Raw genomic sequence first — 230686 nt, 5'->3', positions numbered from 1 at the left:
CTCCAGTTCGTCGTGGCCCTGACGGTGTTCAACGAAACCATGACCACGGCCCGCTGGATCGGCTTCTGTGTGGTGTGGCTGGCCCTGATCCTGCTCACCATCGACATGCTCCGCACCACCCGAAAGAACTCGGTGCTGAAGAAAAAGGCCCGACTGGCTGCCGCGTAAGCGCGAGGACAGTCCGCCAAATCGCGGGAATCCTGCCAACTCGCCGGAAGTTTCCCGGCGAACTGGCACGGTTCCCGCGAACTCGCTTTTTGGCCACATCACGGGCTGTGCAGTTCTGTTCATTTCTGTTGAGAGAGCCGGGACTCGGACATAAGGTAGCGGAAACTTTCCCCACCACGTCCACCTCTCGCCTTCAACGCCTGGTCGCCCTCTTAGCTGCTTGTCGTGGCCCTTCCCATCGCTGGGGAGACCGCCGTCGCATATCTGTTGGGTGGGGTGGCGTTCCGGGCCGCAGCCTTGAACGGAGCAGTTTTGAACTTCAACGGACCCACTATGAGCCGCCGGACCCTTTTCCAAACCGCAGGGGCGGCCGCCCTCGCGGGTGCACTTCTTTCCCACGCCGGACCGTCTTTTGCGGCCTCCGATCCAGGGTTGCTGGAGCTCATCAACCGCAGGCGCCTGGTGCTGACAGGTGGCCGAAGCGCAGCAGACATCCCCGAACTCGCTGCCCAGCTTGAAGGAATGGGCAAGACCGCCGAAAAGTGGTGGACGTCCATGGACAAGACCGCTGCACGAACGTCGCTGTGGAGCGACATCCCTTTGACCGGGATCGGACAGTCCGCCGCAGCTACCGGCAACATGGGCCTGCACTTCAACCGGCTCTACGACATGGCACTTGGATACGCGGTCCAGGGCAACCCCTACGCAGGGAACCCTGAGCTGGCCGCAGACATTGTTGCCGGGCTTCAACTTCTCAGCAGCACTGCGTACAAGCCGTCCATCAAAGCAGCAGGGAACTGGTGGTTCTGGGAGATTGGCGTCCCCCGCAAGACCGTGGACATCCTGACGCTGCTTCATGCGGAAGTCCCGGAAGCCTTGCGGACATCCCTGCTGGCAGCCGTCCGCTGGTTCGCCCCCAACCCCAACTGGCGCGGCCGTGCTACATCCCTGGCAGAAACCGGCGCCAACCGGGTGGACAAGTCACTGGCCTGCTCCATGCGGGGCATACTGGACAACAGGGCGGACGAGATCACGCTGGGCCGGGACGCCCTGAGCGATACCGTGCGCGGCGGGACCAACAGCGTCTTTACCTACGTGACCAGTGGTGACGGCTTCTACGCTGATGGTTCCTACGTTCAGCACTCCTACCTCCCCTACGCAGGAACATACGGAGTGGTGGCCTTGGCAGGGATCGCCGAGATCATCGCAATGTTGGGAGGCAGCACCTGGGCAATCAACGACCCCAAACGTTCCGTACTCTTGGACGCCGTGGAGGACACCTACGCCCCGTTCGTGTGGGACGGCCGCATCATGGACACCATCCGGGGGCGTGCGGTCTCCCGTCAGCGCGAACCCGACTACGTCAGCGGGTTCGGACTCATCTCTGCGGTCCTGTTGCTGGCACCGGGTTGCGACGAGCCCTACCGTTCACGATTCCTGGCTCTGGCCAAGGGCTGGTTGGAACGCTGCGCGGACCAGAAACTCGTGGGGCATCCGACGCAGAGCCTGGCAAAGTCCTTGCTGTCCCTGGGCGTCCTCTCCGATTCCGCCGTAGTCGCTGTCCCGGCGCCCGTCTACAGCCGCATGTTCGCCGACCAGGACCGACTGGTCCATCACCGCCCCCAGTGGGGCTGCACGGTGAACCTCTCTTCCAAGAGGATCGGCCGCTACGAATGGGGCAACAGCGAGAACAACCTCGGCTGGTACCAGGGTGATGGCATGACCTTCCTGTACACGCGAACCGATCCGTCCCAGTTCAGCGCTGACTTCTGGCCCACCGTGGACCCCTATGCCCTGCCCGGGACCACCGTCAATGACCAGGTCCGGGCGAGCGGTGCAGGGGGAGCAGGGACCGGGATCCCCCGCGCCTTCCAAGCCTTCGCCGGCGGCCTCACAGTAGACGGCCGTTGGGGTGTGATCGGCATGGACCACCTCAACCACAACAAGACGCTTTCCGGCCGGAAGTCGTGGTTCTTCCTGGATGACGCGGTGGTCTGCCTCGGCGCGGGCATCACCGGCACGGGAGGTACGGCAGTCATGACCACTGTGGAGAACAGGTCGTTCGCCGCAGGTTCAGTGCCGGCTGTGAGGACCGATTCCCGAAATCGTCGGATGGGCGCCGGTGATACACCCGTTGTCGTGGAGCGTTCCGTGCACCTCGAAGGCCACGGAGGTTACGTGTTCCTCGACGCACCCGGCGTTTCGGGAACACCCGAGGTTGCCGTCGTCAGCCGGACGGGAAGCTGGTTCGACGTCAATTCAGGGGCAGACACCGGCGGCACCACCGATCCCGTCTCGCGGGATTATGTGACCATCACTCACCGCCATGGCAAAGACCCGGTGGCGTCCGGCTACGCGTATATGGTCCTGCCGGCAGCAGGCCACTCCACCACGTTCTCCCAGTCCGCAAACCCCGACGTGAAGGTCCTGGCCAACTCTGCCGGGGTCCAGATGGTGGAAGTGGCCAAGGACAAGCTGGTGATGGCCAACTTCTTCGCGACAGGTTCCGCCGGCGGATACACAGCGTCCGCGCCGTGCACGGTGGCCGCGATGCAGTCCGGGGACAAGCTCACTTTGTCCGTGGCAGACCCGTCCCGGACGCAATCTTCAGTACGGATCACTCTCGATGACTCGGCGAGGTCCACGCTGGTGGATTCCGATGCCGGGGTGTCCCTGGTGAGCGCCAATCCGCTGGTCATCGAGGTCCAACTCGACGGACACGGCCACCAGAAAAACCTGACGCTGGGCAGCTAGGCGCGATCCGCCGTCGAGCGTTCAGTGTTCCCAGCGCCGAGATCGCGGGAACGGCGCCAACACGCCCGGAAAGCTCCGGCGAACACGACGCGCTCCCGCGATCTCGGCGCAGAGACACAAAAGGAGGGCCGGGAAATCCCGGCCCTCCTCCTGTCTACAGCGTGAAGACTTAAGCGTGTGCCTTGATGGCGGCTGCGAGAACCTCGAGGCCATCGATCAGCAGTTCGTCGCTGATGACCAGCGGCGGGAGCAGACGGATCACGTTGCCGTAGGTGCCACAGGTCAGGATGATGACGCCTTCCTTGAGGCAAGCGGCAGCTACAGCCTTGGTGAGCTCTGCGTTCGGTTCCTTGGAGCCGGACTGAACGAGCTCGATGGCCAGCATGGCGCCGCGGCCACGGATGTCACCCACCACGGAAACTTCAGCAGCCAGTTCGCGGAGCTTGCCCAAGGCGAGCTCTTCGATGTGGCGGGCGCGGCCGTTGAGGTCGTGCTGTTCCATGGTGTCGATGGCTGCCAGTGCTGCTGCGCAAGCAACCGGGTTGCCGCCGTAGGTGCCGCCGAGGCCGCCCGGGTGGACGGCGTCGAGCAGGTCGGCGCGGCCGGTGATCGCGGACAGCGGGAGGCCGCCGGCGATGCCCTTGGCCATGGTGATGATGTCCGGGACAACACCTTCGTGGTCAACGGCGAACCATTCGCCCGTGCGGCAGAAGCCGGACTGGACCTCGTCGGCGATGAAGACGATGCCCTTTTCCTTGGCCCATGTGGACAGTGCCGGGAGGAAGCCTTCGGCCGGAACGATGAAGCCGCCCTCGCCCTGGATGGGTTCGATGATGATCGCGGCAACCTGGTCGCCACCGATCTGCTTCTCGATCATGGTGATGGCGCGCTTGGCGGCCTCGGCACCCGTGATCTCCGGGTTCTCTTCACGGAACGGGTAGCTCATGGGCATGCGGTAGACCTCGGGCGCGAACGGGCCGAAGTTGGTCTTGTACGGCATGGCCTTGGCGGTGAGTGCCATGGTCAGGTTGGTGCGGCCGTGGTACGCGTGGTCGAAAGCTACGACGGCGTCGCGGCCGGTGGCCAGGCGTGCAACCTTAACGGCGTTCTCCACGGCTTCAGCGCCGGAGTTGAACAGCACGGTGCGCTTGGCGTGGTCGCCCGGGGTGAGGCGGTTGAGCTGCTCGGCAACTGCAACGTAGCCCTCGTACGGGGTCACCATGAAGCAGGTGTGCGTGAAGTGCGCGGCAGCTTCCTGGACAGCGGCAACGACGGCGGGGTCGGACGCGCCGACGCTGGTCACGGCGATGCCGGAGCCCAGGTCGATGAAGGAGTTGCCGTCGACGTCGCGGATGATGCCGCCGTCGGCGTCTTCAACGTAGACGGGGACGCCCGAGGCGACGCCGGCAGCTACGACGGCGGAGCGACGCTCTGCCAGTGCCTGCGACTTGGGGCCGGGGAAGGCGCCGTTGATGTTGCGCTTCTGCTCGATGCGGTACGAGAGTTCGTTCGCGGTGGTGGTCATGTGGTGGTTGCCTTTCTGGGAAATTCGTACGGGTGGGGCGAACGCGCTACGCGTCGAGTGCACTCATCACGTGCTTGATGCGGGTGTAGTCCTCAACGCCGTACATGGAGAGGTCCTTGCCGTAGCCGGACTGCTTGAAGCCACCGTGCGGCATCTCTGCCGTCAGGAGGATGTGGGTGTTGATCCAGACTGCACCGAAGTCCAGGTCGCGGCTCATGCGCATGGCCGTACCGTGGTCGGTGGTCCAGACGCTGGACGCCAGGGCGTATTCGACGTCGTTGGCCAGCTCGAGTGCTTCGGCTTCAGTGCTGAACTTCTGCACGGTGATGACCGGACCGAAGGTTTCCTTCTGCACGATGTCGTCGGTCTGCTTGGCCCCGGAGATGATGGTGGGCTCGAAGAAGAAGCCCTTCTCGCCTGCCCGGTGGCCACCGGTTTCGATCTTGCAGTTGGCCGGGAGGTGCTCCACTACGGAGGTGACGGCGTTGAAGTGGTTCACATTGTTGAGCGGGCCGAAGTAGTTGTCTTCGTCGTTCTGCGAACCGGTGTGCAGCGTCTTGGTGTGTTCCACCATGGCTGCCACGACGTCGTCGTGAACGGAGTCTTCCACCAGCACGCGGGTGATGGCGGTGCAATCCTGGCCGGCGTTGAAGAACGCGAACTCGGCAATGGCCGCGGCGCTCTTCTTGATGTCGGCGTCCTTGAAGACGATGGCCGGAGCCTTGCCGCCAAGTTCCAGGTGTGCCCGCTTGAGGCCCTTGGCTGCGCCGCTTGCCACGGCGATGCCTGCACGGACGGAACCGGTGATGGAGACCAGGCCGGGGACCTTGTGGTCCACCATCATGGCGCCGGTTTCACCGGTGCCGAGGACGACGTTGAGGACGCCGGCCGGGAAGATCTCACCGGCGAGGCGTGCCAGTACCAGGGTGGATTCCGGAGTGGTGTCGGAGGGCTTGAGGACAACGGTGTTGCCGGCAGCCAGGGCGGGGCCGATCTTCCAGATGGCCATGAGGAACGGGTAGTTCCACGGAGCAACCTGGGCTACGACGCCGATCGGTTCGCGGCGTACGTAGGAGGTGTGGCCCTCGAAGTACTCGCCTGCCGACTTGCCTTCCATGATGCGTGCAGCGCCGGCGAAGAAGCGGAGCTGGTCTGCACCTGCGGCGACCTCTTCGGAGGCGATCAAGGAGCGCACCTGTCCGGTGTTGCGGTGCTGGGCCTCAACGAGTTCGTCGCTGTTGGCCTCCACTGCGTCGGCAAGCTTGAGCAGCATAAGCTGGCGCTGGCCGGGGGTAACGTGCTTCCAGGTCTTGAACGCGTCGGCCGCTGCGGTCATGGCGGCATCGACGTCGGCCTGCACCGAAATCGGCGACTTGGCAACGATTTCCCCATTGGTGGGGTTCACGATGTCCAGAAGACCCGTACCTGCCGGCGTAACGAATTCGCCGTTGATGAAGTTCTGCAAGGTTTGAACCACGGTGTGCAACCTCTTTCGGTGTCTGGGCATGGGTTTTAGCTGATCAGAGCCTATGCCAGGGAGGGGGTGCAAGGAATAGTCAGCTGCACACACAACAACCCCCGGCTTAGTGCGCTTGACCAGCCCCGGGTTACGCTTTTAAGCATGGCAATGTCCCTCGCTTCCCTCGTCGCTGTCCCCTCCCTGAAACTCCGCCAAGCCGGCCTCGCCGAGACAACGTGGAACCAGGACATCAGCTGGGTTGCCGTGACGGAATTGGAGGACCCACAGCGCTTCCTCAGCGGCGGGGAACTGGTCCTCACCACGGGGTTGCGCCTCAAGAGCGCTGCCGACCAGCGGCGCTTTGTCCGTCAGGTCCAGCGCGCAGGTGCCGTGGGCATCGGTTTCGGCATCGGCCTCACGCACGAGGCGGTTCCGGAAGCCCTCATTGCCGAAGCCAACCGCTGGGGCCTCCCGCTCGTGCAGGTGCCCTACGAAATCCCCTTCATCGCCATCGGAAAGCTCGTGGCGGAGTCGCACTCGGCGGACCACTATTCCAATTTGGAACGACTCCTGGCCGGACACCAGATCCTGGCCCGCTCGCTCCTCACCGGCGGCGGCTTGAACGAACTCCTCAAACAGCTGGGAAGTATGCTCCGCACTGAGGTTGTGCTCACCCAGTTCAGCGCGCAGCTCTACAACAGCGTGGCCGGGAAGCCGGCCCCGACGGCGGATGGCTGGGCGTCGTATCCGATTCCCACCGGCCGCAGGGACGCCTGCACACTTTGGCTCAGGCAGCCCTTTGTGGACTCCGGAATCGTCAGCTACGCGCAGAACCTCATCAGCGTTGAGCTCAATAACATGGTCAAGCAGCGCCAGTCCCAACGGGCCATGGCCGGGCAGGTTCTGGACGATGTTATCCACGGCACCCTGGAAACCATCGAGGCCGCCCGCCGCTTGGCCGGCGTTGGCATCAACAGCACCAGGAAGAACGTCGTGCTTGTTGCCGAATCCACCGCACACCACAAGCAACTGGTCAGCATTTCGCTGCCCCAAGCGCTTGAAGCGGGCGTCAGCGCCGTCGTCGGAAAGGACCTGGTCACGGTGGTCAGCGATGACGGCAGTTCCGCCACGGCTTTGGCCAAGAGCCTCAGCGATCATCTTCAGGAGGCCGGAATCCATGCCGTGATCGGCATCGGCGGCGCCTACACCAAGCCGAACGGTTTGCGATGGAGCTACTTTGAGGCGCGCGACGCCGTGGCGCACGGCTTGCCGGTCAACGAGCCGGAACGCCTCAGCCTGACATCCCTGTTGCTGGCCAGCGAGGACGTTCCTCTCGCGGACATGGCCAGCGAGTCCCTCACACCACTGCGGAAGTTCGACGCCGCCCACGGGGCCGAACTGGTGGCCACATTGGAAAGCTATCTGAACCACAACGGGTCAGTGGCTGCAGTGGCGGAAGCCCTGACGTTGCACCGGAATACAGTGCGGTACCGCCTTGCACAGATCACCGAATTGACGGGCTACGACCCCTCCCAAACGCCGGACCGTGTGCAGCTGTGGCTGGCCTTGGCGGTGCAGCGTTTGGGCTCGCGCAACCCGCGCTGAAACGCCTCCCGCGACCATATGCGGAGAGCTTCGCCACATAACTCTAGACATTAGACGTCAAACGTCTAACCTTTAGGTATGGCCGCGACGACTCCTCTTACCCCCAGCACTGGAAACATCCCTACTGTTAGCCCTGCCCAGGTGACGCCCGGGCTTTCGGCAAGCCCGGCAGTCCCCAAGACGCGCGTCGTCGCCGTCGTCGGCATTATTGCCGTGGTGCTCATCGGCCTGAACCTGCGGGCCGGCATCACCAGCGCCGCAGCCCTGTTCCACGAACTGCAGCAGGTCCTGGGGTATGGGGCCTTGGTGGCTTCCATCCTGCCTTCCATTCCGCTTTTGTGCTTCGCCGTCGCGGGCATGGGAACGTCCTGGCTGACTCGGCGGGTCGGCGTGGAGAAAGCCATCGCCATTGCTTTAGCGCTGCTGGCCGGCGGATTGCTGGTGCGTGGCGTTCCGGTGACGGGCGCCCTCCTCGGTGGCACCGTCCTGGCCATGTCCGGACTGGCAGTATGCAACGTGGCCATGCCGTCATTCATCCGCGAGCACTACTCCGAGCGCACCTCCATGATGACCGGCCTTTATACCTTCACCATGTCCGGTGGCGCCACCTTCGCCGCAGTCGTCAGCGTTCCCTTGGCGCAGGAACTCGGGTCACCCTCCATGGGTCTGGCTGCCTGGGGCCTGCTGGGTGTCGCAGCCCTCCTCGGCTTCCTGCCGATAGTCCTGCACACCCACCGGAACACCACCAAGACTGATCGGCCGCGGGTCTCCATGTGGCCGCTGCTCCGCACCCGGCTGGGCATCCTGATTACCGCGATCTTCACCTTCCAGGCTTTCCTGGCATACGCAGTGATGAGCTGGTTCGCCTACATCCTGACCTCCCAAGGCCTCAGCGCCTCTGAGAGCGGCCTGCAGTTCGGCGTGATGCAGTTGGTCTCCGTGGCCGCCGGCATGATCCTGCTCGCCTTCGGCTCCCGGCCCGGCATGCTCCGCCCCGCCCTCTACCTGGCCAGCAGCTCCACTTTGCTGGCGATTGCCGCCATGATTTGGCTGCCGACGTCACTGGCGGTTGTTCCGGCGGTGCTGTTCGGTTTTGGTTTGGGCATCTTCCCGCTGGTCCTGGTCATCATCAGCCGCAGCGGACGGTCGACTGCGGAAACCACCGCACTGTCCACCATCGCCCAATCGCTGGGATACTTGATTGCGGCAATCGGCCCGTTTGGCATGGGCCTGCTCCACAGCGCCACCGGCGGCTGGGTGCTGCCCCTGGGCCTGCTGTCCATCGTGGCCGTGGCGCTCATGGTTACCTGCCACATGCTCACCAGCAAGCGCACTGCCACCAAGACCGGACCGAGGACTGCATGACCCTGACCCCTTCGCATCGCCCGGCCCTGGCCGAGGAGATCACCGTCAAGCTGCGGGACATGATCAAGTCCGGTGAATGGCCGCTCCAGGAACGCATCCCTGCTGAGCCTGAGCTGATGTCCACCTTGGGTGTTTCGCGGGGAACCCTGCGCGAAGCCATCAAGGCACTGGCCCACTCGGGCATGTTGGAGGTCCGCCGGGGAGACGGCACGTATGTTCGGGCAAACAGTGAAATGTCAGGCGCAGCCCAGCGCATGTACCTGGAGCACACACAGGAACACATAGTGGAAGTCCGGCTCGGCCTGGATACGCAGGCAGCACGCCTGGCCACCAAGCACGCCACGGCCGAGGACCTGGCCGAGATGCGCCGACTCCTCGCGCTCCGCCATGACGCCTGGCAGGCCGAGGACTACCCCACGTGGGCCAGCGCCGACTGGGAATTTCATGAACGGGTTGCCTTGGCATCAGGTAATCCTTTGCTGCACCAGCTGTATGTTTCGTTTGGCGGGGTGTTCCACAATGACCTCCTCCGGCAGCAGCGCAAGGGCGGTTTCAACGGCATCCCCCGCGAAGGCCATGACGAGCTGGTAGACGCCTTGGAAGCCCACGATCCCGATGCCGCCGTGCAGAGCGTGTACCGAAACCTGGACTACTGCTCGGATCAGGCGCCGCGTTAGCTCAGCAACGGTTTACGGAGTCGTTTCGACCCCTGCCCCTGCGGCGTCCTTGAACCTGGCGTTGATCAGCACCACCTTCCGACCGGCCCGGTCCAGCAGGCTGGCGGCAACACTCGCCCTGTAACCCGTGGCGCAGTGTACCCAGATCCGGGCATCCGGTAACTCCGTGATCCTGCCGAGCAGATCGTAGACAGGAATATTGCGCGCTCCCCTGACATGCGAGACCTTGAATTCTTCCGGCCGGCGGACGTCCAAAACCATGTCTTCCGGCTCCCGGCTTTTCAGCAACGCAGTCCAGTCCCCGTGCGGGTAGCCCACCTGTGGAGACCCGGGCGCCAACGCACCCAGATCCAAGGGCTTGGCGTGAAGCCCGACGGCGGCATCCGGACTGTCGATGCCGATCCTCGCCAGGTCCCGGATCGCCTTTTCAACCTCTTCCACCGGGCCCAGCAACGTGAGCGGCTGGTTCCACGGGATCACCCAGCCAAGGTAGCTGGTGAAGTTGTCGCCCGTCCCATACTCGAAGCTCACGCTGCCGTGAAGATGACTGTCCGCGAAGGCCACGCGATGACGCAGATCCACCACCCACTCCCCTGCCCGCAAGCGACGGCTCAGTTCCTCAGGATCAACTGAGTCCGGAACGTCAAGGGTTGCCGGGCCAACACCGGCGGCATTGAGCGGGCTCATGTGGGCGTAGTACGCAGGGTAGGCCGTGATGTTCTCCAACAATTCCGAGACGAAATGGTCTTCATTGGGATCCGTCAAGGCGTGGTTGGACTTGGCCTGCTCGCCGATCGTTGATGATTCCTGGTGGCTCGCGGGGCCGATGGAACAGAACGATCCGAAGCCGTGGGTCGGGTAGAGCGCCGCATCAGGATCCGCAGAGTCCACCAATCGGCGGACCGACGAGTACTGGTCGTGGGCCAGCTTCGCGGTGTCGTCCGGCGAGACCAGGTCCGTCCGCCCCACCGAACCGTAGAGCAAGCTGCCGCCGGAAAACACGGCCTCCCGGCCGGCGTCGTGCGTGTCATCCCGGACCACGTACGAGAGGTGCGTGTGGGTGTGACCCGGCGTGGCCACCACTGTTACCAAGAGCCGGCCAACATGGAGAACCTGGCCGTCGGTAACGGGGACACGGGCGAATGAAACCTCATCGGCAGCGTTCACCAGATAGTCAGCGCTGTGCTTCCCGGCAAGAACCAGGCCGCCTGTGACGTAGTCGTTGTGGAGGTGGGTTTCCGCTACGTGCGTGATCCGGACGCGGGCTGCCAAGGCTGCGGCTTCAACCCGGTCAATGTCCCGTTGAGGGTCAATGACCAACGCCACAGTGCCGTCATGCACGAGGTAGCTGCGGTCCCCCAGTTGGGGAGTTTCGATGACGACGACGTCCATGGTTCAGGGTACCGCTGAAGGTTGACCCCTTTAAAAGCAGCGGCGGGGCCACACACGTGAAGTGCGTGACCCCGCCTGCCATTACAGAAGCTAGACCTGTGCGGCTACGCCATCACGGGAGATGTTGACCATGTCCTCACGCGGCACAACCTTGATGCGCTCACGCTTGACCTCCACACCGTGGGAGGTGCCGGCCTCGGTTGCTGCTGCACCGAGCGCGAGCTCGTGGGCGTCCAGAGCCAGCCAGCCTTCCCAGCTGGTGAACTTCACGCCGCGGGAGTCAAGGAGTTCCACCACTGCGTCAGCGGCGGGGACCTCGGCAACCGGCAGGTTCTCGCGGTCTTCCAGGAGGTAGGTGACGGTTTCGAGGGCATCGCCCTTGGTGTGGCCGATGAGGCCGACCGGCCCGCGCTTGATCCAGCCCGTCGCGTAGAGGCCCGGAACGTGCTGGCCGTCGGCGTCCAGGACGCGACCGCCGTCGTTGGTGACAACACCCTTCTTGTGGTCGAATTCGACGTCCGGCAGGGCCGAACCGAAGTAGCCGATGGCCCGGTACACGGCCTGGACCGGGTAGTCGATGAACTCGCCGGTGCCGCGGGCGTTGCCCGTGCCATCCAGTTCAGTGCGTTCGAACTTGATTCCCGCAACCTTGCCCGGGGTTTCGGCGGAGTCCACGATCTCCACCGGGCTGTGCAGGAAGTGCAGGTGCAGGCGACGGGAAGCCTTGAGCTCGGAGAGGTCCTCGGGCTGCTCGGCGATCCAGTTGGTCAGCGTGCCAACCATGGTCTTGATCTGGTTGTTCGTCTGGACCTGGCGGTCGGACTCTTCGTCGAATTCGAAGTCCTCGGCGTAGAGGATGATGTCCACGTCCTTGGAGTGCGAGAGTTCGCGCAGTTCCAGCGGGGTGAACTTCACCTGGGCGGGACCGCGGCGGCCGAAGACGTGCACGTCCGTGACGGGCGAGCTCTTCAGGCCGGCGTAAACGTTGTCCGGGATTTCCGTGACCAGCAGGTCATCGGCGTGCTTGGACAGGACGCGGGCCACGTCCAGGGCCACGTTGCCGTTGCCCAGAACGGCGATTTCCTTGGCCTCGAGCGGCCATTCACGGGGAACGTCCGGGTGTCCATCGAACCAGGAGACGAAGTCGGCGCCGCCGAAGGAGCCCTCGAGTTCGATGCCCGGGATGTTCAGGTCCGCGTCCTTGATGGCGCCAGTGGCGAAGATGATGGCGTCGTAGTGCTTACGAAGGTCCTCGATGGAGATGTCCGTGCCGTAGTCGACGTTGCCGAAGAAGCGGATGTCGCCGCGGTCCAGGACCTTGTGCAGGGCGTTGACAATGCCCTTGATGCGGGGGTGGTCCGGGGCAACGCCGTAGCGGATCAGGCCGTACGGTGCCGGGTAGCGGTCGAAGAGGTCGATGCTGACGGTGAGTTCGCCGCTCTTGACGGCTTCGCTTTTGGTCAGGATGTCAGCTGCGTACACGCCGGCCGGGCCGGAGCCGATGACGGCGACGCGAAGCGGACGGTCCGCAGAACCTACGGGGGTGCTAATTGACACGGCTGTGTTCCTTCTTCTTCTCAGTTACTGCGGACGCGGGGACGGTTGGGAGTAATAGTGCTGTAGTCAGCGGTCTTGAAGTGCTGCGGTGCAAAGGGGCTGACACGGACAACATCGCCGATCACGATGACCGCTGGATTGGCCACGCCCACGGCTTCTGCCTGGTCCGCGATGGTCCCCAAGGTGCCAATGGTGACGCGCTGTTCCGGCAAATACCCGTTCTCTACGATACCTACTGGTGTGTCCAAAGGCAGACCCGAGCCTGCCAGCGCAGCCGCGGAATCACGCAATTGCGCTACTCCCATGAGCAACACCACAGTGTGATCGGGGCGTGCGGGGACTTCGGACAGCTCTTCGTGGCCGGTCACCACGCTGAAGCCCTTGGCCAAGCCACGGTGCGTCACGGGAATACCGGCAGCGGCCGGAACCGAGATTGCCGACGTCACGCCGGACACCACTTCAACCTCGACGCCGTTCTGCCGGCAGAATTCTGCTTCCTCGCCACCACGCCCCAAGACATAGGGGTCGCCGCCTTTGAGGCGGACCACGCGGTTACCCTGCAGGGCTTCGTCCACAAGGATTCGGTTGATCTCCAGTTGCGGAACCGGGTGGTGGCCGGGCGTCTTGCCTACCTCGATGACGCGGACGTCCGGGGCAAGTTCCTTCAGCAGCTCCCGCGGGCCAAGTCGGTCTGCAACCACGACGTCGGCCTGGCCAAGCAGGCGCCGACCGCGGACGGTGATGAGTCCCGAGTCGCCCGGACCGCCGCCCACCAAGGCGACAGAACCAGCCGGAGTCTTGCCAGCGGCGTCCGGCTTACGGTGGCGTCGCAGCGGCAGGTCACCTGTTTCCAGGGCAGTGGCAACAGCATTGCGCAGAGCCATGGCACGGCGTGGGTCTCCCCCGGCGTTGATGGCGATCTTGACGTCGTCCACCACGGCGACGGCGGGTGTCCACGCGGCTGACGCTTCGTGGTCCGAGGCATTGACGCACCAGAGGCGCTGCGCCTCGGCGTCGGCCGATACCTGGGTGTCCACAGCGGCGGTGCCAGTGGCTGTCTGAACGAACCAGACGCCGTCGAGGTCTGACGTGCGGTACTCGCGCTGTTCCAGGTTGAGCAGCCCGGAAGCGGCGAGTCCGTGGAGGTTTTCGGTGGCAACGGGCGCGACGACGGTAACTTTCGCACCGGCGTCGAGCAGCCCTTTGGCGCGACGCTCCGCGACGGGGCCGCCGCCCACCACCAGCACCGGGCGGCCAAGCAGCCGCAGCGCGGTGGGGTAAATGTCCTGTATTGCCATGAAAAAACTGTAGGGCGGCCCCGTAACATGCTTCAAAGGCTCGGAAACACCCGGTAACGCTGGGTAATCCAACGTCACATAATTCCCGGCCTAGTTCGGGGAAACCCTGTCTTTAAGCGTCAGGTAGTGGGCCCGCTGCTCCTTGCCCAGATGCTCGATCGCGTAACGTAACGCCGTCCGAGGCATGGTGGCGGCGTGCTCGTCCAGGAACGCCAGCAGGCGTTCGCGGCTGCTGCGCCCTGCGTCGCGGACCCAGCCGCCTACTGCTTTGTGGATGAGGTCTTCTTTGTCATGCAGCAGGATCTCTGCGATGACGAAGGTGTCGTCCAGTTGGCCTTCACGAATGAATGCCGACGTCGCGACGATGGACGTCCGGCGCTCCCACATATCCTCCGAGCGCGCCAGTTCATACAACGGATCCCGTGGCTTATCCATGAGCCAGCCACCCACCACGTTTCCCGCGCCCAGGTCCACGAGGTCCCAATTGTTGATGCGATCGTGGCGGCGCAAGTACATCTCGTAGAGGGTGCGGCGCCGCTGTTCCGTGGTCTTCTTTTTCTGCGTTTGGAGTGCCATGATCTTCACGGCTCCAGCCCTGGCCTCGTGGATGTCCTGCTCCAGGAGCTTCTCGATCTCCTCCGGTGGCATGGCTGCAAATTCCTTGGCCAGTGTGAAAACCTCGCCCATGCGGACGCCCAGGAAGAAGTCGCCCTCGGCATAGTTACCCTTGCCGGTCTTGAAATAGCGCTGGTATTTGGCCTGCTCGACGTCGGACTGCCGGGCTTGGAGCCGCGCGAGGAACTCGACGGCGGTGGGCTCGGTTCCCGGCGCCAACGCCGCTTTGGGTGCCTTCCCTGCCTTGGGGGTCATCCCTCCATCATGCGCCTAAAACACCGACCAGCCAGTACGTGTGGTGAATTCGTCCAGCGCTGCGACACCCGCCACCGAATTCCCGGACCTTCCCAGACCGGGGCTCCACACGCTGATGGAGCACTTGTTCGGAACCACGGCCACGATGCCGCCGCCCACGCCGCTCTTGCCCGGAAGGCCCACGCGGTACGCGAATTCGCCCGCGGCGTCGTACGTTCCACACGTGAGCATGACGGCGTTGATCCTCTTGGTCTGCGCCGGTGACAACAGCAGTGTCCCGTCTGCGCCCAGGCCGTTGGAGGCGAGGAACCGGGTTGCGAGCGCAAGGTCTTCGCACGTCATGGCCACTGCGCATTGCTTCGCATAAGAGTCCAGGACATCCTCCACAGGGTTCTCCAGGTTGCCGCAGCTTGCCAGGAAGTGGGCCAAGGAAGCATTGCGGTGGCTGTTGGCCAGTTCCGAGCCAGCCACGTGGTGATCGGTATCGATGCTGTCCTTGCTGGTCTCCTGGCGCATCAAATCCCGCACGGCGTGGGCGGCGTTTCCTGTCAGGCTCAGGAGCCGGTCCGTCACAACTATTGCACCGGCGTTGATGAACGGATTTCGGGGAATGCCGTCTTCGCTTTCCAACTGGACCAATGAATTGAAGGGGTTGCCCGACGGCTCCCGGAACACCCGTTTCCAAATGCTGTCCCCGTCGAAGGCCAGCACCAAGGCGAGCGCAAAGACCTTGGAGATGCTTTGGATGGAAAACTCCACGTGGGCGTCTCCGGCTGAATACACTTCGCCGTCACGGGTGGCCACCGAAATGCCGAATTGTTGGGCATCCACGGCCCCAAGCTGGGGGATGTAGTCAGCCACGTTTCCTTGGCCGACATGCGGCTGCACGGCCCCGACGATGTCGTCGAGGAGATTCTGGATATCCATGGTTTCTAGACCTTGGTCCCTGCGTAGGTCCAGAGCCTGATCTGGAGGTGTGCCAGCAGGCGTTCATCTGCGGAGTGCAGGTCCAGGCCAGCCACCTCGCAGGCACGGCGGAGCCTGTAATGAACGGTGTTGCGGTGGACAGCCAATTCCTCGGCGCACCGGTTCACGTCGCCAAAGAACTCCAGATAAGTCAGGAGGGTCAGCGCGAATTCCGGATAACGGCTGCACAGCCGGGTAATTCCTGCATGACGCAGGGTGGTCCGCGATTCCAGCAGCTCCAACAATTCCCTGGTCAGGACTGTTGTTTCCACGTCGCTGTACGAGGCCACGCGCACGTCCGGTGTTGCTTCCATGACTTTGAGGACGCTGCGCACGTGATCAAGGGTGGCGTGCAGGGCGTCAAGGCGCGGAACGATGGGACCAACTGCTGCCTGCACCTGGAAATGAAGGTGGGTGGTGGCATCACGAACTATGGTGTTGACCAGCCGGTTGATGGCGGGGAGGGATTTCAGTGGATCCACGTCGGGCAGGATGATGGCCGTTTCCATTCCGAGGGCCCCTACCACCGCGCCTGGCCGGTAGGCTGCTGCATGGATTGATGCCACCTTGGAGAGCTCTCCCCTGCGGAGCTGAAGCCCCGCCGCGCTCTGGCTCAGCCCGCCCGCCGAGATCAGCACTAAAGCCGCTGGTTTCGACGGATCGATGCCTGCCGATTGGGCCTGCGAATGGACTTGGGCGGTGCCACTGAGCAGGCTGGACACCCGGTCCTCGCGCATCGACTGGGACTGCTCATTGCGGTGGCGTACCAACTCGATGGCGGCGTGCCGGGCCGCACCCACCATGATGCGGTCTGTGTTGGCCGCCAAGGGTTCAGCACCTTCCTGCAACCAGATGTATCCCATGACACGGCTGCCCGCGTGGATGCCGATTGCCACACGTTCACGAAGACCCGCATCAAGGTTGGCTTCCACATGGACAGGCGCTTCAGTGGCCTGCAGGTGCTTATAGACCCCTGATTCCTTCAGGAGTTTTTGGTACTTTTCAGGGCCACGCCTCGCCAGGATGGACAGCCGGCGGAGCTCGTCAACGTCATTGGATGCCGGGGAGTACGCAAGCACCCTGTTGCCCGGATCTTCGATCACCACGTGGCCATTGGTCAGCGTGGCCGTGGTTTGGGCGATCGCGAACAAGTCGCGGTGAACTGACGTGGGGGTTTCGCCTGGCACATCGTTCTCACGGACCCGGTCCAACGCGATGCTCTCGAACTTATCCCAGCGGAGCCCCGGGGCAACAGCCACCAGTCCAATGCCGGTCGGTTGGAGCAACTCTGCTGCGGCTTCCAACTCGCGTTCACTGCCCTTGACAGCAACTGCTGTGGGGCGGCCCACCATGATGCGGCGGAGTGCAGGGAGCGCCGCACGCCCGCGAACACCGATCAACATGACCAGGGCGCCTGGGCGGATCTCGTCGTCGTCTTCAGCATCAACAATGACAGTTTCGCGAACGGTTCTGTTGTCCTCTGCCGGGGCCAGCAGCAACCGGGCGTTGCCGACACCCAGGTCTTCCATGACGTCGCTCAATACGGTGACGACTCCGTCGTCGTCAATTTCCAGGGCTTTCAACGAAGCTATCGCTTCCTCTCCACATCAGTTTCTTCAGCAGTACGCTTCCTCGCCATTGAGGGGCTCCGCCGGTACATGTGCGCAGGCACGCACAGCGAGAAACATTACCGGCCCTTCAGAACACCAGTGTTGTCCCCCCGGCACAAGAGCCGGGCCCTGAATTTGGTTCGCCAGCCAATTTGTTGGTGACGGCAGCGACCTAGAGTTGGTGACTGTCCCACACACCACAAAGACTGACTGCAGCGCGGCCAATTTCAGGCACAACTGCGAGGCAGCCAGCCCCACGTTGTGGAGTATTGAGCCACCCTGTGGTGGCAACGGAGTCAAAGGAGACCCCCGAAGTGATACCCACCCCTGCGTCCACACAAACCCTTCCCTCCCCGATAGACCTGGCTGCCAGTCCGTCGTCGAACGCTTTCGCCCAAGAGGAAACCGGGTACCGGAAAACCCTTAAGCCCCGGCAGATCCAGATGATCGCCATCGGAGGTGCGATCGGTACCGGGCTCTTCATGGGCGCCGGAGGCCGCCTGAACGGGTCCGGACCTGCGTTGGTCCTCGTTTATGCCGTCTGCGGATTCTTCGCGTTCCTGATCCTGCGGGCACTGGGCGAGTTGGTGCTGTACCGCCCCACCTCCGGCTCGTTCGTTTCCTATGCCCGCGAGTTCTACGGCGAGAAAATGGCCTACACCGCGGGCTGGCTCTACTTCCTGAACTGGGCCATGACCTCCATAGTGGACGTCACCGCGGTTGCCCTGTACGTGAAGTTCTGGGGCCAATATTGGGCACCCATCAACGACATCCCGCAGTGGTTGATCGCGTTGATCGCTTTGGTAGTGGTGCTCTCCCTGAACCTGGTGTCCGTGAAGATCTTTGGCGAGATGGAGTTCTGGTTCGCCATGATCAAGGTGGGCGCCTTGGTGACGTTCCTCGTGGTGGGAATCTTCTTCATTGTTTTCGGCGGACGGACGGACGTTGGCGTTCCGGGCTTCAACGTCATCGCTGAGAACGGCGGCATGTTCCCCATGGGCTCCGTGGCGCCGCTCCTGGCCATCAGCGGCGTGGTGTTCGCCTATGCCGCCGTGGAACTCGTGGGCACTGCAGCCGGCGAAACCGCCAACCCCCACAAGGTGATGCCCAAGGCCGTGAACACCGTAGTAATCCGCATCGGGGTGTTCTACGTGGGCTCCGTCCTGCTGCTCTCGCTCCTGCTTCCCTTCACGTCCTACAAGGCCGGCGAGTCCCCCTTTGTCACCTTCTTCTCGCACCTCGGCGATCCGCAGGCCGGAGCCATCTCCGCGTCCGTGATGAACTTCGTGGTCCTCACCGCCGCGCTCTCCAGCCTCAACGCCGGTCTCTATTCCACCGGCCGCATCCTCCGCTCCATGGCTGTGAACGGCTCCGCTCCGCAATTCACCGGACGGATCAGCGCGTCCGGAGTGCCCTACGGTGGCATCCTCCTGACAGCGGTCATCACCCTGGTGGGCGTTGGATTGAACGCCGTTGTCCCATCACAGGTTTTCGAAATCGTGCTCGAAGTCTCGGCCGTGGGCATCATCGGCGGCTGGGCCACCATCATGCTCTGCCACATCAAGCTCCAGCGATGGGTACGCAGCGGCAAGGTGGTACGCCCGGCCTTCCGGCTGTTCGGAGCGCCTTTTACCTCCTACCTCACGCTCGGGTTCCTGGCCTTTGTCTTGGTCACGATGGGGTTCTCGGAAACAGGTCGCTGGGTGCTGACCTCGTTGCTGGTGTTGGCTCCGCTGCTGATCGCCGGCTGGTACGCGTATCGCGGCCGCATCCGCACAGCCCTGATGTCCTAGACCCCTTTTCAGTTTGAAAGTGAAACACATGAGCAACCCTTCCCCGTCCCCCAGAATCGGCACCCCCAGCAGGGCCTGGCGGTCCCGTGCCGATGCGTGGGAGTTTTTGGGATACGCCCTCAGGCAGCTCGCTTCGGCCCGACACCAGGAGTCTGGTTTGCTGTCCCAGATCGACCGGACTTTTGCCCTCCTGGCGGCGGTGGAACCCTATTGGGCCGAGCCTGGAGTCAACGCCGTGGCCCAGTTGCGCCAATTAATCGACGACGGCGAACCCCAGGCCGCGCTCCAGCTTCTGGGCGGTTTGTCCCACCTCCCGCTCGCCTCTGCCGGGGAAACAGCTGCGGTGCCGCGCGCTGAGCTCCCGGACGAGGAAGCTGTTGACCAGCCCGAGCCGGCGGAGCGGCCACGCTTTGAGGTCCTGGTGGTGGACACCATGGAGCCCGAAGAAGCCGAGGCGCTCAAGAACACCATGGCTGCGCAGCGCCGTCCTTCGGATGCGTTCACGTACACGGTCAACGTGGTTCCCAGCTATGAGGATGCCTTGGTGGCCATCATGCTAAACCCCGATATCCAGTCCGTTGTTCTTCGCCCGGGCTTTTCCCTCCGCAGCTCCCATCTGTTGGGCAGCGACCTCCAGCGGTTCCTGGCCCGGCATACCTCGGCTGACTTGCAGGACTCGCGACCCATCAGACGGATCCTTGCGCTGGCCGATGCAATTTCCGGGCTGCGGCCGGAACTGGACGTCTACTTGGTGGCAGGGGTTTCCATCGAGTCCCTGGCGGGATCCCTCACCAGGAAGTTCCGGCGGATTTTCCGGCGACAGGATCATCTGGACCTGCATCTGTCACTGCTGTCCGGCGTGGCCGAACGCTACGAAACACCGTTCTTCACGGCGCTGCAGGACTACAGCCGCCGCCCGGCCAGCGTCTTCCACGCCCTGCCGATTTCCCGGGGTGCGTCTGTAGGAACGTCACCGTGGATCCGGGACATGGCCGATTTTTACGGGACAAACCTGCTGTTGGCCGAAACGTCCGCCACCTCGGGCGGTCTGGACTCTTTGCTGGATCCGCACGGGTCCATCAAACGCGCACAGGAACTCGCCGCCCGGGCCTTTGGGGCGCAACGAACCTACTTTGTCACCAACGGCACATCCACGGCCAACAAGATCGTGCACCAGTCCCTGCTTGCCCCGGGCGATGTTGTGCTGGTGGACCGCAACTGCCACAAATCGCACCACTACGCCTTTGTGCTTGCCGGTGCCAGTGTGTCCTACTTGGATGCCTATCCCCTGGACAAGTACGCCTTTTATGGTGCTGTCCCGCTGGCCAGCCTGAAGCGCAGGCTGCTTGAGTATCGCCGGGCGGGCCGGCTCCACGAGGTGAAAATGGTGACCCTCACCAACTGCACCTTTGACGGCGTTGTGTACGACGTCGAAAGGGTCATGGAGGAATGCCTGGCCATCAAACCGGATCTCGTCTTCCTATGGGATGAGGCGTGGTTTGCCTTCGCCCGCTCCCATCCGGTGTACCGCCGTCGAACCGGCATGGCGGCAGCAGCCGCCCTGGAAGCTTCCTTCAGCGATCCTGCCTACGCCACCCGGTACGCGGAACAGGCCGCCGCCCTTCATGACCCGGTCACCGGCGAACCCGTTGATGACGAAGCCTGGCTCAACACCAGGCTGATTCCGGATCCTGCCAAGGCACGCCTCCGGGTCTACGCAACGCAGTCAACCCACAAAACGTTGACCTCGTTGCGGCAGGGTTCCATGATCCACGTGTATGACCAAGACTTCGCCGACTCCAACCGGGAGTCCTTCCGCGAGGCGTACATGACCCACACGTCCACCTCCCCCAACTACCAAATTCTGGCTTCCCTGGACATTGGCAGACGACAGGTGGAACTGGAAGGTTTCGGCCTGGTGCAACGGCAATCCGACCTTGCCGTATCCGTGGCCCAAGCCGTGGCCCGGCATCCCCTGCTGAAGAAGTACTTCCGTGTGCTGACCTCGCGGGACCTCATCGGTCCGCGCTATAGGGAAACCGGCTCCAGCATGCCGCTGCGGGATGGGCTGTCGGAGCTGGAGGACGCCTGGCAGCGGGACGAGTTCGTCATCGATCCCAGCCGCCTCACGCTGGACATCAGCAAAACAGGGATCGACGGCGACACTTTCCGCCACAGCTACCTCATGGACGATCACGGCATCCAGGTGAACAAGACGTCACGGAACACTGTGCTGTTCATGACCAACATCGGCACGTCCCGAAGCTCCGTGGCGTACCTGATCGAGGTCCTGGTGAAACTCGCTGAAGGCTTTGAGAACCCGCATCCTTCGGCGCGGGCTCGGACGCTACCTGCCTCGTCCGACGCTCCCCGCCCGACTCCCCCGCTCCCGGACTTCAGCACCTTCGCCGCGCGCTTCCGTAGGGATGATTCCTGCGAGGACGGTGATATCCGGGCCGCCTACTTTGAGAGTTACAAACCCGATTCCACGGTGTACCTGTCCGCGGCTGAGGTGGCTGCGGCGGTGGCCAAGGGACAGGAAGTGGTCTCGGCAGGGTTCGTTACGCCCTATCCGCCCGGGTTCCCCATCCTGGTCCCTGGACAGGTGGTCACCCGGCAGACCCTCGAATTCATGGCTGCTTTGGATACGCGTGAAATCCATGGGTTCGACCACGAACGGGGGTACCGGGTGTTCGCGGAGCCTGCTTCGTCTTCTGTTCTCGAGCTGGTGGCGGTGGCGTCCTAGACTTTGGCGCTCCAACCGAAAGCAGGGGCGACGTGCTTGGCGACGTTGCCCAGCAGCTTGGCGTTGTAGTCGACGCCAAGCTGGTTGGGCACTGTGAGCAGGACCGTGTCGGCTGCTTGCACTGCTGCGTCCTTCGCCAGTTCGTCCGCCAGTTGATCCGGCTCGCCGATGTAGCTTTTCCCGAAGCGGGACAAGGCGCCGTCGAGAATTCCCACCTGGTCCTGGCTGTCCGCTTGGGCACGCAGACCGAAGTAGTGGTTGTCGACGTCGTCCACGATGGGGATGACGCTGCGGCTGACGGAAATCCTTGGTTCAAAGTCGTGCCCTGCGGCGGCCCAAGCTTCGCGGAACATTCGGATCTGCTCGGCTTGCAGTTCATCGAAAGGCACTCCCGTGTCCTCAGTGAGGAGGGTTGAGCTCATGAGGTTCATGCCTTGCTCTGCTGCCCACACGGCCGTCTTGCGGGTTCCGGCGCCCCACCAGATCCGCTGCGGGAGGCCGGGTGACTGGGGTTGGATGGGCAGCAGACCTGTGGCCCCGCCGGCGTAATGGGGGTCCGCTTCGGCCACCCCGTGCCCGGCGATGGCTTTGCGGAACAATGCAGTGTGGCGGCGGGCCATGTCGCCACCGTCCTCACCGTCCTCGGGGACGTAGCCGAAGTTCGCTGCTCCGTTCCGTGCGGGTTCGGGTGAACCACGGCTCACTCCGAGCTGCAACCGCCCATCACTGATGAGGTCTGTGGCTGCTGCTTCCTCGGCCATGTAGAGGCTGTTTTCGTATCTCATGTCGATCACGCCGGTGCCCATTTCGATCCGGCTGGTCCGTGCCGCAATAGCGCTCAGCAGTGGAAAGGGCGATGCTTGCTGCCGGGCGAAGTGGTGCACTCGGAAGAAGGCCCCGTCGATGCCCAGTTCCTCAGCGGCCACAGCGAGTTCGATGCCCTGTTTCAGGGCCTCCCCAGCCGTTGGCACGAGGGAACCCGGGACGCGGGCCCAGTGACCGAAGGAGAGGAAACCGATCCGTTTGTTGTGCATGTTCGGGACAACTCCGCGGGGGCCCGGAGAATTCCACGGAGCCGCTCGCCCACCGCTCAGCGCCTTCTGAAAGTGATTCAGGAATCGTCGAGCGCATTAGGTATAGTGGAGCCGTCGGGGGTTTATCTATTCGATGGAGTAAAATGAATTTCGACACGGGGGTTGCCGATCGTCTGATCGGTGCAGGTCGAGACGCAGCGCGTACGCTGCAGGATCAACGCGGCGGACGGGAATCGATCTCGACTGCTGCTCTTACGGAATTCCGGGGCGTGTTCGCTGACTGTTTCCGGGAGAACGTTGCCGCTGAACGGGCGGCCCGTTCGGAGCTGGTCCATATGTTGGAAGATGTTGCCCGTCAGGTCCAGGATGCGAAGAGCGCCGCGGAGGTTGAGCAGCGTCGCTTGGATGACGTGACGGAGTGGGTGCTTGCCTCCGGCTGGGTGCGTGCTGGCGGCGGTGTTGGAGTGAATGTGGAGCCGCGCCCGTCAATGGAGGAGACTGACCGTCCGGTGGTGAGCGTGAACACTGTGCGGCAGGGGTTGCGTGTCTGGGCGAGTGGAAGCACTGCTGGGGCGAGTTCCGCTGATCCGGACACCTTGGAATCCGCAGTGTCAACCTTCAGGATCCAGGACGGCTCAGACCGGGGTGCGGCTGACAGAGTCAGTGCAGCTGGGTCCGAGTTCGAGGACAAGTGCTCCTGGGTGCACTCTGATCTCGACGCTGTCCGTGGCGGGCTGCGACGGTTCTTGGAAGACAACCATCAGGACGCGACCCGGCTTTCCGACATCGCTTCGACGTTCCGCGCTGCCGGTGGCAGCGGAGACGTCGGACAGGTAACGGTATCGAACGGCCTTCTGGTGCTTGCCACGGTGCCGATGTCCTTATCGGGTGTGGCTCTGCTGAGCTACTTGTCCACTGCGACGGAGGCTGACGTCAAAGCGTTGGCCACAATGCCCGGATGGCAGCAGACCCTGCAAGGCTTGGACCCATCGAAGATCGGGACTTGGTGGGCGGGCATGAACGCGGGAGCCCACCCTGCAGCGAACGAGTCCGGGCTCACGCAGGTGCAGGAGCTCCTGCTGGCTGCGGCTCCGGCCATGTTCGGCGCTTTGGACGGGATGCCCGCACTGGCCAGGGTCCGGGCCAACCGGTTGAACTCGCCAAGCCTGCTCCGTGCGGCGGAGAAAGACCTGGAAACAGCCCGGAAGCTGTCGGGGATCGGGCAAGCACACCACGACCCGAACCGAACAAAGATGCTGGAAAATGAGGTGGCCTACCTGAAGCAGGTGGAAGCCGGGGACGTACGGCTTTACCTCTATGACCGGGACCAGTCCCGGATTGTGCAAATGATCGGCACCCCAGACCCCAACACACGGCATGTGATCACCTACGTCCCGGGAACGTTCACCGGACTGAACATCTTCTACGAAGGCGGCGTACAGCAGGTCTCGAAATACCTCAATAGCAACGTGCCGGGGACGGTGGCTTTCGTCTACAAGGATGGGCGGTTCCCCGGAGAGGCGGACACCGCCGGCGGCCCCAACCTGGCGAGAATTGGTGAGGCGAACGATGAGAAACTCGCACGCACCTCGGGGCAGCAACTGGCAGGTTTCGAGACCGGGATGCGCACTGACCCCTACCTGAACGGTGCCGAACAAACCGGCATCGGACACAGCTGGGGCCTGGCGAACCTCACCAGCTCCGAAGTCGCCGGAGCCCGATATGACAAAGTAATATCCCTCGCCGGGGCCGGAATGCTCCCGGACTGGAAACCACAGCCAACCACGGAATACTCGAACCTGTACTACTATGATCTGCTCGTCCATGGTCAGGGAGTTCCCAACCTCATCACGAAGAGAGGGGTGGTGTGGGATGGAAATAACCCCATTCATCGGGATGAGTTCGAACAGCACTATTACCGCGGCCCCCACGACGACCAACTTAGGGCGATTAACACCGTCGAAGAAGGGAACATCCTCATGGAAAACCACAACCTCATCGCCTCAAACAGCAAGGACAACCGGAGGGTTTTGGATGAAGTGTCTGAGGTGTTGAAACGATGAAAATTTCCAACTTTGCAGCCTACATCGCCGCGATCGTGACCATTGGTGGCGTCTCAAGCTGCGCAACTTCGGACATTCCAAGAGAGGAACATAACGTGGTTACGCAAGTGAGGTGGCAGGAAGCTAAAGCAAGCACGGAAAAGGAAGCGCTGGAGATCGCGGCCTTGATCCCAAAGGACAAGATTACTTCCATAGTCCAGAAAGAGACGGGCGTTCTCCTATCCTGCAGCAATACCGAACACAACTGGAACGGTTCGACTTCGATCACGCTGACTCAGGGAAGCGAAGCTGAATCTGTCGTGAAAGAACTTGAGACGGCTGCTCGGGCACACTACACGGATCATCGTTTTGAGGTCTCAAGCGACCGGACCATACAAGGCACCTTTCGTGTTGAGATAAGCGATCCGGCCACCTCGGAAATGTATCTCATCAGGGAGGACGATCCCGGCGTCATTCGCATTGCATCAGGTTCGCCTTGCTTCACTTTGCCCGAGGGCATCTACCCGGGTGGGGATTTCTAGATCCTCATGAGCAACCAGAACCTCATCGCCTCCACAAGCGAAGACAAGCAAGCAAGTACTCAAAGACAGGCTTGGCATTGTGGCTCGATGAGGGCGCGTCGCGGTGCCATGGCGTTGTTGCTCGCGGCAGGTTCGATCGGGCTCGCCGTGCTTCACATTGCCCGAGGGCATATATCCCGGTGGAGATTTCTAAAACCGGAGTTCATGGGGATGGTTGGTGTTGTCATGTTGCCTGCACATTCCTCATTCAGCCCGGCGATAATGCATCGCCACCGCTCCGTTACTGAGCGGCTCTGCTGAGATCAGCTCAAGATGCCGGGTGCTGGGCAGTCCGCCTTGGTAAAGGGTGGGTCCGTGGCCTGTGATCATGGGGTGGATGAGGAATTTGTACTCGTCGATCAGGCCCAATCGGTCCAACTCTGTTGCTAGTTTCCCGCTGCCAACAAGCACCCCTTTGGGAGTCCTGTCCTTAAGCTCCTGAACGGCCGTACCCAGTTGGCCAACCAGCCGATGACTGTTGGTCCAGGGGAAGTCGCTCCGCGTTGTGGAAACGACGTACTTGGGTTTTCCCTCCAAGGTGATCGCCCACTCGCGTAGGGCTGGCGGCGCTTCTACTTCGCCGCGGGCAACCAAGGGCCAGTAAACCTCCATCATTTCGTAGGTAGTCCGGCCCCAGAGCATTGCGCCGCTCTGATCCAGGAGACGCGTGAAGTGGGCGTGCGTCTCGTCGTCGGCGATGCCCTCCTGATGGTCCACGCAACCATCGAGCGTGACGTTGATGCTGAACGTTAGAAGGCCCATTCGACGATTCTAGGCCGCGAATCGCAATGGCGCAGCGGACAACGGAGGAATGCCAAGGGCAGGCAGCGCCAGCAGAAAATGAATCGCTCATTTATACCCTACCGGGGTATACTGTCAGCATCGGAAGTAGACGAAGGTGGTGAAGCATCGTGAGCAAACTGCTGTCCCTTCAAGCTCTTGCCGCCTCCCTCGTGCGGGCGTTGCTTCTACTTCTGGTAACGGCCGTCATTGCAGGCATATTCGGAATGCACATCATCAGCGGTCCGCATGGGGCAGGGGGAACGCATGCGTCTCATGCGGCATCACCTGTAGTGAGCACCTCCTCATCCCACCACGCGCACGGCCCTTCTCATGAGGTGAGCGGTGCCTCGGCTGACGACGATCACGGCACGGAATTTGGAAGCTGCTCCTGCACTCAGGCTGCCGGTTGCATCCCATCCCTCACATCAGCTTCTCTGAGCGCTCCCCCACCCGGCACGACAGGCGAAGTCACCCCTGCATCGTGGGAACTGCCCACCATCTTTCCGTCCTGGTCCTACCAACCCCACGGTCCGACACCCGGGCAACTCTGCATCAGCCGCACGTGAGCACTGGGTGGTCCGGTAACAGCCGGGACCGCACATCCATTCACCACCTGCTCACCACCGGGCGACTGACTATCAACGCCGCCCGAAATGCAAAGGACTTTTACTCATGAACAGAACTCACTTCACTGTGACCGGAGCGGCTCTCGCAGCTCTGCTTGCCCTGGCTGGTTGCGCTTCCAACCCCGGCTCCGGTTCCATGCCGGGCATGGACCATGGAAGTTCCGGCACCTCCATCAGCCCCTCTGCGAACAGCAGCGACGCCGGGCACAACGCCGCAGACACCATGTTCGCCCAGATGATGATCCCCCATCACTCCCAAGCGGTGGAGATGTCCGACGTCATGCTGGCAAAGGCTGACATCCCCGCCTCGATTACCGACTTGGCCGTGAAGATCAAAGACGCGCAGGCACCCGAAATAGAGAAGATGACGGGCTGGCTGAACAGCTGGAACGTGCCTGTCATGGGATCCTCGGGGCATGGCGGCCACGGCATGGACGGCATGCTGAGCGAGGCGGACCTGCAGAAGCTTAGGGATGCCCAGGGTGTTGAAGCGGCCAAGCTCTTCCTCACGCAGATGATCGCGCATCACGAAGGTGCTGTGACCATGGCCAAAACCGAGATAGCCCAGGGCAAGAACCCGGAGGCTGTCCAGCTAGGCAAGGACATCGTCACGGCGCAGGAAGCAGAGATTCGGGAAATGCGGGATCTACTGACCGGACTCTAACCTCACCGTCTGGTGACGCAAGGGCTCGACGGCGGGAGGTCGCCGTCGAGCCTTTGCGCGCCGTCCGGAAGTCGACTGTTATGCAGCGGCCGACGCGAAGTGCCGAGCGCCTAAAGCGTGTCTGGATCAACAATTGTCGTCGGGTAAGGCTTGCCCGGCCTGAGAGGGGAGATACTGGACGATCTTCCAGCCTTCCCCGGATTTTGCCAGTTCAACTTTTTGGTCGTAGACGTAGCCTTCGCCGGGGCCTTGCACGCCGTTCACCGGACCGTGTTCCAGCTGTGTCTGCTCCGAAATCTCTATGTTGGCGCCGGCATCGGTGATGGTGAATTTCTTGATGGTGATCTCCGAGCCGCTGTCCGTCAAAAGGACGCCATGGGGAGCAATCGCGTCCCTGCGTTGGTGGAGCTGTCCGTACTCCAGCTCAATACGCTCGACTGCGTCCGGCACAAAATCCTGACTGATCTCCTCCTTGGTGGAGGAGAACCCTGTGACAACTTGATGGTTCCTGCGGTCGATCGCCCGCTCAATGAGGGCCTGGACAGCGGCCTTCGCTTCCGCATCCGGCTGCGGGGCTGGCGCTGCACACGACGTCACGGCAAGCAATGCAACTACCGCAACCATCGTGATTCTTTGCTGCCTGGTCATGACCTGCCACCCTTCACACGACTCCCGGGAATCGCCTCCCCCACATGCAAAGGCTGGTGGCAACGTAGCATTTCGTCCGGGTCGAAACCAGAACCGGTTAGCGGCTGCTGCCCGCCAGCAAGCCCCGGCGCTGCAGCAGTCGCTTCTCGATCGGCCCGAACACCAGGAGCTCGATCAGGATGCCTACGAACAGGATCAGCAGGATCGCGGACATCACAATTGTCATGTCGGAGAGCAGTCGGCCCTGATCCAGCAGTGAGCCCAGCCCGAAGCCGATGGTGCCGCCCACTGCGATGATTTCCGCGGCCATGAGTGAGCGCCACGAGAAAGCCCAGCCCTGCTTCAAACCGCCGATGTAGCCCGGAAGCGCGGCGGGAAGAACAATCTGCAAGGCCATCTGGAGCCGGTTTGCGCCAAGGACGGTGCCCACACTGCGGTACTGCGGCGGGATCTGGTCCACTCCGGAGATCAGCCCGTTGATGATGGACGGAATAGCGCCCATGAACACCACGAAGTAGACGGTGGCGTCGGTCAGGCCGAACCATATGATCGCGGCAGGAACCCACGCCACGGAAGGGAGCACCTGCAGCCCGGAAATCAGCGGCCCGAACGCACGGCGCAAGGGAGCTACCTGAGCCAGAATCAGACCCACGGGAGTAGCGATGACCACGGAGATCAGGAACCCAATCACACCACGCTGCAGCGAGGTCCACACAGCTTCCTGGACTTTGCCCTCGCCCCACATCGTCACGAACTGGGTGAGGACGTCAAGGGGCCCGGGAACGAGGTCGCGCCGTTTGAATCCAAGGGAGACATAGAACTGCCACGCGAGGATAAGCACCACAAGTGCAGCGACGGGCAGCAGCACGCGCTTCCATTCGATGCCGGCCTTGCGCCCACTGTCGGACTGGAGGTTGTCCAGACCGGCTTCGAGGTCCCTGAGTTCCGAGGCGTTGCCCTTCAGCGACGGCGAAGTGATGTGCTCTTTGGAATCTGTCACGGGAAGGGTCCGCTCTTCGGTGGTGATGGGGTTACTTGGCATGGCGGCGGATCTCCTCGCGAAGACGGCGGGTAATGACACCGGTCAGCTCCCCGGCACGGCCGGCATCGGTACGGTGTTCCTCGGTGACATCCCATTCGGCCACCACACGGCCGGGACGTGAGGACAGCAGCAGCACGCGCTGACCCAGACGAACAGCTTCGCGCACGTTATGGGTGACGAACACGATGGTCCGGCCCGTTTCCTTCCAGATCCGCTCAAGCTCGTCGTGCAGAAGATCGCGGGTGATCGCATCAAGGGCTGCAAACGGCTCGTCCATCAGCAGCAACTGCCGGTCCTGGGCCAGTGAACGGGCCAACGCAACGCGCTGCCTCATGCCGCCGGACAATTCGTGCGGGCGCTTGTCGCCGGCGCCACCAAGGTGGACCAGTTCCAACAGTTCGGTAGCGCGTTCGCGCCGGCTCGCCTTGGTGCTGGACTTGTCAGCCAGCTGCAACGCCAACTCAATGTTGCCGCGTGCCGTCAGCCACGGGAACAGGGCCGCGTCCTGGAACATGAAGGCAGCGCCGTCGCTGGGTACTTCAAGAGCGCCCGACGTCGGCGGTTCCAGTCCCGCCATGATGTTCAGCAAGGTGGACTTACCGCAGCCGGACGCACCGAGGAGGGCGACGAACTCGCCTTGAGCGATGGTGGCGTTGACGTCGTCCAGCACCGGGGCGCCGTCGCCGAAGCGCTTGCCCAGGTTCTCGAGTACGACTGGCATGGTCCCGTCCTTCGTGTTGATTGGTAAAGCTGATGCGGCCAAAAGCCGGCCCGCTTCCCCGCCCGATGAGAGGGGAAGCGGACCAGCCCGTTACTGCTTAGTCCTGGCCAAGACCTGCAGCTGAGGTCTTCTTGCCTTCAACCTCGTTCAAGGTGCGGAGATCGAAGATGCCGTTGATGTCAGCCTGCTGGGTGGTTCCGGCTTTCACACCGTCTTCCAGCAGCTTGTTGTACGTTCCGGCCAGCGGGTCGGTGGTGAACTTGATGTTCTGCAGAGCGCGTTCAATCACGTTGGCCGGAAGCGGCTTGCCTGCCGTGTCCTTGAGAACCGCGTTGATGGTGGTTGCCTTCTCCTCAGCAGAAGCCGAGTTGAGCCAGTTCACGGATTCAACGTGACCCTTCAGGAGAGCCTTTACGGTCTCGGGGTGTTCGGCGGCGAACTTCTTGTTCACGATCAGGATGGTGGTGGTGAAGTCACCGTTTTCCCACAGGTCCTTCTCATCAACCAGCACCTTCGCCCCGGCTTCGAGCACCAGGCGGGAGGCCCACGGCTCAGGCAACCACGCGCCGTCGAGCTTTCCGTCCTGGAAGAGCTTCAGCGACTGGGCGTTTTCGGTCGGGTTGATGTTGACGTCGCCGCTGCCATCAGTGTTGGTCTTGAAACCTTGATCGCCCAGCCAGGCGCGGAGGGCCACGTCCTGGGTTCCACCGAGCTGTGGGGAGCTGAGGATCTTGCCCTTGAGGTCGGCCGCGGAGTTGATCTCCGGCTTGACCACCAGCTGGGCGCCGCCCGATGCTGCACCGGCGATGATGCTGATGGACTCGCCCTTGCTCTTGACGAAGGAGTTGATGGCCGGGTTCGGGCCGATGTACGTGGCGTCGATGGCGCCGGCGTTCAAGGCTTCGATCGCTGCGGGGCCGGCATTGAAGACCTGCGTGCTCAGCTTGGTATCGCCGAGCTCCTTGGCGATCAGGCCCTTGCTGGTGCCTACCAGCGCCGGGCCGTGCGTGACGTTGCTGAAGTAGCCGAGCTTCAGCTCAGCAGCCGGGGACGTGGTGGGTGCCGGCGCGGCCTGGTTGTTCTGCGAAACAGCGGAAGCAACCGCGGCGCCTGCACCGATCAGCAGCACCAGGCCCACGGCCAGCGCGATCTCCACAGTGCGACGACGTTTGGGTTTGGGCGCGGTCTCACCGGCGACGATGCGGGTGGTGCCGGAATCGGGTTTCTGTGACTCGGGGGTGTTCGACATGAGGGTGGGTCCTTATGAATGTGGGATGCGAAGTGGGGGCGAAGATCAGGCCCCGTGACATCGCCCGTCGAGGGCAAGCAAGGACCATTCCGGAGAGGTCATGCCTTCACAGTAGGGACTGTCATATTTCGGCTTCAATCCCGTAGAAATCAAGGTTCACGCAGGTTCACGTGGCGTCATATTCGCCGCGAGGGCTTCAATGTCGCGCGGAGTTGTGCGGCAGCAGCCACCTATGAGATGGGCACCACGGTCCTGCCAAACAGCTGCCTTGCCGGCCAGGGTTCCGGTGCCCTGAACGCCCTCCGACGGACCCCACGTTTTGGTCACGGCATCGTACGTTTCACCGGAATTCGGGTACGCCACCAACGGCTTGTCGGAGGTCTCTTGCAGAGTGCCCAGCGCGTCCGTCACCAGTTCCAGCGGCACACAATTAACTCCGACGGCGGCCACCCGCGGTTCCGCGCGCAGCAGCGCCGCGACGTCCGCAAGGGGCGTTCCGTCACTGATGTGGCCGCTGTCCCGCAGCGTAAACGTAAACCAGGATTCGACGTCGAACTCTGCCACGAGCGCCAACAGCGCCTCCGCTTCGGCGAACGACGGCAGCGTCTCGCACGCCAGGAAATCAGCCCCGGCTTCCACCAGCGCCGCAATACGCGGGCGGTGGAAATCCCGGAATTCCGCGGCAGAAAGCGTGTAATCACCGCGGTACTCGGAGCCATCGGCAAGGTAGGCGCCGTAGGGGCCCACGGATCCAGCAACCAGAAGCGGCCCTCTCGCGGAACCTTCCGCCAAAGTTTCCCGACGTGCTTCATCGGCCAGCCGGACGCTCAACGCCACCAACTCCAATGACTCCTCCACGGACAACCCGCGCCGCGCAAAACCCTGCGGAGTGGCCTGATAGCTGGCCGTGATGGCCACGGAGGCACCGGCGTCGAAGTAGTCGCGGTGGACTTGCTTGATCAGATGCGGCTTCTCCAGCAGGACCTTGGCAGACCACAACGCGTCTTCCAGGTCGCAGCCGTGGGCCTCCAATTCCGTGGCTAACGCACCGTCCAGGACCAAGTCCTTGCCGGCGTTGAGGAGAGTGCTGAGCGTGGTGTTCTGTGGCATGGGTCCTTCCCCAAAAAGAAAACCGCAGCTTGTCCGAAATTCCCGCCGTACAACGTGAGGAGTCGCGAACAAGCTGCGGTTTTGTGACTACGTGTGACCCTAGATGACGTAACGTTCGTCTTCGTGGTCGCCCGGGTGGTCCTTCACCAAACCGGCGGCAAGGGTGTTGCCGTCGATGGGGTCGATCACCAGGAAAGCGCCAGTGCGGCGGTGGTGCAGGTAGTTCTCCAACGGCAACGGAGCAGAGAGCCGGAGCTGTGCGTGTCCGATGTCGTTAAGTTCCAGGTTGGTCGCCGGCTCAACGTTGAACGTGGCGAGGTCCAGCTTGCCGGTGACGTTCCGGACCAGTGCCTGGACCGTGCGCGTACCGTGCTTCACCAGGACCTTCTGGCCCTCACGGAGCGGCTTCGGCGAGAGCCAAGCCAACGACGCATACAGGTCTGCAGTGCTTTCGCGGACCGTACCGGCAGCGGCGATGGTGTCGCCACGGGCGATGTCGATCTCGTCAGCCAGGCGAACAGCCACCGACTGCGGTGCTGCGGCCTCGTCCAACGACTGGCCGGCGAAGTCGATGCCGATCACCGTGGTGGTGCGCGGTTCGTGGCCCGGGCTGATGACACTCACTTCGTCGCCAACCTTGACCGACCCCTCGGTGATCTGGCCGGCGTAGGCACGGTAATCGCGGTACGCCTCCACATCGAGCCCGGCAGCAACAGCATCCGGAGCCAAGGCACCCTGCGGACGGATCACCAGCTGAACAGGAAAGCGGAAGCTCTCCAGTTCGGCCTCGAGCTCGTCAGCGGCCGGGAGGGTTTCAAGGACCTCCAACAGCGCAGGACCGGTGTACCAAGGGGTGCGCTCGGAGCGGTCCACCACGTTATCGCCATCAAGGGCGGACACAGGAACCACCAGCAAGTCAGCAACACCATCGGAACCCAGTCCGAGCTCGCGGGCAACCTTCTGCACATCGGTCTCGATGTCGCGGAACACCTGCTCGCTGAACTCCACCAGGTCAATCTTGTTCACGGCCACAATCACGTGGGCAACGCGCAGCAGCTGCAGAACGGACAGGTGACGACGGGTCTGCTCCAGCACACCCTTGCGGGCGTCAATCAGTACGACGACGGCATCCGCAGTGGACGCGCCGGTCACCGTGTTCTTGGTGTACTGAACGTGGCCGGGGCAGTCCGCCAGGATGAAGCTGCGGCGATCGGTGGCGAAGTAGCGGTAAGCGACATCGATGGTGATGCCCTGCTCGCGCTCAGCACGCAGGCCGTCGGTCAGGAGGGCGAGGTCGATCCCGCCCTTTTCGCCTCCGAAGCCACGGTCCGCAGAGGTGCGGGCAACGGCGTCGAGCGTGTCAGCAAGAATCGCCTTGGAATCGTGAAGGAGGCGACCCACCAGAGTGGACTTGCCGTCGTCCACCGAGCCGGCAGTGGCGAAACGGAAGAGTGTTGTGGGCAAGGCTGTTTCCAACCCGGCTGCCAGTGTTTCGGTGCTCATTTAGAAGTAGCCGTCCTTCTTGCGGTCTTCCATGGCTGCCTCGGAGATGCGGTCATCTGCTCGGGTGGCGCCACGTTCGGTCAGGGTGGAGGCAGCGACTTCAACAACGACGTCGGCCACGGTGCGCGCATCGGATTCCACAGCACCTGTGCAGGACATGTCTCCCACCGTGCGGTAGCGCACCAGTTTGGTGATGACTTCCTCGTTGGGCAGCGGCTGGGAGACTTCGCCCACCGCGCGCCACATGCCGTCGCGGGCGAAGACTTCGCGCTCGTGGGCGTAGTAGAGGCTGGGGAGCTCGATGTTCTCGCGCTCGATGTAGCGCCAGATGTCCAGCTCGGTCCAGTTGCTGATGGGGAACGCACGGACGTGCTGGCCCACCGTGTGGCGGCCGTTGTACAGGTTCCACAGTTCAGGACGCTGGTTGCGCGGATCCCACTGGCCAAATTCGTCGCGGAGGCTCAGGATGCGCTCCTTGGCGCGGGCCTTGTCCTCGTCGCGGCGGCCGCCGCCGAACACGGCGTCGAACTTGTTGCGCTGGATCGCGTCCAACAGCGGAACGGTCTGCAGCGGGTTGCGGGTGCCATCGGCACGCTCAGCCAGTTCGCCGCGGTCTATGAACTCCTGGACCGAGCCCACCACAAGCTTCAGGCCAAGACGCTCAACAGTGCGGTCCCGGAAGTCGATGACCTCCGGGAAGTTGTGGCCTGTGTCCACGTGCAGGACCGGGAAGGGAACCTTGCCCGGCCAGAACGCCTTCGTGGCCAGGTGCAGCATGACCACGGAGTCCTTGCCGCCGGAGAACAGCAGCGCAGGCTTCTCGAACTCGGCGACGACCTCACGGATGATGTGAATGGCTTCGGACTCGAGGGTGTCCAGGCTGCTCAAACGCTCGGCTGAGGGTCCGCCGTGCCCGCTTCGCGATGCCCGCCACGCCGCGGCGGACCCCTCAGCCTCGCTCTGCAACTGGTTCAACTCGAGGTCCTCGCTGGTTGTTTGGGTGCTCATGTGTGTAGTCCGCATTCTGTCTTGTCGGAACCTGCCCAGCGGCCGGCGCGGGGGTCTTCACCCGGGGCAACCTGGCGGGTGCAGGGCTGGCAGCCGATGGACGGGTAGCCCTGGCTCAGGAGGGGGTTGACGGGAAGGATGTTGTCCTCGGAGTACTCGATCAGCTGGTCGAAGGTCCAGTCGACCATCGGGTTCACCTTGACCAAGCCGAAGCCCTCATCCCAGGTGACAACCGGTGTGTTGGTACGTGTGGGGCCCTCGTCGCGACGGACACCGGTGAACCACACCTCGTAGCCGGCCAGTGAGCGGCGCAGCGGCTGGACCTTGCGGAGGGCGCAGCACTGCGCAGGGTCGCGGGCGAACAGGTCCTTGCCGAGCAGTCGGTCCTGCTGTTCCACGGTGGTTTCCGGGAGGACGTCCACCACGTTGACGCGCAGATTCGCGGCAACTTCGTTACGGGTGTCGTACGTTTCCTTGAAGTGGTAGCCGGTCTCCAGGAACAAGACGTCGACGCCGGGAAGCTGGTCCGCGACCAAAGCCGGAAGGACGGCGTCGGCCATGGAGCAGGCCACCGTGACGGTGGGCAGCTCAAAGTTGCGGGCCACCCAGGCGATGGCTTCGGTGGCGGAGGCGTTCCAGCCGAGCTCGGCGGCCCCGGCCTCAGCAAGTGCCTTGAGCTCTTCATGGGAACGCAGTGCCGGCCGGGCTGCCGCAGCGGCGAGGTTGGTGATGGTGACGGGATCTGTCATTGGAGATCTCCTTCATCGGCGGAGTGTGCCCACTCAGCGAAGGTCTGGCCCTCGGCGCCAACGGCGACGAACTTACGGACCACACGCTCCACGTAGTCGGGCAAGTCTTCCACGGTGACCTTGAGGCCGCGGACCGTACGTCCCAGACCGGCTTCCTCGCGCTCATTGTTGGCCAACCCGCCACCGAGGTGGACCTGGAAACCAGGGGTGGGGTCGCCGTCGGGCGTTGGCAGCATCATGCCCTTCAGGCCGATATCGGCCGTCTGGATGCGTGCGCAGGAGTTGGGGCAGCCATTGATGTGGAGGGACAGTGCCGACGGCAGCTGCTTGGTCTCCACGAGGTCGGCCAGGCGGCGTTCCAACTCGGCGATGGCCGTAGCGGCCGTGACCTTGGTTTCCACGATGGCCAGCTTGCAGAATTCAATGCCTGTGCAGGCAATGGTGCCGCGGCGGAACACGGACGGCCGGGCGGAGAGGCCCAGGGTGTCGAGTTCGGCGATCAGGGGTTCCACCTGGTCCTTGGCGACGTCCAGGATGACAAGCTTCTGGTGCGGCGTAGTGCGCAGGCGGTAGCTGCCGTGCTTCTCCAGAGTGTCAGCCAACTGAACCAAGGCCTCGCCGGAGGTGCGGCCCACAGTCGGGGTGACGCCGATGAAGAACTTGCCGTCCTTCTGCTCGTGGACGCCGATGTGGTCACCCGGAGCGGTGGGCTTGGGAGCGGCGGGGCCGTCCGGAAGCTTGAAGCCGAGGTATTCGTCTTCCAGGATCTGGCGGAACTTGGCCGGACCCCAGTCGTTCATGAGGAACTTCAGTCGGGCCTTGGTACGCATGCGGCGGTAACCGTAGTCGCGGAAGATGCTGGTGACGCCCAGCCACACTTCAGCGGCGACGTCGGCCGAGACGAACACACCGAGGCGTTCGGCCAGGCGGGGGTTGGTGGAGAGGCCGCCGCCAACCCAGAGGTCGTAGCCGGCGCCGAGTTCGGGGTGGACAACTCCCACCAAAGCGAAGTCGTTGATCTCGTGCACCACGTCCTGGGACGGGTGGCCCGTGATGGCGGTCTTGTATTTGCGCGGCAGGTTGGCCAGCTCGGGGTCGCCGATGAAGCGTTCGGCGAGCTCGTGGATCAGCGGCGTGGGGTCGATGATCTCGTCTTTGGCGATGCCCGCAACCGGGGAACCAAGAATAACGCGGGGAACGTCGCCGCAAGCCTCGGTGGTGGACAGCCCGATGCCCTCGAGGCGGCGCCAGATCTCCGGCACGTCTTCAACGCGGATCCAGTGCAGCTGGATGTTCTGGCGGTCCGTCAGGTCGGCAGAGCCGCGGGCGAAGTCCACGGAAATCTGTCCGATGACGCGCAGCTGTTCGGTGGTCAGCGCACCGCCGTCGATTCGCACGCGGAGCATGAAGTACTTGTCTTCGAGCTCGTGCGGCTCAAGCGTTGCCGTCTTGCCGCCGTCGATCCCGGGCTTGCGCTGGGTGTAGAGGCCCCACCAACGGAAGCGGCCGTGAAGGTCCGTTCCGTCGATCGAATCGAAGCCCTTTTTGGAGTAGACAGACTCGATGCGCTCACGGACGTTCAGTCCGTTGTCTTCCTGCTTCCAGGTTTCATTGGCGTTCAGTGGCGCGGTGCCGTCAACCTTCCACTGGCCGTGGGGCTTGGCGGCAGGGCGGGTGCGCGCCGGACGCGAGGGAACTGCGGTGTCCGAGGACGCACCGGCTACAGCTGTATCTGTCATACATCGACTGTAGGTCTGGCCAGATTTCGCCAGCAAAGGTCCGGAAATGCTAAGTCACCTAGGGAAACATTTCGTCACGAACACGCCAGCGGCCTTGTCCGGAGGGCCTGTTTTGTGCAGGTCGATTTGCCCCTTTTCCGCGTGAATAAAGGTTAGGAGAGCCTTTCCAACACTGCGTCGTACCGTTCCAGCGCAATCTCCGCGAGCACCTTTGACGGCAGCAACGGAGCCGCGACAACGTCCGCGCCGGCCTTCGCCAACTGATCGTGGAAATAGCCTGTCGCCAGCAGGTACGAGGCAATGAAAACCCTGCCTGCTGGTCCGCTCGGTCCGCTCGGTTCGGCGGCGAGTTCGGCGCGCAAGGAGGCGACGCCGTCGGGCACTGTTGGCTGTGCGCTGGCACCATAGGCCACCCGCACCTTGTTCGGCAGCAGCTCGGCGAGCAGTCGCGCCTGCTCTTCCGAATCAATCGAGCCGTCCGGAAGGGACGATCCCGCGGCAGCCAGCAGGACGCCGTCGTGCTCCTGCAGCCCCGCCGCGCGCAAGTGTGTGGCCAACAACTCAGCGAGCCGCGGGTCCGGACCCAACGGCCGTGCGGCCACTACCTCCGGGCGGGTCTTGATGGCCTTGGGCACGTCCACCTTGATGTGGAAGCCGGTGGACAGCAAAAGCGGGACGACGACGGCGGCAGTCCCCTCGGGCAGGCCCTCCACCACGCCGCCCAGCTCGGGTTCCTGGACGTCGACGTACGCCTCAATCACGCGCAGCCCGGGACGGAGGGCTTCAATTTCCGCCATTACGCGACGGATGGCCGCCTGCCCTTCGGCGTTCCGGGTTCCGTGGGCGCAAGCGATCAAAACGGGGCTGTTCATGGGAGCTAGCGTAACGTTGAGCCAGCATCTATTGAGAGTCGCAGCCAGAAAGAACCCGTCCACTTGATTTCCATCGACATCGTCCTCCTTTGGCTCGACCTGGTTGGCGTGTTCTTCTTCGCGGTCTCGGGATCCCTGCTGGCCGCCCGCAAACAGTTCGACATCGTTGGCTCCGTGCTCCTCGGCTCCATTGTTGCCCTTGGCGGCGGCGTGATCCGCGACATCGTCATTAACGTCGGTCCCCCGATTGCCTTCACAAATCCCGCCTACCTGGCTCCCCCGCTGCTCGCTGCGATGCTGGTCTACTTCCTGTTCTCCTCGGTCCAGCGTTTCACGTCCCTGTTAACACTGTTCGACGCCGGTGGGCTGGCTCTGTTCTGCATCACCGGAACGCTGAAGGCCCTGACTGCCGGAATGAACCCCGTGGCCGCGATCCTGCTCGGTGTCACCACCGCGGTGGGCGGAGGCCTGCTGCGCGACATTACGGCGAACGAAATTCCTACGCTGTTTAACGCCCGCGATCTCTATGCGCTTCCGGCGTTTGTGGGGGCAGGCCTCACCACCCTCCTCTGGCATCTGGGTACGTTCACTGGGCTCCATGCGTGCGTTGTGGCAGCGGTTGTTTTCGCCTTCCGCGTGACGGCCTGGCGACGCAGCTGGCACGTACCCCTGGCCGTTCGTGGCTGGCACCGCCCCGGCGCCGGCCCGGGCGCAATTTCGGGTGCCCGGGATTAGCTAGGATAAGTACATGACTGACATGTTCCTCGAGAAGTTCCGCGCGCTGGTCCCAAAGTATCTCGAGGATGAATGGCAGGAAGAAGACGGCCTCACGCCCGACGAACTGGACGACGCCCTCTCCGATCACACGTTCACCATCCCGCTGGTCCTGCGCGAGTTCTACCTCGCAATCGGTGGCTGCGAGGACCTCATGGAGGCGTACCACTACTTCTGGGACCCCGAGGAACTCGAAGTCGATGACGAAGGTTTCCTCATGTTCCTTGAGGATGAAGACGAGCAGTTCACTTGGGGCTTCCGTACCGCCGACCTCAGCATCCCCGATCCCATTGTCTGGCGCCGCAACAACGCCCGCGGTCAGTGGAAGAGCGAGGAAGGCACGTTCTCCGAGTTCGTGTTCGACATGTTCGAGTGGGCCTTCAACGACGACGAAGACTGATTCCCCTGGGGCCTCCGTGGCTTCCTGACCCTGTTAGAACGACTTTCAGCCCCTATGTACCCTCTATTGGTTGCATAGGGGCTGTTCTGTGTTCAAAGAAGGTCAGGACGCCACGGAGTTTGAGGTCAAAAAGGAATGGCCCCGGTTCGTTGCAACGTTACGAGTCATACGCTGCACCGAACCGGGACCACAATCTCCGTTCGCATCAGACCCACCGGAGGCATTTAGTGGATCCGTGAATAGCTTATGACAACCCTGTCACATATGCAACTTTCCAGGTCAATGTATTTTTTCGCATCCCGTGATCGATTTACAGCAACGTTGAGTTATCCACATAACGACGAAATGCCTATCCCGGACCCCGGCAAGCACGGCAACCATGGCCAGATGGACCTCGTCGAATTCCTCCGTCTCCGACACGGAGTCGCCCGCACACTCGACCTGCAACGAGCTGGATTCACTGAGCGAAAGCTGGCTGCCGCGATCGAGTCCGGGCTGGCCACCAGGTTGAAACGCGGCGTCTACGCTGCCAAGGGGGCAGACCCGGACGTCGTTGCAGCCTTTCGACTGAATGCCAGACTGACGTGCATCTCGGCAGCGAAGTTTTACGGACTGTGGCTGCTTCATAAGCCGCAAGACCTCCATCTCAGCTGCGGCAACGGTGTTCCCGCTCCGGCAATCATTGATCACACCTCCTGCGCCCATCCCCGGCACCCTTATCTTCCGGTTGCTGGTGTGGCCGATGTGCTGCTGCATGCTTTGAGGTGCCGGCCTGAGCTCGAGTCACTGGTCTTGGTTCAGAGTGCCGTAAGTCAGGCCCTGCTGGGCCCTGACTTTCTCAGGTCAAGACTTCCCGGGAACCGGAATGGACGGGCCCGGCAGATACTCGATCTGGTCTTGCCTCGGGCAGACTCCTTACTGGAAGTCTTGGCGCACACCCACTTTCGGCGGGCCGGACTCCTGGTCCGCATGCATGTTCAGTTGCCCGGCGTCGGCGAAGTCGACTGCCTTATCAACGGTTCCCTGGTCATCGAACTCGACGGCGGCACTCACTTGGAAGGCAGGCAGGTGAAGAAGGACCAGTACCGGAACAATGCGAGCATGCGAGGCGGCTTCCTTGTCCTTCGCTATTACTACTCCGACGTCGTTCACCATCCGGAAAAGATGGTGGCTGAGGTGCTTGAAGTCCTGAATAACAGGGAAGACGGGCGTTTCGGACCGTCACGCTGGACGCCAAAGTGGGTACCGGCGTCGTGATGTGAGCGGAAAGTGTGGCGTCCTGACCCTCTTTGGGACCACAACAGCCGCTATGCAACCCAATGAGGGTGCATAGCGGCCGTCGTGTGCTCAAACAAGGTCAGGAACCAACGCAAAACCTAGCTGCTGCGGTCCACCACGGCATGCGCGAAGTTGGTCAGCGAGGCCTTCACCACTCCCTCGGGCAGCGGGGCCAGGGCGGCGACGGCTTCCGCGGACCACTGGCGGGCGATCTTCCAGGACTCGTTGGTCACCGGGTGCTCGCGCAGTCCGGCCACGGCCTCAGCCAGGGCGGCGTCGGAAGACAGGTCACCGTCGATCAATTCCAGGAGAGCAGTGGCCGAGGCATCTCCTGCAGCGGCGTCACGGCGCAGCAGCAGCACAGGCAACGTGGGCACACCTTCGCGGAGGTCGGTGCCCGGGGACTTGCCGGACTTGACCTTCACACCGGTGACATCGATGACGTCGTCGGCGAGCTGGAAGGCAACGCCCACCTTCTCACCGTATTCAACCAGCAGGTTCTCGTAGGCTTCATCGGCGCCGGCAAAGATCGCACCGAGCTGCCCGGATGCGGCCACCAAGGACCCGGTCTTGTCCGCGATGACGGACAGGTAGTGGTCCACGGGATCTTCGTCTTCGCGCGGGCCCACGGTTTCGTGGAGCTGGCCGAGGCACAGGCGTTCGAAGGTTCGTGCCTGGATGCCCAAAGCGCGGGAGCCGAGCTCGGACACCAAAATGGAAGCACGGGCGAAAATCAGGTCACCGGTGAGGATGGCCACCGAGTTGCCCCAGACTTCATGGGCCGTGGGAGCGCCGCGGCGGAAGGGAGCGGAGTCCATTACGTCGTCGTGGTAGAGCGTGGCGAGGTGCGTAAGCTCCACAACTACCGCAGCTTGGACAACCTCGGGACGTGAAGCATCGCCGAGGTGGGCACACAGCAGGGTGAGCAGGGGGCGGATCCGCTTGCCACCGGCTTCAACCAGGTGACGCGACGTTGCATCAGCCAGGGGGTCGGAGTTGGAGATGGCTTCGCGGAGCTTCTTCTCCACCCGGGCGAGGTTGGTGGTGATGGCAGGACCCAGCTCCGGATCTCCGGCAATAGCGGCAAAACCGGCTGGCAGTTGGAGTCCCGTTGCGATCGCGGTGGTGTTGGGAGCAGGCTCAACAGCCTGCGGCAAGCCGTGCCCGGCATGAGTCCAGCTGTGTTCGGCAGAGTTCGTCACGGGTTAACCCTAACTAGTTGGTGCGGAAACCGCGGTGTCGGAGCCTGCCGGCGTCAGGGCACGGGCAGAGGAAGTGTTGGACGTGGCCGGAACCAGCATCTCGAGGACCCGGATGACACGGTCTTCGAAGCCCTTCGCGGCGGGGTCGGTGAGGTTGGCGAGCATCCGGACCACAAAGCGCATCAGCACAGGAATCGGCATCCCGGTTCGCAGGGCGAGCTTCATCACGGCAGGCTTGCCGATCAGGAATGCGAAGGCCCGACCCAGCGTGAAGTGCGATCCCCACTGGTCCCGCACGTAGTCCGCGTACCGCGAGAGGTGCGCGTCGGCGTCGTGCGTTGACCAACCGGCTGAAGCCGAACGCGCGGCACCGTCGATCAGGAACTCTGCCGCGAACCGCGCGGACTCTATGGCGTAGGAGATGCCTTCGCCGTTGAACGGGGACACCATGCCTCCGGCGTCGCCCAGCAGGAGCAGCCCGGGTGAGTAATGCGGGGTGCGGTTGAAGCCCATGGGCAGCGCGGCGCCGCGGATCTCCCCCACCTGGTTTTCAGGGGTGAAGCCCCATTCCGTGGGCATACCGGCGGTCCATTCGCGCAGAACCTGCTTGTAGTCGAGCTTGCCGAACTCCTTGGAGGAGTTCAGGATGCCCAGGCCCACGTTGGAGGTGCCGTCGCCAACACCAAAGACCCAGCCGTAGCCGGGCAGCGGCTTGCCGGATTTGCCGGGAAGTTCCAGCCAGCCTTCCATCCAGTCGTCGTCATGGCGGGGGGACGTGAAGTAGGTACGTACTGCGACGCCCAGCGGACGGTCGTCGCGCTTATGCATCCCCAGCGACACGGCGGTTCGCGTCGAGTTGCCATCTGCGGCGAGGACGACGTCGGCATGGAAGTCGCGCGTTTCACCCGTCTTGCGTCCGGACTCGTCAAGGATGGACGCCCGTGCGCCGATGACGCGACCGTCGTCGGCGGTCAAAGCGGAGGTAACGCTGTGGCGTTCAAGAACGACGGCGCCAGCGGCCTCGGCGTGCCGGGCCAACGATTCATCGAAGCCAAGACGCGTGCGGATCAGGCCATACGTGGGGAAGTCGGAAACCTCGGGCCAAGGCAGTTCAATGGTGCGCCCGCCGGCGATGAGGCGGAGGCCCTTGTTCCGGCGCCACCCGTCCTCCACAGCGTGGGACAGCCCAAGCTTCTGGATCTCGCGGACGGCGCGCGGGGTGAGGCCATCGCCGCACACTTTCTCACGCGGGAAAGAGGTCTTTTCCAGCACCGTGACGTCGATGCCCGCCTGGGCGAGGTAATACGCGGCGGTGGACCCGGCCGGGCCCGCGCCAACAATCAGTACTTTCACGTCGTCCTAAATCAGCAGGCGGTACGGGGTCAGCCGGCCTGTTGGCGCGGCTTGATCTGGCGGCGAAGCTTGGCCACGGGAACACTTTCGCGGTGCTCGGCGGGCTTCTGTGCACGGTGCACGGCGACGATGCCGCCGCTGAGGTTGCGGTAAGTAATGTCGGTCCAGCCGGCGTCGCTGAGCCACTGCGCCAAGTGGTCCTGGTCCGGCCAGGCACGGATGGACTCGGCGAGGTACACGTAGGCGTCCGGGTTGGAGGAAACCTTGGTGGCGATGGCCGGGAGGGCGCGCATCAGGTACTCGGTGTAGAGGTTGCGCCACAGCGGCACTACGGGGTGCGAGAACTCGGCAATGACCAGGCGGCCGCCGGGCTTGGTGACGCGCAGCATTTCCTCGAGGGCCTTGCGCGGTTCAACGACGTTGCGCAGGCCGAAGGAGATGGTGGAAGCATCGAAGCTGTTGTCCGCGAACGGCAGGTTGGTGGCGTCACCGGCGATGAAGTCGATATCCGGGCGACGGCGCTTGCCGACCTTGAGCATGCCCAGGGAGAAGTCGCAGGCCACAACGTCCACGCCTGCGTCTGCGTACGGTTCGCTGGAGGTGCCGGTGCCGGCAGCAAGGTCCAGGACCTTCTGGCCAACCTTTACATCCACGGCATCAACCACGATCCGGCGCCAACGCCGTGTCTGCCCCATGGACAGGACATCATTCACGACGTCGTATTTTGGGGCGACATCATCAAACATCGTCGCAACTTCGTCCGGACGCTTTTCCAAGGATGCTCGGTTCACCCTGTAATTGTCTCAGACATTCAGCCGACTTTGCTGCGCTGTAGAAGTCGGCTCAGATTCTGGTTGTCCTCGGGAGTACTGTTGTTCCATCATGACGAGCACGCTCCGCACCTTGACAGTCCCCCTCGATGTTGAATCATCCTCCGGGGGGCTGCCGTCGTTTCTGGTGCGGGACGACGTTCTTTGCTGGTCGCGCCGCGAGGCTGGACTGGTGGGCTACGGCGAGCTGACCCGCTTCAATGCCACCGGGCCCGAGCGTTTCCTTGAGGCCGATATCTGGTGGCGGCACCTCATTCTTGAGGCCGAAATCACTGATCACGTGGAGCTTCCCGGTACCGGCCCGGTGGCTTTCGGCTCGTTCGCCTTCTCCAAGACCTCCCCGCACGTGTCCCGTTTGATCCTCCCGGAGCTGGTGGTGGGAATCCGCGATGGCCGCGCCTGGGCAACCCAATTAACGTTCGACGACGCCGCCCTCACCGAAGCGGGCGTCCTCGCCTCCGTGCACCGCTGGCTGACTGAACCGGAACCGAACGGTGAGGATCCAGCGGCAGGAGGGTCCGGCGTCGTGCCCTCAACTGAGGTGATTGCCGCAGACGGTTCCGCCGGCCACCTCAGCCATGGTTCCCTCAGCGAGGCCGCGTGGATGCAGGCAGTGTCCAACGGCGTGGAGGAGATCCGCGCCGGGAAACTGGAGAAGCTGGTGTTGGCGCGCGACGTCGTCGCGAACCTTCCGGAGGGCGTCAACGCTGCGGAGGTACTTCGCCAGCTCGCCGCAAGGTACCGCGAGTGCTGGACGTACGGCGTGGACGGTCTGGTGGGCGCAACGCCAGAGATGCTGATTCAGGTGGAGGGCCGCACCGCACAGGCCCGTGTGCTGGCCGGAACCCTGGATCGACGTGACGCTGACGGCATGGACGGCTCCCCCATGGAATATGCGGAGCGTGTCCTGGCTGGATCCGAGAAGCAGCGGCATGAGCACGAAATTGCGATCGATTCGCTGACGCGACAGTTGGCTCCCTTCTCGGAAGCGATGAACTCGCACAGCGAACCTTTCATTCTTGAGTTGCCCAACGTTTGGCACCTGGCCTCCGACGTGAAGGCAGAGTTGGCGGACATCGAGGGGCACGTGCCCACGTGTTTGGCCCTGATCAATGCCCTGCATCCCACAGCGGCAGTGTGCGGAACCCCGACGCTGGTGGCTGGCGCGTTGATCCGCAAACTCGAACACCTGGACCGGGGCCCGTACGCCGGGCCGGTCGGTTGGCTCGACGCCGCCGGCAACGGCGAATGGGGTATAGCGCTTCGCGGCGCGGTGATCGAGGACGCCAACACGGTGCGCCTGTACGCAGGGTGCGGCATCGTCGAGGGCTCCCAGCCGGAAGCTGAACTGGCGGAAACATGGGCGAAATTCCGGCCGATGCTTGAGGCGCTGGGTATCCGCCGCTGAATCTGGGATTCCAGACAGATCCCTCTCGGACATGGTTGATAAGTGCGTAGACTTGTTATCCAATAGTGAAACTTCGTTTCCTGTGATGCACATCTCACGTTCGGCGCTACACTAAAACCGACTCAGTTCAGCATCCACCGCAACAAAAGGTAAACAACATGCAGATCTCCCGTTCGGTTCTGTCCGGCACCAAGATTGCCGCTGTGCTCGCAGCCGGCGCACTGGCCCTCACCGCCTGCGGTGGCTCGTCCACCCCGGCTGCCACGGACGCCTCCGGCCTCAAGCTCATCAACGCCGGCAAGCTCACTGTGTGCTCGGACGTTCCTTACGAGCCCTTCGAATTCCAGAAGGACGGCAAGATCGTCGGCTTCGACATGGACATCGCAGCCGAGCTCGCCAAGGACGTCAAGGCCGAACTCAACGTGGTGGACAGCTCCTTCGAAGCAATCGAGACCGGCACCGCCCTGACCGGTTGCGACGTGTCCATCTCCTCGATCTCCATCACCGACGTCCGCAAAAACGTCATGGATTTCTCCACCCCTTACCTGGATGACGACCTGACCCTCGTGGCCACCTCGTCCTCCGGCATCAGCAACATCGACGGCGCCAAGGGCAAGAAGGTAGGCGTCCAGCAGGCCACCACCGGTGCCCAGTACGCCAAGGACAAGGGAATCGACGCACAGCAGTTCGAGGATTCCGGCCTCCTGGTCCAGGCCCTCAAGGCCGGCACCATCGACGCCGCAATCGGCAACCAGTCCGTCCTGGGCTACGCCATCAAGGACGACTCCAACCTCAAGCGCGTTGAAGACTACGCAACGGGCGAGAAGCTGGGCATCTCCATCAAGAAGGGCAACACCGCCATGACGGACGCCGTGAACGCCACGCTGAAGCGCATCACCGACGACGGCTCCCTCAAGAAGTTCGAGACCACCTGGTTCGGCGAAGCCACCAAGTAGTCCGAGCCCAGGCTCCCCCAGATCCACGCAGGCGGGCCCCGAAACGACACGTTGTTTCGGGGCCCCACCTGCGCAACATGAATGTGAGAACCCCATGGCAATGACTGCACGTCAACGAGCCAAAGTCAGTTTGTACGTCCAGGCCGGAATCTTCGTCGTGGCCGTGGCCGCAGTGATCCTCGCTGTGGACTGGAAGACGATTGGCACCAGCGTCTTCAACTTCTCCAAAATCGGGCCGATGTTCCCGGACATCTTCCTGGTGGGCCTCAAAAACACCCTGATTTACACGTTCCTCGGATTCGTGGTGGGCTTGTCCGGCGGCCTTCTGCTGGCCCTGATGAAGCTCTCGTCCTTCCCGCTGTACCGCTGGCTCGCAACGGGATATATCGAGTTCTTCCGGGGTGTTCCCGCACTGCTGGTCTTCATCGCCTTCGGCTACGGCGTTCCACTGGCCTTCGGAATCCAATGGGACGTGAACATCATCGTGATGGTCTCGCTGGGTATGGTGGCAGCGGCGTACATCGCTGAAACCCTCCGTGCAGGCCTCCAGGCCGTACCCAAGGGTCAAATGGAAGCAGCCCGTTCCCTGGGCATGCCGCAGTGGCGGGCCATGGTTTCGATCGTCATCCCGCAGGCTTTCAAGATCGTCCTGCCGCCGCTCACCAATGAGATTATCCTTCTCACCAAGGACTCCTCGCTGATCTACGTCCTGGGTCTCACTGCGTCCCAGTACGAGCTCACCAAGTTCGGGCGCGACGGCATCTCCAGCCTCGGCGCCGGCCTGACGCCGCTGCTCGTGGCCGGCGCCTTCTACTTGGTCATCACCATCCCCTTGAGCCTCCTGGCACGGAAGTTCGAAAGCCGCTCCGCGCGGACGAAGCGATAGGCAGGACAGTCATGAATAACTCCACTGGGAGCACGTCCGGCGTTCGCGCTGCGGGCGTCGACATCAAAGACCTTCGCAAGTCCTACGGCAGCAACGAGGTCCTCAAAGGGATCTCCCTGACCGTTGAACCTGGTCAGGTAGTTTGCTTGATCGGGCCCTCGGGCTCCGGCAAGTCCACCCTCCTTCGCTGCGTTAACCTGCTCGAGCAGCCCAACGCCGGCACCATCAACGTGGGCAAGTTCGAGGCCACCGACCCCGACGTAGACCTCAACAAGATGCGCCAAAGCGTTGGAATGGTGTTCCAGCACTTCAACCTGTTCCCGCATCTCAGCGTCCTGGACAACTGCACCATCTCGCAAACCAAGGTCCTCAAGCGTTCCAAGTCCGAGGCCTCGGACGTAGCGCGCCACAACCTGGAGCGCGTGGGCCTGGGACACCTCGCCGACCGCTTCCCGGACCAGCTCTCCGGTGGCCAGCAGCAGCGCGTAGCTATTGCCCGCGCGCTGTCCATGGACCCGCAGCTCATGCTTTTCGATGAGCCCACCTCTGCCCTCGACCCCGAAACCGTGGGCGATGTCCTGGCCGTCATGCGCAAGCTGGCACAGGAAGGCATGACCATGCTGGTGGTGACCCACGAGATGGGCTTTGCGCGGGAAGTGGCCGACCGCGTGGTCTTCATGGATGCCGGTGTTGTGGTCGAAGAAGGGCCGGCGGAAAACGTCATCAGCGCCCCCACCCAGCCCCGCACCAAGGAATTCCTGCGCCGCGTCCTGGATCCTACGCACATTGGTGTGGAGGAAGCCTAGCTCCTTCGCTTTGCTCCGCCGACGGGCGGGCGGCACTCCTTTTGTGGGTGTTGCCCGCCCGTTTTGCGTTGGGTAAGGCGCGGACGGGTTTAGCCATCCCGGGCCGGGCTTAGCCCGCCGTGAGGACCTGGCCCACAGCAGCCGAAATGGCCTCCTTGATCCGGGCATGGAGCGCCCGCAGGCCCGTCCGGTCCACGCTCACCTCCACAATGGTGCGTCCCTTGAGCGGCGCCTTGAGCGCCGAGGCAAGTTCCGCCGTCGTAGTTACCGCTTGATGTCCGATACCGTACGCCGCCGCGAGTGCCGCGATGTCCACTGAGTGCGGGGTGCCAAACAAGCGTTCGACGGCGGTGCCGTAGGCGCCTGAGTCCTCCACGGCGCCGTGCTCAAGGAGGCTGAAGATCGCCCCGCCGGAGTCGTTGAGCACCACGATGCGCAGGTCCGGCACAGGTTCACCGTGGCCGAGGAGCAAACCCCCGGCGTCGTGGAGGAAGGTGACATCGCCCAGGAGGACCGTGGTTTCGCGTCCGCTGCCCAAGGCAATGCCTGTGGCTGTGGCGATGGTGCCGTCGATGCCGGCGAGGCCGCGGTTGGCGTAAACACTGGCAACCGGTTCGGCGTGGGGTTGTCCGGCGAGGTCGACGTCGCGGATGCCGTTGGAGGACCCGAGCACCAGCTGCCCGCGGGAATGCTCCCAAACCGTGGCGCCGACGGATGGGCCGCTGGCAAGGGTCTCCCCCGCGAGCACTCCATCCAAGCCGTGTTGGGCGGCAGCGCCGGCGAGGAGCCAGGAATCCAACCATTCGGTTGACCCGCGGCCGGCGAATTCTGCTAGCTCGGGAAGGGTTTCGATGGGCACTTCGCGGCGACGGCCGGCTTCGTACCAAGCAACAGGAACGGGCTGGTAGATGGCTGTCTCTACTGATTCGCGTGCCAGCAAGGCGGCCACGGGACGGGACAGAGTGGCGCGGCCAAACAAGACCACACGTTCGATCGGAGATGCTGATTGGGGCCCGAAGTGCTCCAGCAACACCCGGTACGGTCCCACTGCATTCGGGCCAAAGCGTGCATTGGACGACGGCTCGGCGAGCAGTGGCAAGCCATGGGCGCGGGCGAAGGCCTCGGCCACAGGGCCAGCGTCGTGACCTGCGAGGACCACGGTGCGTCGCTCAGCGAGTTCTCTGGATGCTTCCGGGAGAACCAGTGCCTGGGGTCCGGCGTCGTAATGAAACACGCCATGTCCCCCAGCCGTCGGAAGCGCGTCACCGTCGGCTGGCACCAAGGGGTCGCGGAAAGCAAGGTTCACTTGGACAGGGCCGGGCGGGGTGTCCTCGAGGGCACCGGTTGCTGCGTATAGAGCCGTGGCAACAGCTTTGTGGGGATGGTCGCCGGCGGGAACGTCGACGGCGAATCTCACGTGATCGCCGAAGAGGTCCAGTTGGGTGGTGGTCTGGTTCGCCCCGGTTCCGTGGAGTTCTTCCGGGCGGTCCGCGGAAATAACCACCACGGGCACGGCCGAATGATTGGCTTCCATGACGGCCGGCAGGAGGTTGCCGACAGCAGTGCCGGATGTGGTTACCACCGCCACGGGAGCTTGGGTGGAGAGGGCCAGTCCCAAGGCAGTGAATCCAGCATCCCGCTCGTCGATGCGGACGTGGAGCCGGACGCGGCCCGAAGCTTCTGCTTCAGCGAGGGCGTAGGCCATGGGTGCGGAGCGCGAACCCGGCGCCACCACCACGTGACGCACACCGCCGTCGAGCAGTGCCGTAACGGCGATCCGGGCGGCACCAATGGATGTCAGAGAGTCCTGGGAAGTCACCGTTCCAGTCTATTGGCGCAGGCGAGCCCTCAATGTTCTCTCACATCCCGGCCCACATCGGACATCCCTCACTCACATCCCGGCCCACATCGGACATCCCTCACTCACATCCCGGCCCACATCGGACATCCCTCTCTCACTAGGGTGTCGCCGTTGTTCCGCACCTCGGGCGCTACCAGTCGTGGCGCAAGCCGCCAGAACGCGGGAGGTGACACAGCGTCCGGCTCAAACACGCGGGAGGTGATAGAGCGTCCGGCCCAAGCACGCGGGAGGTGACAGAGCGTCCGGCTCAAACACGCGGGAGGTGATAGAGCGTCCGGCCCAAACACGCGGGAGGTGACAGAGCGTCCGGCCCAAGCACGCGGGAGGTGATAGAGCGTCCGGCCCAAACACGCGGGAGGTGATAGACCGTCGGGGAATACAAAGTGCTCCCCCACCCGGCAACCCGGGCGGGAGAGCACTCGTCATGCGCAAGGTACAAGAACCTACTTACGGAAGACCTGCACCACCGAGGGGCGGGGAGCCCGCGCTGCACCCGCAGCGGGCGTAGCTCCGGCTGGGACGTAGTCCGGGAAGAAGGAGTTCTGCGCCGCGAACGAGCCATCTTCACCTGGGTGCTGGACGGCAACGAACACTGTGCGCTCTTCGTCGTGGATGATCGGACCACAGGTTTCAGCGTCGCGGGGAACGGCAAGGAACTGCTCAACCTTGCCGCGCTCCGGTCCCTCAAGGGTGACCTTGAACAGGCCGTCGGCGTAGCCAATGGTGCCGGGGGCGCCGTCAGTGGAGATCCAGAGGTTGCCCACGGAGTCGAAGGCTACGTTGTCCGGGCAGGAGATCGGCGAGACCTTGTCCGCCGGGAAGCCTGAGAAGTACGTGGAGGTGTTCTTGGCGGGGTCACCGGCCACCAGCAGGAGGTTCCAGTTGAACTTGGTTCCTGTCTGCTCGCGGCCCTCAGTAATTTCCACGACGTGCCCGTCACGGTTGAGGGTGCGCGGGTTGACCTCGGTAGCGCCTTCCTTGCCCGGCTTGCCGCGGTCCGTGTTGTTGGTGCAGGCCACGTAGACCTTGCCGGTACGCGGGTTGGGCTCAACATCTTCGCAACGGTCCATCTTGGTAGGCCCAACCTTGTCGGCGGCCAGGCGGGTGTAGACCAGGACCTCCGGAACGGTCATGCCCGGAACTGCGGAGGTGCCGTTGACTACCAGGGGCAGCCATTCGCCGGTGCCGTCGAAAGCGCCATCGGCGGGAAGCTTGCCGGTGCCGTCGATGTCGGCAGGCGAATCGCCCGTGAACTTGGCAACGTAGAGGTCACCTTCGGAGAGCAGGTTCATATTGTTCTTGCGGGCCTCGCGGGAGTCGCCGGGCTGGTACTTGCCCTTGGAGACGAACTTGTAGAGGTAGTCGAATCGCTCGTCGTCGCCCATGTACGCCACTACCTTGCCGGACGGGGCAACAATGACGTTGGCGCCTTCGTGCTTGAAACGGCCCATGGCGGAGTGCTTCTTGGGAGTGGAGGTGGGGTCGAACGGGTCAACTTCAACAATCCAGCCGAAGCGGTTGGTCTCATTGGCGTAGCCCGGGTTGCGGGTGTCGAAGCGCGGCTCGTCGAGTTCCCACTGGCGGGTGGTCGGCTTCGCCGAAATTCCATAGCGCTTGTCGCCATCGCTGGTCCCCGGGGCAGCGAAGTAACCATTGAAGTTTTCTTCGCCGGAGAGGATGGTTCCCCAGGGGGTGGTTCCACCGGCGCAGTTGCCCAGCGTGCCCTTGATCCAGCGGCCTGCCGGGTCATCGATCGTCTTGACCAGGTTGGTACCGGCCGCGGCGCCCGTCAGTTCGTAGACGGTGTCCGTGAGGAAGCGACGGTTCAGGGGTGCTCCCTGGACGTAGTTCCACGGCTTGTTCTTGTTCTTGCGCTCGAGCTCCACCACGGCAAGGCCATGCCCTGCCCGGCCGATGGCACGTGCCTCTTTGGGGTCGAAGCCCTCGGGCAGCATGATGTTCTCGTTGGTGTACTCGTGGTTGCTGAAGAGCACGGCACGGCGGTCCTTGGAACCCGGGATAGGCAGGATGTCCGTGTAGTCGTTGTTGTACCCGAACTGGCGGGCCTGGGCTGCGGCAGTCTGCGCGTTGAGGTCGAAGGCAGGCGAGTCGGCAAAGAGGGGGTCGCCCCAGCGGATGACAGGCTTCCAGTCGAAGCCCTCGGGCACGGTGAAGGCGTCCACCGCTGCGTCTACCGGCTTGATGGCAGTGAACTTGAGCTTGGACTTGTCGAAGCCCTTCTTCGCGGCATCGGAGAGTCCGTTTCCAGGGTCGGCTACGGCGGTCTCCCCACCGGTCACGGCACCACCGAGCACGATGGCGAGCGCTCCTGCTGCACCGAGGCCCAGGGCGGCACGGCGGGACATGGCTGTAGAAGCAATGTCGCGGAAGTAGCCGTTGGCGCTGGTGTTGCAGACATCGCCGGAGCAGGCGTTGTCGCACTTCAAAGCACAGGTAACCGCGCTTCGCTTGCCCTTGGTGTGGCCGAGCATGGGGAGCAGCGGAAACGTGCGTCCGGTGGTTTCAGACATGGGGAAGACCTTCCAGAGATGTACGAGGTTCCCGCTGAGCCTTTCAGCGGAAACCGAATCTGAGAGGTCTCTCCGGTTAAGAAACGGTGAACAAAGGATGCTGGTTTCCCGCCAGGACTGCATGCACCCTGCGAAGCCGGTCAAGCCACCAGTCCCTGCGTTCCCCCGAGGCCGCGTACTCCTCCAGCAGCCCGGGGTCTGCGACAGCCTCGCGGACGTGGATGGCGCCGTCGTCGGCCACCAAGGGGTCCAGCGAAACGTCGGAGGCAAACAGCGAAACGGTGCCAAGTCCGCATGCGTAGGGAAGTGAGGGCAACGCGGCTGCGAGCGCGAGTCCGGCGCGGATGCCCACAGAGGTATCCAGCGCGGAACTGACGACGGCGGGCAGCCCGGCTTGCTCCACGATGTCCAGCGCCCGCCGGACTCCCCCGAGTGGAGCGACCTTGACCACAAGGAGGTCCGCGGCGCCTGCTCTGGCTACCCGAAGGGGATCGTCTTCCTTGCGTACGCTCTCGTCCGCAGCGATGAGGACCGGCGTCCCAGCGTCAGTGAGCCTGCGGCGGACCTCGGCCAGACCCTCAATGGTGGGTACTGGCTGCTCGGCGTACTCAAGGCCGACAGCCGAGAGCCTGCCCAGCGCTTTCACTGCCTGCTCTACGTCCCATCCCCCATTGGCATCCACGCGGAGGGCGGCCTCCGGCAAAGCTTCACGTACTGCGTTTACCCGCGCAACGTCGTCATTCAACGACTGCCCACGCTCGGCAACTTTGATCTTGACCGCGTCCACCCGCCCGAAGCGCCCCAGCACGTCCGGGACGCGTTCTGCAGAAACGGCGGGAACCGTCGCGTTGACCGGGATGGTGTCCCTGAGCTGAGGGGGAAACCCAAGCCAGCCGGCTTCCAGGGCGGCCGCCAGCCAGCGGGAGGATTCGTCGTCGTCGTATTCGGGGAACGGACAGAACTCGCCCCAGCCCATGGGCCCGCGCAAGACGAGCGTCTCGCGCTCCATGATGCCGCGGAACTTCACGCGCATGGGGAGAGAGACCACATGGGCCGAATCAAGAAGTTCTTCGAGTGGGGGAAGCGCAGGCATAGTGCCACTGTACCGGCGGCCTGCCGGCTCGATCGCCGGTCAATCCGGCTATGTGGACAAGCTACCCGGACCAGTAGTTCCGGACCCTGCCCAAGGCATCCCCCAGCTGGACGCCGGACAATTCGAGGGAGCTTTCCGGTAGTCCCAAGGCCTCCCACCTGGCTACCAGCGTTGTGTCCCCTTCCAGCGGCAACGGCCACAACCAGTAGCGGCCGGCGAACTGGACGTAGTCGCCGTTATTACTCCCTCCGCCTCCACCCAAGGTGGTCAGCACAGGCCCAGTGACGTCGTCGGTGTCTTCGAATGCCGCCGGTCCGTGGAGGGCAGCGACAGCCTTGCGTCCGTCTGCAAAGGAGACGCCTAATTGCAGCCCCGTCCTGGTGTCTAGGCTGGAGTGCGGATGGTTGTAGGACTCTTCCACGATCTCCCGCCATTCCTGATCGGATTCATCCATGCGTCGAACAGACCACACCAAGTCCAGCAGGCAACCCGTGGAGTAAACCTCCACCAGTTTCAGGGCCACCACCATCCGCGGACTGGTGTGGAGAAAACCACCGGGAACCACCCCTGGCAGTTCGTCCGACGGCGGGCCGGCCCACCCCGGCCTGAGCGGTTGTGGTTGACGCGCCTGTTCGGGAGGCTCCGGAAGGTCGTCGAAGAAGCTCATAAACCACTCTTACACCACCTCACAGGCGCTGGGGAGAGGTGTGTGGCAACCGAGAGACGGCAATCGCGATATTCTCGGAATACGACTCAATGTGGGGGAGATATGACTCAATCAACGCCCGGTTCCACGACGCCTCCCGGCTGGTACCCGGACCCTTCGGACCCCCGGTTGGTCCGCTGGTGGGACGGCCGCGCCTGGACAGCCCACCAGGCTCCCCGGCAGGCTCCGCAGCAGGTGCAGTACGCACCGGTTTTCAAGGCTCCGCGTACCCCGATCAGCGAGCAAACACCGGTCTACAACCCTTTCATTTGGGCCATCACGTTGCTGCCCTTGGTCTCGGTATTGTTCATGCTCACCTGGCAGCCGGAGTTCCGCGTCATCACCACGCGTCAAGGCGTCACCACCCTTGACCCCTTCTCGATCTATACGCCGGGGTACTTCCTGCTGATGGCATCGAGCCTGGTGATCTATGGCCTTTCGGTGTTCTTCGCGTACCTGGACTATCAGCGGTTGGCGAGGTCCGGCGTCGTACGTCCCTTCCATTGGGCCTGGACGTTCCTGAACTCGGCGGTCTATGTCATTGGCCGTTCCGTCATCGTCAATAAAGTGGCGCCCAAGCGCGGGCTGTTGCCGGTGTGGATCACCATCGCCGTCTTTGTGATCAGCATGGTGGTGGCCGGCATTTGGACGTCCAACATGATGCAGACCATGATGTCGTCCTTCGGTTCGTCCCTCACCACGTAGCGCCAAAGGGAAACCTCACACGCGTTAGGTAGACTGCTGTCAACAACCGGAAGGACTCTCCGCCATGAATCGCAAGGCCACTGCCCTGGATGTCGCCAAACGTGCGGGCGTGTCCAGAAGCGCGGTCTCGCTGGTTCTGAACGGCCGGGGCGATGGGAATGTGGCCAAGGAGAGCCAGGACCGGATCCGGGCGGCGGCGCTGGAGCTGAACTACTCCCCCAACGCGATCGCACTCAGCCTGCGAAATCAGCGTTCACGGGTAATTGGCATCCTGTCCGATGAAGTGGTGGTCAGCCCGTTCGACGGCAACATCATCGGTGGCGCGGATGACATCGCCCGCAGCCGCGGCTTTGTCACAGTTGTCATGGACACCGAGCGGGACAGCGCCCGGGACGCCGGCGCCATCGAGACCCTCTTGGACCGGCAAGTGGATGGGCTCATGTACGTCACTGTGGGCTTGAAACCGATCGACGTGCCGCAGGGCATGCTCCGCGTACCGTCCGTGCTGGCCAACTGCTACGACGCCCTCCCCCAGCCGCAGCTGCACCACGTTATCCCCGATGAGGTCACCGGCGGCCGCGAAGCTGCCGAGCACCTGCTGCAGCTGAGTCACCGGGACATCGCACTGCTGGCAGGATATGAGGACTCACCGGCCGCGCCACTCCGTGTTCAGGGGTACCGGGATGCGCACGCAGCGGCCAACGTTCCTCTACGGAGCGAACGGATTTTCATGGCCGGATGGGATATTGATGCCGGCTACCACGGCGCAATGAAACTGCTCGACGGCGTGTCCCCGGCTGAACGTCCGACGGCCATTATGTGCGCAAACGACCGGCTGGCTGTCGGGGTGATGCTTGCGGCTGCACGGCTTGGGCTCAGCGTCCCTGATGACCTGTCCGTGATGGGCTACGACGACGAAACCCGGATCGCGGACACCATGGTCCCGTCACTCACCACCATGGCGTTGCCGCTGCGGGAGATCGGCCGCGCCGCCATGACCACGCTGCTGGACGCCATCGAGGGAACCAACACCATAGGAAAGGGGACCACCGTGGAAACGATGGTCCCCTGCCGCCTCGTCATCCGGGAATCGACCGGCCCCGCACCCACCCGCTGATTCCTCACGTTGCGAGGCCCACTCCGCACCCCTCGACACACCCATAACGTGCAGAACAGGCCCCACAACCAGCGCACGACGCCGGCCTGCCGCCTTATGCGGGGAGGCTCAACTCCCACACGTCGGCAGTCGCACCGTTGGGCAAGGTGAGCTGCCATTCCTCCCCCGGGGCCGGGTAGGCCCGAAGGGTGGTGGCGACGGAACCGGCACGGTATACCTCCACGAGGGAAGCGTCGACGAAGATCCGGAGCTCCTCCCCCGCCGCAAGGGAACCCGCGTAGACCACTTGGGCATCGGCACCCGCACCAAGCACCAGCTCCACGGAACCGGAAGAACCACCCCGAACCAGTACCTCGGCAAACGCAGGCACAGCAACGGAGCCGGCAGCACTTTCAGCCACAGCAGCACCCCGGTACGCCTCAATCTCAGGCGCAGGAGTGACAGTCAGTGCCCCGTCAACCACGGACAAAACGCGGGGGTGCGTCAGGACACCCGCCCACCCGGCGTCGTCGATTTCTTCCTGGGTGCGGCCACGGCGGCCATCGCGTCCGGGACCCTCGTTGGCCCACCCCCACAACAGCGCCGCAGGAGCAGGAACAGCAGCAGCAGCAGCAGACCCGGCAGAATAGGCCAACTGCACAATCTGCGGTGCGTAGAAGTCGCGGCCAAGATCCGCCTTGCCACCCGAGGCAGGAGCAAACACGGGCAACCCCGTGACAGGATCCGCGGACAGGGAGCCGGTCAGGTATCCCACCCCGTTGGCGTGCTCGTGGTCGTCGCCGGAGAGCCATAGGGAGAACATCATGACCCACGTGGAGCCACCGGAAGAGAGAGGCACCTCCACCAGTTGCGGGCATTCCCAAATTTCAGCCGGCGTATGCACAGCGGCCACAGGATCAGCAGAGGTCAGCCAGATGCCTTGGTACTCCCAGACGTCAAGGGAGTCCACTGTGTACAGCAGCAAAGCGGCGCGCCCGTCGGAGAGCCCTGCACCCTGCATGGCGTAACGGGCACCGTTGAAGCGGAAGATGAAGGGGTCGCGGACGGCGGTCACCAACGGATCCTCAGGCATGGACGCAGCCACGTGTCCGTCTTGCTCCCACGTCACCAGATCAGCGGAACCGCGGGCGATCACCACTTGTGAGTGCCCGCCGTGGTCCTTGATCCCGGAGTAGGCGGCGGTGGGCACGCCATCGTCCGAGGTCACAACGCCCGTCCAGCAACCGGCGGAGTCGGGCCCGCCCGCCTGGGGAGAAAGCGCCACAGGGTGCTCTTCCCAACGCACCAAATCACCAGAGCTCACGTGCCCCCAGTTGATCTGCGAATGCCGCGCGGACGAGGGGTTGTACTGGAAGAACACGTGGTACCGGCCGTTGATGAAGCTGATGCCGTTGGGATCGTTGATCCAACCCTGCGCCGGACGAGGGTGGAAGCGCGGGAAGGCGGGATCCGGGTGTGTCGCCGCCAGGGAAAGAGAGGAAGAGAGTGCAAGGTCCGTCAACGGAACCCCTTTCAAAAGAGGGTGTGAATTATTTGCCCGTGCCCGCGGTGAGTCCGTCCTGCAGCGCGCGCTGGCCGAACATGAACACCACCAGCGCAGGAATCATGGAGAGGACAACGCCGGCCAGCACCACGGAGATGCTTCCGGTGCCGAGGTTGCCTTGAAGTGAGACCAATCCCAGCGGGAGGGTGAAGTTCTGCTCGGAGATGGTCATGATGAGGGGCCTGAAGAACTCGTTCCAGTGGAAGTTGAACGCCAGAATGCCCACGATCGCCAGGCCCGGCATGGCCAGCGGCGCATACACGGAGCGGAAGGTCCGCCACGGCGAGGCGCCGTCGATCGCGGCCGCTTCAGCGAGCTCACCCGGCAGCCCCATGAAGTACTGGCGCATCAGGAAGGTACCGAACGCCGTCGGAATGGCCGGAATGATCAGCGCGAGCAGCGTGTCCGAGAGGCCCACGCCACGGATCAGCATAAAAACGGGCACGATCGTCACCTGCGCCGGAACCATCATGGTGGCCAGCACGATCGAGAACAGGGCACCCCGCCCCCGGAACTTCAGGTGCGCAAACGCGTAGCCTGCCAGTGCGGCGGTGATCATCTGCCCCACCGCGATCAAACCGGTCACCAGAGCACTGTTCACTACCAGCGCCACGATGTTGAGCTGTTTGAACACTTGCTCGTAGGAGGTCAGGTCCGGATTCAGGGGCAGGAAGGTGGGCGGCAGTTGGAAGGATTCCGACGGCGGTCGCAGCGAGGTGGACAGCGTCCACAGCACCGGCCCCAGGACAAAGACGGACGCGATCAGCAAGACAACGACGCGGATGGCCACTGACCAGTCGCGCTTCTTCCGCTTCACTACAGGCGCCGTGGTGGTGACACGTTCTTGAATGGTAGTCATGGCGGGCCTTACTGGTAGAAGACGAATCGTTTGCTGAGCCGGAATTGCGCGGCGGTGATGGCCATGATGATGAGCGTCAGGATCACGCCGATCGCCGATGCCTCGCCGAACTCAAGGCGCTGGAATGCGGACTCGAAGATCACCATCACGGCTGTACGCGTCGAGTCGCCGGGCCCGCCGCGGGTGAGGACATAAGGCTGGTCGAACACCTGCAGCGCGTTGATGATCGCCATGACCGAAGCCACCAGGGTAGTGGGACTGAGCAGCGGCAGGGTGACGAACCAGTGCTTGCGCCAACCCGTCGCACCGTCAATCGACGCGGCCTCGTACGTCTCCACCGGAATGGAGGCCAGGCCACCGATGAACAGGAGGAATGAGAACCCGAAGTTTTGCCACACGTACACAAGAATTACGACGGCGGCAGACCCGGTCGGCGTCGTCAGCCACGGGACCGCTGGGATGCCCACGATGGACAGCAACCAGTTCACCACGCCGAATTGCTCGTTGAAGAGGTAGCGCATGAAGATCGATACCGAGGCCGCGGACAGGATCAGCGGGAAAAAGAAGGCGGAGCGGAAGAACACCCTGAGCCAGGCCGGGAGCTTCTCCTGCACCATGATCGCCAGGCCCAGCGCCAGTCCGAGTTGGAGGGCCACTGCCACCACAACGAACACGATGGTGTTCAGGAACGAGACCCGGACGGTGGGGTCCTGGACTACCTCGGCGAAGTTATCGAAACCCACGAACGTCGGCGCTGAGATGATGTCCCAGCGGAAGAAGGCGAGCGCAATGGAAGCGACGATCGGCAGGAGGGTAAAGATGCCCATGCCCACGATGGTTGGGGCCAGGAAGGCCCACGGCAGCCAGCGTTGTTGGACGCGGCCGCGCTTGGAGATTTGTCCGTTCTTATGGGCGGCCTGGCGACGACCCGGCTCGCTCCCCGTGCCTGTAGGAGTACTGGTGGCGGTGCTCATGGCTGCCTCCTCAGGGCAATTTCGAGGTCACGCTGCATGGAGCTCAGGGCGTCTTTGAGTTGGCGCTCGTCCCCACTGACAGCCAGGCTGACGTTTTTCATGAGGGCGGTTTCGACGGCGGCCTGCTGGGGTGGCGCTGGAATGGGCCCTGTGGTGGGGAACTTGTCCAGGGTGTCGTAGAAGACCTTCCAGTTCCGTGGACCTGTTCCTGCGTAAAGCTGTTCGTTGACCATGGAGCGCCTGGCGGGTGTGGTGTTCGGTGTGGGGAAGACGATCTGCATGGCTTCGCGGCTGGAGCTGAACTTCACCCATTCCCAGGCGGCATCCTTGTCCTTGGCGGTCTTCATGATCGCGTACCCGGCTGTGCCGAACTGGTGCCGTTGGGTGCGCCATTTGGGGAAGAACTGAACGTCGAAGTCGTTTTCGGTCATCCCCGCCTCGTGGAGGCCTTGGACCCAGTAGCCGCCCGCCGGCGTCGTACCTATCCTGTTGGAGGCGAAGAGGCCGATCAGAGCGCTGCCGCCGCCTTCCTCCGGCCGGACACCCAGCCCGTCCTTGACCAATCCGCGGAGGTAGTCGAAGGATTCGAAGACCCGGGGATCGTCGGCGTTGGGTTCCAGCCACTGGTAGCCGCCGGAGCGGAGGCTCCGCGAGGGATCGTTGGCGTAGAAGCCGTCCCACAGCCACTCGCCGCCCGGGGACTTGGTCTCCTTGAGGAAGCTGGTGTCGTTGGCGTAGAGCCATGGCACCACACCGCCGAAGAGGCGGTTGGTCCAGTAGTACGGCGTGAAGTCCTTGGGATTTGCCTTCTTCATGGCTGCGAGGGTGCTGCGGAAGTCGGTGTGCGTCCAGTTGTCGGAGGGCCGTTCCAGTCCCGCTTTAGTGAGCGCAGTGGTGTTGTAGTACATGTTGGCGGCATTCCAGTCGATGGGGAGCTGGAACAGGCTGCCTTTGTACATGAATGCTTCCACCAGGCTGGGGTGGACGTCCTCGAAGTACTCCTTCATGTGGTCCGCGTCCCGGCGAAGGTAGTCATCCAGCGGATGGGCCAGCTTTTCTGCAAAGAGCTGCGCGCCTTCCGTGGCCACGTACACCACGTCCGGCGGGGTGCCTGCTGCCACCATGGTGAGGATCTTGGTGAAGAAGTCCTTCCAGTCGACAGCTTGGATCGCCTGGACCTTGACCTTGATATCAGGGTGGACTTTCGCAAAGGCATCGATGACCTTTTGACGGGCTGCGGCGTCGGCCGCGGTGCCCATGATGGCGATGCTGAGGCTGTTGTCTCCCCGGCCGGGGATGTCCGTCCCGGTCAAGCGCGGCCACGACGCCGCGGTTACTCCAACAATCCCGGCGCCGAGGGCTGTGAGGGCACTTCTGCGTGTGAATTGACGCAAAGCCCCATTGGTTCCCGACATGTAGATTTCCTTCCCTAACACGTGTTAGGAAGCCTAAACCTGACACCTAACACGTGTCAACCGTCACAGGAATGTTGCAGGGATCTCACTTTTCCGCGCCACGCTAAGGCCGAACTCACACCGGCCTTCCAGAGAACTGTGGCACCCTAGACAGAATGAGTTCCCAGCAATTCCGCACCAGCGGGAGGTCGAGCAAACGGCCGCTTCAACAGCGCGACGCAGGCATCGGAACAGGATTCCTTTTCATCCTGGCCACCATCGCCAGCGTGGTGGGCCTGGCCGCAACGTACTACTTCTTTGTGCGCACCACCATGGGCCAGTTCATCGACGAATCAGCGCTTGTTGAAGCCACCGTGCTGGGCGGAACAGCCGGGAGGGCCTCTACGGAGTTCCTGGACATGCTTCCCATGCTGTCGCTCGCGATCGCCGCCATCATGGTGCTCTTCGTAACCATCGCCCGGCGCCGCTGGAAAGCCGCCGGCATCGCCGTGGCCGCCTGCATCGCCGCCAATGCAGCCACGCAGATCCTCAAGTTCCTCATCCCGGACCGGCCCGACCGCGGCGTCCAAACCCTGGAATTGAACTCACTTCCCTCCGGGCACACCACCCTTGCCGCCTCCGCTGCCGCCGCCGTGTTCCTCATGGTGTCGCCACGCTGGCGCCCGCTGGCCGGGTTCCTGGGCAGCACCTTCGCCGTGGCCACCGGCGTTTCCACGCTCATCAACCAGTGGCATCGCCCAGCCGACGTCGTAGCGGCCTTCCTGGTAGTCGGCGCCGTCATGCTCCCCGCGGGGTGGCTCATCCTCCGCACAGGGACCAGCTGGAACGTGTGGAAGGGTTACGGCGAGCACTGGGCCGCATCCCGGCTGTGGGTATGGCTCACTGTAACCGCGCTGGTGGTGGCCGGCGTTGTTGCGGCCTACTCGCTACTGCAGGTCATGCCCGGCCTGAGCACCGACAGCACCATCGACTACTTCTGGGCCGGCACGGCCTTCATTGTGATCGCCGGCTATCTGTCAGCACTGGGCGGCACTTGGCTCTTCGGACTGGCTGCGCGGAAGAACTAGACGCTCCAAACGCACGACGGCGGCGCACCCTTCCGCGCCGATCGCACCAGTGCTTACGGCGGCGATTCGCGCAAAACGGTGCGCCGCCGGGTGGCGACAGGGCTGCTAGTCCTCCGGACCCACTGAATCGAAGAACCTGGGGTCCTCCGCGGCCACATTCCCCCGAAGGTGCGCCTGTTCCCGGATGAAGAGTTGGTCATCCGCAGTGAGCAAAGTGCCGCCGTGGATGTCCACGGCCCCATCCTCGCCGGTTTCGTCATTGAAGATGGCAGTCATGGTTCGGGGCACAATCATGCTTCCCGGATTGTCGATGAGCCATTGTTGCGTGTCCGGAGAAAGCTGACTCCAAAATTCCCTGATGTGCATAGTGATCAGCGCTGCCGTTCATTGGTGGGGTGGATTTGTGGGACCTGAATGCGCTGCGCAATCTCTCTGGATACTGGGGCGGGATCCTCCTTCTTCAGGCTACGCCCCGTCGGGTCATTCCTGACCCAAATGCCAAGACCTTTCTGAACAAGACGTCGACGTAACCCCGTTCGGTGGGTTACAGTTAATCCACTCGTTGGATAAACAAGGCAACTTCCCAGGAGCACCCATGTCTTCCACCCTCAGTCCCCGCCCGGCCCCCGCCACGGCATCGACTCTCTCCCTCCCGGCATCCCGCGATCTCGTGGTCGATTTCATTCGCGTCGCCTGCATATTTGCCGTGGTGGCCGTCCACCTGCTCATGATGGGCATCAGCGTGGACTCCTCCGGGATCGGGGTGGGGAATCCCCTGACGTCCTTGAGCTGGTTCGCGCAGGGTACGTGGTTCGGCCAAGTCATGCCGCTCTTCTTCGTGGTGGGCGGCTTCGCATCACTCACCTCGTGGCGGAGCCTGCAACGCAAAGGTGGAGATGCCGGCGATTACCTCCGGAACAGGGTGCTCCGGCTGGTCCGCCCCACAGTGGCCCTTTACGCCTTCCTCGCCCTTGCGCTCTGGAGTGCGACGGCGGTCGGCGTCCCGGGCGACCTTCTTACTGTTATCGCTGCGGGCGCCGGCGTTCAGTTGTGGTTCCTGGCTGCATACCTGATCTGCCAGGCGATGGTTCCCACCATGGCCAAGCTCCACGGCCTGGCACCGTACCGGACCGTCGCAGCGCTGGCCGCGGGCGCCGTCGTCGTTGATGTTGTTCGCTTGGGCTTGGAGCACAATCCGTGGGGTTTCGACTCAAATCCGATCGGGCTGCTGAACATGGTGTTCGTGTGGGGGTTGCTGCAGCAGCTTGGCTTTTTCTACGCCGATGGCTTCTTTGACCGGTTTGCCCGCTGGAAGCTGGCCCTGGCCGCGGTTGCTTGTTATGGAGCGCTGGTCCCGCTGACGGGTGCCGGCCCCTACCCCGTGGACATGCTGACCAGCCAGAACCCGCCGATGTTCCCGCTGGTGTTGGTGGGCTTGGCGCACGTTCTGCTGGTGAAGGCCGTGTATCCGATGTTGCAGTGGTGCGTACGGGTGGGCTGGGTGCAGAAGGTGATGTTCGTGGTGGGCAGCCGTGCCATGACCATCTACCTGTGGCACCTGCCGTTGATCATTGCCTTGTTCGGGATCGCACTGGTCCTGCGGCTGCCGTTCCCCGAGCCTGCCAGCACCGAGTGGTGGGTGAGTCGTCCCCTGTTCTACATCGCAGCGTGGGCGCTGGTGTTGCTGGTCTCTACACCGTTGGTCCGCTTGGAACTTGCCAGCACTGCCCTGGCTCCCGGAGCTACGCGGCCATCCATGTGGCGTATCGCAGCTGGAACCGTCCTGGCGATCATCCCGCCCTTCGTGGTGATGAGGCAGGCCCTTGATGTCACCAATGCGACGTGGGGTTTGGTCCTGTTGGTGATCGCCGTGGCACTTGTTACGGGCAAGGTCCCGGACCGGGCGTGGAAGACGCCGCGGCTGATGGGGCGGACAGAAGCCTGACCTGCTCAATAAAGCAAGCCTTCACCAGCGGGCTCCCGCGGGGTAGATTCTGCGCTACCGCACCCGGCCACCCAATTACCGGGTCACCACAGGGAGATGCAGGACATGCATACAAAGCACAAACCACGCATTGAAAAACGAACCTCTGCCCTTGCAGCAGGAGTGGCGACCATCGCGATTCTTGCCGTAGCAATAACTCCACCCGCGCTGGCTGCCAAAGGGACGGACAGTCAGGCCCTTCGGGACGCCGTCACTGCGGACGCAATCGTCGGCCACCTCGAGGAACTCCAAGCGATCGCTGAGGCCAATGGCGGCACGCGATCTGCCGGTACTGCGGGCCATGTGGCCTCGGCGGAGTACATCGAGGATCAGCTTGAAGCCGCAGGATTCGTGACACAGCGCCAGTACTTCGAATACCTCAAGTTCAACCTGACGGGTGAATCTTTTGAGCGCCTTACGCCAACCCCAAGGACATACACCGAGGACGATTTTGCTGCGATGTCGTACTCCGGCTTCGGCGAGGTTACGGGGAATGTGACCCCGGTGGACATCAATCTCACAGGCGACCGTGCCTCAACCAGTGGTTGCGAGGCTATCGACTTCACCGGATTTGTAGCCGGAAGTATCGCACTCATTCAGCGTGGCACCTGTCCTTTCAACACCAAGGCCGTGAACGCCCAAGCTGCGGGGGCAGCAGGCGTGATCATCTTCAACCAGGGCGACGCCGATGATCGGCTGGGCAGGGTGGATGGAACCCTCGGCGCCCCCACAGCTGACAACCCGGAAGTGGCCGTCCCAACGGTAGGTGCAAGCTTTGCGGTCGGTGAGGAACTGGCCGGTCTCACGGGTGCTACGGTGCGCATCGTGGTTGAGGGCAATACCCAACCGATCGAAACCTTCAACGTCCTGGCAGATACGGCCGGGCGCGCAGACCGCACCGTGGTGGTGGGTGCGCACCTCGATTCCGTCGCTGAGGGTCCCGGCATCAATGACAACGGCTCCGGATCCGGTGCCATCCTTGAGACGGCCTTGCAGTTTGCGGCACTTGGAATTTCTCCGGAAAACCGCGTGCGGTTTGCCTGGTGGAGCGGCGAGGAAGATGGCCTGATTGGCTCCGACTACTACGTGGCCCAACTGAGTAAGAGTGACGTCAAGAACCATGCACTCAACCTCAACTTCGACATGGTGGCTTCACCCAACCCGGTCAGGTTCGTCTACGACGGTGATGGCAAACCACTCGGAACCGCGGGGCCCAACGGTTCAGCCTTGGTCGAGAAGGTGTTCCTGGACTACTTCGCCTTGCAAGGTCTGGCTACGGAGCCCACAGAGTTCGACGGCCGCTCGGACTACTTCGGGTTCATCGAAAACGGCATTCCGGCCGGTGGCCTTTTCACTGGTGCTGAGGAGATCAAGACCGCGGAGCAGGCGGCCATTTACGGCGGCACGGCAGGCGTTGCCTACGACCCCTGCTACCACCAGGCCTGCGACGACATCACCAACATTGACACTGCGGTCCTGGAACAGATGGCCGACGCCATTGCCCACTCCACGCTGGTTTTCGCGGAAACCCAGTCCGCGGTGAACGGCACCGCGAAGGGCACGGGCAACCTGAAGCTCGAATTCAAGGGCAACCAGGCAGTCCGCTAGTAGTTCTGTTTAAATGCGACAACGGCCGCCGGGCAATCCCTCACGGGGTTGTCCTGCGGCCGTCCGTGTCGTTGCGTTGGAGAGCAGGCCTAGGTGTCGGAAGCAGCCTTTGCTGGAGCTGTATCCAACACACGCCGTTTCACGTCCTGACGGGTCGTCTCTGCTTGGAATCCAGAGGCAGTGAGTCCTGCCCGCCAGTCACCGCGACACTTCGCCAGTTCTTCGAAGCACGCCCTGATCAGTTCCTTGGGCGGGGGGATGTGGCCATCACCAGTGTCGGGTCCCCACCGGTCCATCAGCATGAAGAGGTTGTCCGAGTCACCAACAACATCAACAAATGGCAGCTGGTGCTTCTGGATATGGAACCAGTCCTTGGCGTTCTGAATAAGAGCCACTGTGTGACTGAAGCCCGCCGAATACGCCGGAATAAGGTTATGAGCCACGCTGGCCGGTAATTCGGACATATCCTTGCCGTCCATCTCCCAGGCGTAAGTCATGTAGCGCTCCACCGCCCCAGGGTAGAAACGGGAAATGGATGTTTGCGGATTGACAGCAAGCGCCAGCGATGTTGGGAAGAACCTCGACAAAGCAAGGCTGGCGTATCCGCCGGCTGAACTGCCGAAGAACACCAGGTTGTAACCTCCGGTCTCCCTCACAATGCGTCTAACAACGTCCGCCAGGGTCTCCTGAAGGTCGGGCTGCTCTTTTGAGCCCGCATACCAAGCCAGGTTGAAGTCAGTTGATTTGCGGAGGCTGGGATCTGAGATAAAAATGCGGTTGACAGGTAGCCCGGCGGTGACTCCTTGCCCCAGGAACCACGGGAGTCGGACGTCTTTGTCGGCCGCTCCGTGGAAGCACACAAAGGTGGTATCGGAATCGGCGGGGACGTTCAGTATCTCAATCGGCAAGCCCTGGTGCTGGATCTCGATCAGCCCTGCAGGAACCTCTTCAGCGGACAGGAATGAGTGAAGGTCCGGGAAGCTGGATGGCGTCGGGGTATCGACAACTAGGTTTTCAGACACCACGGTAGTCTAGCCGCGGAGGTCGGAGACCCCAGAATCCCGGAACATGACCAGCACACCTCAGTAATTCCGCCGGTGCTTCAATCTGGGAATTGCGACGGCGAACACTACTGCCGCTGCGAAGCCCAGCACGCCTGTGGCCCAGATCCCTGCGGACAGTGAGATGGCGGCCGTGAGCCCGGAAAGCAGCACCGGTCCCCCGGTTCCGCCCGAGTCAGCAATGAAGCGCCAGATGCCCAGAAAGTGACTGCGGCCATTGTCCGGCGAGAAGTCGGCACCTAGCGTCATAATGAGTCCTGAACTAATGCCGTTGCCGAACCCGATCAGTAGTGCAACCAGTAGCAGCGGCACAAACCCTGCGGTGAACGGAATCAGGATCAAGGCCGATCCCATGATCACCGTGGACGGGATGGCCACCCATTGCCGGCCCTTCCTGTCCATAAGCTTTCCGGCAGGGTAGAACACCAGCATGTCGATTGCGCCGGACAGGCCGAACAACAGCGAGGCATGGGTGGCATCAAGCCCCAAGTGATCCGCCCACAACGGGATCACCACCTGACGCGAGGCACGCAAGGCACTCAACAAGAGAATTCCAAACCCAACGGTCAGGAACACGCCTGCATGGGAGGCAGCGACACTCCGCAGCGTGGACGCTGGAGGGCGAGGGGCTCCGTCGGACGTATCCGGAGCCACTAAATCCGGGATGGTGAGCGACAAAGCCGCGGCCGCCATCATGCCCGCAAAGCCCACCCAATACGCGCCGCTGATGCCCGCGAACTGCATGACGCCGGCCCCAACGAAGGGTCCGATGAAGAGACCGATCCTGGTCACGCCGCCCAATGTGGACAGTGCCCGTGCGCGATAGAGAACCGGGACCGCTTCGGTGAGGAACTTCTGCCGGGCAAGGTTGAAGACGCTGGCTGACATGCCCACTAGCGTCATCGAGACCGCCAGCAGCCATAGGCCGTGCTCCATTTGCGGTGCGAAAGCCGCCGCACCCAGCGCTATTGCGCCCAAGGCACCGGCCCCGACGATCGACCATCGTTCGCCGAACTTCTCCGTGATGATCGACGCCGGAATGTTGAAGATCCAGGAGCCCAGTCCAATCAGCGTCACTATCAGCGCGGAAACTGCCACGGACGCCCCGAGGTCACGCGCCGAGAGCGCGATGACCGGCAGGACCGCCCCTTCACCAATACAGAACAGCAACGCGGGCCCGAAGGCCGGCAAAGCAACACTGCGAAGGCTGAACGTTTGGTTTGTCTGGGTCTTGGTCATCCCTTTCATCCTAGGACTGCGATTACCGAGGTCAGGGGCAGCATTACGTTGTGCAATGCCCACCCGTGGACCAGTGCGCTCCGCAGTCCGTTGCGGCCCCTGGGTCCGGAGCCGCAACGAACTACCTGCCGAGCGGGATTGCGCGCCGAGGACTACCGGCGGTTGGCTGCTTCCTTCCGGCGGCTACCTACTGCCAAGAGGAGACCCATGAGGAGCATGGCGCCCGCCCAGAAAACGACGGTGCCGTTCAGGCCGGTATTGGCCAGTGCGTTTGAGCTCCCGACGGCGGTAGAGGTTGCCGCCGTGATCGAGCCCTGGGTTGAACCAGCCGGAACAATCGTGGCGGCTTGGGTGCCGACACCTGCCGTATCGATACCGGTGTTACCACCGGGGACGAGTCCGCCACCAGCAGGCGGGTTCACGGCAGGAGGATTCACCACCGGAGGCGTAACAACCGGAGGGTTCACCACCGGAGGCGTAACAACCGGAGGCGTAACAACCGGAGGCGTAACAACCGGAGGCGTAACAACCGGAGGCGTAACAGTGCCCACCGATCCGCCGCCGACCCCCACCGAGGTGGAGCCGACGCTTACAGGAGCCGTAATCGGAACGATCACCTGGGTGCCTGAGATGAGTCCATCATTGCCGGAAGTGGTGCTCCCACCCGTGGTACCAGCAGGAGCACTCCCACCGCTGGTTCCGGTGTTCGTAGCTGATGAGTCACCCAACACACCGGCCGAGGTAGAGCCCACGTTCACCGGAGCCGTAATCGGTGCAACAACCTGCGTACCCGAAGCAACACCACCAGAACCACTCGTGGTGCTACCACCCGTGGTACCAGCAGGACCACCCCCACCGCTGGTTCCGGTGTTCGTAGCTGATGAGTCACCCAACACACCGGCCGAGGTAGAGCCCACGTTCACCGGAGCCGTAATCGGCGCGACGACCTGAGTGCCAGAGCCGATGCCCTCCGAACCATTCGTCGAGGCACCCGACGAGGTCTCACTAGGAGCAGCTGGAGCAACAGGCGCGGACGAACCGGACGTAGCCGCAGAGTCCCCAGCTACACCCACAGCAGTGGCTCCGATGTTAACAGGGACCGATATCGGAGCCACTACCTGAGCGCCGGATGCGATTGACTCTCCCCCCGACGTTGTTGCCTGCGCCGGCGCAGGAGCCGGTGCAGGAGCTGGAACTGATGCTGCGGGCGTGGTGGTGGCTGATGAATCCCCCAAAACACCGGCCGACGTCGAACCCACGGTGATAGGCACCGTCACCGGCGCTACCACTTGGGTTCCCGAGGCGATGCCGCCGGAACCGCTGGTCCCGGCCGCCGGCGTCGAACCTGTTGCCGCTGCTGGTGCGGCAGGTGTGGCTGGGCTCGCCACAGTGGAGCCCCCCAGCAGACCCACTGACGACGAGCCCAGGTTCATGGGCACCGTGACCGGGGCGACTACTTGCGTCCCGGAGCCGATGCTGCTGGAACCATTGGTGGTGGCGGCAGGCGCATGGCCCGAACCTCCAGCAGCTCCCGGCGCGGACGCCGTAGCTGCTGAATCCCCCAACAGTCCCAGTGATGTGGCGCCCGTGGAAATCGGCGCTGTTACTGGCGCTATGACCTGCGTTCCGGAAAGGATTCCATCCTTGCCGGAAGTGGTGTCCGCGGCATTGGCCGCGGTTGCGCTGAGGACAATCATGCCCCCGGCAAAGCACGTGCCGATGAGGCACTTGCGTAAGGTCCTGTTCATGGTGATCTTCTCCTGAAAGTCTTGTTCCCGTAGGCGTCCGTTGGCGGATCGCCTGCATTGCCGTCGGCTGCGTCTTGTTGCGCAGCGGGGCTGGGGAACTAGTCAGGAGAGGAGCCGGGATCGAATGAAACCGGCTTTGGATGTTGTTCATCGCTGACCGGCTCCAGGTCAGTGAGGGAATCTGCGGGAATGATCAATGCACCGTGCAGGAATGCCGCTGCGGGGCTCGGGGGCCCGTTCTGGGAGTTACCCGAGCCGGTGCCCGCGAGTCCGGCCGGCACTGATCCGGAGCCGGCAGGGAGGTCTGCGGGTTCCGCAGGCTCCTGGGCTGACCCATCTCCGACGGCTTGTTCTGAGCTTGCAGAACCCAGCACACGGGATATGGACAGCACCGGCGACGCCGCGGTGGCGGTACCCGGAGCATTGGCACGGGTGGCTGGCACGGTTCCTGCCGCTGCAGGTACCTTGACTTCATTTTCGGTCGCAGCCGCCCCCGGCTGTGAACTTACGACGCCGGAACCCGGCAGAGTGCCAACGCCCGGTGCCGCGTCTCCTCCCGGCGCTGCTGGAGGTGAGGTTCCCACGCCTCCAGGCAGAAGTGGCAGAACCGGCGCGGTGACCGATCCGACAGGGGGCAGACCCTTGTCAACGACGTCATCAACCACGTCGACGATCGGCTGAACAATCGGGTTGGTCACGTCGGTGACTGGTTCCAGAGCAACAGGTTTCAGCGCTTCGTTGACGGGAGGGACCATTGTCGTGACCGCGCGGTCAACGGTTCCGGTTACCGGCGCGACCACCGTGTCCACAACAGTTTCGGCTGTGTCAGCCGGAACCACAAGGTTGACGACTGGGACGTTCTCCCCAAGTGCGTCGACAGATCCCGCAACTTGCTCCACGATGGGTGTCACCACCGGAACTGGAACGGAGATTGGTTTCGCGGGCAGGACCGTTTTGACCGGTGCGGGCAGCGGCACGTTGGGAAAAGGGAGGCTGACTGCAGGGGCCGTCGCCTGTGGAACCGCAGCCTTTGCAGCGGCCCCGACGGCATCAGCAGCCGCTGTGGTCGTCGCACCTATCATCCTGGTTGCTTGGTTGGAGGTGCTGCTTACCGACCCGGTCGCCGAGGGCACAGTTGAGGAGACGGTGGACGTTACTTCACCAAGAAGTGAGCGATTATCAGCGGCTCCGGTATCGGCACTGGCGCCTGTTGCGGAGAGAGCCATCCAAAGTGCCGTTCCGGCTCCAGCGATCATGACTGAGCGGAGAATGTTGGTAGCACGCGGGAAGACGCGTGTGCCCTTCATCTCGACACCCCCAGGTAGTCGCGAACCGAACGGTCGCCTTCATCCTAGGACTGGAGTTACCCAATAGTCCATGGTTGGAAGCCAACAAGGTGACAAATTCGTAAGGAACCTTGTTACGAAGGGTAGAACCCGGTCTTTTCAGGCCCGAAGTCCGGCGTGGCCAGCGACGCACGACCCTGGGCATTCGTTTCCTGAAGCCTCTTGATGAACCAACGGGACTGCTCAGGGCCGTAGGGAAGGACCGGAATTGCTTTGGTCGCGTCCGAGGGCATGTCACGAATGGACTGTGTGGCCTGCCGGACTGCCGTACCCATGGTGTCTGCCATGGTCTTCACGAACTCGTCACTGGCAGGTTTGCCGTGACCTGGAACCAGGAATTCATAGCGGTGGCGTAGAGCGGAGATGTGCCGCAAGGCATCGGCCCACTCTTCCGGATACGAGTCCTCGAATGACGGATGCGCGCCCTGCTCCACCAAATCGCCAACATACAGCGTGGTGCTGGTGCCCACCAGGAGGTCGCCATCAGTGTGGGCCCTTCCAAGATAGAAGAGCGTGGCAGTGATCCCACCGAGGTCCACCAACACGGGCTGGTCATGGACCAACGCGTTGGGAACAACGATGTCAACGGCGTCACCCTCCCCCGCTGCCATCTCAGGTTCGTTGGTAGCGACGAAGCGCCGCTGGTTGTCGGCGTCTTTCTCGATAGCCGCCGCACAGTTGGCATGCGCCCAAAACTCCGTGACGCCGTCGTCCGCGAAGACGGCGTTGCCGAAGTAGTGGTCGTAGTGGGCATGGGTGTTCACAACCACCAGTGGAAGCTGGGTCTTCTCGCGCACTGCTGCGAGGATCTCCCGGCCTTGGCGGGGGCCACAACCGGTGTCGATGACCATAGCGAGTTCGGAGCCCACTACGAGCCCGGTGTTCAGTAAGGACCCCTCGGTTTCCAGGACGTAGTTGTTGGGACCGAGTTCTAGCCAAGCTGACAATTGATTCTCCGTTTACAGTGCAATCCGGCGATGTTCAGGCCTCTACTCTACCCACGGAAAGCTGGGAGGGCGCGGAACCCGGACTATCGCGGCGCACTGATTTACGTGCAGTGCCTCAGAGGATGGCAGTCATGATGTTCCAGCCGGATCCTACCTGGGTGGCATAGATCCAGCCGCCCGAACCGTTGCCGCCGTAGAGAACCAGGTCGCCGTTGCTGGCGCGACCCAAGAGGTCCACGGTGCCGTCCCCGTTGAAGTCGCCCGGAGATTCGATGGCTGTCATGATGTTCCAGCCTTGACCGATCTGGCCAGCCGGGAGCCAGCCACCGGAACCATTGCCCGGGTAGAGCAGGAGTGCTCCGGAGCCGTTGCGGGCCACGACATCGGCTTTGCCGTCTCCGTTGAAGTCACCCACGCCCTCAATGGCGGTCATGACGTTCCAGCCCTGACCTATCTGACGGGCAGGAAGCCAACCACCGGAACCATTACCCGGGTACAGCCACAGGACACCGGCGGAGTCGCGGGCAATCACATCGGTCTTGTAGTCCCCATTAAAATCACCGGGAGCTTCAATGGCAGTCATCACGTTCCAGCCCGAGCCGATTTGGCGGGCAGCAAGCCAACCACCGGAACCATTACCCGGGTACAGCCACAACCGGCCGCTGGAATCGCGTGCCAGAACGTCGGCATTGCCGTCGCCGTCGAAGTCACCGGGAGCCTCGATGGCCGTCATGCCATTCCAGCCCGAACCGATTTGGCGGGCAGCAAGCCAACCGCGGTAGCCGTTGCCTGCGTACAGCCACAACCGCCCGCTGGAGTCGCGGGCCAGGACGTCGCTGCGGGAGTCGCCGTCGAAATCGGTGATCTTTCTCCTGTTGACCGGGGCCGTCCCGCCGTACGTGGCGAGTGCCTTGTTGGCGTCAATAAGGCCGGCACCACAACCAGCCGGGCACCCGGCCGGAAGAGGCCTCGAGGTTGCTTTCAATTGCTGCTCCACCTGGGCCGGTGTGACGCTGCTGCCCTCGGCCGAGATCAGCAACGCCGCCAGCCCAGCCACCTGAGGTGCCGCCATGGAGGTTCCCTGCATCCAGGCGTAGGCAGATCCGGCGCTGGTGGTTTTTCCGAAGTTGAACGTAGACAGGATCCCGTTCTTGGCAGCCTGGCTCATGTCGCCGCCAGGGGCTGTGACGTCCACTGCACTGCCGTAGTTTGAGTACTGCGCGCGGCCGCCGGAAGCGTTGCTGGCGGCCACGGTGATGACATTTTCGCAGTTGGCCGGGCTTGCATCGGCAGCGGGACGGTTGGAGTTTCCTGCCGAAACCACAACTACGGCACCGGCGTTGCGGGCGAAATTAATGGCGTTTTGGTAGGTAGCCGAGCAGGGCTTGATACCGCCGAGGCTGAGGTTGATCACGCGGGCCGGATTGGGGTTGACCGGCGCACCGGTAACGGTTCCGCCAGCGGCCCAGATGATGGATTCAGCGATGTCAGAGGTGTAGCCGCCGCAGTAGCTCATCGCCCGGACGGGCAGGATCTTGGCATTCGGAGCTACGCCGGTGACGCCTTGCCCATTGTTGGCAACCGCTGCGATGATCCCGGCCACATGGGTGCCGTGCCACGACGAGTTTTGAGCGGGGCTTCCAACCTCGCACACGCCAGCCGGCTCCCAGTCACCTTGATCGGTGGGATCCGGATCGCGGCCGTCGCCGTCCCGGGCATCCTCGGCGTAGGAGATCATGTCATAACCGGGTAGGACGTTCGCGTCCAAATCCTCGTGCCGGGTGATCCCGCTGTCCACCACGGCAACAACAACGTTCTCGCCCTTGACGTAGTCCCAGGCTCCCGCCGCATTGATGCCGGCAGGACCCTTCAGGTTCCACTGATCCGGGAAGCCGGGGTCAGTGGCATCCGCGGTGGCGTGCATGATGTCATCCGGCTCTGCGTAGGCAATGGCTGGATCGGTGCGCAGCGTTTTGACGAAGAGCGCGGACTCCGCAGCGGAAAGTGGCTTATCGAGCTTGATGACATGCCCGCCCGCGGCGTTCTGGCGGGAAGCCTCGGCCACAGCACCGAGCGAGCTGGCCGCTTTGCCGGCAACATCGCGCACTGCTTTGTCGGCGGACTGGGCCGTGGCGTCCTTCACCCCCACGATGAACTGATCTGTGGGCGATTCGGGGGCAGGCTTCAGCACCTGCGGCCCAGCGGGAACAATATCCAGGGTGTCTGCTGCGGCCGGCTGGACGGCCAGGCCACCGCCGATCAGAAGAGTAGTGAGCGCCAGACCTGCAGCTCTCAGGGACCGGATTCGGGAGTCTTTAACCATCAGGGGCATCCTTGGGACGTCGCGACCAACCCTGAGCGGCTGATTGCGGGCAACTGGAGACCACCAGTTGACCCCCAAGGAATTGTAAGCTGACTCCCGGCTTTAAATGGTACGAATCGCGGTTTGTGACAGCTCCCGCGAAAGCAACCAGCCAAGGCGCCCCGCCCCTCGGCGGAAGGGACGGGACGGATGAATATCCAACGCTTATAAGGACTCAGCCGACGCGCTCAAACACCATCGTCGCCTGGATGCGGTCGCCCCCGCCGATCACGCCCTTGCTCCCGCTGCTGGCAGTGGTGATGGTGTGGAGCCGGTACCCCTTTGCGGCTTGATCGTTGATGGCCTTTTCCAGAGAGGGAAGGTTCCCCGAACCGGCGCCCCACATTTTCTCTTTCAGGATCACTTGAAGAACGACGTACTGCTGCATTGCACCACTTCCTTCTGTTGCCGGACGGTTGCGTGCAAGGCTACTCGACGCCGGCGGGGAACCCATGGGATTCAGCTCAGTTCACGCAATCCAGCGGTCATGTCACCACCAGCGTCGCCAGTGTTGACGGTACCTTTTGGCTCGAACAGCAGTGCCTGAACCTCGTTTTCAGCCTTGGGGCAGTGCTCGGTTCCTCTGGGGACCACGTAGATGTCATTCGGCCCTAGCTCCACATCGCCGTCGCGGAGTTGAATGGTGAGATTGCCACTTATGACCATGAACAGTTCATCGGTATCAGGGTGGGTGTGCCACACAAACTCGCCCTGGATCTTCACCACTTTCACGTCATAGTCATTGATACTGATCAGCCGGTGCGGCTGCCAATGCTCCGAGATCGAATTAAGGGCGGCATTGATGTTGCGAACGGAATTGGTCATGTTAGTCAGCTCTTTCTTTTGATGTCATCATTCGGGCGTCGGGCGTTTCACGCATGCATTCGTGCGCCCTTGACGATCCGATCAACAACGTTTCGGGGTCCGCGGAGGGCTATTCCCACGAGATCGAGATCCGGGGCAGCAACGGCCGCCACGGCCGCGCGATTGGCCTCATCGTGGCCCGTGGCAAAGAGGTCACGGGTATACACGGCGATGGGAATTTCACGGGAAGTCGCCCGCTCCCGAGCCGCTGCCAGAAGTTTCCGACCGGCAGTAAGAACCAGGACGGGTTGGCGAAGCATCGGAAGGTAGCTGTTGCCGTCCCGGTCCTGGTAGTGCTCCCCCGTCAGACCGGGGGCACTGGTGGCAATGGCACTCATCAGGAAGGCTGTCACGTTGAGCTCTTGCCACGGCAAAAGATCGTCGCGAAGGACCACCACCACTTTTGTCTCGAAGCGGCCGGTTGCGGGGTAAGTGGAATCAATAACTGTTGAGGAGTTTTCCTGCATGTTTCCCAGCATGGCCGCCAACAGAAGTGGTCGTCTTGTACATTTCTTGCATGGGGAACTCGGTGCAGGCATGGCATCCCGCTGTGCCATACGTGCGCGAGGTGCTGCATGCAACGTTTGAGGATCACAGCTACCCATCCCACACGCATGAGGACTGGACTGTGCTTCTGATCGACAAAGGCGCAGTGACTTACGACCTCGGACGCACCGAGCATCAGGCAGTTCCCGCCTCAATCACCTTGCTGCCCCCGCACGTCCCGCACGACGGTCGCTCCGCCGTCGGAGGTGAATCGTTCCGTAAACGAGTCCTTTACCTGAGCGAAGACTGGCTGCCTGCCAAGGCAACGGAGGCGGCAGTGGCGCAACCATTACTACTGGATCCGCAGACGGTGGCAACCGTGACCGGCATCCATACGGCGCTTACCTTGCCGGCGGATGCGATGGAGGCCGAATGCGGCGTTCTGGCTCTCCGCGAATCCGTGCGTTCACACTTGGGAACGCCTTCATCGCCGGCACGGGACGCTCCCTTGGCCCGCCAGTTGCGCGAGATGCTGGACGACCGTCTTTTTGAGTCCTTCACCATCGCCGAAGCAGCCAAAATACTGGGGGCCCACCCGAGCCACCTGGTGCGGGCCTTCTCCAAGGCTTATGGCATCGCCCCCTACCGCTATGTCACGGGGCGCCGCGTGGACCGCGCCCGACGCCTGCTTCTCGACGGCCGCCCGGCGTCAGAAGCGGCGGTAGAGGCGGGCTTTCATGATCAGTCTCACCTGACCCGGCATTTCCGGCGTGTTCTGGGAACAACGCCAGGCGCATTCACCGTCTGATTGTCACCTACCAGGAGCGCGGAAGGGATCGGCGTCGGGCGATACTTGACTCTGACACTGTGGAAGGCGAGAGAACTGAGTCATGTTATCCATCGGAGCTTTCGCGCAGATCGGTCAGGTGACCCATCGGATGCTGCGGCATTGGGACACCGCGGGTTTGCTCGTACCAGCCCACGTTGACGAGTTCAGCGGTTACCGATCCTATGACCCCTCCCAGCTTGAGCGCCTGCATCGAATCGTTGCACTGCGCCAGCTCGGCTTCGGCCTTAACGACATCTCGTCGATTCTTGACCAGGGCGTCGGGGCCGATCGCATCGCAGCTCTGTTGCGGATTCGCCGCGCAGAGGTCGAGCAGGAACACCGGATCGCTGCTGGCCGCCTCGTCGACGTGCAACGGCGGCTCCATCTCATCGAGAAAGAGAACCACATGTCCCAGATCGAGATCATCGAGAAGTCTCTGCCCGCTGTCCGCCTCGCAGCCCGCCGCGCGGTCGTAGCAGACCAACCTGAGGTCGCAAGTGTCGTGGGTCCCTCCTTTGACGCCGTTGCCCAGGTCATCGGCGATGAGCGTGGAACTCTAGAGACGCCAGTCGCGCTGTACGAGACGATTGAAGACGGCCTGCAAATCATCGCCGGTTACGCCTACACGGGACCCGCCCGCGCCGGCATCGAGATCATTGAGCTACCCGGTGTTGAAAATGCCGTCTGCGGCGTCCATCTAGGCTCCATGGAACACATTGCAGAAAGCTGGCAGGCGCTCCACGCTGAGATCTTCGCTCGAGGGCTGGTTCATTCAGGGCCGTGCCGGGAACTTTACGTCCGAGCGGTTACAGAGGACCAGTCCGACTGGGTGACCGAGCTGCAGCAGCCTGTTCGTCGCCGCTGAAACGTTCCCGGGTTCGTATGACGGCGCCTGAAGAATTAGGTTTCCGGGGTGCTCCCAGGCCATTGCCCGCTGCCCCAGCGTTCAAGCGCGACGATCGCCTCGCGCAAGGCGAGCCCTTTATCGGTCAGCGCGTAGGCCCGGGTGTTGTGCCGGAGTGGCAGGCGGGAAAGTACGCCGGCGGCCTCAAGCTCGCGCAGGCGCGTCGCAAGCATATTGGTCGGCACTCCCAGCTCGCGCTGCAGATCGCCGTAACGCTGTGGTCCGTCGAGCAGCCGCTCCACAATAAGCAGTGCCCACCGTGCTCCGACGACATCGAGGGCCGCGGCGAGGTTGCTCACGCTGTCGGATCGGCGTCCGGCTTCATCCAAAACGGGGAATAGTGGTAGCCGTCGGGGTCATCGAACTGGCGCTGGTACATGAAGGGGTAGTCATCGGTGTCACCGATCCGTCCGCCGGCGGCTCCTGCGCGCTCAATGAGTTCGTCCACCGCTTCACGACTGCCGAGGTCGAATGAGACCGTAACTTTCGAGGGGGTGTCGGGTCCCCCGACCAGTTCCTCGGCCCCGCCGACGCTCGCGTACATCTCGCGACTGCCGAGCATGACGTACTGCTCCGGCGCGATCGCAAAGCATGACACGTTGTGATCGGACATCTCAGTGTTGAGGGTCCAGCCAAGGGCGCTATAGAAAGCTGTCGCTCGCTCGACGTTCTCAACCGGGCAGGTGATAAAAAGGCTCATGGGGCACATACTTGCAAAATGCAAGTGCGGCGTCAAGACCCGGGTTAAGCGAACCTGACACGGCAGGTGCACTCCCTACCGAACCCGCCGGTGAACCGCGAACCGGACAGCCATCAATGCAGCAGGGTTTGGATCTTCTTCAGATTTGCAAGCCATGCCACATAGTCCTCGTCGTCTTCACCGAGTTCCGCCCACACATCGTGCCCATCAGCCTCGGGGTCCTCGATGATGTCCTGGATGGCATTCGCAGCGCTCAGCTTCAGAGCCGGGGGCGGAGTAGGCCTGCCAGCAGCCCACTCGGCCACATGAGGATGAACCTCTATGTCGCTGTTGCCACTCAGGAGGGCCAATACAGCACCGGCGGCAACGATGCTCTCCGTGGAACCAACCGCAAGTGTTTCCTGAATGAAGGGAAAGACCTCCGGCGCTTCCTTCAGATCACCAAACCAATCGAGGGCATCGTCATTGCCGAAACTTCCCGTTGACCAAGCACCCATTCCGAACTCCTCTCGTTGTGTATTCATCATGTCTGAAACGACCGCCGAAGGAGGTTTTTGGTTGAGCTTCATTCCACGCCACTGCTTCTGCAAGAAGAATTGGGCTCGCCGGGCCCTAGGCATAGGTTCAGCGTCCACCCACCCAGCGGGCAACCCGGAATGGGAGGCCCGCCTCTGGTCGGATACCGAGGAGGTGAGAGAGCATCCCGCCCAAACCCGAGGGATCTGATAGAGCGACTCGCTCAAGCCCAAGGGATGTGAGAGAGGGTTACATGTCCGCGAGCGCTCCACCCGGGTTCTCGATGGCGTCAGCAACGTACCGGAGGAAGCCGGCCGCGGTTTCGCCGTCGCATACGCGGTGGTCGAAAGCCAAGGTCAGTTCGGTGACCTTCCGGACGGCCAATTCACCGTTGACTACCCAGGGCTTGTCGATGATGCGACCCACACCCAGCATGGCAACCTCGGGGTAGTTGATGATCGCAGCCGAGCCATCCACGCCGAACACGCCGTAGTTGTTCAGTGTGAAAGTGCCGGAGCCCAGTTCGGTGGGGGTCGCCTTTCCGTCGCGTGCGACGGCGGTGAGTCGACGGATCTCTGCGTCCAGTTCACGGGCACTCAACTCGTGCGCGTTCCGCACGGAAGGAACCACAAGGCCCCGGTCCGTCTGCGCGGCGAAGCCGAGGTTGATGCCTTCGAAGCCAACGATCTCCTGCGAGCCGTCCGAAGCAGTTTCAAAGCGCGTGTTCAGGGCCGGATACTTTTTTAACCCAGCCGTGACAAAACGGGCTATGAAAGCCAGTAGGCCCGGGGTGTCGTGCGGTGCGCGCTTTTTGAGCTCGGCCCGCATCTCCAGCAACGCGGTGGCGTCCACGTCCACCCACACGGTCGCTTCCGGAATCTCCGAGCGGCTGCGGGTCATGTTCGCGGCAACCGCCTTGCGGACACCACGAACCGGCGTCCGCGCCGAGACGGCCAAACCCGTGCGGCTGTCAACGGCTCCCGCATCAGCAGGAGCGGCAACGGGAGCAGCCACCGGAGCGGGAGCAGAAGGAGCATCAACAGAAGGCGCCGTAATAGCAGCCTCCACATCCCTGCGCATGATCAGCCCGCTGGCACCTGAACCTTCGATTGCGTCGAGGGAGACACCATGGTCGCGCGCCATTTTGCGGACGAGCGGAGAGATGACAGCACTGAGCTTGCCAGGGATGCGCGTCCCCGCCACAGCCGGCTCCATCACAGGCGCAGCAACAGGCTCAGCCACCGAAACAGAAGAAGTGATGCTGACACTCGCCTTCCGCGGGCGGGTCCGGCCACCGGTAGCTCCCCCGGGCGTACCGTACCCAATCAGCACGTTGCCCGAGCCGGCCTTCTCCTCGGTCCGGTACGTCTCGGCAGCAGCTTTCACAGCGGGCGAAACATCAAGGCCCGAGGACACCGGGGAAGGATCCACGGAACCGATCGGAACAGGCGCCGCGGCAGCGGGCGCAGCCCCCACGGAGCCAGCGCGGGCGATCGAGATCAGCGGCTTGCCGACGTCGAGCGTTTGACCGGCCTCACCGTGCAGCTCGGCAACCGTGCCGGCGTAAGGCGAGGGCACCTCAACCATGGACTTGGCGGTCTCAACCTCGGCGATGGGCTGGTCAACCACAATCTCGTCGCCCACGGCAACGAGCCAGTTCACCAGTTCGGCCTCGGTGAGGCCCTCCCCAAGGTCGGGCAGTTTGAAGACCTGCATATCTGAGCTCATGGTCAGTCCTCCCATTGAAGGTCGTCGACGGCGTCGAGGATGCGGTCGACGCTTGGCAGGTAGTAGTGCTCCAGCTTGGGAGACGGGAACGGGACGTCGAAGCCGGTCACGCGGAGGATCGGAGCGGCGAGGTAGTGGAACGCGCGTTCCTGGACGCGGGCCACGATCTCGGAGGAGACGGACGCGAATCCATGGGCTTCGGCGATCACGACGGCGCGTCCCGTCTTGCGTACAGACGCGCAGACGGTCTCGTCGTCGAAAGGGACGAGGGTACGGACGTCGATGACCTCAAGTGAGCGGCCTTCCTCTGCAGCGGCTGCGGCTGCGGCGAGCGCGGTGGGAACCGACGGGCCGTACGCGATGAGCGTTGCATCCGTACCGGGACGAGCGACAGCCGCGCGGCCCTCGGTGGAGGTGCCGGCGTCGTGCTCTGCCCGCAAGGCGCCCAAGTCCACCTGGTCCTTGGACCAGTAGAGCTTCTTGGGCTCCATGAACATTACGGGGTCATCGGAGTCGATGGCTTCGCGGAGCATGCGGTAGCCATCGGCCACTGTGGCGGGCGTGTAGACCTTCAGGCCTGCGGTGTGGGCGTAGTAGGACTCGGAGGAGTCGCAGTGGTGCTCCACTCCCCCGATGCCGCCGGCGTACGGAACGCGGATGACCATGGGCATTTTGAGCTTGCCCTTGGTGCGGTTGTGCATTTTGGCGACGTGGCTGACGATCTGCTCGAAGGCCGGGTAGGCGAAGGCGTCGAACTGCATTTCAATGACAGGCCGCATGCCGTTGATGGCCATGCCCACCGCCATACCCACGATGCCTGACTCAGCCAACGGGGTGTCAAAGCAGCGTTGTTCGCCGAATTCGGCCATGAGGCCGTCAGTGATGCGGAAGACGCCGCCCAGCATTCCGACGTCTTCGCCGAATACCAGGACGGAGGGGTCGGTGCGCATGGCGTCGGCCATCGCGGTGTTCAGTGCCTTGGCCATGGTGAGGCTCTGCGGGCCGGTTGCTTCTGCAGTGGCCGCTGCGGAAGCGGCGGCGCTGGCGGTGGCTGCGCTGACGTTAGCGGTGGTGGTGCCTGTGGCAGCAGTGGTGACGGTCATTTTGCGCTCTCCTCTCGTGCGAGTTCGCTGGCGAGCAGTTCGGACTGTTCTTTCAGCTGCGGCGTTTGCTTGTCGAAGACGTACTTGAAGAGGTCCAGCGGCTGGACCGGGACGTCCTCACCAAGGCCCTCGCGGAGCTGGGTTGCGACGGCTTCGGCATGCACGGCGATCCTGTTGCTCGCCTCGTCGTCGAGGAGGCCCTTGTCGGTGAGGTAGGACTTCATGCGTGCCAGCGGATCCTTGGCCTGCCATTCGGCGACCTCGCTGTCCGGGCGATAACGCGTGGCGTCGTCGGCGTTGGTGTGGGCCTGCATGCGGTACGTGTGGGCCTCAATCAACAGCGGGCCGGATCCGTCGCGGGCCAGCTTCACTGCGCGGTCCATGACTGCGAGCAGCGCGACGAGGTCGTTGCCGTCAACGCGCTCACCGGCCATGCCATAGCCCACAGCTTTGTGAGCCAGGGACGGCGCCACGGACTGGTGGCTGAGCGGTACGGAGATGGCGTACTTGTTGTTCTGCACGAAGAAGATGACGGGCAGGTGGAAGACGGCGGCGAAGTTCAGGGCCTCGTGGAAGTCCCCTTCGCTGGTAGCTCCGTCGCCGCACATGGCCATGACTACCGTGTCTTCACCGCGGAGCTTGGCAGCATGCGCGACGCCCACGGCGTGCAGCAGCTGGGTGGTCAACGGCGTGCATTGAATTCCCACGTTGTGCTCTTTGGGGTCGTACCCGCCGTGCCAATCGCCGCGGAAGATGGTCATCACCTCAACGGGGTCCACCCCGCGGGTCATGACAGCGACGGCGTCACGGTAAGTGGGGAACAGCCAGTCACCTTCGCTCAGGCACATGGCAGCTGCAACCTGGCAGGCTTCCTGACCGTGGCTTGAAGGGTAAACGGCCATGCGGCCCTGCCGGACCAGTGCCGAATTCTGGTCGTTGACGCGACGTCCGACGACGAGTTGCTCGTAAGCGGCCATCAGTTCAGCGTCACTGGGCGTGGGGTACTCGTGGCCGGGTTCGGTGCCCTGCTCGTCATGGGAGCGGAGGGTGCCGTCCGGGTTCACCATTTGGATTTGGTGCCGGGCGGGGAGCATGTAGTCCTCAACGCTGATGCCGAATTTTGTCCGAACGTCAGCGGCGTGGTCCTCTACAGCCGTTTCCGGCGCAGAGTGGTCTGCGTGGATCGTCATTGGTCCGTCCTTCTCTAGCCACTATGTGCTTCCAGTATGTTCCCCAGCCTTGTTTCGTATCCAGCTTTCGACTGAATCATGGAAGCCCTTTCCTGGAATGGGTATTCTGAAAGACAGATTGCAATTGTGAGCTGGGTAACGTGCCCGTGCTGTAGACGAATTGGAGAGCCAGTGAGCGAGGCCGAGGCGGAGCAGACCGCCGTACCGCTGGACAGTGTGGACCGGGACATCATCCGGGAGCTGACCACCGACGGGCGCATGTCCGTCACCCAAGTGGCCGAGAACGTGCACATCAGCCGCGCCCACGCCTATACAAGGATCGCCCGCCTCACGGGCGAAGGTGTGTTGACCAAGTTCACGGCCCTGGTGGATCCCATCAAAGCCGGCCTTCGGTCATCGGCCTACGTGACGTTGAAAGTTCAGCAGCACTCGTGGCGCGAACTCAAGGAACAGCTGCGCGCGATACCGGAAATCCACCACATTGCCCTGGTGGGCGGAGACTTCGACGTCATCCTTTTGGTCCGGGCAACGGACAACATCCACCTGCGGCGTGTGATCTTCGACCAGTTGCAGTCCATGGACGGCGTGCAGGATACGCAGACTTTCCTCGTTTTCGAGGATGTTGATACGCGGTAGTCGGTTTGGGTGGCCTTTTTCTGGGAGAACCACACATTTTCGAACCTTAGACTGTCCCCGTGCCCCTCAAAACTGCCTCCGCCACGCGTGTCATTGGCGTCTTCGTGGGGGCATGTCTGCTGGCAGCGGTTCTTTGGTTGATCGCCGCGTTTCAGTTCTTCTACGACCCTCCGCAGGCAACCCCTCACCGTACTGATGCGATCGTTGTTCTGGGCGGCATGAGCAAGGAACGGTTGCCTGTGGCTCAGAAATTGCAGAAGAAACTGGATATACCTGTCCTCGTGGTCTCGACGACTGGCCTGGCGGGCAACGTGGAGGGCGATGCGCTGTGCGACGAGGATCAAGACGATCCTGACCTGGTGTGCTTCCGCCCCTCACCGCTGAATACGAGGGGCGAGGCCGAAGCTCTTCGCGACTTGATTGCAGACCATGGTTGGAAGTCCGTGACGGTGGTGACATCGGAGTATCACGTGATGCGCGCCGGCACCCTCATTGAGCAATGTACTTCCGCAGAGGTGCAGATGGTTGGTTCCCAGCCTGACCTCTCAGCGGGAGCTTGGCTGGACCGGTTTGTGGTGGAAAGCGGCGGCTTGATGGATACGTGGATTCGACCGGAGTGCTCGAGTAGTTAGAGCCGGCTCCACGGACTTGGCCGGTATGACAAAACTAGTAACGCCATATCGATCGCCGTCGGCTTCGAAGTCAAAGCACTTCATAGGTTTTGAAAACTTTTTGGCTACATGAAGGTTCCGGTCAAGCTATTGAGTTTTCGGGATCCAGCGCGCCATCCTTTTGCCATAGGTCCAAGGTCTCACCCTACGAGCCCAAGGATCCTCCGTGGCCACTTTTAGAGCAGAGCCGACACCTTTTCCTCCCCGCAGATCCCGTCACCTTATAGCCGGCCTTATGGCAGCGGTCGTTCTGGTGCTCGGTATCCTTCACGGGTCCCCGGCACAAGCTGCAACTTCTCCTGTTTATCCCATCAGCGGTTACTTCATCTATGGCAGCACCAGTGACGCAAACAATTTGAAGAAACTGACAGACATTAAATCAGTGGGTGGTGACACCGTCATCACCTTCGGTTCGCTGCTCAAGCCTGCAACGCTGTCAACCATCCCGGCTGGGTGCACAATATCAGGCGTCAACTGTGCGAAGGCCGCTGCCTCCGGGGTCAGCGTGAATCGCTACTTCACCTATTCGGACAACAGCTCATGGGGATCGCCGGCCGTGCTGTGCGGGCGTGACAAAACAGTCACCAATGGCACCACGAAATACACCATCCTGTTGCTACCCGTTCAAGGAAGCGGTTGCACTTCATCCACCAATACCTATGACGTAGTTGTGATAACGGGTGGCCAGTCTTCAATTTCCATCTCGCTGGGGAAGACGGCCACCAGCTTGGGTATGAAGTACTACGCTGGACTGCCTTCGCCGGTCAAGAGAACCGACATAACGTACTTGCCCGATCTCTCCTACCAAGCCACGTTTTCACTTTTCACTGCGCGATTCCTGCTCTATCAAGAGAAAGTAAACGACGTTCCAGGCTTGGCAGGTTTCTACCACCACACGGAGATGCCGCTCAGCAATGGGGCCGTCTGGGATGCGGTCCTGACGGTTTACGAAATCCAGAACTCGAGGATCGCCCAGTACCAGCCAACTCGCTCAGCAATTGTCAGCCCCTATATCGACTCACGAAGCGCCTTCTCCGGCAGAGTCACAGTTGATCAGGCACGGCAAGCAGTTGAAAACATTGCCAACACCGCCAATGGCGTTGATCTGGCGATCGCGGTCCAAGATGGCATGGGCACCGGCAAAGGCGCTTCATTCTTCGGAAGCGAATCCGGAAACAGTGTGGATCAGTATGCCGCCGCGATAGTGGGCAGCGGAACATGGGGCGGTAAGTACTTGGCACCAACTCGTGATTACTTCGTAGCTCTGGCTGAAGGGGTTGAAGGCACCGGGGCGGAGCTTTGGGCGAACTTGGAAGGTATGGCGCCAGCTACATCGCAGAATCCTTGCAACAACAGCCTGCGCGGTCAGACAACAAAGTCCAGAATTAACAAACAACTCCAGCAGCTGGGCAACACCCCGGGAAAGGTGATTTCCTTCATGTGGGATCCGTACTTCACATGTAGTGGGACGTACGCCCCGATGCTGGACCGGCTCAAAACCAGCAGCACCACTCCGGTGATCACCGACTCCATTTTTTACGGAAACGGCGACGTCCTGGTCACCGGTCACAACTTGAGTGGTGGGACGGTACAGGTCAAATGGACCGATGCTTACGGGAGGGTGTTCGACAAGACCGTAACAGCAACCAACTACAACTCGTCATACGGGAAGCAACTCGGCATCAACCCACTTCTTGAGTCGGTAACGGCAAGGCTCGGCAGTACTTCCCTGGGTTCGGGTAAGAACTACTTCATCAATGTGACCAACGGAGCGGGAGCGAAGAACGACGCCCTCTATTCCGATCGCGGTTGAGCAACTCACGATGGCGGTCGCCCGCTCCGGCGAGGCGACCGCCATCGTCATATCGCGTTACTAGTCCTTCGCTTGGACGGTGCTCCCCAAGCGGTCGGATATGTCACTCGAGTCCCCAAATGCAAGAATTGACTGCAACCCCGTCTCGTTTCAACGCATCTGAGGAGTGATGAAGTGACGAAACCTGTTTCCCGAACAGCTGCCCTTTCGCCATCACCGCGCCACATGCGGCGACGCCGTTTCAGGGGTGACGTTCCATCGACGCTCCTGCCTGGCCATCAGCCCGCTAAGCCGACGGCAGCGCGCCCCCGGCCCGCGGCTGTCAACCGACCGACATCTTCGCCGAAGCCAGCGGTCGAGGCGTTTCGAGAAAAGACCACTGAGCATCCCTCGGCTTCTTCCGGGGACAACAGTCTTCGGCGCAAGCGCTTGATTGCCCTCGCGGTTGTGACGCTCGTCTCCTTGAGCATTCCGATTCTGGCCCTGACCTTGATGTTTGGCCGCTAAGCAATATATTGCGTCGTACGTAATTAAAGACCTCGAGGGACGGTGCGATAGCATCGGCTGGTCAGCCACTGCCTTTCTCGGGGGAATCCATGCCCATCGTCATGCCAATTTTCGGGACACGTCCGGAAGCCATCAAAATGGCTCCGATCGTCACCGCCTTTCAAGAGTCTGCAGACTTCGAGTGCGTAGTGACCGTCACCGGTCAGCACCGTGAGATGCTGGACCAAGTCAACGAGTTGTTTGAAATTGTCCCGGACCACGATCTGAACATCCTGCAGCAACGGCAGTCGTTGTCCGCCATCATGACCCGCACGATTGATGGCTTGGACAAGCTGTTCGCAGCCAATAAGCCCGACGCAGTCATTGTCCAGGGTGACACGACGACGTCCACGGCCGGCGCCATCGCTGCCTTCTACCACGGGATTCCTGTGGTGCACGTAGAGGCCGGACTCCGAAGTGGCGACCTTTTCTCGCCCTTCCCGGAAGAAGCAAACCGCAAAATTACAAGCCAGATCTCCAGTCTCCACTTGGCCCCGACGAGTGTCAGCCGCGCCAATCTACTGGCCGAAGGGATCTCCGAAGACGATATCGTCGTCACTGGCAATTCAGTCATTGATGCACTCTTAACCACTGTGGATAAGCACATCCCATTCTCCGATCCGCAACTGGAAGAGCTCGCTGCCAGCGGCCGTCGGATCCTTCTGGTAACCACGCACCGCCGTGAGAACCAGGGCGACGCCATGCGCGGTGTTGGACGCGCTTTGGCCCGCATTGCCGAGGCAGAGCCGGAACTCGTGATTGTGCTGCCCGCCCATAAGAACCCTGTCGTTCGCGAAGCGGTCCTGCCCGCTCTGGAAGGCAAAGAGAACGTCATCGTCACTGAGCCCCTGGCCTACGGCGAATTCACCCGTATGCTCTCGCTGGCTCACATTGTTCTTACAGATTCCGGTGGAGTGCAGGAAGAGGCACCCAGTCTCGGCAAACCGGTACTGGTCATGCGCGATAACACAGAGCGGCCGGAAGCGGTTGACGCAGGAACAGTGACGCTTATCGGCACAGACGAAGAGAAGATCGTCAAGGAAGTCGACCGACTCCTGAACCAGCAGGACGCATTCGATGCAATGGCAAACGCCGTGAACCCATACGGTGACGGCAAGGCTGCCGAGCGGACGGTTGCAGCTGTGGCCCAGCTCCTCGGGATCGGCTCACGCATTCCCGAATTCGTCAGCTGATTTTGTAGCTGCCCTGGCTGGACTGTCCAGCCAGGGCAGCTGCCTATCCGTTGAGGGTAGGAACTCTTGCCTCCTGCGGCCATTTCGCACTGTCCCGTTCTTCACGTGACAAGCGCTCATGGCGGCGCTCACCTAAGATAATGCTCGAATGTTGCCGTTCAGGGGCAGATGGCCCGAATACGGCGTTAGGAATCGCATGACCACCCACAAAGTAGATCTCGACGTCGTTCATCGCCAGACGTTCGGAGAGATGTTCAGGAAGAGGTCAACGGACCGCGCACTCGCTGACGAAATCATCGGCGGTAAACTCAGCGTGCGTCCGCACCCCGCGTGGAGTTTCCAAGGCATCATCGACTGGAAGGCAGATCCGTTTGGGCAACGGAACTGGCGGGCGCAACTTCACATGCTTCGCTGGCTGGAACCGGTCCGCCGGGTAGCCATTGACGGAGACCAGGAAGCACGGGAATTTTGGCTCCAAACATGCAAATCATGGATTGAAGCCAACCCTCAGTCCGACCCGAAGGAGAAGGACCAGCAGGGCAATTTCGTCAGCTATGCATGGGCCGACATGGTGGAAGCCCTGCGTGCCATGGTCCTCACTTTTGGTCTCCCGCTGGTTCAGGAAGAAGATCAATGGCTGGTCGAGTCCATTCATGCACACGGGTTGTGGCTTGCAGACTCCAAACATCTCGGTCATTCAAATCATGCCCTGCACCAGCATCAGGCTCTATTCGTCATCGGCTCAGCCTTGGGCAAAGAGGAGTGGACCGATCTGGCAATTCAACGCCTTACCAGCTTGTTCGAGGAAAACTATGACGAACAAGGGGTAAATATTGAAGGTGCGATTGGTTATCACAAAAATAACCTCGTGTGGTGGGAAGAGGCCTTCAAACGCTTGGACGTGGAAGGAGTGCCTCGCCCAGCCTCGGCGGAATGGCTGAATCTCGCCTACCTGGAACTTGCCCACGCCACAAAGCCCGACGGCACATTTGAGTTGATCGGGGACACTGAAGCCACCACTCCGGGTGCTTTGTCGTCCCCCGAATTGGATTACGTGAAGTCGGAAGGTGCCACGGGACAACCGCCAGCCGAGCTCACGAAGATTTATCAGAAGGGATACGTTTTCGGACGCAGCGGCTGGGGTGATCACGAACGCGATTTCAAGAAGGAAACCTTCTATTCCCTGTCCTTCGGGAAAGCCAACCGCGTTCATGGCCATCAGGATGGCGCTTCCCTGACTCTTCATTCAAACGGGCATCCTTGGCTGGTTGACGCCGGCAAATACGCGTACAAAAAAGATGCCATGCGCGACTACTGTTTGTCCCGGCTTGGACACAACGTTGTGGAGGTCGAGGGCCGGGTATACAACCCCAAGACCGAAGTGGCCCTGCTCCGGTCATTTACCAGCGATGAAGTTGACGACTTCACATTCACTGATCCCGGCTACAAGGGCGTCGAGTTGAAAAGGCGTGTCGTCTACTGCCGCGGCGGCGAATTCTTTCTCGTCATAGACAATGTGTTCAGCACCGATGAAATCTCTGCCAGGCAGCGTTGGCACCTTGACACCGACACTGCAGTAGCGGACATCCCGGGCGGCCTAAGGTTGGAGCGTGACGGCGCGTCTTCATTCCTTCTCTGGAAGGGCAATGCACCTGCCATCTCGACTGTGAAGGGATCAGAAGAGCCGTTTGACGGCTGGATGTCCAGAAAGTGGATGGAGCAACTACCAACCCAGGTTGTGTCCGCGACACAAAGTGGACGCCGCTTCCGATTCATCACCATCGTTGCTGCACCGCAATCGGGCAACTTTTCTGTTAAAAAAATGGATGCCACGGGCGGACGAATAGCGTTGAGTGCGCTCTCCGGACGTTATCAGTTCAACCTGACCGTGGAAGAGGATCGCGCTTCTGTGACCCTCGGCGAAGAAGGAACCATTTCCTCAGAGCTGGACGATGTAAGGTCAACCTGGCTAAAGACCATGGACCTCTGCCGGGACGCAGACGTGGAGTGGGCTGCACCTAAACCAAACGGCGGCCTGTTCAGCACGAGATATTGGGGCGAACTGAAAAAGTGGATTGCCCAAGAGGGCGGCTCTCGAAGTGCGCGCCTTGAAGCTTTGAGCATCCTGCTTAATCTCCTTCTCGACGCCCTGGATAGCTCGGGCGACGATCAAGGTCTGCGTACAGCCATCGTGGATCTCCTAGGGAACGACCTCGCCGAGGAAACCGGCCTGAACAACAGCGCTTTAGGCGTAATGCGTGAACCTCTGATTGCTTGGCCCGGAGTTGATCTTCGGTCAAAGACTTATGGCCGCCAGATCCGGACCATCAGCTCTCCGAGTGAAATCAGTTTCGAGGACGGCGAGAAGTCCAAAATCTACTCCGCCAACTTGGGAGGCTTGGTCCTACCTTTCGCAGTAGGGAACGGCCCATCTGATCTTTTGTCGGTCAGGTTCCATGGCGCAATCAATAGAACCAAGACAACACTGCCGTTCTTCCAGGGACTGACTTCCGAACTCATGGAAGGAGGGAACCACGCAGTCTTCCAGGATCCCTCACTGGACCTCAACAAGAATATGACCCTCTCTTGGTACTTGGGGGACGGCAGTATCAACGTCCACCGGTTTATGGCTGACTGCATCCGAAAGCTTCAGCTCGAAACCAACGCCACCCGCATCCTCCTGTCTGGCAGCTCGGGCGGCGGATTCACTGCATTGCAGGTTGCCGCCTACCTTCCCGATTCAGTCGCGCTTGTTTTCAACCCCCAAACGGATGTGAGGGAGTACTTCCGGACAAGCGCCGATGTCGCACTTTCTACCTGTTTGAAGAATGATGTCGATGTGGAAGAAGCACGCGTCTTTAGGCTTTCAACATCGGTAGTCGAAACGTATGCGATGCTGGAACAACTCCCCCGCATCCTCTACATCCAGAACACAGGCGATACCCACCACGTCACAAAACACCGCGATCCGTTCCGTTTAATGCTGGAATCTGAACACAGCACCTACAAAGACAGGATCGAGTTCGTTGATGTTGAGTGGGGACCTGGACACGTAGCCGCAAACGCTGAGCGCTATGCCCATTTCCGTTCCGCAGCCTTGGAGCATTTTCCGACGAGTGCCAGTTCATTAATCAACTGATGCAACACTTTTGCACCGACCAGATTTCGTTGACTTAGGAAATACGTTGCACATTAACAGAAGACTCAGTTCTGACAGGACCATCGGCCTTTCCGCGGTTGCGGGTTTTGGCTTCATATTCGTAGGCGCCTTGCTAGCCCTCCTGCCGCAGGCGGTTTCACCTGCAAGCGCAGTGGCAATCATCGTCTTGTTTGCAGTGGCGATCGTCGCCTTCAGCTTTGCCAGCACCGGTTTGATCGCCAGGCTGAAGGAAAACCGTCGCTTGCAGCGGGAATCCCAGGCCTCAATTAAGAAGTACCTGCTGACTCTGCAGCGACAGCTGAACGATCTGGCGGAAGCCCAGAGCGCCTCCACAGCACAACTATCAGACCTGGTGGAAGCCAACGGCCCCTCCACAGCACAGTTGTCCCCGCAGATTCACGAAGCAACAGGGACAGCGTCCGTCCCCGACCCCGAGTCAGAGGCAGAGCGTGAACGCTTGCTTCAGCTAGTCGAAGACCTCAAAACTGAGCAAGAAGAACGGGTCCGGGAGGTCGAAGGACGCCACCTCGAACGGCAGTTTGATCTTGTGGCGCTCGACGGCAAGAACTGGCACTCATTCTCCGGTTCGGAGGTCAAGAAACTCGCCGAAAGTCAGTTCAAGGCCCAGCCCTTGGCGGTCTACGAGATGCTCGAAGCCCATTCGGTGTTTGAGAAGATCAATATGACATCGCTGCGTGGTCTGGCAAGTGAACTGCGCAAGCTCGGCTACACGGCAAAAAGCCAGTACGTCCTGCGGGTGGTTCTCGACCGAAAACACAATGACAAATTGGCTGCTGCAATCGCGTTACGCGATGAAGAAGTCAAAATCTTCTCCGGTGCCTTCAAGCCCGAGCCGCAAGGACCCTACGAGCGCTTCACTCCCAAGCCCAATTGCATCCTTCATGTGGTCGGCAAAGTTCTCCCGACGACACAGTCGGGCTATACGCTGCGTACGCACTATACGGCCCAGGCCCAAATAAAGTCCGGGCTAGAGGTACACGTGTGCAACCAAGTTGGCGATGCAGTGAACGCGGACGCAGCACTTCAGGTGGAAGTTGACGGCGTCACCTACCATCTTCCGGCTGGCCCTATCCGTCTGAACACTCCTTTGACTACCTGGCTGAGCGCCAATGTCGAGGAACTCGCGCGAGTGGTTGCCGAGGTACGCCCAGCTGTACTTCACGCCCACTCGGACTTCTTCAATGCCCTGTCTGCCCGGGCCGTTGGCGACTATTTCGAGATTCCTGTGATCTATGAAAGCCGCGGGTTCTGGGAAGAGTCCTGGCTTTCCCGTATGGCCCAAGCCAGCGGCATCGAGGACATCGAAGCCTTCAGCAATCGCTGGGGCACCCCTGACACCTACGCTTGGCGTCGCGAACGCGAGCGTGACTGCAGGGAAGCAGCGGACCATGTGTTCACCCTGGCAGAGGTCATGAAACGCCGGATCACGGCCGAAGGGTGCCCGGAGGACAAGACGTCTGTAGTGCCGAACGCAGTCAGCGGTGACCAATTCCCGGTTCAAACTCGAAATGCCGAGTTGGCAGGCAAGCTTGGTATCCAGAGCGACGAGATCGTCATTGGCTACATCTCATCCCTGGTCGAATATGAGGGCGTACCGGTACTCATCGATGCTTTCCGCCAGCTGCGTGAACGCCTAAACGTTCCGGTTCGTCTTCTGGTGGTAGGCGATGGACCCGTTCTTGACTCCCTCAAGGCCACAGCTGCCTCGCTTGGACTTGACGACGCGCTCTTTACAGGACGGGTGCCCCACGAGGACATCCTGGACTATTACGGGCTGATCGACATCTTCGTTGTGCCACGGACAGCAGCGGCGGTTTGCCAGCTGGTCACGCCATTGAAGCCCTTCGAGGCCTTTGCAACGGGACGAACAATTGTCATGTCCGACGTCGACGCGCTGAAGGAAATCGCGGAGGCAAGCGGCTCAGCTGCCCTGTTCCAAGCTGGAAACAGCGGTTCGCTCGCGGATGTACTCTCTGACCTCGTTTCCAGCCCTGAGACACGGAGCCAGATGGCGGCAACCGGCGCGGCTTGGGTCCGTGAAAGCCGTTCGTGGGAAGCCAACGCTGCTGTCTATAACGACCAATATGCGAATCTGGCGGCGAATGCAATCCGCGTCTGAATTGCTGTTCCAGCAATTAACGGACGCTGATATTGAAGCGCTTCGGGAATGGGTCGCTTCAAGTCACCGCCCCGATCTTTCGGACGCAGTTTGGTTCGACAGCCTAATCAGTGATTCCGATTCGGATGTCATTAACAACGGCTGGAAGGCCGGAGACTACGATCGGCTGGATCTTTCGCTGCCACTCGCCTGGGATAGTCTCTGCGCGGACGACAGAAGCTGGGGTTCCCAGCTTCACGGCTGGAAATTCATGGACAGGCCAATCCAGGAGTTTATCCGTACTGGCGAAAAGACCTACCTTCAATGGTGCTTGGATCGTGCAGTCTCCTGGTCGGAGAGGTATTCTGGCCAGGAGACAGACAACGCGATCGTCTGGTACAACATGGCTCTCGGCCAGCGCGCCCTTCGCCTCGCTGGCCTCATTTATCTGGGGGCAAAAAACGGCATAACTATCCAGGAACTGCGGTCCCTGCTCGGTGCTGTAGACAGGCACAGGCTTGAATTCGCTCTCGAAAGCTCGTTCAATCCACGCACTAACCATGGCTATTTTGTGGCCATCGGTCAGACAGTACTGGGCGCAGCTCTTGAAGCTGTGCCAGAGTTGAGCGGGCTGGCTGAGGAGGGCCGCAGACGGCTGGCTGTCATGATCCGAACACAGTTTCTTCCGGACGGCGGCCACAGCGAGCACTCCCCCGAATACCATCGGATGCTGATGCAATCTTTCCAGATTGCGGTGGACAACGGCCTCATCGAAGATTCCGAACTGACGGGCCGCCTCCGCAAGGCCGCGGACTTGCTGGGCTGGATGATCCAGCCCAATGGTTCGCTGGTCCCGTTGGGGGATACTCCGTACGTCAAAATGATAGACGGTAGTCATCCGCTGACTCTGAGCCCTGAAACCAACTTTCTGATGTCGGGAGGTTCATTCGGTCAGGCGTGCCCAACAGAACTGGGAGTATTTCCGGACTCTGGCTACGCCTTTGTCCGTTCACCCCAGCCACAAGGAGAAGCAGGACAGTCAACTTCGTCTTACCTCGCTTTTACAGCGGCCTTCCACGGCAGAGCGCACAAACACGCGGACGATCTCAATTTCGTCTGGTATGACCGGGGGCAGGAGATATTGGTCGAAGGCGGCCGTTACGGGTACGGTGCACAATTGCCCGTCGATTCGCCCCTTCGCGCGGACGGCTTCTACTATGCCGATCCCTTCCGTCGGTTCGTCGAATCTACGATGGCTCATAATACGGTGACCGCCAACGGAAGGAACCACGACCGGCGTCGAACCCCTCAAGGCTCTGGTCTTGGGCTGTGTGAGCAGGTGGGCGACGTGTTCGTCCTGAACGGCCGTATGGACCACGGAGGATGGACCCACCGCCGGAAGGTTGAGTTGAAGCCCGGCATTGGTCTCACCGTCACAGATGATGTTCAATCCACGGATGCCGTCAAGCGGGATTACCAGGTTTGGTTCAATCTCTCTGGGGCATTGACATTAAATGCCTCCCCTGCTGCCGGACTTTCTTGGTCTCCAGCCGGTGGAGAGTGGCATCTGACGTTGAGGACGGAACCGGGCACTTCGGTCCAAGGCCCAGTACGTGAATCCGACAACCCTCTCCGGGGCTGGCGATCAGTCGAGGACGGAACCCGCGAGGGCGTTTGGTCCATCTGTTTGGAAGCCAGGAAAACCCGCCACCACGTGTTCAGGACCAGATTTAGCTTCGACAACGATGACTAGGCGAGCAGCAGAACCGCCTTTGAGTGAGACAAATGGGCGCTCTTGGCTCGTGAGTGGCACTCAGTAGCGCCATGAGAGAGACAGCCCCTACGACTCTCTGGCTTCAAACCGCCCCTCCATGCCAGGCGTGGGATATCCAGCCATTCAAGGACCCTCATACGCGGGTAGAGCCATGGCGGTGTGCTAAAGTCAATGCTTGGTTTATCAGGCGCCGTTGGCATCAGAAGACCGTATTGTGACGGGTGATTCCCGACGGAACAAGGGGCAGGTCTGTTCCAGCCGGTAACGTTGGTCCTTGGTAACATCGACCTAACAACTGGGGAACTTATGGGCTCATCTACCGACTATGTGACCAATGAATACGAGATTGGTTTGCCGGCGCTCCGCATGGAGCGCAAAGCCATCTGGGATTACTACCGCATAGAATTTCTGCCCAACGGATACCCTGGTCGCCGGACTGATGGTGTGCTCATGGCGCACCCCATCTATGGCCCTTACGTCATCACTGACTACCTGATCCAGTATGGACTCACCGAGGATCCCATTTTCCTCGAAGCTGCCATTCGGGTCGCTGACATCTCTGTAGCCATGATGGAGCCCTTGCACGACGGCTTGGTATTTAATTATGACGAGGAACGGGCCAAGGTCTCCAGCAAGAAGGGCACCTGGTACAGCGGCCTCACGCAGTCCCGTTACGTAGACGTCCTCAGTAAGCTCCTCGCCTACCCGGGTACAGATCGGTTCCGCGGACCACTGAAGGCTGTTCTGACCAGCTTGACCATCCCTGTAGAGGACGGCGGCGTGGCGCGCTACACCAGCGACGGTGGACTGATTATCGAAGAGTACCCGGCGACCTTCCCGAACTGCACACTGAACGGCTGGACCACTGCGACGTGCATCCTGTTGGACGTGGCGCGGGCCACGAACGATGAGGGCGATTGGGAAGTCTTCCACAAATCCGTTAAGGGCATGGAAAGCGTCATTGGCCTCTACGACGTCCCTGAGCTCGCCAACTCCCGTTACAAACTCGAAGGCGACGCCACGTTCCAGCTCACGGCTGCGGGCTCCGACCTGGAAGTGACGGACTGCCAAGTGGTTGTCCCATCAGCCGGCGTCTTTGCTGCGAACGTCGACGGCGACCAAGCGGGGGAAGCTCTCAAGGCCGGCCCCTTGGCCATTCGCGACGGTAAGTTGGGGCGCGTCAAGGTTCGTTTGAGTAGGTTCTCGTGGCCTTCGCCCAACAGGCTATTGCTGAAGGTCACGGCCGAACGTGCAGGGCAAGTCAAAGTGGCTATTGGCGAGACGACGTACAACCCGTTCGGGAGCGTGCCGAAGGTGACCGGTCAGAAGCACCTTCAAGAGTTCGATCTCCTACCCGGTGAAAACCTTCTTGAGATTGCGGTGCCCTGGATTGCTGCGGAGATGGTTGCACACCCCACCAATTTTTCCAAGAAGCTCACTGGGCGACAGTTCAACGTCTACCACTTCATTCACATTGATACGCTCACCAAGATCGTGGAGCAGTCTGGCAGCGAGATTCTGGGTTATTACCTCGATAAATGGCGGCATGCTCCGTCTCTTTGGGCTGAACACCCGGCATACCAAGATGAACGCTTGATGTTGGAGCGCTTCGACATGCACAAACACAAGTAGCCACAACCGACACAGATGCCCCCATCATTAGAGCGCGTGGGGGCATTTGTGTCGCCGCCCTTAGGGCGGCTTTGCAAGGTTCCCTGTGAGACGGACTCCCTCCTGTGTCAAATGATCTCTACGCATTCAACAAGAGTCAGGAGCTAGGAGCGCCGATCATGCCGACTTCCCGGCGCCACGATCCTGCCGCCTCGATTCTCACTTCGCCTGACCACCGTGTCATCGGTTCTTAGGTCCTCGCCTTTGGGCAGCCACGCCTCATGGCCTAAGCCGCTGCCGAGTCCGGTCCCCGTCCTGTGCTGTGAAACCAGGTCCCACGCCACACTCACCTGCTTTCCGTAAGGCTCTGGGGGTGACGCTCAATCGGCGCAGTTTGGGCCAACCGGAGACTGCTCGGGCACGCCAACGGCACACTCTCAGACTGGACCCGGGCAACGCGCACCACTGGCGATGCCACCGGGAAACTACAAGCCGCCTGGTTGGTCAAAGAGCAGCTTCGGGAGCTCTTGGCCACCGGATCACTTACCGATACGGAGGACGGCCTGCAGGTTCTGGTCGAACAGGCCTCTAGACCGGAAACGAACAGGCTTGGGCGCCATACCGCGATCAAGCACAGCACCAGGACCGGAAGAGGAATCACCAAACGCCCGGAACTACCAAACGCTTGTCCTACAGCGAACTGCCGCCGGGATGTCCCCAGGCCGAAAACGTTCGCCGCGAACCGCGACAGCCGCTTAGGCAGGGTGGAGCGCCGTAGTGTCGCCTTCCATAATCGCCAATACCTCAGGATCTTCCCAGGTTATGGGTGCGTAAATCTCCCCCAACTGCTGGATCAACTCAACGCATTCGGCAACGTCGGCCTCAGGTACGCGCTTGAGTTTGTGGATAAACCAGTGCTTCATGAATGTCTGGGCACGTCCCGCTTTGTAGTCCGGCATCAGTCCGACTTCTTCAAGCCAGGCGGCACGAGCCTTCTCTAAGGGAAAATACTTTTGGTAGAACCGTGGTCCGAGTGTATTTACTACAGAGTTCTCCACCGCACCGTAATAGATGTGGATTGGTACTTCGAGGACGTCGATCCTGCGGGCGTAATGTACCAACTGCTGGAAGAAGAATGAGTCCTGTCCAAGTGCTCCCACGGGCTGCTCAAGGTTAAGGCTCTTAACCCATGCGGAATTGAGCACAGCTGCTTGGATACTCATCGGATAGAAGTCCAAGCGACTGAGGAGGCTTTCCGAGACGTCGTCGCCCTCTACGGGCGAGATGTTCAAATGGCGGCCCAATTTTCGGGAGTTATGGAAATTCCTGATTCCGTCTGAATATCTGAGCATGTCACCCAGTGCCAAGTCCAGCGATTCATCAGCAGCGAGCTGAACGAGCTTCGCATAGCCGTCATAGATCGCTTCATTATCTGGATCCAAATACGTTATCCAAGGCGCCGTTGACAGTTCCAGGCCTTTATTTCGTGGCCTGGACGCACTACCGGAGCCCGTATCCCCGAACTTGAAGACGCTAACCTGGCTGTACCGCTCCGCTAATTCGTCAAGTATTTGATGCGTGCGCAGATCCGTCGATCCATCATCAACCAGGATGATCTCCATCTTGGTGAAGATGGATGAACGCTCAAGAGACCTGATGCATTTGTGAAGCAGGAATGGGCCGTTGTTATGAACAGGCACGATGACGGAAAGCAACGCTTCGGCCGAAGCCGGCATCGGGTCTGATAGCACCAGAGACTCTTCACGTCCGGCAATGCCCAAGGGATCGAGTACGTAGCCGCTGCCTCGAACGCGGTCATTACGGAGATACATTTCGCCTGCGTCGGACTCGAGCCACAATGCGCCGGCAGAAGGTTCCGGCATCGTCGAAAAGGACTCGTGTTCGGGCATCTTGACTGTGTCAATGCCGACATTCGGCATTGACTTCGTGACGAAATCAACGTCCGCGTACTTGAACGCGTTAACAAGATCCTCAACATAGGTGGGGCTGTATCTGAACCGGTCCGAAACGGGTACGGCTATATCAAACTCCCTGTACCGTTGGCGCAACTGCTCGGGGCTGACTGTTTCAATTCCCCTGACAGTCTGCTCCCGAACCACCCGCTGCAGTTCCTCGGAAGGTGACTCCATGACAGCGCACACCCTCGACCGTGAAGCTCCCGTCGACAGGCCCGCCGCCTCCAAAATCTCTGCCATGCGATCGTGAGCAAGGTGATCGGTGTAGGCCCGTCTTAGACCTTCCATTTGCACCTCGTAGAGGCTGCTCTCGGACATTCCGTCTAAAACATCCCGAACGTCTGACGAAGTTTGGGCCGTCAGCACGTTGGGGAATCTGTTGTTGACTCCCACGTTATAGTTCGACAACACCATGGACCCCATGGCCTGAAGTTCAACAACCCGGTTCGCGTACATCGAAGAACTCGAGATAACCGAGTTGAGGTTGATATTGAAGTCGGAGATCCGCTGGAGCTTCAAAAGCAGATCATGGTCAACGGTGGGCACCACATGCTGAAGGTACTCTTCCGGGAAAAAGTACCTGCTGTTCTCCAATGACCAGTTGCGGTCAATGATCACGAGGTTTCTAGACGATTCGAGGACACCATCGAAGATGGCTTTCGCTCCTGATCGGCGTGCAGGGTATCGCTGTGTATGCCATGAACCAGCGAACAGAACATCCGGGAGACGGTGTCTCCGGGAGTACACCGGTGAGTGGTGATACGGATTCACACCGAAACTCAATACTCCAATTGAACTCGCATCCGGGCAATCCCTTGTGTAGTCAGCAACACTTTCTGCTGCACAGGTGAATACATGATCGGCTGCCTTGGCGATGCTCAGGAACTGGCTATAGTTTGGTGGATCCTCTTTGGAGTAGAAGGCAATTGGCACCCCTTTGGCCCGGAAGTATGGGACGACCTCTTCAAGAAGGAACTTCCTCTTCTTCGACGTGGGAGTCGCAAGCCCTTTCCATTCACCGCTAAGTCCACGCCAGGTACTCGCTATGAGCAATAGCCCGGCATCAGCAGCTACGTCCTCATAGTTTGCCGGAGTGACGTAGCTGAGACTCGCGGTTGAGTCGAAGCTCTTGTAAAGAAATTCATCGGCAATAATCGCGACGTCAACCGGATGGGGCCTGAGGCTTCTCGAACCCAGCGTGTCGGGAATCTCCTCCAAAATGGGACGGAGATCCTCAATGTAGCCCTGGATGTGTGACGCGTTCCGTCGTGACAGATACTTTTGTTTTGTGGTCGACGGCATTGCGGGTTTGCCAGCGAGTACTGAATCCACGTAGAACTTCGAAGTATAAAACCCCTGCCGTGAGTCCGACACAGTTTGGCAGTATTCGAGTTCTTCCAAACGCTTCTTAGCCCGCCACAGGCGATTCTCCGTGTCACCCATCAGGCTTTCCCCCGTCCTTGGCGCCTGCGCAGGCGCCAATATTTCAGCTGCAGCGCACCGAGCGCCGAATTGGACAATGCTGCGAGTTTCTTGTCGCGCTCTGCGAGATCTCGCTGGCTGGCAGCGTATTTCTCCCGGTACATGTCCAGTTTCAGGCGGGCCGTGAAAAGCTCTTGGCTGAACTGCCGCCTCTCGGCTACCACAGAGGCCATCTCCACTTCCCGCTGGTACGCGTCGCGCAACTCAGCCTGCAGTTTTTCGATCTGGACATTGTGGGCAAGCGCCGCACGGCTAATGCCCTGCCGAATCTGCTCGACGTCCCCGTTGTTAGGGTCCATAAGGTAGTGAGTCTTCCTCTGTGGTAGCCGAAGTGCCGTCAGTTGGCGGCGTGGACTGCTGTCGCAGCTGCTTCTACGGTGAGATCCGTTCCCCAGATGCCGCGGGAATCAATGACGGTCTTGCCTGCATAAGCCGCCGGCGAGATGGACTTGAATTCGTCGTGGTCCACCAAAACCACAATGACGTCAGCTTTGGAAATGGCCTCTTCCGTGCCTACGAGCTCCACGTTGGATCGGTCCCTAAGAGCTGCGGGAAGGGCCTCCACGTGCGGCTCAACGACCAAGAGCTTGGCCGTGGGAAGCTGCTCAGCCAGTTCAGCTGTGATGCCGATGGACGGCGACTCGCGCAGGTCGTCGATGTTTGCCTTGAACGCCAATCCAAGCGTGGCGATAACGGGCGCGGCTCCAACTTCCTCAGCCGCCTTGCGCGCTTTGGCCACAACCCACTCGGGCTTGGCATCGTTGGTGATACGTGCTTGCCGGATGAGCTGAGCTTCCTCCGGGGCCGCAGCCACAATGAACCACGGGTCCACAGCGATGCAGTGACCCCCCACGCCCGGACCAGGCTGCAGGATGTTGACCCGCGGGTGGTGGTTTGCCAACCGGATCAATTCCCACACATCGATTCCGAGCTTATCGCTGATGATGGAGAGTTCATTTGCAAAGGCAATGTTCACATCGCGGTAGGAGTTCTCAACCAGCTTCGCCATTTCAGCCGTCACGTCATCAGTGACCAAGATTTCCCCTTGGCAGAAGACTGCATAGAGGTCTTTTGCCAGTTCTGCTGCCGCGGGCGTAATGCCACCTACAATGCGGTCATTCGTGACGAGTTCGATCATTACGCGGCCCGGCAGAACTCGCTCGGGGCAGTGAGCAAAGTGAATAACAGGGGCACCATTGGCGCCGTCAAGCGAGAGGTCAGGCCTCAGGGCGAGAATATAGTCAGCCATGTGACGCGTGGCGCGAGGCGGTGAAGTCGACTCGAGAATAACGAGTTCGTCGCCTTTGAGCTGGGGTGCTATTCCGCGAGCCGCTGCCTCAATGTAGCTCAAGTCGGCAGAATGGTCGTCGCGGAACGGAGTCGGTACGGCCACAATGTAGGCCTCTGCAGATGGAGTCTCCGTTGTTGCCTTAAGGTGTCCCTGGCTCACGGCACCTGCCACGTGTACACCGAGGTCGGGTTCCACAAATGGGACCTCGCCGCGGTTTACTGCATCGACCGTGTTTTGGTTTACGTCGATACCAACGACGTTGATCCCATTGGTGGCGAGGATGGCGGCGGTCGGAAGCCCAATATATCCAAGGCCAACAACAGCTACGGTTTTGATGTTCGTCATTTACTTCCCCTTTTTGTTAAACAGTGATGAGTTCTTTGGGATCTCCAAAGAACCTGATTTCGCCGGACGCGGCCAGTTCCTCATCTGAGACATTCCAGGTATGGCCGTCGCCCTGCCGGAACTGGCAGAAGTTGAACCTGTCGGCAGAATAGATGGAACCGCCCGCTGTGGTGACGGCTCTAAGAAAACCTGTATCTTCTCCTCGGTTAACGGCTTCAAAAGGATGGGATTCGAAGACCTCCCGACGCGCCGTGATAGTTGGTCCCACGACGAAGCGGGTTGACCGGTGTTCCATGTGAGCAATCCGGAGAACAGTCGCCTTAGTTGACGCAAAGTGCATGTAGTGGGCCTGCTTACCCACTACATCTGCCTTCGAGTAGTCAAGCGCATGCAGGAGGTCCACAAGATATTGAGGACCGTAGTAGTCGTCGTCATCCATCTTTGTGAGAACTTCACTCGAAGACGCGGCGACACACTGGTTCAGGCATTCACCCAGCGTCAAGTCTCTGGACGCAGTCAGAAGCTTGAAGCGCTGAACCCCGTGCTTTGCGGCCAAATCCTCGACATGGTCCATGGGTACTTCGAATCCGTGCGTTAGAAGGACCAACTCAACATCAACGTCCGATTGACTACCGATAGTCGCGAACACATGCTCCAGCTGATGTGGTCGAATGGTCGGCACGAGAGCACTGACTGTTGGCAGAGCAACACGACGCACACGCTCCGGGAGAACAGCTGCGATTATCGTTTCCGCGCGGTGGGCATACGTGTGCTCGCTCCAGATTCGTCGTTGGCCCCTATGAACCACTCGATCATTGAGTTCGGGGCTGCGGGCCAACATTCTGATCTGATGTTCACCCTGCTCTTGTGACCCCGCTACAAAAACCTCATCTGGCTCAAAGAAGTGACCGATAGCCGCGCTCGGCGTTGAGACTATCGGTGTCCCCGAAGCGGTGATCTCAAAAATCCTTCGCGCGCACATGCTGGGAGAACCGACCACGGAATTAACATTGAGAAATACCTTGTACGCCCTGTACGCAGTGAGCATTTTTGCGTAGTCCAGGCTACCAACTACGTTCTCGTTGAACGGTACTGGAAACTGGTAGCTGGAATCGCCACCTAGTTGGCGCGAAAATATGTCCAACCTTGGCCCTGACTTAGACGACGCGTCCCTTGCCGCACTGAGGAGTAGATCCATCTGCTGCCGGCGTTCAGGGTACTTATGAGCAAAGTACATTCCGGCGAAGGCCACTCCTCTTGAATGGCGACCCTCTCCAATGCGAACCGGATTATGGATTGCAGGCTGCGCAGCAAACGGCAGCGGAGCTATGCGGTCATGGCCCAAGTCCCTTTGATAGGACGGAATACGGTCTGAATCACTCGTGAAGACCATGTCGAACTCACGAGCTGCAGGGAGGAAGTCCTCGTAGTGAGGTGGATCCTCCTTATTCCAAAAGACTGTAGGAATCTGCCGCGCCCGGCACCACGCCATCAATTCCAAGAACTCCGGCTTTGGTCCGGATGTGCCCATGAGCTGGTACTTCCAAGAGCCTTGGTTGCCGCTCCAGGCAGACTCTACGAACAGGAAATCGATGGACGTTTCCGCCAACTGCTCCTGCCACGAGTCTTTGCGAAGGTGCAACAAGTTCCATTCAAAGGAGTAAGCAGCACTTGAAAAATCATCCAGAATCACGCCGACTCTAAGATCCTGGCGTCGCGGATCACGATCAGGTACGCGATAGGGCCCAAAGGCTGCAAGATTAGCGGGCCCCGAACCAGAAGAACCAGGTCGCGTCTTTCGTTTGCCTCGTGGACTGTTAATTCGCTTCTCGACTTTTTGTCTCCTGCGCCACTCCAAGAGCTGGTTCAGTCCTCCCTGTCGGTAATGCCAGGCAGCTTTGCGAATGTCCTCGATTACTAGCATGTCAGCGTCCTTCCATCCGACGCCCGCTGGCTCGCTCGAGCACACGTGTAGCGACAAGGTTTGCGCGGGCTTCATCCTTGATACCTGCGGCTGTGAGGTTGTTCCCACGGGAAAGGTTGGATGAGAAGTCTTTGTAAGTAGCTGTCACGTCTTCAGCAGGCCCGTCCATGATGAGTTCGCCCTTATCAAGCCAGATCACCCTGCTGCACATGTCCCGGATGGTGTCCAGGCCATGACTGACGATGAAGACGCAACCCGCTTGGGCCCGCAGCTCATCCATGCGTGCTTTACTCCGGTTGTTGAACTGCGCGTCTCCAGTATTCAGCGCCTCATCGACCAGGAGGATTTCCGGATTGACAGATGCTGCAATGGCAAAGCGTAGTCGGGACGCCATGCCCGAGGAGTACGTTTTCATCGGAAGGAAGATGGCGGAATCCAGACCTGAGACTTCGACGATACTGTCGAAACGAACATCGATCTGCTCCCTGGTCATACCCATAGCGAGGCAGCCCAGAACAACGTTTTGATCGCCGGAAAGTTCAGGGACCAGTGCGGCATTGACGCCAAGGAGAACGGGGGTGCTTGAAGCGTAAACAGCACCGTGGGTCGGCGCCACCTGGCCGCTGATCAACTTCATCATTGTGCTTTTTCCAGAACCATTACGGCCGATGATGCCGACAGACTCACCCCTTTCCACGACCAAAGAGATCTCTTTGAGCGCAGAAACAGTGACCAAGTTCGGCCGCTCCAGCAGGCTTGTAATTCTTCCCCTGATTCCCCGTCGGCTGGACGTGCTGCGTCCGTCAGAAGATGGCACCCGATAGGTCATCCGGACCTTGTCTATGACTACGCAGGGAGGACCATCCAAAAATGCAGTTGAATCAATCGCGCCCATAAGTCTCCTCCCCTTGCCAGAAGAATACGAAGCCAACCAAGAGTGCCCCCAGCGCGACGACTCCCAGAGTTGCCCATGACTCCCAAGACGGCACACGATCGTAAAGGACGCTGCTGCGAACGATATCAATGACGTTGAAGAGCGGATTGAACTTCATCACGGCGAGAATCGTCGGATCGGACACGAACCGTTCGTAGGAGTAGAAGACAGCCGAACCATACATCCAGGCACGGATAACGAAGGGAAGTAGATGGGTGATGTCGTGAACCTTCGAGATGACTCGTGCAAGTATCAGTCCGATTCCGAGATTAAAGATCCCCTGGAGAATCACGGCCGGAATGGTCAGAAGCCACAACAGGCTGACTTTCTCGGCGGGCGGCACCAGAACTATGAGGAGGAGCATGCCCAAAATCAAGGGAACAGCTGACAGCATCTCACGCATGTTGGCACCCAAAGGCAGTGCTGCCCGTGGAAAATTGAATGCTTGCACAACAGATTTACCGTTGCGAATCGATCGCGCACCTGACGTGATCGCGCCTGAGCTGAACTGGAAAAGGAAGACTCCAACAACCAGATAACCGACAAAATTATCGATGCCATGGCTGGTCTGCAGCAGCAGGCCGAACACGAAGTAGTAGGTCAACCCATTGAAGACGGGGTTCAGCAGAAGCCACGCGCTACCTAGCCGGTCTTTCCGCGTTCCACTCTGAACCCGAGCCCGGGCGTCGTAGAAAATAAACTGGCGGTAATCCCAGAGCTGGACCAGATAATCCAGAAACCCCGGACGGGACCCGACCCGGGAGAGCTTCCTGATATCCACCGACAACGGCTGTATTGCCGCCGGCGGTGGAAGCTTAGCTTTCTTTGCCGACACTAAATGGGTCTCCTTGATCGATTCGAAAACACTGTGTCGCAAGCCCAACCCAACTGAACCAGAACGCCGTCGTAGGTGCACGAAAGCGCTGCACGCGTTGCCAACCTGTCCGCTGACATCAGTTGCCCCTCAATGTTTCGTAAGCCTTGCCATATAGATCTGCGTTTGCTTTCCATGTCCGCGTGGCCAGGACTTCCTGACGGCCGGCAGCCCCCAAACGGAGTCGCAGACCTTCGTCGTCGAGCAATTCGAACAGTGCATCAGCCAAAGCGTCAGGCTTCTGCGCTGTCACCAAGCGGCCGTTTACCCCGTCATGCACGATCTCCCGTAAGGCATCAAGATCACTTGACACCACGGGTCTCCCCGAGGCCAAGGCCTCGACCGGCTTCAACGGCGTGACCGCCCTCGTTACGGCGAGATCCTTCCGAGGCACGACGAATACATCCAGAGCTTGGTGGAAGAGATGCGCTTGGGCGGCCGGCACCCGTCCTGCGAAATGAGTTCGTTCCGATAAACCGAGTCGCCGGACCTGATCCTGAAGAGCAGGAGCCGCCGCCCCATCTCCAACGACGAGCAACTTCAACTTTGACAGCCGAGGTGCAAGCAGCGCAAATGCTGAGACGAGATCATCGATGCCCTCGTAATCCACAAGACTGCTGACGGTTCCTACATAAAGCCCCGCCGGATCCAGTCCCAAGGCAAGACGGGCCGCTCTATGCTCCAGGGGTTCCCTCAAGTAGGACCCACCCACTGCGTTGGGGCAGATGAGCACCTTGTTGGCCGGGACTCCCGACGCAACGATATTGCTCTTCATGGCCTCACCCAGAGTTACCACCAAGTCAGCGCTGCGCATGACGTCGGCCTCGCGCTCCATAAACAACTGATAGCGCTCGCTGCGCCGTGCATTGTCGCCGCGGGTTGATGCCCAAGTGTCGGCAAGCTGCCCACGAACCTCGTAAACCCAGGGTAAGTCCAAAGCGTTTGCTACTTCGCGTGCAACCACGCCGTTGACAAAGTGAGTAGTTGTATGAAGAACGGAAGGCTTGAAACTCCGGGCTACTTTGAGAAGTTCATCGGCCTGCTGCTGTAAGCGACCATCCATGGACTTGGCCATGTGGCTTGGAAGTAAGCGAGTGTAGTGGACTCCATCTACAACGTCGTCGTTCCGCGCGGTCAGTGCACCGATCTGTACCGGATAGCCCAGACGGGTGACGGCTAACGTCTCCCAACCGGAGTCTTGTTGCGACGTGAGGATCGAATGGGTCCGCCGAGCATAACCACTGGCCGTATGGGGTACGGAATTCGTCAAGAGGTGCATGACGCGCCGAGGCTTTGGCTCGAAGCTGATTCTCGGCAATACGGGGCGCCATCCCCTGAAGACTTTGAGCTCTGATTCGAGTCGTGCTCGCTGCCTGGCCATACCTGCGGGCTGACCTGTCAAAGCCTCTACAGCCCCGGACATGTCGCCGTCGTACCACTTGCGTCGCGCCGAAGTCGCAGGACGTTGACGTGCGCCCTCGGCTTGACGCAAGAAGATGTCCGCCCATTCAAGCTGTCCCGCGGCAAGTGCAATTTCGCTTGCCCTCCGAGCTTGGCCGGCTGTGATTCTCTGAGCCGAAGTGCTTTCGAACCGCTTCACCAATCCGCCAATGTCACCAGCAGCGAGGCTTGCGAGCAAAAATAGCGGTTTGGACGATCTTGGTGCTGCTTTTGTGACCATGGTGGCAGCGGGCCCAACCACGGATGAAGGCAGCCGCCTAAGTATCAAAAGCACCAGCATGAAGGGTGCCTCCGTCAGGTGTTCAACAACGGTGCTTGCTGCCAACTTGAAGTTGGTCATGACGCGAATCATGTGGATTCCCGCCGTTCTGAAGCCTGCGTAGTCTTGGCTGCTACTTTTGCGATCTCCTGCATATATTGAAGGGCAAGATGTGCATAGTCCGCATGCTCACTTACCCACTCACGACCACTTTTGCCTGCTGCGAGCCTTTGTCGGTCTTGGGAAAGCTCGCGCCACAGTTGAGCAACAGCTTCAGGATTGGCCTGCACCACGTCACCCGCCTGGGCTTCGCGGATGATTCGCTCAGCCTCACCTCGGACGATTGCGGTCACATGCCTGCCGATCGCCAGAACCTCGTAGGTCTTCGATGGAACGGTGGTCTCAAATGACTTCCAGTCATCGCGGAGCGAGACGATGCAAGTGTCCGTTTCCCGGTACTTTTCAAGAACAGCCGGGCCGTGAAGCGATGGGTAAAAAGTCACCGGAGCGTTCAGTTCCCGAGCGAGCTTGACCAATTGAGGCCTGGTTGTACCTTGGCCGACCAGTGTCAGATGAAAACCATCTCCCAACAACGCGCTGGCTCGGATGAGAATGTCCAGCTTCTGGCTCTTGCCGTGATTACCAAGGTAGAGAGCCCGGAACTCCGTACGATCAAGAGCGGGGGGCTCCAGGAATGGGACTGTATGGAGATCCAGTCCATTACTGACCGTGGCTACATGCTTGATGCCCCGCGCGCGAAGCGTGTCAGCAAATCCTTCTGTCACTGTAACCACCAGGTCAGCCCGTTGCTGCAAGAACTCCACAGCATGCTCCACAAGACTCTTGACGCTGCCCTGGACGATACGAGCGTCACGTGCCAGGTCCGGCCATGCATCCCGCATCTCGACGATGAAAGGGACTCCCCTGAGCTTGGAGAGAACGTACCCGGTCGCCAACGTAGGAAGGCTGGGAGCCGTGGCGAGAATGGCGTCGGGTTTCTTGCCCCCCAGGCCCACGGGAACGGACATAACGGCAGAGAACAGCTGATCCATGAATCGGGCAAGGGACGATGTGCCCATGTGCCTCAGATAGGGGACCCGTCGGATGGTTTCACCATGAGGACCTCGCTGATGCGAAAAAGCGAGTCCGGCTTGCCTGCGGGGCAGATTGCGCCGGCCGTTTGGATAATGGGCCACAGGCGCAACAACGTCCACGTCCCAGCCAGCTTTACGGAATTCACGAGCGAGGGAGGCCCACCTGCGTTGGGGTGGGCTATGTTCTGGCCAATAAGAGTGTGTGAGGAGCATGAGGCGCATCGGTGATGCAGGATTTTCCGCAGCCTGTTCCCCGGTGAGGGAGTAACCCATGGGCTACTTGCCGTTAAGACGGGGGCGAGGACTCCCCTTGGAACGCAGAGCACGGAAGTATGCAACGCCCAGCAGAATCAGCACGAGGATGGTAACCCCTTGGACAAGGGGGTTATTCTCAGCAACGGGTGCCAAGGCAACCTTTAGCGGACCCGCAATATCGGCGCTGGCAACGGGTGGCGCCGCTGATTTGGTTGGCAATGGAGTGGGCGTTGGAGATGGTGTGGACTCCGAAGGGGCCGTCGTCGTTTCCTCAGGAACCAAAGGTTGATCAACGTAGCCCTGAACCGCGCCTTCCGCGGGCAGGTTTGGCAAAAGCGTCTCTTGGGTGGGAGCGGTGGGAACAACTGTCTCAACGGCTGGCGGGGCCACAGGCCCGGTGACCGGAGGAGCAACGGGTGCCGGCTCAACAGCCGGAGGAGCTGGTTCCGGCGTTTTCTCCGGTTCCAAAGGAGGGGGGGTCGGAGACGGCTCCAAAATCGGAGGCACTACGACCGGTGGCACCACTGGTGGGGTGGGAGTTGCGGTTTCAGTAGGTTGCCCGGTTTCACTGCCTGGTCCCGGCTCCAGCTCGGTGGCGACAGCGGGCTGAATGCCTATGAACCCGATGCTGGCCAGCAGAAAGACCACGAGCACGGCTTGAACACGTTTGATTCCAGTGCCCAACTTTCCCCCCGTTGTATGTGTTTCAGAACGCTTTCGGCGATCCATTTATCGCAACCACCTGAGACATGACGGCGCGCGGACGTTCCCCTCCGCGGAGGGGCGACCCGGATTAGTTTATCGTATGGACTAGACCCATCCCCTCAGCCGCAGAGATCCGCCGGGAGCCCGCCCGCCGGGGCGGGATAATGCCCTCTCTTGGTAGAGTCGTCTCTGCTGATGTCGATTCAGAGGAATACATGAAGCCCGCTAACCTCTTCCGACAATCATCGCCGCAGAGGCCATCCCCCATAGGAATAAGGCGATGGGCCGTCGCCATGCTCGCGGCCCTCCTTGTCGTCGTATGCGTGATCTTCGCTCCCTGGGACAATAACGCCGGAACACCCAACACTGCCGTAACACCCAACGCCCCCGCTTCGCCGCCCACCCATCCCATCAGCGGTTACTTCATCACCGCCAATACCGAGTCATCCGCCAACAGGGACAAGATGGCTGATATCAAGGCCTTGGGTGGAGATACAGCGATCACTTTTGGCACCCTTCTGAGGCCGGCCACGGAGGAGTCCCTTCCTACCGACTGCGTTGTGCAAGGTATGGCCTGCGGCAAATTCGTCAGCACCTCCTTAAGTGTTCATCGATACTTCACCTATTCCGATGGAAGCCACTGGGGGGAGTCTGTCTCGAAGTGTCCCAATGACCGGACTGTCTCATCCGCCGGCAAGTCGTACACCATATTGGTGCTGCCCACAGAGGGCCGCGGCTGCAACTCCCCCGACGGAACCTATGACGTGGTGATAGTGGGGGGCAGCAAAGAGTCCGCCGAAGATCCAGCCGCCGCATTGTCGTCGGCGGCCACCGAACTGGACATGAAGTTCTACGCGGGTCTCCCGGCACCAATCAAGCGGACCGACGTGGATTACCTTCCCGATCTTTCATACATCAATACCCTTGACCTTTTCACGGAGCGGTTCCTGGAATATCAGGCCGCTAATAATGACGTTCCCGGTCTTGCCGGCTTTTATCATCACTTCGAGATGCCGATCAGCTCCGCTCAATTCTTCGACCCCGTTTTGTCTCTCTACAAGATGCAAAACACGGCAATCAAGCGCGTACTTCCGACCCGTTCAGCGATCGTTAGTCCGTATATAGAATCCAGATCAGCGGCGTCCAACGTCAGCCCTCAGGATGCCCGGCTCGGGATACGCAGGATCGCCCAGACCTCTGGTGGCCTCGCGCTGAACATCGCCATCCAAGATGGCATGGGAACTGGAAAGGGCGCAGCGTACATGCCCAGCGAGGGCAACGATCCCGTGGATACTTTTGCCGCAACCATCGTCGGCAAGGGGACGTGGGGAGAGAAGTACGTGGCACCCAATAGGGACTACTTCCAAGCCGCGGCGGATGGCATCACCGGGACGGGTGCCGTTTTGTGGGCCAACTTGGAAGGCATGGCCCCCTCCACAGAGTCCAATACATGCGGCAACAGCCTTCGTGGGCAAACCACCTTGGAGAGAATGGATCGCCAGCTTCAACAGATGGCTCCGGCTGAAAAGATAATTTCATTCATGTGGGATCCGTACTTCACGTGCAAAGGCACCGGCACGCCGCTCAAGGAGGAACTGCAGTCGGGACATACGTCGCCCGTCGTGACGGACGCTAAGGTCGACTCAGACGCAGGCGTAATAACCGTCAACGGATTCAATCTCTCCGGCGGACAAGTGAAAGTGTCCTGGACCACAAGTGACGGGGCTTCCCATGAGTTGGACTCAAACCCTTCAAGCACGGCGGAAAAAGGCGGTGAGGACGGCAGCTCTAATCCAAGACTTGAATCGATCGTCATCAGCCTCGATGGATCAACGCTGCCCCCTGGAACCCCGTACCTGGTGAACGTCACCAGCCGGCAGGACTCCGGCCAAAAAGTGGAGTTTGCGGACGGCGTATTTTCGCCTTGATAGAATCGTCACTGCTGATGCCAACATCAAGGAACACATGACGCTCCCGAACGATACCGAAACTCCCACCTCAGAGTCCCGTCCCAGACGGCAGAAAAGCGGCAAGAAAACTGTACGGAACGTACTCCTTGGCTTTGCAGCCGCCGTGCTCGTCGCGGGTCTGATTGGGGGTGGCTACCTTTACAACCTTGCTCAGACGTTCAATTCGGGCACCACCAAGATCGAGACGGCCTTCCCTGAAGAGTCGACTCGGCCTCAGAAGACCGAGCCCGTGAATGGCACCGCCGCAATGAACATCCTTGTGATGGGTAGTGACACTCGCGGGTCTGCGGAGCTCGACATTGATACTCAGGCTTCCACCGACCAGCGCGCTGACACGTTGATGCTCGTGCACATCCCGGCAGACCGCAAGAACGTGTACGCAGTATCACTCATGCGTGACCTTTGGGTGGATATTCCGGGGAAGGGGGAGTCAAAGATCAACTCTGCCTTGGCTCTTGGGGGCGTGCCACTGATGGTCCAGACTGTTGAGTCCCTATTCCAACAGCGCATTGATCATGTCGCAATGGTCGATTTTGAAGGCTTCAAGGGTCTTACTGATGCTCTGGGCGGAGTCGAAGTGGATGTAAAGATCCCCTTTGCACCGGCGAAGGGCCCCATGAAGGGCCACTACTACGAAGCCGGAAAGCAAACGCTTAATGGTGATGAGGCACTGGCTTTTGTCCGTGAACGTATGTCATTCAGCGATGGCGACTACCAGCGAGTGCGGAACCAGCAGGCGTATATGAAAGCAATCATCAGCAAGACGATTGCACGGGAAACCCTGACCAACCCTATGACCGTCAACAGCATGGTTAGCGCTGTGACTCCTTTCATCAGCGTCGACAAGAGCTTCGACGCTGCCGCCATCGGGAGCCTCGCCGTTGGTATGAAGGATCTGCGAGCAAATGACACAGTGATGTTCACCTTGCCCACTCTCGGCACGGGCACCTCAGCTGACGGCCAGTCGATTGTTGTCGCCGATACAGCAGCCATCTCGGACATCGCAGGAGCCCTTTCCAAGGACCAGTTAGGCGCCTATGTCACGGCCCATGCTCTGGAAAAAGGTAACTAGCACCGGAGTCAGCCGCAACTGTTGTCGCTGGGCCTAGGCCCCTGTACGCGCACTCGTCGCGTCCAGGGGCTTCTTTGTGCCTTCCTGGCCACTGGCAAATTGAACTGAGCACCGTTCCCATTCAGAGTCAGGCCCTGACGCAGGAGCTATTCGAACGGAAACGGAGCGCGCACTAATCGTTAGGATGCGCCATTCGCTTTGCAGAAACCGTTGGCTCGGATTGCTTCTACAACTCCGGCCGCCTCGGTATCCGCTATGGGATCGTCAGCACGGTTGAAATGCTTGACCACAGTAGCCACCAGCGCTTTGTCGCTGCCGCCTTGAAGGATGGCGGCGCAGACATAGCGGGAATTGGTTGCGATCTCTTCCTGTGTGAATTTCGGAGCCACTGGAGAAATGCGCTTCAAGAGGTCAGCGCTCTGTTCTTCCGTCACCTTGGGGACTGCTGGTTTGGACTCCGTAGTCGTAGGCTGGGGCTCGGACTGGCTCGGGGCGGAGCACCCAGCCAGGGCGAGTGTGATCAGGGCAGCGGAGAGTGCGCGTCTCATAACTGTGGAATTCTCCTGGGGGTAGCAGTACAGGTCGTGGGCACTTGGCCCGCAGACGACACTATCCGATGCGGTGCCACGGACCCACTTGTCACCCGTGCTTTAGGGGCGCCCAGCTCTTGTTGTGATCCTAACTCGTCAGCGAGGCCGGTTGTCGCGCAAGCTTTAGTTCCCACCAAAAAGTCCCGCCAACTTGACGTTGGCGGGACTCCGTGGGTTTGTGGAAATTTGAGATCTACGAGGGTTAGGCTCCGACGCTTGAGTTGGAGTAACCGATTTGAATTTTGGACCCTGTAGGAAGCGTACCAAGCGCTTGGCTAAGGACGATCTCGACCATCGTGACAATTATAGTGGTCGATGACTTGCTGACCTTATGTAAGGTGACTTGGCCTAGACCTGGTACTTGAATGACTGTGTTCGGGGCAACCGATGCGTTGATTGCCGGCAGTCCAGCAATCCTGAGATTCGTAAATGTCGACGTGTCGGTCAGCTTAACTGCGCCCCCACCCGGAGCACGGCTTGCACTGGTTTCTGCCTTGATAGCGTCAACTTGTATGACGCCGTTAAGGACATTGACTCCTCCGATGGTATTGACCACGGTGCTCTTCGCCTCAGGAGTCAGAACGCCCGTAGCTGTCGTCACGGAAGCTCCAGCCGAAACCGCGCCTGGGATGTTGACTGCGGCCACATTCGCCGTCGTCGTTCCTCCCGCGCATTTAACGGACGCCAGTGCAGTGGGGCCGGACCCAATGAGACCGGATGCCAGGGTAGCCCTTGTGCCATATCCTGTCCCTGCGAGATAACCGGTCTGCGGTGGCGTCAACTTGACGTTGCTGACTCCGAGGCGGATGTCTGTACCAACCTTTAGACCAAGTAGCCCTGCTTTCAGAATTTCCACCCGCAATGCCGTGGTGGAGACTTGGTAGGTGGTGCCAACCAAGCGCTTCTCTTGGCCGTTCAGTGTAACTTTTCCTACCGAACCCAGAAGCGGCACTTTGAGGTCAATAACGGTATTGGCTGCCGGATTGGCGTTTACAGCGATGCCCAACACTTTAAGGTCGGCGATAGTTGTTTGATTTGTCCCGGCAAAAGCACCGGCGGTGTTCTTCTCTGCGGTGCTTTCGGAGGTTATGGCACCCGCGGTAATGAGACCACCGAGCAGGTTCGCCCCGGCTACGGTCGACTTCCCCTCAATGCGTTTACTTGTTGTGGTGAGCACTGTCTTGACAGTCGTGTTTGCATTGCCGACAGTTCCAACGGCGGGGACGTTAAGCCCGCTGACGTTGTTGGAGGCCGTCTTACCCGTAGCACCCGTGCAGGCAATGCTCGCGCTGGCAGTTGGACCGGAAGTCAGTGTCTTGTCCGTGTTGAAAATGTATGACCCGTATGCGGACCCCGCAAATCCAGTAGTGATTTGTGCCGGCGTAATGCTTGTAGTGGCAAAGGCCGAAGATGTGGCGCCGCCCGTAAGCGCAAGCGCAAGAGCGCCCGCCAAAGCGACCATAGAACGTTTCATGTAATGCCCCCAGTAGTAGAACACGATGCTGCGATGGTGATCACACCGTAACGTCCAAGGTGCCTACTGGCAATAGACCGAAAAGCCAAGAAGCTTTCATACTTGGAATTTACGATTCCCGCATAATTGTTGCGACTTTTTCAACACAATCTCTAATGGTCGCCCCTTCCCCTATCTCTGGCCCTGTCACCCGTCGGGTTCCTAGGGCTTTACGCCGCCCACCCCCACGCCACTCGTTCGTCATCGGTAGTATTCACCCGCGATGGCATGCGGGCTATAGAATGCCCGTAAAGACGCGCTTCAGCGTCACGACTTCCGGGGGATTCTTTGAGTAGTGTTTTAGCTGGTTCGCGCCCGTGCCGACCGGTGGGTATACGACGACGGCATAGAGTCTCCGGGTTCGGCACCGCCGCTTTGACCTTGGCACTGGCGTTGGGAACGGCTGCCGCACCGGCAACGGCTGACGTTGTCAAGGATGCTGTCCTGGTGGGTGAACAGCCTTCCAATATAGCCGTAAATTCGGTAACCGACACGGCCTATGTGTCGACTTTAGGCGGCATTTACAGCATCAGCGGGGGTGGCACGGCGAATGTGTATCAGCCCGATATCTTGTCGTCGCGCATCGCTGTAAACTCAGCGACGAACAAGATCTACGTCAGCGATTCCAGTTCGGTCGCAGTAGTTGACGGCGTGACCCACGCAGCCACCACCGTCTCAGTTGGCGCTAATGCAGACGTCATTGCGGTAAACGAAAAGACCAATAAGGTCTATGTCAGCACAGCAAATGGCCTCAAGATCATCGATGGCGCTACAAACGTGGCCTCTCCAGTCCTGAACTCCGCCGGCGCGCAAGACATTGCAGTCAATACCGCCACCAACAAGGTCTACGCTCTTTCCGCCGGGACTGTGAAAGTCATCGACGCCAGCGGAAAGATCACGTCAACTGTGTCCGTAGGTGCGGGCGGGATCGGTGCTATCGCGATCAATCCGTCAAAGAACAAAATCTACGTCACGACGACACCGAAGTATGGATCCAGCGTTAAGGTCATCGACGGTGCCACTGACAAGATCACGGGATCCATGTCATCCGGGGGCCCACTCGGAACTTTGGCGGTGAACCCCGCTACCGACAAGATCTACGTCGAATCCGGTACCTGGAACAGCGACGGATCCATCAAGGTGATCGACGGCGCCACCCTGACGGAAACTGCGCACATAGTCACGGCTACCCGAGTTCGCAGCATCGTGGTAAACCCGTCCAACAACAAGATCTACGCCACCATGACTGGCCGTGGAACCACCGTTATTGATGGCCGGAACAACACCAGCAGTGCGCTTTACACGGGCCAGGAACCCGACGCTGCAGTCGTGAACACGTCCAACAACAAGGTCTACGTGGTCAACTCCGAGAGTGATTCTGTGGGCGTCATTGACGGAAACGCGGAACAGCCCGTCAAGAACGACTTCAATGGAGATCTCAAGGCCGACATCTTGGCCAGAGATGCAGCAGGGGTGCTCTGGCTCTACCCCGGCGATGGCTCCGGCGGCTGGCTGCCGCGCCTCCAGGTGGGACAGGGCTGGAACGTCATGAACGCCCTCGTGGCTCCCGGCGACTTCAACGGAGACGGCAATGCAGATGTGCTGGCTCGTGACGGGGGCGGAGTGTTGTGGCTCTACCCAGGCAACGGCTCCGGCAGCTGGCTCACTCGTGTGCAGGTCGGCAGCGGTTGGGAAGGCATGAGCGCAATTGAGGCAATCGACTTTCATGGTGACGGATTCGCTGATGTCGTAGCTCGTGCCCGGGATGGCGCGCTCTGGGTATATCGCGGAGATGGCAAGGGCGGTTGGCTGCCCCGGATGTGGGCCGGTTCGGGCTGGGCCGGAATGTCCGAGATTACTGGCGTAGCCGACTTCAACGGTGATGGGGTCTCTGATCTCGTAGCCCGCGACGGCGCCGGAACTCTGTTCCTCTATCCGCCCAACGGCTATGGAAGCTGGCTCCCAAAGCAGACCATTGGACAGGGTTGGAACAGCATGAACTCACTTGTTGGTCCCGGCGACTTCAACGGCGACGGCAGGGCCGATATTCTCGCCCGCAACGCCGCAGGCGAGCTGTGGCTCTATGCGGGCAACGGCGGAGCATCGTGGCCCACCTCGAGCAAAGTGGGCTCAGGCTGGAACGGCATGTCCGCCATTCTCTGATTCACACCATTTCATGACAACCAACGGCCAACCCTGATCGAATTTGGGTTGGCCGTTGGTGTATCAGCTATAGAATTCGAACACCGACGCTGTTGAGCGTCACGACTTATGGGGGGCTCTATGTCTGTTGCTATTGATGAATCGCGCGCCTTTAGAGAATCAAACCAACGACGACGCCGGGCGGCGGCTACGTTTGTCGCCACCGGCCTAGCGGTGGCTTTGTCGCTGGGAACCATGGCTGCGCCGGCCACGGCTGACATTGTTGGGGATGATTTCCACCTTGAAGGTGAGGCCGCATCCATCGCACTCAACTCCACAACAGACACAGCGTACATAAGGTCAGATGGCGCCGTGCTCAGGGTCAAAGACCGCAGCTCGAGTCAGGTTAAGTGGGTGGGTGACTCGCCGGGGGTGTTGGCCGTCAACTCGACGACGAACAGACTCTACGTCGCAAGTTCTGACGCATCGATGATGGAGAGAAATGCCCTTGTAGTGATCGATGAAGGGACTCAGGAATCCACCCTAATTCCGTTCGATTCATACGTCGGTGATATTGCTGTGAACGAGAGGGCCAATAGGGTCTACGTCAACACGGACGCAGGGATCACGGTGCTAGATGGAGACACTAATACCCCCACTCTCGTGGCGGGTTCCGCAGGCCGTGGTAGGACCATTGTCAATCCAGTCTCAAATAAGGCATACGTACTCTCGAATGCCGGCGTAAGTGTCATTGATGCATCTGGAAAAATCACCTCAACTATGAACGTCGACGGAATTGACGTCCTCAACTGGGCAGTGAATCCTGTGAAAAATAAGATCTACATCACAACCAAGACGATATCCGGTTCCAGCCTCAAAGTGATCGATGGCGTCAGCGACACCATCACCGCCACGCTATCTTGGGACGGCCCCCTGGAGAACTGGGCCCTGAATCCGGCGACAGACAGGCTCTACATCGGTTCGGCTGCTGCATCCAATAGTGGATCCGTCCGTATTGTCGATGGGACCACTATGAAGGAGACAGCAAAAATCCCCACGCCTACGCGGGTGAAGAAAATCGTGGTGAACCCGACGAATAACAAAATCTATGTTTCGATGGCCGACCGAGGTACCACAGTCATTGACGGTGGGAACAACGGCACAACGACGCTGAGGATTTCGCCGTGGCTCATGGCTGCCGTAAACCCGTCCAACAACAAGGTCTACACTGTGGTCGGTAACCACATATCCGTCATTGATGGGAATACAAAACCGCCCGTCAAGAACGACTACAACGGAGATCGCACGGCGGACGTCGTTGCCAGGGACTCGGCCGGATTGCTGTGGCTCTACCCCGGCGACGGTTCAGGTGGGTGGCTGCCCCGTAAACAGGTAGGACAAGGCTGGAACATCATGACAGCCATCGTCGCGCCCGGAGATTTCAATGGCGACGGTAATGCAGATGTTTTGGCCCGCGATGGAAGCGGACTGCTTTGGCTATACCCGGGTAACGGCTCGAGTGGTTGGCTTCCACGCGTCCAGGTCGGAAGTGGGTGGGAGAGCATGACGGCAATTGAGGGCATCGGACAGTTTAACGACGACGAGTTCGTCGATATCGTTGCGCGTTCCAGCGAAGGCTGGCTATTTGTCTATCGCGGCGACGGGAACGGCGGTTGGTTGCCTCGCTATTATGCAGGTTTTGGGTGGAACGGGATGTCCGAAATCACAGGCGTGGGTGACTTCAACATGGACAGCACTCCTGACCTTGTTGCTCGCGACGCAGCCGGAGCACTTCAGCTTTACCGCAACGGTAATGGTTGGCTCCCGACTCAGCAGATCGGCCAGGGCTGGAACGTCATGAACTCCCTGGTTGGACCTGGTGACTTCAACGGTGACGGGAAGGCCGACATCCTGGCACGCAACGCGGCCGGCGAGCTGTGGCTCTACGCAGGTAGCGGGGGCGCAGCCTGGCCAACGGCCACAAAGGTGGGCACCGGCTGGAACGTCATGACGGCCATCCTCTAACGCACTCAGCCATCGAAGGAAAACGGCGGCTGGCCCTGTAAACGATCAGGACCAGCCGCCCCTCACACCACCCAGAAACTCCCGCACATCCCCCGCCACCCGCTCCGGGCACTCCCATAGCACCAGGTGACCGGTCTCCTCATATATCTTGAGGCGCGATCCCGGAATGCGGCTGGCAAGGGTCTCCTGATGATGCCGCGGAACCAGATGGTCGTGGGCGCCCCAGAGAATCAAGGCAGGTGCTGAAATGGTGCCTGTTTCCGTTGGCGGCACCGCTTCGTAATAGCCGCGCAGCGACTCCTTCCAAATGGACGCCGGCATGGCTAAACCGTCCTGCACGCGGTCTTCAATGTAGGAAGCAGGCACGGTGTGCAACAGCCGGTACCAAGACAGAGACCCGCGCACCCACTCCTCTGAAATCGGATCAGTCAGCGAATCCATTTCGGCGGCGAACGCCGGCTTCCCGTGGAGGCTCAACGGCGCCCCGACCAGAATCAGAGATGCCAACAGTTCCGGATGCATCACGGCTAGTTGTTGGGCAACGTATCCCCCGCTGGAAGAACCCACCACATGGGCACGGACAAGGCCCATGGCATCAAACAGAGCCACCACGTCTTCGGCCACCTCCACCAGCGAGTAGCCGCCGGGAGGTTTCTCGGCAAGACCATGTCCACGAAGATCCGGGGCCACAACAACTGCATCCGGAACCGAGGCAATCAGCCGCTCGAAACTGCGCCAGGACTCGCTCCAGGCGTGTAACAAGAGTAAGGGCGTGCCGCCGTCGTCGACTGCTTGTTCAAGGCGACCTTGTACGAAACAGGGGACGCTGATACCGGTGCGCAAGGCGACAGTCCTGATCTCGGACTCCATAGGGCCAGCGTACGCTCGGAGCCCCCGCGGGACGAGGGCAAGGGCACCCGGCGAACTACCAGCTAGCGAGGCTATGGTTGCTGGGTCCCGCCTGATCCCCCATCAGGCGGGACACTTTCGTTTCAGCCCGCCGGCCTACTTTGCGCGGGTGGCGGCCCACTGCCGAAACCCATCAGCGATCTCCGCAGCGTGAGTGTGATGGAGGTAGTGCTCTCCCGGGAGCGGCACCACTGTGCCATCGATGACGCTCGAGGCCTGCCTCTGATGCAACCCCAGCCACTCCGGTGTCTTCGTATTTTCCGACACCACGAACAGCAGCAGGGGCAGCTCCTTTGCGAAGCCGGTCCCCAGCGCGTGCTCGAAGTTGGCGCGGATGTGGGTCATCTCGTTCAGATATGTGGAGGAAAGGGAGTTCCGCTGCGTCAGCATCTGCATCTGCTCGCGTGCCTGATTTGAGTAGGCGTCGCCATACCCGTCGCTGGCTGCGGACACCAGGCGGAGAAGCCCCAGGCTCTTCGCAGCGGACAGGAGACCGGTGGGGAACTGGGTGTCCATGCCGGGTTGCCCGGGAACGCTCGAGTCAATGCCGACGAACGCCGTCACCTCCTCCGGATAGCTGGCGGCATACTCAATGCCGTAGATCCCGGCGATGGAGTGCCCCATCAGGATGTACCGGTCAACGTTGAGCGTCTCAAGTGCCGAGTGGACCTCCGAAACAATATTTTCAGTGGTTCTCTCCCGCTCGGTTCCATCACTCAAGCCGTACCCAAACGGTTCCACCACAATCACCCGGTGGTCCTGGGCGAGGTTATCCACCAACGGTTGAAAGTCGAGGAAAGGAGAAGACGTACCAAATCCCGGCAACAGGACAATGTCCTCCCCCTCGCCGTTGACCACCACATTCATCAAGCCGCCTGCGACTTCCACCTTCTGCCCATACGACACAACACGGTGGCTTTCCGATTCAGCCGCCACCACGTTCACCACGGTTGTAGTGGCCAAACCCACCGCCAGCACGGCACCTACTGCGGTGACCGACACGAGCATTTTCCTTACAGACCTCTTCAAACCTGCCTCTCCCAAGGCGCACGATGCGCCCATGCCTTCAGCCTCGTCCTTAGCGGGACTCCGCGCGTCACCCCTGAGTAGTCACCTGTGTACCGCGTTGGTGGTACAGGCGAATCGTCCTCAGGATGAAACGTCCACGGACGCTGCCTCGCAATACTGGGAGGGTGCCGCCACATCGCCCTCCCGGAGTCACCACGCACCTGAGCGACGTCATCGTGGTCGCTGTCGTTGTGCTCTTTGCCGTCCTGCCGTTTCCCGACCACGTCTTCCGGGCACGCGGAGCACTGCTCTTGATAGCGATCTTGCCGGTCGTGGCGATGCCGTTCCGTCGTCATTGGCCGCTGGCAACGCTCGGGATCAGCCTTGCCTGCAGCGTGATCGTCGCAGTTGCAGGCATGCTGGCACCCAGCACTCTGATTGCCGCTGTGATCGCGGCCTATTCAGTGACAAGCAGGACCCGCCGCGTCGCTGGGACTGTTGCTGTGGCTCTGGCCGCGCTCCTCGTGTTCCTCGTCAGCGCACTCCCGCTGGGCGATTTCTTTGACTCCCGAGCGCTGCAGTTCGTCGCCTTCATCGTTCTGGCCGGAGCCATGGGCGACGCCGCCAGATCGCGGCGTGAGTACATCGCCGCCGTGACGGAACGGGCCGAACGCGCTGAGCGCGGTAAAGATGAAGAAGCACGACGGCGGGTGGCTGAGGAACGCGTCCGCATCGCCAGGGACCTCCACGACGTTGTGGCCCACCAAATCTCGGTCATCAGCCTGAGCGCCGGCGTCGCATCCTCCTCCCTCGCAACCCGGCCCGAACGGGCACAGGAGGCGCTGACCACCATCCGCAGTGCGTCGCGCACAGTACTTGCCGACATCGGGTCGCTGATGTCCTTGCTGCGCACCGAGGATGCAAACGATGGTCGTGACCTCCTCCCCCAAGCAGGGTTGACTCAGCTCGACGAGCTCATGGCACGCTTCGATCAAGCGGGACTGCAGGTGGAACTGCATCAGGGGACAGGCATTCCGGCACTCTCACCGGCCAGCGACCACGTTGCCTATCTGGCTTTGCAGGAGGGACTCACGAACGCTCACAAGCACGGAGCAGGCGGGCAAACCGCCGTCGTCATTTGCTCCAGCGAAGGCGACATTATCCTGACAGTCACCAATAGGCTTCGTGCGGGGGATGCGGGAACTGTGGCCAGCGGACATGGGCTGCGTGGGTTGCGCGAACGGGTTGCCGCCGTACGGGGCACAGTGGAAACAGCAAGTGTCAACGGCGAATTCCGACTCGTGGTGACGGTGCCGTCAAGCGTGAAGGGAGCACTCCGATGATCAGTGTCTTGGTAGTGGATGACCAGCCCCTGGTACGCCAGGCCGTGCGCGACATTCTGTCCGACAGTGGCGGGATCCGGGTGGTGCGCGAGGCATCGAATGGCAGGGAAGCTGTCCGCGCCGCCGCCGAAGCAGCCCCCGACGTCGTTGTCATGGATATTCGGATGCCGGAAATGGACGGCATAGCAGCCACCTCGGAGATCATCGCGGGTCCATCCGCCCGGACGCCGCGGGTGCTCATCCTCACCACCTTTGAGGAGGACGAATACATCGTGGCCGCCCTCCGTGCCGGTGCGAGTGGATTCATTGGAAAAGGGGCGGAGCCGGAGGACATCGTGCGCGCCGTGAGAACCATCCATTCAGGTGAATCGCTGCTCTCCCCCGTTGCGACGCGGGCACTCATTGAACGATTCGTGGAGCCCCTTCCACTGGCATCTGTATGGGAAGACAGGAGCCTCTCACGCTTGACCGAGCGGGAGCGGGAGGTGCTGGTTCTGGTGGCCCGGGGACTGACGAACCGGGAGATCGCAGCCAGCTTGGTCATTTCCCCGCATACGGCAAAAACGCACGTCAACCGGATCATGACCAAAGCGGATGCCCGGGACCGGGCCCACCTGGTGATCCTGGCTTACGAATCGGGTCTGGTTTCCGCAGGGTTTTGAGCAGCGCAGACAAAAGACCTAGGTAGCCAGGCGGCCAGCCGCCGTCGACGCTTGGCTTTTCAGCCGTTGGCACTAGTCGCGGCGAGGAACCGGCTGCGGCGGGACGGCAGGGTCTGACGCCGGTATACAGAACCTCAGTCCGTCGCCCCAAAATCCGTTGTTGGTGCAGTACAGGGGCACCTCTTCGTTGACGACATGAAGCGTGGGATTCCGCATGCGTTTGGACACACTGAAGGTAAGTTCCACTGTGCCGTCAGGGGACTTGCAGCTGTAGGCGCCGTTCCACGGGCTCACGTCTTCGCAGGTGTTGAGTTCCCTCGATACGCCGTCCCGGTCCACGTACTCCCAGGTCCTGTCCGTCTTCTCGCCCACCTGAATGACGGAATTTGGAACGGACCGGGCATAGTCACGGGTAAATGACCGCTCGTCGCAGCCCGCGGCTGTGAGCGTGAGCAACGCAAGCAGGGCGAAGCCTACTTTTGTTACACGACGCATTCCGGTGTCCCCCATCAGCTGAACTCTGCAAAGCCTATCCATATGCTGGCCTGAAGAGCGCCTCGCCCGTGCGCGGGGTCAGAACCCCTTGGGCACGGGGGCGTAACAGTCCCTTTGGAACCGTCACTGATTTAGTAAGGTTACTTATCTTCCTGTACTATCTGTTCCCATGAACAGCCCGGCAAAGCCCCCGACGTCAAAACTCAAGCAGTCGATTACCGGCCCGCTGCTTTTCCTCTTTATCCTCGGCGACGTTTTGGGCGCGGGCATCTACGCCTTGGTGGGGAAGGTTGCGGGCGAAGTGGGAGGTGCTGTCTGGATTCCCCTGGCGCTGGCCCTGTTCCTGGCCATGCTCACCGCCGCCTCCTACGCGGAGCTCGTGACAAAGTACCCGAAGGCCGGCGGGGCGGCAGTCTTTGCTGAGCGGGCTTTCAAAGTCCCCCTGGTTTCGTTCCTGGTGGGCTTCAGCATGTTGGCTGCCGGAGTGACCAGCGCGGCCGGTTTGAGCCTCGCCTTTGCCGGGGACTACCTCAAGCCACTCTTGGACGTTCCCGTCACTCCCACAGCACTGGTGTTCCTGCTGCTGATCGCACTCCTGAACGCACGCGGGGTCAAGGAATCCGTGAGGGCAAACGTGGTCATGACCGTCATTGAGGTATCAGGCCTGGTGTTGGTGATCGTCTTGGTTGGCCTGATGTTCGGCCGCGGAGACGGCGATGCTTCCCGCGTTCTTGAGTTCAACCCCGCGGTGTCGCCCGGAGCAGGAATCCTCGCTGCATCCCTGCTGGCGTACTACTCGTTCGTGGGCTTTGAAACCTCTGCCAACGTTGCCGAAGAGGTCCGGGACGTCCACCGCGTCTACCCCAAAGCACTGTTCGGGGCGTTGTTGACCGCCGGAGCCATCTACATTCTCATCGGTTTGGCCTCATCCATTGCCTTGTCGCCCAGTGATTTGAGCAGTTCTTCAGGTCCCTTGCTGCAAGTTGTCCAAGCCACTGGTTTTGGAGTTCCGGACTGGCTCTTCGGCCTGGTCGCACTCATTGCCGTAGCCAACGGCGCCCTGCTGACAATGATCATGGCCAGTCGCCTGGCCTTTGGAATGGCGGAACAATCATTGCTTCCCACAGGCTTGGGGAAGGTCCTCCCCCAACGGCGTACCCCGTGGGTAGCCATTCTGGTGACCACGTTGGCGGCAATGCTACTGACCGCCACCGGCGACCTCGGCTCCCTCGCCGAAACGGTGGTCCTGCTTCTCCTGTTCGTCTTCATCAGCACCAACGTGGCCGTCCTGGTGCTGCGCAAAGACACAGTGGAACACCAGCACTTCCGCGTCCCAGTGGTGATTCCATGCTTGGCATTGGCCTCCTGTGTTCTCCTGCTGTTCCAGCAAGGCCCGGAAATCTGGTTGCGAGCAGCCATCCTCTTGGCAATCGGGCTCGTCCTCTTTTTCGTTACGCGCTGGATTCAGGGGCGCCAACGGACAGGCCTGCCCGCGGCCAACGAACGTCCCGAGGCGCAATTTGCAGAGTCCAAGAAGGGCAAGGAGGCTGGAAGCCCATAGGCTGTGGAACTGTACTTGCCACAACCTCGAGGAGCCTAGTGAACATCGACATCCCCTGGAACCGCGGCGAGTGGACCAACCAGCCGGCAGCCGTCGTCGAGCAGGCAGGTGACCTGCTGGTGACTGCAGCCGAAAGCAGCGACGCTTGGCGCGTCACGTCCTATGGATTTATCCACGACACAGAGCACGCGCTGCTTGCCCCTTTTCCCCAGGACAGCGCCATGGAGGTTGAGTTCACCGCCGCGTTTTCCCAGCAGTTCGACCAAGCTGGCATCTTCGTCCGTGTCAGCGCCGAGCACTGGATCAAGGCGGGCGTCGAATTCGCCGACGGCGCCGCTCAGCTGGGTGCGGTGGTTACGGACCGCTTCTCTGACTGGTCCTTGGCACCGGTCCCGGAATGGAACGGCGGGCGGGTCCGCATGAGGGTCAGCCGTTCGGGCGATGCCCTGACCATCCGGGCGGCTTCAGCCGACAACGAACTCCAGTTGGTCCGGGTGGTGCCGTTGGCGCCGGACGTGGTGGCCGTCGCCGGGCCTTTCACCTGCGCACCAACACGCGCAGGGTTGACCGTACCCTTTCACTCCTGGCGGGCTACGCCAGCGGACAGCCAACTCCACTGATGCCAACAGAGCGGAACGAGGTTGCGGGTCCCGTCGTTCATGAGATTATGGAGTTTCCTGCGGCCTGCCATTGAACAGTGCTGCAACTCAGTTGGCTCCAAAACAAGCCTGTGGGGGGCACATGACTGTGGAAGATACTGCGAGTCTCTGGCGTACTGACCCTACGACGTTCCGCGACGTGGCGATCAACCGCCAATCGGTGGAAGCTGCGTTGGCTGGTGAATGTCCACCGGTGGAGCGCGTCCGGTACTTGGCGCTGTTGGGCCGGGACAATGAAGCCCTCGACGAAGGCTTCAAGCTGCTGCCCCACACGCCTGACCGCCGCGAGCTGTTGCTCATACTTGCGCAGGTCAATCAACGCCAGTACCGCTGGCACGACGCAGCCGTTCTCCACGAAAAGGCGCTGCGAACAGTCCAGTCACCGGAAGAAGAGGCCTACGTTCGCCACCACATCGGCCGACGCCTTTTCGACGAAGCCCGTTTCCGTGCCGCTGCCGATGAGTTTCAGTGGGCAGCGGACCTCTACCGGGTCGCCGGCCAGCCTGAACTTGCCGAAGATAACCGCCAAGCCATGCGGCACGCCCTGCAGGTGCACGGTGCCGAGCGGGCCGTGGGACGTTCTGCATTCGACCTCTCCTGAACCCAACGGCGAGTCCCGCCGTCGCACGCCCACTGCAACGCAACCCCAGCTCAGCACCGTCCTGATGTAACCTAGTAAGGAAGCTGACTATTCTGGAGAGCCTGGGGGCCTGAATGCCTGACATGGACCGATGGCCAACCAGCCGGCTGCTGTCCACGGCGGCACGACTGGTGGAGCTGGCCTGGAACGATGAGTTGCGGCCTCTGGGGCTGACCTATCCGGCAGTATTGACGCTGGAAGCCGTAGCGACGGCAGGGCCTATCGCCCCCGGGAAACTTGCCCAAAGCGTCCGCGTTCAAGCGCAAACCATGGGACCGCTGCTGTCCAGGCTGGAATCCCGGGGCTATATCCACCGACAGCCCAATCTCTTCGACCGCCGCAGCCAACTGGTATCGATTACCGATCTGGGGTTGGCGCTGCTGGAACAATCCCACCATTTGGAGAACGATGTTCTGTCCGCCATCATGTCGGACTCGGGGAGCTTGCGCGAAGAGTTACTGGCAATCGTTCGCCACTCCAACTTCAGCTGAGAGTTAGGCAGTCCCACGTAGACGGAAGTCATCCATCAGGGCAGTATGGAGTTATCCGCTGATGAAGCCCGGCGTCCCAAGGAGAAAACTCTCTCTCCACCACCACACCGGGCCGGCCGCATTATTGGTGACACCCGGGCGAACCAAAAGGACACCATGAGTGATCTTCGAATCGGCGACACCCTTCCAATAGATCTCCTGAGCTTCAGGGCCACAGAATGCCTGGTATCAACACGTGCTCCAGAAGCAGAGGACGTCTGCATCCTTGATGCAGGGCATACCGGGCAACATCTCGCGGCAGGCGCAGACATGGTGGTTCGAGCCGCCTGGAGCTAGCCCCTAGGTGCCGCAGAAGGTTCGGTAGGGTCCGAAGCTCTCCGGCGCCGGCAGTGCGTACTCTTCCAGGCCGGGACGTTCGGTCCAAGGGTCGGAGACGGCTGTAAGCAAGCGCTCTACCGGTCCCATCTCTCCCTCAGTTGCGGCAGCGAGCGCCTCCTCCACCAAGTGGTTGCGTGGAATATAGACAGGGTTGATGCTGTCCATGGCATCGGCGTCCGGCGTGAGTGCACGCCAACGCTCCAGCCATGCGTCAAACGCTGCCAGGTCAAGAACGGTCCCGCGGGCGGGCTCAACCTGCCCTCGGGCCGCTTTGCCGAGGTTGCGGAAAAACGAGGTGTAATCCGCGCGCGCCTCCTGGACCAGCTCCAGCAAATCATCCACCAAGGGTGAGGCAACGTCGTCGTCAATGTTCTCCGGCAGCCCAAGCTTGGCTTTCATGCCGTTGAACCAGGCAGCGCTGTACTGCTGGCGGAACCCGTTAAGCGCCTCGACGGCGAGGGCCACTGCCTGCTCCTCATCCTCGTGGATGAGCGGCGCGATCGACTCGGCGAAACGGGCCAGGTTCCACTCCGCCACAACGGGCTGGCTACGGTAGGCGTAGCGTCCCATCTCGTCAATGGAGCTGTACACGGCTCCCGGATCAAAGCCTTCCAAAAAGGCGCATGGACCATAATCGATGGTTTCGCCGGACACTGTCATGTTGTCCGTGTTCATGACCCCATGCACAAACCCGACCAGCATCCACTTCGCCATCAGGGTCGCCTGGACCGAAATGACGCCCCTGAGGAGGCCAAGGTAGCGGTTGCTTTCACCGGCCGCCGACGGGTGGTGGCGCTCGATCGCATGGTCAGCAAGCCGGCGAAGCAAATTCAGGTCATCCGTGGCTCTGGCATATTGGAAACTGCCCACCCGCAAGTGGCTGCTGGCCACCCGCGTCAGAACCGCCCCAGGGAGGAGCGTCTCACGCTGAACCTGACGCCCTGTCCCGACGACGGCAAGGCTCCTGGTGGTGGGAATGCGCAAGGCATGCATCGCCTCGCTGAGGATGTATTCCCGCAGCATCGGCCCAACGGCCGCCCGGCCGTCCCCATTCCGCGCGAAGGGCGTCCGCCCCGAGCCCTTCAGGTGGATGTCGTGGAGTTTCCCGTCAGCTCCGGCAACCTCGCCGAGCAGGAGCGCCCGCCCATCGCCAAGACGCGGTGAATACCAGCCGAACTGGTGGCCCGAGTAGGCCTGTGCCACCGGAGTTGCCTCCTCCGGGACCGCATTACCGATCAACAGCCCAATACCCTCGGGGCTCCGGAGGAACGCAGGATCAAGACCCAGCTCGACGGCGAGTGGCTCGTTGAGTGCCAAAAGCTGCGGTTCGGGAGCCGCCTCCGCCCGCCAGGGAACAGCGAGCTCGGGGAAGTCCCGGGCGAAGTGCCCCTCGAAAGCGATGGTGGAACGCGCTATGTCACTCATCACTCAAGGATATAGATGCTGCTGCCGGCGCGAAATGACGGTACGGTCCGGCTAGCATGTGAACCACTGCCTGTGGCAGGAGATCCATTGGGGACTTGGGCTTTGCCTCACATCTGGTTTTGCCACGCGCGTCACGTTTTGCATTTGGATGTCACTCATAGGAGTGACGGGTACACCCCGCTTGGCTGTTTTTGCCCCCTGACCGAAGGATCAAGCATGCGAGTTCGCGACAACCTGAAAAATGTACGACGCGGCCGACGCCGACTTAGTACCTTACTGGCGGTGCTGACATTGAGCGTTGGTTCAGTGATGGGTTCTGCCCCGGCATCGGTGGCCTACGACTCAGGCGATTTTCATGTCTATACTCACGTGCAGAACGTCGGGTGGACGAGTAACAGCGGAACGGCCGGGCAAGGGCTACGGCTTGAAGCAATCCGTGTGTATCAGGTGAACACGCGTCAGTTTTGCGGTCGGGCGCACGTTGCCACACTGGGGTGGCAGGCGGTCCAGTGCACTTCAACCAGTAACAGACAGATCATACTCGGGACCCAGGGGCGGAGCCTGGCGATTGAAGCGGTGGAGCTCTGGACCCCGGGCTACAACCTCGGGGCAACGGCGCACGTCCAGAACATCGGCTGGATCCAGAAGGCAACCTCATACGCCGGACAGCACGTCACAATCGGTACAACCGGCCAGGGTCTCCGGATGGAAGCTTTCGTGTTTGCTATAAAGTGAGCCTTCCTCCGCCACGCGGCAACCGGGTGTCGGCGAAGTCAGTGCATGAAACCGCTGCCGTCCCAGTCGCGATCATATTTACCGCACCTGGTGCAGCGCCTGTAACGCCCGCTGCCATCCTCTGCTGACTCCACATGCCAGTGGTGGTGGAGGTTCAGTTTGCACATCAACTTCTGGAGCATGGCCATCTCCGTTCGAAGCACGCTCGGACTGCACTGCGCATTCAATGCGTGTCCTCAAAGTTTAAACCGCTGATGCCTGCGGCGGCAGTACTCGTTGTGGGTCAGCCCCGCATCGGTCCATCGAACGAAGCGCTGTTGCTGCCCTGCGGCACCATGACATGCACGGCGTTCCGCTGAACACTGAATTCGGTGGGAGTTACCGCTGCGATTTCGCCGTCGAGGTTCACGGACATGGGCGGCTCCGTGACCAAACGGACCTTTCGGGTCGCCAGGTGGTGAACCCGATCGTGATCAATAAAGCTGCCATCCTTGAGTAACCGTGCAATCTTGACGTGCTCTTTAAGCGGTGCCGCCAGGATCGCGTAGACATCCAGAGTGTGATCGTCGATCCCCGCCATCGGAGCAACCATGTTCCCGCCGCCGTAGTGCTTGCCGTTGCCCACTGCCACCTGAAGCACGTGGTCGAGGTCCATCGGCTCGTGATCGCCGTCCGGGAATTCCAGGCGAGCCCGGAAAGGTCGGTGCCGGGTGTAAGCCCGGATGGTCGCGATGCCGTAGGCCAAAGGCCCCATGTGCCGCTTCAGGCGAGGACTAAGAGCTTCCGTGACACCCACCGACAGCCCCACCGACGCTACGTTGAGGAACGGTTCGCCATTGGCCCGTCCAAGGTCAATGTCCACCACCTTTCCATCCGCGATAACGGCGCAGGCCTCAGCAAGCCCACTCGGTATCTCAAGCGTTCGGGCCAGATCATTGGCCGTACCCAATGGAAGGACACCGAGTATGACGTCCGTCCCGGCAAGGAGTCCGGCAGCAGAGGTCACGGTGCCGTCACCACCACCCACAACCACCAGGTCATGTCCTTCTGAAATCACTTGGCGCAGGGCATCGAACAATCCCGCGCCCGAGGTCACCGGATGCACGGAACGGACTGGCACGCCGGACTTCTTCATTGCGTCCACGGCCAGTTGGCTCGCTGCAGCCCCGCGACGTGATGCCGCATTAATCACCACGGCCGCTGAGCGCACTTGTTGAGGAGCCATCATGTGACCAATGCTAGGCCGAACTACCTTGGAGGAACCTGCGGCTACCCCTTGAAAACCGGCGCCCGTTTCTCCTGGAACGCCCGGAAGCCCTCCGCGTAGTCGTCGGTCTTGCACAGCCGTGCCTGCTCGGCGTTTTCCTCGGTCATTGAAGCCCAGAGGCCCAGGCGCTGATCGCGGATGTGGGCCACGAGTTCCTTCGACGCATTGAAAGCTTCAGTGGCGCCGACGGCCACCCGCGCAACAATCTCCCGCGTCTCGTCCAGCAAAACATCGGCTGGCATGGCACGGCTGAACATCCCCTGCGCCACGGCTTCGGCTCCGGACATGAGGTCGGCCGTGTAGATCAGGTCCAGCGTGCGGTGCATGCCCAGGCGCTCGGTGAAGTACCAGTGCCCGCCCGAGTCCAACGTGGCCCCCAGCTTGGCAAAGGGTGAGCCGAACTTGGCATTCTCCGCCACGTACACGACGTCAGTGGCCAGCAACAGCCCCAGCCCAACGCCCAGGCAAGCACCATGTGCGGCTGCAAACGTGGGTGCCGGGAAGGCCGCCATCTTCTTCAACAGCGGTTCCACGAGGCCGCCGAGGTAAGCCTGTGCGTCATCGGTTTCGGGCGTAACGGCAGCAATGTCACGGCCGGCGCAGAAGGCACGACCCTCACCGCGAAGAAGCAGCGCCCGCACCTCACCACGTGAGGCGGCGGCAGCAGCGTCGTCGTACGCCTTATCCAGGCCGGCCAGCGCGTCCTCGTTAAGCGAGTTCAGCTTTTCGGGGGCATTGAGGACAATTTCGGCAATGCCGTTGGCAATGGAGAGCTCGATCATGGGACTCCTTAGACGTCGAAGTCGACGGTAACTTCTTCGCTGGTGGGGTGGGACTGGCAGGTGAGGACGTAGCCCCTATCCAGCTCGTCCTGTTCAAGGGCGTAGTTCTCATCCATGGTCACCGTACCGGTGATCAGCTTGGCGCGGCAGGTGCCGCAGACACCACCGGCGCATGCGAACGGAACGTCCGGGCGGACACGCAAAGCGGCGTTGAGGATGGATTCGCGGGCATGGGTGGGACTGGCGACGTCGCCGGTCAGACCATCCAGGGTGAAGGTGATCTTGTACGTATCCTGCGACTCGTCCTCCACAACGGGGCGGCCGGCGTTGCCCTCGGGGCGGTCCGGACGGCCAGTGGTGAACAGCTCGAAGCGAACGTGCTCGGGCTCGACGCCACGGGCAGCCAAGGTGTCGCGGCACAGCTGAACGAGCTCGAACGGCCCGCACAGGAACCACTCGTCCACATCCTCGGCGCGGATGGCACTGCTGAGCAGCGCCTGCAGCTTCTCGGAATCAATGCGTCCGGTCATCAGCGGCGCAATGCGTTGCTCGCGGGACAGCACGTGGTGCAGCGCCAGGCGTGATGGGTACTTGTCCTTCAGGTCTGCCAGCTCCTCCAGGAACATGACGTCCATGGCAGCCTTATTGGCGTAAACCAGGTCAAACGTTGTTTCAGGATTGGCCGCCAGCAGCGTGCGCGCAATCGCGATGACCGGGGTAATCCCGGAGCCAGCGGCGATCGCCACGAAGTTGCCCGGCTCTCCTGCCAGTTCCTCCGGGTGGTTCATGGAGTTCATGACGTTGTGCTGAACGGCTGAGCCGTCCTTGCCGTGCCGCGAAATGAACGCACCCTGCGGGCTCATCACGTCCAGAACGTCACCGGCCTTCAGCTCGGCATTGGCCCACGTCGAAAAGACGCCGCCGAGGTCTTTCTTGATGGCTACGCGGATTTCGCTGCTGCCGTCCTCGAAGCTGCGCGGCTCTGCGCAAATCGAGTAGCTGCGCCGGACCTCGTGCGGCTCACCGTTCTCATCCGGCAGTGAGGTGCGCAGGGCCACGTACTGACCGGGAAGGTAGTCGTACTGCCCGGCCAGCTCGGCTGGCACACCGAACGAGACTTCAATGGCATCGTCCGTGAGGCGCCGGACTTCCGAGACGGTCAGGTTATGGAAAGACGCACGACGGCGGCTGGCTGTCTGGGTTTCGGTGGTCATGGAGTTCCTTAGAGGACTTTGAAGTAGTCGAACGGTTCCTTGCAGTCCTGGCAGACAAACAGCGCCTTACAGGATGTGGAACCAAAGCGGGTGAGTTCCTTGGTGTTCAACGACGAACACTGCGGGCATTTCACGGCCAGGCTCAGGCGGACAGGACCGGAATGGCCACCCGCGGCAGCCATACCGCTGGGCGGGGCAATCCCGTATTCCTCCAGCTTGGCCTTGCCGGAATCCGTCATCCAGTCAGTGGTCCACGCCGGGGACAACACCAGGTTGATGCGCACGCTCGCGTAGCCCTCCTTCTCGAAGGCTGTCCGCAGGTCGTCGCCAATGGCGTCCATCGCCGGGCAGCCCGAGTACGTGGGCGTGATGGTGACCTCGACGGCGCTACCCGACGTGCCGCCGTCGTGCTGGTCTGTTGTTTCGGCCGCCTGGACAACCCGGACGCCGCGCAGGATCCCCAAGTCCTCAATGGTGAGGACAGGGATCTCCGGATCGCAGACCGTGGACGCGATGTCCCAGGCCCGCTGTTCAGCGGTCTTTGACTGCGTCCCTGACAAGGCGGTCATGCCGGTCACCAACTCGCGCCCGGGTGTTCGCGGGCCAGGACCTGCATTTCAGCGAGGATGTAGCCCAGGAACTCGGAGTGCTTGCCACGGCGACCGCCGCCCAGGGCCTGCGGGACGCCGGGAATGTCCAGCTCCGCTTCGGCCATGATCCCGCCAGTGAGGCGATCGAACCCAGCACGGAGGGTGGAGGGCTGAACGGTCACTCCGGCCTCGGCCAGTCGGGTGGTCAGCTCGTCGTCTTCGAAGAGTTCGTCCACGTAAGGCCACACAAGCTTGAAGCCCTGGATGATGCGTGCGCGGGACTCATCTGTGCCGCCGGCAAGGCGAAGCACCCACTGCGCGCTGTGATCGCGGTGGTAATCCACTTCCTTCACGGCCTTCGCGGAGATGGCTGCGAGGGTGGGATCGCTAGATGCCGCAAGCGCCGTGTAGAGCTCGTACTGGTAGTAGCTCACAATGAACTGCCGGGCGATGGTGACTGCGAAGTCGCCGTTGGGCTGCTCAAAGAGGTGCGCGGAACGGAACTCGTGCTCGCGGCGGAAGTACGCCAGATCGTCCTCGGACTTGCCCCACGCGGCGCCGGCATAAGTCAGGAAAGAGCGTGCGTGGCCCAACTGGTCAAGCGCAATATTGCCCAGCGCAATGTCTTCCTCGAGCTCAGGGGCACGGGAAATCCAGTGGCCCAGACGCTGGGCGAGGATCAGGCCGTCGTCGCCGATGCGCAGGGCGAACTCTGCAACATCCTCGGTGGGCTTGACCTGTCCCCGGCTGATCTCGAGCGCGATGTCCTCCGGGCGCAGTGCGTTGCCCGGCGTGATGCGGGTGGCGCTGGCCGAACCGTCGCCGGAGGCACCGGCACCGTGGACGCCGACGGAAATGTCGCCGTGGCCATCGATGGCGAAGTCAGTGTCTTTTGTATTCACAGGTGCTTCACGCCTTCGCTCTTGGTGTAATACGTTGCGTGGCGGTAATCCTTGCCCTGCGGGGACTCGAAGAACGAGCCCTTGGAGTCAGGGTCGCTGGAGGAAATCGCCTCGGCCGGAACAACCCAGATGGAGACGCCTTCGTTGCGGCGGGTATAGAGATCGCGGGCGTTCCGGAGCGCCATGGCCGCATCCGGTGCGTGCAGGGAACCGGCATGCACGTGGGACAGGCCGCGGCTGGACCGCACGAAAACCTCCCACAGTGACCACGGCGTTTCTTCTGCGGCGCCACGCGGGGTGACGGCCGGGCCTGAGGCGGGTGCCGGCGTCGTGCTTTCAGCGTTGGTGGCCGCAACATTGGGGGCCTCGCGGGCGATTTCGCTGGCGGCGCTGGCCGGTGCTTCCGGGTTACCGTGGGGGCTCATGCTGCGTGTTCCTTCTGTGCTTGCTTACGGGCGTAGGCCACCGCGGCTTCGCGAACCCAGGCACCGTTTTCGTGGGCCTCTCGACGGCGCTCGACGCGCTGCGAGTTGCAGGGACCGCGGCCGGCAAGGACTTCCTTGAACTCGTTCCAGTCCAAAGGTCCGTGCTCCCACTTCTTGGTTTCTTCGTTGAAACGGATGTCCTTGTCGGGCAAGGTCAGGCCCAGGACCCGGACCTGCTCCACCATCATGCCGACAAACCGGCTGCGCAACTCGTCATTGCTGAAGCGCTTGATGTTCCACGCCATGGACTGCTTCGAGTTGGGTGAATCGTCATCCGGTGGGCCGAACATCATAAGCGACGGCGCGTACCAGCGGTTCACTGCGTCCTGGGCCATCTGCTTCTGCGCAGGCGTACCGTTGGCGAGCTCCAGCAGGATCTCGAAACCCTGGCGCTGGTGGAACGATTCTTCCTTGCAGATGCGCACCATTGCGCGACCGTAAGGACCGTAGGAGGCGCGGCACAGGGGCACCTGGTTGCAGATGGCAGCACCATCAACAAGCCAACCGATGGCTCCCATGTCCGCCCAGGAAATCGTGGGGTAGTTAAAGATGGACGAGTACCGTGCCTTGCCGGCAATCAGGTCTTCCATCATCTGGTCCCGGGACTGGCCCAGGGTCTCGGCGGCCGAGTACAGGTACAGGCCGTGGCCGGCCTCGTCCTGGACCTTGGCCATGAGGATGGACTTGCGCTTCAGGCTTGGTGCCCTGGTGATCCAGTTGGCTTCCGGCTGCATGCCGATGATTTCCGAGTGTGCGTGCTGCGAGATCTGGCGCAGCAAAGTCTTGCGGTAAGCCGCCGGCATCCAGTCGCGAGGTTCAATGCGCGAGTCCTCCGAAATGATGCGATCAAAATACGCCTGTCCGGCTGCCTCCCGCTCCTGCTCTTCCGGGGACAGCTCAGCGGGCACTGACTGCAGATTCTGCGATGCCATGGTTGCTCCTAATAAATTACCGACCGTTCGTTCAGAATATGCGGAGTGGGCGTTTTCAGTCAAGGTCCCGGTTCCTTTACCTCCACCTCACTTTCCGTTCACGGGTGCTGACAAGAGTGGACTGCATGACTGACCTCACACGCCGCACCCTCGTCAAGACATCCCTCACCGGCATGGCCCTGGCCGGCCTTGCCACCAACGCGGCTCCCGCCACCGCCGCGCCATCCGCTGTACCGCTGGTCCGCAAGCGGCTGACGCTCCCTACCGGCATTGCAACGGGCGACGTCACCACCGATTCCGCCGTCCTCTGGTCCCGCGCATCAGGCCCGGGCCGGCTGACGGCCCTGCTGCAGGCAGTGGACAAGTCCGGCGAAATCCTGCGCGGCCGCTACGGTTTCAGCCGCACCATCCGCGGCCCCCTCGCCACCGAAGCCAGCGACTTCACGGCCAAAATCCACGCCACAGGGCTCCCCGCCGGCACCCGATTCGCGCTGGAGCTGAACTTCGAGGACGAGAACGGAGCCGGCGAAGCAGTGCGCGGCACGTTCAGCACAGCGCCCGGAAAGCACGACGACGGCCCGAAAGACGAGCGCGGAGGCGGCAGGCCGTCGTCGTCCTCGCAGTCCTTCGTCTGGACAGGCGATACCGCCGGCCAAGGCTGGGGCATCAACGAGGACCTCGGCGGGATGCGCGGCTACAAGGCCATGCATGCCACCGGCCCGGACTTTTTCATCCACTCGGGGGACACCATCTACGCCGACGGCCCCATCGCGGCCACGGTCACGGAAAAGGACGGCCAAGTGTGGCGGAACATCGTCACCGAGGAAGTCGCCAAGGTAGCCGAGACCCTCAAGGAGTACCGCGGCCGCCACCGGTACAACTCCCTTGATGCCAACATGCGCGCCATGTTCGCCGACGTCCCCGTGATTGCACAGTGGGACGACCACGAAACCACCAACAACTGGTACCCCGGTGAAATCCTGGACGACCCCCGCTACACCGAACGGAACGTCAACGTCCTCGCCGCCAGGGGCCGCCAGGCGTGGCAGGAGAACATGCCGATCGCCGATGCAGCGGCGCTTTGGCGCCCAGGAAAGGTCGACGACGCCGGGCAGTACCAGCCGGCGCGCATCTACCGGAAGATTTCGCGCGGACCGCAACTGGACATCTTCTGCCTGGACATGCGGACCTTCAAATCGCCCAACACCGACGGCAAGGAACCCTACGCCACCAACATCCTGGGCCAGGAGCAAGTGGACTGGCTGATCAAAGAAGTCCGGAAATCCAAGGCGACCTGGAAAGTGATCGCCGCAGACCTGCCACTGGGCATCATCGTGCCCGACGGCGCCGTGAACCAGGAAAGCCTGGCCAACCGGGATCACGGCGCTCCCCTGGGCCGCGAACTGGAGATCGCCGGCGTGCTTTCAGCGTTCAAGAAGTACGGGGTCAAGAACACGGTATGGCTGACCGCTGACGTGCACTACTGCGCGGCGCACCACTACTCCCCGGAGCGGGCCTCCTTCACGGACTTCGACCCGTTCTGGGAGTTCGTGGCCGGGCCGATCAACGCAGGCTCATTCGGCCCGAGCGAAATGGACGGGACCTTCGGGCCCGAGGTGTTGTTCGCCAAGGCAGGGCGCTTCCCGGGCGAGTCACCGCGCAATGGCGAGAACCAGTACTTCGGCCATGTGGATCTGGCGGCCGACGGCTTGTTTACTGTGAGCCTCCGTAACGCCAACGGTGCGGTTCTGTATTCAAAGGCGCTTACTCCGGAGCGCTGAGCAGGGAATCTTCCTTGGCGGAGCCCCGGTCGAATTTCCCGTGACCGGGGCTCACCTCGCATTATGCTCATCCAATACCGCAATTGGATGAGAGCCAGCAGCGGGCTTAACTGTGCCAAAACTTTTTGAGCTCAAGCCGCTTGTTTTCCGGTTGATAGAATCAACGTTGCTGATGCCGACACCGAGGAACACATGACACTCCCAACAGATACCGACAATTCACCTGAAGCCTCCCCTTCCGGACGTCGAAAGAGTGGCAAGAAAACCGGACGAAACGTACTCCTCGGCTTCGCCGCCGCGGTACTGGTGGTCGGCCTGGTGGCCGGAGCTTACATATTCAATCTGGCCCAGACCTTCAATTCCGGGACCACCAAGATCGATGTCGCATTTCCGGACGAGTCCACCCGACCCCAAAAATCCGAACCCATTAACGGTACATCTGCGATGAATATCCTCGTCATGGGCAGCGACACCCGGGGCTCCTCCGAGGTAGACGTGGAAACCGACGCTTCCACCGATCAACGCGCTGACACCTTGATGCTGGTGCACATCCCTGCTGATCGAAAGAACGTCTACGCCGTGTCCCTGATGCGGGATCTTTGGGTTGATATTCCGGGGAAGGGCGAATCCAAAATCAACGCGGCCCTTGCCTACGGCGGCGTCCCACTGATGGTTCAGACAGTGGAATCCCTCTTTCAGCAACGCATCGACCACGTGGCAATGGTGGACTTCGAAGGCTTCAAGGGCCTCACAGACGCCCTCGGCGGAGTGGAAATCGACGTCAAGATTCCTTTCTCACCCAACTCCGGCCCCATGAAGGGCCATGTCTATGAAGCCGGCCCACAGACGTTCAATGGCGATGAAGCACTCGCCTTTGTCCGCGAACGGAAGTCCTTCAGCGACGGGGACTACCAGCGGGTGCGGAACCAGCAGGCCTACCTCAAAGCGATCATCAGCAAGACCATAGCCAGGGAGACCCTGACCAACCCGATCACGATCAACAACATGGTCTCCTCAGTGTCACCCTTCATCAGCGTAGACAAGAGCCTGGATGCGGCCGCAATCGGAAGCCTTGCCCTGGGAATGAAAGACATCCGGGCCTCCGACACCGTGATGTTCACCCTCCCGACGCTGGGAACGGGCACCTCTGCCGATGGTCAATCCATTGTTGTAGCGGACACCACCGCAATCTCTGACATCGCATCAGCGCTGGCCAAGGACCAGTTGGGCCAGTACGTGACGGCGCACGGCCTCGAAAAGGGCAACTGACCAGTCGGGATTCACCGTAATCGACGCAAAAAGTACCATTGATTGCGCAATATGGACCTTATCAGCAGCCTTTGAATGCGCTATTATTGTTATTTTCTGCGCGCAATAGACCTTCCCAGCAACCTTGCAATTCATGGCTTGGGGTAAATCACGCAGTGGGCATCTGCCGTAATTTGAGATGCATCTAAAGTCCCTTTACGATTACTTTGAAACGTCAAGTCACACCGCCTGGTGTTACGACGCATTCAACTTTGTTCGCTCCGCAGGGGGCGTTGGGGGCATGGCTATGGGGGCTGGTTCGTGAATAAAACTGTTGTGTTGTGGTACGGGGTATCACGGATCACCACAAGGAAACTCCGCGCTGCCACTCTGTTCTTGAGCTGACCGCAATGACTGCCTTTGTTTCTGCCTCCCGCGACGTCGCTTTCGCTGCGGGCTCTACATGGTTGCGAACCCAAAGCATCAAGATGAGATTCCTTGATCTTGCCTGCGTTGTCATAGCTGTAGGTGGAGCCCATCTGCTGCGGTTCGGCACCGAAGATGTGACCGTTGCCGGCGGAGACGCGGAGCTGTCGTACTCGACGCTCTCCGTTGTCCTCATTCTCACGTGGACTGCCGCGTTGGAGTTCGGCGGCACGAGGGACCGCAAAGTCCTCGGCACCGGAACTGATGAGTATAAGCGGGTCGCCGTATCATCACTGTGGCTCTTCGGATGCCTGGCAGTCGTCTCCTACGTCTTCCAACTCCAAACGGCACGGGGATACGTTTCAGTGGCTCTCCCCCTTGGCGTCGTGCTGCTCCTCTTGGTCCGGTTCGCCCAACGGCGGACCCTGCACCGAAGCCGGCTTGAGGGCCGGAATCTTCACAAAGTGCTCCTGATCGGTGCGTCCAACAACGTCAATCACTTGTCAGACAAGCTGAATCAGCACATAGTGTCCGGGTACAAACCCGTTGCAGCCCTCCTCACCGAACCAGGGTCGACGGCCAGAACAAATTTGCCCGTCCTTGGCTCCTCTCCCAGCGTGGACATGGTCCTCGACTCCATCGGTGAGTCCGGAGCAGACACAGTGGCGGTCTGCGGCGGGGCACACTTGGACCCTGCCTTCCTGCGGCAGCTGGGGTGGGCACTCTCCGCCCGCGACATCGGCATGATCGTAGCCCCTGCACTCACTGACATCTCTGGTCCCAGGATCCACATGCAGCCGGTAGCGGGGCTACCACTGATCCATGTCACAACACCGAAGCTCAGTGGCATGAAGGCGTTCGCAAAACGGGCTTTGGACGTTTGCCTTTCCTCCTTGTTGCTCCTGCTGCTCTCCGTGCCGATGCTGGTGATAGCCATCCTGGTCAAACTGGACAGCCCCGGGTCTGCCTTCTTCTTCCAAGAGCGGATCGGCAAAGGCGGCCAGTCCTTCAAAATGATCAAGTTCCGCTCGATGCGCAACAATGCTGAGACCTTGCTGGAGGCTTTCCAAGCCCAAAGCCAGGACAGCGTCATCTTCTTCAAGATGAAAGACGATCCCCGGGTCACCCGTTTGGGTGCATGGATTCGGCGATACTCCATCGACGAGCTGCCACAACTCCTCAACGTGCTCAACGGCACCATGAGCCTTGTTGGCCCGCGCCCACAGGTGGCCCGCGAGGTGGAAATGTATGACTTCGCCTCCGTCAGGCGCCTCTTGGTCAAGCCGGGCATGACCGGACTGTGGCAGGTGAGCGGCCGCAACGATCTTTCACTGGAAGAGTCCATCCGCCTGGATCTTTACTACGTTGAAAACTGGTCCTTGGCCCAGGACATCGTCATCCTCTTCCGGACGGCCAAGGCCGTGGTTGGGAAAGACGGAGCCTACTGACCCCGTGTTTCCATCAACGGTTGCTTCGACTCGACGTCGTCAGCCGCCAGCAGGGCGAAGAATGTCCAGATCGGCAAGAACGTCCATGACGACTGTGTGGAGACACCAAGGGCTGTGAAGACAGCCAGCATGCCCAGCAAGGATGCATTCCTGAAGTTTCGCCACAGAAGGACCAGAATAAGGAGTCCAAAGGCGATAAGAGCGACGTAGCCAAGTTCAGCCGCTACGTGGGCGTAGGCATTCTCTGCAATGGGACGCGTCTGGTCCGTGGAGTAAATCCACGGCAACTGACGGCCGCTGACATATTGATCGAAATAGGCGCCATAGCGTCCAGGACCCACTCCAAAAATGGGATTGTCGGAACTCATATCAAAGGAAATCTGGGATTTCACTCCGCGCAGGTTCAATGACGTTGTGGCGTATTGGTAGTCCGGAGCAAATTCGGTAAAACCGATCTTTGCCAGCTGCCTGCCAAGGGTGGTCCTCAGGCTGTCAGAAAAAAGCAGCGCCAAAACCCCAACCAGTGCCGTCGCGATCAAGGGAACCAGCACCTTGGAAAACTTGAGGATGACTATCATCGCAATTCCAACAGCAAGTCCTGCATAAGCCGTGGTCGATTGCGAATACAGAATTGACAGGGCCGCAACCACCGCAGCCAGGTAGCTTCTGTTGTACAGGGCCACCAAAATTGCTGCCCCGGCGAAGAAGCCCAGGTGTTGCCCCTCCAGGAAGGGTCCTGAACGAAGGGTCTCCACCGTGTCATCGACGCCCAGTGTCCGGAAGCCAAGGGTGCCGATCAGTTGGGTGTTTCCGGACAGGGCTGAGGCCCACTGCATCAGGACTGCCGATCCGCAGAGCCAGATCGATGCGACGATCGCCCGCACGGTCCTTTGTCGATCCACACGCCGGAGGACAGACCAGTAGCACAGCGCCAGAAGAGCGTATCCGCTGTACAGAAGGAGATCGGTTTCGTAGCCCCTGTCATAGCCAACCGATCTGAGGCCACCGCTGCCGGGGGTGAAATTGACCAAGGCAGAGAAGACGGTCGCAATGGCAAGGACAGCCACGGCCACACTGGCGAGGTCCCGTTTTCTCCTCATGGATCTCCGGCCAAGCACATACGTGGCGATGCCCATGATCCCGAAAATTTCACTGATCTTGAGGGGGAAACCCACCGGCACGGTCAGTGCATACTGGAACGGCATGAAGACAACGCTGAGCAGCATGAAGCGCTGGAACCACGGCCCTGTGGTCAGTATCTCCCCAAGAGTCTCCGGCTTGGATCTCGGAAGCACTGGTGGCTTTTCCGGTGAGGCGTCCGTGCCCTTCGCCGCGATGTTCGTGCTCACAGCGCCCGCACCGTAACTGATCTGATTCCGCATACAATCGCCCCTGAATTCCTTCGGCCCCCATGACCGATCATTCGCCCTGCGTTCCCGCAAACTTCACTCGTTCAACACCCTCTCCTACCAACGGAAGAGCTTCGCAATCCGCCGGAACCTGGCGCCGACGAGACTTGGTGTGGAACGTCCCGCCCGGCCGTCGGAAGCTGCCAGGACCTCAGCCTGGGGCCATACCGCACGCCTGATGAAAAGCAGGCGTTCTTCGGCTGGAAGGGAGCGGAAGATCATCCAGTAGGCCCGCCACCAGCCTTTGCTTTCCCGCCATTTCCAGTTCAGGGGAACTTCGTGATCAACCCGAAGATGGGCCGTTGGGAAGGCAAGCCGCAGGGCGGGCTCGAGGACGGCTGAAGCCTTCACGCTGTTGGCAAACTGCAGCACCTTTTCTCCCCCGAGCCTCAGCGTTTCAGCGTGCTCTCCAGCTCCCACCGCCGTTTTCCCATGCCTTGCTTCCGGCCGGAGATCGTGGAGGGCGAAGATGACTGCGTGTGCCGGGAGGTCGGGCGTCAGCATCGGTACCCCCGCGAACAGCGTGGCTTGAGAGCTTTCCCTCACCCTGCCGAAAACGGCAGCATCGTCTTCCGCGCATCCAGGAATGTGGCGATGCACGTCCAGCTCACAGCCCCACGACCCAGGTTCAAGGGCCACCGAATGGTTGAAGGAGAGCCCGGACCACTGGTCCGTCCTTCCGTTCCAACCCCATGCTTCGAGTGCGGAGCAAAGAACCTCAAGATGTGCGGGATCGGCCCAAACATCCACGTCACCGGAATGCTCCCTTTCCCGCAAGCCTTGGCGGTGGAGCATTGGCCCCTTAATGGATATGGCGTCAACTCCATGGTCGCGGGCCACGCTGGCAACCAAGGCGTAGACCATCTCATGGACGGGCGAGGACATCCACGGCACCCTGAGTTCGAGTATCCGTGCCGGATGTGATGGGTCCTCGGATGCGATGCCCGCCGCCGCGAACTCGCGGACCAAGGCCTGCTCAGCATCATCGAGGCCAGTGTCAGGCACCGGACCATCCATAAGCTTCCGCCAGAGGACGGCCGGCACGTCGGCCAAACCTATGGGTTCCGACGGCATTGTTGGCAAAAGCATCAGTTCAACGTCCGTCTGATTCTCGTGCCAGCCACGGAGGTCCAGTGCGCCATAGGCGATTGCTACCCAGCTCGTCATTCGCCGCCCTCCCCTGGGACCGTGTGAACGGCGTGGAACAGCTCGAGATTCCCGCACGCATCTGTAATTTTCAGTCCTGATAAATCTACCGCAATTAAAACTGCCGGATTAATCAGGACGCTTACAGTAAACAATCCGCACAAACCCGAATATGCCCGGGCATCGGTTATCCTTGACTTTGGTCGAACACCAGACGGGCTCCGTTGTTGCTACCTCCCTCACATCAGATTTAGGGTGAGGCACTGCCACGGGCCGGGAGTCTACATCTGATGCGCCGATGAATGGGGGAGCGTGGCAATCTTGGAATTTTGGCATGGGCTTTATTACCAGCCGTGCAATGGACAAATCGACTCGGCGTTCACGCAAGCAGGTGCCGGTTGGTAGCCGCTGATTCCAGTCGGATTCTTCATGTGGTTGACCGCATCGATGGCGGGGTGCCAAAAGCTGTCCGGAGCTACATTGAAAACAGCCCCAAGGAGTTCATCCACCTGGTTTTGTCGCCTTTTCAGAAAGGGCAGCCCGCCCCTGTGTGGCAGGGCTTGGCCGTTGAGCACCACGATCTGGGGCCAGGGCTCTTCAAACGCATTGCCACGGTTGGTACCACCGTCGACCTGCTGATGCCCCAGGTGGTCCACGCGCACTCCAGCTTCCCCGGTCTCTACACCCGCGCGCGGCGGATAGCGGCACCGGTGGTCTACGAACCTCACTGCTTCAAGCATGACGACCCAAACACTTCTCCAGTGAAGCGCGCACTCTATCGAGGTGCCGAGAGATTCCTCGCACCAAGGACCTGGAAATTCGGGACACTGTCTTCCCACGAAGAGAACCTGGTGCGTGCGCTTAGCCCGTCAGCTACCTGCGTCCCCATCCCAAACCTGCCCACAGTCGCCTCCCGCTCAGCCGGGCATGGGCCCCTGACCAGTCAGGCCATACCGGTGATCTCCATGGTGGGAAGAATCGCCCGGCAGAAGGACCCTGTGTTCTTCAGCGATGTTGCCGCTGCTCTGCGGAGCAAGGTGCCAGCCGTGCGCTTTCAGTGGATTGGGGATGGCGATCCGGAACTGCGAAGAGGCCTTGAACAGGCCGGAATCCAAGTCACCGGCTGGCTCGACAACCACGGAGTGGCCGAATCCCTCGCTTCCAGCAGCGTCTACGTTCATTCCGCCGCGTATGAAGGCTTCCCCCTCAGCATCCTCGATGCCGCTGCCCAGGGCGTTCCCATTGCTGCCCGCAGCATCAGCGCCCTCGGAGACTCCGGCTTGCTGCAAGCAGATGATGCCGACGGAGTGGCCGGTCTTGTCGCCGCCATCCTCAGCGATGCCGGGACAAGAGAGCTTGCGCTGGCGGCGAACCGTTCCCTGCTGGCCCGCATGAATCGTTCGACCCTGCACACTGCTCTTCGTGACCTCTATGACCTGAAAGGGCCTGATCGTTGAACCGACTCAAGCAAGTGTCGTTCCCGTCCCGGATTCTCTCCCGCCACGTTGGCGGAAACACCACCTATGCACGGGAGATCGCCAAAGGCCTTGAGCTGAGGGGCGTCGAGATCAGCCAACTTCGCTCATCGAAACGTGCGGCACTCACCGCCCTCATGGAGACATGGCAAGGTCTTACGGTGCCCGCGAAACCTGGCTTTGTATTGCACTACAGCGCTGACACCGGCCCGCTGCTGCCCACCCGCGCTCCCTCGGTGGTGACCGTCCACGGAGTTGCGAGCCGCTGGATCACCACGGCGAGATCGGCCCGGCAGGAAATGATCTGGCGAACCCGGGTCCAGCGGGCCATTCAATCAACGGATGCGGTCATCACTGTCTCCAAGTCCAGTGCAGACGATATTTCCGAGGTGTTCGGCATGGACCCGGCCCTTATTACGACGATTCCCCACGGCATCGACACTGAATACTTTGCGCAGCCACGGGCTCTTAGCGACCGGCTTCAGCACCTTCGCTCCACTCCCTACGTGCTTTACCTCGGAAACATTGAACCCCGGAAAAACCTGATTGAACTTGTACGTGCGTTCTCGCTGCCCCAACTCAAGGATCTTGGCGCAAAATTGGTGATCGCGGGAAAACCCGCGTGGAACGCGGCTGAGACCATGACCGCGATTGAGTCTGCTGGAATCGAGCATCTGGGTTTCGTTGATGACGACGAGCGGGTGGCACTCATGCAGCATGCAGCCCTCTTCGCCTTCCCCAGCCTTTACGAGGGCTTCGGATTTCCCGTTCTCGAAGCCATGGCCTCCGGAACTCCCGTCATTTGTTCGGACCGCGGCTCCCTCAAGGAGGTGGCAGGTCCGGCCTTCCTGTTCGAAGATACCGATGCCGACTCAATCGCCCGTGGCATTGCAGGGGCTCTCGGCAGTTCCGCAGGAACCGGGCACTCACGGGATGCCGGCCTCGCTTGGGCAAAACGCTTCAGTTGGGATGCCAGTGTGGACGCGCATACCGAGGTCTACGAGCAGGTGTTGCAGCGATGAAAGTCCTCATTCTCCATGGCTACAGTGCTGACAACATCGGCGACGGCATGCTGGTCACCGAAGCAATCGAACTCATCACCGCGACCTTCCCGGCCGAGGCCATCGATCTCACACTGTTCGCCTCCGATCCTGGGAGTTTTGATCTCCCTGGCGTCTCACTGCGTCGAAGCAAGCCGTCCCTCCGCGGCTATGACCGTGACTACCTCGCGACCCTGCGGAATCTCGGCAGCTTCGACCTCATTGTGGGCGTTGGCGGTGGGTACCTGCGCGGCGGAAACTGCGTTGAGCTGGCCAAAGCGCTTCTGGTCCATGGTGTCCAGTTGCGGGCAGCCAGCCGGCATGGAGCAAAAGTTGTCTATCTTCCCCAAAGCATCGGTCCCCTGAGGCTGGGCAGTGCCCCTTGGTTCAGGCGGCACCTGGGCCGGCTCAGCCGGGTCTGGGCCCGCGATGACCGCACGGTCCAGGAGCTTGGGCTGACGTCCGTCGTCCGACGCGTGCCGGACATGGCAGTCCTCCGCGTTCCGGCCCGGACCACACAGCCAGTGGAAGCCACTCCTGTGTACTCGGTACGAAACCTTCGTGGTGGCCTCCCTGCTCCCATCATCGAGCTGGCGGGCTTGGTGGGGTCCTTCGACGGTTACGTACAGAGTCAAACCGGTGGAAATCAGGACCTCTCCCCCATGCAGAGCCTCAACCCGCGGCGGATCCTCAGCCGCGGGGATTTCCTGAATGGCGCTTCCGCCAAACGGGTGGTGGTTGCCGTGCGCTTGCACGCTGCCCTCATGGCCTTGCAGGCGGGCCACTATGTTATTCATCTGTCGTACGAGCGAAAAGGCTTTGCTGCGTTCGAGGATCTGGGCCTCAAAGAGTACGTCCACAACGCGTTCAGTTTTGATCCGGAGACGGTTCACGCCCACATTGACCGTCTCCTGAACAGTGAGACGGCCCGCGAAGAATACGACGCTGCGGTCAACCGTTCTGCCGCAAGAACGGACGAGGCCTACGAGGCACTGGGGGCAAGCCTTCGGGACGCGGTCTTGGGCGTCACGGCATGACCACTGCTACGGTCACCCGGACCAACGTGCTCCAACCGCTGGTCATGGTGGCCTCAGGAGCTGTTACGGCCATCGTCCCAGCGGCATTCCAGGCCGTTGCAGCCCGGCTTTTCGCCCTTGAAGGCCAGGCCCAGATAGCACTTGTCCTGAGCATCGGCGCCTTTTGCGCCGGTGTGATTGCCGCGGGTCTGCTCGAGCCACGAATGGCCGATTCCCGTTTGGCCGACAAGACGTACATCCCGGCCTGGGCCACAGCGTTGGGCGTTGCGGGAACACTGGCAATGGTCATTTTCCCCAGCTCAATTGCGGTCCTGGCGTTTGGCCTGCCCTGCGCCATGGTGGCCCTCCAGATAGGGCGAATGCATGCTGCCTATACGGCTGGGTGGAAAATGGAGGCCTTGACTGCTGCCGCGTTGGTCCTGGGTGCGGGCGCTGCCTTGGTCCTTGCACAACAAAATTCACCGTGGGCGGTCTCTGTTTTGGCCGCATCCATGGCAGCGGCCATCGTGATCAGGGCCCTGAAGACCCCCTGTAAAGCGTCGGGGCGCCCACGTTTGGCCCCAACCGCCTGGATTACCCTTGAAACTGCCATGGTGGCCCTGGTCCCGTTGGGCATTGTGGCCACGGTGTACCTGCTTCAACGGGATGAGGAAGCTGTTGCCCTCAAGGCGACCATCACGGTCCTCGGAGCACTCCAGCCCATCCTCGGGTACATGCGGACGCGGCTGCTCGGAGCGGAATCGAGAAGCCTGACGCTGGGCATGTCCGCCCTCAGCGTCCTGGCCATTGCGCTCATCCTGGTCCTGGAGGTTCTTGGCGTGTTCCAGGCCCTGTTCGGCTCTGCCTGGAACGTGGTGACTCTCGGTGCTCTGTCACTGGCGTGTCTTTGGAAACTGGTCAGCATCCCCGGCACCCTTCCCTTCACCTACCTGCGTCGCGCAGGGATGGTGGGCCAGGTTTTCTGGATCAGGATTGTGTCGTCGTTGTTGTATCTCGCTGTCAGCGTGGCCTTGATCCTCTGGAGCGATTCACTGGCGGTGCTTTTCCTGGGACTCACCATCGTGGAATCGGTGACAGGTCTATTGCTGTACGCGAGATACCGTTCGTTCTCCAAGGCGCTGCAGCAGGCCTGACACGTCGGTCCGGTTGGCAGACGTAGGGTCAGGAACCCAAGGCTCCCCACTTAGCGAAGGGGAAGACGAGCCAATCCACACGGCCCGTAATGTCCCCCCGGTGAACAGTTCTGACGCAGTCGGGAGGGGCCGCGGGGTTTCTGCATGCTGAGACGGAATCTTCCGAAACAGAGCGGTGATCCCCCAGCAGCAAATACTGCCCCTCACTGAGGATAAGTGGCGCAAAGCAGCGCGGTGACTCTACCGCCGTCGAGCAGTCAAGAGATCCCGCGTGGAGGGGGAAATCCTGATGAATGTACGGTTCACTGATGGCAACCCCGTTGACCTTGACCGCACCAGCGGCATCACAGCATTCAACGGTGTCACCGGGCACCCCGATGATCCGCTTGACCAAGTACTCGGTGTTGCCAGGGCCAATGCCGGTCAGTTCACCAAACCAGCCCACGCTGGTGCGCAGGAAGCTGCGGTCAGGCGCGGGCCCCCAGCCCGGCGGTTTGCGGAAGACAACCACGTCCCCGCGTTCAGGCACTGAAGCGAAGTACGCAGTCCGGTTCAGCAGCACCCGGTCGCCGACGTTGAGGGTCTGCTCCATGGAGCCGGTGGGCACGTGATGGATCTTCACCAGGAAGCCTTGGACGAGTGCCACAAGGATCAAGGCCAGCAGCGCATGGCTCCACGGCGAACGAAGCAATCGACGACGCCGGCTGGCAGCTTTCGCAGTATCGGGACCCATTGTTATGGGGCCGGGGAGCGAACGAGCAGGCCGGCATCCGCGAGAGTTGAAAGAATCCCCACCACTGCTTGTTCGAGCTTCTGCTCAGGTGGAGCACCAAACTGGCGCTCCACCTCCCGTGCAAGCGAAGCAAAATCACGGCCCTCACAGAGCGACTTCCAGACCAGCGGCCCCACTCCATCAAGGACGTGGACAGTTCGGTTGGCGTCCAGGACGGCGGTCAGCCCACCGGCTTCCACGGCGTCCAGCACCGGGGCAGGTAGATATGACTCCGGCGCCAGGGGACTCACCACGCCCGTGGTTTCCCCTGTGGGCAGGACGGCCTCCCACGCCTCAGGCGGCTCCCACGCCAACAGCTCAGGGACGAGGGGCAGGACCTCAAAGGCCTCACTGTAGGTGACCCGCCGAATCGCGCCGCAACGGTCGACGTGCGATGCAATGGTTTGGAGCGGTTTGTCCATGTCGGCCAGATAGCTGATCTCCGGGACGATCTCGACCAGGGCTTCGCATAACCCCAACGACTCAATCCGGGGCGCACCGGAATAACCATCGCGCCGGGAAACCAGCACCAGCCCGGCAAGGGCAAGGGACGCAGCGGGCAGCTCACCAAGACCCAGGACGGAAGGGGCCAGTTGCTCCTTGTACGCCTCGCCGGGCTGGATGACGGACAGAGGTTTCCGGTAGGGATGCACTGTACCGTCGGCCTCGATGCCTACGGTTTCATCGGTGACGTAGCCATATTTGGCACCGAGGTGCCGGGCCAAGGTGGTCTTGCCCCTCCCGGACGGACCAATGAACGCCAGCACCTGACCGGAGGGGTGCGCGATTCCGGCGGCGTGCAGCATCAGCAGGCGGCCGCGTTGTGCCTCGATAGCTGCCAATGTTGTGTGGGTGGAAAGCTCCGCTACGGAACCTGGGAGCCCGTCGTCGTCCGGGAAAGCCCAGAGAAGCTCGGCGACAATATCCTTAACAACCGGGATCGCTTCCTGTTCAGGCATGGCATCAGACCAAGGCCCGTGGAGTTTTTCGAAGCGCGCTTCATCAAACTGTTGTCTCGAAAAATCGAATCGAATCCTGACTAAACCGCCCAGCGCATTGACCAGGATCTCATCAGTCTGCATTTCCTCCACCTAAGATCAGCCGGCCATACCAACCGAAAAGGGATTACCGTTGGAGGCCTTCAAATACCCTAATCCGCATTCCCGGAACGCACGAAAACGCGCCAGCCTTCCGACTGACGCGCATTCGCCTGAAATGTTCTTCGAAAAGGCCCTAGAGGAGACCCGCACCGACGGGAACGGAGATTTCGCTCGTGGCAGTAAGGGTGCGGCCACCAATAACCACGGTGACCGTGACGGGGAATGTTGCCAAAGCGCTGATACCAATTCCAGTGCTGACACCCGCAAGGCCGAAGACGATGGGAAGGTTCAGCGTGCCATTGCTGGCGACGGTGACGGGAACGTTGTTGGTCCACGTCGTAGCCGGGAAGCCGTACTGTCCAATAATGGGGGCCGACTGGTAGACGGCAGTGCGCTGTCCGGCGGTAGTGAGGGTGCCGTCGAAGGAGTACACGCCAAAGCCGCGAGCCCGGCCAACGCTGATGTTGATGCCGGCAGGGCGGGCAACAGACACTGTCACCGCGGCAGTCTCCGTCACGGCACCCGGACCGTTGGTGAAGGTCAGGGTGGTGGGAACGGTGACCAGGGCCGTGGCCGTGAGCGTTCCGCCGCCGTCGAGCAGGGCGAGGGAAAGGAGCGAAGTGGAGGAGGCCGTGAAGGCAAGGCTCAGAGTGTTCACGGACGCTACGGCAGCCGGGGCAGCAACAGCGGCAGCAATGACCGGCACGGACCAGGCGGCACCCTTGACTACGGCGCGGCGGGAGTGCGGCTTGGAAACGGTGACTTCGTCGCTCATTGTTCTTCTCTCAACTCGGAATGAAAACCATCGGTTGGAATCCAGCACATGCCGAGTTCCCCCATCAGGGATAGACATTACCCACGTGTTTTTGCCGGAAAGTCCAGATCTGGCCCTCGCCCGAAGTTTTGTCGCTCAACGGTTCAAGGTCTGCGCGGAACGTCCTCTGTGCCCGCCACAAACGTGAATCTTCACGGCTGGGAAGCGTCGACGCCCCGGCGTTCCCTGAGATCCCGCGGCCCGCAACCATACAGCTCATCCAACGCCCTGCGCAGGGCGGCCGTTGTACCGAATCCGGTCTGCTCGGCAATTTGTTGGACGCTGAGGACGTCATAGCGGGCATCCGTGAGCAGCGTTCGTGCCAACCTGCCACGCTGCCTGCGAATCTCCGCGGCAATGGAGTTTCCCACCTCCGCGAACGCGGCCTGCACCCGCCGCAATGACGACTGGACAGCCTTGGCCACGGCCTCGGGATTAAGCTCCCGGTCAGCGCATCGCTGGGCAATTACCGCCATGGCCTGGTCCCTAAGCACCGACGTCAAGGACGTGGAATCCCAGGAAACTCCACAGTGATCCAGCAGGAGGCTGCCCGTCAGTTCAAGCAGGATCTGCTCGGTGGCGTACAGCTCAATGGCAGAACCGTGCCGGGCAGGCTGATTCAGGATGGCCCCGATGAAGGCCTCAGCAGCAACATCGAGCCGGGAGCGGACGGGGGTGACGGTTACGCTGTCCAGTGCATGGGGGACGAAAGTCTCCGCCGCGCTTCTCTGGATCCGGATCCGTTTAGCGTCCGCGTCCCCGACGAATGGCGAGGGCAGGCCCCTGCCGCCAGGGACAACAACAACCGATTCGCCGCCCGGGAGGTGCGTCCCTGAGTGGGGATCCAGGATAAAGCCGGACGCGACGAAATAAATGTCCACGGTGTCGTCATGTCCCGTGGCATCGGGGGCAGTGAAATCCCCCGAAAGTGAGCTAATGGTCAGCTCACCAAAAACGCATTCGGCATGCCTCTGAAGACCGTGTTGATCCTGCGCGAAGTACACCGCTCCCATTTGGAGAAAGTCAGTATCCTGCATTTGTCATAAACCCCCCATCCCACCGCGAGGTGGGTATCCCCTTTAGGTCAGCACGTTACGATACTTACAACGCAGTGCAAGAACTGCGTTCTTTTTGTGTCGACGTGTCGACGCCACACAGCATCAGGGGGACCAATTTCATGGAGCTCACGGACTATTGGAAGGTCCTGCGGGCACACTGGATTTCAGTGATTGCCATTACCGTGTTGGGTGGAATAGTCGCATTCGGCTGGACTTTGACCCAGACCAAGGTCTTCAGCGCCGATGCCAGCGGCATCATTTCGGTAGGCGTCAATAAAGATCTTGGTACGGCCATGGCCGGCGAGAGCTACTCCAAGTCCCGCGCAAAGTCCTACTTGGACGTCGCGAAATCCCGGTCCGTGGCGGAAACCGTCATCCAGGACCTCAAGCTCCAAGGCACCACTCCTGAGCAACTGATCAGCCGTATTTCGGCCCAGAACCCGCAGGACACCGCCACCCTCAAATTCTCCGCACAGGCCAGCAGCCCGGAGGATGCCCGCGACCTGGCCGAGGCCTGGGTCCGGGCCGTCGGGGAGCAGGTTGCCGAGCTTGAAAAGGGCAGCAACAGCAGTGAGACGTCCATCGTCAGTTTCCGCTCGCTGGACGCCGCACAGCTCCCCACCACTCCGACATCCCCCAATACCAGGCTCGCGCTGATGATTGGCGTCGTCGCCGGCCTGCTGCTGGCGATCGGGTATGCGCTGCTGAGGAACATCTTCGACCGTCGCGTCCGTTCGGCAGTCCAGCTCGAAGCCGAGACCGGCGTCGCCGTCATTGGAACCATTCCGTTCCACAACAATTTCGACGGCGTCAACCGCCTCGTGTTGTCCCGCGGCGGTAACGATCTTGAGAACAAGAACCATCAGGACTACGCCGTAGCCGAGGCCATCCGCGAACTGCGGACCAACCTCCAGTTCATGGACGTGGACGAGCCGCCCCGCATCATCGTTGTCACCTCTGCCCTCCCGGGTGAAGGAAAGACCACCGTGGTGGCCAACCTTGCCCAGACCATCGCGGCATCCGGCCAGCGCGTTGTTGTGGTGGACGGCGACCTCCGCCGCCCCACCGTGGCCAAGACGTTCGGGCTGCTGACCAATGTAGGGCTCACAGATGTCCTCATCGGCAGGGCCACCCTCAACGACGTCCTGCAGCCCTGGGGCGAAAGCGGCGACCTCTTTGTGCTCGGCGCCGGCTCTGTACCTCCCAACCCCAGCGAACTTCTGGGGTCCAACGTCATGCGGGCCCTGCTTGAGGACATTGCCAAGCACGCGATCGTCCTGGTGGACGCCCCACCGCTGTTGCCCGTCACCGACGCAGCGATCCTCACCGCCCGCACCGACGGAGCCCTGGTAGTCAGCCGCGCAGGCAAGACCACCTACGACCAATTGAAGCGTGCCCTGCAGAACCTCGAACGCGTCAAGGGCAGGCCCCTGGGTCTGATCATCAACGGCGTTTCCCGCAAATCCTCCAAGGGCGAGGACTACGGCTACCAGTACTACACGTACTACAACCGCAAGGACACCGGTGAGGAAGCGGCCAAGGCCAACCACGTTCCCGCCACGGAATCGACTCCCGTGGCCGCGACAGAGCAGGTCCAGCTGACCGACCAGCGCCGTGGCCGCCGCCGCGAAAGTACCAACGCCCTGTGACCCTGACCAACCAAGGTGCCCATCCGTCGTCGTCCATTCTGACCGTCTGCACCGGCAACATCTGCCGGTCGCCGCTGGCCGAGCAACTGATCCGCGCCCAGCTCCGTGACAACGGCCTCAGCAGCCTTCAGGTGGTGAGTGCAGGCCTGCATGCTGCGGAAGGGGCGCCCATGGAGCCTCTTCCCGCTGCCCTGTCCAGGGAGTACGGCGGCAACCCGAACGGCTCGGTGGGCCGGCAGATCTCGGCCGGGGTTGTCGAGGCGGCCGGCCTGGTGTTGACCATGACCCGCAAGCAGCGCGACGAACTCGTGAAGAAGTATCCTGGTGCCGCGCAGCGCACGTTTACCATGGCCGAGTTCGCCCGCGCGGCAGCGAAGGTTCCTGCAGGCGAAGGCACGGCAGCTCCTGCCGCCGCCAGCTGGGCATCGGTAACAGGCGCAGTGACAAACACCCCCTTGGCCGGTCTGGTCAGCCGAACGGCAGCCATCCGGTCCACCGCCGAACTCCGCGACGAGGACGATATCCCGGACCCCATCAACGCCAGCGAGGCCGTGCACCGGGACGTTGCCCAGCGCATTGCCGGGCACTGCACGGACGTTGCCGACGTCCTGCGGAAACACCTCTAAGCAAAAGTCGTCGAAAGCCTCTTCATCACCGCGAGACCCAGCAAAGCGCCCAGGGTGTTCGCCACAACATCCGACAACGCTGTGACGCGCCCCGGAACCACCAGCTGCACCGTTTCGATCAATGCCGACGATCCGACGGCGAGCAGCCCCGCCGCCCACCAGTTCCACTGCGCGGGCCTGAGGAGGCGGAGAAACGCCCCGAACGGGATGAACAGGACAATGTTGGCAGCGAACTCCACGCCCACTGCGGCGGCACCGAACGGCAGGCCGAGCATCGAAAGCCACCCGGCAATGACCCCCACAAACCCAGTGACGGTGCTGGCTTCACGCGCCGGCAGGAAGACCACCAAGGCCAACGCCACCAGATACGCACCGAACATGACCTGGATCCAACGACGGGCGACCTTAGGGTAAACCACCAGCAACCTCCTCCAGCGTGTGCGTGCCTGCAGCCATCAACTATAGGGGCGAGCCGCCTCTGCCCTTGATTTGTCAGGATTCCTAGCGGCCTGCTCTGCTCTTTGGGCGTGTTTTCGGCGTATGCTCTCCTCAGCGCAGGCAAGGCGCGTTGTTCGCTTTTGGTGGGGCCACTTTCGAAGGCAGGGGTTCAGTGGCAGGAGTGAAGCACGGGGTTCTTCCGATGCGCTCGTCAGCACGGCACGGTTGGCCGCTTTTTCTGGTGCCCGTGGCGTTGTGCTTGGTGCTGCTGGCCGTCGGACTGGCAAGCGGGACAGGAACGCCCACAGCGCAACTTGCCGGCGACTTGGCGATCCTCCTAGCGTCGCTCACCGCACTGGCCACCCATGCTCTGGCAGCCCGACGACGGAAAGACAACTCCGCGGGCCGATGGTTCATCGTGGCAGGCCTGGCCGTGTGGAGCGCCGGGCAAATTGTGTGGACCTTCAACGGCATTACCCTGAACCACCAGTACCCCTTCCCGTCCTTCGCGGACATTGGCTTTGTTTGGTACGCACTGCCCACCTCCATTGGCCTGATCCTGCTGCTGAGGGGCCAGGGGCTGCGTCTTCCTCTTCGCCGCACCATCCTGGACGCCGGAGTAGTGGCGAGCTCCACGTTCTTCATTGCGTGGAGCTCTGTACTGGGTCCCTTGGCTGGAGCCACGAACCAGGACGCTTTCGCGCAGATCACGCAGATGGGCTACCCCATCGCGGACGTTTTTATGGTCTCGGTGGTCATTGTGCTGACCATGCGCGCAGCCCGCGGACGCAGATTGCCGTGGCTGAGCATGGGTCTTGGTTTCTGGATCCTCGCCATCACCGACCTGACGTATATGAGTTTCACCCTCCAAGGCATCACAGGTGTCACAGGATCTCCGTTGGCCCTGGGATGGGTGCTCGCCTTCCTTTTGGTGGGACTCAGCCCCCTGCTTCCGGAAGCCGGAAGTACCCGCAAGGACGGGCGGGCCTATGCCGCAGCCCTTGAACTGCTCCCCTACGTGCCCGTGTTCAGTGCAGTGTTCTTCTCCCGCAGCCGACCGATTGGGGCGGATCCCATCCTGCTGGTCACCGGGCTGGTGGTGGTGGTCTTCGTGATCGTGCGGCAGGTGCTGATCGTCGTCGAGAATGTGACACTGACACGGGACCTTGAATCGAAGGTGGCCGAACGGACGGCCCAGCTTGAAGGACTGGGGGCTATCGTCAATTCCTCCGGCGATGCCATCATCGGCGAAACACCCGAGGGCGTTATCACCAGCTGGAACCCCGGGGCGGAGCGAATCTTCGGCTACCCGGCGTCGGAAGCCATCGGCAGGAAAGGCGATTTCTTTGTCCCGGCCCACCTGCTGGAGAAGGAACGGCAAGTTTTGGCATCGACCGCCCGGAGCGGTGAAGTGCAGAACTATGAAACTGAACGCACACGCGGCGACGGCGCCACCATCCCCGTCTCGGTAACCCTGTCCCCCGTCCGCGGCGAGGGCGGCATCAGCGGCGTCGCCACCATCTCCCGCGACATCACCGAGCGCAAGGCTGCCGAAGTGGAACTGCTCGCGGCACGTGAGGCGGCGCTGGAAGCGAGCAGGCTCAAGTCCGAGTTCCTGGCCACCATGAGCCACGAGATCCGCACTCCCCTCAACGCTGTGATCGGGCTGACCTCACTGATGATGGACACGCCGCTCAGCGAGGGCCAGAGGCAGTACGCGCAGGGCGTCAAAGGCGCCGGCGAGGTTTTGCTGACCCTGATCAACGACATCCTGGACTTCTCCAAACTGGAGGCAGGGAAAGTGGACCTGGACGTCAACGCCTTCGACCCCCGGTCTTTGGTGGACGAGGTGGCCGGGTTGGTTGCGGAGGCGGCCCAGGGCAAGAATCTGGAACTCATCTCTTACTGCCACCCCGAAGTACCGGCACGCCTGATGGGCGACGCCGGACGCATCCGGCAGATCCTGCTGAACCTGTCCTCCAACGCGGTCAAGTTCACCCCCGCCGGCGAAGTCGAGATCCAGATTTCCATGATCAGCCGGGATGCAGACAACGCCTCCCTGCGGTTCGAAGTCAGGGATACCGGCATTGGAATCAGCGCCGAGGACCATCACCGCTTGTTCGAATCTTTTGCCCAAGCCGACGCTTCCACTACCCGTCGGTACGGAGGCACGGGGCTGGGCCTGGCCATCTCCCGGCGCCTCACCGAAGTCATGGGTGGGAGGATCGGACTGGAAAGCGAGCCGGGAACGGGCAGCAAATTCTGGTTCGTCCTGGACCTTCCCATTGGCCCGGACGCTTCCGACACAGGGACCTTGCCGGCTACGCTCGCCGGCCGCAGGGTCCTGGTGGTGGACGACAATGCCACCAACCGCCTGGTGCTGGAAAAGCAATTGGCCAGTTGGGGCATGCAGCCGGTGGCCGTTGCTGACGCCACCTCCGCCATGGAGGAGTACCGCACAGCCGTGTTAACACAACACCCCTATGACATCGCCGTGGTGGACATGTGCATGCCCGATACCGACGGCTTGGAACTGGCACGCCAGATCAAGGGCGAGAGTCATGGCTCCGGGTCGCCTGCGATCATCCTGCTGACTTCCACCATGCAGGTGGAAAGGGTGGATCTTGTCAGCGCAGGAATATCCGCGAATACCTCACAAAACCCGTGCGAAGCTCAGAGTTCTACAACCGCCTCCTGCGCCTGATGGCCACCCGGACCGTAGGATCACCGGCGAAGCCCGTGCAGTTGGATGCAGCTGCGGTGGCGGCACCGGTGCCGCAGCTGGGCAAACTCCTGGTGGCCGAGGACAACGAGGTCAACCAGTTGGTAGCCCGCGGGATGGCCAACAGGCTCGGTTACGACGTAGACATTGTGGACGACGGCGCCAAAGCAGTGACCGCAGCCCTGTCCGGAATGTACGCGGCCGTACTCATGGACTGCCACATGCCCGTGATGGACGGCTTCGACGCCACCCGGGCCATCCGCGCCCGGAATGGCCACGCAGCCCGCATTCCCATCATCGCCATGACTGCAGGGGCACTGGACGAGGACCGCGAGCGCTGCTTCGCCGCCGGCATGGACGACTACCTCAGCAAACCCGTGGACCTCGCCAAGCTCGCCGCTGTACTGACGCGCTGGGTTCCGGAACAAGAGCAAACGTCGACGGCGGTGGGCGGCTCTGTGCCCGACGCTGCGGTGGGCGTCGCGCAGGCGCCGGCGGGCGTCGAACGTATGCCGGCGGCAGCATCGGCGTCGAACGCTGGTGGTGAAGAGGCTGCTGTTCCCGACGCTGTGGTTCTTGACGCTGACCGGCTGCAGATCCTCCGCGAGCTTGGGCCGGCAGACGGCCTGGGGCTCTTGCCCGACGCTATCCGGGCTTTCCGGCAGGACGCCCAAACCACCCTGGAAGCACTGCGTACCGCGCTGGGCGCGGGGAGTGCCGCTGCCGTGGAAGCGGCCGCGCACAAACTCGCCGGCGCGGCCTCCAACATCGGAGCAGCCGGCGCCGCTGTCCTGTGCAAGGATCTGGAGCGGCTCGGCCGCGAGGCGGGACCGGACCTGGGTTCAATAGGCATGCCGGTGCTGACGCACTTGCAGGCAGAACTCGAGCAGGTGGACGTTGCCCTCGAACGCACTCTCCAAGGAGCTTCATGAAAGTCCTGATCGCCGACGACGACCAGATCTCCCGGATGATCACCAAGGCCGCCGTCGAGCAGTCCGGCCATGAGTGCATCGTGGCGGAGGACGGCGACTCGGCCTGGCAGCTTTACCAGGAGCACAGCCCCGAAGCCGTAGTCACGGACCTCATGATGCCCGGCCTCAACGGGCTGGACCTCTGCCGCGCCATCCGTGCGTCCGAGGAGGACAGCTACACGTACATCATCCTGGTGACTTCGCACGGTTCCCGAAAGGATGTGCTGGCAGGCATGGAGGCCGGTGCGGACGACTACGTCACCAAGCCCTTGGACCCCTTCAGCCTTCACATCAGGCTCCTGGCTGCCCAGCGGATCACTTCCTTGCACGCAGACCTTGCCCGCTACCGATCGGCACTGACCGAGCAGGCGCGCACTGACCCTCTCACCAAGTTGCACAACCGCCTGAAACTCACCGAGGACCTTGGCTTGCTGCGCAGCCTCGAGAATCACGATTACTGCCTTGCCATGGTGGACGTGGACAACTTCAAGAGCTACAACGACATCTACGGGCACCAGGCCGGTGATGCCGCGCTGGTGGCGATCGCAACAACCCTTGCCCGCGAAGTCCGGAAAGCCGACGCCGTCTACCGCTTTGGTGGCGAAGAGTTTCTCCTGGTCCTTCAAGACCAGTCCCCTGCCACCGCCACCTCCGTCATGGAACGTGTCCGGTCCGCGGTCCATGACCTGCGGATCGAGCACTCCGGAGATCCGGACGGTGTCCTGACCATCAGCGCCGGAGTCTCGGCCTTCACGGACGGGCACCGGGCAGGCAGCGAGCAACTCCTGCGTGAAGCCGATCTTGCCCTCTACGCGGCGAAGGCCTCCGGCCGGAACCGGGTGACTCTGGCCAGCGCGCTCCGCACGGAATGATCGAACAGGGTCAGTGGATCTCATCAGCACAACGCAGTGTAGGTATTCCGGGCATTGATGTTCCCTGTACCTGGAGGAAGACGATAGTCCCCCGAGTTGCACGCGGTGTTGTCCGTCATCGTCACGTACGTCACTGGCCTTTCGAAGTCAACGGCACCGCCCGTTGTCTTGATGTCATTATTCATAAAGGTGTTGCCCACAATCTGTATGTGGTGGATTTGCTCCGTGCCGTCATAGTATGCGTCGTGTAACCCACGCGGAGAGCCCCAGACGGTGTTACCCGTGAGATTGATGTTGTAGACGACGCCGGATCCTCCGGCGAGGTCAATCCCAGCACCATGCCGGCCTCCACGCACATTGTTGTTGGCGATCCGGATGTCGTGAACGTCTTCGTCGCCAAATGTGTGGACAGCTATACCGTCGTCACCATCCGTGCCTTTGCGCTGATCCACGATGTTTCCCACGATGTCACCGTCGCTGGTGTTCATCGCGTGGATGCCGTCCAGCTCCACGTACTTACCGTTTGTGGCTGACTGGGTGCTGCTGTCCCTGACACACCATCCGGAACCGCCAACAAAGGCGATCGAGTAAGTGAAGGGGTTCTTGGTATGGACGTCTTGGACGAGTGAGTTCCTGGACTCGCGGACATCAATGACGTACTCATTGAGGCGTCCCACAACATTGCCGTTCAAGGTGTCCCCGGAGTGGTCCGCTGTGAAGTGCGACAGCGTTGTATTGTCTGCACCAGCCGTAGTCACCAGGGGATATCCGCCGGCAGGTCCGGTGTTGTTCGTGAACGAAGGACCGGCCTTGAGGATTGTGCCCGGCCCCTGGCCTTCAAGCGTGACGTTGTTTTGCATCTGCAGTTTTCCATTGATGATGTAGGTTCCCGTTGCGAGTTTCACCACTCCTCCGCCGGCAATACCCGCCGCGTTGATTCTGCCTTGAATGCTTGCGGTGTCATCAATGGAGTCGTTGGGGGTGGCATTGACTGCGTAGGCGCTGGTGGAACTGCTGCCTGTGGCGCCGCTCTGGGCACAGGCAGAGGGCGCCGCGGCAACGGGCAGCGAACTCCGAACCGGCATGGCCGCTGCAGCCGGGATGGCAACGGGCGCCATCGACGTCAGTAACAAGAGCATGGGGCCCACGGCCGACAGGAGTCGAGGTGGACCCTGCTTCCGCCGATCCTCACGGCGCAATGGCCGGGCAGCCGTGAAGGAGGTGCTGCCCTTTGCACCGCTGGGTGACAGGGGCATGGGTACGGCGGCATTTTTGCCATTGGTCATGGATGTTCTCCTCATCGAACCTTGTCAGCAAGGCGACAACGCTATGTACGCAATTCCCGCGTCCACCCTGTGGTCGGCAGCGGGGTCCGCGGCCGACTCATCTAATAAGTGAGCGCAGCTCGCCGAACATGACGCAGGGCCGAGGACTGCCGCCAGAATCAGTGGCTCTGCTGGATGACCTCTTTGTAGTCATCCAGGGTGACCCCACCTTCGCCGTCGTCGAACAGATTCTCTTCAAAGCCGAACAGGAACATGGTCATTCCACAGTCCACGGCGTAGCCGGGAGCGGTCCGCAGTTGTTCGGCAAGACTGTCCGACAATGAGGAGCCGCCCGTAAACGGGAAGTCCGGCGGACCGGGGTTCTCCCCCACCAAGCCGAGTCCCGCACGTCGGGCCAAGGCGCTCGTATACCGCTGCGAGGACCAGGATGAGACGTCGTCCTTGACCGCCGTCTCTTCGTCGCCAGGGCTGCACCGATCCTGGCGCGGAGTGGTGGAACGGGCCGCGACTGCCGAGACGTCATCCAGTCCGGTGAAGTCAACGTCCACGCCGGGAACCATCGACAAGACGGCGAACTGTGCCAGGTAATCCAAGCCGCGCTCCTGGGCACCATCAGGGTTCGCCCGCCCATCCAGATGCCCGGCAACAGCCTTTGCTTTGTCAGCAGGCAGGACGCCGCGGCCTGCGACAGGAACGTGGACCCGTCCCTGATAACCCAGACTACGCAACGCCTTGACCTGCCACACCACTGCCTCCGCAGCCGATCCGGCGTACCAGTCCCACCACTCATGGACCTGTTGGCCAGTCACAGCCCGGCCATTCCATACAGCCGAGCCGGGTACCCATCCCGGCATCGGGGAGAGGGCCACCCCTTCGGCTAAACCCGTGCCCTTTTGTGGAGCGTCGCCGAACGCCCAAAACTCGCGCTCGTTGCCACCGTCGTCTGGCCCCGGATACCCCAGTTCCCCGCTGGAGTTTGTCCCGACCCTTATTGCTGCAATATTCTCCATTCCTTGGTCCGCCCCTAATCGCAAGACAAGGCGCGACAAGTACCTGTGGGCGGCTTTTCTCACCTCGGAGCTGAAGATCAGCTCGGCACCGCTGCCCCGTGGCACGCCTCCCTTGCTTCCCCTCAACTCACCACCAGGCAATCCTCGTACCCAAGCGGGCGGGTAGTGCAGACCGGGGGACAAAATCACCTTGATGCGGGCCTGACGGCACTGCTCCAGCTGTGCCACGACGGCGGCAACATACTGGCCATCCTCTCTTCCCTGGCGAGGCTCGAAACGGTCCCAAGCCACAGGCAGTTCCACGATCGAAACCCCGGCCTGGCGAAGCGCCGCGAGGCGTTGAGGTTCACAGGTTGCGCCTAAAACTCCAAATGCCAAAGGCTCCGGTACTGCGCGCTGGGAGCCAGCGCTGCATCCGGCAGCCATGGCAGCCATCACCGTCGACAGCACCAGCAAAAGGGCCACGCGCTTCACCTGTACCCACCTGATACAGGCGGCAGTACCAGTCCGCCTGCAACGGCCGCCTCCAGCTTGGTTCGATCCAATCGCCACACCACGGTCTCACCCGACGTTGGTCCACTAAAGGTAAAGACGGGCCGGGCATTGTTCTGCAGCCAGTCCAAAAAGCCAGGAGAAGCAAAACCGTACCCTTGGCTTAGCTGCCTGCCTTGGGTCAGAACGTATTGGGCGTCCCCGTCCCTCAAGGATTCCAACGAGGGCAGGACCTCCCAGTTCTCATGCGGAAGCAAGGCGAATTCACCCGTCACGGACGTCAAGCCCACTTTTGCCGACGCGGGCAGCTCGGCAATCATCCAATTCCTGGCCTGGATGAGCCCGTCATCCACTAAAGAGCGCGCTTGAACCCCCAGAAAAAGACTGAGGGCAGTGATGAGCGCCGTCGCAACAACCACCAACCGACCAAGCCGGGGCCGCCACGCCACCACCATCACTGCAGCCACAGGTAGTGACACCACGCCTGCAAGGACCACGCAGTAACCAAATTGTTCTTCTGCAGCACCAAAAAAGAGCGAGTAGACGCCCACCAAGCCTGTGAATATCGAGAACAGACCGATAACGCGGCGATTGGCCGCAGGCGACGTGGCGGCAAGGGCGCCGGCCAGTACGGAAAGTCCCAAGAGCATGTAGCTGGTGCCGAACCGTCCCACTAGATCCACGAGGCGGTCTGCGAGGCTTACCTCGGAGACCGAGTTAAAACCGGTCATCTGAATGGCACCTACCATCCTCAGAATGCCTACCAATTTTTGGTCGACGAACTTTGGAAGAAGCCCCATGGAGGTCAGCAAACCAAGGTACACCGCATAGGGAACCAGGGCTGAGGCGAGAATCCGCCAGGCAGTCAACGGCGGTATGGTTCTGCGCCAGAACACCCCGGCGACGAACGGAACCACTGTGAACACGGCCGTCATGTCCTTCATGACGATGGCCAGCCCGAACACCAGGCCAGCGCTGATTTCCAGCCAGAGACGTGCCCGTCCTTTCCGGCGGTCAAGCACCACGAGGACCAGAAGCCAGCCCGTCAGAACGGCCAAACCTGCCGGCGTCTCCATCATTAAACGGCCATCCATGCGGAGGACAAAGGGATCGCTTGCCAGGACCACCCCTGCCACCGCGGCAGCTCCGATGCCCACCAGACGGCGAACCACCAGGAAGCACACCACCACCGTCACTGCCCCCAGGATGCTGTTGACCCACCGCAATTGCAGCGCCAGGTCCATCGAACTCCCTTGAAGGCCCAAGCCACGGATGACCAGGGCGTTGAGGGCGTAGGTGCCCGGAGGATGCAGGAAAAAGGGAGTGCCCAGAATTGTTGGCATCTGCCCGTCTGCCATCTGTTGGGCCAAATCTGCGTACGTCACTTCGTCGATGAAGACATCATTTGCCCGCTGGACTCCGAATAGCCGAAACACCAGAGCCAGCACTCCCACAAGCGCTGCGACCCAGAGCGGGTGCCGGATTACCTGACGCCGTTTCCCGGCAGACCGGCGTGCTGTGAACTTTAGCGCTGGCGCATCAGCGCGGTGAAGCGAAGTCATCGCACGCCTGACGGCACTGCGGGCACAAAGTAGGTTTCCGGAATCAAAGGGATCTCCCCTGCAGGAAACAAGGCGTCGGCCTGCGTGGCATACTGTCGGATGCGGCCGGGCTTAGTATCCAGGCCCATGTCCCAGGACCACCGCACAAACCCCCTGTCGGACAGGTACGCTTCATCCGCTCCGGCCAACAGGTCGTAGGGAAAATCCGAGTACATCACGAGATTTGCAGGGTGGTCCCTGCCAAGGTCGCGGGTAATCAGATGGTCAACATGACGGCCCACTCCCGCGGGGCAAAAGAGCAGCTCCGCCCCGGTCAGCTGCAAGAGACCGGCGACCCGTGCGCGAAGCAGACGTATCATCTCCCGGTCTCCCCGGGAGACTCTGCCCAAGGCGATGTCGAACCGGTAGGTGGGGTATCTGTGCGTCAGTTCCGGAAGAAGCCTGTCCCAGGTGCTGCTTCCCAACCTGGGTGGCTTGCTCCGGCGTCGAAACAGCGCATCCACTTCCCCTAGATGCAGGGACTGGACTCCCATGTCTTCCAGCACGGCCCGGTCCTCCGACCTCCTGGCCTCGAAGAGTTCCCCGGCATCCGGGACCGTGCACTGACGCAGGAACGAGCCTGCCGCGCGGGTGTGCGGAGCGGGAGATGACTCAGTGAAAAGAGTCGCAACGACGATCTGACGCCTCTGGGCCTGCGCTTCGATGAGAGCCCCGCAGGACAACACAGCATCGTCCAGATGGGGTGACAAGAACAGCCATGGAGCGTCTCCGGCCATGGAACGATCAACTCTGGATTGGAACGGCATTCAGGCCCTTTCTGCGCGGCGGAGTTGCTCCTGCCGGGGTTGGGAGGTGTTCAATTCACCCAGTGCGGTGACGTAGGCCTGAGCCTGCAAATCTGCGAGCGCATCCCAGTTGTAGCCGGCGGCAAACCGGCGTCCTTCCACTGCCACCTGCTCCAGCCCTGGCTGGGAATAGCGGGTGGCAATCTCATGGGCGAAAGCAGTGACGTCAAAGGGGCTGACAAGCCATCCGGTCCCGGCAGGGAGGATCTCTCTGAGGCACGGGATATCGAAAGCAATCACTGGCGTACCAGCAGCCAAGGCATCAATGGCCACCAAGCCGAACGTCTCGTGCCGGGAAGGCACCGCCACCAGACGGGCCTCGCTGATGGTCCTTAACTTCGCCTCCCCGGACAACCAGCCCAGCAGCTGAACACGTTCGGACAGACCGGCTTCTTTCACGGCTGCACGCAATCTGTCTTCGTCCTGACCGGTGCCGGCAATCAGCAGATTTCCCTCGACCCTGCTGCACGCTTGGGACCAAGCCTGCAGGAGGAGGTCAAGCCCCTTATGCCCGTACTCCAGACGGCCGATGAAGAGGACATCCTTCCCAAGGCGCGGCGGGGTGCTCCACACACAGGGGTCCACACCGTTGCCGATCACGTCCACATGAACGTCTGGATTCAGTTTCTTCAACCTTTCGGCTATGCCTTGCGAGACAGCGATGAGTCTTCGGTGCTTTCGTACCCCCAGCCGCTCTATCCAATGCAGCGGCAACTTGTACTGCCGCGCCTTGTCCCTGGCATGGAGCCACTGGACAACCCCAATGGTGGGGCGTTGGGTCCATAGCGGGGCTGCCATGGTGGAAAACGGGGCGAAGAAATCTTCCACCACCAAGTCAACCGATGATCGGCGCCGGCTCACTTCGAAAGGCAGCCGTGCCACGTACGCCACCAACCGGGTCAGTCGAATGCGGCCGGATCCATACCCGATCGGCACGTAGCGCACGCCGTCCTCCACGCGTTCCGTCCAGCCCGGATACCGGGTGGTGAGCACCGTGATGTGATAACCCTTGTCTGCAAGCCGACGGTTGATTTCGTGCGTCCGCACGGATCCCCCTCCGGCCCCCGGCATGCGCGGATCTTCGAATCCCAAATGCAAAACTCTCATAGCTGTCTTTCCATCCTTCGGGCGTTGGGAGGCCACGTACTGTGGTCGCCGTGACTATGGCGGTCACCTCCGCGCTTGGAACCCCGACGGCGGCCGGCAGCCCGGCTGCCAGAGTGCCGTCGTCGTCGAATTTTGAAGTCGTTCCCGTGTGGCAACAGCCTCCGCTGGTGAGCGAGAACGAAGAGGCCGCTGACAGTGGCCAGGGCCAGCCACACCAGTGGCTGGAGTGAGGCGGCCACAGCCAGCGCCACTATCAAGGCGACGGCCAGAACCAGGAACGGGCCGGCTCCCCGGCCGGGGTGTGCCGCAATGAGTACCGGACGTGCCAGGAGCGCCAGAACCACGCCCGCTGCCAGTGCGCCCACAGCGGAGCCCACAGCCATGCCCGTGACCGCGTTCAACTGCCAACCAACCCAGAGTCCAACCACCACCAGGAGACACGCACAAGCGAGGCCGATCTGGCATCGGCGGTAGGCGCGCAGGGCCAGGAGAACCGTGGAAAGCACCAAGAGGACCGCGTAACCAAGACCGGAAGCAGCCAGCCACGGCAGGAGCCCCAGGGAGCCGTGGTACTTCTGCGGCACGATGAATCCGGCCATCAGTGGTGGAGCTGTGGCGATGATGGCGAAAGCCACCACGGCAAGTTGCCCGAACGACGCGAAGGCAGCACCAAGAACCTCGCCCGCGTTGGCATCGGGCGTGCGAAGCAACGGGAAGGCCACCAAAGCGGTTCCGGCTGCCACGTAGACAGGCCCTTTGGCGATGGTGGCAAGCGCCTGGAAACCTGCTGCATCGGCCGATCCGCTGTCCAGGAAGCCGACCACCACGACGTCGACACCCACCAGCACGGAGACAACGCCGAGAACGGAGGCGATGTCACTGGTCTCGGCCCATCTCCACTTCTCCAGCACAACCCGCGGACGCCACCGTAAGTCCCGGTAGAAGGACCACGGCACTATTAACGGCGCCAGGCACCCCACTACGAAACCTAGGACCCCTCCCCCGGCACCCCATGCCATGGCGATCACCACCACGCTGAAGATCAGCCTCAGGAGAACCTCGCCCACAGTGGACAGCGCGTACCAGGTGAAACGGAGCTCACCCTGCAACCAGCCAGCGGGTGCATTCGCCACGAAGATGACAAAGGCCGCCAACGCCACCACTGCGGCCAGGACGGGGTCGGCGAGCGCGAGCGTCACGCTGCCTGAGATCACTGCAGCGGCAACGCCCGCCAGGCAGGACACGAAGACCGAGAAGGCCACGCCATTACGCCGTTCCTCGGAGCCTGCCGGGTGGACGGCAACAACGTGCGACAAGGGAAGCGGGACCAAGGCATTGGCCACGATCCCCACCACCCCCAGGATCATCGCCGCGGCGGCGAAGATCGTGTATTCCGCGGTATCCAGCATGGTGGCCATGAGAAGCGTGCAGGCGTAGCTCATCACGCCTACAACCCCTGCGGACACGGCAAGGAAGCCGCTGTTTGCTGCAATACCCGGGTCTTTTTCCGAAGCCCTGCGGTGTGACCGGGGTCTTTCCCGCACAGCAAGAGTCATTGTTTTCTGGGATAAATCCATGGATGAACGTCCGCTACTGGCCGTCAAGAGCATCGGCGGGAGCGAAGGCGCTCCCTGGGCCGGCCAGCAAAGCAGTGCGTCCGGCGGAACGGAGTTCGGCAGACGTCACGCCGATCTTCTGCATTGCCGCGAAGGCCTCAAACTCGTCACGGCCCTTCATCAGCACGGCGACATGTCCATCATCCGCAACTGCAACTTCATCCGTCCGGTGCAGGATGGACTGAAGATCAGCATCTTCAGGCAACACGAACCGGGCCAGGGTGGAAAGGTCCGAGTGGCACCACCCTGCATCCGCGCCGTCGCGCCGTATCTTCTCCTCCTCCAGAACTGCGCCTGTGAGCAGTCTGGTGCTGCGGTCCCAGGTGAAGCAGCGGGCCCATTCCCGGCACTCGGCTGAGACCAACGCTTCCGAGTCCGGCTCACTCAAGGCGGTGAGGGCCTCAACCATGGCGGCGCCAAATTCCTGGGGAGTATCCACCAGCCAACCGGTTCTGCCTTCCACTACGGAGTCCCGTATGCCTGGAACACGCAGGGCCAGGCAGGGCACGCCCCACGCGGCGGCTTCGATCACCGAGCAGCCCCAACCTTCTGACGCCGAGGTGGAGGCAGTCAGCCAAGCCCGGCTCAACAACCTGTCACGGACCTCATTGGGCTGGTAGCCATGGAACGTTACTTCGTGGTCCAGGCCAAGGTCTGTGGCCAACTGCTGCAACCGCGCCCGCTCCGGGCCGTCCCCCACAATGTCCATCCGCAGCTTCGGAATGCTCCGCACTGCCACGGCGAACTGGCCCATCAGCAGGTCCAGCCTCTTGTGCGGCACCAGGCGGCTGACGACGGCGATGGTCGGGTGGGGTGCACGGGCGGCAACCTCGTCCGGAATGTCGATGGTTCCGTTCGGAACCACGTGGACGGGACCCGAAAAACCGAGTTTCCTCAGTTCCAGCCGGGTAGAGGGTGAAACCGCCACAATGGATCGCTTGCCGTACACCGTCTTGGCTCCCGAACTTTCCAGGAACCGGCCCACGGCGGCCATAGGTGGCGAGAACCTTGTGCGGAACTGCTCCTGGTGGACGTGGTGGATTACCTGGATGATCGGCAGGTCCCGGGGCAGGAACAAGGGCGAAAAGAACGGTATCCCGTTTTGGCAGTCCACCACGGCATCAAATTGCCCGCCGTTCCGCAGGAGCCTGAGCGCGGCGTGTCCATAAGTGGACAGGGCTCCGCCTCCGCGCAGGATGCGGATGCCGTCAATGACGTCCTCAGGTGACTGGCCGTCGTCGCGCCCTGTAAACCAGGTGACCTGGACGCCGTTCTGCACCCACCTCTTGGAAATCTCATGCATGTACTGCTCGGCACCGCCGGCTTGTGAGTGCTGGACGTCGCGCCAGTTGAGGACCAGCACGTGCTTTCCGGCGAGAAGGGTTGGTGAGTTGATGTCAGGAAGGCCGGACATCATGGTGTTGCCCTCTGGAGTTGGATCACCGAGGCAAAGCTGGCCACCCCATCCTGGAAGGGGCGGAACGTTGATGCAGCTCCATCGGTCCATGCCACGGGAAGTTCGATGATGCTGGCGTTGTTGTCCTGCAGGCGCAGCAGAAGCTCAACGTCGAAGGCGAAACCAGTGCTGCGGCACTGAACCATGGCTGCTGTGAGGGCATCGCGTTCGAAGAATTTGAAGCCGCACTGGGTGTCCTGTATGCCCTTGACCTTTGATTTGGTCAGCGCCCGGAAGGCCGTGCCGCCCACCCTTCGTCCGAGGTGTTGGGGCCGGACCAGGGTTGAGCCGGGTGCGTGGCGGGAAGCGATCACCGCTGCTGCACCGTCTGAGAGATGAGCCATGGCCTCGGTGAGGGTTTCCAGCGGCGTGGCGAGGTCGGCGTCGAAAAAGCCCGTGAACCTGGACGTGCCGCTGAGGAGGCCGCGACGGACTGCCGCTCCCTTCCCCTTCCGTGAGCACCCCACCACGGAAATGGGAACTGCGTCCCCCTCTTCCCGGGAGATCCTGCGGACCACTGCGGCGGTCTCATCAACGCTTCCGTTGTCCACCACAACAATCCGCGAAGACCACGGCTGGTTGGCCAGGAAATCGACCGTCTGTTTCAAGGTGTCGGGGATTCTCGCGGCCTCGTTGTAGGCGGGAATGACCACCTCCAGATCCACGCGGGAGCGGCGCAGCGAGTCTGAATGTCGGCGCGCCTGCAGGCTCCCTCTCTTGCCTATGTGCACACTGTGCTGTTGAAGAAGGACCATCTGAACCTCCATATATCCGGGTACGGCACAAAAACGTGCTCGCAATATAAGGAGTGGGGGCACCCCGGAAGTCATGACGCCAATCCAGCCGTAGTGCTCCAAGTCATGGACCACTCTCAATACCGGGAGCGGTGCCGGGCGCTCTGAGCGAAATTGCTGGTTCCTTGTCTGACCCCGTCTATAGAGTGGCCACATGAGCCACACATCCTCCGTCCCTGCCGCTGCTCCGGAACCAACAGCGGTGCCTCCTGTCGCCAAGCGGGTCCCCACACGCCGTGAACACCACGGCGACGTTTTTGTGGACAACTACGAGTGGCTCAGGGACAAGGAATCCGTTGAGGTGGTGGACCTCCTGAAGGCCGAGAACGCCTACCAGGAAGCCGTCACAGCGCACCAGGAACCATTGCGGGAAGCCATGTTCCAAGAGATCAAGGGCCGCACCCAGGAAACGGATCTGTCCGTGCCCAGCCGCAAGGACGGCTGGTGGTACTACAGCCGTTCGGTGGAAGGGAAGGAGTACAGCATCCAGTGCCGCGTCCTGGCCCACAACACCGGGGACCCCGTAGCGGACTGGACGCCCCCGTCAGTGGAGCCCGGCGTGGAAATCGACGGCGAACAGATCCTCCTGGACGGCAACATCGAAGCCGAGGGCCAGCCGTTCTTCAGCGTGGGCGGTGCCGCGGTGACAGTTGACGGCAACCTTTACGCCTATGCCGTGGACAACTCAGGCGACGAACGGTTCACCCTCAGGATCAAGGACCTGCGCACCGGGGAGCTCCTCCCGGACATCATCGAGGATATTTTCTACGGAGTGGCCTTCTCCCCCGACGGCACGCGCCTCTTCTACACGGTGGTGGATGATTCGTGGCGCCCCTACCAGGTGAAGGCCCACGTCCTGGGTACGCCGGTGGCCGATGATCAGGTTCTCTACCAGGAGGACGACGTCGCCATGTGGCTGGGGTTCGATCTCTCCGCGGACAGACGGCACTTGGTGCTCAGCATCGGCTGCTCGGAGTTCAGCGAGACGCAACTGCTCCGCTTCGACGACTACGACGCCAGCCTCAGCACTGTGATCTCCCGCGACCACCATATTCTGTACGAGGCTGAGCCCTTCCTCCTGGACGGCAGGGAAACACTCCTCCTGACCCACAACAAGGACGCCATCAATTCGATGGTCAGCCTGGTGGACCCCGCTGAGCTGACCAAGCCGCTGGCAGAGCAGGACTGGCGTACCGTCGTCGAACATTCCAACGACGTCCGGGTCAACGGCGCCGGCGTGACATCCACGCATTTGGTGCTCTCCGTTCGTAAGGACACCATCGAACGGGTCCAGGTGCTGCCCTTGGCCGGCCTCGGCACCGAGGCCCAGGGTGCGCCGGTGGAACCGGCCTTTGACGAAGAGCTCTACACCGCCGGGGTTGCAGGTTCGGACTACGAGGCTCCCGTCATCCGCATGGGCTACACGTCCTACTTCACGCCGTCGCGCGTCTACGACTTTGTGCTCCCCACCGCCGGGTTGCCTGCCGGCCAACTGCTCCTCCGGAAGGAAAGCCCCGTCCTGGGCGGCTACACGGCGCAGGACTACGTGGCTACCCGCGAATGGGCAACGGCCGACGACGGCACCCGGGTCCCGCTGTCAGTGCTGCGCCACGCGTCGGTACAGCAGGACGGCACGGGCGCAGGGCTGGTTTACGGCTATGGCTCGTACGAGATGAGCATGGATCCAGGCTTCGGCGTAGCCCGCTTGTCCCTCCTGGACCGCGGCATCGTCATGGTGATCGCCCACATCCGGGGCGGCGGCGAATTGGGCCGCCAATGGTACGAGGACGGCAAGAAGCTCACCAAGAAGAACACCTTCACGGACTTCATCGCAGCCACGGATTGGCTTGCCGGATCGGGCTGGGTTGACCCGTCCCGCATCGCGGCCATGGGCGGATCAGCGGGCGGCTTGCTCATGGGCGCAGTCGCCAACATGGCCCCGGAAAAATACGCTGCCGTGGTGGCACAGGTGCCGTTCGTGGATGCGCTGACCACCATCCTGGATCCCGAGCTTCCGCTCTCCGCCCTGGAATGGGAGGAATGGGGAAACCCGATCACGGACCCAGAGGCCTACGCCTACATGAAGTCCTACACTCCGTACGAGAATGTGGGGGCCGTTGCCTACCCCAAGATCGCCGCGGTGACATCCTTCAATGACACCCGGGTGCTGTATGTCGAGCCTGCCAAATGGGTTCAGGCACTGCGCTCCGTGTCCACGGGTTCGGAGCCGATCGTCATGAAGATCGAAATGGACGGCGGGCACGGCGGGGCCTCGGGCCGGTACGTCCAGTGGCGTGAGCGGGCCTGGGACTACGCGTTCGTCGCCGACTCCCTTGGAGCCACCGAACTCCTGCCTGGAGCCGGCCTGAAGTAGGAGTTTTTAGCGCTGGCGGGCCCGGAGGAGTGCGAAGTATCCAGGGATCAGGTCCGGGGTTGACGGATTGCTCAGCGGGCGCGTCTCGATGCTCGCCGAGCCTTCAACGATAAGGTTCCAGTCCGCCGCCGCGAAGGCCTTGGCCCGTTGTGCCGCCCCGAACCGGCCGGGCATCGGCAGCCCGCGGATGGCCCACTCCAACGGGGCGGGAATGGAACTGCGGGTGGCACCCAGGTGGCTGACGTAGTCCACCGGCGTGCCCGGAAAGTTGGTTTCAGTCAGGAACACGCCTCCGCGGGTCCCGACGACGGGCAGCAGGTTCGCAGCCAACGCGGCGCGGCCGCTTCGGTCCAGAACGTGCAGGACACCACGGATGAAGATGTTCGCATCCCCCGTCCAGCCTGCCGCTTCGAGGGCCGTAGCGACAGTCTGCGCTGCGTCCGGTGCCGTCATGTCGCAGACCGCATATGACGCCGTCGTGGTTCCTGCTGACTCCTGCCGTGCCCGCTCAACCGCGTTTGCAGAGTAGTCCAGCCCTAATGCGTGCGGGAAGTGTTTGGCCAGCAGGCGCGTGAAACTGCCGTTGCCGCATCCGACGTCCACCACGGGCAAAGACGGGTCCAACTTAGCCATTTGGGGGAGGTAGCCGTTGAGTTCATGGTCGCTGCCCGAGTCCCACAGGACGTCGCCAGTGGCACCGGTTGAGCGGATATCGCCCCAAAACCGGTCCCAGGCAGTGCGGGGATCCTTGGGCGCAGCGGAAGAGAGCCTGATGAGGCGGGGAATCAGCAGGTACTTCCTGAAAGCGGAGAACATTCTCCAAATATAGGTGGCCCTACGCCTCCACCAGCCACTCCAACGCCTCTGTTTCAGAAGTGAAGAACTTGGTGGGGCACGGAGGCTTCATGATGCCCAGAAAAAAGTTGGCAATGACCCTGTCCACCGGAGATGAGCCCCAGAGCGCGATGCGGTTGGCCTGGCACGGTTTGGCAAACACGGAACGGGCACCCCGGGTGACATCGTCCGTGGTGGCCATGTCAACGATCATGGGATGGCGTTCCTCGCCGCAGAGCTCGTTCACCCGGTCCATGGCCCGCTGGGCGTCAGGTTCCTTGATCCTTGCCCCGCGCGGCCATGTCAGGCGAAGAATGCCTTGTTCTTCGAGCTCCAGCTCGAACGTCACCTGTTGGTGGTCCTGCGGTGTTGCTGGGTGGTCCACAGTGCTCCTTGCGCGGTTGGTGCTGCTGCAGCGGGTTACCTCTGCTGACACCCTCAAGGCTGTCGAATCCACAGGGCAAAGTAAAGGTGTGTCCCAGGACTCATCCAACCCATTTGCCGCGTGGTCACCTTTGGCCGCAGTGCCGCTGATAGGGTGTTGCCACATCATGAAAACACCGTGAATGAACCGTTGGAACGGAAGGGGCTCAGTGGGCGAGACCGTTGCCGGCGTACAGCATGCCCGCTCCGCCGTAGTGGCGGATTCAGACAAGGACCGTTTGGCCGCGACGACGGCCGCCCTTGCCGCCGCGGGATTCAGCGTGTTCCCCGCCGTGGATGCCGCCGCCCTGGCCGCCCATCTACAGCACCAGCGCCCCTCGGTTGCGGTGGCTGAGAGTTCCCTGGCACACGGACTGCGCAGCCCCGGGGTTCCCATGCTCCTGGTCCTTGCCTCCCAGGAATCCCTTGACCTCCGGGAAGTGGAATCCTGGCGCGTAGCGGACTACGTCATCAGCCCCGTGCAATCCGGGGAACTGGTCCACCGGGTTGAAACCCTTATCGGCCGGGCCGCCGAGCGCGCCCGTTCACGCGGCGAAATCGAAGCACTGCGCGAAAGCCTCCGCAATGTCTCCTCGGCGATCCGGGAGACCAATGATCCCCAATTGATCTCAGACCACGTGGTGCGTGGCTTCGGGGAGGCGCTGGACGTGGACCACGTATGGTTTGCTACCTTCCGCGACGAACGTGTTCCCACCATTCGTGCACAGTGGAACCGTCTTGGCCTTCCGCTGCTTCCCGCGAGGCTGGGTGAGAGCGAAAACGCCATTATCGAGGCCGCCAACAGGCTGTGGGCGGATGCGGACGTCCTGGCGGTCGCGGACCACCGCGAAGACCCCGACTCCAGGATCGCCACGGCACTGCGGGAGTGGTCAGGCGAGCTCGACCCTGTGTCCACCGTCCTTCTCCCCGTGGGTGAGGGAGCGACGGCGTTGGGCATCATCCTGCTCTCCACCGTCCGGGAACGGCACGATTGGACCCGCCCCGAGATCGCGCTGATGCAACACGTGGCCGGGAACGTGGCCCACGGACTCATCCAAGGCCACCTCATCAGCGCCCAACAGCGGGTCCTGCACCAGTTGAGGCAACTGGACAAGGCCAAGACCGACTTCCTGGCCACCGTCAACCATGAACTCCGGACTCCGCTGACCTCCATCACCGCCTACTTGGACATGATCCAGGACGGATCCGGCGGGCCGGTTCCCGACGGCATCAGGAAGATGCTCGATGTCATCGCCCGGAACTCCAACCGCCTCCGCAGGCTCATCGAGGACATGCTTACCGTGTCCATGCAGGACGGCAGCAACCTGGACCTCAAACCGGTGGATATTGCCAAGCTCCTCCAGGTGGTGGTGGCCACGCTTCGGCCGCTGGCAGAGTCCCGCCACGTTTCGTTGTCTTTTACCGATGGGACTGACGACATCGAGGTTACGGCCGACGAAGCGAAGCTGGAGCAGGTGTTCACCAACATCGTGGCCAACGCCATCAAGTTCACGCCCGAGGGCGGAAGGGTGGGCATCACCAGTTCGGTCTCGGACTCGGAGGGCGGCGGGCTGGCGCTGGTAGAGATCGCAGACAACGGCCTGGGCATTCCCGAGCACGATCTCCCCCACATCTTCACCCGCTTCTACCGGGCCTCCAACGCAACATCCGCAGCGGTCCCCGGCAGTGGGCTTGGACTGGCGATAGCGCACGACATCATCAGCCGCCACATGGGCCGCCTCCTGCTGGATTCCACTCTCGGGGCCGGCACCACGGTATCTGTGGAGTTGCCGGTGGGCGGGCCGTAACCACACCCATGCCCGGTGTGACAGGCGTGTCAAGGTCAGGTACGTGCAAGTGCCCTAAGGTCAATAATGCTCGACATACTGTGAAACAAAAATTGATGCCCCGGGCAGCAGCCCGGGGCATCAATTGACGTTATAGGGCCTTGAGAGGCGCCCCCAAAGTTTAGTTCGGCCACCAACCGATGCTGGTGGTGTTCGTCTTCGTGGCGGTGTAGCTGTTAGGCCACCAGCCGATTGCCGTGCTGTCCTGCGTAGGCTCGGCATTAGCTGGGGCAGCGAAACCCGTTACTGCCAGAACCGCCGCCATGAGCAGGGTTGCCGCAAATTTTTTCATCCGCTATGCCCTTTCGTACTGATGCGAATTTGTTGTCTGTGACTTGAATAAAGTCACGGTGCAAACTATACGAGCTTTTCTTCCGCAATGACATGGATAATGGGCACATGCAAAGTCCGCACCTCGCCTCCCACTTCGTTGCCGGTCTCACGGCACGCGCCAAGTGGAAGGAGCGGGATTTCGGCGAGGCCTACCGCCTGGCCGGAGAGGCTGCCGGACTGTCCGCCGCGGCCGGAGATGACGAGTCCTGGTGGAACATGCGGTACCTGCAAGCGGAATGCCTCCGGGACCAAGGCCGCATTGAGGAATACCTCAGCGTCGCCATGGAGCTCAACAACCACAGCCTGACCGCGTCCTCGCCCGAACTCGGGGCCAAAGCAGGAACCATGGTTGCCGTGGCATTCCAAGGCCTGGGCAGGCTCCCCGAGGCTGCCACCATGGCTGCAGAGGCGGCCAAACTTGCGGCCGGGGACGCCGAGTTGCTGTACGTTCAGATTCTCGCCCAGCGCGCCCTGATCGCGGCATTGGCGGAGAGCCGGCTCCTGAACGATGCCTGGCGCGAATGCCTCGTCCTGGAAACCCTGCTGACCGACGACGTCGACGAAGACACTGCCGGCAAAGGCTATTGGGTGATTGGCAACGTTGCCTTTCTTGCCAATCGTGTTGCCGACGGCGGCCTTTACCACGATCTGGCGGCCGAACGGCTTTCACCGTCCAAGGACGTTGATTTGTGGGCACGCTTCAACAGGGCATCAGCGGAAATGCGCCTTCAGGCAAAACTCAGTGATGCCGCAACCCTCCGCTGCATTGAAAGGGCAGAGCTCGCCACGGATATTGTGGGCGGCTCTGAACGGGACCACTTGGAAATGTCGCTGGTCCGCGCCCACTGGTATTTTCTCAGCGGCGATATGCAACAAGCCACCGCTATCCTTGAACCCCTGTGCGCCCGCTCCTCCATTCTGGCCACGCAAACCTCGGCGGAAGCACATTTCCTCTTGGCCAGGACCTTGCTTGAATCCGATCGACGGCAGGATGCACTGGTGACGTTCGAAAAAGCTGCCATGCTGTTCGAACAGGCTGCATTGCCCGAACGCAGCGCAGCCGTTCGGGAGTACCTTCGAAATAGCGATGAACAACGAGGCGAGCCACACGGGGGGTGAGCATGTCCGAAGGGAAAATGTACTCCGGCAACGACCCGCGCCTTGGGCTGCTCCTGGACGGAATCGTGAGGTTGGCCGCCGGGGATCTCAACACCAGAATCGAAGTCTCAGAGGCACGGGACGAAATCGATGCCGTGATCATGGGCACCAACCTCCTGGCCGAGGATCTCCAGATCGTTTACGAAGAGTTGGAGCAACGGGTGCGTGCCCGTACCCAGCAGCTCAATGAAGCCCACTTGGCGATGCAGCACATGGCAATGACTGATCCCCTCACAGGCCTGAACAACCGCTCAGCATTTGCCACGGCACTCAGCGAAGCCCAGTCCAGTGGGGCGCAGAGCGGCCGAAAGGCAGCCATCCTCCTCCTGGACATGGACGGGTTCAAAGCGATCAACGACTCCCTGGGGCACACTATCGGGGACAAGGTCCTGGAGACGGTGGCCAATCGGATCACCGGCGCCGTGCGGGATCAGGACATGGTGGCCCGCATGGGCGGAGACGAATTCGCGGTGCTGATCCCCGACGTGACTCCCGCTATCGCCGCCTCCATCGGCAACCGTATCCTTGCCGCAGTGGTGGGCGTTATGGAAGTCGAGGGCCATCACCTGCGTTGCGGTGCCAGCATGGGCCTCCGGATGGCCGATCCCGGCCACCGCGCGGAGGAACTGATGATGGAAGCAGACATCGCCATGTACGAATCCAAGGCCGACGGACGTGGCAAGCTCAAAGTCTTCGAACCCGCTATGCTGCACGCTAGGCAAATGCGGAACCAACTGGTGGGCGAACTCAAGGAAGCGATATCCGGCTCCCAGCTGGTGCTCTACTATCAGCCGATCATCCGGTTGGATACCCGCGAAATCGAGGGTGTGGAGGCGTTGGTCCGTTGGAACCACCCCACCCGCGGTCTCGTCATGCCGGACGAGTTCATTCCCATTGCAGAGGAAACCGGAATGATTTCCGATCTGGGCGGCTGGGTGCTCCGCACCGCCGTCGGGCAGTTGAAGCAATGGCGCACCGATCCCCTCACGTCGGGCCACAACTTCAGCATGCGCATCAACGTTTCGGCGGCGGATCTGCAGCGGCTGGAGTTCATTGAAGACGTCCGCGAGGCTTTGGCGTCCGCCGGGCTGGACCCGTCGCTCCTGGTCCTGGAACTGACAGAGAGCGCAGTCATTCAAGGTAATGACTTGGACCGCTACACGCTCAACAGCCTGCGCCGACTGGGTGTGGGACTGGAAATCGACGACTTTGGCACCGGCTACTCCTCCATCAGTTACCTGCGCCAGCTTCCAGTGGACACCGTCAAAGTGGACCGGACCCTGCTCTCAGCACTGGGCAGCGACCCCTCGCAACCCGCGCTGCTGGCCGCCGTGCTGCAGTTGATCCGGGCTTGCGGTTTGGCTGCGGTGTGGGAGGGCGTCGAAAGTGCCGACCAAGCCGAGTATCTCCTCAGCATCGGGTGCACCAGCGGCCAAGGGTACTACTTCAGCAGGCCGCTGCCTGAAGAGCAGCTGACCGAGCAGTTGAAGCACCACAAGACGTGGCCCGTCAGTTGATGGTCCGCGTCCATGGATGGTGGCGGGTCCGCCACTCGGAGTCGAGAATCGCGTAGATGTTCTCCGTGGCCCACTGGCCCTTGTAGTGCCAGTTGTCCACCAGCGTCGCTTCCAGGCGCATGCCCAGGCGCTTGGCGATGCCGGCCGATCCTTCATTGAGGGCATCCAACTTGGCGTCAACGCGGTGGAATGAGAGTGTCTCGAACGCAAGCCTCAGCACGGCTTCCGCGGCTTCGGTAGCAATGCCGTGGCCCTGGGCATCAGGATGGAGAATCCAGCCCACCTCTGCCTGCCCTGTCCCCTCAAGCCATTTCAGCACCACCTCGCCCATGAGGCCCGGGTGGTCCTTCCTCTCGATGGCCAGGCAAATCCAATCTCCCTCCTGGTTGAACTCGAAGTTGGCGTACCGGCCCAGGACTTCCATGGATTTGGTCCTGGTCAGCTCATTGCGCAGAAGGAACCGGGCAGTTTCGGGAAGCGACTGGTATCCGTGGAAGCGATCGAGGTCCTCGGCTTCGAAGCGGCGCAGAATGAGTCGGTCTGTGGTGATGGGGAGCTCAATTTCGGGCATGTCTCCGAGGCTACTAGGTGCAGGCGAATACTGGTCCAGTCTTGACACGTGGCGCGATCTGGGATTACCTAATGAACATTCGGTAAATAAAGCTGGAGGCAATGACGCATGGTTGAAACAACCCTCTCCGGTGCATCGCACCACATCCTGACGAACGACTACGCGTCAGAATGGATGGGCATCGAGGTCCTCAAGCTCGACGACGGGCACGCCACCATCCGCATGCACCTCCGCCAGGAGATGCTCAACGGATTCGGCATGGCCCACGGCGGAATGATCTTCGCCTTCGGGGACACCGCCTTCGCGCTGGCCTGCAACCCAGCCAACCCCACGCCCAAGCAAGCCGCCAACATCACGGTGGCGTCCGGCGTCGACATCAACTTCATCAAGCCCGCGTTCCAAGGCCAGGTGATCACCGCCGTCGCAAACCGCCGCGCGAGCACCGGCCGAAGCGGCCTGTACGACATCCAGATCTACGCAGCTGCGCCCGACGCCGATTCAGCCCCCGACGCCGGGCATGGTGAACTCATTGCCGAGTTCCGTGGCCGCAGCCGCACCATCTCCAAGAAGTAGGAAACCCATGACGCAGAACACCGTGGCCGCACCCTCAGCTTCCTCTTCCGAGGCAACTGCCCCCGTGCTGGACCGTGAAGAGACCATCTCCCGCGACGAACTCGAGGCCCTGCAGCTCACACGCCTCCAGCACACCGTGGCCTACGCCTACGATCGCGTGCCTCTGTACAAGCGCAAGTTCGACGAAGCCGGCGTGCACCCCTCGGACCTCCGCGAGCTGAGCGACCTGGGGAAGTTCCCCTACACCACCAAGGAAGACCTCCGCCTGGAATACCCGTTCGGCATGTTCGCCGTCCCCCAGGACCAAGTGGCACGCATCCACGCGAGCTCCGGCACCACCGGCCGCCCCACCGTGGTTGGCTATACCAAGCAGGACCTCGCCAACTGGGCAACCTTGGTGGCCCGCTCCTTCCGCGCCTCCGGAGTCCGGCCCGGCATGAAGGTCCACAACGCCTACGGATACGGCCTCTTTACTGGCGGCCTCGGCGCACACGCCGGTGCTGAAGCGCTCGGCTGCACCGTCATCCCCATGTCCGGCGGCCAGACCGAACGCCAGATCCAGCTCATCCAGGACTTCAAACCGGACGCCATCCTTGCCACGCCCACCTACTTGCTGACCATCGCCGACGCCATGGCGCACCAAGGCATCGACCCCACCTCCACGTCACTCAAGTACGCCGTCCTGGGTGCCGAGCCGTGGACCGAAGAAATGCGCCACGAGCTCGAAACCACCATGAACATCAAGGCCTCGGACATCTACGGGCTCTCCGAAGTCATGGGCCCTGGCGTGGCCGGTGAAGCCGTTGAGACCCAGGACGGCTGCCACATCTGGGAGGATCACTTCCGCCCCGAAATCATCGACCCGTTCGATCACTCCACGGTCCTGGGCGACGGCGAACCCGGCGAACTCGTCTTTACTTCCCTGACCAAGGAAGCGCTCCCGATCATCCGGTACCGCACCAAGGACCTCACCCGCCTGCTCCCCGGCACCGCCCGCCCTGCGCACCGCCGCATGGGCCGCATCACCGGCCGCAGCGACGACATGATCATCCTCCGCGGCGTGAACCTGTTCCCATCCCAGATCGAGGAAATCGCGCTCCGCATCCCGGAACTCAGCCCGCATTTCCAACTCGAAATCACCCGTCCCGAAGGCAAGCGCATGGATTCGCTCACCGTTAAGATCGAGCGCCGCGAGAACGTTTCCACCGATGCAGGCACGACGGCGGCGCACACCTTGCGAGAGCAGATCAAGATCCACATCGGGTCATCTTGCGTAGTGGACGTAGTAGAGCCCGGTTCCCTTGAGCGGTCCAACGGCAAGCTTCGCCGGATCTACGACATGCGCCCCAAGGGCTGACCTTGCTTGAGATCGTGAGAAAATGCCAGCATGCCTACTGAGACCACCACAAAGCGCGGACGGCCCGGTTATGACCAGCAGTCGGTGCTCCGCATCGCCGTCGACGTCTTCAACCGCCACGGGTACGATGCTACGTCCATGGGCATCCTGGCCGAGAACCTCGGGATCTCGAAGTCGGCTATCTACCATCACGTGCCGTCCAAGGGCGATCTGCTGAAGCTCGCCCTGGACCACGCGTTGGGCGGCCTTGAGGCCATCCTCGAGGAGCCTGCCGCCACGTCCGGGCCCGCCGATGCGCGGCTGGAGTTCGTGCTGCGGCAGACCATTGCGGTGCTGGTGGACCGGTTGCCCTTCGTCACGCTTCTCCTGCGACTCCGAGGCAACACGGAGATTGAGCGCGACGCCTTGGAACGCCGCCGCGCGTTCGACCACAAGGTAGCCGAACTCATCTCCGCCGCCCGCGAGGACGGCTCCCTGCGGCAGGACATCGATCCCCGCACCGTGACGCGCCTGCTGTTCGGCACTATCAACTCGATCGTGGAATGGTACAAGCCGGGCGGCTCGCTGTCCCCCGAGAAGCTCGCGGACGACGTCATCACCATGGCCTTCGACGGCCTCCACACGGCCGCCTGACCCTCTCTCACCTCCCAAGGGCTTGAGCCGAACCCTCTCTCACCTCCCAAGGGCTTGAGCCGAACCCTCTCTCACATCCCAAGGGCTTGAGCCGAACCCTCTCTCACCTCCCAAGGGCTTGAGCCGAACCCTCTCTCACCTCCCGCGCGCTCCCGTCCATCCCTCTCTCACATCCCAGGGGCTCCCGACGCCAGAGTCCGTGGTCTATCCATCCGGGCCCTTGCTCGGGTGCACCGGGTATCGAGGAGGACGGTCCGTTAGGCACTCGCGGCTGCGGTAGCGCCTGACCGGAAAGCTTCGGCGCGTCGGGCGACGAAGCTGGGTCCCTTGAAGGCTGCCCTTGACGCGATGCTGCTCGCTGATCTGGATGCTCCACCAACGCAGCGCCATACCGCGCAAAGGGTTTTGACCGTCTGGTTGATGAACACCAGGCGGTCATTTCGTATTCATCGGTTCGTCAACACGTCAAAGCACGCCGGGCCATCATCGCGGTTGAGTCGGGCAATGCGCCGGTGGAACCGTTCGTGCCGCAGGAACACGCTCCGGGTGCGGAGGCGGAGGTGGACTTCGGCGATGTGTGAGTGGATCTGGACGGCGGGCAGACTCGTTGTTACATGTACGCTTTCCGGCTTAGCAACTCTGGAAAGTCCGTTCATGGGATATATCCGACCTGCGCGCAGGAGGCTTTCTTGGAAGGCCATATCGAAGCGTTCAACACTATTGGTGCTGTCTCTGCCCGGCATATCCGGCATGACAACTCACCTCGGCGGTGACCGATTTCATCGAAAAAGTGGTCCCGAAACGGGTTGCCATTCTCACTGGGCTTGGAAGCATCGAAAACGGTTTGAGGAGTCAGACCAGGTCACGAAAAATGGGTTTGGCGACAGGTCACAGTCGACAGGCAGCTTCGTCGGACGGTTTCGTGTCCGCCCACAACCGAAACGTCGAACGCCTTCCCCGTCATGTGGGAAGGCGTTCGATCGGTCGCCGGCACATCAGTTTCCATTTGAGCCCGCGGGACATGAGAGAGCGACCCACCCAAACCCGCGGGATGTGAGAGAGCGACCCACCCAAACCCGCGGGATGTGAGAGAGGGTTACTTCTCCACGAGGGTGAGGACGTCGTAGGTGGCCACGATTTCGTCGTTCTGGTTGGTCAGGACAGCGTCCCAAGCAACTTCGCCGTATTCGTCCGTCTCACGCGGAGTGATCTTCTTGGCTGTCAGCGTGACCCGGATCGAATCTCCCGCCGCCACTGGGGTGATGAAGCGCAGGTTCTCGAGCCCATAGTTGGCCAGGACGGGACCCGGAGCAGGCTCCACGAAGAGGCCGGCTGCCCAGCTCAGGAGCAGGTAGCCGTGGGCAACGATGCCAGGGAAGAACGGGTTGGCTTCTGCGGCCTCCTGGTTGGTGTGGGCGTAGAACGTGTCGCCCGTGGAGTTGGCAAACGCAGTGATGTCCTCGAGCGACACTTCGCGGAGTTCCGAGCGAACCGCGTCGCCGATCCGGAGGGTGGACAGGTGCTTACGGAACGGGTGCTCGCCCTCGGTCTCCACAGTGAAGTTGCGGTCAGCGCCGGTGTGCCAGACGCCCGTCACTGCGGTCAGCATGTTCGGGGAGCCCTGGATGGCGGTGCGCTGCATGTGGTGCAGGACGGAGCGGATGCCACCGAGTTCCTCGCCGCCGCCTGCGCGGCCCGGACCACCATGGACCAAGTGCGGGACCGGTGAACCGTGACCGGTGGAGGAGCGGGCGTCTTCACGGTTGAGCATGTGGACGCGGCCGTGGTGGGCTGCGATGCCAAGCACCAACTCCTGCGCCACGGAAGGATCGTTGGTGCACACCGAAGCTACCAGCGAACCCGAGCCGCGGGCGGCCAGGCGGACCGCATCGGCCAGATCCGAGTAACCGAGCACTGAGGAAACCGGGCCGAAGGCCTCGAGCGAGTGGACTTCCTCGGTTTCGGCGTCCGCCCAGCTCAGGAGAACGGGCGACATGAACGCGCCATCCTCCACCACGCCCACGGCGCCGCCCACCGAGGTGACCGACGGCGTCTCGAGGGATCCGTACGCAAGCTCGCCACCGGCGTCGAGCATTGACTGAACTGCCGCGCGGACATCGGCGAGCTGTTCCAGCGACGCCAGCGCACCCATGGTGACGCCCTCGGCGCGGGGATCGCCGACGACGACGCGTTCGTTGATACGGGCGCCGATGGCAGCAGCAACATCGGCCGTGAGCGACTGGGGAACGATGATGCGGCGGATGGCCGTGCACTTCTGTCCCGCCTTGACGGTCATCTCGGTGACGACGGCTTTGACGAAGGCGTCGAACTCCGGGGTACCGGGCACAGCGTCCGGGCCAAGGATGGCAGCGTTGAGCGAGTCGGTTTCAGACGTGAAACGGACGCCGCCCTGGACCACGTTCTTGTGGCCTTTCAACGAGTTCGCCGTTGAGGCCGATCCTGTGAAGGACACAAGGTCGCGGTAATCGAGTTCGTCCAGGATGGTGCGCGCGGAGCCGGAGATCAGCTGGAGGGAACCGGCCGGGAGAATGCCCGATTCGACCATTGCCTTGACCGCAGCGGCGGCGACGTAGCCCGTGGGCGTAGCCGGCTTCACAATGGTGGGAACACCGGCGAGGAAGGCGGGAGCGAACTTCTCCAGCATCCCCCACACCGGGAAGTTGAACGCATTGATCTGCACTGCGACGCCAGGGATGCGGGTGTAGATGTGCTCGCCCGCGAACGAGCCGTCCTTGGACAGCACTTCCATGGGACCGTCCACCACAACCTGCGAGTTGGGCAGTTCACGGCGGCCTTTGGAACCGAAGGTGAAGAGCACGCCAATGCCGCCGTCGATGTCGATCATGTTGTCGATCTTGGTGGCGCCGCTCTGCGACGAGGACTCGTACAGCTCCTCACGGCGGCCGTTAAGGTACTGGGCAAGCTCCTTGAGCTTGAGCGCACGCTGGTGGAACGTCAGCTTCCCGAGTTCAGTTTGGCCTGTAGTGCGGGCGAAATTCACGACGGCGGCAAGGTCCAGTCCGTCGGTGCTCACGTTGGCCAGGACTTCACCGGTGCTGGCATCGCGGACCGGGACCTTCCTTGCGTCGGGTGCCGGGGTCCACCAGGCATCCTGAACGTAGCTGGGGACGGTTGCAACGGCTGTGGTTTCCGGGGCGACTGCGGTAGTGGTCATCGTCGACGGGTCCTTCCAAGGCACGTGAAATCGGCACGGTCATTGCTGCCCGGGGGCAAACATTACTGACCGGCCGTTCGGTAATATATACAGGGTACATGAATGCCCGGAGGAGTACAGCAGTTATTTTGCGGGACGCCCCTATCCGGGACGTCCCTGCGGGGAGGCTTAGCCCTTGCCGCCCAACTTCTTCGCCAACAACAGCGGCTTCTTGAGGAACTCCCCCACACTGGTCCGGGCAATGACCGTCTGGTTCAGGGCATCCAGCCGCTCCAGAACATGGTCCAGCTTGGCACCTGCCTCGTCGAGGCGACGCTCCTGCGCGCGGATGAGCTCTTCCTGTTCAGCCAGGACTCGGGTCAGGTACAGCATCCCGCCGAGCCCTCCCTGGGCGACGCCATCGCGAAGATGCTCATCGCGGACCAAGGCATCGAAGCGGGCATGCTCGGCGGCCTTTGCGAAAATGCTGTTGCCGTCATGTCCCTCGGACTCCGGCCGTTGAGACCAAAACGCGAGCGGTTCGCCGTCGATGAACCCCACGCGCGAGTGGCTGAGGGTGCGCAAGTGGAACTCCCAGTCGCCCACCACGGGGAGGTCCTCATTGTAGTAGCCCACAGCGTCGTGCAGGCTCCGGCGGTACAGGAAGGAAATGGGAACGGCCCGGTTGATCTTCAGCATGTCCGCAAGGGTGATCTGCTGCATACCCGCCCAGAAGAGTTCACGGCGGATCGGCTCAATCCGGTCCCCCACCAGTTCCTCGATGACGATCTCGGTCCGGACCATGACGCCACTTTCGGCTCCATGCGCAGGCTCATCCAGGTAAGCCACGGTGCTCTCCAGGAAGTTCGGGGCCCAGAAGTCATCGTCATCATGGATCACAATGAACTCACCGGATCCGGCTTTGATACCCGCGTTCGACGCCGCTTCCATCCCCACGGACTCGGAATGGTGGAGCGTAGTGATCCGCTCCCGCTCGTCGTCGGCCCGCTGGGACGTGAGGCGATCGACGTCGGCCGGGTTGCCGCCGTCGTTCACAATCACCAACTCGAAGTCCTGGAACGTCTGGGCGAAAATGTCGTCTAAGGCCCGGGCCAGGAAAAGCGGGCGGTTCTTGGTTCGGGTCACGATGGTGACGCGGGCACCAGCATTCATGGCAGGTCCGTTCCGTTCGGCAAGTGTGATCAATCCTGCATGTTAGCAGCGCGCGGAAGCGCAGGGACCAGCTTCGCCCGAACCGCCGCGATCTCCAGCTCAGAGACCCCGTTGGCCGCCAGGAAAGCCACCGCGTCGATCGAACCAAGGAAGTCCCGCAGGCCCGCCCGCCGCTGCGCCAACAGGGCCTCAAGCTCGTCGTCAGAGAGGTACGGATCATGGGCGTGCGGGGCGCCATGCGTTCGATGCCGCTCGTTGATCCCACGGGCGGCGAGCTCGTAGCCACGAACGATGTCCTCGTCACCCATACCCGCCAGCCGCTGCAGCATCAGCGCGATCACCCCGCTGCGGTCCCTGCCCGCCGAACAATGAACCACCACCTTCCCCGGCGAAGAAGCTATCGCTTTGAAAACCGCCGCGATCTTCTCCCCGAAAAGATGCAAATAGTCACCATACTGCGCCGGGTCCTTCAGATACGGGCCGAACAACTCATTGAAGTCGCTGTGGTCCGGATCCTCCGTGGGGCAATGGACGACGTCGATACGCGCCTTCACGTCATCCGGCACCTCGGGATCGGTGTCGCGTTGGCGACGCTCCCGGGAGGCGCGGAGATCGATCACGGTGCGGACGCCGTCGTCGTACATCTGCTGCCAACCCGCCTCGGTGACCCATTCGTGCCGGCCCATCCGGTAGACGTCCCCGGCAATTCTCCAGGCGTTGACTGCACCGTCCCAGCGAACGGCTTGGTGAGCTGACGTGGTTCCTTCCATAGGAGCCAGCTAAGCACATTGAGGATAAGTGCGTGAGGGTACCGCCGAGGGATTGGCTCTCGAGGTTGGCAATCACGGTTACTGCCGAAAGCCCACCCCTCGGCGATGCTGCGCTATCGCTTAACGAGCTTATTCAGCTGCACGGAAGAAAGCATGACTGATGCGTAGGCTTGATGTCCGGCGTCGTTGGGGTGGAAGTTCGCGTCCAACAACGGCTGGGTCAGGTCCAGCACGATCCAGGGGTTGTCCGAGTTCACCGCATGGCCCGTGAACCGTTTGGTGACGTCAACGAACACCGCAGAGGCGCCGCTTTCAGCTACAGCCTTGGCAATAGTGGCGTTGAGAGCGTCCACTGCCTGGTTGACGAGTATCTGGTTGGCTACCGGGACCACGGTGACTCCCCCCACCACGATGTCGCCCTTCGCTGGATCAAAAAGCCGGGGGTACCCCAGGACAACAAGGGTGGCGTTCGGCGCAGCCAACTGGATTGACTGGTACGTGGCTTCCAGGGCCGCTTCGACAGTGCCGAGGTTCTGGATGATCCCGGCAACGATGACCGCGCATGTCTGTGTGTCGGGCGTGGAGCAGGCCTGCAACGCGAGCCCGCTTCCAGCATCCAGGGCACCGGCGGTGATGCTCACCAAATCCGTCTCGCTGTTGAGCGTAGTTCCACTCAGTTCCGCGATTTGCTGTGCGACGGGTGTGGAAGTTCCCACCGGCCCAAGAAACGCGCCATGGCAAGCAGCATTATCAATAAGGGTTACCCGGGCGGAAGCGTCGACGATATCCACGTATCCGCCGGCGCTTTGCCAGCAGGGAACGGCTGGGAAAGGTCCGGCAAGATCGCCCGCTCCGGTCCCGGCCGTGTACGAGTCCCCGAGGGCTACGTAATCAACCGGAGTCGGCGGTGCGGCGCTGGCCGGACTGACCGTGAAGCCTAAACAAAGTGCCAAAATGGCGAGCCCGCCCGCAAGGGCCGTGTGCCGCCGTCGTACGTGATGAGTTGCCATGGTGAATCCCCTTTTTTAACCGCTCGATGGGGCTCCGGTTCCGCATGCGCGGAAGTCGCGGCTCGCCCACCAGTCGGCCGCGTACCGGGGCAATGTGTTGGCTAGATTACGCCTGCCGGGCAAGGGGGAAAAGACCTTTCCGGAACAGTCAGCGCTGCTTTGACAACCGGAACTCCAGTCCGTTGCGCACGGCGGGCCATTCGTGCTCGAGGATGGAAAAGACCACGGTGTCGCGCAGCGCTCCGTCGGCGCTGCGCGAGTGGTTCCGGAGGACGCCGTCCTGCTTGGCGCCGAGCCGGGCAATGGCTTCACGGGACTGGTGGTTCAGCCAATGCGTGCGGAACTCCACGGCCGGGCAGCCCAGTGTCTCGAAGGCGTGCCGCAGGAGCTGCAGCTTGGAATCCGGGTTGGTTCCCGTGCCGTGTGCAGACGCAGCGTTCCACGTTGAACCGATCTCCACGCGAGGGGTCGCGGCGTCGATGTTCATGTACGTCGTCATGCCGATGAGCTTGCCGGTGGCGTTGGAGCGCGTGGCGAAAGGCACCATGGAGCCTTTCGCCAACAAATCCAAGCGGCGATCGATTTCACCCGCCATGCCTTCCGGGGTGGGGACCGAGGTGTACCAAAGCTTCCAGAGGTCACCGTCGCGGGCTGCATCCACCAGCCCGTCATGGTGTTCCTGGCTCAACGGTTCCAGCGTTACGAATTTTCCGGTCAGGGTGATGGGTTGGATTGAAGTCACCCGGTTAGCTTAACCGTCCGCTGGCGTTAGTCTTTCCAGTCGAAGAAACCCTTGCCCGTCTTACGCCCGAGTTCACCCCGAGCCACTTTGTCGCGGAGGATCTGTGGCGGAGCGAAACGGTCACCCAACGTGGAATGCAGGTATTCGGCGATGCCCAGCCTGACGTCCAGGCCCACAATGTCGGTAGTTTTCAGGGGGCCCGTGGGGTGTTTGTAGCCAAGCACCATGGCGGCATCGATGTCTTCAGCCGATGCCACGCCTTCCTCCACCATGCGCATCGCTTCGAGGGCAATCGCCACACCCAGGCGCGAGGAAGCGAACCCGGGCGCGTCATTCACGACGACGGCGGTCTTGCCGAGTGCCTCAGTCCAGATTTTCGCCGCAACAGCGAGTTCGGGAGACGTCTCCTTGGCCAGCACCACCTCGATGAGGGTGGAGGCCGGGACTGGGTTGAAGAAGTGCAGCCCCACAAAGTTCCCCGGGCGGCGGAGTTCGTTGGCGAGGCCGGTGACGGAGAGCGAGGACGTGTTCGATGCCAGGAAAGCATCAGCGGACAAGTGCTCCTCCACAGCTTTCAGCGCCGACACTTTGAGGTCGTAGTCCTCAGGCACGGCCTCCACCACGAGGCCGCAGTGGATGAAGGATTCGTAGTCCGTGGAGGTGCTGAAACGGGACATCGCCTGGTCGGGGGTTTCGTTCAGGGTCCCGCGGGCAGCAGACTTGGCCACGGCCTCAGCAACGCGGCCTTGCGCTCCGGCCGCTGCCTCGTGATCGCGTTCCACCACAATCACAGTGGCTCCTTTGACGAGGAAGGCATGGGCGATGCCGGCACCCATCCGGCCTCCGCCCAATACTCCTACGACGTGCGGGATGGCGGGAGCTTCGGTCATTTCTGGGTCCTGTCGTTGTTGCCGGAAGTCGGAGCGGAGGTGGCGGACGCGTCCGTGTCTTGCGTAGCCTTCGCCGATTTTTTGTCCAGGAAAGCCTGCATCCGGTCAAACTTGGCTTGGGACTCAAAAAGGATTCCCTGGGCCAGTGTGTCGATCAGCGGGTGGGCTTCGGCCGGAGCGTGGAACACGGATTTGGTGATGCGCACCGCCAAGGGATCCTGGCGGCCGATCCGATCGGCCAGTTTGTGCGCAGCGTCCATAAGCTCGGGGGCTTCGTGGATTTCGGTGATGAGGCTGATCCGCAAGGCTTCCTCGGCGCGAAGCACGGCACCAGCCAGGAGGATTTCCTTGGCCTTTGGTTCACCCACGAGTTCCTTGAGCCGCCAGCTGGCACCTGCCGCGGCGAGGATTCCCAGGCCGGTTTCCGGGTTACCAATCCTGACGCTCGGAGTCCCGATGCGGAAGTCCGCCGCATAGGCGAGTTCAGCGCCCCCGCCCAGGCAGTACCCGTCCAAGGCCGCGATGACGGGCATGGGCAGCTTGGCGATCCGGACAAAGATGGTGGAGTTGATCCCCTGCAGGGCGTCGTCACGGCGTCGTTCGCGCAACTGCCCAATGTCGGCGCCGGAAGCGAACACCCCGTCCGTCCCGGCAATGATCAGTACTTTGGGGTTCCGCTCCAGTTCAGCACACACCTGGTGAAGCTCGTCCACCATGGTCTGGTCGATCGCGTTGCGGACCTCGGGACGGTTCAGCAGGACAGTGAGGCGGTCGTCGCGTTCCTCAAGCAGGAGGGTGGTGAAGTCTTCCGGGTTCAGTGCCATTACACGCCTTCCAGCAGCATTGCGGTGCCCTGTCCAACGCCGATGCACATCGTGGCCAACCCCAGCTTCGGCCCGGAAACCGAGGCGAGTTCACGCTCCATACGCCCCAGCAGCGTGATCGCGATCCGTGAGCCGCTGGAACCGAGAGGGTGCCCCAAACTGATGGCGCCGCCGTCGTTGTTCACAATTTCGGGATCCAGTCCGAGACGGCGCATGCTGGCCAGCGACTGCGTGGCGAAAGCTTCGTTGAGTTCCACCGCGCCCAACTGGTCCACGGTGAGCCCAGTGCGTGCCAGGATCTTTTGCGTGGCCGGGACGGGACCGATGCCCATGATCTCGGGCTCGCAACCCGCTGAAGCACCGTCGACGATACGGGCGCGGGGCACCAATCCGAACTTCTTGATGGCAGCTTCCGACGCGACAATGATGGCCGAGGCACCGTCGTTGAGCGTGGACGAGTTGCCGGCCGTGACCACGGATCCGCCGGGCACAACGGGTCGCAACCCCGCCAGGACGTCCATGGTGGTGCCTTCGCGGGGTCCTTCGTCGGTGTCCACCACGGTCTCGGACTTCCGGGTCTTGACCGTCACGGGAACAATCTCTTCCTTGAAGCGACCGCCCGCAATGGCTGCCAGTGCGCGCTGGTGCGAACGGACGGCAAAGGCGTCAGCATCCTCACGTGAAATCTTATCCACACGGCCTACTTCCTCAGCCGTTTCCGGCATGGAATAGGTCATTTTGCCGTCGCGTGAGAGCTCGCCCTTGGTGAAGAGCGGGTTGGCGAAGCGCCAGCCGATGGAGGTGTCGAAGATCTGTCCGGGCTTGGCGAACGCCGTGGTGGGCTTCTCCTGAACCCACGGGGCGCGGCTCATGGATTCGACGCCGCCGGCCACCACGATGTCCGCGGCACCGGATTTGATCATGTGGCTGGCCATGATGATGGCGCTCAGGCCGGAGGCACACAGGCGGTTCACGGTGATGCCGGGAATGTGGAGGGGAAGTCCGGCAAGAATGGTGGCCATACGGGCCACGTTCCGGTTTTCCTCGCCTGCGCCGTTGGCGTTGCCGAGGATCACCTCGTCAATGGAGTCAGGATCGACGCCGGCACGCGCCACTGCTTCCCGGACCACCAGTGCTGCGAGATCGTCCGGGCGAACGGAGGACAGTGCCCCACCGTAGCGACCTACAGGCGTACGTGCGCCGCCAACAAGAAAAGCCTCGACCATGAGAACATCCTTCGCGAAAGTGAAAGGGACCGGTCTGGAATAATATACCGACCGTTCGTTCTATAAAGATTACACGGCCCGGCGGAACGGTCAACAGCTGACGTCATCTGTTGCACCGGCCCGCACAGGAACCGAAGCAGTCCCGGAAACCCGGGATCACACCACCCGGATCCCGAGGTGACCAGCCAGGAGGGGTGCCATGAGGCTGAGTTGGTAGTCATCGATAACAACCCCCGCCAGCCCGGCCAATCCGTTGATGCCACGGAACTCCGAGGTCCGCAGATCAACATCCTTGAGCTTTGCCCCGGTAACGTCCAAGGTGCCGATAGTGCAATTCTTCAGGGCGATCCTGGTGCCTGCGCAGCCACCGAGATCCAGCTCGTTGATGATGCAGTCCGAGATCTGGAGGTCCATGAGCTTGGAGCCGCGCAGGTTCACATAGTCCAGCTTGCCGCCGTCGATCCGGACCGAGCGCCAGTTCCCCTCATAAAGTTCAGCTGAGCCCCATCGAGGGTTGCTGATTTCCACGTCCTGCCAGGAGCTCCGCGCGGCGGTGAAGACCGGCGCGTACGGCTCGGCCAGAATGCACTCGCGGAACGTTGCACCCCGCAACTGCGCCTCATTGAAGGAGACACCGTTCAATTCGCATTCAATGAAGTCGGAGCCACTCAGTTCCTCTCCGTCGGCAGAAACCTTGGTCCACCTGACGCCGTCATACCGTTCGCCACGCTGGAAGTCCGGAGCGTCGTCGTCGCGCAATTCTTCCAAACGGAGCGGTGAAATCTTAGGGGCCGCAACCTTCGCAGCCGCCATCAGAGGGATTCCGCCTTTGCTGCGATCTCCGTCAGGTCCTTGGCGAGGGCCTTGCGCGTCATGCTCATGCCGATTTTCCCGAAGAGCGCCATACCTACCTTGCTGAGGAACGACGGCTTGAGGACCTCGGCGCCGAACGTCAGCGTAAGGTCCGTACCGCCGTCGCGCTCGGACAGGGTGAAGCGCGAGGTGTAGTCAGCGCCGCCCTGATGCGCCTTCACGGTAGTGCTGCGCGGCGGGTCAGCCTGGGAAACCCACATTTCGACGGTTTCCTGCTTGCCCATCATGGTCCTGGTTTCCTTCCAGCGCGTGCCTTCGCCGTACGGACCTTCGCTGAGCAACTGGACGGAGTCGATGCCGGAGAGTGTGCCGGCCGAGCCCGGGATGTCCGAGATAACGGCCCAGACTTTCTCCGGACCTGCCTTAATGTGCTGCGTCAGGGTGGTGGTGTGTTCCATACATCGAGCCTAGACCCGACCCCTGACAGTCCCAACCGAAAAGGCCTACGACGCCGGGCGCCCCTTCAGCACGTTTCGGAGCAGCACCACCGTGAGCCACGTGACCATAGCGCAGACACCAACACCCCAGGCGATGTCCGTCACGGCCACCAGTGCCGGGAAGTCCTTGAGGACAGCGAGCGCCGTCAGAGCCCAGGTTGCGTACGTGAAGAACCCAAACAGCGCGCCACCGAGAATCCGCCCGCGCAGCGCAATGTCCGCCTTCGCCGGCCGTACCCCGTAGTGCACGATCCCGGCAACGAAGACGAGGTAGAACAGCACAGCTGCGACGGGTTGCGGGCTGGCCGCCAGGAGATGCCCCATCTGGCTCTGATACTGCCGCTGCGCCACGGTGACGATCCATACGATGTCGATCACGGCAAAGATCACCGCGGCCAGGGCATAAGACCCGAGCCACCTTTTCATGGTTTGGCTCATCCCTGCCGCCGGGTGTCTGTGTAGAGGCTGTCAACGATATGGCGGGCTCGCTCGGTGAAGGCTCCGCGCTTGAGTTTCATGGTGGGTGTCACGATCCCGTTGGCTTCGGTGAGGTCAGTCAGCAGCAAGGCGAACCGGCGAACTTGCTCTGAGCGGGCGATTTTCGCATTGGCGGCACTGACGGCCTGGCCAATCACGGCGAGAAGCCGGACGTCGTCGATTTGGACTGCGCCGCCGTCGTCGGGGATCCGGAGGCCCTTCAGATCGGATATCCCTTCGCGCTCAGCCCATGCGGCCAAGGATTCGGGGTCCAGGAGCACCAGCCCGCCGAGATAGGGTTTCCCCTCCCCCACCATCACGGCATGGGCCACCAGCGGGTCGCCTTCAACGTAGCCTTCCCAAATGGCCGGGGAGATCGTTTTCCCGCCGGCGGTGACAATCACGTCCTTGATCCGGCCCTTCAACGTGAGCCGGCCCAGATGGTCCAGCTCGCCGAGGTCCCCGGTCCGGAAGTAGCCGTCGACGAACGCGTCTGCGTTGTCTGCCTGCCGACGGTAGCCGGCAAAGACGCCCACACCGCGGGCCAGCACTTCACCTTGGTCTGAGAGACGCACGGTGGTACCGGGCATGGGGACGCCCACCGACCCCGAGTTGATGGCGCCCGGCAGGTTCCCCGTCAGGGGGGCTGTGGTTTCCGTCAGCCCGTAACCTTCGATCACGGGCAGCCCGAGGCCGCGGAAGAAGAGGGACAGTTCCGCATCCAGCGCGCCGGCGCCGGAGAGCAGGTAATCGAGCCGCCCGCCCACCAGTTTCCGCAGCCGGCCATAAAAAAGACGGTCGAACAGAGCCCGGCGAATGCGGAGGCCTGCAGAGGCACGGACAGTAGGGTCGGCGTCGTGCGCTTCGGCAAACCGGCCCCACTCCACTGCCGTACTTTGCGCCGAAGCCCACACGCGCCCCAGCCGTTTTTGTGTTGCGGCGGCCGCGGCCGATGCCTGGATCTTCTGGAGGACCCGCGGGACCACCACCAAAAACGTGGGCTTCAACGCACCCAGCGCGGGCACCACGTCGCGGGGATCGGAAAGGTGGGCGATCCGCATGCCGTTGGCCAGGCAGATCAGCTGGAGCCCGCGCGCCAGGACATGGGCCATAGGCAGGAAGATGATGGTGTTCCCGCCCTCACGGACCACCTCGGTGTAGGCTCCTGCAACGTTCAGGACCTGCCCCACAAAGTTGCCGTGGGTGATCAGTGCACCCTTGGGCGCGGCCGTGGTGCCCGACGTATAGACAATGGTGGCCACGGTATTGAGGTCTGCCAGCAGGCGACGCTCCTCCACGGCGTGATCCGGGATTCCGGCGCCGCCCTCCACCAGGTCTGCCAGGTCCGCTCCGGGCCTGGCATCGATGGTCCAGATCCCCAAAGCCTCGATTCCAGCATCGTTGAAGCCTTGTTGCAGCAAAGCGGCGTGCTCTGCTGTGCCGCCCACAGCAAGCCTGACATCGGCGTCAGCCAGAATCGCCGTCACCTGCGGTGCCGCCGAGGTTTCATAGACAGGAACCACGACGGCGCCGGCGAACCAGGCGGCCATATCGGCCAGTGCCCATTCGTACCGTGTGGGGGACATGATGGCCAGGGATTCACCTGGCTGGATGCCTGCGGCGATGAAGCCTTTGGCCAGGGCCCGGACTTCTTCGACGAATTGTTCCGTGGTGACCTGCCGCCACGGATCGGTGATGGCAGCACCGGCCGAGCGGACTTCGAAAGCGATATGCCCTGGGCTTGTCCGCACGCGTTCCATGAGCAATTCGGTGGCATTGCGGTGGTTGGCGGCGTCAACCAGCGGCGGGGAGGTGAATTCTCTCAACGGGCACCCTCTGTTGATATCGACTGCAGGTGGTCCTGCATGAGGTTCAGGACGGCGTCGAGGAAGTCCGTGACGAAGGCCTGGCGTTCGGGGGGCAGTGCGTCCAACTGCTGGCTGGCGGCGGACAGCAATGGCAGCATCAGGTCCTTGACCTTGCCGGCTGCTGCGCTGGTGACGTTGACGCGCACTTGGCGCCGGTCTTCGGTACTGCGCATGCGTTCAACATAACCGTGTGATTCCAAGCGGCTGACCAGCGCAGTGGTGGTGGCCGCCGTCGCGCCCAGTTCCGCGGCAAGCGCTCCGACAGTGACGGGTCCGGAGTCCGCCAGGACGGTCAGCGCCCTGTAGTCAGTGAGGTTGAGGCCCAGCGTTCGGGCAACCTCACGTTCGGTCTCATTCGCGAGGCTGAAGAGACCTTGCAGGGTCCGGGAAGCCGGGTGGCCCAGCCCTCCGGTAGCCTTCTGATGGTTTTGCATGGTTATATAGTAATCAAATTAGATTGAACATCAAACAGGCTAGGTAAACCTCGATGAGACGTTACGGGGAACCACTGCGAAAGGAACCGCGCCGTGAAGGATTCAGACAGGAAGGGCCTGATTGCCCTTCCCGTAGTAGTGCTGCTGGGGGCGCTCGTCGCTTGGGCTGGAAGCCACCATGGGCAAGGCCTCGCTGGCATTCCCCTCTTTACGGCAGCAGTCGCCGCGGCCTTCATCATTCAATGGATCGTCTTCATCCCGTCCTTTAAAGCCCAGACGGAAAAGTTCTTCGACCTCACCGGCTCACTGACCTACGTGGTGATCACGGTGCTCCTGGTGCTGGCCACCCCCGGAATCGATGCACGCTCGCTGCTCCTCGCGGCCATGGTTACCGCGTGGGCCCTTCGCCTGGGCACCTTCCTGTCGCGGCGCATCCACAAAGCCGGCAAGGACGATCGCTTCGACGAGATCAAGCCCTCGTTCATCCGCTTCCTGAACGTCTGGACCATGCAGGGACTCTGGGTGGTCTTCACCGCGGCAGCGGCATGGGTGGCCATCACCAGCACCAACCGGGTGGCTTTGGACTGGCTGGCCATCGTCGGATTCGTGGTGTGGGCGGCAGGATTCGTCATCGAGATCGTGGCGGACGTGCAGAAGAGCCGGTTCAAGGCCAACCCTGCCAACAAGGGAAAGTTCATCTCCACCGGGCTGTGGTCCAAGTCCAGGCACCCCAATTACTTCGGCGAGATCCTGCTGTGGACCGGGGTAGCCATTATCGCGATTCCGGTGCTCCAAGGCTGGCAGTGGGTTGCGCTGATCTCCCCGATCTTCGTCACCCTCCTGCTCACCAAGGTCAGTGGCATTCCCCTTCTGGAGAAGAAGGCCGACAAGACCTGGGGCGGCGAAGCCGGGTACGAGGCCTACAAGAAGAGCACGCCGGTGTTAATCCCCAAGCTCGGCTAGTCCGCAGAGCAGGCCCCACAACACGAAACCCTCCCGTTGTGGGGCCCGCTCTGCACCCTTTGCGCCAGGAATAGGGCGCAAAGCGGGCCTCGCAACGCGAAAACGGCGCGTGCCCCCGGAAGGAGGCACGCGCCGTCGTACGTTAGAAACGCAGGAAACCAGACGAGTCTTAGCTGAAGAGCTCGCTCTTGGGTTCGTTGTTCTTGACCTTCTGCCAGCCGAGCCACAGGACCAGGGCGAAGAACGGGATGGTCGCGAGGGTCCACAGGCCCAGCAGGAACACCTCGCCGGTTTCTTTGTCGGTCATGGAATCGAAACCGATCAGCACGGTGATCGCCAGCAAGGCAATGAGCCCCACCCAGCTGGTCCACGGCGAACCGGGCATCGGCAGGCTGGAGACGTTGCCGCGCTTCTTCCGCAAGGCAATCTGGCTCGCGAAGATGGATCCCCAGGTGAAGATCACACCAATGGACGCGGTGTTCAGCGCGAGGTCGAACGCGTGCGAGCCGCCCAGCCAAATGTTGAGCAGGATGCCCGCAAGGTAGACGCCGCCGATCGCCAGAATGGCTGCGTACGGCACGTGGCGGGTGGACATCTTGGTGAGCCACTGCGGGGCGTGGCCGTTGTTGGCCATGGTGCGGAAGATACGCCCGATCGAGTACAGGCCCGAGTTGCAGGAGGACAACGCGGCAGTGATGACGATCATGTTCATGACATCGCCCATCCAGCCGAGGCCCATCTGGCCGAACACAGTAACGAACGGCGAGGTGCCGGCGACGTACTGGTCGGACGGCAGCAGCATTGCGAGCAGCGTCACCGAACCAACGTAGAAGACCACAATACGGACCACGACGGCGCGGATCGCCTTGGGAACTTCGCGTTCCGGGTTTTCCATCTCACCTGCGGTGATACCAACGAGCTCGATGGCGTTGTAAGCGAAGATCACGGCATTGAGGACCAAAATCATCACCAGCCCGCCCTTGGGGAACATGCCGCCGTCTTCGTGGAAGAGGTTGGCGACGGACGCGTTGCCGTCGCCCACCTTGGCGTTGGTGACAACCATGAAAGTGCCAACGGCCAGGAAGATCACGATAGCGGCGACCTTGAGGCAGGAAGCCCAGAATTCGAACTCGCCGAACGCCTTGACGCTGAAGAGGTTCACGGCCACCAGCAGCACCAGCGCGGCGATGGCGGACAGTTCAATGGGCACGTTCGGGAAGAAGAACTGGAAGTACAGGCCGATCGCGATCAGCTCAGCAATGCCTGTCATGGCCCAGTTGATGAAGTACATCCAACCGGAGAGGAAGGCGCCCTTCTTGCCGAACATTTCGCCGGCGTAGCTCACGAAGGAGCCGGACGTCTGGCGGTACATGATGAGTTCGCCGAGGGCGCGCATCAGCAGGTAAGCGATGACGCCGGCAATGGCGTAGGAGAAGATCAGGGCCGGGCCGGTGGAGGCCAGGCGGCCGCCGGCACCCATGAAGAGGCCGACGCCGATAGCGCCACCCATGGCGATCATGGTGACGTGGCGGCGGCTCAGGGTCTTCTGGTATCCCTCGGCGCTGAGGTTGGAGTCCGAGGCTGAAGATGAGGCCTTGGAGCTCTGGAGATCTGTGGGAGTACTTTGCGGCACAGCTGTTCCTTGTGGGTTGGGGTGTTGCTGTAGGTGTCACGCCCATGCCGGAACATAGGCGGCTTTGGCACACAAAATTCGAGCTTTTCCTCTTTGGAGGACCCGAAGTGTGACAAAGAACGCAGAACGCCGAAGCTTCGCGCAACCCGTCTATCTTACGGGATTAACCCGAATGCCCGTGACGCAGGCAACAAGGAGCCATGGACAAGGGCCAAAACCCGCTTGGAAATGGCTGCTTTTCAGCCCAGTTCCAGCACCACATTTCCGGCCTCATCTGCGAAAACCCTGTAGGCGCGCAGGGGGTTGGCGCCCGTGGTGGAGCACCCTGTTTGGAGTTCGAAAGCGTGTTGATGAAGGGGGCACACCACCACCTGCTGGTCGATGGTGCCGTCCGCGATCGGGCCGCCTTTGTGCGGGCAGACACCCGAGACGGCCCGCAGGTTTCCATCCCGCAAGCGGAACACCGCCACCTGCTCGCCGTCGATTCCAAACGCCCGGCCTTCACCGAACGGAATTTGGTCAACAGGACCAAGGACGCGATGGGCCTTCGATCCAGCGGCAGATACTGACCCGGCACTCACTGGCTGCGCGCTCATCGGACCGGCACCTGCGGCAGGACTGTCAAGGGCAGGGAGGTCCGGAACTGGCCGGGCGTCAGCGGATCATCGCGTTCGCTCCAAGGATCCACATAACTGTCCACCGATGTTTGCATGGAAGCATCCAAACGGGCCGCGATCCCCTCGGAATCGTCCAGGATGACGCTGCGGATGTGCTCGATCCCTACGCGCGGCACAAACGCATACGTCCGCTCCAGCCAGTTGGCGTTCTCCCTGTAGTACTGCATGAACCGGCCTGTCAGGAGGGTCACCTCTTCCGAAGTGTCCACAGTCGCGAGGAGATCGCCCTTGCGGATATGGGCGCCCGCGGCTCCGCCGATGTAAATTTCCCAGCGGCCACCTTCCACGGCCACTACTCCCACATCCTTGACCAGGGACTCCGCACAGTTGCGGGGGCAGCCGGAGACAGCGAGTTTCAGCTTGGCCGGCGCTTCAATTCCCTGGAACCTGGACTCCAACCCGATCCCCAATCCCGTGGAATCCCCTGTTCCGAACCGGCAATAGTCCTTCCCAACACACGTCTTGACCGTGCGGAAGCTCTTGCCGTAGGCGTACCCGGAGGGCATGTCCAGATCTGCCCAAACCTGTGGAAGCTCTTCCTTAGGCACCCCCAGGAGGTCGATCCTTTGCCCGCCGGTCAGCTTTATCAGGGGAATCTTGTGCTTCTCGGCGACGTCCGCGATCCGCCGGAGCTGCTGCACCGAAGTCACCCCGCCTTTCATCTGCGGGATCACGGAGAATGTGCCGTCGCGCTGGATGTTGGCGTGGACCCGGTCGTTGATGAACCGTGCGTCGCGTTCGTCCACGTAGTCCCCGGCCAGCATCATTTTCATCAACGACGCCAGCCCCATCTTGGATTTGGCATCCTCAGCACTGCCCGGAGCCAAAGCGGCAAAGACCTCTGACACGGAGCGTAGCCCGCGGGCCCGGATCTCCGCCATCAAGGAAGCCTTGTCCAACGGAATTCCGGGAACGTAGTAGGTGGCTGCCGGGTCTTCCTCCACAGCACCGCCGGCGGCCCACTCCACCACTTGGGTCACCATGAGCTTGCACGAGCCGCAGCCCTTCCCAGCCCGGGTAGCGTCCATGGCAGCGGACACCGATGTGCACCCACCGTGGACCGCGGACACCAACGCCCCCTTGGAAACGCCGTTGCAATTGCAGACCTGGGCGCTGTCCGCCAGCTCGGCAACGCTCTCTTCCTCCCCCGGTGACCCGAGGTCGAACATCAGCGAGAGCCGCTCCTGAGGAAGGGGCAGGCCTTGATCAAAAGCCTGGGTCAGGTAGGCCACCTTACGGCTGTCACCCAGCAGGGTGGCGCCCACCATCTTGTTGTCCCGGATCACGATCGACTTGTACACACCACGGCTGGGTTCCGAGAACACAATGTGCTCGTCGCTGTCCCGTTCCGGGCCATGAAGTCCCATGGAAGCGACGTCGACGCCGGCCACCTTCAGCTTGGTGGCGGTCCTGGACCCCAGATATATCGAGGAGCGGTCCACGCCCGTGACATGGTCGGCCAGCACGGCGGCCTGTTCCCACAAAGGCGCCACCAGCCCGTACACCTCGCCGCGGTGCTGGACGCACTCCCCCACGGCAAAAATCTCCTCTTCGTCCATCACCCGCAGGTGGTCATCCACCACAATTCCGCGCTCCACTGCCAAACCACTGACGACGGCGACATCCACGTTGGGTCTGATGCCTGCGGTGACCACCACCATGTCGCAGTCGAGGTTGGGCTGATCGCGCAGGGCCACCCCGGTGATGCGGTCCGAGCCCAGGATCGCCGTGGTCCGGCTTCCGGTGTGCACCGCGATGCCCAGCGCCTCAACGCTTCTCCGCAGTATTGCACCGCCGTCGGGCCCCATCTGGGCGCTCATCAGATGACTACCCGAGTGGACCACGGCGACGTCCAGGCCATGAGCCTGCAACCCCCGCGCTGCCTCCAGCCCCAGCAATCCGCCGCCGATCACCACCACCTTGCCTTGCTGATCGTGCTGGAGCCCGTGTTGGGCACACTGGATCATCCTTCGGGTGTCGTCCATGGTCCGGAAGGTGAAGACTCCATGCCGCACCGTTCCGCTGGGCGTGTAGATGCCGTCCATGGGTGGCAGGAAGGAACGGCTGCCCGTGGCAATGATCAAGTAGTCGTACTGGACCACGCGGCCATCGGCGGCGAAGACATGCCGGCTGAACTTATCGATCCGATCCACACGGACCCCGGCGTGGAGGGTGATGTTGTTGTCCTGGTACCAAGGCAGGTCATTGAGGAAGATGTCCGCATCGCTTTCCTCACCGGACAGGACGTGGCTGAGCATGATCCGGTTGTAATTCCCGTACGGCTCGTCGCCGAACATGGTGATCTCAAACAGATCCGCACCACCCCTGGCCAGGATCTCCTCCACAGCCCGGGCGCCCGCCATGCCGTTTCCGATCACTACAAGCCGCTTTTTCATCAGTGCTCCACCATGCCCAGATCCACCACCACGGTTCCCCGCACCCCGGCAGGGGCCACGATGAACAGTTCGATCACGGACCCGCCTTCGGTGTCTTCCACCACCCTGAGCGGGATGTGGACATCGCCCTTGGCCCCGATGGGGAAATAGCGGAGGGGAATGCGGTCCCGCATCAACACCACGGTGATCAGTTCAGGGCTGGAATTGCCGCCACGGAAGTACAGCGTCTGGTTGACCATGCCATCCGGAACAAAGTGCGAGAGTTCGGCGTGGATGGGAACCGGTTTATCCAGCCCGGTTCCTTCAAAGTGGTAGATGCCCTGCAGGAAGAGATTCTGGATGATCACGGGAAAGTCCTTTCGGCCGGTTCCCTTCCCATGGTGCTCCGCCGTTGTTTCGGGACGCTCGATGCCGTGTTTCCACCTGCAGGACAGGGGGTAACGATCCCTTTGCCAACAACTCACCGCAGTGGAAACCGCGTGATGACCACCGCTACGTGGACTAGAGCAATTCGCCGCCCTGCATCCCGTACCGTACAAACGATCCTGCCGATGCGCTCCGCCCGGAACCGTCAACGCGGGCACAGTGATCGAACCACTCGCCCAAGGCGCGGTCGTGGCTCACGATCACCAGGGTCCCGACGAATGAGGCCAACGCTGCCTCCAGTTGTTCCACCAATACTGGTGCCAAATGGTTGGTTGGCTCATCCACAATCATGATTTGGTAGCCGCCCAGGAGCAGCCGGGCCAGGGCGAGGCGGCGTTGCTGCCCCGCGGACAGGCCCCCCACGGGCACGTGGAACTCGGCGGGCCGGAAGAGACCCAGGCGAAGCAAGCCTTCCGCGTGTTCATCGATGTTGCCACCCAGACCAGCGGCGAATGCCGGAAGCAAGCGCAGCCCCGGCCGCGTGGGAACGTCGAGCTCCTGCTGCAGGTAGCCCACCTTGCCGCGGACGCCCACCGACCCCGTGGCCGGTTCCAGGTTCCCCGTCAACACGGACAGCAACGTGGATTTACCGGCTCCGTTGGGCCCGGTGATGAGTACCTTCTGGCCGGTTTCAACCCTAAGATCGGTGGGTTGAAGCCTCCCGGGGACGCTGACGCCGTGGGCTTCCAGCGCAGGTTCGGACATCACGTCGGTCACAGAACCCAGCGGAGCTGCCAGTGTCAGCGGCACTGGTGGGCGGTCCACCGGATTCTCTTCGAGCCGGCGGAGCCGTTCCTGGGCGTTGCGGACCTTGCTGGTGACCGCGCTCTGCCAGGTTCCGGCCTTGAAATCGAAACCCATCTTGTCGTTGTCGCGCTTGCGTCCGTAACCCATACGGTCTGCCACTGTGGCAGCTTGGAGCCGTTCGGCAGCCATGGCGTCCAGCCATTGATCGTATTCCTGGACCCAACGGGCACGTTCGGCGGCTTTCTCGCGGAGGTAGCCTTCGTAGCCGTTCCCATAGCGGTTAACGGACCTGCGGTCGGCGTCCACTTCGATGATGGTGGTGGCGACTTTACGCAGCAGGACACGGTCGTGCGAGACCACCACTACCGTGCCGCGATGCGCAGCCAACCGGGACTCAAGCCAGGCGGTACCGTTCGCGTCCAAGTGGTTGGTGGGCTCGTCCAGGAGCAACGCTTCGGCAGGATCGGCCAGCAAGCATGCCAGCGCCACCCGCTCCTGCTCGCCGCCGGACAAGGAACCAAGCGTTCGACGGCGGTCCAGGCCTCCCAGCCCCAGCTTGTCCAGCGCTGCTTCCACCCGGGATTCGGCAGCGTAGCCCTCCCGGAGTTGATACTCCGTTTGCAGGCTTCCGTAGAGTTCAAGTTCCTCGGTGTCTGCGTCGGCCAGGCCTGATTCGAGGTCCAGGATGTGGGTTTCAAGGGAACGCAGCGACGCCAAGGAAGAGTCGATGGCATCTCCTACGGTCACCGATTCAGAGAATCCGTGGGTCTGGGCGAGGTAGCCCACGCGGTAGCCGGGGTTGCCGCCCAGGCCGGCCGCGCCGTCGTCGGGCGTTTCCACACCGGACAGCAGCCGCAGCAGCGTGGACTTCCCCGCGCCGTTTTCCCCGACGATCGCCACATGCTCGCCGTGGTGGATGACGAGGTCAACGTTGTTGAGAAGTTCGCGATCCCCATAGCCGTGGGAAACGCCGGAAAGGTAAAGGTGGTCAGTCAAGAGGAATCCTCGCAAGTCCGCAGTGGGTGGCTAAAGCCGTGTGGGTACTGGGGATGCAGCCGCAGATACGGGGCTGCGCTCAAGACTTCATCGCTCCAGCCTGCCCGGCGAACGTGGCGCCGTCAAGCCGGGGCACTTCGGGTGACGCCATGAGGGGACGGAAAACCCTTGGCATGACACCATAATGACGTCACTATGGTGTCATGCAGCTGAAGCAGTACGTCACCGCGGTCCAGCACCAGCTGGAAACCGCAGCCGAAGCCGGCGGTCCGGAAGCACGGGCCTTGAGCGAACGCTTGACTGCCGCGCTTGAATCCACCGTGCGTCTGGTTCTGCTGGAGGCCCTTTCCGACGCAGCCAGTGAGATCACCCTGGAGTTGGCCCCCGGTTCCGTAGATGTCAGGCTTCGCGGCCGGGACCCTGAATTCGTGGTCAGCAACCCCTCCTCCGCCAACGATTTTGAAGCCGTCACGGAACAGCCACGACAGCGTACTGCAGTGGTTGAGGACCTCGACGGCACCAGCACGTCCCGCACCACGCTCCGGCTCCCGGACCACCTCAAGCAGCAAGTCGAGGATGCAGCCGGACAGGAAGGGCTGTCCGTGAACTCGTGGCTGATCAGGGCTGTCGCAGATGCCCTCAACGGAAGCCGCCCGACCCAACGAAAAACGGGCCGCGAACCCGGCGAACAGAACTTCACAGGATGGGCACGCTGATGGCAATCTTCCAGACCCCGGGTCCCATCGCCGTCGTGGTTGATGTCTCCGTCCGCGCCGATATCTGGATCGTGGCGCGGGACCGTACGGATACCGAGGTGACCGTCCAGCCGCGCAAAGCCAAGCGCGCTCTCGATGCCAGGATGGCTGAACAGACCACCGTGGACTACTCGGATGGCCGCCTGCAGGTCAGGCTTCACCCCGCATTCCGCCACAGCTGGTTCAGCGACGGGGGTGCAGTGGAGATCACCGTGGAGGTTCCCCTGGGCAGCAGCCTGGAGTTGAAGACCGCCATGGGAGACCTCCGCTGCGAGGGCGAATTCAGCACCGCCGACCTGAAGACCGACTTGGGCCACATCCGCATCGACCATTGCGGCGAGCTCCGAGCCCACACCGACATGGGTGACGTCACCGTGGAACGCGCGGCAGGACGGTCCAGGATCAAGACCGGCTCGGGCAAAATCCGCGTCCGTCACATCGACGGGGCTGCCACCGTCAAGAACGGCAACGGCAACATCTACATCTCGCACGTTTCCGGCGAGCTCAGCATCAGCGCCGCCAACGGCGACGTCTCCTTGGATCGGGCAGGCCTCTCCACCACAGTCAAAACGTCCAACGGTGACATCACGGTAGGGGAAGTGGCCGCGGGCGCCCTCACGGTGCAGACGGCAGCGGGTGCGCTGTCCATCGGGGTGCGCCAAGGTACCGCGGCATGGCTTGACCTCAAGACCAAATATGGACGGGTACGCAACGCACTCGACGTCACCCATGGACCTGGCGAATCCAGGGACACAGTGGAGATCCGTGCCCGCAACGCCTACGGCGACATCACAGTGACGCGTTCACCCGCAACAACGCACGCCTGACCTACACGGCAGCGAGAGCCCGCTTCCGACGAACTTTCGCCAGACGAGTCCCTATCAGCCCCTGCCGCGGACTGAAAAGATACACGAACGCGAACACCACGCCTTGGGTGAGCACCACCATGGCCCCCGATGCTGTGTCCAGGTAATAGCTGAGGTAGATGCCGGTCACGGAACACACCACGGAGATCACCGGTGCAATAACAAGCATCCGCGAGAACCGGTCCGTCAGCAGGTAGGCGGTGGCACCTGGGATGATCAGCATGGCGACCACCAACACCACGCCCACAGTCTGCAGGGCAACAACCGACGTCAGTGCCAGCAAACCCAACAACAGCGCGCCAAGCCTGCGGGGTGAGAGACCTATCGCGTGCGCATGCGTGGGATCGAAGGCGTACAGCGTGAGGTCGCGGCGTTTGAGGATCAGGATCGCAAAGGCCACCACGCCCAGCACCACCACTTGGATGAGGTCAGGGATACTGACGCCCAGCAGGTTGCCGAAGATGATGTGGTTCAGGTCGGTTTGGCTTGGAGTCACCGAGATCAGGACCAGTCCCAGGGCAAACAGCGAAGTGAACACGATGCCGATCGCGGCGTCTTCCTTCACCCGGCTCGTGTTGCGGACCACCCCGATCAACGTCACCGCGATCAGTGCGAACACCAACGCACCCACCGCGAACGGCGCACCGACGATGTAGGCCAGGACGACGCCGGGAAGCACCGCGTGGGAGACGGCGTCGCCCATCAGGGACCAGCCGATCAGGACGAGCCAGCAACTCAGCACCGCACAGACCACCGCGGCGATGGCCGTGGTTGCGAGCGCCCGAACCATGAAGTCGTAGCTCAGGGGTTCCAGCAGGAATTCCACGGTTCAGCCCCTGTTCATGACGTCGAGGCCGAAGGCCATGGCCAGGTTCTCGGGCTGGAGCACGGTGTCCGGACTTCCGTGCATGAGCACCTTGCGCATCAGCAGCACGGCTTCGTCGCAGAGCTGGGGCAAGGCGTGGAGGTCGTGGGTGGAAATCAGGATGGTGGCGCCGTCTTCCGCCAACTCACGGAGGAGCCGGGTGATGGTGGCCTCGGACCGTTTGTCCACGCCCGCGAATGGCTCATCCAGCAGCATCATGGTGGCGCCCTGCGCGATGCCACGGGCCACGAAGGCCCTCTTCTTCTGTCCTCCGGACAGCTGACCGATCTGCCTGTCGGCGAACTCGCTCAGCTCCACCCGTTCCAAGGCGTGCTCGACGGCGTCCCGGTCGGCTTTGCGGGGCCGGCGCGTGAATCCCAAGTGCCCGTAGCGGCCCATCATCACCACGTCCCGGACGGACAGGGGAAAGGCCCAGTCCACGTCTTCGCTTTGGGGGACGTAGCCGATCCCGGCGTCCTTACGCATCTTCGCGGGTGGCTCTCCGTTGATGAGTACCCGGCCGGAATCGGGTTTCACCATGCCCATGATGACTTTGAACAGGGTGGATTTGCCCGAGCCATTCATCCCTACCAAGCCGCAGATCCGGGAATGCTCCAGGGTCAGGGACGCAGAGTCCAGGGCCAGGACCTCACCATAGTGGACCGTGACATTCTCTACAGCGATCGCGGGGGTGCTCATGACGTTCCTCCTGTCAGTGCAGTGGTGATGACTTTGGCGTCGTGGCGGATGAGGTCAAGGTAGGTAGGAACCGGTCCGTCGGCTTCGGACAGGGAATCCACATACAAGGTCCCACCGAACTCGGCGTCAGTGGCACCCACCACCTGCTGCATGGGGGCGTCCGACACCGTGGATTCACAGAAAACGGCAGGTACCTGGTTTTCCTTCACGAACTCGATGGCCCGGGTGATCTGCTGCGGTGTGGCCTGCTGCTCTGCGTTGACTGCCCAGATATAGACCTCTTTGAGGCCGGCGTCGCGGGCCAGGTAGGAGAAGGCGCCTTCGCAGGTGACCAAGGCCCTCTGCTTCTCCGAGAGAACGGAAAGCTTGGACACCATCTCGTCCTGCACGCCCTGCAACTGGGCGTTGTAGGCCTTGGCATTGGCTTCGAACTCTGAAGCATGGGATGGATCCAGCTTCGCAAAGGCCTTGGCCATGTTGTTGGCGTAGATCTGGACGTTCTTGGGCGACATCCAGGCGTGCGGGTTGGGTTTGCCCTGATAGGAGTCCTCGGCGATGGGCATGACCTCGACGCCGTCGCTCACCACAGCGTGCGGCACGTCCAGGTCTTCCACGAACTGGGCAAACCAGGCTTCGAGGTTGAGCCCGTTGTCCAGGATAAGGTCCGCTTGGGCTGCTTTGCGGATGTCGCCGGGCGTGGGCTCGTAGCCGTGGATTTCGGCCCCGGCTTTGGTGATGGACTCGACCCGGAGTTTATCCCCGGCCACGTTCTTGGCGACGTCGGCCAATACAGTGAATGTTGTCAGCACCACGGGTTTGTCATCACCTCCCGCGGAGGAATTCCCGCCACAGGCGGAGATCCCCAAGGCGAGGGCGATGACGGTCAGGGCAGCAGCGAAACGGCGGACATCTTTGGCGCGCCGAAACGAAAAGTTAGGCATACCGAAAAGTGTAGCCAAGCAAGGGCCACCCGGCAAAGCTAGGCTGGTCACATGGGCACTCTTTCCACCAAGGCATCTTTGTACAGATTCACTGCCCTTGACGCCGCCGCAGTGGCCGCCTACCTCACCTTTACCGCCTACTTCACGTTCGCGGGTGAATCCGTGGAACGGCTGATGCTGCAGCTCTTTCCCGAGCCAGCCACCGCATCCTACGCCGTTAATGCGCTCTTCTATGCCGGTGTCGGAATATTCGCGGTGGCCTCAGCCTGGCGGGTGATGGGCAGGGACCTCAAGATCCTTGGCACCCGCCCATGGTTCACCCTGGGCATGGTCCCCTTGGCGATCGTGGTGATGCTCATTCTCACGGCACTGCTGGTGGCGGCCTTCGGCACAGCACAAAGCTCAGAGAACCAACTGGGCATCCAAGGTCTCCTGCAGCAGGTGCCCGCATGGCTCATGGTGCCCCTGCTGGTGCTGCTGGGCCCCTTTGTTGAAGAGTATCTGTTCCGGCATTTGCTGATCGGCAAATTGTCGCGGTACCTGAACATCTGGATCTGCTGCGTGATCTCCGTGGTGGTCTTTGCCTCCATCCACGTAGTGGGCCGCGAAGGACTGGTGCTGTCCGCGTTGGCACCGTGTCTGGGCATGGCCGTGGTCCTCGTAGCGGTTTATGTCTGGACGGGAAAGAACCTGATGTTCTCCTATTTTGTCCACGCCGCCAAGAACCTCATGGCCGTTGTCCTGATCTACGCCATCCCGTCCGAGCTGCTTCCAAGTTAGAAGCTGGCCCGCCCAGCTAAAACGGGCCTGCCCCAGCTACGACACGCTCTTCCCTGTCAGCACCACCCGGTGGCTGCCTGAGGTCCGTCCCGTGATGTAGACCTTCACGCCGTAGCTGGCGTTCGAGCCTCCTGGATATCGGTAAGCCTCCCCCGGGTTGTACACAGGCGGGCTGTCCGGGTCTGCTGCGTTGCCGGGGCCAAATTCGATCACGTCATTCCCCACGCGGTAGGCACCCGTCCCAGAGGTCAGTTGGAAGGTCCCGGACCCAGTACCGGCCTCCTCCACCCCGCTGAGCTGCCCACCCGCACGGAAGGTCAGCTCCAGGGCGTACGAGGTTTCGGCACCGTCGAAGTCCAGCTCCAGTACCACCGTTCCGTCCGCAGCATTCGGTGTGACCGTGATGGACGTTGCCAAGCGGTGCTCCACGGTGGGCCGGTTGTCGAAGTCCATGGAGGCGCTGAAGCGTCCTTCGTGGACCAAAGGATAGATGCCGTCGGAACGCTGCACATCCACCGGCAGCGGAAGGTAGAAGTTGGCGCTCAGCTCATCGCGGAGGCGGACCGCGGGACCATCAACGGCGGCGCTCCGGCTGCGGAACGGCCCCAGGTCGAAGAAGCTCCGCGAGAGCCGCACATCCGTCAGGACCGCCTCGCCGTGACTGAAGCGCAGGAAGGTGGGATTGGTGGCAAGTCCGGAGCTGATGCCGGCCGAGACGTCGTCACACCCGCCAAAGACCGTGACCACGCTCCGGCCACCGCGGAATCGATGGATTCCACAGCTGACCAAGCCGGCATGCCCGGGAGCCATCGCTGCCGGCAGGCTTTCCCACGCCTCCACGGCCGGAAGCTCGGCGGCCAACCACGCATCCAGCCGAACCCTGGCCAGGGCCTTGGCCGGTTCCAGCAGCTGGAATTGCTCTAACCAGGCCGCAGCAGCTGCGAAGTCGCCGTTCCGGTCCTGATTGGCCAACCGGCGGTACAGCAGCTGGAAAGCTTCGCCGTCGAATTTGATCCATTGGTCCTGCCTGCGCGAGAACAGGGACTCGGCACTGCCATCGCTGCCGAACCACGGGAGGAACGCCGTCAGGTTGGCCCGGACATGGTCAAGGAGTTCGGGCCGGCCGGCATGGTCGGCGATCGCCAGCAGGGACGGATTGGTCACTGCGGTGGCATAGAGGGGGCTCCTTTCGGAGTACATTCCATCCGGCAGTTGGTCGATTCCCTCGGCAAGCCACTGGCCGATGCGCTGCTGGATGTCCGGACGCGGATTGCCCTCCGTTTCGTGCAGTGCGTGAAGACGGGCCAGCGCGGCACACAGCTCCCAACGATGGTTGGGGGTGTGAACGCCGCCGCTGACCAGGGCGTCAGTGATACGCCCGACGACGGCGCGAAGCCGGCTGACGGTCCCGGCCAAGCCATCTTTCGGGGACCCCAGGATGTCCAAGGCCATGCAGGCGTCATTAATGGTGAAGGCAGAGTCCGGCGGCGAACTGAGGTTGGTGCCGTCGAACAAACCGGTCGGCCCTTGCAGGTACTCCAGCCTGGCCACACAGTCCGCCATGAGCCCGGGCAGCCTAGACGAACCGACGTGAACGGATCCGGGTTGGGTGTAGACGGTGGCCAAAGCCAGCAACCTGCCCATAGCGGGGCGGTGCGCCAAAGCCGCCACGCCGCCGTCGGACTCTTCCAGGAGCGTGTCCACTTGGCGGTCGGCCGCCTCGATCAGTTTGTCGAGGAACGCTGTATCCACCGCAACTGACGCTGTTTGGTGATTCACTCCGGGCCCCTAGTCCTTCAGTCCTGCGCTGACGTCAGCGTTGAGTACGTATTTCTGGAAGACCGCGAACACCAACACCAGCGGGAGGATGGAGATCACGGAAGCGCCCAGCAGCACGGGCCAGTCGATGTTTTCCGCGCCCACAATGCTGCGAAGTGCCACCTGCAGGGTGTACCACTTGGGGTCGTTCAGCACGATCAGTGGCCAGATGTAGTCGTTCCAACGCCACTGGAAAGAGAAAATGGCCAGCGTGAACAGGATGGGCTTGGACAGCGGGAGCATGATCCGGAAGAAGATGGCCAGTTCGCTGGCGCCATCGATCCTGGCCGAATGCAGGAGGTCGTCCGGGACCGTCAGGAAGAACTGACGGAACATAAACACACCTGTGGCTGTCAGCACGGAGGGCACAATGATGCCCGCCAGGGAGTTATACAGGCCGAGGTCACGGATCACCGAGAACGTGGGGTTCAGGATCACTTCGGTGGGCAGCATGGTGGTAGCCAGGATGCACACGAAGAACAATCGTGTTCCCTTGTTGTTGTACTTGGCCAGCGCATAACCAGTGCACGCGCTGAAGAACACCGTGAGGACTGTGGTGACCAGCGAAACCGTGGCCGTGTTCAGGAAGTACTGCGCAAAATCCACCCGCTCCCAGGCATCCACAAACCCCTGGAACGTCCACTCCCGCGGAATCATGGACAGCGGATAGCTGAAAAGTTCACTCCCGGGCTTGAACGAGCTCAGGAGGAACCACAGCAACGGCAGCGCGTAGATGGCCACGATGACCCAGAGCACGGCCGTCAGCGGAGCGGACAGGTTCTTCCGCCTGGCACGGGCCTCACGGGTCTTGTCCGCGGGTTTGGCCCCTGCAGCAGGAGGCAGTTTGGTAGCTGTTGCCATGGTTCAGCCCTTCTTCTTGTTGAAGCGCAGCTGGATGAGCGCTATAGCCAACAGGACCACCATCAGCACCATGGAGGCGGCGCTCGCGTAGCCCACCTTGGATTGTTCGAAGCCGGTCTTGTAGATGTACTGGACGATCAACGTGTTCTCTGTTCCCGGTCCGCCGTTGGTGAGCGCCTGGATCATGGCGAACTCCTTCATCGCATGGATGGTGGAGAGCAGGATGACCATGAACGACGTCGGCGCGATGCCGGGCAGGATCACATGCCGGAACCGTTGCCAGGCGTTGGCGCCATCCAGTTCGGCCGCCTCCAGGAGTGCCTCAGGGATGTTCTTCAGCGCCGCGATGAACAGCAGCATGTTGAAGGCCGTACCGCCCCAGGCCGAGGCGAAAATGACCACCATCAACGCGAGGTTGCCGTTGCTGGACCACGGCACCGGGCCGCCACCCAACGTGGTGATGACGAAGTTGACGAAGCCGAAGTCCTGGCCGAACATCCATTTCCAGATGACGCCCACCACGATCGGCGAGATCAGCCACGGCAGGAAAATGATCACCTTGGCCGCTGTCCGCCCCCGCGTGGCTTTGCTGACCAGCAGCGAGGCGATACCCAGGGATGAGACGTATACCAACGGCACCGAAAGAACCGTGTACAGGAACGTCCGGGTCAGCGCCGCGTAGAAGGTGCTATCAGCGAAGAGCTTTTGGAAGTTCGCCAGGCCGATGAAGTTCAGCTTGCCCACACCGCGGTAATCCGTGAACGAATAGATCAGCCCCAGAGCGCCTGGCCACACAAAGAACACCAGGAACAACACCACGTTGACGCCGATGAGGATCAGTGGCGCGATGACATAGCGGTTGCGCCGCCGTTGCTGGGACTTGCTGCGCACGGCCGGTGAGCCGGGCTGTTCCGGCCGCACCGCCGGGCTGAGCGTTGAATTGGCCATGGACTAGGCGCCGTTGTAGAGCTTCACGATGTTCTCCACCGTGGTCTTGGCATCCTGGCTGCCGCCCAACATCTTCACGGTTTCCTCCCTCAAGGGGTCCCCGGAGAAGGGGGTCTCGGCATAGGCCTCGGCCACGACACGTTTGATGGCGTTATCGCCCTTGGCCTGGTTCCCGGCAATCTGCTGCTGGTAGAGCTCAAAGGAGGCCTGCTGGTACGGATACTCCACCTTGAGGCTTTCCTTGACCGGCAGGTAGCCGCCGAGCTTGGCGAACTCCGTGTAGTTGGCGTCGTCGTAGAACCAGTCGATGAACTTTTTGGCTTCTTCGTCCGCGCCCGTGTCCTTGAAGGCCACCATGAAACCGCCACCGAGGTTGGTGGCGTTGACTTCCTTCTTGGGCAGCGGCACGGACAGCCACTCAAAGTCCTTGATGTTCTTATTGAAGTCGGCCACCTGCCAGCTGCCGGAGTAGTAGGCAGCTACCTGCCCGCTCTTGAACATGGCGTTGCCGTCTTCGCCGCTGAGCCACACTGATTTGGGCATCGTGGCGTCATCGTTAATTTTTTGGAAGTACTCCAGGGTCTCTACGGCCTTGTCATCCGCGGCGTACTTATCGCCGTTCTTCGCAAAGGCGTCGCTGCCGAACTCGTACATCATGGCGCGCAGGCGGTGGCCTGAACGGTCCATCACCATACCGTACTTGGCACCGGCCTTCTCGCGGACCTGGTTCACGGCTGCTACGAACTCGTCCCAGGTCCAGCTGTTCCCGATAGCGGTGGGGTAGGCCACTCCGGCTTTGTCGAAGAGGCTCTTGTTCACGAACAAGCCCACTGCGGTGAGGTCTGACGGGATGGCCGGGAGCGTTCCGTCAGGGGCCGTCTGCAGGAACTTCCCATCGATGTTCCGCGCCTTGGCGATGTCGCTGAGATCCTGGAGTTGGTTGACCCAAAGGGGGTCCAGGCCCGTCACCCGCGCCAGCGCCGGAAGGTCATTGGCCGTTGCCGCATTCTTGAGCTTGGTAGTGATGTCCGCAGTGGGGACGTCCACTACCTCGATGGTGATGCCGGTGGCTTCCTTGTATTTCGCGGCGGCCGCGGCGAAAGCGCCGCCCTGGCTGGTGTCCCCGGAAAGGACCAACTGGAGGGTCTTGGCGCCACCCTCAGCGGAGGTGCCGCCACCACTACAGGCAGAAAGTCCGACGGCGAGGGCGGAGAGGCCAAATGCCGTCATTCCGAATTGCCGGCGGCTGATGCTGGAGATGCGTGTCTGCTCTGACAATGCTTCTGTCCTTTTCTCACGGGGCTGCCAGTCCACGGAGGCCTGGCTGCGGAAGTAGGACGTGGCGCGGGGGCCACGCTGCCTTGGTAGGAAAAGCCTTTCCTGCACCCACTGTGATCTATGTCATGACAATATGTCAAGAAAACGTATGCACATCTCCAACGTTGGAGAGGACCACTAGGCCGTGACCTGCCGACCATTTCGAACCCGGACCAAACATGACCGCAAAGGCCTACCAGCTACCGGGCGTCGGGAATAGCGTGGAGACCATGACATTGAACATCCAGGTAGTAGTCGATTGCCAGAAGCCGCATGACCTCGCCGACTGGTGGGCCGAGACCCTCGAGTGGAGCGTGGAACCACAGGACGAGGCGTTCATCCGATCGATGATCGAGCAGGGCTACGCCACCGAGGACCAGACCATCACGCACAACGGCAAGCTGGTCTGGGCCGAAGGCTGCGCGATCGTGCCTGCCGAGGACACGGACCCCAAGACCGGCCGGCGCATCCTGTTCCAGACCGATGCCACCCAAAAGACCGTTAAGAACCGCGTGCACTGGGATGTCCGCCTGGACGGCCGGGACAAGGATGAGGTGCGGAAACAATTGGAGGCCCGCGGAGCAAAACACCTCTGGACCGCCAGCCAAGGACCCCACGAGTGGCACACCATGGCCGACCCCGAGGGCAACGAGTTCTGCATCAGCTAAGGCCATTACTAGACTCGGACTGTGAACAACCAACTCCCTGCCAAGGTTTCCGACGTCTTTGACCCCTCACGCTGGCGCACTGTTTCCGGCTTTGATGACTTCAAGGACATGACCTACCACCGGCAGGTGGAGCGTTCCGCGGACGGCACAGTCAAGGACCTTCCCACGGTCCGGATCGCGTTCAACCGCCCCGAAGTCCGCAACGCCTTCCGCCCGGGAACGGTGGACGAGCTTTACCGCGCCATGGATCACGCGCGCATGACCCCTGACGTCGCCACGGTGCTGCTCACTGGCAACGGTCCATCGGAGAAGGACGGCGGGCACTCGTTCTGCTCGGGTGGGGACCAAAGGATCCGTGGGCGGGACGGCTACAGATACCAGGTAGAAGGCGCTGCGGGTGATTCCGCTGAATTTATCGACCCCGCCCGTGCCGGCCGGCTCCACATTTTGGAAGTACAGCGACTCATGCGGACCATGCCCAAGGTGGTCATCGCCGTCGTGAATGGATGGGCGGCGGGCGGCGGCCACTCACTGCACGTGGTCAGCGACCTCACCATCGCTTCCCGCGAGCACGGCAAGTTTAAGCAGACGGACGCCACAGTGGGAAGTTTCGACGCCGGATATGGCTCTGCGCTGCTGGCCCGCCAGATCGGGCAGAAAGCGGCGCGCGAGATCTTCTTCCTTGCCCGCGAATATTCGGCCGACGACATGGTTCGCATGGGTGCGGTCAATGAGGCGGTTGACCACGCCCGCCTGGAGGAAGTCGCACTGGAGTACGCCGCGGACATCGCCCGCCAGTCCCCGCAGGCCATCCGCATGCTCAAATTTGCGTTCAACCTGGCCGATGACGGCCTGGCAGGACAGCAGGTTTTCGCCGGCGAAGCCACCCGCCTCGCCTACATGACGGACGAGGCCGTGGAGGGGAAGGAAGCGTTCCTCCAGAAACGCGACCCCGACTGGTCCAGCTTCCCCTACTACTTCTAGGACTCACCCTGTGGACATCGATCCCGTTCTCAAAGCACTGATGGCTGCCCTCCATGGCGAGGGTCCCGCCGTCGAAATCGTCACTGGCGACCACGGCGAGCCGCAGGCGATCCCGGTGGAGACCGGCGTCGAGGATGCCGCGGTGGTGGTCCGCACTTCCGGTTCCACGGGCACGCCCAAGGCAACCGTCCTGACCATCGACGCCCTCGCGGCCTCGTCCGTGTCCACTGCCATGGCCCTGCGCGGTGAGGGCCAGTGGTTGCTCGCGCTCCCGCTGCAGTATGTGGCCGGAGTGCAGGTCCTGGTCCGGTCGCTGTACGCAGGCACCCGGCCGTGGGTCATGGACTTGTCTGACGGCTTCACGCCCGAGGCCTTCACCGCGGCGGCCGAGGAACTCACGGACAAGATCCGCTTCACCTCACTGGTTCCCACGCAGCTGCAGCGGCTCCTGGACTCCCCCGCGCCCGAAACCCTGGCCGTGCTGCGCCGCTTCAACGCGATCCTGCTGGGTGGCGCTCCGGCGTCACCGGATCTCCTTGCCTCCGCCCATGCGGAGGGGCTCAAGGTGGTCACCACCTACGGCTCAGCCGAGACCTGCGGCGGGTGCGTGTACGACGGCCAGCCGCTGGACGGCGTCGAGGTCCGCATTGGCGAGGGCGGGCTGGAAGGCCGCATCCTGCTCGGTGGCGACACCGTGGCCGCCGGCTACCTTGACGCCGCCCGCGCGTCGAAGGCTGCCTTCTTTGAGGAGGAAGGCGTTCGCTGGTACGTCACTGGCGATCTCGGCGAATTGGACGACGACGGCAAGCTCACCGTCCTGGGCCGGGCGGACGATGTCATCATCACCGGCGGCGTCAAAGCCTCCGCCGCCTACATTCAGGGCGAGCTGGAAAAGCTCGACGGCGTCACAGCGGCTTTCGTCACCGGTGTCCCGTCGCGCGAGTGGGGCCAAGCCGTGGCAGCTTTCGTAGCAGTGACCGATCCCAGCCCCGAAGGCATCAAGGGCTTCACGTCCCGGCGCGAGGCTGCGCTGGGAGTCCTGGCTCCGAAAACAGTGTTCGCTGACAAGGAACTGCCCATGCTGCCCAACGGGAAACCGGACCGACTGGCCATGATTGAACGGCTTTCCGAACTGCATCAGGGACAATAGACACGTTCTTCCTCCCGAAACTGACTCAAGATCAACCGCGAAATACACGAGGTACTACACGTGGCGACAGCTGCACAATGGATCCAAGGAGCCCGGCTCCGCACACTGCCCGCGGCCATCGCGCCCGTCCTGATTGGTTCGGCAGCGGCGTACGAGCTCCAGGCATTCCGGCTGCCGAACGCGATCCTGGCTGCGCTCGTGGCGCTCCTGCTCCAGATCGGCGTGAACTACGCCAATGATTACTCCGATGGCATCCGCGGCACCGACGAGGACCGGGTAGGTCCCCTGCGTCTTGTCGGCTCCGGTGCTGCGCTGCCGGAGCAAGTGAAGTGGGCCGCGTTCGGGCTGTTCGGCGCCGCGATGATTTGCGGCCTGATCCTGGTGATCATCACCCAAACGTGGTGGCTGATCCTGGTGGGTATCGGCTGCGTGCTGGCAGCCTGGGGCTATACGGGCGGCAAGAATCCCTACGGCTACATGGGCTTGGGCGATGTCTTCGTGTTCGTGTTCTTCGGGCTCGTGGCCACGCTCGGCACCACCTACACCCAGGCCGGACAAGTCAGCCTGGCCGCCGTGATCGGTGCGATTGGTACAGGCCTCATCGCCTGCGCCCTGCTGATGGCAAACAATGTCAGGGACATTCCCACTGATACGGCCGCCGGAAAGCGGACCCTGGCAGTGCGTCTTGGCGACCGGCACGCCCGTGAAAGCTACGTGTTGATGCTTGCCGTCGCCATCCTGCTGGTCATCGTGCTGGCGCCCACCAAGCCGTGGATGCTGATCGTCCTGCTGCTGATCCCCGCGTGCTTGATGCCGGCCTGGCTGATGGTCAATGGGAAAAAGCGCAAGAGCCTCATTCCCGTGCTCAAGCAGACCGGCATGATCAACCTCGGGTACAGCCTGCTGTTCTCGCTGGGCTTGATCCTGAGCCGCGGCTTCTAAGTTCAGATACAGCCAACGCCCCCAGGAATCCTTACTGGGGGCGTTGGCTGTACAAAGACTTTTTACAAGGAGCCCGGGCGTTTGTCGTTGTTGACAGCGATATCCGGGTTTTTCTCTACCAAGCGGTCCTCGACCGTGGCGTCCTCAACTTCGCCGGCAGTGCGAATGGGCTTGGCCCGCCCGGAGAAACGTTCGCGCATGGCTGCAGTGGCGGCGTCGCGCTGTTTCTGGAAGAAGAGGTAGCTGATGGCGAACGCGATCAGCCCGGCGAAGATGACCGCCAGGATCCAGCCAACCCCCAAAAAGGCGAAGAGGACGAACAACGGCACGAACAGCGCCAGGCGAATGAGGGAATACTTCAGGAAAGCCACCATCCAAGTTTAGCGGGCCGGATGGTTGCACTCTGATCACAGCCGGTAGAGGACGTCCAGTGATGGGCTTCCGGCGACTAGACTTGGTGCATGCTCCGGGTTGTAGGCGTCGTCATTGTTCTGGTCATCTTCGTCTATGCCCTGGTGGACGTCATCCGCACGGACGGCCACCAGACACGCGGTATTTCCAAACCCGCGTGGATCATCGTGATGATTGTCCTGCCGCTCCTGGGTGCCATCCTCTGGTTCATCTTCGGCCGGCCCTATGGCAAGCCCACGGCAAAGCCGGTCCGCCGCTATCCCACTGCTCCGGACGATGACCCCGAATTCCTCCGTAACCTGGAAACCCGCCGTCGCAACCAGGCCGAGGATGACCGCCTGAAGAAGCTCAAGGCGGACCTTGAAGCCAAGGAACGCGAGCTTGGCGACAAACCCTCCGACGGTTCCGGTGAGGCAACAGGCAACGGCTTCAAACCCGGCGATACCAAGCGCACGGAGCCGGACCCCCATGACACCGACGAGCTGAAGTAGGCAAACATGGCCCAGCAAGCTGATGGTTCACGGCAGTTACCTTCCACCACACCATCAGTCATTGGGCCAACAGCGCGTCCCGCACCACCACCCCGTCCGGGCATGTCCCTGTCAGTGCCGCCTCCCATTACCGCGGCCATCGTGCCACCGGGCACCGCACGGCTCTCCCGCTCCCTCTGGGTTGCCAGCTTTGTGGCGGGAATCGCCGTCGTCGTTTTCGGTTTCCTCGGTCGTGATGCCCACTTTGAGCGTCTGAAAGCCGTCATCGGAGGCATGGTTCCCGACGGTGACGCCCAAGCTGTCGAGGGATCCACCGCCGTCGTGTTCCTGGGCAGCCTCGCCATGATCGCGCTGGTGGTGGCCATGGAAGCCGTCCTGCTGATGGTGCTTTTCAAACGCCGTGTCTGGGCACGGTGGACCTTGGCGCCCTTGGTCCTCCTGCACGCGGTGGTCACAGTGATCACCGCAGACTTCGTGGTGGCTCCCGGCGCGGACGGCGTCTTGCCCACGGTTTTACTGGCGTCCCAGTTCATCCTTGCCGCGGCTGGGCTGATCCTGCTGTTTTTCCCCTCAACTACTGTCTGGCTCCTGAGCGAAAAATTCAGCGAACGACTCAGCGAACGGCCGGCATAGCGGCCAACATCCCTTCGCAACTCCGCACGACCACACGGCACGCTTCCAGTGCCGACGGCTCGGTCAACGGATTTTCCGCGATCAGCCGCCAACGGCTCAAACAGCTCCGGGCAGCCTCGCTGATCTGCCTGGGATCCGCCTCCGGGTTCACGCCCAACCTCAACGAGGCAGTGCTGCCGCGGCCACCCACCAGCCGTTCCGCTTCAGCTTCCTGCTCCTCATCCAGCCCCACGCCACCGGTCCGCAACGCGGCGAGGAGCTTGAGCTCCCGGAACTCATGAGCGCCAGCCTGGAGCCGTTCCAACGCCGCTTCCAGCGGCGCCGTCCGCTCCCTGGGAACCCCGCGGACCAATGACTCCAAACCCACGACGACGGCACGCGCCTTGAGTGCGTCGGCACGGTTCTGGAAGAGATAGCTGATGGCGTCCAGCAAAGTGCCCAGCCCGCTTCGACGTGCCAGTTCATGGGCCAGTTCGGTGGGATCAGCAGTCCCGCCCCGGATCAGGGCAACACCCAGCCGAATCCCAAACAGGCCAAACCTTTGCACCAGCGATGCTTTGGTGGCCGGGCGGAGGCCTTGCGGAGCCTCGAAACGGACAAAACGGTCTGCGGACAGCATCATTCGTTCCCGCTGGCTCCGGTCCATCTGCGCCAGCATTGCCATGGCCTCATAGTCCGCCTGGCGCATGGTCCGTGAACTTTGTGCCAGCAGCCCGGCCACGGGCACCACACCCAAGGCCAAGGGTCTAAGGTTCTGGTCCCGGCTGTATCTGTCGGCGATGACCGCTGCCGAAATCAGGGAGTCAATCCTTCCGGCGCCGATCTCGTCGGCCCGGGACAAGACAGCCAAGGCATTGACGGTACCGGATCGTCCGGCGGCGGTGTCCTTGAAGGATTCGAGGAACCGGACATCGGAGGCATGCAGGTGCCGCAGGAGATAGATGACGGCGTCCGCTGCCGTAGGTTCGTCTTCCGGCAGCAGGAAAGCCGCCGATCTCCCGGAAATATCCTCGGACATCGAGGCGATGCCGGGAGTATCGATCAACGTGAGATTGCGCAGGCCGGCTGATGGCCAGTCCACCACCAGACGCTCCACATCCCCGGCCGGGATATCGCCCAAGGACAAGACCAAGCGGCCGTCTTCGCGGGTCACGGGGAGGTTTTGAGGTCCGCCCCGGAACGGGTAAACCGTGATTTTCGGAGTGTGTCCGTACTGGTACCACGTGACCACACGGGTGCATTCACCGGCGTCAGTGGGCGCGATTTCCTCGCCAATGATCGCGTTGAGGAGTGTTGATTTCCCGGCCTTGACCATCCCGGCCACCGCGATGCGCAACGGCCCTTCCAGCCGGCTGTCCAATTCGTCCACCACCGCGAGCGCAGCGGCGTCATCGCGGAAGACTTCCCGTGCGTGCCGGAGCAGGTCCGCGGCTCCGGCCATTCCCGGTTCCATCAGCCGGCCGGGACGGTTGAGGGTTTGGGTTGGTTTTCCATGGAGGGAGCTTCAAGCAGGTGCTGCGCTTCCCTGGCCATCGTGTCCACTGCTTTGAGATGGCCCCGGATTTCCTTGATCCGCAGGTCCCGTTCCACTGCGTAGGTTGCGGCAGCTTTTTGGGCAGCCGCCACGGATTCAGCCAGGGAGCGGTGGTGCTCCTCGGCGATCTCCGTGAAGTGGTCCCGTGTGGCCCTTTGGACCAGCCGCAGCCTGTCCCTCAGCTGTTTTCCGACTTGGAACACAACATCGTCCACGTGTTTCCTTACTAGGATCTTGGCTTCGGCTTGCCGCTGCTTGAGCCGGGCCTCTTTGTCTTCCCGGAAGGCTTTCCGTCCCAGCAGGAGGCCGGCGCCGACGGAGAGCGGGTTGATGAGGGCCATCCCAAAGATGCCAGTCAGGAGGCCGAACATCAGCACGCCGCCGTAGGATCCACGCATCCCGATCAGCACTTTTTGCAGGGGTCCGAGACGCCCGTTGTCCATCTCCTGGATGTCAGCCACGGGGTCCAGCACGCCGCCCGTATCGGCCACCTTTAACGCCGGCAGGGCTACCTCGTCCTCGGAAAAGTGGTCCGCCACCTGGGTGGCCAGCCATTGGGCCCGTTCGCTGGTCCAGACGAAGGTATCCGAGACCGCAGCAGCGGTGCTCTGCTCCAGCCACTGGGTGAACTGCTCCCAGGCGGGGCCGGGGTCCCCTTGGTCAATGGCGGTTTCCGCTTCGCGCTGGATCCGGCGCAACCTGTCCTTCAGGTCGTACTCCATGTCTGCGATGAGGTCCCCGATGCCATCGTTGAGGGTGATCTGCCAGCGCGCCGACCGTTTGCGCAGCGAGTCCGCGTCCTCCTTGGCCGCATTGAGGCCGGCGATCATCTGCGGCGTGCCCTCGGGATTCTCCAGGGCACCAAGCTCCGATTGCAGGGCGAGCCTCAGGTTTTCCGTCACGGACAAGAGATCATGGCCAACGGATCGACGTTGAATTCTGGCGGCCTCACCCACAATGTTTTGCCTCAGGTGGTGGATCAGCTCAGGAAACCCTGATTCGGCGTTCAGTTCCGTGTCCTGCAGCCGCGCCGCCTGGAGGCGAAGCTCCGAAGAGACCGGGAACAGGGGTATGTCCGGCCCCACCTCGGCAAGGTGTTTCCGGTCGAGGTCCTCGATTTGCCGCCAGCTCGGATAGAGGTCGGTCTTGGACAGTACGCACACCACGTTGGGGCTGATGCGCATGGCTTGGCGCAGGAACCGCATTTCCGGTTCGGTGTATTCCTGGGACGCATCGGAGACAAACACCATGGCATGCGCTGACGGAAGGGCCGTCAGTGTGGTCAGCGTGTGCGTTGACCCCAGCCCACCCACCCCGGGCGAATCCACTATTGTCAGTCCACCCGCCAGCAGTTTCCTCGGCAAGACAACCTCAGCCGCCACGATGTTCTTCGCGTTGCCGGGATTGCCTTTTTCGGAGACGTAGTCAGCCAGGTGGTCCAACTGCACGGGCTGGCGTTCCAGCGTTCGTTCGTGGCCGTCGCTGTCGAGCTCCGTACGAGTGCCTTCCAGCGTGCCACCCTCCGCAGCGGGAACCAGGACAACGGCCGACGCCGGTTCCCCCTGCCGTACCACCGTCGGCACAGTGGTGGCAATGTCGTCATCCACAGGGCAGACGGGCGCATTCACCAAAGCATTGATCAGTTGGCTCTTGCCTTGCTTGAACTCGCCCACCACGATCACGCGAACGCTGGGATCCTGAAGGCGGTTGTGAGTGTTTTCCAGGCGTCGCCGAAGGTCGTTCCGCTCCCCCACCAGCGCCATGCCCTGCTCCACCAATGTGGTCATCCGTACTGTTTCCGCCATGGTGTGTCCTTTGTTCTGCCTGTTCCGGTGCTGCTGTCCGGAGGGGCCACGAAGTGCCCGACAGGCGTCCATCCGCCTGCCGGGCACTGCTGGGGGTGCTCTGCGCCGCAGCTTCCGCTACGCCGTGTGGACCTCTTTGCCGCTAGTCGATCTCAACGTCGTTCTTGGCAATAACATTCGAATGGTCAATGTCGTTGTATTCGACGTCAACTTCGTTGTCCTCGATGTTGGTGTAGCTCGACTTATCAACCTCGAGCTCGTTGTCCTGGATCACCGTGGAGTCGTAGTTGACCTGGACGTCCTCCACGTCGATTTCCTTGGAGTTGTCGATCTCCAACTCGTTGTCCTGGATCACCGTGGAATCGTAGTTGACCTGGACGTCCTCCAGTTCCACGTTGGTGGAGTGATCGTTGGTGTATTCCAGCTCCACCTCGTTGTCCTTGATGATGGTGGAGTTCTCGATGTTCGTGTACTCCACGTCCACGTCGCCGACTTCCAACTCGTTCTCCGTGTTGTAGGAGTCCTTGTTGAACGAATCGGTGTTGTGGATGTTGGTGTGGGAGTTGTCGGTGTGGGAGGAGTTGTCCTCATTGAAGGAGTCCTCGATGTCCACGTCGACATCAACGTCGGTGTTGTAGGAGTCCTTGGTCACCGAGTTGTCCGAATTGTCGTTGAACGAATCCTTGACCTCGATGTCCGTGTTGCCCACCTCGACGTCGCCAGGGCCCGACTCATTGATGGTCAGCGAATTATCTGTTGAGTGGTCATCGGTGGAGGTGGTGTTGCCGGAGTCCTTCACGTCGTCGCCGGCGGCAATGGCACCGTCGCCCGAGGCGATGACAGCGTCCTGGTTGAAGAGCTGCGTGACATCGCCGTCAGCCCAGATGTTTTGGTTCACCGACTGATCGGTGATCGTATCGCGGTCATCGATAGTGGTGGTGTAGGAGTAGTTGTTCACCACGTGGACCAGTTGTTGAACGGCGTGGGCGTGGTCATCGTGGTCGTCGTGTCCGCCCCAGCCGCCACCGCCACCGCCGTGGCCGTGATCATCGTCGTCATCATGGCCACCCCAGCCACCGCCACCGCCGCCACCGCCGTGGCCGTGGCCGTGATCATCGTCGTCATCATGGCCACCCCAGCCACCGCCGTCACCGCCGTGGCCGTGATCGTCGTCGTCATCATGGCCACCCCAGCCACCGCCGCCACCGCCACCGCCGTGGCCGTGATCGTCGTCGTCATCGTGTCCGCCCCAGCCGGCGCCGCCGCCAGTGGAGGCATGGTTGCCGCCGGTGTTGTATTCGCGGTCGAACGACGAACGGGCGTTGATCGGTGCGTAGTCCAGGACCACCGGGCGAACAGCATCGACGTCGGCCGAGGAAACGTCACGGAGGCCGGCTGCGGCCAGGGCAGCCTCGGGGTCGCGGACAAAGTCCTCGGCTGCATCGGGATCGTTGAACAGGCTCATCAGGAACTGCACGAGCTGTTGTGCGAGTGTAGGCATTGGAATGCTCCCTCAAATTCTGTGGTGGGTGGTAAATGGCCCGGCGCCTTTGCCGGGCTCCCCTTCAACGTATGGCCGTGGTGAGGGACCGGGCATCGGGGGTGGTCCCCCTACCGCTTGCCCCAGCGTTAGGGGGTAGCGGGGTTTTCCGTTAGGGGGTGGAGGGGGTTGCCGCTCACGGAGGCGGGTACCCCTCCCCCAAGGCAAGGCGCAGGCGGACCAGGAGGTCCGATCGGTTGTCGGCCCCCAAGCGCCTGCGCATGCGTGCCACGTGGTGTTCGGCAGTGCGTGGCGAGATGTAGATGGCTTCCCCGATCTCCCGGTACGTCTTGCCTTCAAGAAGAAGCCGAGCCACTTCGCGTTCCCTGGCGCTCAGCCCGGACGGATCCCCCGCACCGGGGCTGGTGCCGTCCGGTGCAGGGGTACCCGCACCACCATGGTGCGGCTCCTCCACCCGATCGTGGCCCGCCCCGGCCGGAGCGCCCTGGGGATGGATGTCCCTGGCGCAGGCCAGCAGGCGCACCAGGTCGCGCCGTTCCTCCGCGTGCGCGGCGGCATGGCCCGCCAATCGCGCCCCTTCCCAAGGCATCCCGACGGCGGCCAACCCGCGGGCCGCCGCTTCGACGTCGGACGCTTCAAACCGGCCGGCCAACACCGAAACCCAGGCTTTGCCACCCACGGCAAGAACGGACGCCAGGTGGCTGTGTTCCGAAGCCCGAACCAGCGCGGCAGCGTGCGGCGCAAGCTCAGCGGGGCTTTCGCTCAGCAGTGCGGCCTGCACTGCCGCCCAGTGCAGCGGCACTGACCACAGTGGCGGGTTCCCCAACCTTTGTAAGAGCTCCCAGGCGCCGTCCAAATAGTGCGAGACCCGACGTGTCTCGCGCAGCCGTGCAGCAGAAACCATCAGCTCACCCCAGGGCAGGAGACTGTAGAGATCCACAGCTACGTGCATCATGGCTTCCCGGGCCCGGTCCCACGCCAACACCAGCGCGTGCACGTCGCTGCCACGCCGTGCGAGCCCCACCTCCAGCGCTGACAGCAGCAGCTCGTCGCGGGGTGCCAAGGACCAATGGTTTGCCTTGACTGCCTCGTTGATGGCCAATCGGGCCTCGTCAGAGTTGTCCTGCTGCATGGCAGTCCAGGCCTGCAGGAGGAACAACCGGGGTCGGGCAGCATCCCCGCCCTGGCCCGCGGCCAACGCCGCCCTGAGCACAGTGTCTGCTACAACCGGTTCCCCACTGTGGAGTGCGCAGAGGGCCGCCAGGGCCCCCGGGGTCTCCGGCAATGGAATCGCTGCGCCAGAGGCGTTCATCATGTCCGAGGCCCTGATGAGCTCCGGCAGGGCCAATTGAGGGTTGGGGCCAAGGGTCTGCCGCAGGCCCTCCTGGGTGAGCGTCAAAGCCACCGCCAGCAGCGTTGGCGAACCGGACGGCACGGCGGCAGCCATGATCTCTTCAGCCAGCACGGCATTTCCGGCGCCGATCATAGCCACTGCGGCCAGCGGGGCAGACCCCTGCAACCTGTCCGGCCCCAGCCAGCTGTACGTGTCAGCACTCCGGGACAACATTCCCCGCTGTGCCCACACGGCGGCGGCCACGTCCACCCCCAGGCGAAGGTGGGGAGGTTCGGGCAAGGCGAGCAGCCTGTCAACGATCCTGCCAGCTTCGTCCAGATCCCCGGTGGCGGCCAAGGCCTGGGCACGCTTCGCGGCAATGTGGAGCTCCTTGTTACCGGCAAGAAGCGCTTCGGCATAGAGATCCACGGCCAGACGCGGATCCGAGTCCAGGACGCTGTTTGCCACCTCTTCGAGTTCCGCGGCAACGCGGGCATCCTGCATCCCACTTCTGGCGAGGTCGCGGGCCAGGTCTCCCAAGGGACGGCCTTCGTCCAGGACCTTGTCCACGAGCTCACGCTGCAGCGCCCGGATGCGGGAGGCCGGGGTTCCATGCAGCAAGGCATGCTGGACCGTCCCCACTACGGACCCGTCGGCCAGCAGCAAGCCCGCATCCATGGCTGCAGTGATGATCGAGTCCAGGCCATCATGGCCTTCAAGGCCACGCGGCAGGGGTGAAGGCAGCGTGAACCCCACGGATAGGGCGAGGAGCAGCTCGCGGACTTTCGCAGAATCCCCGGAAAGCTCCGGGACAGGGTGTGGCGCTGCCTCGTGAAGGGCGGCAGGTTCCTTGAACGGGTGATCGTCCGGCCCGGGTGGAAGGTGCCCGGGCTTAGGGTCATGTCCCGTCATGGGCTACACCGCCGGAAGCATCGCTGGATCCGGAATGGGGCCCGTTTCCGAGGGCTCGGGTAAGGGATCAGCCGTGACAGGCGGGGGTACCGGTTCCGGCGTTGGCTCGGGTGACGGCGGTGGGGGGTCTTGCGTGAGCGTCGGTTCAGGCTGCGGCACTGTTGGCTCGGGCGACGGCGGTGGAGGTGGGGGTGGGGGTGGCGTGACAGGATCAGCCGGGGTTGTAGGCGGAGTTGTGGGTTCGATGACCGGTGGCGGCGTGGTGGGGGGTGTTGCAGGGGGCGGTGTAGGCCCACTGGCGGCGCCACCAGAAGGCGCCGGTGTGGGTGTGCTGGGAGCCGGGGTGGTGCCTGGAGCAGCGGGGGTTCCCGTGCCCGGCGCCGCAGGAGTGGCGGTGGCGGTTCCACCGGATGAGGTGCCCGGGGAGGTGCCGGTGGCAGGTCCTGCACCGGGTCCCGCAGCGGCCCCCGATCCAGTTCCGGCATTCGTTGTTCCGGTCCGGGCCGGGCTCTTCCCCATCCCATTCCCTGCCTTGGTAACCCCGGCCCTGGCGCTGGCTTCAAGTCCACCCGCCGGCTTGCCTACCGTCGGGGTTTCCCCGTTCTTCCCGCCACCGGCAACACTGCCTTGGCCCCCGGAAGCCTGAGGACCGCCGTCGCGCATGACATCAGCGGCCTGGTTCCCCAACACGGTTGCCAGCAATCCACTGCCTTCGGGACTCTGGGCCGCCGTCGCCGTCGCGATGGTCAAGGCGGCCGCCGCTGCAGCCGCGGCCGCGGCCATCCGGACACGCGGCCGGGGAGCCTGCCGGCCCTGCTTTGCGGACGCTGCTGTGCGGACGCCCAGGGCTGGGGGCCGGCTGGCGGTATGCGGGCGCCCCAGCGCACCGATCGCCACCACGTCGTCAGCCGCTGCCCCGACAGCGGCCGCAGCCGCCGCGTCCACGGCCCCTTCGGCCCTTGAGCGCAAACCAGCCACCGCTGCCCCCAGGCAGATGGAGGACTTGGGATCGGCGTCGACGGCGATGGGCCGGCCAAGTTCCACCGAAATCATCTGGGCCACGAGGGGAATGCGCGATGACCCACCGATGAGCAGCACGGCGCTCAGATCCTGAGAGTCCACGTTGACGCTCTGCAAGCTTCGTTCCAGTGCTTCCACGGTTTCCCGGAGGGGTTCCTCGATGAGCGCTTCGAATTCGGCGCGGACCAACCGCACAGACAGCTGTGTTCCCGGCAGGGAAACTGCCACACTGGATTCGCTGTCCAGGGACAGCGCTTCCTTGGCCTCACGGCATTCCCTCCGCAGCCTCGAAAGGGCTGCGAGGGTGTCCGGCGCCTCCGGATCCACGTCCCCGGATGCCTTGACGTGGCCCATCACGTGCCGCAGGACGGCGGCGTCGAAGTCTGCGCCGCCAAGGGTTTCAATACCGTCGGGACGTCCCAGCAACTCAAAGTTCCCGGCTCCGGCTTTGCGCAGGATGGCAGTGTCGAACGTACCTCCGCCGAGGTCGTACACAGCGATGATGCTGCCATCTTCCACCCGCGTTTGGGAGGCGTAGTGCAGGGCCGCTGCTTCCGGCTCACTGATCAGGGTGATGTCATGGAGGCCCGCCGCGTTGAGCGCTGCGAGAACCACCGAGGTCCGGTGCTGGCCCCAGGCAGCGGGGTGCGTCATGATGATCGACGACGGCGCCGTCCCCTCCCGCTCCCCGGCCCTGTCCACCACCCACCGGGCCATTGTGGCGTACACATCCTCCGGGGCCAGCCATCCCTCGCCGACAGCGAGGGGAACGGAATCCCCGATCCGACGCTTGAACTCACGCACCATATGGTGGGGATCGTCCAGGCCCCGGCGTTCGGCGGCTTCGCCTACCAGCACTCGGCCGTCGTCGGTATAGAACAACACCGATGGCACGGCGTTGCCATGTAATCCCAACGGGAGGATTTCCGGTGTAGGGGTTGGACCTTGGTCAGGCTTAACCAGGGCTGCTGCGGTAAAACTCGTCCCGACGTCAATGGCGAGAACATAGTTCATAGCTACCTCAAAAGAACACGGCGCGTCGCTAGCGGGCTGCATCACAAGCGGGTTCTGAACAAGGTAGCACCTGCTTTGGACAGGCAAAAGGCTTGTTTAGTGCACCGTTTTGTTGTTTCTTGAGGGACGGGCCCGAGCCAGGGACAACGCCCCTGCTCAGGCCCGCATTGGCGTCGAGGCCCCGACTTTAGAGCCCGGAGTAGGAATGCAGGCCGTTGAAGACCGTGTTCACCAACGTGAAGTTGATGATGACGCAGGCGTAGCCAACAATCGACAACCAGGCTGCGCGTGTTCCCGTCCAGCCACGGGTGGCCCGTGCGTGCAGGTAGCCCGCATAGACCACCCAGATCACAAAGGTCCACACTTCCTTGGGGTCCCAGCCCCAGAAGCGACCCCAGGCCTTTTCGGCCCAGATGGCGCCGAACATGAGGGTAAACGTCCAGCCGATGAAGGCGATGGCATTGATGCGGTAGGAGAGATTCTCCAAGCTCAGCGCGTTGGGGACCAGGCGCATGAAGCCCAGCTTGTCCGGACGGCCAGCAGCAAGGCTCTTCTGGCGGTACGACTGCAGCAACTGCAGCACGGACATGGCGAACGTCAGCGTGAACAACGCTGAAGAGAGCACTGCGATGGAGACGTGGATGATCAGCCAATAGCTCTGCAGTGCCGGAACCAGGTGACCCACCGGGGTCCAGAAAGCAGCAGATGCGGCCACCAGCATGATGATAGCCAGCCCGATCACAAAGGTGCCCAGGAAGCGCAGATCCCGGCGGGTGAGGACGATCAGGAAGACAGCTACCGCAACGAAGGCGCCGGTGGTGAGGAACTCGTACATGTTGCCCCACGGCACACGGCCCGCACCGAAGGCTCGGGTCACTACACCCGCGCCGTGGATGAGGACACCCAATACCGTCAGGGCCACGGCCACACGGGCAGGTGCGCGGCGTTCGCCGGCGTATTTCATGTCGCCGGCGGCGGTGCCGCCCTCAAAGGTGAGGCCCGACGTCGGACGCTCAGCGCGGCCTGCCGGCCCACCGGCGTCGGGACCTCCCAAGCCTCCCGCGACGCGGCCGGCAGCAACCGTGACCTTCTCGCCGGCAGTGCTGGCCGCAGCCTTCAGGTCCACGGCGCGGAGCATCTTGCTGCTCTTGGCCAGGTCCCAAGCAAAGGCGATGAACGCCACGGTGTACGTGCCGGCGGCCAACAGCATGAACAGCTCGCTGTACTGGCCCAGGGTTTCGTTGATGACGGGCATTACTGGTCCTTCGAGGTTGAGGAAGATCCTGCTGTAGTTGTTGCGGTGTCCTGCGTCTGTGGGATGTTCCATTCCCGGGCAAAGATCTCGCGGAGTGCCGCGGCTTCGCCGGCCAGGCGGTGATCTTCACCGCGGGCCAGCAGGCCGTACTCCACCATGGTGCGGCCGTCGGCGTGGGTTCCGGTGCGGACCCAGACACGGCGCCGGTTGATATAGAGGGACATGACCAGGCCACCGACTGCGAGGAAGCCGAAGATCAGTGCGTAGAGCTGTCCGGGGTTGTGGTGGATGTCCACGCCGATGTACTTCTTCACGCCGTCGAACGTGATACTGCCCTTGCCTTCGGGCAGGTTGACGGTTGCGCCCGGGGTCAGGGTGATGCCCCCCGCCGCGAGGTCGCGGGCATTGAGCGGTTTCAAGTCCTTGACGTCCAGTTCGAACACGTTCTGGGGCACGCCCTTGTCCAGGCCGAGGTCTCCGTAGAAGGAATTCAGGCTCAACTGGGGGTTAAAGAGTTCCGGGGAAGCGCTGAACGAGGTGCCGTCTTCGGTGACGAACGCCGTGGGAAGGAAGAAGCCCACAAAGCCAAGCTGTTCCGGCTTCGCGTCGGGGACCTTGATGACCACCGACGAGTAGTAGTTGTCTCCCTGGACCTTGGCCGTGACGGGACCCTGGAAGGAAACATTGCCTTCGCCGTCCCGGACGGTGACCAGGGGCGCGTAGCCGTTGCCGGTCAGGTAGAGGCTGGTACCACCGAGGGAAACGGGGTCGTTGACCTTGAGGGTTTCCTTCTTGACCGGTGAATCCGGTCCTTCCTTGGTGGATACCTCGGCCGTGTAATCGATCGGCTGGCCTGCTTTGCCCGGGGATTCACGGTCGAACTTGGCTTCGAACTTGTCCAATTGGACCGAATACGGCTGCAGCGCGCTGCTCTGGAAGTTGGTGCCCGGAGTGAACTGATCGTAGCCCACCAGGGTGTTGACGAACGTGTCACCCTCCACCAGGATGCGCTGGCCGCTGTACCCGAACAGGCCGCCGATGGCCACGGACACCAGGACGCCGATCAGCGAGGTGTGGAAGACCAGGTTGCCCACTTCCTTCAGGAAGCCGCGCTCGGCACCCAAGGACGGCAGGGCGCCGTCGACGTCCCTGACCTCCACGCGGTAGCCGCGCTTCTTCAGCAGCCCGGCGGCATCGTTGATGGCCTTCGACGCCGGGATCCCGGCGTCGGCGGGTACCGCCAAGGTGCCGTACTCCGGCAGGCGCGAAAGGCGCTTGGGAGTACGGGGCGGCTGGGACTTCATGGCCTTGTAATGGGCAATGGCGCGGGGGGTGACGCAGCCGATCAGCGAGATAAAGAGCAGGATGTAGATGGCCGAGAACCAGGCCGAGGAGTAGACGTCGAACATCTGAAGGGCGTCCAGGATCTCACCGTAGGACGGGTTGTCCTTGATGTACTGCGTGACCACCGAAGGGTTCGCCGGCCGCTGCGGGAACAGGGAACCAGGCACCGCTCCGACGGCGAGAAGGAGCAGCAGGAACAACGCTGTGCGCATGCTGGTCAGCTGGGTCCAAGCCCACCGGAGCATGCCCTTGAAACCGAGGGCAGGAAGTGCGGCCTCGGACTTGGCCTGCTGGAGTTTTCCTTCCGCTGCGCTGGTGGTTTCAGCGGACGGTGACTTCTTTGTGGCTTTCACGGACTCGCTCATCAGATTGGCAACTTCACATCGTTTTGGAACCAGTACTGCAACTCGGTCACCCAGGTTCCCCACACACCGGTGGCCATCAGGATGCCGAGCAAAATCAGGATGCCTCCGCCAATCCGCTGGATGGCCAGACGGTGCTTGCGGAAAAAGGACATGACTCCCATGCCCCGGCGGACAGCCAGCGCAATCAGGAGGAACGGGATACCCAGCCCAAGGCTATAGACGAACGCCAGGAGCGCGCCCTTGGCTGCCGAGGAACCACCGGACAGGCTCAGCAACTGTACCGCGGAGTACGTCGGACCAATACAGGGCGCCCAGCCCAGGCCAAAGGTCAATCCCAGGAGCGGTGCTCCCCAGAGGCCGGCCGGCGGTTTGGCATGGATCTTCGCGTCGCGCTGCAACCAGCCGAAGCCGCCCATGAACACCACGCCCATGACGATCACCAGGATGCCCAGCAACTGCGTAATCCAGGCGTTCTGCGGGCCGGTCAGCAACGTGCCCAACTGCCCGAAGGCGCCGCCCAAAAGAACAAAGATCACCGAGAAGCCCAGGACGAACAGGCCGATTCCGGCCAGCATGCGGCCACGCCGCTGCTTTTGGAGGTCGACGCCGGTCAGTCCCGTGACGTAGCCAAGGTAACCGGGGACCAGTGGCAGCACGCATGGCGAGAGGAAGGAGACCAGCCCAGCCAGCAACGCCACCGGCACAGCCAGCAGCAGCGATCCATTGAGGATCGTCTCGGCGAAGGGACTGTTCATGGGTGCTACTCCGCCACTGCGGAGGTGATGAGGGCCTTCAGGGTGCTCTTCTCGATCTCGCCGAGCACGCGCGAGGCAACCTTGCCATCCTTGTCCAGGACCAATGTTGTGGGTACCGCACCCGGCGGAACGATGCCGGACACGGACAGGAGAACAGCCCCGTCCTTGTCGTTGAAGCTCGGGTAGGTGATGTTGAAGGTTTTGTCGAAGGCCTCAGCGGTGGCTTGTTCGTCGCGCAGGTTGACGCCGAAGAATTGGACGCCCTGGTCCTTGAAGTCCTGGTGCAGGGCTTCAAGCTGGGGCGCCTCGATGCGGCAAGGTGCACAGGCAGCAAACCAGAAGTTCAAGACCGTGACTTTGCCCTTGAGGTCCTCGGGCTTTACCGTCTCCCCGTTAAAGAGGGTGCCCTTGAGCGCCACTGGGGCGGCACGGTCCGCCTTCGCGAACTCTGTCACCGAACCATCGCCGGCTACGTAGTTCTTGTTGTCGCCTGCCTTGGCTTGCTTGGCGAGGGAATCTTCCTGGGCACACGCGGACAGGCCCATGGTCAGTCCCGCGAGGAGGACGCCACCGGCAGTCAGTACACCGCGACGTGAGAGGTTGTTGTCCATGCTTCTATGCCCCCGGGGTGCTCGCCGCGCCGGGGAGCAGGACGGCAGCAGGTTCGGTGTACTCAACGCGCACGATCTTGCCGTTCCCGTCCAGCGTCAGGGACGTCAGGGAAGTGAGCGTGCATTCGCGCTTGCGGGGATCGTGTGCCAGCCGCCGTCCTTCAGCCGTCAAACGGGTTGACCAGATGGGGAGCTGATGGCTCACGAGGATGGCTTCGGCACCGTCGCCACCCAACTCAACCGCCTTGGCACGGGCGTCTTCAACGGCGGCCAGAACCCGGGCCGCCTGCTCTTTGTACGGCTCGCCCCAGGATGGCCGCAGCGGATTGCGGAAGTACAGCCAGTGCTTGGGCTTCAGGAATTCACTCTTGGTGGGGTGGAGCCCCTCAAAGTGGTTCTCGGCCTCGATAATCCGGGGCTCGGTGGTGATTTCCAGGTTCAGGGCCTCTGCAGTGGGCATGGCCGTTTCCTGGGCGCGGGTCAGCGGTGAGGCGACCAAGTGGACGATCTTGGCCCCCTGGCCGACACGTGCCACAAAGTGGTCGGCCAGCATACGGGCCATCTCCCGGCCACGCTCGGAGAGGTGGAATTCCGGCAGGCGACCATACAGGACGCCGTCGGGATTATGGACCTCGCCATGGCGAAGCAGGTGGACAGTTGCTTGGGGCATGTTTACCAGTTTCTCAAAGAAGCGGGGCGATCCGAAATCTTCTACCGCTAGTAGAACTCAAAGTTTTTCCGAAATGTTCCCCGGAGTTGGAATAAAAGATGCATATGCATGTTTATACTGGACACGAAGCTCGGTTGACGCTTCAAGCAATGAGCTCGACCCGGCAAGCACGCAGTAACAACCAATCGATATAGGAGCAACACCATGATGACTCTCCCCGCTTCCGTCACCACCGGCACCTGGACCCTCGACGCTTCCCACAGCGAGATCGGCTTCACTGTCCGCCACGCAGGCATCAGC

General features: G+C 62.0%; 197 protein-coding genes and 1 pseudogene (2 of these 198 only partly in view). 75 read left to right on the top strand and 123 right to left on the bottom strand.

The window, feature by feature from the left end; genetic code table 11:
* Positions 1–168, top strand: the 3' portion of a protein-coding gene (gene rarD, locus WBN73_RS01485; RefSeq protein ID WP_207594326.1) for an EamA family transporter RarD. 921 nt of this gene lie to the left of the window's left edge; the window shows 168 of its 1089 coding nt (coding positions 922–1089); its start codon lies off the left edge, out of view; the stop codon is at positions 166–168.
* A 225-nt stretch (positions 169–393) separates the two neighbouring features.
* The gene (locus WBN73_RS01480) at positions 394–2922 is read left to right on the top strand and encodes a polysaccharide lyase 8 family protein (RefSeq protein WP_337339301.1); all 2529 of its coding nucleotides are present in this window, start codon (positions 394–396) and stop codon (positions 2920–2922) included.
* 169 nt (positions 2923–3091) lie between these two features.
* On the opposite strand, the gene gabT is transcribed toward WBN73_RS01480, so the two are convergent.
* On the bottom strand, positions 3092–4447 hold the full coding sequence (gabT, locus tag WBN73_RS01475; RefSeq protein WP_337339300.1) for a 4-aminobutyrate--2-oxoglutarate transaminase: 1356 nt from the start codon (positions 4445–4447) through the stop codon (positions 3092–3094).
* Positions 4448–4493: 46 nt separating this feature from the next.
* Positions 4494–5924 carry an aminobutyraldehyde dehydrogenase gene (locus tag WBN73_RS01470; protein WP_207594328.1) on the bottom strand — a complete coding sequence of 477 codons (1431 nt, stop codon included), beginning with the start codon at positions 5922–5924 and terminating at the stop codon, positions 4494–4496.
* Between the two features lie 144 nt (positions 5925–6068).
* Between WBN73_RS01470 and WBN73_RS01465 the strand changes: the two genes are divergently transcribed.
* The 3 genes from WBN73_RS01465 (at position 6069) to WBN73_RS01455 (ending at position 9553) form a co-directional block, all read left to right on the top strand.
* Positions 6069–7511: a PucR family transcriptional regulator gene (locus tag WBN73_RS01465; RefSeq protein WP_207594329.1), complete on the top strand. Its 1443-nt coding sequence runs from the start codon at positions 6069–6071 to the stop codon at positions 7509–7511.
* Positions 7512–7589: 78 nt separating this feature from the next.
* The gene (locus WBN73_RS01460; RefSeq protein WP_337339299.1) at positions 7590–8876 is read left to right on the top strand and encodes an MFS transporter; all 1287 of its coding nucleotides are present in this window, start codon (positions 7590–7592) and stop codon (positions 8874–8876) included.
* Complete coding sequence (locus WBN73_RS01455; protein ID WP_337339298.1) at positions 8873–9553, top strand: FadR/GntR family transcriptional regulator; 681 nt, start codon at positions 8873–8875, stop codon at positions 9551–9553. Before WBN73_RS01460 ends, WBN73_RS01455 begins: the two co-directional genes overlap by 4 nt.
* A 12-nt stretch (positions 9554–9565) precedes the next feature.
* Here WBN73_RS01455 and WBN73_RS01450 read toward each other — a convergent pair whose 3' ends face one another.
* The 6 genes from WBN73_RS01450 to WBN73_RS01425 form a co-directional block, all read right to left on the bottom strand.
* The gene (locus WBN73_RS01450; RefSeq protein WP_337339297.1) at positions 9566–10945 is read right to left on the bottom strand and encodes an MBL fold metallo-hydrolase; all 1380 of its coding nucleotides are present in this window, start codon (positions 10943–10945) and stop codon (positions 9566–9568) included.
* 90 nt (positions 10946–11035) lie between these two features.
* On the bottom strand, positions 11036–12502 hold the full coding sequence (locus WBN73_RS01445; RefSeq protein WP_207594333.1) for an FAD-dependent oxidoreductase: 1467 nt from the start codon (positions 12500–12502) through the stop codon (positions 11036–11038).
* A gap of 20 nt (positions 12503–12522) precedes the next feature.
* Entirely contained in the window at positions 12523–13800 is a 1278-nt protein-coding gene (gene cobA, locus WBN73_RS01440; protein WP_207594334.1) for a uroporphyrinogen-III C-methyltransferase, read from the bottom strand.
* Between the two features lie 90 nt (positions 13801–13890).
* A complete protein-coding gene (locus WBN73_RS01435) occupies positions 13891–14670 on the bottom strand; it encodes a DNA alkylation repair protein (protein ID WP_337339296.1) in 780 nt (259 codons plus the stop codon).
* A gap of 15 nt (positions 14671–14685) precedes the next feature.
* Complete coding sequence (locus WBN73_RS01430) at positions 14686–15597, bottom strand: glutaminase (RefSeq protein WP_207594336.1); 912 nt, start codon at positions 15595–15597, stop codon at positions 14686–14688.
* Between the two features lie 5 nt (positions 15598–15602).
* A complete protein-coding gene (locus WBN73_RS01425) occupies positions 15603–17219 on the bottom strand; it encodes a PucR family transcriptional regulator (RefSeq protein WP_280623322.1) in 1617 nt (538 codons plus the stop codon).
* Between the two features lie 341 nt (positions 17220–17560).
* Here WBN73_RS01425 and WBN73_RS01420 point away from each other — a divergent pair, with 341 nt between their 5' ends.
* Positions 17561–19039, top strand: a complete 1479-nt coding sequence (locus WBN73_RS01420; protein WP_443193235.1) for an amino acid permease — start codon at positions 17561–17563, stop codon at positions 19037–19039.
* Between the two features lie 28 nt (positions 19040–19067).
* Positions 19068–21785: an aminotransferase class I/II-fold pyridoxal phosphate-dependent enzyme gene (locus WBN73_RS01415; protein ID WP_337339295.1), complete on the top strand. Its 2718-nt coding sequence runs from the start codon at positions 19068–19070 to the stop codon at positions 21783–21785.
* Here the strand turns inward: WBN73_RS01415 and WBN73_RS01410 are convergent.
* The gene (locus tag WBN73_RS01410; protein ID WP_337339294.1) at positions 21782–22819 is read right to left on the bottom strand and encodes an LLM class flavin-dependent oxidoreductase; all 1038 of its coding nucleotides are present in this window, start codon (positions 22817–22819) and stop codon (positions 21782–21784) included. The genes WBN73_RS01415 and WBN73_RS01410 overlap by 4 nt on opposite strands.
* Positions 22820–22962: 143 nt before the next feature.
* On the opposite strand from WBN73_RS01410, the gene WBN73_RS01405 reads away from it, so the two are divergent.
* Both WBN73_RS01405 and WBN73_RS01400 read left to right on the top strand, forming a co-directional pair.
* Positions 22963–24882 carry a hypothetical protein gene (locus WBN73_RS01405; protein ID WP_337339293.1) on the top strand — a complete coding sequence of 640 codons (1920 nt, stop codon included), beginning with the start codon at positions 22963–22965 and terminating at the stop codon, positions 24880–24882.
* Positions 24879–25403: a hypothetical protein gene (locus WBN73_RS01400; protein ID WP_207594343.1), complete on the top strand. Its 525-nt coding sequence runs from the start codon at positions 24879–24881 to the stop codon at positions 25401–25403. The genes WBN73_RS01405 and WBN73_RS01400 overlap by 4 nt, the downstream gene beginning before the upstream one ends.
* Before the next feature lie 243 nt (positions 25404–25646).
* Here the strand turns inward: WBN73_RS01400 and WBN73_RS01395 are convergent, their stop codons facing one another.
* A complete protein-coding gene (locus tag WBN73_RS01395) occupies positions 25647–26204 on the bottom strand; it encodes a dihydrofolate reductase family protein (protein WP_172322583.1) in 558 nt (185 codons plus the stop codon).
* A 693-nt stretch (positions 26205–26897) separates the two neighbouring features.
* On the opposite strand from WBN73_RS01395, the gene WBN73_RS01390 reads away from it, so the two are divergent.
* On the top strand, positions 26898–27515 hold the full coding sequence (locus WBN73_RS01390) for a DUF305 domain-containing protein (protein WP_337339292.1): 618 nt from the start codon (positions 26898–26900) through the stop codon (positions 27513–27515).
* 126 nt (positions 27516–27641) lie between these two features.
* On the opposite strand, the gene WBN73_RS01385 is transcribed toward WBN73_RS01390, so the two are convergent.
* From WBN73_RS01385 to WBN73_RS01340, 10 genes are all read right to left on the bottom strand, one after another.
* The gene (locus tag WBN73_RS01385) at positions 27642–28163 is read right to left on the bottom strand and encodes a hypothetical protein (protein ID WP_337339291.1); all 522 of its coding nucleotides are present in this window, start codon (positions 28161–28163) and stop codon (positions 27642–27644) included.
* Positions 28164–28260: 97 nt separating this feature from the next.
* Entirely contained in the window at positions 28261–29205 is a 945-nt protein-coding gene (locus WBN73_RS01380; protein ID WP_207594347.1) for an ABC transporter permease, read from the bottom strand.
* Entirely contained in the window at positions 29195–29926 is a 732-nt protein-coding gene (locus WBN73_RS01375; protein ID WP_207594348.1) for an ABC transporter ATP-binding protein, read from the bottom strand. The genes WBN73_RS01380 and WBN73_RS01375 overlap by 11 nt, the downstream gene beginning before the upstream one ends.
* A gap of 97 nt (positions 29927–30023) precedes the next feature.
* The gene (locus WBN73_RS01370) at positions 30024–31175 is read right to left on the bottom strand and encodes an ABC transporter substrate-binding protein (RefSeq protein ID WP_207594349.1); all 1152 of its coding nucleotides are present in this window, start codon (positions 31173–31175) and stop codon (positions 30024–30026) included.
* Positions 31176–31331: 156 nt separating this feature from the next.
* Complete coding sequence (gene mmuM / locus WBN73_RS01365; RefSeq protein ID WP_337339290.1) at positions 31332–32285, bottom strand: homocysteine S-methyltransferase; 954 nt, start codon at positions 32283–32285, stop codon at positions 31332–31334.
* 99 nt (positions 32286–32384) lie between these two features.
* Entirely contained in the window at positions 32385–33788 is a 1404-nt protein-coding gene (locus WBN73_RS01360; RefSeq protein WP_089595925.1) for a sulfate adenylyltransferase subunit 1, read from the bottom strand.
* Positions 33789–34796 carry a sulfate adenylyltransferase subunit CysD gene (gene cysD, locus WBN73_RS01355; protein ID WP_337339289.1) on the bottom strand — a complete coding sequence of 336 codons (1008 nt, stop codon included), beginning with the start codon at positions 34794–34796 and terminating at the stop codon, positions 33789–33791. It abuts the gene before it with no gap.
* Complete coding sequence (locus tag WBN73_RS01350) at positions 34793–35545, bottom strand: phosphoadenylyl-sulfate reductase (RefSeq protein ID WP_207594352.1); 753 nt, start codon at positions 35543–35545, stop codon at positions 34793–34795. Before WBN73_RS01350 ends, cysD begins: the two co-directional genes overlap by 4 nt.
* The gene (locus WBN73_RS01345; RefSeq protein ID WP_337339288.1) at positions 35542–37284 is read right to left on the bottom strand and encodes a nitrite/sulfite reductase; all 1743 of its coding nucleotides are present in this window, start codon (positions 37282–37284) and stop codon (positions 35542–35544) included. Before WBN73_RS01345 ends, WBN73_RS01350 begins: the two co-directional genes overlap by 4 nt.
* Before the next feature lie 152 nt (positions 37285–37436).
* Positions 37437–38219: a sirohydrochlorin chelatase gene (locus WBN73_RS01340; RefSeq protein ID WP_443193234.1), complete on the bottom strand. Its 783-nt coding sequence runs from the start codon at positions 38217–38219 to the stop codon at positions 37437–37439.
* On the opposite strand from WBN73_RS01340, the gene WBN73_RS01335 reads away from it, so the two are divergent.
* The 3 genes from WBN73_RS01335 to WBN73_RS01325 all read left to right on the top strand — a co-directional run bounded on the left by WBN73_RS01335 (position 38220) and on the right by WBN73_RS01325 (position 40587).
* Positions 38220–38891, top strand: a complete 672-nt coding sequence (locus WBN73_RS01335) for a trimeric intracellular cation channel family protein (RefSeq protein ID WP_280623334.1) — start codon at positions 38220–38222, stop codon at positions 38889–38891.
* Positions 38892–38904: 13 nt separating this feature from the next.
* A complete protein-coding gene (locus WBN73_RS01330; RefSeq protein ID WP_280623335.1) occupies positions 38905–39330 on the top strand; it encodes a hypothetical protein in 426 nt (141 codons plus the stop codon).
* Positions 39331–39717: 387 nt separating this feature from the next.
* Positions 39718–40587 carry a type IV toxin-antitoxin system AbiEi family antitoxin domain-containing protein gene (locus WBN73_RS01325; RefSeq protein WP_337339423.1) on the top strand — a complete coding sequence of 290 codons (870 nt, stop codon included), beginning with the start codon at positions 39718–39720 and terminating at the stop codon, positions 40585–40587.
* A 119-nt stretch (positions 40588–40706) separates the two neighbouring features.
* Here the strand turns inward: WBN73_RS01325 and WBN73_RS01320 are convergent, their stop codons facing one another.
* The 3 genes from WBN73_RS01320 to WBN73_RS01310 are packed head-to-tail and all read right to left on the bottom strand — an operon-like array spanning position 40707 to position 43954.
* Positions 40707–41810, bottom strand: a complete 1104-nt coding sequence (locus WBN73_RS01320; protein ID WP_207594357.1) for a polyprenyl synthetase family protein — start codon at positions 41808–41810, stop codon at positions 40707–40709.
* A 9-nt stretch (positions 41811–41819) separates the two neighbouring features.
* On the bottom strand, positions 41820–43163 hold the full coding sequence (locus WBN73_RS01315) for a geranylgeranyl reductase family protein (RefSeq protein WP_337339286.1): 1344 nt from the start codon (positions 43161–43163) through the stop codon (positions 41820–41822).
* A 29-nt stretch (positions 43164–43192) separates the two neighbouring features.
* Complete coding sequence (locus tag WBN73_RS01310; RefSeq protein ID WP_089595934.1) at positions 43193–43954, bottom strand: demethylmenaquinone methyltransferase; 762 nt, start codon at positions 43952–43954, stop codon at positions 43193–43195.
* A gap of 91 nt (positions 43955–44045) precedes the next feature.
* Between WBN73_RS01310 and WBN73_RS01305 the strand changes: the two genes are divergently transcribed.
* The 4 genes from WBN73_RS01305 (at position 44046) to WBN73_RS01290 (ending at position 48049) form a co-directional block, all read left to right on the top strand.
* Complete coding sequence (locus WBN73_RS01305) at positions 44046–45401, top strand: isochorismate synthase (protein WP_337339285.1); 1356 nt, start codon at positions 44046–44048, stop codon at positions 45399–45401.
* 158 nt (positions 45402–45559) lie between these two features.
* On the top strand, positions 45560–46357 hold the full coding sequence (locus tag WBN73_RS01300; protein ID WP_207594360.1) for an ABC transporter substrate-binding protein: 798 nt from the start codon (positions 45560–45562) through the stop codon (positions 46355–46357).
* A gap of 94 nt (positions 46358–46451) precedes the next feature.
* Positions 46452–47243, top strand: a complete 792-nt coding sequence (locus WBN73_RS01295) for an amino acid ABC transporter permease (RefSeq protein WP_089595937.1) — start codon at positions 46452–46454, stop codon at positions 47241–47243.
* An 11-nt stretch (positions 47244–47254) separates the two neighbouring features.
* Positions 47255–48049 carry an amino acid ABC transporter ATP-binding protein gene (locus WBN73_RS01290; RefSeq protein WP_207594361.1) on the top strand — a complete coding sequence of 265 codons (795 nt, stop codon included), beginning with the start codon at positions 47255–47257 and terminating at the stop codon, positions 48047–48049.
* A gap of 109 nt (positions 48050–48158) precedes the next feature.
* On the opposite strand, the gene menD is transcribed toward WBN73_RS01290, so the two are convergent.
* The 4 genes from menD to WBN73_RS01270 all read right to left on the bottom strand — a co-directional run bounded on the left by menD (position 48159) and on the right by WBN73_RS01270 (position 54201).
* Positions 48159–49868, bottom strand: coding sequence for a 2-succinyl-5-enolpyruvyl-6-hydroxy-3-cyclohexene-1-carboxylic-acid synthase (gene menD, locus WBN73_RS01285; protein ID WP_337339284.1), 1710 nt, complete (start codon positions 49866–49868; stop codon positions 48159–48161).
* A 485-nt stretch (positions 49869–50353) separates the two neighbouring features.
* The gene (locus WBN73_RS01280; protein WP_337339283.1) at positions 50354–52441 is read right to left on the bottom strand and encodes a PhoX family protein; all 2088 of its coding nucleotides are present in this window, start codon (positions 52439–52441) and stop codon (positions 50354–50356) included.
* 76 nt (positions 52442–52517) lie between these two features.
* Positions 52518–53534, bottom strand: a complete 1017-nt coding sequence (locus WBN73_RS01275; RefSeq protein ID WP_207594364.1) for an o-succinylbenzoate synthase — start codon at positions 53532–53534, stop codon at positions 52518–52520.
* Between the two features lie 61 nt (positions 53535–53595).
* On the bottom strand, positions 53596–54201 hold the full coding sequence (locus WBN73_RS01270) for a hypothetical protein (RefSeq protein WP_337339282.1): 606 nt from the start codon (positions 54199–54201) through the stop codon (positions 53596–53598).
* A 102-nt stretch (positions 54202–54303) separates the two neighbouring features.
* On the opposite strand from WBN73_RS01270, the gene WBN73_RS01265 reads away from it, so the two are divergent.
* Positions 54304–54945, top strand: coding sequence for a DUF2510 domain-containing protein (locus WBN73_RS01265; protein ID WP_280623344.1), 642 nt, complete (start codon positions 54304–54306; stop codon positions 54943–54945).
* A gap of 64 nt (positions 54946–55009) precedes the next feature.
* On the top strand, positions 55010–56062 hold the full coding sequence (locus WBN73_RS01260; RefSeq protein WP_337339281.1) for a LacI family DNA-binding transcriptional regulator: 1053 nt from the start codon (positions 55010–55012) through the stop codon (positions 56060–56062).
* Positions 56063–56156: 94 nt separating this feature from the next.
* Here the strand turns inward: WBN73_RS01260 and WBN73_RS01255 are convergent, their stop codons facing one another.
* The 4 genes from WBN73_RS01255 to WBN73_RS01240 are packed head-to-tail and all read right to left on the bottom strand — an operon-like array spanning position 56157 to position 60853.
* Complete coding sequence (locus tag WBN73_RS01255) at positions 56157–57563, bottom strand: glycoside hydrolase family 32 protein (RefSeq protein WP_337339280.1); 1407 nt, start codon at positions 57561–57563, stop codon at positions 56157–56159.
* Between the two features lie 28 nt (positions 57564–57591).
* Positions 57592–58464 carry a carbohydrate ABC transporter permease gene (locus tag WBN73_RS01250; RefSeq protein WP_207594369.1) on the bottom strand — a complete coding sequence of 291 codons (873 nt, stop codon included), beginning with the start codon at positions 58462–58464 and terminating at the stop codon, positions 57592–57594.
* A gap of 8 nt (positions 58465–58472) precedes the next feature.
* A complete protein-coding gene (locus tag WBN73_RS01245; protein WP_207594370.1) occupies positions 58473–59438 on the bottom strand; it encodes a carbohydrate ABC transporter permease in 966 nt (321 codons plus the stop codon).
* Complete coding sequence (locus tag WBN73_RS01240) at positions 59435–60853, bottom strand: ABC transporter substrate-binding protein (protein ID WP_207594371.1); 1419 nt, start codon at positions 60851–60853, stop codon at positions 59435–59437. Before WBN73_RS01240 ends, WBN73_RS01245 begins: the two co-directional genes overlap by 4 nt.
* Positions 60854–61008: 155 nt before the next feature.
* Here WBN73_RS01240 and WBN73_RS01235 point away from each other — a divergent pair, with 155 nt between their 5' ends.
* Positions 61009–61920 carry a phosphatase PAP2 family protein gene (locus tag WBN73_RS01235; RefSeq protein ID WP_280623347.1) on the top strand — a complete coding sequence of 304 codons (912 nt, stop codon included), beginning with the start codon at positions 61009–61011 and terminating at the stop codon, positions 61918–61920.
* A gap of 105 nt (positions 61921–62025) precedes the next feature.
* Here the strand turns inward: WBN73_RS01235 and WBN73_RS01230 are convergent, their stop codons facing one another.
* Complete coding sequence (locus WBN73_RS01230) at positions 62026–62214, bottom strand: hypothetical protein (protein ID WP_232481370.1); 189 nt, start codon at positions 62212–62214, stop codon at positions 62026–62028.
* 301 nt (positions 62215–62515) lie between these two features.
* Between WBN73_RS01230 and WBN73_RS01225 the strand changes: the two genes are divergently transcribed.
* Positions 62516–63865 carry an acyltransferase family protein gene (locus WBN73_RS01225; RefSeq protein ID WP_337339279.1) on the top strand — a complete coding sequence of 450 codons (1350 nt, stop codon included), beginning with the start codon at positions 62516–62518 and terminating at the stop codon, positions 63863–63865.
* A 105-nt stretch (positions 63866–63970) separates the two neighbouring features.
* A complete protein-coding gene (locus WBN73_RS01220; protein ID WP_337339278.1) occupies positions 63971–65512 on the top strand; it encodes a M28 family peptidase in 1542 nt (513 codons plus the stop codon).
* Positions 65513–65601: 89 nt separating this feature from the next.
* Here the strand turns inward: WBN73_RS01220 and WBN73_RS01215 are convergent, their stop codons facing one another.
* From WBN73_RS01215 to WBN73_RS01175, 9 genes are all read right to left on the bottom strand, one after another.
* Positions 65602–66534, bottom strand: a complete 933-nt coding sequence (locus WBN73_RS01215) for a hypothetical protein (protein ID WP_337339277.1) — start codon at positions 66532–66534, stop codon at positions 65602–65604.
* Positions 66535–66594: 60 nt separating this feature from the next.
* Positions 66595–67812 (bottom strand): MFS transporter, encoded by a 1218-nt coding sequence (locus tag WBN73_RS01210; protein ID WP_207594377.1) that lies wholly within the window; start codon positions 67810–67812, stop codon positions 66595–66597.
* Positions 67813–67964: 152 nt separating this feature from the next.
* Positions 67965–69560 (bottom strand): LPXTG cell wall anchor domain-containing protein, encoded by a 1596-nt coding sequence (locus WBN73_RS01205; RefSeq protein ID WP_337681296.1) that lies wholly within the window; start codon positions 69558–69560, stop codon positions 67965–67967.
* Positions 69561–69658: 98 nt separating this feature from the next.
* The gene (locus WBN73_RS01200) at positions 69659–70642 is read right to left on the bottom strand and encodes a hypothetical protein (RefSeq protein ID WP_337339275.1); all 984 of its coding nucleotides are present in this window, start codon (positions 70640–70642) and stop codon (positions 69659–69661) included.
* Positions 70643–70980: 338 nt separating this feature from the next.
* Positions 70981–71853: an MBL fold metallo-hydrolase gene (locus tag WBN73_RS01195; RefSeq protein WP_242703361.1), complete on the bottom strand. Its 873-nt coding sequence runs from the start codon at positions 71851–71853 to the stop codon at positions 70981–70983.
* A 115-nt stretch (positions 71854–71968) separates the two neighbouring features.
* A complete protein-coding gene (locus tag WBN73_RS01190; RefSeq protein WP_337339274.1) occupies positions 71969–74176 on the bottom strand; it encodes a S8 family serine peptidase in 2208 nt (735 codons plus the stop codon).
* 214 nt (positions 74177–74390) lie between these two features.
* The gene (locus WBN73_RS01185; protein WP_024817767.1) at positions 74391–74603 is read right to left on the bottom strand and encodes a DUF4177 domain-containing protein; all 213 of its coding nucleotides are present in this window, start codon (positions 74601–74603) and stop codon (positions 74391–74393) included.
* Between the two features lie 71 nt (positions 74604–74674).
* The gene (locus tag WBN73_RS01180) at positions 74675–75040 is read right to left on the bottom strand and encodes a cupin domain-containing protein (protein ID WP_337339273.1); all 366 of its coding nucleotides are present in this window, start codon (positions 75038–75040) and stop codon (positions 74675–74677) included.
* 47 nt (positions 75041–75087) lie between these two features.
* The gene (locus tag WBN73_RS01175; RefSeq protein WP_207594382.1) at positions 75088–75558 is read right to left on the bottom strand and encodes a DUF2000 family protein; all 471 of its coding nucleotides are present in this window, start codon (positions 75556–75558) and stop codon (positions 75088–75090) included.
* Positions 75559–75596: 38 nt separating this feature from the next.
* Here WBN73_RS01175 and WBN73_RS01170 point away from each other — a divergent pair, with 38 nt between their 5' ends.
* The 3 genes and pseudogenes from WBN73_RS01170 to WBN73_RS01160 all read left to right on the top strand — a co-directional run bounded on the left by WBN73_RS01170 (position 75597) and on the right by WBN73_RS01160 (position 77259).
* A complete protein-coding gene (locus WBN73_RS01170) occupies positions 75597–76373 on the top strand; it encodes an AraC family transcriptional regulator (RefSeq protein WP_242703364.1) in 777 nt (258 codons plus the stop codon).
* An 82-nt stretch (positions 76374–76455) separates the two neighbouring features.
* A pseudogene (locus WBN73_RS01165) lies at positions 76456–76608 on the top strand (MerR family transcriptional regulator); the annotation flags it as partial.
* Between the two features lie 192 nt (positions 76609–76800).
* Positions 76801–77259: a GyrI-like domain-containing protein gene (locus WBN73_RS01160; RefSeq protein WP_337339422.1), complete on the top strand. Its 459-nt coding sequence runs from the start codon at positions 76801–76803 to the stop codon at positions 77257–77259.
* 35 nt (positions 77260–77294) lie between these two features.
* Here WBN73_RS01160 and WBN73_RS01155 read toward each other — a convergent pair whose 3' ends face one another.
* The 6 genes from WBN73_RS01155 to pdhA all read right to left on the bottom strand — a co-directional run bounded on the left by WBN73_RS01155 (position 77295) and on the right by pdhA (position 82535).
* Positions 77295–77597: a winged helix-turn-helix transcriptional regulator gene (locus WBN73_RS01155; protein ID WP_280623358.1), complete on the bottom strand. Its 303-nt coding sequence runs from the start codon at positions 77595–77597 to the stop codon at positions 77295–77297.
* On the bottom strand, positions 77594–77998 hold the full coding sequence (locus WBN73_RS01150) for a VOC family protein (RefSeq protein WP_280623359.1): 405 nt from the start codon (positions 77996–77998) through the stop codon (positions 77594–77596). The genes WBN73_RS01155 and WBN73_RS01150 overlap by 4 nt, the downstream gene beginning before the upstream one ends.
* 113 nt (positions 77999–78111) lie before the next feature.
* Complete coding sequence (locus tag WBN73_RS01145; RefSeq protein WP_280623360.1) at positions 78112–78495, bottom strand: DUF4259 domain-containing protein; 384 nt, start codon at positions 78493–78495, stop codon at positions 78112–78114.
* A 268-nt stretch (positions 78496–78763) separates the two neighbouring features.
* Positions 78764–80242, bottom strand: coding sequence for a dihydrolipoamide acetyltransferase family protein (locus tag WBN73_RS01140; protein WP_337339272.1), 1479 nt, complete (start codon positions 80240–80242; stop codon positions 78764–78766).
* 2 nt (positions 80243–80244) lie between these two features.
* Complete coding sequence (locus WBN73_RS01135; protein WP_337339271.1) at positions 80245–81345, bottom strand: alpha-ketoacid dehydrogenase subunit beta; 1101 nt, start codon at positions 81343–81345, stop codon at positions 80245–80247.
* Positions 81342–82535: a pyruvate dehydrogenase (acetyl-transferring) E1 component subunit alpha gene (pdhA, locus tag WBN73_RS01130; RefSeq protein ID WP_337339270.1), complete on the bottom strand. Its 1194-nt coding sequence runs from the start codon at positions 82533–82535 to the stop codon at positions 81342–81344. The genes WBN73_RS01135 and pdhA overlap by 4 nt, the downstream gene beginning before the upstream one ends.
* Before the next feature lie 171 nt (positions 82536–82706).
* Between pdhA and WBN73_RS01125 the strand changes: the two genes are divergently transcribed.
* The 8 genes from WBN73_RS01125 (at position 82707) to WBN73_RS01090 (ending at position 96079) form a co-directional block, all read left to right on the top strand.
* Positions 82707–83171 (top strand): Lrp/AsnC family transcriptional regulator, encoded by a 465-nt coding sequence (locus tag WBN73_RS01125; protein ID WP_280623364.1) that lies wholly within the window; start codon positions 82707–82709, stop codon positions 83169–83171.
* A gap of 59 nt (positions 83172–83230) precedes the next feature.
* Positions 83231–83803 (top strand): YdcF family protein, encoded by a 573-nt coding sequence (locus WBN73_RS01120; RefSeq protein WP_337339269.1) that lies wholly within the window; start codon positions 83231–83233, stop codon positions 83801–83803.
* A 274-nt stretch (positions 83804–84077) separates the two neighbouring features.
* The gene (locus WBN73_RS01115) at positions 84078–85655 is read left to right on the top strand and encodes a hypothetical protein (RefSeq protein ID WP_337339268.1); all 1578 of its coding nucleotides are present in this window, start codon (positions 84078–84080) and stop codon (positions 85653–85655) included.
* A gap of 596 nt (positions 85656–86251) precedes the next feature.
* Complete coding sequence (gene wecB / locus WBN73_RS01110; protein WP_337339267.1) at positions 86252–87394, top strand: non-hydrolyzing UDP-N-acetylglucosamine 2-epimerase; 1143 nt, start codon at positions 86252–86254, stop codon at positions 87392–87394.
* 196 nt (positions 87395–87590) lie between these two features.
* Complete coding sequence (locus WBN73_RS01105; protein ID WP_337339266.1) at positions 87591–90533, top strand: heparinase II/III domain-containing protein; 2943 nt, start codon at positions 87591–87593, stop codon at positions 90531–90533.
* A gap of 172 nt (positions 90534–90705) precedes the next feature.
* Positions 90706–92694: a glycosyltransferase gene (locus tag WBN73_RS01100; protein ID WP_337339265.1), complete on the top strand. Its 1989-nt coding sequence runs from the start codon at positions 90706–90708 to the stop codon at positions 92692–92694.
* Complete coding sequence (locus WBN73_RS01095; RefSeq protein WP_337339264.1) at positions 92678–94426, top strand: heparinase II/III domain-containing protein; 1749 nt, start codon at positions 92678–92680, stop codon at positions 94424–94426. Before WBN73_RS01100 ends, WBN73_RS01095 begins: the two co-directional genes overlap by 17 nt.
* Before the next feature lie 327 nt (positions 94427–94753).
* Positions 94754–96079: a D-glucuronyl C5-epimerase family protein gene (locus WBN73_RS01090; protein ID WP_337339263.1), complete on the top strand. Its 1326-nt coding sequence runs from the start codon at positions 94754–94756 to the stop codon at positions 96077–96079.
* A gap of 734 nt (positions 96080–96813) precedes the next feature.
* On the opposite strand, the gene WBN73_RS01085 is transcribed toward WBN73_RS01090, so the two are convergent.
* The 8 genes from WBN73_RS01085 to WBN73_RS01050 all read right to left on the bottom strand — a co-directional run bounded on the left by WBN73_RS01085 (position 96814) and on the right by WBN73_RS01050 (position 107911).
* Positions 96814–99435, bottom strand: coding sequence for a glycosyltransferase (locus WBN73_RS01085; RefSeq protein WP_337339262.1), 2622 nt, complete (start codon positions 99433–99435; stop codon positions 96814–96816).
* Positions 99436–99476: 41 nt separating this feature from the next.
* Positions 99477–99815: a hypothetical protein gene (locus tag WBN73_RS01080; RefSeq protein WP_337339261.1), complete on the bottom strand. Its 339-nt coding sequence runs from the start codon at positions 99813–99815 to the stop codon at positions 99477–99479.
* Positions 99816–99853: 38 nt separating this feature from the next.
* The gene (gene wecC / locus WBN73_RS01075) at positions 99854–101152 is read right to left on the bottom strand and encodes a UDP-N-acetyl-D-mannosamine dehydrogenase (protein WP_337339260.1); all 1299 of its coding nucleotides are present in this window, start codon (positions 101150–101152) and stop codon (positions 99854–99856) included.
* A 16-nt stretch (positions 101153–101168) separates the two neighbouring features.
* A complete protein-coding gene (locus WBN73_RS01070) occupies positions 101169–102845 on the bottom strand; it encodes a glycosyltransferase family protein (protein ID WP_337339259.1) in 1677 nt (558 codons plus the stop codon).
* 232 nt (positions 102846–103077) lie between these two features.
* Entirely contained in the window at positions 103078–103971 is an 894-nt protein-coding gene (locus WBN73_RS01065) for an ABC transporter ATP-binding protein (protein WP_337339258.1), read from the bottom strand.
* A complete protein-coding gene (locus tag WBN73_RS01060; protein ID WP_280623376.1) occupies positions 103958–104845 on the bottom strand; it encodes an ABC transporter permease in 888 nt (295 codons plus the stop codon). Before WBN73_RS01060 ends, WBN73_RS01065 begins: the two co-directional genes overlap by 14 nt.
* A 118-nt stretch (positions 104846–104963) precedes the next feature.
* Positions 104964–106685, bottom strand: coding sequence for a glycosyltransferase family 4 protein (locus tag WBN73_RS01055; protein WP_337339257.1), 1722 nt, complete (start codon positions 106683–106685; stop codon positions 104964–104966).
* A gap of 8 nt (positions 106686–106693) precedes the next feature.
* Complete coding sequence (locus tag WBN73_RS01050) at positions 106694–107911, bottom strand: glycosyltransferase family 4 protein (RefSeq protein ID WP_253951676.1); 1218 nt, start codon at positions 107909–107911, stop codon at positions 106694–106696.
* Positions 107912–109122: 1211 nt separating this feature from the next.
* On the opposite strand from WBN73_RS01050, the gene WBN73_RS01045 reads away from it, so the two are divergent.
* Together WBN73_RS01045 and WBN73_RS01040 are read left to right on the top strand one after the other, a co-directional pair.
* Positions 109123–110586 (top strand): hypothetical protein, encoded by a 1464-nt coding sequence (locus WBN73_RS01045; protein WP_337339256.1) that lies wholly within the window; start codon positions 109123–109125, stop codon positions 110584–110586.
* Positions 110587–110623: 37 nt separating this feature from the next.
* A complete protein-coding gene (locus WBN73_RS01040; RefSeq protein WP_280623379.1) occupies positions 110624–111700 on the top strand; it encodes an LCP family protein in 1077 nt (358 codons plus the stop codon).
* A gap of 179 nt (positions 111701–111879) precedes the next feature.
* On the opposite strand, the gene WBN73_RS01035 is transcribed toward WBN73_RS01040, so the two are convergent.
* Positions 111880–112248: a lipoprotein gene (locus WBN73_RS01035; RefSeq protein WP_337339255.1), complete on the bottom strand. Its 369-nt coding sequence runs from the start codon at positions 112246–112248 to the stop codon at positions 111880–111882.
* Positions 112249–112492: 244 nt separating this feature from the next.
* Positions 112493–113764: a choice-of-anchor P family protein gene (locus tag WBN73_RS01030; protein ID WP_280623381.1), complete on the bottom strand. Its 1272-nt coding sequence runs from the start codon at positions 113762–113764 to the stop codon at positions 112493–112495.
* A gap of 414 nt (positions 113765–114178) precedes the next feature.
* Here WBN73_RS01030 and WBN73_RS01025 point away from each other — a divergent pair, with 414 nt between their 5' ends.
* Positions 114179–115966 carry an FG-GAP-like repeat-containing protein gene (locus WBN73_RS01025; RefSeq protein WP_337339254.1) on the top strand — a complete coding sequence of 596 codons (1788 nt, stop codon included), beginning with the start codon at positions 114179–114181 and terminating at the stop codon, positions 115964–115966.
* Between the two features lie 234 nt (positions 115967–116200).
* Positions 116201–117970, top strand: coding sequence for an FG-GAP-like repeat-containing protein (locus WBN73_RS01020; protein ID WP_337339253.1), 1770 nt, complete (start codon positions 116201–116203; stop codon positions 117968–117970).
* Positions 117971–118015: 45 nt separating this feature from the next.
* On the opposite strand, the gene WBN73_RS01015 is transcribed toward WBN73_RS01020, so the two are convergent.
* Entirely contained in the window at positions 118016–118813 is a 798-nt protein-coding gene (locus WBN73_RS01015; protein ID WP_337339252.1) for an alpha/beta fold hydrolase, read from the bottom strand.
* A 162-nt stretch (positions 118814–118975) separates the two neighbouring features.
* Complete coding sequence (locus WBN73_RS01010; protein WP_337339251.1) at positions 118976–119887, bottom strand: alpha/beta hydrolase; 912 nt, start codon at positions 119885–119887, stop codon at positions 118976–118978.
* A gap of 185 nt (positions 119888–120072) precedes the next feature.
* On the opposite strand from WBN73_RS01010, the gene WBN73_RS01005 reads away from it, so the two are divergent.
* Positions 120073–121230, top strand: a complete 1158-nt coding sequence (locus WBN73_RS01005) for a sensor histidine kinase (RefSeq protein WP_337339250.1) — start codon at positions 120073–120075, stop codon at positions 121228–121230.
* Entirely contained in the window at positions 121227–121892 is a 666-nt protein-coding gene (locus WBN73_RS01000; RefSeq protein WP_337339249.1) for a response regulator transcription factor, read from the top strand. The genes WBN73_RS01005 and WBN73_RS01000 overlap by 4 nt, the downstream gene beginning before the upstream one ends.
* Before the next feature lie 72 nt (positions 121893–121964).
* On the opposite strand, the gene WBN73_RS00995 is transcribed toward WBN73_RS01000, so the two are convergent.
* On the bottom strand, positions 121965–122402 hold the full coding sequence (locus tag WBN73_RS00995; RefSeq protein WP_337339248.1) for a hypothetical protein: 438 nt from the start codon (positions 122400–122402) through the stop codon (positions 121965–121967).
* 154 nt (positions 122403–122556) lie between these two features.
* On the opposite strand from WBN73_RS00995, the gene WBN73_RS00990 reads away from it, so the two are divergent.
* From WBN73_RS00990 to WBN73_RS00970, 5 genes are all read left to right on the top strand, one after another.
* The gene (locus WBN73_RS00990) at positions 122557–123948 is read left to right on the top strand and encodes an APC family permease (protein ID WP_337339247.1); all 1392 of its coding nucleotides are present in this window, start codon (positions 122557–122559) and stop codon (positions 123946–123948) included.
* Between the two features lie 38 nt (positions 123949–123986).
* Positions 123987–124568: a DUF1349 domain-containing protein gene (locus WBN73_RS00985; protein ID WP_280623389.1), complete on the top strand. Its 582-nt coding sequence runs from the start codon at positions 123987–123989 to the stop codon at positions 124566–124568.
* 121 nt (positions 124569–124689) lie between these two features.
* Positions 124690–125208 carry a hypothetical protein gene (locus WBN73_RS00980; protein WP_242703372.1) on the top strand — a complete coding sequence of 173 codons (519 nt, stop codon included), beginning with the start codon at positions 124690–124692 and terminating at the stop codon, positions 125206–125208.
* Positions 125209–125330: 122 nt separating this feature from the next.
* A complete protein-coding gene (locus tag WBN73_RS00975) occupies positions 125331–125738 on the top strand; it encodes a MarR family winged helix-turn-helix transcriptional regulator (protein WP_337339246.1) in 408 nt (135 codons plus the stop codon).
* 156 nt (positions 125739–125894) lie between these two features.
* A complete protein-coding gene (locus WBN73_RS00970; RefSeq protein WP_337339245.1) occupies positions 125895–126074 on the top strand; it encodes a hypothetical protein in 180 nt (59 codons plus the stop codon).
* A gap of 3 nt (positions 126075–126077) precedes the next feature.
* Here the strand turns inward: WBN73_RS00970 and WBN73_RS00965 are convergent, their stop codons facing one another.
* Positions 126078–127541 carry a protein adenylyltransferase SelO gene (locus WBN73_RS00965; RefSeq protein ID WP_337339244.1) on the bottom strand — a complete coding sequence of 488 codons (1464 nt, stop codon included), beginning with the start codon at positions 127539–127541 and terminating at the stop codon, positions 126078–126080.
* 15 nt (positions 127542–127556) lie between these two features.
* Between WBN73_RS00965 and WBN73_RS21410 the strand changes: the two genes are divergently transcribed.
* Entirely contained in the window at positions 127557–128276 is a 720-nt protein-coding gene (locus WBN73_RS21410; RefSeq protein ID WP_443193233.1) for a hypothetical protein, read from the top strand.
* A 283-nt stretch (positions 128277–128559) separates the two neighbouring features.
* On the opposite strand, the gene WBN73_RS00960 is transcribed toward WBN73_RS21410, so the two are convergent.
* Genes WBN73_RS00960 through paaA form a run of 7 tightly spaced genes read right to left on the bottom strand, consistent with a single transcriptional unit; the run spans position 128560 to position 134448 of the window.
* Positions 128560–129504, bottom strand: coding sequence for a lipid kinase (locus tag WBN73_RS00960; protein WP_337339243.1), 945 nt, complete (start codon positions 129502–129504; stop codon positions 128560–128562).
* Between the two features lie 41 nt (positions 129505–129545).
* The gene (locus WBN73_RS00955) at positions 129546–130325 is read right to left on the bottom strand and encodes an enoyl-CoA hydratase/isomerase family protein (RefSeq protein ID WP_337339242.1); all 780 of its coding nucleotides are present in this window, start codon (positions 130323–130325) and stop codon (positions 129546–129548) included.
* An 8-nt stretch (positions 130326–130333) separates the two neighbouring features.
* Positions 130334–131539 carry a 1,2-phenylacetyl-CoA epoxidase subunit PaaE gene (gene paaE / locus WBN73_RS00950; RefSeq protein WP_337339241.1) on the bottom strand — a complete coding sequence of 402 codons (1206 nt, stop codon included), beginning with the start codon at positions 131537–131539 and terminating at the stop codon, positions 130334–130336.
* Positions 131540–131547: 8 nt separating this feature from the next.
* Positions 131548–132108, bottom strand: a complete 561-nt coding sequence (gene paaD, locus WBN73_RS00945; protein WP_337339240.1) for a 1,2-phenylacetyl-CoA epoxidase subunit PaaD — start codon at positions 132106–132108, stop codon at positions 131548–131550.
* A gap of 5 nt (positions 132109–132113) precedes the next feature.
* Positions 132114–133031: a 1,2-phenylacetyl-CoA epoxidase subunit PaaC gene (paaC, locus tag WBN73_RS00940; RefSeq protein ID WP_207594427.1), complete on the bottom strand. Its 918-nt coding sequence runs from the start codon at positions 133029–133031 to the stop codon at positions 132114–132116.
* The gene (paaB, locus tag WBN73_RS00935; RefSeq protein WP_337339239.1) at positions 133028–133456 is read right to left on the bottom strand and encodes a 1,2-phenylacetyl-CoA epoxidase subunit PaaB; all 429 of its coding nucleotides are present in this window, start codon (positions 133454–133456) and stop codon (positions 133028–133030) included. Before paaB ends, paaC begins: the two co-directional genes overlap by 4 nt.
* Positions 133453–134448: a 1,2-phenylacetyl-CoA epoxidase subunit PaaA gene (gene paaA / locus WBN73_RS00930; RefSeq protein ID WP_011775851.1), complete on the bottom strand. Its 996-nt coding sequence runs from the start codon at positions 134446–134448 to the stop codon at positions 133453–133455. Before paaA ends, paaB begins: the two co-directional genes overlap by 4 nt.
* 125 nt (positions 134449–134573) lie before the next feature.
* On the opposite strand from paaA, the gene WBN73_RS00925 reads away from it, so the two are divergent.
* From WBN73_RS00925 to WBN73_RS00915, 3 genes are all read left to right on the top strand, one after another.
* On the top strand, positions 134574–136229 hold the full coding sequence (locus tag WBN73_RS00925; RefSeq protein ID WP_337339238.1) for an alkaline phosphatase D family protein: 1656 nt from the start codon (positions 134574–134576) through the stop codon (positions 136227–136229).
* A gap of 192 nt (positions 136230–136421) precedes the next feature.
* Positions 136422–137498, top strand: a complete 1077-nt coding sequence (locus tag WBN73_RS00920; protein WP_337339237.1) for an LCP family protein — start codon at positions 136422–136424, stop codon at positions 137496–137498.
* 389 nt (positions 137499–137887) lie between these two features.
* Complete coding sequence (locus WBN73_RS00915) at positions 137888–139351, top strand: sugar transferase (RefSeq protein WP_280623399.1); 1464 nt, start codon at positions 137888–137890, stop codon at positions 139349–139351.
* Here WBN73_RS00915 and WBN73_RS00910 read toward each other — a convergent pair.
* Together WBN73_RS00910 and WBN73_RS00905 are read right to left on the bottom strand one after the other, a co-directional pair.
* The gene (locus WBN73_RS00910) at positions 139345–140700 is read right to left on the bottom strand and encodes an O-antigen ligase family protein (RefSeq protein WP_337339236.1); all 1356 of its coding nucleotides are present in this window, start codon (positions 140698–140700) and stop codon (positions 139345–139347) included. The two genes, WBN73_RS00915 and WBN73_RS00910, sit on opposite strands and share 7 nt — an antisense overlap.
* Before the next feature lie 117 nt (positions 140701–140817).
* Positions 140818–141927, bottom strand: a complete 1110-nt coding sequence (locus tag WBN73_RS00905) for a hypothetical protein (RefSeq protein WP_280623401.1) — start codon at positions 141925–141927, stop codon at positions 140818–140820.
* Positions 141928–142337: 410 nt separating this feature from the next.
* On the opposite strand from WBN73_RS00905, the gene WBN73_RS00900 reads away from it, so the two are divergent.
* Genes WBN73_RS00900 through WBN73_RS00885 form a run of 4 tightly spaced genes read left to right on the top strand, consistent with a single transcriptional unit; the run spans position 142338 to position 146591 of the window.
* Complete coding sequence (locus WBN73_RS00900; RefSeq protein ID WP_337339235.1) at positions 142338–143363, top strand: glycosyltransferase; 1026 nt, start codon at positions 142338–142340, stop codon at positions 143361–143363.
* A complete protein-coding gene (locus WBN73_RS00895; RefSeq protein ID WP_337339234.1) occupies positions 143360–144403 on the top strand; it encodes a glycosyltransferase family 4 protein in 1044 nt (347 codons plus the stop codon). The genes WBN73_RS00900 and WBN73_RS00895 overlap by 4 nt, the downstream gene beginning before the upstream one ends.
* On the top strand, positions 144400–145458 hold the full coding sequence (locus WBN73_RS00890; protein WP_337339233.1) for a polysaccharide pyruvyl transferase family protein: 1059 nt from the start codon (positions 144400–144402) through the stop codon (positions 145456–145458). Before WBN73_RS00895 ends, WBN73_RS00890 begins: the two co-directional genes overlap by 4 nt.
* Positions 145455–146591 (top strand): hypothetical protein, encoded by a 1137-nt coding sequence (locus WBN73_RS00885; protein WP_337339232.1) that lies wholly within the window; start codon positions 145455–145457, stop codon positions 146589–146591. Before WBN73_RS00890 ends, WBN73_RS00885 begins: the two co-directional genes overlap by 4 nt.
* Before the next feature lie 28 nt (positions 146592–146619).
* Here the strand turns inward: WBN73_RS00885 and lepB are convergent, their stop codons facing one another.
* The 4 genes from lepB to WBN73_RS00865 form a co-directional block, all read right to left on the bottom strand.
* Positions 146620–147324: a signal peptidase I gene (lepB, locus tag WBN73_RS00880; protein WP_337339231.1), complete on the bottom strand. Its 705-nt coding sequence runs from the start codon at positions 147322–147324 to the stop codon at positions 146620–146622.
* Positions 147325–147326: 2 nt separating this feature from the next.
* Positions 147327–148445 (bottom strand): PqqD family peptide modification chaperone, encoded by a 1119-nt coding sequence (locus tag WBN73_RS00875; protein ID WP_337339230.1) that lies wholly within the window; start codon positions 148443–148445, stop codon positions 147327–147329.
* A 151-nt stretch (positions 148446–148596) separates the two neighbouring features.
* Positions 148597–149238: a hypothetical protein gene (locus WBN73_RS00870; RefSeq protein WP_280623408.1), complete on the bottom strand. Its 642-nt coding sequence runs from the start codon at positions 149236–149238 to the stop codon at positions 148597–148599.
* A 191-nt stretch (positions 149239–149429) separates the two neighbouring features.
* The gene (locus WBN73_RS00865) at positions 149430–150314 is read right to left on the bottom strand and encodes a helix-turn-helix domain-containing protein (protein ID WP_337339229.1); all 885 of its coding nucleotides are present in this window, start codon (positions 150312–150314) and stop codon (positions 149430–149432) included.
* A 140-nt stretch (positions 150315–150454) separates the two neighbouring features.
* Between WBN73_RS00865 and WBN73_RS00860 the strand changes: the two genes are divergently transcribed.
* Together WBN73_RS00860 and WBN73_RS00855 are read left to right on the top strand one after the other, a co-directional pair.
* Positions 150455–151984 (top strand): polysaccharide biosynthesis tyrosine autokinase, encoded by a 1530-nt coding sequence (locus WBN73_RS00860; RefSeq protein ID WP_280623410.1) that lies wholly within the window; start codon positions 150455–150457, stop codon positions 151982–151984.
* A complete protein-coding gene (locus tag WBN73_RS00855; protein WP_337339228.1) occupies positions 151981–152610 on the top strand; it encodes an arsenate reductase/protein-tyrosine-phosphatase family protein in 630 nt (209 codons plus the stop codon). The genes WBN73_RS00860 and WBN73_RS00855 overlap by 4 nt, the downstream gene beginning before the upstream one ends.
* Here WBN73_RS00855 and WBN73_RS00850 read toward each other — a convergent pair.
* Positions 152607–153029, bottom strand: coding sequence for a VanZ family protein (locus WBN73_RS00850; protein ID WP_337339227.1), 423 nt, complete (start codon positions 153027–153029; stop codon positions 152607–152609). The genes WBN73_RS00855 and WBN73_RS00850 overlap by 4 nt on opposite strands.
* 221 nt (positions 153030–153250) lie before the next feature.
* Here WBN73_RS00850 and WBN73_RS00845 point away from each other — a divergent pair, with 221 nt between their 5' ends.
* From WBN73_RS00845 to WBN73_RS00835, 3 genes are read left to right on the top strand one after another with little or no spacing between them, the layout of a single operon-like run.
* Entirely contained in the window at positions 153251–155752 is a 2502-nt protein-coding gene (locus tag WBN73_RS00845; RefSeq protein WP_337339226.1) for a hybrid sensor histidine kinase/response regulator, read from the top strand.
* Positions 155713–156702 carry a response regulator gene (locus WBN73_RS00840; RefSeq protein WP_337339225.1) on the top strand — a complete coding sequence of 330 codons (990 nt, stop codon included), beginning with the start codon at positions 155713–155715 and terminating at the stop codon, positions 156700–156702. Before WBN73_RS00845 ends, WBN73_RS00840 begins: the two co-directional genes overlap by 40 nt.
* Entirely contained in the window at positions 156699–157613 is a 915-nt protein-coding gene (locus tag WBN73_RS00835) for a GGDEF domain-containing response regulator (protein WP_337339224.1), read from the top strand. Before WBN73_RS00840 ends, WBN73_RS00835 begins: the two co-directional genes overlap by 4 nt.
* A 23-nt stretch (positions 157614–157636) precedes the next feature.
* Here WBN73_RS00835 and WBN73_RS00830 read toward each other — a convergent pair whose 3' ends face one another.
* The 8 genes from WBN73_RS00830 to WBN73_RS00795 all read right to left on the bottom strand — a co-directional run bounded on the left by WBN73_RS00830 (position 157637) and on the right by WBN73_RS00795 (position 167742).
* Complete coding sequence (locus WBN73_RS00830) at positions 157637–158899, bottom strand: glycosyl hydrolase family 28-related protein (RefSeq protein WP_207594432.1); 1263 nt, start codon at positions 158897–158899, stop codon at positions 157637–157639.
* A gap of 158 nt (positions 158900–159057) precedes the next feature.
* Positions 159058–159909 carry a hypothetical protein gene (locus tag WBN73_RS00825; RefSeq protein ID WP_207594433.1) on the bottom strand — a complete coding sequence of 284 codons (852 nt, stop codon included), beginning with the start codon at positions 159907–159909 and terminating at the stop codon, positions 159058–159060.
* 470 nt (positions 159910–160379) lie between these two features.
* The gene (locus tag WBN73_RS00820) at positions 160380–161963 is read right to left on the bottom strand and encodes an ArnT family glycosyltransferase (protein WP_337339223.1); all 1584 of its coding nucleotides are present in this window, start codon (positions 161961–161963) and stop codon (positions 160380–160382) included.
* On the bottom strand, positions 161960–162769 hold the full coding sequence (locus WBN73_RS00815; RefSeq protein WP_337339222.1) for a PIG-L deacetylase family protein: 810 nt from the start codon (positions 162767–162769) through the stop codon (positions 161960–161962). Before WBN73_RS00815 ends, WBN73_RS00820 begins: the two co-directional genes overlap by 4 nt.
* Positions 162770–163915, bottom strand: coding sequence for a glycosyltransferase family 4 protein (locus WBN73_RS00810; RefSeq protein ID WP_337339221.1), 1146 nt, complete (start codon positions 163913–163915; stop codon positions 162770–162772).
* Positions 163912–165459 carry a lipopolysaccharide biosynthesis protein gene (locus tag WBN73_RS00805; RefSeq protein WP_337681295.1) on the bottom strand — a complete coding sequence of 516 codons (1548 nt, stop codon included), beginning with the start codon at positions 165457–165459 and terminating at the stop codon, positions 163912–163914. The genes WBN73_RS00810 and WBN73_RS00805 overlap by 4 nt, the downstream gene beginning before the upstream one ends.
* Positions 165460–165505: 46 nt before the next feature.
* Positions 165506–166948: a glycosyltransferase family 4 protein gene (locus WBN73_RS00800; RefSeq protein WP_207594436.1), complete on the bottom strand. Its 1443-nt coding sequence runs from the start codon at positions 166946–166948 to the stop codon at positions 165506–165508.
* A complete protein-coding gene (locus tag WBN73_RS00795) occupies positions 166945–167742 on the bottom strand; it encodes a glycosyltransferase (RefSeq protein ID WP_207594437.1) in 798 nt (265 codons plus the stop codon). Before WBN73_RS00795 ends, WBN73_RS00800 begins: the two co-directional genes overlap by 4 nt.
* 193 nt (positions 167743–167935) lie before the next feature.
* Here WBN73_RS00795 and WBN73_RS00790 point away from each other — a divergent pair, with 193 nt between their 5' ends.
* Positions 167936–170155 (top strand): S9 family peptidase, encoded by a 2220-nt coding sequence (locus tag WBN73_RS00790; RefSeq protein ID WP_337339219.1) that lies wholly within the window; start codon positions 167936–167938, stop codon positions 170153–170155.
* A 6-nt stretch (positions 170156–170161) separates the two neighbouring features.
* Here WBN73_RS00790 and WBN73_RS00785 read toward each other — a convergent pair whose 3' ends face one another.
* Positions 170162–170971, bottom strand: a complete 810-nt coding sequence (locus tag WBN73_RS00785; protein ID WP_337339218.1) for a class I SAM-dependent methyltransferase — start codon at positions 170969–170971, stop codon at positions 170162–170164.
* A 19-nt stretch (positions 170972–170990) separates the two neighbouring features.
* Positions 170991–171374 (bottom strand): DUF7793 family protein, encoded by a 384-nt coding sequence (locus WBN73_RS00780; protein ID WP_207594440.1) that lies wholly within the window; start codon positions 171372–171374, stop codon positions 170991–170993.
* 181 nt (positions 171375–171555) lie between these two features.
* On the opposite strand from WBN73_RS00780, the gene WBN73_RS00775 reads away from it, so the two are divergent.
* Positions 171556–173220, top strand: a complete 1665-nt coding sequence (locus WBN73_RS00775) for an ATP-binding protein (RefSeq protein ID WP_443193232.1) — start codon at positions 171556–171558, stop codon at positions 173218–173220.
* A 160-nt stretch (positions 173221–173380) separates the two neighbouring features.
* On the opposite strand, the gene WBN73_RS00770 is transcribed toward WBN73_RS00775, so the two are convergent.
* On the bottom strand, positions 173381–173551 hold the full coding sequence (locus tag WBN73_RS00770; RefSeq protein ID WP_337339217.1) for a hypothetical protein: 171 nt from the start codon (positions 173549–173551) through the stop codon (positions 173381–173383).
* A gap of 107 nt (positions 173552–173658) precedes the next feature.
* Here WBN73_RS00770 and WBN73_RS00765 point away from each other — a divergent pair, with 107 nt between their 5' ends.
* Positions 173659–174711 (top strand): hypothetical protein, encoded by a 1053-nt coding sequence (locus WBN73_RS00765; RefSeq protein WP_337339216.1) that lies wholly within the window; start codon positions 173659–173661, stop codon positions 174709–174711.
* Positions 174712–174713: 2 nt separating this feature from the next.
* Entirely contained in the window at positions 174714–176267 is a 1554-nt protein-coding gene (locus WBN73_RS00760) for a putative bifunctional diguanylate cyclase/phosphodiesterase (RefSeq protein ID WP_337339215.1), read from the top strand.
* Here the strand turns inward: WBN73_RS00760 and WBN73_RS00755 are convergent.
* Positions 176260–176838 carry a GNAT family N-acetyltransferase gene (locus WBN73_RS00755; protein ID WP_207594444.1) on the bottom strand — a complete coding sequence of 193 codons (579 nt, stop codon included), beginning with the start codon at positions 176836–176838 and terminating at the stop codon, positions 176260–176262. The genes WBN73_RS00760 and WBN73_RS00755 overlap by 8 nt on opposite strands.
* A gap of 108 nt (positions 176839–176946) precedes the next feature.
* On the opposite strand from WBN73_RS00755, the gene WBN73_RS00750 reads away from it, so the two are divergent.
* From WBN73_RS00750 to WBN73_RS00740, 3 genes are read left to right on the top strand one after another with little or no spacing between them, the layout of a single operon-like run.
* Positions 176947–177411, top strand: a complete 465-nt coding sequence (locus WBN73_RS00750; RefSeq protein WP_207594445.1) for a hotdog fold thioesterase — start codon at positions 176947–176949, stop codon at positions 177409–177411.
* Between the two features lie 7 nt (positions 177412–177418).
* On the top strand, positions 177419–178768 hold the full coding sequence (gene paaK, locus WBN73_RS00745) for a phenylacetate--CoA ligase PaaK (protein ID WP_337339214.1): 1350 nt from the start codon (positions 177419–177421) through the stop codon (positions 178766–178768).
* A 30-nt stretch (positions 178769–178798) separates the two neighbouring features.
* Positions 178799–179401 (top strand): TetR/AcrR family transcriptional regulator, encoded by a 603-nt coding sequence (locus WBN73_RS00740; protein WP_089596031.1) that lies wholly within the window; start codon positions 178799–178801, stop codon positions 179399–179401.
* Between the two features lie 1096 nt (positions 179402–180497).
* Here the strand turns inward: WBN73_RS00740 and paaZ are convergent.
* The 13 genes from paaZ to WBN73_RS00675 form a co-directional block, all read right to left on the bottom strand.
* Entirely contained in the window at positions 180498–182597 is a 2100-nt protein-coding gene (gene paaZ, locus WBN73_RS00735) for a phenylacetic acid degradation bifunctional protein PaaZ (RefSeq protein ID WP_337339213.1), read from the bottom strand.
* Positions 182598–182765: 168 nt separating this feature from the next.
* Positions 182766–183782, bottom strand: coding sequence for a glycosyltransferase family 2 protein (locus WBN73_RS00730; protein WP_337339212.1), 1017 nt, complete (start codon positions 183780–183782; stop codon positions 182766–182768).
* Positions 183779–184519 (bottom strand): tyrosine-protein phosphatase, encoded by a 741-nt coding sequence (locus WBN73_RS00725; RefSeq protein WP_337339211.1) that lies wholly within the window; start codon positions 184517–184519, stop codon positions 183779–183781. The genes WBN73_RS00730 and WBN73_RS00725 overlap by 4 nt, the downstream gene beginning before the upstream one ends.
* 113 nt (positions 184520–184632) lie before the next feature.
* On the bottom strand, positions 184633–185529 hold the full coding sequence (locus tag WBN73_RS00720; RefSeq protein WP_337339210.1) for an SGNH/GDSL hydrolase family protein: 897 nt from the start codon (positions 185527–185529) through the stop codon (positions 184633–184635).
* A 148-nt stretch (positions 185530–185677) separates the two neighbouring features.
* The gene (locus WBN73_RS00715) at positions 185678–186271 is read right to left on the bottom strand and encodes a GNAT family N-acetyltransferase (RefSeq protein ID WP_337339209.1); all 594 of its coding nucleotides are present in this window, start codon (positions 186269–186271) and stop codon (positions 185678–185680) included.
* 26 nt (positions 186272–186297) lie between these two features.
* Positions 186298–187161, bottom strand: coding sequence for a 3-hydroxyacyl-CoA dehydrogenase family protein (locus WBN73_RS00710; RefSeq protein WP_207594457.1), 864 nt, complete (start codon positions 187159–187161; stop codon positions 186298–186300).
* Positions 187158–187985 (bottom strand): enoyl-CoA hydratase/isomerase family protein, encoded by an 828-nt coding sequence (locus WBN73_RS00705; protein WP_280623428.1) that lies wholly within the window; start codon positions 187983–187985, stop codon positions 187158–187160. The genes WBN73_RS00710 and WBN73_RS00705 overlap by 4 nt, the downstream gene beginning before the upstream one ends.
* The gene (locus tag WBN73_RS00700) at positions 187985–189211 is read right to left on the bottom strand and encodes a thiolase family protein (RefSeq protein WP_337339208.1); all 1227 of its coding nucleotides are present in this window, start codon (positions 189209–189211) and stop codon (positions 187985–187987) included. The genes WBN73_RS00705 and WBN73_RS00700 overlap by 1 nt, the downstream gene beginning before the upstream one ends.
* A gap of 156 nt (positions 189212–189367) precedes the next feature.
* Positions 189368–190024: a pentapeptide repeat-containing protein gene (locus WBN73_RS00695; RefSeq protein WP_207594460.1), complete on the bottom strand. Its 657-nt coding sequence runs from the start codon at positions 190022–190024 to the stop codon at positions 189368–189370.
* On the bottom strand, positions 190024–190482 hold the full coding sequence (locus WBN73_RS00690) for an SRPBCC family protein (protein WP_280623430.1): 459 nt from the start codon (positions 190480–190482) through the stop codon (positions 190024–190026). Before WBN73_RS00690 ends, WBN73_RS00695 begins: the two co-directional genes overlap by 1 nt.
* Positions 190483–190527: 45 nt before the next feature.
* Positions 190528–190947: a DUF2177 family protein gene (locus tag WBN73_RS00685; RefSeq protein ID WP_337339207.1), complete on the bottom strand. Its 420-nt coding sequence runs from the start codon at positions 190945–190947 to the stop codon at positions 190528–190530.
* An 8-nt stretch (positions 190948–190955) separates the two neighbouring features.
* On the bottom strand, positions 190956–192824 hold the full coding sequence (locus WBN73_RS00680; RefSeq protein ID WP_337339206.1) for an AMP-dependent synthetase/ligase: 1869 nt from the start codon (positions 192822–192824) through the stop codon (positions 190956–190958).
* Positions 192821–193300 (bottom strand): MarR family winged helix-turn-helix transcriptional regulator, encoded by a 480-nt coding sequence (locus WBN73_RS00675; protein WP_337339205.1) that lies wholly within the window; start codon positions 193298–193300, stop codon positions 192821–192823. Before WBN73_RS00675 ends, WBN73_RS00680 begins: the two co-directional genes overlap by 4 nt.
* 93 nt (positions 193301–193393) lie before the next feature.
* Here WBN73_RS00675 and WBN73_RS00670 point away from each other — a divergent pair, with 93 nt between their 5' ends.
* Positions 193394–194263, top strand: a complete 870-nt coding sequence (locus WBN73_RS00670) for a DUF1295 domain-containing protein (RefSeq protein WP_337339204.1) — start codon at positions 193394–193396, stop codon at positions 194261–194263.
* A gap of 169 nt (positions 194264–194432) precedes the next feature.
* On the opposite strand, the gene WBN73_RS00665 is transcribed toward WBN73_RS00670, so the two are convergent.
* The 5 genes from WBN73_RS00665 to WBN73_RS00645 form a co-directional block, all read right to left on the bottom strand.
* Entirely contained in the window at positions 194433–195896 is a 1464-nt protein-coding gene (locus WBN73_RS00665; protein WP_280623434.1) for an amino acid permease, read from the bottom strand.
* A 239-nt stretch (positions 195897–196135) separates the two neighbouring features.
* The gene (locus tag WBN73_RS00660) at positions 196136–196492 is read right to left on the bottom strand and encodes a Rieske (2Fe-2S) protein (RefSeq protein WP_207594467.1); all 357 of its coding nucleotides are present in this window, start codon (positions 196490–196492) and stop codon (positions 196136–196138) included.
* On the bottom strand, positions 196489–198969 hold the full coding sequence (gene nirB / locus WBN73_RS00655) for a nitrite reductase large subunit NirB (RefSeq protein WP_337339203.1): 2481 nt from the start codon (positions 198967–198969) through the stop codon (positions 196489–196491). The genes WBN73_RS00660 and nirB overlap by 4 nt, the downstream gene beginning before the upstream one ends.
* Positions 198969–199316 (bottom strand): molybdopterin oxidoreductase, encoded by a 348-nt coding sequence (locus WBN73_RS00650; protein WP_337339202.1) that lies wholly within the window; start codon positions 199314–199316, stop codon positions 198969–198971. The genes nirB and WBN73_RS00650 overlap by 1 nt, the downstream gene beginning before the upstream one ends.
* Before the next feature lie 154 nt (positions 199317–199470).
* Positions 199471–201138, bottom strand: coding sequence for an ABC-F family ATP-binding cassette domain-containing protein (locus WBN73_RS00645; protein WP_337339201.1), 1668 nt, complete (start codon positions 201136–201138; stop codon positions 199471–199473).
* A 203-nt stretch (positions 201139–201341) separates the two neighbouring features.
* Between WBN73_RS00645 and WBN73_RS00640 the strand changes: the two genes are divergently transcribed.
* Positions 201342–201854: a histidine kinase gene (locus tag WBN73_RS00640; RefSeq protein WP_337339200.1), complete on the top strand. Its 513-nt coding sequence runs from the start codon at positions 201342–201344 to the stop codon at positions 201852–201854.
* Complete coding sequence (locus tag WBN73_RS00635; RefSeq protein WP_337339199.1) at positions 201854–202720, top strand: DUF4097 family beta strand repeat-containing protein; 867 nt, start codon at positions 201854–201856, stop codon at positions 202718–202720. Before WBN73_RS00640 ends, WBN73_RS00635 begins: the two co-directional genes overlap by 1 nt.
* Position 202721: 1 nt before the next feature.
* Here WBN73_RS00635 and WBN73_RS00630 read toward each other — a convergent pair whose 3' ends face one another.
* The 3 genes from WBN73_RS00630 to WBN73_RS00620 are packed head-to-tail and all read right to left on the bottom strand — an operon-like array spanning position 202722 to position 205264.
* Positions 202722–203585, bottom strand: coding sequence for a metal ABC transporter permease (locus WBN73_RS00630; protein ID WP_337339198.1), 864 nt, complete (start codon positions 203583–203585; stop codon positions 202722–202724).
* A gap of 3 nt (positions 203586–203588) precedes the next feature.
* The gene (locus WBN73_RS00625; RefSeq protein WP_207594472.1) at positions 203589–204323 is read right to left on the bottom strand and encodes a metal ABC transporter ATP-binding protein; all 735 of its coding nucleotides are present in this window, start codon (positions 204321–204323) and stop codon (positions 203589–203591) included.
* A complete protein-coding gene (locus WBN73_RS00620; protein ID WP_337339197.1) occupies positions 204320–205264 on the bottom strand; it encodes a metal ABC transporter substrate-binding protein in 945 nt (314 codons plus the stop codon). The genes WBN73_RS00625 and WBN73_RS00620 overlap by 4 nt, the downstream gene beginning before the upstream one ends.
* 51 nt (positions 205265–205315) lie before the next feature.
* Between WBN73_RS00620 and WBN73_RS00615 the strand changes: the two genes are divergently transcribed.
* Positions 205316–206044, top strand: coding sequence for a CPBP family intramembrane glutamic endopeptidase (locus WBN73_RS00615; protein WP_337339196.1), 729 nt, complete (start codon positions 205316–205318; stop codon positions 206042–206044).
* A gap of 36 nt (positions 206045–206080) precedes the next feature.
* On the opposite strand, the gene WBN73_RS00610 is transcribed toward WBN73_RS00615, so the two are convergent.
* Genes WBN73_RS00610 through WBN73_RS00595 form a run of 4 tightly spaced genes read right to left on the bottom strand, consistent with a single transcriptional unit; the run spans position 206081 to position 210949 of the window.
* Entirely contained in the window at positions 206081–207823 is a 1743-nt protein-coding gene (locus WBN73_RS00610; RefSeq protein WP_337339195.1) for a hypothetical protein, read from the bottom strand.
* Positions 207824–207832: 9 nt separating this feature from the next.
* Positions 207833–208723, bottom strand: a complete 891-nt coding sequence (locus WBN73_RS00605) for a carbohydrate ABC transporter permease (RefSeq protein WP_207594476.1) — start codon at positions 208721–208723, stop codon at positions 207833–207835.
* A gap of 3 nt (positions 208724–208726) precedes the next feature.
* The gene (locus tag WBN73_RS00600; RefSeq protein ID WP_207594477.1) at positions 208727–209671 is read right to left on the bottom strand and encodes a carbohydrate ABC transporter permease; all 945 of its coding nucleotides are present in this window, start codon (positions 209669–209671) and stop codon (positions 208727–208729) included.
* Between the two features lie 3 nt (positions 209672–209674).
* On the bottom strand, positions 209675–210949 hold the full coding sequence (locus WBN73_RS00595; protein WP_337339194.1) for an ABC transporter substrate-binding protein: 1275 nt from the start codon (positions 210947–210949) through the stop codon (positions 209675–209677).
* A gap of 269 nt (positions 210950–211218) precedes the next feature.
* Here WBN73_RS00595 and WBN73_RS00590 point away from each other — a divergent pair, with 269 nt between their 5' ends.
* From WBN73_RS00590 to WBN73_RS00575, 4 genes are read left to right on the top strand one after another with little or no spacing between them, the layout of a single operon-like run.
* On the top strand, positions 211219–211656 hold the full coding sequence (locus tag WBN73_RS00590; RefSeq protein ID WP_337339193.1) for a VOC family protein: 438 nt from the start codon (positions 211219–211221) through the stop codon (positions 211654–211656).
* A 21-nt stretch (positions 211657–211677) separates the two neighbouring features.
* The gene (locus tag WBN73_RS00585) at positions 211678–212640 is read left to right on the top strand and encodes a 1,4-dihydroxy-2-naphthoyl-CoA synthase (protein ID WP_089596058.1); all 963 of its coding nucleotides are present in this window, start codon (positions 211678–211680) and stop codon (positions 212638–212640) included.
* A 10-nt stretch (positions 212641–212650) separates the two neighbouring features.
* The gene (locus WBN73_RS00580) at positions 212651–213790 is read left to right on the top strand and encodes an AMP-binding protein (protein ID WP_207594479.1); all 1140 of its coding nucleotides are present in this window, start codon (positions 212651–212653) and stop codon (positions 213788–213790) included.
* A gap of 60 nt (positions 213791–213850) precedes the next feature.
* A complete protein-coding gene (locus WBN73_RS00575; protein WP_207594480.1) occupies positions 213851–214732 on the top strand; it encodes a 1,4-dihydroxy-2-naphthoate polyprenyltransferase in 882 nt (293 codons plus the stop codon).
* A 62-nt stretch (positions 214733–214794) separates the two neighbouring features.
* Here the strand turns inward: WBN73_RS00575 and WBN73_RS00570 are convergent, their stop codons facing one another.
* Positions 214795–215106: a DUF4229 domain-containing protein gene (locus WBN73_RS00570; protein ID WP_207594481.1), complete on the bottom strand. Its 312-nt coding sequence runs from the start codon at positions 215104–215106 to the stop codon at positions 214795–214797.
* Positions 215107–215193: 87 nt separating this feature from the next.
* Between WBN73_RS00570 and WBN73_RS00565 the strand changes: the two genes are divergently transcribed.
* Entirely contained in the window at positions 215194–215634 is a 441-nt protein-coding gene (locus tag WBN73_RS00565) for a PLD nuclease N-terminal domain-containing protein (protein ID WP_337339192.1), read from the top strand.
* 6 nt (positions 215635–215640) lie between these two features.
* Positions 215641–216267, top strand: coding sequence for a hypothetical protein (locus WBN73_RS00560; protein WP_337339191.1), 627 nt, complete (start codon positions 215641–215643; stop codon positions 216265–216267).
* Here the strand turns inward: WBN73_RS00560 and WBN73_RS00555 are convergent.
* The 10 genes from WBN73_RS00555 to WBN73_RS00510 form a co-directional block, all read right to left on the bottom strand.
* Positions 216248–217708 carry a dynamin family protein gene (locus tag WBN73_RS00555; protein ID WP_337339190.1) on the bottom strand — a complete coding sequence of 487 codons (1461 nt, stop codon included), beginning with the start codon at positions 217706–217708 and terminating at the stop codon, positions 216248–216250. The genes WBN73_RS00560 and WBN73_RS00555 overlap by 20 nt on opposite strands.
* An 11-nt stretch (positions 217709–217719) precedes the next feature.
* The gene (locus WBN73_RS00550) at positions 217720–219606 is read right to left on the bottom strand and encodes a dynamin family protein (RefSeq protein ID WP_337339189.1); all 1887 of its coding nucleotides are present in this window, start codon (positions 219604–219606) and stop codon (positions 217720–217722) included.
* 142 nt (positions 219607–219748) lie between these two features.
* On the bottom strand, positions 219749–221107 hold the full coding sequence (locus WBN73_RS00545; RefSeq protein WP_337339188.1) for an IniB N-terminal domain-containing protein: 1359 nt from the start codon (positions 221105–221107) through the stop codon (positions 219749–219751).
* 175 nt (positions 221108–221282) lie between these two features.
* Positions 221283–223352 carry a LuxR C-terminal-related transcriptional regulator gene (locus WBN73_RS00540; protein ID WP_337339187.1) on the bottom strand — a complete coding sequence of 690 codons (2070 nt, stop codon included), beginning with the start codon at positions 223350–223352 and terminating at the stop codon, positions 221283–221285.
* Between the two features lie 3 nt (positions 223353–223355).
* The gene (locus WBN73_RS00535) at positions 223356–225386 is read right to left on the bottom strand and encodes an Hsp70 family protein (RefSeq protein WP_337339186.1); all 2031 of its coding nucleotides are present in this window, start codon (positions 225384–225386) and stop codon (positions 223356–223358) included.
* A 187-nt stretch (positions 225387–225573) separates the two neighbouring features.
* On the bottom strand, positions 225574–226641 hold the full coding sequence (gene ccsB / locus WBN73_RS00530) for a c-type cytochrome biogenesis protein CcsB (RefSeq protein WP_337339185.1): 1068 nt from the start codon (positions 226639–226641) through the stop codon (positions 225574–225576).
* The gene (gene resB / locus WBN73_RS00525; RefSeq protein ID WP_337339184.1) at positions 226641–228350 is read right to left on the bottom strand and encodes a cytochrome c biogenesis protein ResB; all 1710 of its coding nucleotides are present in this window, start codon (positions 228348–228350) and stop codon (positions 226641–226643) included. The genes ccsB and resB overlap by 1 nt, the downstream gene beginning before the upstream one ends.
* Positions 228350–229105 (bottom strand): cytochrome c biogenesis CcdA family protein, encoded by a 756-nt coding sequence (locus tag WBN73_RS00520; RefSeq protein WP_105690355.1) that lies wholly within the window; start codon positions 229103–229105, stop codon positions 228350–228352. Before WBN73_RS00520 ends, resB begins: the two co-directional genes overlap by 1 nt.
* A gap of 5 nt (positions 229106–229110) precedes the next feature.
* A complete protein-coding gene (locus WBN73_RS00515) occupies positions 229111–229716 on the bottom strand; it encodes a TlpA family protein disulfide reductase (protein ID WP_280623452.1) in 606 nt (201 codons plus the stop codon).
* A gap of 4 nt (positions 229717–229720) precedes the next feature.
* Positions 229721–230386 (bottom strand): histidine phosphatase family protein, encoded by a 666-nt coding sequence (locus WBN73_RS00510; protein ID WP_207594490.1) that lies wholly within the window; start codon positions 230384–230386, stop codon positions 229721–229723.
* A 207-nt stretch (positions 230387–230593) separates the two neighbouring features.
* Here WBN73_RS00510 and WBN73_RS00505 point away from each other — a divergent pair, with 207 nt between their 5' ends.
* Positions 230594–230686 carry the 5' portion of a YceI family protein gene (locus WBN73_RS00505; protein ID WP_337339420.1) on the top strand. The gene runs 459 nt beyond the window's last position, so 93 of the gene's 552 nt are visible here — the first part of the coding sequence; its start codon is at positions 230594–230596; its stop codon lies beyond the right edge, outside the window.

The sequence above is a fragment of the Paenarthrobacter sp. CCNWLY172 genome (genome assembly GCF_037402035.1).
Classification (GTDB): Bacteria; Actinomycetota; Actinomycetes; order Actinomycetales; family Micrococcaceae; genus Arthrobacter.
Note: the sequence above shows the minus strand (reverse complement) of the source record. Positions and strands in the feature narration are given on the sequence as shown.

Bases quoted from the DNA above. Each gene is read 5' to 3' on its own strand.
- WBN73_RS01390 (WP_337339292.1), top strand. From the start codon at position 26,898: ATGAACAGAACTCACTTCACTGTGACCGGAGCGGCTCTCGCAGCTCTG.
- WBN73_RS00820 (WP_337339223.1), bottom strand. From the start codon at position 161,963: ATGACTTCGCTTCACCGCGCTGATGCGCCAGCGCTAAAGTTCACAGCA.
- WBN73_RS01010 (WP_337339251.1), bottom strand. From the start codon at position 119,887: ATGCTCGTGTCGGTCACCGCAGTAGGTGCCGTGCTGGCGGTGGGTTTG.
- paaK (WP_337339214.1), top strand. From the start codon at position 177,419: ATGACGCAGAACACCGTGGCCGCACCCTCAGCTTCCTCTTCCGAGGCA.
- WBN73_RS00635 (WP_337339199.1), top strand. From the start codon at position 201,854: ATGGCAATCTTCCAGACCCCGGGTCCCATCGCCGTCGTGGTTGATGTC.
- WBN73_RS01000 (WP_337339249.1), top strand. From the start codon at position 121,227: ATGATCAGTGTCTTGGTAGTGGATGACCAGCCCCTGGTACGCCAGGCC.
- WBN73_RS01225 (WP_337339279.1), top strand. From the start codon at position 62,516: ATGTCTTCCACCCTCAGTCCCCGCCCGGCCCCCGCCACGGCATCGACT.
- WBN73_RS00975 (WP_337339246.1), top strand. From the start codon at position 125,331: ATGGACCGATGGCCAACCAGCCGGCTGCTGTCCACGGCGGCACGACTG.
- WBN73_RS00825 (WP_207594433.1), bottom strand. From the start codon at position 159,909: ATGGAGAATATTGCAGCAATAAGGGTCGGGACAAACTCCAGCGGGGAA.
- WBN73_RS00765 (WP_337339216.1), top strand. From the start codon at position 173,659: ATGCAAAGTCCGCACCTCGCCTCCCACTTCGTTGCCGGTCTCACGGCA.
- WBN73_RS01405 (WP_337339293.1), top strand. From the start codon at position 22,963: ATGAATTTCGACACGGGGGTTGCCGATCGTCTGATCGGTGCAGGTCGA.
- cobA (WP_207594334.1), bottom strand. From the start codon at position 13,800: ATGGCAATACAGGACATTTACCCCACCGCGCTGCGGCTGCTTGGCCGC.
- WBN73_RS01350 (WP_207594352.1), bottom strand. From the start codon at position 35,545: ATGACAGATCCCGTCACCATCACCAACCTCGCCGCTGCGGCAGCCCGG.
- WBN73_RS00965 (WP_337339244.1), bottom strand. From the start codon at position 127,541: ATGAGTGACATAGCGCGTTCCACCATCGCTTTCGAGGGGCACTTCGCC.
- WBN73_RS01415 (WP_337339295.1), top strand. From the start codon at position 19,068: ATGAGCAACCCTTCCCCGTCCCCCAGAATCGGCACCCCCAGCAGGGCC.
- WBN73_RS00675 (WP_337339205.1), bottom strand. From the start codon at position 193,300: ATGCAAAACCATCAGAAGGCTACCGGAGGGCTGGGCCACCCGGCTTCC.
- WBN73_RS00875 (WP_337339230.1), bottom strand. From the start codon at position 148,445: ATGCAGACTGATGAGATCCTGGTCAATGCGCTGGGCGGTTTAGTCAGG.
- WBN73_RS00860 (WP_280623410.1), top strand. From the start codon at position 150,455: ATGGAGCTCACGGACTATTGGAAGGTCCTGCGGGCACACTGGATTTCA.
- WBN73_RS01115 (WP_337339268.1), top strand. From the start codon at position 84,078: ATGGCAGCGGTCGTTCTGGTGCTCGGTATCCTTCACGGGTCCCCGGCA.
- WBN73_RS00800 (WP_207594436.1), bottom strand. From the start codon at position 166,948: ATGATGTCCGGCCTTCCTGACATCAACTCACCAACCCTTCTCGCCGGA.
- wecC (WP_337339260.1), bottom strand. From the start codon at position 101,152: ATGACGAACATCAAAACCGTAGCTGTTGTTGGCCTTGGATATATTGGG.
- WBN73_RS00925 (WP_337339238.1), top strand. From the start codon at position 134,574: ATGACTGACCTCACACGCCGCACCCTCGTCAAGACATCCCTCACCGGC.
- WBN73_RS00510 (WP_207594490.1), bottom strand. From the start codon at position 230,386: ATGCCCCAAGCAACTGTCCACCTGCTTCGCCATGGCGAGGTCCATAAT.
- WBN73_RS00705 (WP_280623428.1), bottom strand. From the start codon at position 187,985: ATGGCACTGAACCCGGAAGACTTCACCACCCTCCTGCTTGAGGAACGC.
- paaD (WP_337339240.1), bottom strand. From the start codon at position 132,108: ATGACCGCCTTGTCAGGGACGCAGTCAAAGACCGCTGAACAGCGGGCC.
- WBN73_RS00815 (WP_337339222.1), bottom strand. From the start codon at position 162,769: ATGCCGTTCCAATCCAGAGTTGATCGTTCCATGGCCGGAGACGCTCCA.
- WBN73_RS00885 (WP_337339232.1), top strand. From the start codon at position 145,455: ATGACCACTGCTACGGTCACCCGGACCAACGTGCTCCAACCGCTGGTC.
- WBN73_RS00570 (WP_207594481.1), bottom strand. From the start codon at position 215,106: ATGGTGGCTTTCCTGAAGTATTCCCTCATTCGCCTGGCGCTGTTCGTG.
- nirB (WP_337339203.1), bottom strand. From the start codon at position 198,969: ATGAAAAAGCGGCTTGTAGTGATCGGAAACGGCATGGCGGGCGCCCGG.
- WBN73_RS00710 (WP_207594457.1), bottom strand. From the start codon at position 187,161: ATGACCGAAGCTCCCGCCATCCCGCACGTCGTAGGAGTATTGGGCGGA.
- WBN73_RS01040 (WP_280623379.1), top strand. From the start codon at position 110,624: ATGACGCTCCCGAACGATACCGAAACTCCCACCTCAGAGTCCCGTCCC.
- WBN73_RS01265 (WP_280623344.1), top strand. From the start codon at position 54,304: ATGACTCAATCAACGCCCGGTTCCACGACGCCTCCCGGCTGGTACCCG.
- WBN73_RS01250 (WP_207594369.1), bottom strand. From the start codon at position 58,464: ATGACTACCATTCAAGAACGTGTCACCACCACGGCGCCTGTAGTGAAG.
- WBN73_RS01465 (WP_207594329.1), top strand. From the start codon at position 6,069: ATGGCAATGTCCCTCGCTTCCCTCGTCGCTGTCCCCTCCCTGAAACTC.
- WBN73_RS00870 (WP_280623408.1), bottom strand. From the start codon at position 149,238: ATGAGCGACGAAGTCACCGTTTCCAAGCCGCACTCCCGCCGCGCCGTA.
- WBN73_RS01055 (WP_337339257.1), bottom strand. From the start codon at position 106,685: ATGACCAACTTCAAGTTGGCAGCAAGCACCGTTGTTGAACACCTGACG.
- WBN73_RS01190 (WP_337339274.1), bottom strand. From the start codon at position 74,176: ATGGTTAAAGACTCCCGAATCCGGTCCCTGAGAGCTGCAGGTCTGGCG.
- WBN73_RS00545 (WP_337339188.1), bottom strand. From the start codon at position 221,107: ATGCCTACACTCGCACAACAGCTCGTGCAGTTCCTGATGAGCCTGTTC.
- WBN73_RS00565 (WP_337339192.1), top strand. From the start codon at position 215,194: ATGCTCCGGGTTGTAGGCGTCGTCATTGTTCTGGTCATCTTCGTCTAT.
- WBN73_RS00775 (WP_443193232.1), top strand. From the start codon at position 171,556: ATGAACCGTTGGAACGGAAGGGGCTCAGTGGGCGAGACCGTTGCCGGC.
- WBN73_RS00550 (WP_337339189.1), bottom strand. From the start codon at position 219,606: ATGGCGGAAACAGTACGGATGACCACATTGGTGGAGCAGGGCATGGCG.
- WBN73_RS01095 (WP_337339264.1), top strand. From the start codon at position 92,678: ATGCAATCCGCGTCTGAATTGCTGTTCCAGCAATTAACGGACGCTGAT.
- WBN73_RS00515 (WP_280623452.1), bottom strand. From the start codon at position 229,716: ATGGACAACAACCTCTCACGTCGCGGTGTACTGACTGCCGGTGGCGTC.
- WBN73_RS21410 (WP_443193233.1), top strand. From the start codon at position 127,557: ATGCTGCTGCCGGCGCGAAATGACGGTACGGTCCGGCTAGCATGTGAA.
- WBN73_RS01230 (WP_232481370.1), bottom strand. From the start codon at position 62,214: ATGATTGTGCCCCGAACCATGACTGCCATCTTCAATGACGAAACCGGC.
- WBN73_RS01455 (WP_337339298.1), top strand. From the start codon at position 8,873: ATGACCCTGACCCCTTCGCATCGCCCGGCCCTGGCCGAGGAGATCACC.
- WBN73_RS00835 (WP_337339224.1), top strand. From the start codon at position 156,699: ATGAAAGTCCTGATCGCCGACGACGACCAGATCTCCCGGATGATCACC.
- WBN73_RS01275 (WP_207594364.1), bottom strand. From the start codon at position 53,534: ATGCCTGCGCTTCCCCCACTCGAAGAACTTCTTGATTCGGCCCATGTG.
- WBN73_RS00535 (WP_337339186.1), bottom strand. From the start codon at position 225,386: ATGAACTATGTTCTCGCCATTGACGTCGGGACGAGTTTTACCGCAGCA.
- WBN73_RS00795 (WP_207594437.1), bottom strand. From the start codon at position 167,742: ATGGTCCTTCTTCAACAGCACAGTGTGCACATAGGCAAGAGAGGGAGC.
- WBN73_RS01330 (WP_280623335.1), top strand. From the start codon at position 38,905: ATGACTGACATGTTCCTCGAGAAGTTCCGCGCGCTGGTCCCAAAGTAT.
- WBN73_RS00540 (WP_337339187.1), bottom strand. From the start codon at position 223,352: ATGACGGGACATGACCCTAAGCCCGGGCACCTTCCACCCGGGCCGGAC.
- WBN73_RS01235 (WP_280623347.1), top strand. From the start codon at position 61,009: ATGAGTTCCCAGCAATTCCGCACCAGCGGGAGGTCGAGCAAACGGCCG.
- WBN73_RS00755 (WP_207594444.1), bottom strand. From the start codon at position 176,838: ATGCCCGAAATTGAGCTCCCCATCACCACAGACCGACTCATTCTGCGC.
- WBN73_RS00555 (WP_337339190.1), bottom strand. From the start codon at position 217,708: ATGGCCGGAGCCGCGGACCTGCTCCGGCACGCACGGGAAGTCTTCCGC.
- WBN73_RS01170 (WP_242703364.1), top strand. From the start codon at position 75,597: ATGGGGAACTCGGTGCAGGCATGGCATCCCGCTGTGCCATACGTGCGC.
- WBN73_RS00995 (WP_337339248.1), bottom strand. From the start codon at position 122,402: ATGGGGGACACCGGAATGCGTCGTGTAACAAAAGTAGGCTTCGCCCTG.
- WBN73_RS01345 (WP_337339288.1), bottom strand. From the start codon at position 37,284: ATGACAGATACAGCTGTAGCCGGTGCGTCCTCGGACACCGCAGTTCCC.
- WBN73_RS01050 (WP_253951676.1), bottom strand. From the start codon at position 107,911: ATGCTCCTCACACACTCTTATTGGCCAGAACATAGCCCACCCCAACGC.
- WBN73_RS01220 (WP_337339278.1), top strand. From the start codon at position 63,971: ATGCATACAAAGCACAAACCACGCATTGAAAAACGAACCTCTGCCCTT.
- WBN73_RS00560 (WP_337339191.1), top strand. From the start codon at position 215,641: ATGGCCCAGCAAGCTGATGGTTCACGGCAGTTACCTTCCACCACACCA.
- lepB (WP_337339231.1), bottom strand. From the start codon at position 147,324: ATGGGTCCCGATACTGCGAAAGCTGCCAGCCGGCGTCGTCGATTGCTT.
- WBN73_RS01380 (WP_207594347.1), bottom strand. From the start codon at position 29,205: ATGCCAAGTAACCCCATCACCACCGAAGAGCGGACCCTTCCCGTGACA.
- WBN73_RS00600 (WP_207594477.1), bottom strand. From the start codon at position 209,671: ATGGCCAATTCAACGCTCAGCCCGGCGGTGCGGCCGGAACAGCCCGGC.
- WBN73_RS00905 (WP_280623401.1), bottom strand. From the start codon at position 141,927: ATGACGAGCTGGGTAGCAATCGCCTATGGCGCACTGGACCTCCGTGGC.
- WBN73_RS01375 (WP_207594348.1), bottom strand. From the start codon at position 29,926: ATGCCAGTCGTACTCGAGAACCTGGGCAAGCGCTTCGGCGACGGCGCC.
- WBN73_RS00890 (WP_337339233.1), top strand. From the start codon at position 144,400: ATGAAAGTCCTCATTCTCCATGGCTACAGTGCTGACAACATCGGCGAC.
- WBN73_RS00845 (WP_337339226.1), top strand. From the start codon at position 153,251: ATGCGCTCGTCAGCACGGCACGGTTGGCCGCTTTTTCTGGTGCCCGTG.
- WBN73_RS01175 (WP_207594382.1), bottom strand. From the start codon at position 75,558: ATGCTGGGAAACATGCAGGAAAACTCCTCAACAGTTATTGATTCCACT.
- WBN73_RS01305 (WP_337339285.1), top strand. From the start codon at position 44,046: ATGACGAGCACGCTCCGCACCTTGACAGTCCCCCTCGATGTTGAATCA.
- WBN73_RS01400 (WP_207594343.1), top strand. From the start codon at position 24,879: ATGAAAATTTCCAACTTTGCAGCCTACATCGCCGCGATCGTGACCATT.
- WBN73_RS01135 (WP_337339271.1), bottom strand. From the start codon at position 81,345: ATGACCGTCACCACTGCTGCCACAGGCACCACCACCGCTAACGTCAGC.
- WBN73_RS01435 (WP_337339296.1), bottom strand. From the start codon at position 14,670: ATGACCCCCAAGGCAGGGAAGGCACCCAAAGCGGCGTTGGCGCCGGGA.
- WBN73_RS00955 (WP_337339242.1), bottom strand. From the start codon at position 130,325: ATGATCGAGCTCTCCATTGCCAACGGCATTGCCGAAATTGTCCTCAAT.
- WBN73_RS00960 (WP_337339243.1), bottom strand. From the start codon at position 129,504: ATGATGGCTCCTCAACAAGTGCGCTCAGCGGCCGTGGTGATTAATGCG.
- paaA (WP_011775851.1), bottom strand. From the start codon at position 134,448: ATGGCATCGCAGAATCTGCAGTCAGTGCCCGCTGAGCTGTCCCCGGAA.
- WBN73_RS01160 (WP_337339422.1), top strand. From the start codon at position 76,801: ATGTCCCAGATCGAGATCATCGAGAAGTCTCTGCCCGCTGTCCGCCTC.
- WBN73_RS01030 (WP_280623381.1), bottom strand. From the start codon at position 113,764: ATGAAACGTTCTATGGTCGCTTTGGCGGGCGCTCTTGCGCTTGCGCTT.
- WBN73_RS01145 (WP_280623360.1), bottom strand. From the start codon at position 78,495: ATGGGTGCTTGGTCAACGGGAAGTTTCGGCAATGACGATGCCCTCGAT.
- paaE (WP_337339241.1), bottom strand. From the start codon at position 131,539: ATGACCACCGAAACCCAGACAGCCAGCCGCCGTCGTGCGTCTTTCCAT.
- WBN73_RS01065 (WP_337339258.1), bottom strand. From the start codon at position 103,971: ATGGGCGCGATTGATTCAACTGCATTTTTGGATGGTCCTCCCTGCGTA.
- WBN73_RS01260 (WP_337339281.1), top strand. From the start codon at position 55,010: ATGAATCGCAAGGCCACTGCCCTGGATGTCGCCAAACGTGCGGGCGTG.
- WBN73_RS01395 (WP_172322583.1), bottom strand. From the start codon at position 26,204: ATGGGCCTTCTAACGTTCAGCATCAACGTCACGCTCGATGGTTGCGTG.
- WBN73_RS01185 (WP_024817767.1), bottom strand. From the start codon at position 74,603: ATGCAGCAGTACGTCGTTCTTCAAGTGATCCTGAAAGAGAAAATGTGG.
- pdhA (WP_337339270.1), bottom strand. From the start codon at position 82,535: ATGACGATCCACGCAGACCACTCTGCGCCGGAAACGGCTGTAGAGGAC.
- WBN73_RS00725 (WP_337339211.1), bottom strand. From the start codon at position 184,519: ATGGAAGGAACCACGTCAGCTCACCAAGCCGTTCGCTGGGACGGTGCA.
- cysD (WP_337339289.1), bottom strand. From the start codon at position 34,796: ATGAGCACCCAAACAACCAGCGAGGACCTCGAGTTGAACCAGTTGCAG.
- WBN73_RS01205 (WP_337681296.1), bottom strand. From the start codon at position 69,560: ATGAACAGGACCTTACGCAAGTGCCTCATCGGCACGTGCTTTGCCGGG.
- WBN73_RS01270 (WP_337339282.1), bottom strand. From the start codon at position 54,201: ATGAGCTTCTTCGACGACCTTCCGGAGCCTCCCGAACAGGCGCGTCAA.
- WBN73_RS00990 (WP_337339247.1), top strand. From the start codon at position 122,557: ATGAACAGCCCGGCAAAGCCCCCGACGTCAAAACTCAAGCAGTCGATT.
- WBN73_RS00740 (WP_089596031.1), top strand. From the start codon at position 178,799: ATGCCTACTGAGACCACCACAAAGCGCGGACGGCCCGGTTATGACCAG.
- WBN73_RS00970 (WP_337339245.1), top strand. From the start codon at position 125,895: ATGAGTGATCTTCGAATCGGCGACACCCTTCCAATAGATCTCCTGAGC.
- mmuM (WP_337339290.1), bottom strand. From the start codon at position 32,285: ATGCCACAGAACACCACGCTCAGCACTCTCCTCAACGCCGGCAAGGAC.
- WBN73_RS00615 (WP_337339196.1), top strand. From the start codon at position 205,316: ATGGGCACTCTTTCCACCAAGGCATCTTTGTACAGATTCACTGCCCTT.
- WBN73_RS01105 (WP_337339266.1), top strand. From the start codon at position 87,591: ATGACCACCCACAAAGTAGATCTCGACGTCGTTCATCGCCAGACGTTC.
- WBN73_RS00790 (WP_337339219.1), top strand. From the start codon at position 167,936: ATGAGCCACACATCCTCCGTCCCTGCCGCTGCTCCGGAACCAACAGCG.
- WBN73_RS00640 (WP_337339200.1), top strand. From the start codon at position 201,342: ATGCAGCTGAAGCAGTACGTCACCGCGGTCCAGCACCAGCTGGAAACC.
- gabT (WP_337339300.1), bottom strand. From the start codon at position 4,447: ATGACCACCACCGCGAACGAACTCTCGTACCGCATCGAGCAGAAGCGC.
- ccsB (WP_337339185.1), bottom strand. From the start codon at position 226,641: ATGCCCGTCATCAACGAAACCCTGGGCCAGTACAGCGAGCTGTTCATG.
- WBN73_RS00625 (WP_207594472.1), bottom strand. From the start codon at position 204,323: ATGAGCACCCCCGCGATCGCTGTAGAGAATGTCACGGTCCACTATGGT.
- WBN73_RS01020 (WP_337339253.1), top strand. From the start codon at position 116,201: ATGGCTGCGCCGGCCACGGCTGACATTGTTGGGGATGATTTCCACCTT.
- WBN73_RS01180 (WP_337339273.1), bottom strand. From the start codon at position 75,040: ATGACCAATTCCGTTCGCAACATCAATGCCGCCCTTAATTCGATCTCG.
- WBN73_RS01035 (WP_337339255.1), bottom strand. From the start codon at position 112,248: ATGAGACGCGCACTCTCCGCTGCCCTGATCACACTCGCCCTGGCTGGG.
- WBN73_RS00590 (WP_337339193.1), top strand. From the start codon at position 211,219: ATGACATTGAACATCCAGGTAGTAGTCGATTGCCAGAAGCCGCATGAC.
- WBN73_RS01370 (WP_207594349.1), bottom strand. From the start codon at position 31,175: ATGTCGAACACCCCCGAGTCACAGAAACCCGATTCCGGCACCACCCGC.
- WBN73_RS01290 (WP_207594361.1), top strand. From the start codon at position 47,255: ATGAATAACTCCACTGGGAGCACGTCCGGCGTTCGCGCTGCGGGCGTC.
- WBN73_RS01200 (WP_337339275.1), bottom strand. From the start codon at position 70,642: ATGATAGGTGCGACGACCACAGCGGCTGCTGATGCCGTCGGGGCCGCT.
- WBN73_RS01295 (WP_089595937.1), top strand. From the start codon at position 46,452: ATGGCAATGACTGCACGTCAACGAGCCAAAGTCAGTTTGTACGTCCAG.
- WBN73_RS00810 (WP_337339221.1), bottom strand. From the start codon at position 163,915: ATGAGAGTTTTGCATTTGGGATTCGAAGATCCGCGCATGCCGGGGGCC.
- WBN73_RS01080 (WP_337339261.1), bottom strand. From the start codon at position 99,815: ATGGACCCTAACAACGGGGACGTCGAGCAGATTCGGCAGGGCATTAGC.
- WBN73_RS00760 (WP_337339215.1), top strand. From the start codon at position 174,714: ATGTCCGAAGGGAAAATGTACTCCGGCAACGACCCGCGCCTTGGGCTG.
- wecB (WP_337339267.1), top strand. From the start codon at position 86,252: ATGCCCATCGTCATGCCAATTTTCGGGACACGTCCGGAAGCCATCAAA.
- WBN73_RS01410 (WP_337339294.1), bottom strand. From the start codon at position 22,819: ATGCACAACAAACGGATCGGTTTCCTCTCCTTCGGTCACTGGGCCCGC.
- WBN73_RS01090 (WP_337339263.1), top strand. From the start codon at position 94,754: ATGGGCTCATCTACCGACTATGTGACCAATGAATACGAGATTGGTTTG.
- WBN73_RS00770 (WP_337339217.1), bottom strand. From the start codon at position 173,551: ATGAAAAAATTTGCGGCAACCCTGCTCATGGCGGCGGTTCTGGCAGTA.
- WBN73_RS01240 (WP_207594371.1), bottom strand. From the start codon at position 60,853: ATGTCGGGAACCAATGGGGCTTTGCGTCAATTCACACGCAGAAGTGCC.
- WBN73_RS00920 (WP_337339237.1), top strand. From the start codon at position 136,422: ATGACACTCCCAACAGATACCGACAATTCACCTGAAGCCTCCCCTTCC.
- paaZ (WP_337339213.1), bottom strand. From the start codon at position 182,597: ATGACCACTACCGCAGTCGCCCCGGAAACCACAGCCGTTGCAACCGTC.
- WBN73_RS01150 (WP_280623359.1), bottom strand. From the start codon at position 77,998: ATGAGCCTTTTTATCACCTGCCCGGTTGAGAACGTCGAGCGAGCGACA.
- WBN73_RS00915 (WP_280623399.1), top strand. From the start codon at position 137,888: ATGACTGCCTTTGTTTCTGCCTCCCGCGACGTCGCTTTCGCTGCGGGC.
- WBN73_RS00830 (WP_207594432.1), bottom strand. From the start codon at position 158,899: ATGACCAATGGCAAAAATGCCGCCGTACCCATGCCCCTGTCACCCAGC.
- WBN73_RS00695 (WP_207594460.1), bottom strand. From the start codon at position 190,024: ATGGCGGCTGCGAAGGTTGCGGCCCCTAAGATTTCACCGCTCCGTTTG.
- WBN73_RS00980 (WP_242703372.1), top strand. From the start codon at position 124,690: ATGACTGTGGAAGATACTGCGAGTCTCTGGCGTACTGACCCTACGACG.
- WBN73_RS01360 (WP_089595925.1), bottom strand. From the start codon at position 33,788: ATGAGCACCGAAACACTGGCAGCCGGGTTGGAAACAGCCTTGCCCACA.
- WBN73_RS01325 (WP_337339423.1), top strand. From the start codon at position 39,718: ATGGACCTCGTCGAATTCCTCCGTCTCCGACACGGAGTCGCCCGCACA.
- WBN73_RS00700 (WP_337339208.1), bottom strand. From the start codon at position 189,211: ATGGTCGAGGCTTTTCTTGTTGGCGGCGCACGTACGCCTGTAGGTCGC.
- WBN73_RS00660 (WP_207594467.1), bottom strand. From the start codon at position 196,492: ATGAGCGCGCAGCCAGTGAGTGCCGGGTCAGTATCTGCCGCTGGATCG.
- WBN73_RS00865 (WP_337339229.1), bottom strand. From the start codon at position 150,314: ATGCAGGATACTGACTTTCTCCAAATGGGAGCGGTGTACTTCGCGCAG.
- WBN73_RS00720 (WP_337339210.1), bottom strand. From the start codon at position 185,529: ATGGCAACTCATCACGTACGACGGCGGCACACGGCCCTTGCGGGCGGG.
- WBN73_RS01210 (WP_207594377.1), bottom strand. From the start codon at position 67,812: ATGACCAAGACCCAGACAAACCAAACGTTCAGCCTTCGCAGTGTTGCT.
- paaB (WP_337339239.1), bottom strand. From the start codon at position 133,456: ATGAGCCCCCACGGTAACCCGGAAGCACCGGCCAGCGCCGCCAGCGAA.
- WBN73_RS01045 (WP_337339256.1), top strand. From the start codon at position 109,123: ATGGCTGATATCAAGGCCTTGGGTGGAGATACAGCGATCACTTTTGGC.
- WBN73_RS00690 (WP_280623430.1), bottom strand. From the start codon at position 190,482: ATGGAACACACCACCACCCTGACGCAGCACATTAAGGCAGGTCCGGAG.
- WBN73_RS01280 (WP_337339283.1), bottom strand. From the start codon at position 52,441: ATGTCTGAAACCACCGGACGCACGTTTCCGCTGCTCCCCATGCTCGGC.
- WBN73_RS01430 (WP_207594336.1), bottom strand. From the start codon at position 15,597: ATGGATATCCAGAATCTCCTCGACGACATCGTCGGGGCCGTGCAGCCG.
- WBN73_RS01245 (WP_207594370.1), bottom strand. From the start codon at position 59,438: ATGAGCACCGCCACCAGTACTCCTACAGGCACGGGGAGCGAGCCGGGT.
- WBN73_RS00750 (WP_207594445.1), top strand. From the start codon at position 176,947: ATGGTTGAAACAACCCTCTCCGGTGCATCGCACCACATCCTGACGAAC.
- WBN73_RS01385 (WP_337339291.1), bottom strand. From the start codon at position 28,163: ATGACCAGGCAGCAAAGAATCACGATGGTTGCGGTAGTTGCATTGCTT.
- WBN73_RS01140 (WP_337339272.1), bottom strand. From the start codon at position 80,242: ATGAGCTCAGATATGCAGGTCTTCAAACTGCCCGACCTTGGGGAGGGC.
- WBN73_RS00520 (WP_105690355.1), bottom strand. From the start codon at position 229,105: ATGAACAGTCCCTTCGCCGAGACGATCCTCAATGGATCGCTGCTGCTG.
- WBN73_RS00605 (WP_207594476.1), bottom strand. From the start codon at position 208,723: ATGGCAACAGCTACCAAACTGCCTCCTGCTGCAGGGGCCAAACCCGCG.
- resB (WP_337339184.1), bottom strand. From the start codon at position 228,350: ATGAGCGAGTCCGTGAAAGCCACAAAGAAGTCACCGTCCGCTGAAACC.
- WBN73_RS00785 (WP_337339218.1), bottom strand. From the start codon at position 170,971: ATGTTCTCCGCTTTCAGGAAGTACCTGCTGATTCCCCGCCTCATCAGG.
- WBN73_RS00685 (WP_337339207.1), bottom strand. From the start codon at position 190,947: ATGAAAAGGTGGCTCGGGTCTTATGCCCTGGCCGCGGTGATCTTTGCC.
- WBN73_RS01300 (WP_207594360.1), top strand. From the start codon at position 45,560: ATGCAGATCTCCCGTTCGGTTCTGTCCGGCACCAAGATTGCCGCTGTG.
- WBN73_RS01450 (WP_337339297.1), bottom strand. From the start codon at position 10,945: ATGGACGTCGTCGTCATCGAAACTCCCCAACTGGGGGACCGCAGCTAC.
- WBN73_RS00620 (WP_337339197.1), bottom strand. From the start codon at position 205,264: ATGCCTAACTTTTCGTTTCGGCGCGCCAAAGATGTCCGCCGTTTCGCT.
- WBN73_RS01460 (WP_337339299.1), top strand. From the start codon at position 7,590: ATGGCCGCGACGACTCCTCTTACCCCCAGCACTGGAAACATCCCTACT.